At 64.2% G+C, this 199,075-nt stretch carries 177 protein-coding genes, 1 other RNA gene and 1 pseudogene; 54 read left to right on the top strand and 125 right to left on the bottom strand.

Annotated elements, in window-relative coordinates; genetic code table 11:
- Window positions 1-42: 42 nt before the first annotated feature.
- From hisF to DCO45_RS14045, 8 genes are all read right to left on the bottom strand, one after another.
- Window positions 43-822, bottom strand: coding sequence for an imidazole glycerol phosphate synthase subunit HisF (gene hisF, locus DCO45_RS14010; protein WP_021026068.1), 780 nt, complete (start codon window positions 820-822; stop codon window positions 43-45).
- 139 nt (window positions 823-961) lie between these two features.
- Window positions 962-1,972 (bottom strand): UDP-glucose 4-epimerase GalE, encoded by a 1,011-nt coding sequence (gene galE / locus DCO45_RS14015; RefSeq protein ID WP_116926415.1) that lies wholly within the window; start codon window positions 1,970-1,972, stop codon window positions 962-964.
- 337 nt (window positions 1,973-2,309) lie between these two features.
- Entirely contained in the window at window positions 2,310-3,056 is a 747-nt protein-coding gene (gene hisA / locus DCO45_RS14020) for a 1-(5-phosphoribosyl)-5-[(5-phosphoribosylamino)methylideneamino]imidazole-4-carboxamide isomerase (protein WP_116926416.1), read from the bottom strand.
- A 23-nt stretch (window positions 3,057-3,079) separates the two neighbouring features.
- Window positions 3,080-3,748, bottom strand: coding sequence for an imidazole glycerol phosphate synthase subunit HisH (hisH, locus tag DCO45_RS14025; RefSeq protein ID WP_116926417.1), 669 nt, complete (start codon window positions 3,746-3,748; stop codon window positions 3,080-3,082).
- A gap of 43 nt (window positions 3,749-3,791) precedes the next feature.
- The gene (gene hisB / locus DCO45_RS14030; RefSeq protein WP_116926418.1) at window positions 3,792-4,421 is read right to left on the bottom strand and encodes an imidazoleglycerol-phosphate dehydratase HisB; all 630 of its coding nucleotides are present in this window, start codon (window positions 4,419-4,421) and stop codon (window positions 3,792-3,794) included.
- Entirely contained in the window at window positions 4,418-5,536 is a 1,119-nt protein-coding gene (gene hisC, locus DCO45_RS14035; protein WP_116926419.1) for a histidinol-phosphate transaminase, read from the bottom strand. Before hisC ends, hisB begins: the two co-directional genes overlap by 4 nt.
- Before the next feature lie 26 nt (window positions 5,537-5,562).
- Window positions 5,563-6,003 carry a PIN domain-containing protein gene (locus DCO45_RS14040; protein ID WP_116926420.1) on the bottom strand — a complete coding sequence of 147 codons (441 nt, stop codon included), beginning with the start codon at window positions 6,001-6,003 and terminating at the stop codon, window positions 5,563-5,565.
- Window positions 6,000-6,260: a DUF6364 family protein gene (locus DCO45_RS14045; protein ID WP_116926421.1), complete on the bottom strand. Its 261-nt coding sequence runs from the start codon at window positions 6,258-6,260 to the stop codon at window positions 6,000-6,002. The genes DCO45_RS14040 and DCO45_RS14045 overlap by 4 nt, the downstream gene beginning before the upstream one ends.
- Before the next feature lie 113 nt (window positions 6,261-6,373).
- Between DCO45_RS14045 and DCO45_RS14050 the strand changes: the two genes are divergently transcribed.
- Together DCO45_RS14050 and DCO45_RS14055 are read left to right on the top strand one after the other, a co-directional pair.
- Window positions 6,374-7,249, top strand: coding sequence for an NAD-dependent protein deacetylase (locus DCO45_RS14050; protein ID WP_116926422.1), 876 nt, complete (start codon window positions 6,374-6,376; stop codon window positions 7,247-7,249).
- Between the two features lie 127 nt (window positions 7,250-7,376).
- Window positions 7,377-8,915, top strand: coding sequence for a glycosyltransferase family 39 protein (locus DCO45_RS14055; protein ID WP_116926545.1), 1,539 nt, complete (start codon window positions 7,377-7,379; stop codon window positions 8,913-8,915).
- Between the two features lie 59 nt (window positions 8,916-8,974).
- On the opposite strand, the gene hisD is transcribed toward DCO45_RS14055, so the two are convergent.
- The 14 genes from hisD to DCO45_RS14125 form a co-directional block, all read right to left on the bottom strand.
- Window positions 8,975-10,294 (bottom strand): histidinol dehydrogenase, encoded by a 1,320-nt coding sequence (gene hisD, locus DCO45_RS14060; RefSeq protein ID WP_116926423.1) that lies wholly within the window; start codon window positions 10,292-10,294, stop codon window positions 8,975-8,977.
- A gap of 62 nt (window positions 10,295-10,356) precedes the next feature.
- The gene (gene hisG, locus DCO45_RS14065) at window positions 10,357-11,007 is read right to left on the bottom strand and encodes an ATP phosphoribosyltransferase (RefSeq protein WP_116926546.1); all 651 of its coding nucleotides are present in this window, start codon (window positions 11,005-11,007) and stop codon (window positions 10,357-10,359) included.
- A gap of 91 nt (window positions 11,008-11,098) precedes the next feature.
- On the bottom strand, window positions 11,099-11,341 hold the full coding sequence (locus tag DCO45_RS14070; RefSeq protein ID WP_021026078.1) for a BolA/IbaG family iron-sulfur metabolism protein: 243 nt from the start codon (window positions 11,339-11,341) through the stop codon (window positions 11,099-11,101).
- Window positions 11,342-11,441: 100 nt separating this feature from the next.
- The gene (locus DCO45_RS14075; protein WP_021026079.1) at window positions 11,442-12,197 is read right to left on the bottom strand and encodes an ABC transporter permease; all 756 of its coding nucleotides are present in this window, start codon (window positions 12,195-12,197) and stop codon (window positions 11,442-11,444) included.
- Window positions 12,194-13,144 (bottom strand): ABC transporter ATP-binding protein, encoded by a 951-nt coding sequence (locus tag DCO45_RS14080; RefSeq protein ID WP_021026080.1) that lies wholly within the window; start codon window positions 13,142-13,144, stop codon window positions 12,194-12,196. The genes DCO45_RS14075 and DCO45_RS14080 overlap by 4 nt, the downstream gene beginning before the upstream one ends.
- A 55-nt stretch (window positions 13,145-13,199) precedes the next feature.
- Entirely contained in the window at window positions 13,200-13,481 is a 282-nt protein-coding gene (locus DCO45_RS14085; RefSeq protein WP_116926424.1) for an STAS domain-containing protein, read from the bottom strand.
- A gap of 3 nt (window positions 13,482-13,484) precedes the next feature.
- Window positions 13,485-14,132 carry an ABC transporter substrate-binding protein gene (locus tag DCO45_RS14090; protein ID WP_116926425.1) on the bottom strand — a complete coding sequence of 216 codons (648 nt, stop codon included), beginning with the start codon at window positions 14,130-14,132 and terminating at the stop codon, window positions 13,485-13,487.
- Between the two features lie 113 nt (window positions 14,133-14,245).
- Window positions 14,246-15,016: a VacJ family lipoprotein gene (locus DCO45_RS14095; RefSeq protein WP_116926547.1), complete on the bottom strand. Its 771-nt coding sequence runs from the start codon at window positions 15,014-15,016 to the stop codon at window positions 14,246-14,248.
- Window positions 15,017-15,040: 24 nt separating this feature from the next.
- Window positions 15,041-15,520 (bottom strand): outer membrane lipid asymmetry maintenance protein MlaD, encoded by a 480-nt coding sequence (mlaD, locus tag DCO45_RS14100; protein ID WP_116926426.1) that lies wholly within the window; start codon window positions 15,518-15,520, stop codon window positions 15,041-15,043.
- A 41-nt stretch (window positions 15,521-15,561) separates the two neighbouring features.
- Window positions 15,562-16,344: a lipid asymmetry maintenance ABC transporter permease subunit MlaE gene (gene mlaE / locus DCO45_RS14105; protein ID WP_021026085.1), complete on the bottom strand. Its 783-nt coding sequence runs from the start codon at window positions 16,342-16,344 to the stop codon at window positions 15,562-15,564.
- Entirely contained in the window at window positions 16,344-17,174 is an 831-nt protein-coding gene (locus DCO45_RS14110) for an ABC transporter ATP-binding protein (protein ID WP_116926427.1), read from the bottom strand. The genes mlaE and DCO45_RS14110 overlap by 1 nt, the downstream gene beginning before the upstream one ends.
- A 272-nt stretch (window positions 17,175-17,446) precedes the next feature.
- On the bottom strand, window positions 17,447-18,199 hold the full coding sequence (locus tag DCO45_RS14115; protein ID WP_116926548.1) for an amino acid ABC transporter ATP-binding protein: 753 nt from the start codon (window positions 18,197-18,199) through the stop codon (window positions 17,447-17,449).
- Between the two features lie 93 nt (window positions 18,200-18,292).
- Window positions 18,293-18,946: an amino acid ABC transporter permease gene (locus DCO45_RS14120; RefSeq protein WP_021026088.1), complete on the bottom strand. Its 654-nt coding sequence runs from the start codon at window positions 18,944-18,946 to the stop codon at window positions 18,293-18,295.
- A gap of 210 nt (window positions 18,947-19,156) precedes the next feature.
- Window positions 19,157-19,969, bottom strand: coding sequence for an amino acid ABC transporter substrate-binding protein (locus DCO45_RS14125; protein WP_116926428.1), 813 nt, complete (start codon window positions 19,967-19,969; stop codon window positions 19,157-19,159).
- A 257-nt stretch (window positions 19,970-20,226) separates the two neighbouring features.
- Between DCO45_RS14125 and DCO45_RS14130 the strand changes: the two genes are divergently transcribed.
- The 3 genes from DCO45_RS14130 (at window position 20,227) to DCO45_RS14140 (ending at window position 21,686) form a co-directional block, all read left to right on the top strand.
- Window positions 20,227-20,664 (top strand): DUF3293 domain-containing protein, encoded by a 438-nt coding sequence (locus DCO45_RS14130; protein WP_165841205.1) that lies wholly within the window; start codon window positions 20,227-20,229, stop codon window positions 20,662-20,664.
- 28 nt (window positions 20,665-20,692) lie between these two features.
- Window positions 20,693-20,992 carry a putative quinol monooxygenase gene (locus DCO45_RS14135; RefSeq protein ID WP_116926430.1) on the top strand — a complete coding sequence of 100 codons (300 nt, stop codon included), beginning with the start codon at window positions 20,693-20,695 and terminating at the stop codon, window positions 20,990-20,992.
- A gap of 61 nt (window positions 20,993-21,053) precedes the next feature.
- Window positions 21,054-21,686, top strand: a complete 633-nt coding sequence (locus tag DCO45_RS14140; RefSeq protein ID WP_116926431.1) for a LysE family translocator — start codon at window positions 21,054-21,056, stop codon at window positions 21,684-21,686.
- A gap of 63 nt (window positions 21,687-21,749) precedes the next feature.
- Here DCO45_RS14140 and fghA read toward each other — a convergent pair whose 3' ends face one another.
- From fghA to DCO45_RS14185, 9 genes are all read right to left on the bottom strand, one after another.
- Window positions 21,750-22,616: an S-formylglutathione hydrolase gene (gene fghA, locus DCO45_RS14145; RefSeq protein ID WP_116926432.1), complete on the bottom strand. Its 867-nt coding sequence runs from the start codon at window positions 22,614-22,616 to the stop codon at window positions 21,750-21,752.
- Complete coding sequence (locus DCO45_RS14150; RefSeq protein WP_116926433.1) at window positions 22,609-23,910, bottom strand: DEAD/DEAH box helicase; 1,302 nt, start codon at window positions 23,908-23,910, stop codon at window positions 22,609-22,611. The genes fghA and DCO45_RS14150 overlap by 8 nt, the downstream gene beginning before the upstream one ends.
- A 145-nt stretch (window positions 23,911-24,055) precedes the next feature.
- On the bottom strand, window positions 24,056-25,171 hold the full coding sequence (locus DCO45_RS14155; protein ID WP_116926434.1) for an S-(hydroxymethyl)glutathione dehydrogenase/class III alcohol dehydrogenase: 1,116 nt from the start codon (window positions 25,169-25,171) through the stop codon (window positions 24,056-24,058).
- A 59-nt stretch (window positions 25,172-25,230) separates the two neighbouring features.
- On the bottom strand, window positions 25,231-25,497 hold the full coding sequence (locus DCO45_RS14160; protein ID WP_116926435.1) for a metal/formaldehyde-sensitive transcriptional repressor: 267 nt from the start codon (window positions 25,495-25,497) through the stop codon (window positions 25,231-25,233).
- Window positions 25,498-25,710: 213 nt separating this feature from the next.
- Window positions 25,711-27,186, bottom strand: coding sequence for a glutamate synthase subunit beta (locus DCO45_RS14165; protein ID WP_116926436.1), 1,476 nt, complete (start codon window positions 27,184-27,186; stop codon window positions 25,711-25,713).
- Between the two features lie 104 nt (window positions 27,187-27,290).
- Window positions 27,291-32,072, bottom strand: a complete 4,782-nt coding sequence (locus DCO45_RS14170; protein WP_116926437.1) for a glutamate synthase-related protein — start codon at window positions 32,070-32,072, stop codon at window positions 27,291-27,293.
- 178 nt (window positions 32,073-32,250) lie between these two features.
- The gene (locus DCO45_RS14175; protein WP_116926438.1) at window positions 32,251-32,952 is read right to left on the bottom strand and encodes a transposase; all 702 of its coding nucleotides are present in this window, start codon (window positions 32,950-32,952) and stop codon (window positions 32,251-32,253) included.
- 203 nt (window positions 32,953-33,155) lie between these two features.
- Window positions 33,156-35,258: a TonB-dependent siderophore receptor gene (locus DCO45_RS14180; protein ID WP_116926439.1), complete on the bottom strand. Its 2,103-nt coding sequence runs from the start codon at window positions 35,256-35,258 to the stop codon at window positions 33,156-33,158.
- A 408-nt stretch (window positions 35,259-35,666) separates the two neighbouring features.
- Window positions 35,667-36,491: an IclR family transcriptional regulator C-terminal domain-containing protein gene (locus DCO45_RS14185; RefSeq protein ID WP_116926440.1), complete on the bottom strand. Its 825-nt coding sequence runs from the start codon at window positions 36,489-36,491 to the stop codon at window positions 35,667-35,669.
- Between the two features lie 310 nt (window positions 36,492-36,801).
- Between DCO45_RS14185 and DCO45_RS14190 the strand changes: the two genes are divergently transcribed.
- The 9 genes from DCO45_RS14190 to DCO45_RS14230 all read left to right on the top strand — a co-directional run bounded on the left by DCO45_RS14190 (window position 36,802) and on the right by DCO45_RS14230 (window position 45,275).
- Window positions 36,802-37,503, top strand: coding sequence for a 3-oxoacid CoA-transferase subunit A (locus tag DCO45_RS14190; protein ID WP_021026103.1), 702 nt, complete (start codon window positions 36,802-36,804; stop codon window positions 37,501-37,503).
- A gap of 16 nt (window positions 37,504-37,519) precedes the next feature.
- Window positions 37,520-38,161: a 3-oxoacid CoA-transferase subunit B gene (locus tag DCO45_RS14195; protein ID WP_116926441.1), complete on the top strand. Its 642-nt coding sequence runs from the start codon at window positions 37,520-37,522 to the stop codon at window positions 38,159-38,161.
- Between the two features lie 37 nt (window positions 38,162-38,198).
- A complete protein-coding gene (gene pcaF, locus DCO45_RS14200) occupies window positions 38,199-39,401 on the top strand; it encodes a 3-oxoadipyl-CoA thiolase (protein ID WP_116926442.1) in 1,203 nt (400 codons plus the stop codon).
- Window positions 39,402-39,557: 156 nt separating this feature from the next.
- Entirely contained in the window at window positions 39,558-40,355 is a 798-nt protein-coding gene (pcaD, locus tag DCO45_RS14205; protein ID WP_116926549.1) for a 3-oxoadipate enol-lactonase, read from the top strand.
- Window positions 40,356-40,436: 81 nt separating this feature from the next.
- Complete coding sequence (locus DCO45_RS14210) at window positions 40,437-41,495, top strand: cyclase family protein (RefSeq protein ID WP_116926443.1); 1,059 nt, start codon at window positions 40,437-40,439, stop codon at window positions 41,493-41,495.
- A gap of 75 nt (window positions 41,496-41,570) precedes the next feature.
- Window positions 41,571-41,867 carry a YciI family protein gene (locus tag DCO45_RS14215; protein WP_116926444.1) on the top strand — a complete coding sequence of 99 codons (297 nt, stop codon included), beginning with the start codon at window positions 41,571-41,573 and terminating at the stop codon, window positions 41,865-41,867.
- A gap of 20 nt (window positions 41,868-41,887) precedes the next feature.
- Window positions 41,888-42,637 (top strand): SDR family oxidoreductase, encoded by a 750-nt coding sequence (locus DCO45_RS14220; protein WP_116926445.1) that lies wholly within the window; start codon window positions 41,888-41,890, stop codon window positions 42,635-42,637.
- Between the two features lie 66 nt (window positions 42,638-42,703).
- The gene (locus tag DCO45_RS14225; protein WP_116926446.1) at window positions 42,704-44,038 is read left to right on the top strand and encodes a TIGR00366 family protein; all 1,335 of its coding nucleotides are present in this window, start codon (window positions 42,704-42,706) and stop codon (window positions 44,036-44,038) included.
- Window positions 44,039-44,276: 238 nt separating this feature from the next.
- Complete coding sequence (locus tag DCO45_RS14230) at window positions 44,277-45,275, top strand: tripartite tricarboxylate transporter substrate binding protein (protein WP_116926447.1); 999 nt, start codon at window positions 44,277-44,279, stop codon at window positions 45,273-45,275.
- A gap of 84 nt (window positions 45,276-45,359) precedes the next feature.
- Here DCO45_RS14230 and DCO45_RS14235 read toward each other — a convergent pair whose 3' ends face one another.
- The 12 genes from DCO45_RS14235 to DCO45_RS14290 form a co-directional block, all read right to left on the bottom strand.
- Window positions 45,360-47,393: a PhoX family phosphatase gene (locus DCO45_RS14235; protein WP_116926448.1), complete on the bottom strand. Its 2,034-nt coding sequence runs from the start codon at window positions 47,391-47,393 to the stop codon at window positions 45,360-45,362.
- A 226-nt stretch (window positions 47,394-47,619) separates the two neighbouring features.
- Complete coding sequence (locus DCO45_RS14240) at window positions 47,620-48,501, bottom strand: SAM-dependent methyltransferase (RefSeq protein WP_116926550.1); 882 nt, start codon at window positions 48,499-48,501, stop codon at window positions 47,620-47,622.
- Between the two features lie 5 nt (window positions 48,502-48,506).
- On the bottom strand, window positions 48,507-49,136 hold the full coding sequence (locus DCO45_RS14245; protein WP_116926449.1) for a DUF1415 domain-containing protein: 630 nt from the start codon (window positions 49,134-49,136) through the stop codon (window positions 48,507-48,509).
- Between the two features lie 197 nt (window positions 49,137-49,333).
- Window positions 49,334-50,533 carry a deoxyguanosinetriphosphate triphosphohydrolase gene (locus DCO45_RS14250; protein ID WP_116926551.1) on the bottom strand — a complete coding sequence of 400 codons (1,200 nt, stop codon included), beginning with the start codon at window positions 50,531-50,533 and terminating at the stop codon, window positions 49,334-49,336.
- 25 nt (window positions 50,534-50,558) lie between these two features.
- Window positions 50,559-51,668, bottom strand: a complete 1,110-nt coding sequence (gene aroB, locus DCO45_RS14255) for a 3-dehydroquinate synthase (protein WP_116926450.1) — start codon at window positions 51,666-51,668, stop codon at window positions 50,559-50,561.
- Window positions 51,669-51,708: 40 nt separating this feature from the next.
- Complete coding sequence (locus DCO45_RS14260) at window positions 51,709-52,266, bottom strand: shikimate kinase (RefSeq protein WP_116926451.1); 558 nt, start codon at window positions 52,264-52,266, stop codon at window positions 51,709-51,711.
- A 115-nt stretch (window positions 52,267-52,381) separates the two neighbouring features.
- Window positions 52,382-53,941 (bottom strand): Ig domain-containing protein, encoded by a 1,560-nt coding sequence (locus tag DCO45_RS14265; RefSeq protein WP_116926452.1) that lies wholly within the window; start codon window positions 53,939-53,941, stop codon window positions 52,382-52,384.
- Between the two features lie 21 nt (window positions 53,942-53,962).
- Entirely contained in the window at window positions 53,963-56,080 is a 2,118-nt protein-coding gene (locus DCO45_RS14270) for a type IV pilus secretin PilQ (RefSeq protein WP_243419358.1), read from the bottom strand.
- Window positions 56,077-56,622 (bottom strand): pilus assembly protein PilP, encoded by a 546-nt coding sequence (locus tag DCO45_RS14275; RefSeq protein ID WP_116926454.1) that lies wholly within the window; start codon window positions 56,620-56,622, stop codon window positions 56,077-56,079. The genes DCO45_RS14270 and DCO45_RS14275 overlap by 4 nt, the downstream gene beginning before the upstream one ends.
- 8 nt (window positions 56,623-56,630) lie before the next feature.
- The gene (locus tag DCO45_RS14280; RefSeq protein WP_116926455.1) at window positions 56,631-57,305 is read right to left on the bottom strand and encodes a type 4a pilus biogenesis protein PilO; all 675 of its coding nucleotides are present in this window, start codon (window positions 57,303-57,305) and stop codon (window positions 56,631-56,633) included.
- A gap of 8 nt (window positions 57,306-57,313) precedes the next feature.
- Window positions 57,314-57,916, bottom strand: coding sequence for a PilN domain-containing protein (locus DCO45_RS14285; protein ID WP_116926456.1), 603 nt, complete (start codon window positions 57,914-57,916; stop codon window positions 57,314-57,316).
- A complete protein-coding gene (locus tag DCO45_RS14290; RefSeq protein WP_116926457.1) occupies window positions 57,913-58,992 on the bottom strand; it encodes a pilus assembly protein PilM in 1,080 nt (359 codons plus the stop codon). The genes DCO45_RS14285 and DCO45_RS14290 overlap by 4 nt, the downstream gene beginning before the upstream one ends.
- Before the next feature lie 357 nt (window positions 58,993-59,349).
- Between DCO45_RS14290 and DCO45_RS14295 the strand changes: the two genes are divergently transcribed.
- Entirely contained in the window at window positions 59,350-61,650 is a 2,301-nt protein-coding gene (locus tag DCO45_RS14295; RefSeq protein WP_116926458.1) for a penicillin-binding protein 1A, read from the top strand.
- Window positions 61,651-61,724: 74 nt separating this feature from the next.
- Here DCO45_RS14295 and cyaY read toward each other — a convergent pair whose 3' ends face one another.
- Window positions 61,725-62,054: an iron donor protein CyaY gene (gene cyaY / locus DCO45_RS14300; RefSeq protein WP_116926459.1), complete on the bottom strand. Its 330-nt coding sequence runs from the start codon at window positions 62,052-62,054 to the stop codon at window positions 61,725-61,727.
- 12 nt (window positions 62,055-62,066) lie between these two features.
- Between cyaY and DCO45_RS14305 the strand changes: the two genes are divergently transcribed.
- Together DCO45_RS14305 and DCO45_RS14310 are read left to right on the top strand one after the other, a co-directional pair.
- Window positions 62,067-62,285 carry a lipoprotein gene (locus DCO45_RS14305; RefSeq protein ID WP_116926460.1) on the top strand — a complete coding sequence of 73 codons (219 nt, stop codon included), beginning with the start codon at window positions 62,067-62,069 and terminating at the stop codon, window positions 62,283-62,285.
- 121 nt (window positions 62,286-62,406) lie between these two features.
- Window positions 62,407-63,216 carry an MBL fold metallo-hydrolase gene (locus DCO45_RS14310; protein ID WP_116926461.1) on the top strand — a complete coding sequence of 270 codons (810 nt, stop codon included), beginning with the start codon at window positions 62,407-62,409 and terminating at the stop codon, window positions 63,214-63,216.
- 15 nt (window positions 63,217-63,231) lie between these two features.
- Here the strand turns inward: DCO45_RS14310 and ccsB are convergent, their stop codons facing one another.
- From ccsB to DCO45_RS14325, 3 genes are all read right to left on the bottom strand, one after another.
- Window positions 63,232-64,605, bottom strand: coding sequence for a c-type cytochrome biogenesis protein CcsB (ccsB, locus tag DCO45_RS14315; protein WP_116926462.1), 1,374 nt, complete (start codon window positions 64,603-64,605; stop codon window positions 63,232-63,234).
- Complete coding sequence (locus DCO45_RS14320) at window positions 64,602-66,671, bottom strand: cytochrome c biogenesis protein ResB (RefSeq protein ID WP_116926552.1); 2,070 nt, start codon at window positions 66,669-66,671, stop codon at window positions 64,602-64,604. The genes ccsB and DCO45_RS14320 overlap by 4 nt, the downstream gene beginning before the upstream one ends.
- Before the next feature lie 286 nt (window positions 66,672-66,957).
- Window positions 66,958-67,590: a c-type cytochrome gene (locus tag DCO45_RS14325; RefSeq protein WP_116926463.1), complete on the bottom strand. Its 633-nt coding sequence runs from the start codon at window positions 67,588-67,590 to the stop codon at window positions 66,958-66,960.
- An 83-nt stretch (window positions 67,591-67,673) separates the two neighbouring features.
- Here DCO45_RS14325 and yihA point away from each other — a divergent pair, with 83 nt between their 5' ends.
- Complete coding sequence (gene yihA, locus DCO45_RS14330) at window positions 67,674-68,408, top strand: ribosome biogenesis GTP-binding protein YihA/YsxC (RefSeq protein ID WP_116926464.1); 735 nt, start codon at window positions 67,674-67,676, stop codon at window positions 68,406-68,408.
- Between the two features lie 72 nt (window positions 68,409-68,480).
- Here yihA and DCO45_RS14335 read toward each other — a convergent pair whose 3' ends face one another.
- Both DCO45_RS14335 and DCO45_RS14340 read right to left on the bottom strand, forming a co-directional pair.
- A complete protein-coding gene (locus DCO45_RS14335) occupies window positions 68,481-69,350 on the bottom strand; it encodes a lipid A biosynthesis acyltransferase (protein WP_116926465.1) in 870 nt (289 codons plus the stop codon).
- A complete protein-coding gene (locus DCO45_RS14340; RefSeq protein ID WP_116926466.1) occupies window positions 69,343-70,203 on the bottom strand; it encodes a lysophospholipid acyltransferase family protein in 861 nt (286 codons plus the stop codon). Before DCO45_RS14340 ends, DCO45_RS14335 begins: the two co-directional genes overlap by 8 nt.
- 132 nt (window positions 70,204-70,335) lie before the next feature.
- Between DCO45_RS14340 and metK the strand changes: the two genes are divergently transcribed.
- Window positions 70,336-71,520 carry a methionine adenosyltransferase gene (metK, locus tag DCO45_RS14345; protein ID WP_021026133.1) on the top strand — a complete coding sequence of 395 codons (1,185 nt, stop codon included), beginning with the start codon at window positions 70,336-70,338 and terminating at the stop codon, window positions 71,518-71,520.
- A 754-nt stretch (window positions 71,521-72,274) separates the two neighbouring features.
- Here metK and DCO45_RS14350 read toward each other — a convergent pair.
- Window positions 72,275-72,955 carry an NUDIX domain-containing protein gene (locus tag DCO45_RS14350; RefSeq protein WP_232539435.1) on the bottom strand — a complete coding sequence of 227 codons (681 nt, stop codon included), beginning with the start codon at window positions 72,953-72,955 and terminating at the stop codon, window positions 72,275-72,277.
- 167 nt (window positions 72,956-73,122) lie between these two features.
- On the opposite strand from DCO45_RS14350, the gene DCO45_RS14355 reads away from it, so the two are divergent.
- From DCO45_RS14355 to DCO45_RS14390, 8 genes are all read left to right on the top strand, one after another.
- Window positions 73,123-73,980, top strand: a complete 858-nt coding sequence (locus DCO45_RS14355; protein WP_116926468.1) for a cysteine hydrolase — start codon at window positions 73,123-73,125, stop codon at window positions 73,978-73,980.
- A 69-nt stretch (window positions 73,981-74,049) separates the two neighbouring features.
- Window positions 74,050-75,237, top strand: a complete 1,188-nt coding sequence (gene pncB / locus DCO45_RS14360; RefSeq protein ID WP_021026135.1) for a nicotinate phosphoribosyltransferase — start codon at window positions 74,050-74,052, stop codon at window positions 75,235-75,237.
- A 9-nt stretch (window positions 75,238-75,246) separates the two neighbouring features.
- A complete protein-coding gene (locus DCO45_RS14365; RefSeq protein WP_116926469.1) occupies window positions 75,247-76,947 on the top strand; it encodes an NAD+ synthase in 1,701 nt (566 codons plus the stop codon).
- 173 nt (window positions 76,948-77,120) lie between these two features.
- Window positions 77,121-78,173, top strand: a complete 1,053-nt coding sequence (locus DCO45_RS14370; protein ID WP_116926470.1) for a bifunctional nicotinamide-nucleotide adenylyltransferase/Nudix hydroxylase — start codon at window positions 77,121-77,123, stop codon at window positions 78,171-78,173.
- Between the two features lie 5 nt (window positions 78,174-78,178).
- Window positions 78,179-79,606: a hypothetical protein gene (locus DCO45_RS14375; protein ID WP_116926471.1), complete on the top strand. Its 1,428-nt coding sequence runs from the start codon at window positions 78,179-78,181 to the stop codon at window positions 79,604-79,606.
- A gap of 4 nt (window positions 79,607-79,610) precedes the next feature.
- Entirely contained in the window at window positions 79,611-80,489 is an 879-nt protein-coding gene (locus DCO45_RS14380; RefSeq protein ID WP_116926553.1) for a decaprenyl-phosphate phosphoribosyltransferase, read from the top strand.
- A 2-nt stretch (window positions 80,490-80,491) separates the two neighbouring features.
- The gene (locus DCO45_RS14385) at window positions 80,492-80,929 is read left to right on the top strand and encodes a divergent PAP2 family protein (protein ID WP_116926472.1); all 438 of its coding nucleotides are present in this window, start codon (window positions 80,492-80,494) and stop codon (window positions 80,927-80,929) included.
- 35 nt (window positions 80,930-80,964) lie between these two features.
- Window positions 80,965-81,444, top strand: coding sequence for a GNAT family N-acetyltransferase (locus DCO45_RS14390; RefSeq protein ID WP_116926473.1), 480 nt, complete (start codon window positions 80,965-80,967; stop codon window positions 81,442-81,444).
- A gap of 110 nt (window positions 81,445-81,554) precedes the next feature.
- Here the strand turns inward: DCO45_RS14390 and DCO45_RS14395 are convergent, their stop codons facing one another.
- The 7 genes from DCO45_RS14395 to DCO45_RS14425 form a co-directional block, all read right to left on the bottom strand.
- Window positions 81,555-82,457 carry a carbohydrate kinase family protein gene (locus tag DCO45_RS14395; RefSeq protein ID WP_116926474.1) on the bottom strand — a complete coding sequence of 301 codons (903 nt, stop codon included), beginning with the start codon at window positions 82,455-82,457 and terminating at the stop codon, window positions 81,555-81,557.
- Between the two features lie 27 nt (window positions 82,458-82,484).
- Window positions 82,485-84,011 carry a zinc-ribbon and DUF3426 domain-containing protein gene (locus tag DCO45_RS23255; protein WP_243419359.1) on the bottom strand — a complete coding sequence of 509 codons (1,527 nt, stop codon included), beginning with the start codon at window positions 84,009-84,011 and terminating at the stop codon, window positions 82,485-82,487.
- 25 nt (window positions 84,012-84,036) lie between these two features.
- Complete coding sequence (gene prmA / locus DCO45_RS14405; protein WP_021026144.1) at window positions 84,037-84,957, bottom strand: 50S ribosomal protein L11 methyltransferase; 921 nt, start codon at window positions 84,955-84,957, stop codon at window positions 84,037-84,039.
- Window positions 84,958-85,032: 75 nt separating this feature from the next.
- Window positions 85,033-86,388: an acetyl-CoA carboxylase biotin carboxylase subunit gene (gene accC, locus DCO45_RS14410; RefSeq protein ID WP_021026145.1), complete on the bottom strand. Its 1,356-nt coding sequence runs from the start codon at window positions 86,386-86,388 to the stop codon at window positions 85,033-85,035.
- Window positions 86,389-86,398: 10 nt separating this feature from the next.
- Window positions 86,399-86,851 (bottom strand): acetyl-CoA carboxylase biotin carboxyl carrier protein, encoded by a 453-nt coding sequence (accB, locus tag DCO45_RS14415; RefSeq protein WP_021026146.1) that lies wholly within the window; start codon window positions 86,849-86,851, stop codon window positions 86,399-86,401.
- A gap of 118 nt (window positions 86,852-86,969) precedes the next feature.
- On the bottom strand, window positions 86,970-87,551 hold the full coding sequence (locus tag DCO45_RS14420; protein ID WP_116926475.1) for a TlpA disulfide reductase family protein: 582 nt from the start codon (window positions 87,549-87,551) through the stop codon (window positions 86,970-86,972).
- Window positions 87,552-87,557: 6 nt separating this feature from the next.
- Entirely contained in the window at window positions 87,558-88,154 is a 597-nt protein-coding gene (locus DCO45_RS14425; protein WP_116926476.1) for a hypothetical protein, read from the bottom strand.
- A gap of 103 nt (window positions 88,155-88,257) precedes the next feature.
- Here DCO45_RS14425 and mpl point away from each other — a divergent pair, with 103 nt between their 5' ends.
- Window positions 88,258-89,661, top strand: coding sequence for a UDP-N-acetylmuramate:L-alanyl-gamma-D-glutamyl-meso-diaminopimelate ligase (mpl, locus tag DCO45_RS14430; RefSeq protein ID WP_116926477.1), 1,404 nt, complete (start codon window positions 88,258-88,260; stop codon window positions 89,659-89,661).
- 87 nt (window positions 89,662-89,748) lie between these two features.
- Here the strand turns inward: mpl and DCO45_RS14435 are convergent, their stop codons facing one another.
- From DCO45_RS14435 to rodA, 9 genes are all read right to left on the bottom strand, one after another.
- Window positions 89,749-91,275: a tripartite tricarboxylate transporter permease gene (locus DCO45_RS14435; protein WP_116926478.1), complete on the bottom strand. Its 1,527-nt coding sequence runs from the start codon at window positions 91,273-91,275 to the stop codon at window positions 89,749-89,751.
- On the bottom strand, window positions 91,272-91,715 hold the full coding sequence (locus DCO45_RS14440) for a tripartite tricarboxylate transporter TctB family protein (protein ID WP_116926479.1): 444 nt from the start codon (window positions 91,713-91,715) through the stop codon (window positions 91,272-91,274). The genes DCO45_RS14435 and DCO45_RS14440 overlap by 4 nt, the downstream gene beginning before the upstream one ends.
- Window positions 91,716-91,834: 119 nt before the next feature.
- A complete protein-coding gene (locus tag DCO45_RS14445) occupies window positions 91,835-92,755 on the bottom strand; it encodes a tripartite tricarboxylate transporter substrate binding protein (RefSeq protein ID WP_243419367.1) in 921 nt (306 codons plus the stop codon).
- A 234-nt stretch (window positions 92,756-92,989) separates the two neighbouring features.
- On the bottom strand, window positions 92,990-94,426 hold the full coding sequence (locus DCO45_RS14450) for a sensor histidine kinase (protein WP_116926480.1): 1,437 nt from the start codon (window positions 94,424-94,426) through the stop codon (window positions 92,990-92,992).
- 68 nt (window positions 94,427-94,494) lie between these two features.
- Complete coding sequence (locus DCO45_RS14455; RefSeq protein WP_116926481.1) at window positions 94,495-95,202, bottom strand: response regulator; 708 nt, start codon at window positions 95,200-95,202, stop codon at window positions 94,495-94,497.
- A 196-nt stretch (window positions 95,203-95,398) separates the two neighbouring features.
- Window positions 95,399-95,710: a hypothetical protein gene (locus tag DCO45_RS14460; RefSeq protein ID WP_021027764.1), complete on the bottom strand. Its 312-nt coding sequence runs from the start codon at window positions 95,708-95,710 to the stop codon at window positions 95,399-95,401.
- A gap of 59 nt (window positions 95,711-95,769) precedes the next feature.
- A complete protein-coding gene (locus tag DCO45_RS14465) occupies window positions 95,770-96,924 on the bottom strand; it encodes a 3-deoxy-7-phosphoheptulonate synthase (protein ID WP_116926482.1) in 1,155 nt (384 codons plus the stop codon).
- Window positions 96,925-97,347: 423 nt separating this feature from the next.
- Window positions 97,348-98,838: a metalloprotease TldD gene (gene tldD / locus DCO45_RS14470; protein WP_116926483.1), complete on the bottom strand. Its 1,491-nt coding sequence runs from the start codon at window positions 98,836-98,838 to the stop codon at window positions 97,348-97,350.
- A 146-nt stretch (window positions 98,839-98,984) separates the two neighbouring features.
- On the bottom strand, window positions 98,985-100,157 hold the full coding sequence (rodA, locus tag DCO45_RS14475; RefSeq protein ID WP_116926555.1) for a rod shape-determining protein RodA: 1,173 nt from the start codon (window positions 100,155-100,157) through the stop codon (window positions 98,985-98,987).
- Window positions 100,158-100,308: 151 nt separating this feature from the next.
- Here rodA and DCO45_RS14480 point away from each other — a divergent pair, with 151 nt between their 5' ends.
- The 6 genes from DCO45_RS14480 (at window position 100,309) to ruvC (ending at window position 106,361) form a co-directional block, all read left to right on the top strand.
- A complete protein-coding gene (locus DCO45_RS14480; RefSeq protein ID WP_116926484.1) occupies window positions 100,309-100,899 on the top strand; it encodes a YqiA/YcfP family alpha/beta fold hydrolase in 591 nt (196 codons plus the stop codon).
- Window positions 100,900-101,004: 105 nt separating this feature from the next.
- Entirely contained in the window at window positions 101,005-103,071 is a 2,067-nt protein-coding gene (locus DCO45_RS14485) for a ribonuclease catalytic domain-containing protein (protein ID WP_116926485.1), read from the top strand.
- 9 nt (window positions 103,072-103,080) lie between these two features.
- A complete protein-coding gene (locus tag DCO45_RS14490) occupies window positions 103,081-103,953 on the top strand; it encodes a TonB C-terminal domain-containing protein (RefSeq protein WP_116926486.1) in 873 nt (290 codons plus the stop codon).
- A 135-nt stretch (window positions 103,954-104,088) separates the two neighbouring features.
- On the top strand, window positions 104,089-104,934 hold the full coding sequence (aroE, locus tag DCO45_RS14495; RefSeq protein WP_207788084.1) for a shikimate dehydrogenase: 846 nt from the start codon (window positions 104,089-104,091) through the stop codon (window positions 104,932-104,934).
- Window positions 104,935-104,990: 56 nt separating this feature from the next.
- Window positions 104,991-105,779, top strand: a complete 789-nt coding sequence (locus DCO45_RS14500; protein ID WP_116926488.1) for a transglycosylase domain-containing protein — start codon at window positions 104,991-104,993, stop codon at window positions 105,777-105,779.
- A 33-nt stretch (window positions 105,780-105,812) separates the two neighbouring features.
- Window positions 105,813-106,361 carry a crossover junction endodeoxyribonuclease RuvC gene (gene ruvC, locus DCO45_RS14505; protein WP_116926489.1) on the top strand — a complete coding sequence of 183 codons (549 nt, stop codon included), beginning with the start codon at window positions 105,813-105,815 and terminating at the stop codon, window positions 106,359-106,361.
- A gap of 253 nt (window positions 106,362-106,614) precedes the next feature.
- Here ruvC and DCO45_RS14510 read toward each other — a convergent pair whose 3' ends face one another.
- From DCO45_RS14510 to DCO45_RS14630, 26 genes are all read right to left on the bottom strand, one after another.
- The gene (locus DCO45_RS14510) at window positions 106,615-107,100 is read right to left on the bottom strand and encodes an RcnB family protein (protein WP_243419360.1); all 486 of its coding nucleotides are present in this window, start codon (window positions 107,098-107,100) and stop codon (window positions 106,615-106,617) included.
- A gap of 251 nt (window positions 107,101-107,351) precedes the next feature.
- Window positions 107,352-107,528 carry a hypothetical protein gene (locus DCO45_RS23005; protein ID WP_165841206.1) on the bottom strand — a complete coding sequence of 59 codons (177 nt, stop codon included), beginning with the start codon at window positions 107,526-107,528 and terminating at the stop codon, window positions 107,352-107,354.
- 13 nt (window positions 107,529-107,541) lie between these two features.
- Window positions 107,542-108,465 (bottom strand): UDP-3-O-acyl-N-acetylglucosamine deacetylase, encoded by a 924-nt coding sequence (lpxC, locus tag DCO45_RS14515; RefSeq protein ID WP_021026172.1) that lies wholly within the window; start codon window positions 108,463-108,465, stop codon window positions 107,542-107,544.
- 277 nt (window positions 108,466-108,742) lie between these two features.
- A complete protein-coding gene (gene ftsZ / locus DCO45_RS14520; protein ID WP_021026171.1) occupies window positions 108,743-109,990 on the bottom strand; it encodes a cell division protein FtsZ in 1,248 nt (415 codons plus the stop codon).
- Window positions 109,991-110,155: 165 nt separating this feature from the next.
- Complete coding sequence (gene ftsA / locus DCO45_RS14525; protein WP_021026170.1) at window positions 110,156-111,385, bottom strand: cell division protein FtsA; 1,230 nt, start codon at window positions 111,383-111,385, stop codon at window positions 110,156-110,158.
- A gap of 59 nt (window positions 111,386-111,444) precedes the next feature.
- On the bottom strand, window positions 111,445-112,230 hold the full coding sequence (locus DCO45_RS14530) for a cell division protein FtsQ/DivIB (protein ID WP_243419361.1): 786 nt from the start codon (window positions 112,228-112,230) through the stop codon (window positions 111,445-111,447).
- 30 nt (window positions 112,231-112,260) lie between these two features.
- Window positions 112,261-113,223: a D-alanine--D-alanine ligase gene (locus DCO45_RS14535; RefSeq protein WP_232539439.1), complete on the bottom strand. Its 963-nt coding sequence runs from the start codon at window positions 113,221-113,223 to the stop codon at window positions 112,261-112,263.
- An 8-nt stretch (window positions 113,224-113,231) separates the two neighbouring features.
- Entirely contained in the window at window positions 113,232-114,665 is a 1,434-nt protein-coding gene (gene murC, locus DCO45_RS14540; RefSeq protein ID WP_116926492.1) for a UDP-N-acetylmuramate--L-alanine ligase, read from the bottom strand.
- A complete protein-coding gene (gene murG / locus DCO45_RS14545) occupies window positions 114,662-115,726 on the bottom strand; it encodes an undecaprenyldiphospho-muramoylpentapeptide beta-N-acetylglucosaminyltransferase (protein WP_116926493.1) in 1,065 nt (354 codons plus the stop codon). The genes murC and murG overlap by 4 nt, the downstream gene beginning before the upstream one ends.
- The gene (gene ftsW, locus DCO45_RS14550) at window positions 115,723-116,991 is read right to left on the bottom strand and encodes a putative lipid II flippase FtsW (RefSeq protein WP_116926494.1); all 1,269 of its coding nucleotides are present in this window, start codon (window positions 116,989-116,991) and stop codon (window positions 115,723-115,725) included. Before ftsW ends, murG begins: the two co-directional genes overlap by 4 nt.
- The gene (gene murD, locus DCO45_RS14555) at window positions 116,988-118,931 is read right to left on the bottom strand and encodes a UDP-N-acetylmuramoyl-L-alanine--D-glutamate ligase (RefSeq protein ID WP_116926495.1); all 1,944 of its coding nucleotides are present in this window, start codon (window positions 118,929-118,931) and stop codon (window positions 116,988-116,990) included. The genes ftsW and murD overlap by 4 nt, the downstream gene beginning before the upstream one ends.
- 62 nt (window positions 118,932-118,993) lie before the next feature.
- Entirely contained in the window at window positions 118,994-120,172 is a 1,179-nt protein-coding gene (gene mraY, locus DCO45_RS14560; protein ID WP_116926496.1) for a phospho-N-acetylmuramoyl-pentapeptide-transferase, read from the bottom strand.
- Complete coding sequence (murF, locus tag DCO45_RS14565; RefSeq protein ID WP_116926557.1) at window positions 120,166-121,581, bottom strand: UDP-N-acetylmuramoyl-tripeptide--D-alanyl-D-alanine ligase; 1,416 nt, start codon at window positions 121,579-121,581, stop codon at window positions 120,166-120,168. The genes mraY and murF overlap by 7 nt, the downstream gene beginning before the upstream one ends.
- A 2-nt stretch (window positions 121,582-121,583) precedes the next feature.
- The gene (locus DCO45_RS14570) at window positions 121,584-123,119 is read right to left on the bottom strand and encodes a UDP-N-acetylmuramoyl-L-alanyl-D-glutamate--2,6-diaminopimelate ligase (protein WP_116926497.1); all 1,536 of its coding nucleotides are present in this window, start codon (window positions 123,117-123,119) and stop codon (window positions 121,584-121,586) included.
- Window positions 123,116-124,861: a penicillin-binding protein 2 gene (locus DCO45_RS14575; protein ID WP_116926498.1), complete on the bottom strand. Its 1,746-nt coding sequence runs from the start codon at window positions 124,859-124,861 to the stop codon at window positions 123,116-123,118. The genes DCO45_RS14570 and DCO45_RS14575 overlap by 4 nt, the downstream gene beginning before the upstream one ends.
- Window positions 124,858-125,142: a cell division protein FtsL gene (gene ftsL, locus DCO45_RS14580; protein ID WP_116926558.1), complete on the bottom strand. Its 285-nt coding sequence runs from the start codon at window positions 125,140-125,142 to the stop codon at window positions 124,858-124,860. The genes DCO45_RS14575 and ftsL overlap by 4 nt, the downstream gene beginning before the upstream one ends.
- A gap of 43 nt (window positions 125,143-125,185) precedes the next feature.
- The gene (rsmH, locus tag DCO45_RS14585) at window positions 125,186-126,097 is read right to left on the bottom strand and encodes a 16S rRNA (cytosine(1402)-N(4))-methyltransferase RsmH (RefSeq protein ID WP_116926559.1); all 912 of its coding nucleotides are present in this window, start codon (window positions 126,095-126,097) and stop codon (window positions 125,186-125,188) included.
- A 25-nt stretch (window positions 126,098-126,122) separates the two neighbouring features.
- On the bottom strand, window positions 126,123-126,548 hold the full coding sequence (gene mraZ, locus DCO45_RS14590) for a division/cell wall cluster transcriptional repressor MraZ (RefSeq protein WP_021026157.1): 426 nt from the start codon (window positions 126,546-126,548) through the stop codon (window positions 126,123-126,125).
- A gap of 386 nt (window positions 126,549-126,934) precedes the next feature.
- Entirely contained in the window at window positions 126,935-128,251 is a 1,317-nt protein-coding gene (hslU, locus tag DCO45_RS14595; RefSeq protein ID WP_116926499.1) for an ATP-dependent protease ATPase subunit HslU, read from the bottom strand.
- A gap of 94 nt (window positions 128,252-128,345) precedes the next feature.
- On the bottom strand, window positions 128,346-128,891 hold the full coding sequence (gene hslV / locus DCO45_RS14600; RefSeq protein WP_116926500.1) for an ATP-dependent protease subunit HslV: 546 nt from the start codon (window positions 128,889-128,891) through the stop codon (window positions 128,346-128,348).
- 108 nt (window positions 128,892-128,999) lie between these two features.
- A complete protein-coding gene (locus tag DCO45_RS14605) occupies window positions 129,000-130,676 on the bottom strand; it encodes a hypothetical protein (RefSeq protein ID WP_116926501.1) in 1,677 nt (558 codons plus the stop codon).
- Window positions 130,677-130,718: 42 nt separating this feature from the next.
- A complete protein-coding gene (dksA, locus tag DCO45_RS14610; RefSeq protein WP_027010726.1) occupies window positions 130,719-131,201 on the bottom strand; it encodes an RNA polymerase-binding protein DksA in 483 nt (160 codons plus the stop codon).
- Window positions 131,202-131,647: 446 nt separating this feature from the next.
- Window positions 131,648-132,757 carry a GTP-binding protein gene (locus DCO45_RS14615; protein ID WP_116926502.1) on the bottom strand — a complete coding sequence of 370 codons (1,110 nt, stop codon included), beginning with the start codon at window positions 132,755-132,757 and terminating at the stop codon, window positions 131,648-131,650.
- A gap of 320 nt (window positions 132,758-133,077) precedes the next feature.
- Window positions 133,078-133,833, bottom strand: coding sequence for an RNA pseudouridine synthase (locus DCO45_RS14620; protein ID WP_116926503.1), 756 nt, complete (start codon window positions 133,831-133,833; stop codon window positions 133,078-133,080).
- A gap of 160 nt (window positions 133,834-133,993) precedes the next feature.
- Entirely contained in the window at window positions 133,994-135,163 is a 1,170-nt protein-coding gene (locus tag DCO45_RS14625) for an ATP-binding protein (RefSeq protein WP_116926504.1), read from the bottom strand.
- Window positions 135,148-135,873, bottom strand: a complete 726-nt coding sequence (locus DCO45_RS14630) for a response regulator (protein ID WP_116926560.1) — start codon at window positions 135,871-135,873, stop codon at window positions 135,148-135,150. The genes DCO45_RS14625 and DCO45_RS14630 overlap by 16 nt, the downstream gene beginning before the upstream one ends.
- A gap of 237 nt (window positions 135,874-136,110) precedes the next feature.
- Here DCO45_RS14630 and DCO45_RS14635 point away from each other — a divergent pair, with 237 nt between their 5' ends.
- From DCO45_RS14635 to DCO45_RS14675, 9 genes and pseudogenes are all read left to right on the top strand, one after another.
- Window positions 136,111-137,535, top strand: coding sequence for a TolC family protein (locus DCO45_RS14635; protein ID WP_243419362.1), 1,425 nt, complete (start codon window positions 136,111-136,113; stop codon window positions 137,533-137,535).
- Window positions 137,532-138,677: an FtsX-like permease family protein gene (locus DCO45_RS14640; RefSeq protein WP_116926505.1), complete on the top strand. Its 1,146-nt coding sequence runs from the start codon at window positions 137,532-137,534 to the stop codon at window positions 138,675-138,677. Before DCO45_RS14635 ends, DCO45_RS14640 begins: the two co-directional genes overlap by 4 nt.
- Before the next feature lie 11 nt (window positions 138,678-138,688).
- Window positions 138,689-139,423, top strand: a complete 735-nt coding sequence (locus DCO45_RS14645) for an ABC transporter ATP-binding protein (protein WP_116926506.1) — start codon at window positions 138,689-138,691, stop codon at window positions 139,421-139,423.
- Complete coding sequence (locus DCO45_RS14650; protein WP_232539442.1) at window positions 139,420-140,349, top strand: HlyD family efflux transporter periplasmic adaptor subunit; 930 nt, start codon at window positions 139,420-139,422, stop codon at window positions 140,347-140,349. Before DCO45_RS14645 ends, DCO45_RS14650 begins: the two co-directional genes overlap by 4 nt.
- The gene (locus tag DCO45_RS14655) at window positions 140,342-141,052 is read left to right on the top strand and encodes an MtnX-like HAD-IB family phosphatase (protein WP_243419363.1); all 711 of its coding nucleotides are present in this window, start codon (window positions 140,342-140,344) and stop codon (window positions 141,050-141,052) included. The genes DCO45_RS14650 and DCO45_RS14655 overlap by 8 nt, the downstream gene beginning before the upstream one ends.
- Complete coding sequence (locus tag DCO45_RS14660; RefSeq protein ID WP_116926507.1) at window positions 141,049-141,984, top strand: alpha/beta fold hydrolase; 936 nt, start codon at window positions 141,049-141,051, stop codon at window positions 141,982-141,984. Before DCO45_RS14655 ends, DCO45_RS14660 begins: the two co-directional genes overlap by 4 nt.
- Entirely contained in the window at window positions 141,974-142,348 is a 375-nt protein-coding gene (locus DCO45_RS14665; RefSeq protein ID WP_116926508.1) for an EamA family transporter, read from the top strand. Before DCO45_RS14660 ends, DCO45_RS14665 begins: the two co-directional genes overlap by 11 nt.
- A 40-nt stretch (window positions 142,349-142,388) precedes the next feature.
- Window positions 142,389-142,688, top strand: a pseudogene (locus DCO45_RS14670) (EamA family transporter); the annotation flags it as partial.
- A 142-nt stretch (window positions 142,689-142,830) separates the two neighbouring features.
- Window positions 142,831-144,075 (top strand): DegT/DnrJ/EryC1/StrS family aminotransferase, encoded by a 1,245-nt coding sequence (locus DCO45_RS14675; RefSeq protein WP_116926509.1) that lies wholly within the window; start codon window positions 142,831-142,833, stop codon window positions 144,073-144,075.
- Here DCO45_RS14675 and DCO45_RS14680 read toward each other — a convergent pair.
- From DCO45_RS14680 to DCO45_RS14690, 3 genes are read right to left on the bottom strand one after another with little or no spacing between them, the layout of a single operon-like run.
- Window positions 143,999-144,919 carry a hypothetical protein gene (locus DCO45_RS14680; RefSeq protein ID WP_243419364.1) on the bottom strand — a complete coding sequence of 307 codons (921 nt, stop codon included), beginning with the start codon at window positions 144,917-144,919 and terminating at the stop codon, window positions 143,999-144,001. The genes DCO45_RS14675 and DCO45_RS14680 overlap by 77 nt on opposite strands.
- Window positions 144,916-145,983, bottom strand: coding sequence for a GNAT family N-acetyltransferase (locus tag DCO45_RS14685; protein ID WP_243419365.1), 1,068 nt, complete (start codon window positions 145,981-145,983; stop codon window positions 144,916-144,918). Before DCO45_RS14685 ends, DCO45_RS14680 begins: the two co-directional genes overlap by 4 nt.
- Window positions 145,980-147,362 carry an aminotransferase class III-fold pyridoxal phosphate-dependent enzyme gene (locus tag DCO45_RS14690; protein ID WP_116926511.1) on the bottom strand — a complete coding sequence of 461 codons (1,383 nt, stop codon included), beginning with the start codon at window positions 147,360-147,362 and terminating at the stop codon, window positions 145,980-145,982. The genes DCO45_RS14685 and DCO45_RS14690 overlap by 4 nt, the downstream gene beginning before the upstream one ends.
- A gap of 210 nt (window positions 147,363-147,572) precedes the next feature.
- On the opposite strand from DCO45_RS14690, the gene pssA reads away from it, so the two are divergent.
- Window positions 147,573-148,196 carry a CDP-diacylglycerol--serine O-phosphatidyltransferase gene (gene pssA / locus DCO45_RS14695; RefSeq protein WP_027011044.1) on the top strand — a complete coding sequence of 208 codons (624 nt, stop codon included), beginning with the start codon at window positions 147,573-147,575 and terminating at the stop codon, window positions 148,194-148,196.
- A 342-nt stretch (window positions 148,197-148,538) separates the two neighbouring features.
- Here the strand turns inward: pssA and DCO45_RS14700 are convergent, their stop codons facing one another.
- Window positions 148,539-150,236 (bottom strand): MBL fold metallo-hydrolase, encoded by a 1,698-nt coding sequence (locus DCO45_RS14700; RefSeq protein WP_116926512.1) that lies wholly within the window; start codon window positions 150,234-150,236, stop codon window positions 148,539-148,541.
- Window positions 150,237-150,410: 174 nt separating this feature from the next.
- Between DCO45_RS14700 and dapF the strand changes: the two genes are divergently transcribed.
- From dapF to DCO45_RS14715, 3 genes are all read left to right on the top strand, one after another.
- Window positions 150,411-151,283 (top strand): diaminopimelate epimerase, encoded by an 873-nt coding sequence (gene dapF, locus DCO45_RS14705; protein WP_116926513.1) that lies wholly within the window; start codon window positions 150,411-150,413, stop codon window positions 151,281-151,283.
- Between the two features lie 65 nt (window positions 151,284-151,348).
- Complete coding sequence (locus DCO45_RS14710; RefSeq protein ID WP_116926514.1) at window positions 151,349-152,038, top strand: DUF484 family protein; 690 nt, start codon at window positions 151,349-151,351, stop codon at window positions 152,036-152,038.
- A gap of 5 nt (window positions 152,039-152,043) precedes the next feature.
- On the top strand, window positions 152,044-152,973 hold the full coding sequence (locus tag DCO45_RS14715) for a tyrosine recombinase XerC (RefSeq protein WP_116926515.1): 930 nt from the start codon (window positions 152,044-152,046) through the stop codon (window positions 152,971-152,973).
- A gap of 68 nt (window positions 152,974-153,041) precedes the next feature.
- On the opposite strand, the gene rnpB is transcribed toward DCO45_RS14715, so the two are convergent.
- Window positions 153,042-153,381, bottom strand: an RNA gene (gene rnpB / locus DCO45_RS14720) — RNase P RNA component class A.
- A gap of 91 nt (window positions 153,382-153,472) precedes the next feature.
- Window positions 153,473-154,270 carry a helix-turn-helix transcriptional regulator gene (locus DCO45_RS14725; protein WP_116926564.1) on the bottom strand — a complete coding sequence of 266 codons (798 nt, stop codon included), beginning with the start codon at window positions 154,268-154,270 and terminating at the stop codon, window positions 153,473-153,475.
- Window positions 154,271-154,397: 127 nt separating this feature from the next.
- Between DCO45_RS14725 and DCO45_RS14730 the strand changes: the two genes are divergently transcribed.
- Window positions 154,398-155,300 carry a DMT family transporter gene (locus DCO45_RS14730; RefSeq protein ID WP_116926516.1) on the top strand — a complete coding sequence of 301 codons (903 nt, stop codon included), beginning with the start codon at window positions 154,398-154,400 and terminating at the stop codon, window positions 155,298-155,300.
- A gap of 4 nt (window positions 155,301-155,304) precedes the next feature.
- Here the strand turns inward: DCO45_RS14730 and DCO45_RS14735 are convergent, their stop codons facing one another.
- Window positions 155,305-155,586, bottom strand: a complete 282-nt coding sequence (locus DCO45_RS14735; protein ID WP_232539446.1) for a hypothetical protein — start codon at window positions 155,584-155,586, stop codon at window positions 155,305-155,307.
- 110 nt (window positions 155,587-155,696) lie between these two features.
- On the opposite strand from DCO45_RS14735, the gene cysK reads away from it, so the two are divergent.
- Together cysK and putP are read left to right on the top strand one after the other, a co-directional pair.
- Window positions 155,697-156,614 carry a cysteine synthase A gene (gene cysK / locus DCO45_RS14740; RefSeq protein WP_116926517.1) on the top strand — a complete coding sequence of 306 codons (918 nt, stop codon included), beginning with the start codon at window positions 155,697-155,699 and terminating at the stop codon, window positions 156,612-156,614.
- 264 nt (window positions 156,615-156,878) lie between these two features.
- Window positions 156,879-158,378, top strand: a complete 1,500-nt coding sequence (gene putP / locus DCO45_RS14745) for a sodium/proline symporter PutP (RefSeq protein WP_116926566.1) — start codon at window positions 156,879-156,881, stop codon at window positions 158,376-158,378.
- A gap of 64 nt (window positions 158,379-158,442) precedes the next feature.
- Here the strand turns inward: putP and DCO45_RS14750 are convergent, their stop codons facing one another.
- The 16 genes from DCO45_RS14750 to DCO45_RS14825 form a co-directional block, all read right to left on the bottom strand.
- Window positions 158,443-159,996: a tripartite tricarboxylate transporter permease gene (locus DCO45_RS14750; RefSeq protein WP_116926518.1), complete on the bottom strand. Its 1,554-nt coding sequence runs from the start codon at window positions 159,994-159,996 to the stop codon at window positions 158,443-158,445.
- A gap of 3 nt (window positions 159,997-159,999) precedes the next feature.
- A complete protein-coding gene (locus DCO45_RS14755) occupies window positions 160,000-160,482 on the bottom strand; it encodes a tripartite tricarboxylate transporter TctB family protein (protein ID WP_243419366.1) in 483 nt (160 codons plus the stop codon).
- Between the two features lie 198 nt (window positions 160,483-160,680).
- Window positions 160,681-162,216 (bottom strand): sensor histidine kinase, encoded by a 1,536-nt coding sequence (locus DCO45_RS14760; RefSeq protein WP_116926519.1) that lies wholly within the window; start codon window positions 162,214-162,216, stop codon window positions 160,681-160,683.
- A 5-nt stretch (window positions 162,217-162,221) separates the two neighbouring features.
- Window positions 162,222-162,920 carry a response regulator gene (locus tag DCO45_RS14765; protein ID WP_116926520.1) on the bottom strand — a complete coding sequence of 233 codons (699 nt, stop codon included), beginning with the start codon at window positions 162,918-162,920 and terminating at the stop codon, window positions 162,222-162,224.
- A 272-nt stretch (window positions 162,921-163,192) separates the two neighbouring features.
- Window positions 163,193-169,156: an excinuclease ABC subunit UvrA gene (gene uvrA, locus DCO45_RS14770; protein WP_116926521.1), complete on the bottom strand. Its 5,964-nt coding sequence runs from the start codon at window positions 169,154-169,156 to the stop codon at window positions 163,193-163,195.
- Window positions 169,157-169,473: 317 nt separating this feature from the next.
- A complete protein-coding gene (locus DCO45_RS14775; RefSeq protein WP_116926522.1) occupies window positions 169,474-170,451 on the bottom strand; it encodes a porin in 978 nt (325 codons plus the stop codon).
- Between the two features lie 302 nt (window positions 170,452-170,753).
- The gene (locus DCO45_RS14780; protein WP_116926523.1) at window positions 170,754-172,412 is read right to left on the bottom strand and encodes an MFS transporter; all 1,659 of its coding nucleotides are present in this window, start codon (window positions 172,410-172,412) and stop codon (window positions 170,754-170,756) included.
- 256 nt (window positions 172,413-172,668) lie between these two features.
- Entirely contained in the window at window positions 172,669-173,316 is a 648-nt protein-coding gene (locus DCO45_RS14785) for a DsbA family protein (protein ID WP_116926524.1), read from the bottom strand.
- 12 nt (window positions 173,317-173,328) lie between these two features.
- Window positions 173,329-173,637, bottom strand: coding sequence for a DUF1289 domain-containing protein (locus tag DCO45_RS14790; protein WP_232539448.1), 309 nt, complete (start codon window positions 173,635-173,637; stop codon window positions 173,329-173,331).
- Entirely contained in the window at window positions 173,634-174,134 is a 501-nt protein-coding gene (locus tag DCO45_RS14795) for a YbaK/EbsC family protein (RefSeq protein WP_116926526.1), read from the bottom strand. Before DCO45_RS14795 ends, DCO45_RS14790 begins: the two co-directional genes overlap by 4 nt.
- Before the next feature lie 86 nt (window positions 174,135-174,220).
- Entirely contained in the window at window positions 174,221-175,132 is a 912-nt protein-coding gene (locus DCO45_RS14800) for a hydroxymethylglutaryl-CoA lyase (RefSeq protein ID WP_116926527.1), read from the bottom strand.
- A gap of 41 nt (window positions 175,133-175,173) precedes the next feature.
- The gene (locus tag DCO45_RS14805) at window positions 175,174-176,097 is read right to left on the bottom strand and encodes a glyoxylate/hydroxypyruvate reductase A (RefSeq protein WP_116926568.1); all 924 of its coding nucleotides are present in this window, start codon (window positions 176,095-176,097) and stop codon (window positions 175,174-175,176) included.
- 60 nt (window positions 176,098-176,157) lie between these two features.
- Window positions 176,158-178,167, bottom strand: a complete 2,010-nt coding sequence (locus DCO45_RS14810; RefSeq protein ID WP_116926528.1) for an acetyl/propionyl/methylcrotonyl-CoA carboxylase subunit alpha — start codon at window positions 178,165-178,167, stop codon at window positions 176,158-176,160.
- A gap of 56 nt (window positions 178,168-178,223) precedes the next feature.
- Window positions 178,224-179,003 carry a DUF4126 domain-containing protein gene (locus DCO45_RS14815; RefSeq protein ID WP_116926529.1) on the bottom strand — a complete coding sequence of 260 codons (780 nt, stop codon included), beginning with the start codon at window positions 179,001-179,003 and terminating at the stop codon, window positions 178,224-178,226.
- A 92-nt stretch (window positions 179,004-179,095) separates the two neighbouring features.
- Window positions 179,096-179,884, bottom strand: coding sequence for an enoyl-CoA hydratase/isomerase family protein (locus tag DCO45_RS14820; RefSeq protein ID WP_116926530.1), 789 nt, complete (start codon window positions 179,882-179,884; stop codon window positions 179,096-179,098).
- 23 nt (window positions 179,885-179,907) lie between these two features.
- A complete protein-coding gene (locus DCO45_RS14825) occupies window positions 179,908-181,515 on the bottom strand; it encodes a carboxyl transferase domain-containing protein (protein ID WP_116926531.1) in 1,608 nt (535 codons plus the stop codon).
- A gap of 82 nt (window positions 181,516-181,597) precedes the next feature.
- On the opposite strand from DCO45_RS14825, the gene DCO45_RS14830 reads away from it, so the two are divergent.
- On the top strand, window positions 181,598-183,325 hold the full coding sequence (locus DCO45_RS14830) for a Na+/H+ antiporter (protein ID WP_116926532.1): 1,728 nt from the start codon (window positions 181,598-181,600) through the stop codon (window positions 183,323-183,325).
- Window positions 183,326-183,364: 39 nt separating this feature from the next.
- Here DCO45_RS14830 and DCO45_RS14835 read toward each other — a convergent pair whose 3' ends face one another.
- Window positions 183,365-185,077 carry an AMP-binding protein gene (locus tag DCO45_RS14835; protein ID WP_116926533.1) on the bottom strand — a complete coding sequence of 571 codons (1,713 nt, stop codon included), beginning with the start codon at window positions 185,075-185,077 and terminating at the stop codon, window positions 183,365-183,367.
- A gap of 152 nt (window positions 185,078-185,229) precedes the next feature.
- On the opposite strand from DCO45_RS14835, the gene DCO45_RS14840 reads away from it, so the two are divergent.
- From DCO45_RS14840 to DCO45_RS14850, 3 genes are all read left to right on the top strand, one after another.
- Window positions 185,230-186,273 (top strand): AraC family transcriptional regulator, encoded by a 1,044-nt coding sequence (locus tag DCO45_RS14840; RefSeq protein WP_230770387.1) that lies wholly within the window; start codon window positions 185,230-185,232, stop codon window positions 186,271-186,273.
- A 118-nt stretch (window positions 186,274-186,391) separates the two neighbouring features.
- A complete protein-coding gene (locus DCO45_RS14845) occupies window positions 186,392-187,072 on the top strand; it encodes a glutathione S-transferase (RefSeq protein WP_116926534.1) in 681 nt (226 codons plus the stop codon).
- A gap of 22 nt (window positions 187,073-187,094) precedes the next feature.
- A complete protein-coding gene (locus tag DCO45_RS14850; RefSeq protein ID WP_116926535.1) occupies window positions 187,095-188,723 on the top strand; it encodes an AMP-binding protein in 1,629 nt (542 codons plus the stop codon).
- Between the two features lie 43 nt (window positions 188,724-188,766).
- Here DCO45_RS14850 and DCO45_RS14855 read toward each other — a convergent pair whose 3' ends face one another.
- From DCO45_RS14855 to DCO45_RS14895, 9 genes are all read right to left on the bottom strand, one after another.
- Window positions 188,767-190,383, bottom strand: coding sequence for a GMC family oxidoreductase N-terminal domain-containing protein (locus DCO45_RS14855; RefSeq protein WP_116926536.1), 1,617 nt, complete (start codon window positions 190,381-190,383; stop codon window positions 188,767-188,769).
- Complete coding sequence (locus DCO45_RS14860) at window positions 190,380-191,111, bottom strand: ABC transporter ATP-binding protein (protein WP_116926537.1); 732 nt, start codon at window positions 191,109-191,111, stop codon at window positions 190,380-190,382. Before DCO45_RS14860 ends, DCO45_RS14855 begins: the two co-directional genes overlap by 4 nt.
- Window positions 191,104-192,924 carry a branched-chain amino acid ABC transporter ATP-binding protein/permease gene (locus DCO45_RS14865; protein ID WP_116926538.1) on the bottom strand — a complete coding sequence of 607 codons (1,821 nt, stop codon included), beginning with the start codon at window positions 192,922-192,924 and terminating at the stop codon, window positions 191,104-191,106. The genes DCO45_RS14860 and DCO45_RS14865 overlap by 8 nt, the downstream gene beginning before the upstream one ends.
- Window positions 192,924-193,844, bottom strand: coding sequence for a branched-chain amino acid ABC transporter permease (locus tag DCO45_RS14870; RefSeq protein ID WP_116926539.1), 921 nt, complete (start codon window positions 193,842-193,844; stop codon window positions 192,924-192,926). The genes DCO45_RS14865 and DCO45_RS14870 overlap by 1 nt, the downstream gene beginning before the upstream one ends.
- An 81-nt stretch (window positions 193,845-193,925) precedes the next feature.
- Window positions 193,926-195,119 carry an ABC transporter substrate-binding protein gene (locus DCO45_RS14875; RefSeq protein WP_116926540.1) on the bottom strand — a complete coding sequence of 398 codons (1,194 nt, stop codon included), beginning with the start codon at window positions 195,117-195,119 and terminating at the stop codon, window positions 193,926-193,928.
- 141 nt (window positions 195,120-195,260) lie between these two features.
- Complete coding sequence (locus DCO45_RS14880) at window positions 195,261-196,895, bottom strand: GMC family oxidoreductase N-terminal domain-containing protein (protein ID WP_116926541.1); 1,635 nt, start codon at window positions 196,893-196,895, stop codon at window positions 195,261-195,263.
- 100 nt (window positions 196,896-196,995) lie between these two features.
- Complete coding sequence (locus DCO45_RS14885) at window positions 196,996-197,691, bottom strand: HAD family phosphatase (RefSeq protein WP_116926542.1); 696 nt, start codon at window positions 197,689-197,691, stop codon at window positions 196,996-196,998.
- A gap of 30 nt (window positions 197,692-197,721) precedes the next feature.
- On the bottom strand, window positions 197,722-198,126 hold the full coding sequence (locus tag DCO45_RS14890; protein WP_116926543.1) for a YchJ family metal-binding protein: 405 nt from the start codon (window positions 198,124-198,126) through the stop codon (window positions 197,722-197,724).
- Between the two features lie 3 nt (window positions 198,127-198,129).
- Window positions 198,130-198,849 (bottom strand): DUF4197 domain-containing protein, encoded by a 720-nt coding sequence (locus DCO45_RS14895; protein WP_116926544.1) that lies wholly within the window; start codon window positions 198,847-198,849, stop codon window positions 198,130-198,132.
- Window positions 198,850-199,075 lie beyond the last annotated feature (226 nt).

The following is a 199,075-nucleotide window of genomic DNA, read 5'->3' on the forward strand; positions in this document are numbered from 1 at the left end:
AAGGCGCCGTTGCTGGGGTCAATCCCAGAGTGAAAGCGGTGCTTACAGGCGCACGGGGATGCCGCGCTCGCGCATGCGCTCTTTGGCCTGCTGCACCGTGAACTCGCCGTAGTGGAAGATGCTGGCTGCCAGCACCGCATCGGCGCCGCCCTGCTGCACGCCATCGGCCAGGTGGTCGAGGTTGCCCACGCCGCCCGAAGCAATGACGGGCACGCCCACGGCATCGGCCACGGCACGGGTCAGTGCCAAGTCAAAACCGGACTTGGTGCCATCGCGGTCCATGCTGGTGAGCAAGATCTCTCCGGCGCCGCGCGCGGCCATGTCACTGGCCCAGCGGACAGCGTCCAGCCCCGTGTTCTTGCGCCCGCCGTGGCTGTAGACATCCCAGCCCTCGCCGCGCTCGATGACATCCTGGCCTTGGCGGCGCTTGGCGTCGATGGCAACCACAATGCACTGCGAGCCGTAGCGATCACTGGCGGCGTTGATGACGGCAGGGTCGGCAATGGCCGCAGAGTTGAAGCTGGTCTTGTCGGCACCGGCATTGAGCAGACGCCGCACATCGGCCACGGTGCGCACGCCGCCGCCCACGGTCAGTGGAATGAAGACCTGGCTGGCAACAGCTTCGATGATCGGCAAGATCAGATCGCGCCCATCGCTGGTGGCGGTGATGTCCAGAAAGGTCAGCTCATCGGCGCCCTGGGTGTTGTAGCGCGCCGCAATCTCCACCGGGTCGCCGGCATCGCGCAGTTCGACAAAATTGACACCTTTGACGACGCGGCCACCGGTCACGTCGAGGCAAGGAATGATGCGTTTGGCAAGCATGGAAGATCTCGTGGCAGATGGGAGCGGTGGCAATAACGCCAGACGGGCAAAACGATAACACGCCCAGCCCTGGCGCGCAGGCTGCGGGCCAGAAAAACGCCTGGCGCGCTTGGGCCGCCAAGCGTTGGATCAGGATCCGTCAATGGACGCTGCGGCCGGTGCCAATCTGCCAGCGCCAGACATCTTCCATCATGCGGTCCAGACCCAGCTTGGGCTGCCAGCCCAGCTGCGTGCGTGCTTGCGAGATATCCGCCCAGCAGTGCGCTGCATCGCCTGCGCGGCGTGCACCGATGCGAAAAGGCACGGCACGGCCATTGGCATGCTCGAAAGCGCGCACCAGACCCAGCACCGAGGTAGGCTGGCCCGAGCCAATATTGAAGCGGGCCAGGCCCGCGTGGCCGCGCAGATACTGCAAGGTAGCGACATAGGCATGGGCCAGGTCCATCACATGCAGGTAGTCGCGCACCGGGGTGCCATCGGGCGTCGGGTAGTCGCCGCCATAGATGCGCAAACCATCGCGCTTGCCGGCAGCCACCTGGGCCAGATACGGCGCCACATGGGAAGACATGCGCGGCGGGTCCTCGGCAATCAGACCGCTCTCGTGGCAGCCCACGGCATTGAAGCTGCGCAGCAAAGCCATGCGCCAGCGCTTGGGCGAGGCTTCATCCAAGCTGCTGAGCACCTGCTCGACCATCAGGGCCGTCTGGCCATAAGGCGTGCTGGCAGACAACGGTGCGTCTTCACGAACGGGGTGCGGCGCCGGATCACCATAGACCACCGACGAGGACGACACCACCAGGTTGCGCAAGCCGGCGGTCTGCATGGCGCGCAGCAGGCCAATGGTGCCCGAGACATTGTTGTCGTAGTAGCGCAGTGGCTCGCGCGCGGCGTCCGCAGAAGCGGTGAGAAAGGCGCTGTGGATGACCGCATCGAAATGCTGTTCATCGAACAACTGCTCCAGCACCGCCACGTCGCGCACATCGGCATCGATGCAGGGCGGCGCAAAGCCCAGGATCTTGCCCAGCCGGGTGATGACCGAACGCCTTGCATTGCTGAAGTTATCCAGAATCAGGAACGGCATGCCGGCTTCAGCCAAGGCAATGCAGATATGAGAGCCAACATAGCCGGCTCCGCCAGTCACGAGTATCACAGGGGGCTTTCAAAGAGGTCTTGCAGAATGCGCTATCCAAGACTTCTATGGATTCTGGCATCCTGACCAAGCGTACATTGTCCAATAAGCCACAGTTATGGAAAACCTTTGTTGGTGATCAGAAGCAGCTCCAGGTAACAACTAGCATTTGTTGACATTCCTCAAATTTGTATTCACCACAGCGACTTAAAACGCGGTGTAGGCAAGGTCCCACAACCCTGGCGCGCGACAGCGGCCAATCCAGCACACAAACTGTTTCAATTAACACAAATATAAAAAAGGCCACCACTCCGGTGGCCTGGCTGCGCTGCCGTGTTGCAGAGCGTTTCTGCACCTGTCAGAGGCTGTCGCTCAATTGGTCCGCGCGCTCCTGGGCCGCTGCAAAGTCCAGATCACCGGTGTAGATGGCGCGGCCGCAGATGACTCCTTCGACGCCTTCGGGCTCGGCCATGCACAGCGCCTCGATATCGGCCATGCCCGACAGACCACCGGAGGCAATCACCGGAATCTTGATCGCCTGGGCCAGCTTGATGGTGGCGTCCATGTTGATGCCACTGAGCATGCCGTCACGGCCAATGTCGGTGTAGATGATCGATTCCACACCCCAGTCCTCAAAGCGCTTGGCCGTCTCGATGACCGAGTGCTGGGTGATCTTGCTCCAGCCATCGGTGGCGACCATCCCGTCCTTGGCATCGAGGCCGACGATGATGTGGCCGGCAAAGGCCGTGCAGGCGTTCTGCAAAAAGCCAGGGTCCTTGACCGCAGCGGTGCCGATGATCACGTACTGCATACCGGCATCGATGTATTTCTCGATGGTGTCCAGGTCGCGGATACCGCCGCCCAGCTGCACCGGCAGCTCGTCGCCAAACTCCTTGAGGATGGCCTTGATGACTGGCAGGTTCTTGGGCTGGCCGGCGAAGGCGCCGTTGAGATCCACCAGATGCAGGCGGCGCGCGCCCGCATCGAACCAGCGGCGGGCGACCGCAACCGGGTCTTCGCCAAAGGTGGTGGATTGGTCCATATCGCCTTGCTTGAGGCGCACGCAGTGACCGTCCTTGAGGTCAATCGCAGGAATGAGCAGCATGGTAGTGGGCTGACGGTGAGAATTTAAGGGTTCCAGTGCAAGAAGTTGCGGTAGAGCGCCAGGCCCTGGTCCGCACTTTTTTCTGGATGAAACTGGGTGGCGAAGATGTTGTCCCGGCCAATGGCACAAGCAAAGCGTTCGCCATACTCGGCCCAGCCGTGGCACTGGGCATCACTGGCAGGCGCCGCATAAAAGCTGTGGACAAAATAGAAATAGGACTGGTCGGGCACGCCTTGCCAGACCGGGTGGGGCTGGCCGCCATGGGCTTGCTGCTGCACCTGGTTCCAGCCCATCTGCGGCACCTTGAAGCGGCTGCCATCGGCCTGGGTGCGGCCCGCCAGCTGGAACTTGCGCACCTGACCGGCTATCAGGCCCAGGCCCGGGGTGTCGCCCTCTTCGCTGTGGTCCAGCAGCATCTGCATGCCCACGCACACGCCGAACATCGGCTTGTTGCGTGCCGCTTCCAGCACGCTGTCCTGCAGGCCCGAGGCCTTGAGCTCGGCCATGCAGTCGCGCATCGCGCCCTGGCCCGGCAGCACAATGCGGGTGGCGGCGCGCACCACGTCGGGGTCGGCCGTCACCACCACGGCCACGGACGAGCCGGACGCTGCCGCCTGCACGGCCTGCGATACCGAGCGCAGATTGCCCATGCCGTAGTCCACCACGGCAACGGTATTGGATGAAGTTGTCATAGCTTGCAAGAAGTGAGTGTAGCGCCAGTCGCCAACGGCGGGCTTACAGCGATCCCTTGGTCGACGGAATCACGCCGGCCATGCGCGGATCATGCTCCAGCGCAAAACGCAATGCGCGCGCAAAGGCTTTGAAGATAGTCTCGCACTGGTGGTGGGCATTGAAGCCCTTGAGGTTGTCGATGTGCAAGGTCACACCGGCATGGTTCACAAAGCCCTGGAAGAACTCGTACACCAGCTGCGTATCAAGCCGGCCAATGCTGCCAGCGGTGAACTTCACATCCATGTGCAGACCCGGGCGGCCGGAGAAATCAATCACCACGCGGCTGAGCGCCTCATCGAGCGGCACATAGGCATGGCCATAGCGGCGGATGCCCTTCTTGTCACCAATGGCCTTCGCAAAGGCCTGGCCCAAGGTGATGCCGATGTCCTCGACCGTGTGGTGGCCGTCGATGTGCAGGTCGCCCGCGCATTCAATGTCCAGGTCGATCAGGCCATGGCGCGCAATCTGGTCGAGCATGTGGTCCAGAAAACCGATGCCCGAGTTCAGCCGGGCCAGGCCCGTGCCGTCCAGGTTCACACGCACCTGGATGCGGGTCTCGGCAGTATTGCGGGCCACTTCGGCCGTGCGGTGCAGCGGCGTGGCGGTCGATGGGGTGGGCACCAGATTATTCATACAGACTCCTTGAGCGCCGCCAGCATGCGGGCATTTTCTTCGCGGGTGCCCACGGTCAGCCGCAGGCACTGGGCCAGCAGCGGGTGCATGGCCGATACATTCTTGACGAGCACGCCACGCGCCTTCATCGCCGCCTGGGTCTTGCCCGCATCGTCCACGCGCATCAGCACCATATTGGCCTCCGACGGCCAGACCTTGCGCACGCCGCCCAGCGCCTGCAACGCATCAATCAGCGGCTGGCGTTCTGCCCGGATGGCGCTGGCCTGCTCGGCATACAGCGCCTCATGTTCCAGCGCAAAAATCGCCGTCTCGCAGTTGAGCACGCTGATGTTGTACGGGGGGCGGACCTTGTCGATCTCGTTGACGATGACTGCCGGCCCCACCAGGTAACCCAGGCGCGCGCCAGCCAGACCGAACTTGGACAGGGTGCGCATCAGCAGCACATGGCCATTGCGCGCGGGATCGGCACGCATCTGGTCGATCCAGCTGCGGCTGGCAAAGGGCTGGTAGGCCTCATCCATCACCACCAGGCCCCCCACGTCAGCGACGGCATCGATGACGGCCTGCACCTTGTCCTGGTCCCACAAGGTGGCGGTCGGGTTGTTGGGGTAGGCGATGTAGGTGATGGCGGGCTTGTGCGCGGCAATGGCGGCCTGCATCGCGGGCACATCCAGATCAAAGTCTGCGGTCAGGTTGACGCCGACAAAGTCGAGGCCCTGCAGCTGGGCCGACATCGGGTACATGACAAAACCCGGCATGGGCGCGAGCATCTTGGCGCGGCCTTCGGCATGGGGCTGGGCGGTAGCCAGCGCCAGCAAGGTGATGATCTCGTCCGAGCCATTGCCCAGCAGCACGGCCGTGCCGGTGGGCGCGCCCACATAGTCGGCCAGCATTTTCTTGAGGGTCTCCAGGCGCTCGCCCGGGTAGCGGTTGATCTCCAGCGCGCCCAGCCGCTCGCCCAGCTTTTGCTGCAGCGCGTCCGGCAGGCGGTAGGGGTTCTCCATGGTGTCCATCTTCAGCAGACCCTTGGAATCTTGCACATGGTAGGCCTGCATGGCGCGCACATCGGCGCGGATGCGTTGCAGGGCCTGTTGGGACTTGTCTTGGGACGTCATCACATCACTCTTTCACATCAGGAATTTCAGGCTTTGGCCTGGACCGGTGCGGCTTGGCGCAACGGATGCACGATGGTCACGCCACCAAATTCGGCGCCATGGGGCAGGTAGAGGCTGAGCATTTGCTGGCAGCCACTGTGCTGGGCACAGGCCACCGCCAGGCAATCGCCAAAATCCAAGGCATGGCGCGCCTGCACGGCCCAGGCGGTCTCCAAGGTGGCGGCATCGGTTTTCCAGGGCGTCCAGCTCTGGTAGCGGCGGATGGCGGCGCGCGCATCGCCTTGGGGCATGGGGGCGGCCGCCGTGGTGACCTGGTCGTAGAACTCACTGAGCGCCTGGTTGCCGGTGCGGCCGGTGCGGCTGCTCCACAGATGATCGAGCCAGTCCAGGGTGGCCTGGTAGAGCGCAGCGTCCGAGACGTTTTCTGCGGCGACCAGCACCGAGGTATCGACAAACACAGTGCTCATGCCCCCTCCTGCCCGGTCTTGCGGCGGCCACCGATTTTGCGTGCCGCAGCGGCGCCACCCGGAGGCGTTGCACCGCCTTGCCAGCTGCGCTCATCGGTGCGCCAGGCCAGGTAGGCGCGCTCGTAGGCGTCCTCGCGCTGCTGGAGCTCGGCCATAAAATCTCCGACCATGCGTGAGACGCTGGTGCCGCGCCGTGCGGCCTCGACCCGCGCCCATTCCAGCACGCTGTCTTCCACAGTGATGGTGAGATTTTTCATGCGGCCGATTTTACACGAAATTCGTGCAACACGAATTTCGTGTTGATAAACCAGACTGCTGCCATCGGACGTTGCGGCCACTATCATCAGGGCAGCCGACCGAGCCCTCATCCATGCCACTTCTCACCGACCTCCTCCCGCAAGCAGCCGCCTCCACGGATCTGCCAGCCCTGACCCACTTGCTGCAGCACCACCGTCCCTGGACCGTGCTGACCGGCGCGGGCGTGAGCACCGGCAGCGGCATCCCCGACTACCGCGATGCGCAAGGCGCCTGGAAGCGCCCTGCCCCAGTGCGCTTTCAGGACTTCATGGACGAGACGCTCACGCGCCAGCGCTACTGGGCGCGCAGTCTGGTGGGCTGGCCGGTGTTCTCGCAGGCCCAGCCCAATGCCGCGCACCAGGCGCTGGCCCGGTTGGAGCAGGCCGGCTATATCCAAGGCCTGATCACCCAGAACGTCGACGGCCTGCACCAGCGCGCGGGCAGCGCGCGGGTGGTGGATCTGCATGGCCGGCTCGACCAGGTGGTCTGCATGGGCTGCGGTCAGCGCATGGCGCGCGCCGACTTTCAGCACGAGCTGATAACGGCTAACCCCGATTGGCAGCACCTGAGCGCCAGCGCTGCACCCGATGGCGATGCCGATCTGGGCGGTGTGGACTTTGCCGCTTTTCAGGTACCGGCCTGCTCCACCTGCGGCGGCATCCTCAAGCCCGATGTCGTCTTCTATGGAGAAAACGTACCTGCCGCACGCCGCCAGGAAGCCATGAACCACCTGGCCGCCAGCGGCGCGCTGCTGGTGGTGGGCAGCTCCTTGATGGTCTATTCAGGCCTGCGCTTTGTGCATGCCGCCAAGCAAGCGGGCCTGCCGGTCGCGGCCATCAACCTGGGCCAGATGCGCGATGACGCACTGCTGGACCTGAAGCTGGCCCAGGCCTGCGCGCCCGCACTCAGCAGCCTGGCCGATCTGCTGGCACCCGCCCGCAGCGACTGACATTGCCAGCAACCCCAACCCACGACGGGGGCCCCGCAACGGTAGATGGAGCCGATAGCCTGCAGCTACACTAGCGGGCTTTACCCAGCCCGTGCCCCAGCGCTGCCAAGCCCCCTTTGCCCACTGCATGTCTCCTGCCTCCATCCCCCACCCCCAGCCGCACGACCACCAGAAAGCGCTGCGCCTCATGCTCGCCTTTGCCTGCCTGTACGCACTGGCCTGGACGCTCGTGCCGCCGCTGCTCGCCCCCAGCTTTCCGCTGGATGTGGTCGAGAGCCTGGGCTGGGGCCGTGAATGGCAATGGGGCTACTACAAGCACCCGCCGCTCCCCCCCATTGCGCTGCATGCGTCCTTCTTGGCGCTGGGCCGCTGGGGCCCGTTTGCGCTGAGCCAGCTGTGCGTGGCGCTGACCTTGGGGCTGGTCTGGCTGACGGCCTGCCGCCTGGTCGGGCGCGAGCGCGCCTTTATCGGCACGGTGCTGACGATGGGCGTGGTCTTCTACACCCGGCCCGCGCTGGAGTTCAACCACAACATTGCGCAGATGCCGTTTTGGGCGGGCATCTGCTACTTCTACCTGGCCGCCTGGCAGGACGACAAGCGCTGGCAATGGCTGCTGCTGGGCCTGATGGCCGGCCTGGGGCTGCTGAGCAAATACTCCATCGGCTTGCTGCTGCTCTGCCTGGGTCTATTTACCGTGCTGAGCCCGGCACGCAGCCTGCTGCGCCGTCCAGGCCCCTGGCTGGCCTTGCTGGTGATGGCGCTGGTGTTTGCGCCGCACCTGCTTTGGCTGCATAGCAACGACTGGCTGCCTTTCTCCTATGCCAAGGATCGCTCCAACAGCTCCGGCGAATCGCCGCGCGCAGGCGCGCTGGGCTTTTTGCTGACCCAGCTGCTCAACCACCTGCCGCTGCTGCTGGTGCTGCTGTTTGCCTACTTGCGGCTGCGCTGGTCCAAGCTGCGGCCTGCCGTATCTGCCCCCTGGCAGTGGCACAGCGCCAAGCCCGCCTACCTGTGCCTCATCGCGCTGGCCCCAGGCTTGCTGCTGGCCACGCTGGGCATGGCCCTGGGCTTGCGCCTGCGCGATATGTGGGGGGTGCCGATGTGGCCTTTCAGTGGCGTGCTGGCTGCGGCGCTGATCCCCAGCGCCTGGCTCGCGCCCATGCGCCCCTACCTGTTGCGCGGCACCATGGTGTGGCTCACGGTGATTTCCGTGCTCTGTGGTGTATATCTTTGGAAGATCTCGGACTTCCGCAAGAGCCCGGTGCGCAGCGATTGGCCCGCTGCCGCGCTGGCGCAGCAGGCCGAGGCCACTTGGGATTCGCTGTCGAGCTGCCCACTCGATACCGTGGCCAGCGATGCCTGGACCGGTGGCCTCGTCGCCATCGGCGCCAAAAGCCAGCCCTCGGTGCTGATCCCGGGCGACCCGCGCCATTCGCCCTGGGCCACGGCCCATCGCCTGCAGCAGCATGGCGCGCTGCGGATCTGGCAGTTGAAAGAGGATGCGGATCGGGATGCCCCCACTGGGCCCTACCCGGTGCTCGATGGACTGCAAGGCATGCGCCTGCATGAGGGCGAATGGGTCATTCCCTGGCCCCGGGGCCAGAGCCGTGCGGACCTGGTGGTGCAATGGCGCGCCTATGTGCCGGCGGCCTGCGAGCGGCGTTGATCACCGCCCTGCTTGCTCTGCCCCAGCCGTTTTGACCCGGGGCAGCAGGCGAGCGATGCTTAGCGCTTGATCCTCATCTCGGCTGCGCGCGCGTGGCCTTGCAGGCCTTCGCCATAGGCCAGCACCGCGGCAGTCTTGCCCAGCACCTGGGCGCCCGCCTCGCTCACCTCGATCAGGCTGGAGCGCTTTTGGAAGTCATAGACGCCCAGCGGCGACGAGAAACGCGCGGTGCCGCTGGTGGGCAGCACATGGTTGGGGCCTGCACAGTAGTCGCCCAGGCTTTCGCTGGTGTAGGCGCCCAGAAAGATCGCGCCCGCATGCTTGAGCAGGGGCTCCCAGCGGTGCGGATCGCGGCTGGAGACTTCCAGGTGCTCGGGCGCAATGCGGTTGCTCAGCGCGCAGGCCTCTTCCATGTCACGCGTGAGGATCAGTGCGCCCCGGTCGGACAGGCTCTTGGCGATGATGGCCTTGCGCGGCATCTCGGGCAGCAGGCGGTCGATTTCGCGCTGCACAGCATCCAGGTAGGCGGCATCGGGGCACAGCAGAATCGACTGCGCCAGTTCATCGTGCTCGGCCTGCGAGAAAAGATCCATCGCCACCCAGTCGGGCGGCGTCGAGCCATCGGCCAGCACCAGAATTTCGCTGGGGCCGGCAATCATGTCGATGCCCACCAGGCCGAACACGCGCTTTTTGGCGCTGGCCACATAGGCATTGCCCGGGCCGGTGATCTTGTCCACCTTGGGGATGGTGGCCGTGCCGTAGGCCAGCGCCGCCACGGCCTGCGCACCGCCAATGGTGAAGGCGCGGTGCACGCCCGCCACATAGGCCGCAGCCAGCACCAGCGGGTTCTTCACACCCTGGGGCGTTGGCACCACCATGATGATGTCCTCCACACCCGCTACATGGGCCGGGATGGCATTCATCAGCACGCTGCTGGGGTAGGCGGCCTTGCCGCCTGGCACATAGATGCCCACGCGGTCGAGCGGCGTGACTTTCTGGCCCAGCAAGGTGCCGTCTTCGTCGCGGTAGCTCCAGCTCTCGCCATTGGCCTTTTTCTGGGCCTCGTGGTAGCTGCGCACGCGGCGTGCTGCCGATTCAAGCGCCTCGCGCTGCTCAGTGGGCAGGCCCTCAAAGGCGGCCTTGAGCTCTTGCTTGCTCAACTCCAGCGCAGCCATGCTGCTGACCTGCAGGCCATCAAAGCGCGCGGTGTAGTCCAGCACAGCGGCATCGCCGCGCTTTTGCACGTCCGCCAGGATATCGGCCACCCGCTGCTCGATGGCAGCATCCGTGTCCGCCGACCAATGCAGGCGCTGAGCGAAGTCATGCTCGAACTGGGCATCGGTGGTTGACAGACGGGCGGGAGCGGCAACGAATTCCATAGTGAATACCTTCTGACTCAGACACTTTTCAAACAGGCAAGTGCCAGCCTGAGAGCGGATGCTTAAACCGGGGCAGTTTGGGCAACACCCGCAGCAAACACATCAATGATATGGCGCAGGCGCTTTTGCTTGAGCTTGAGCGCCGCCTGGTTCACCACCAGGTGCGAGCTGATGTCGATAATGTGCTCGACTTCCTGCAGGTGGTTGGCGCGCAGGGTATTGCCGGTGCTCACCAGGTCGACGATGGCATCGGCCAGACCCGTCAGCGGCGCCAGCTCCATGCTGCCGTAGAGCTTGATCAGGTCCACGTGCACGCCCTTGCGCGCAAAGAACTCGCGCGCAATCTGCGGGTACTTGGTGGCCACGCGCAGACGCGCGCCGCGCTTGACGGCCTGGGCGTAGTCAAAATCATTGCGCACCGCCACGCTCACACGGCACTTGGCGATCTGCAGATCGAGCGGCTGGAACAGGCCCTCGCCGCCGTGCTCGAGCAAGGTGTCCTTGCCGGTCACGCCCAGGTCCGCGCCGCCGTACTGCACATAGGTGGGCACATCGGAGGCGCGCACCAGCACCACCTGCACATCGGGCTGGGTGGTGGCAAAAATCAGCTTGCGCGACTTTTCGGGGTCTTCGAGCACCTCGATGCCTGCGGCGGCCAGCAGCGGCAGGGTTTCGTCAAAAATGCGGCCTTTGGAGAGGGCCAAGGTGATCATGGTGGTGTTGTCCATGGGGCACTTTCGCCAGCGGCAGCCTGCGCATCCATGCCGGATGGGGCTGGGCCAGCCTGGGTTGAAACAAGAAAAATCAGGCCTGCTGGGCAGCCCACTCGGCAGGGGTGTGCGTCTTCATCGACAGCGCATGCACCTCATCGGTATGCATCTTCTGGCCCAGGGTCGCGTAGACCAGCTGATGGCGCTGGATCAAACGCTTGCCTTCAAAGGCGGGCGACACGATGGTGGCAAACCAGTGGCGGCCATCGCCCTCCAGCGCAATATGTTCGCAGGCCAGGCCGGCGGTGATGATGTCTTTGAGGTCCTCAGCAGTCATTGCACGCTCTCACTTAGTCGGTTCGAAATGCCTGCCAGCCGCTCCGTGGGGTGGGCTGCTGGCCAGGCAACTGCAGCCGCGCGGGCTGCAGCAGGGTTCATCAGTTACGGATCTTGTAGCCGGTGCGCAGCAGCTGCACCGCCAATGCACTCACCAGCAGCCAGGCAACGGCCACAATGCCCAGGCTCAGCCAGGGCGAGGTGTCGCTCTGGCCAAAAAAGCCGTAGCGAAAACCATCAATCATGTAGAAGAACGGGTTCAGGTGGCTGACCTTTTGCCAGAACGGGGGCAGCGACTGGATCGAATAGAACACGCCCGACAGAAAGGTCATCGGCACGATCACAAAGTTCTGGAACGCCGCCATCTGGTCAAACTTGTCTGCCCACAGGCCCGCCAGCAGGCCCAGGGTGCCCATCAGGCCTGCACCCAGCACGGCAAACATCAGCACCCAGGGCAGCGATGCAAAATGCGGCGGCGCGAAGAACAAGGTGATCACATAGACACCCAGGCCGACGGCTAGACCCCGCACGATGGAGGCGCCGACAAAGGCAAAGAACCAGCCCCAGTGCGACAGCGGCGTCAGCAGAACAAACACCAGGCTGCCCATAATCTTGCTTTGCACCAGACTCGACGAGCTATTGGCAAAGGCGTTTTGCAGCAGGCTCATCATCACCAGTCCCGGCACCAGAAAGGCGGTGTAGCTGACATCGCTGAACACGGTCACGCGGCCTTGCAGCACATGGCCAAAGATCAGCAGGTAGAGCACGGCGGTCAGCACCGGCGCGGCCACGGTCTGGAAGCTCACCTTCCAAAAACGCAGCACCTCTTTGTAAAACAGGGTTTGCCAGCCGCTCATCGTGCCACTCCCGCACCCAGTTGCGTGGTGGCATGGTCCACCACGGCATCGCGCGCCATCACTTGCAAGAACACATCCTCCAGATCCGCGCGGCGGATCTCCAGGTCTTCGACCACCACGCCTGCCGTGCGCAGCTGGGCAAGGATGCGCTCCACATCCGCTGCGCTGCTGGCGGGCAGCTGCACAATGCGGCCGGTGATGCGCGCCTGGGCGGCCAGATCGGCTGGCAGCAGGCCATCGGTCTTGAACTGCAGCACGTTCGAGGAGCTGCCCTGCAGCAGCTCGGCCATGGTCGACAGCGCCACCACATGGCCTGAGCGCAGCATCGCAATGCGGTTGCACAGCGCCTCGGCCTCTTCCAGGTAGTGGGTGGTGAGCAGCACCGTATGGCCCTGCTTGTTGAGCTTGCTGACGAACTGCCACAAGGTCTGGCGCAGTTCCACATCGACGCCGGCTGTGGGCTCATCGAGCACGATGATCGGCGGCTTGTGCACCAGCGCCTGGGCGACGAGCACGCGGCGCTTCATGCCGCCGCTCAACTGGCGCATATTGGCCGTGGCCTTGTCGGCCAGGCCCAGGCTCTCGAGCAGCTCATCGATCCAGGCATCGTTGTTCTTCACACCGAAATAGCCCGATTGGATGCGCAGCGATTCGCGCACATTGAAAAACGGGTCAAAAACCAGCTCCTGCGGCACGATACCGAGCTTGCGGCGCGCATTGGCATAGTCCTCGCGCACATCGCTGCCCAGCACCTTGACGGAGCCGCTGCTGGCGCGGGCCAGGCCGGCCAGAATGCTGATCATGGTGGTCTTGCCCGCGCCGTTGGGCCCGAGCAGGCCAAAGAACTCCCCTTCCTCGATATCGAGGCTGACGTTGTTCAATGCCTGGAAGGGCCCCTTGGCGGTCTGGTAGACCTTGGAGACGGATTGGAATGCGATGGCGGACATGAGTCGGCCATTGTAGGCGCAGCGGCCAGATGGCGCTGTCCTGGGGATTCAGCGCTCAGCCGGCGGTGGTCAGCAGGCCATCGACACCATAGAGGCGGGCCAGCGACAGCACCGGCGCTGACACGCCGCGCATCTCAAAGGGCCGGCCAGCCCCCAGTGCCGCGCGCCGGCTGCCCAGCATCACGGCCAGCGCCGATGAGTCAAACACCGCCAAGGCGCTGGCATCGATCTGCACCGCAGCGCCCGCAGGCAGCTGCGCAATGCCCGCCTGCAAGTGCTGCAGGCAGGCCTGGGCCTCATCATGGGTCAGGGTCGAAGGCAGGCTGAGCGCGGCCATGGTTTACTTGCCTGCGTTGGCCTTGTTGCGGGCAGCGATGGAGTCGATCAAGGTCTGTGGGCTGCCACCGGGCTTGTTCAGCTCTTCCTGGAACTGGTTGCGGTAGGTCTCCACCATCCAGATGCCCATCACGTTCAGGTTGTAGATCTTCCAGCCCATGCCCTGGCCGGGGGTCTTGACCAGGCGGTAGTCCAGCTGGATCGGGTCACCCCGGCCCAGGATCTCGGATCGCACCACGACTTCCTTGTCAGCGGGCTGCATGCGCACCGGCTTGACGCTGATGGTCTGGTCGCTCACCTGGTGCAGCGCACCGGCGTAGGTGTTGACCATCAGCTTCTTGAACTCATCTTGCAATTGCTGCTGCTGGGAGGCCGTCGCGGTACGCCACTTGGGGCCTACGGCCGAGGCCATCATGCGGCGGAAATCCACATTGGGCATGACCACGCTGTCGACATACGAGGTGATCTTGGAGACATCACCACCCCGGATGGACTGGTCGGTCTTCAAGGTGCTCAGCACTTCGTCCGAGAGCTGCTTGATCATCGCGTCGGGCGCCATGTCTGCTGCGCTGGCCGCCAGCGGGGCCGATGCCATGCAAGCCACTGCAGCCCATGCGGCGGAGTACTGCACCCATGCTCGACGATTCATCATATGCGTTCCTTTCAGCCGGTGTCTGCCATTCAGACTCGGACCATTTTTGATTCTGAGGCAGACACGCAGTTGCATGCACCACCCTATTTCTTGTAAGCCTTTATAACGGCGGCTTATTTGACGCGGCCCTGGGGCTGGGGGTCGGCTGCCGACTCATTCATCCACTGCGTCTCGTCCTCTTCCTCGCCCGCCTGGGTGGCATTTTGGCGCAGCTGCAGGTAGGCGTCACGGGTGAAGCTGTACTTGTCGAGCGCTGCGGACTGCACCAGCGACGTGGTGCCCAGCAGGTTGGCCCGGGTGTTGACAATGCGCAGACCGGTCAGCGAGTTGCGCACGGGCACATCGTTGATCGAGCTGACCACATTGCCCTGCCAGTCCACCACCATGCCGGCGGAATCGCGGATCGTCGATGGGCCCAGCAAAGGCCAGACGATGTAGGCGCCCGCAGGCATGCCATAGCGCGCCATCGTCAGGCCAAAGTCCTGCTTGTGGCGCTCGATGTCCATTTCGCTGGCGATATCGATCAGACCACCCAGACCGAAGACGGTGTTGGTGGTAAAGCGCACCACGCTGTTGTAGGTGCCCTCACCCTTGAGCTGCAGCGCGTTGTTCACGGCTGACCACAGGTCGCCGAGGTTGGCGAAGAAGTTGGTCACGGCGGTGCGCACCACGGTCGGCGTCACATCGCGGTAGCCGGTGGCCACGGGCTCGAGCACCGCGCTGTCGACGGCATCGTTGAAGCTGAACACCGCCCGGTTGTAGGGCTCCAGCGGGTCGCGGGGGTTGGCGCCAGGGCCGCTGGCACAGCCGGTCAGCACCGTAGCCAGACCCAGGGAAGAAGCCAGCACCCAGGTGCGGCCTTGGAGGTGGAGTGGATAACGCATCATCGTTCTCGTTTTTTGCTTGTGTTATTCGGCAGCCTTGGGTGCGGAGCTCTCCGAGGCCTTGCCATACAGGAACTGGCCGATCAGATTTTCCAGCACGATGGCCGATTGTGTATTGGTGACGGTATCACCACTGGCCAAGGGCTTTTCATCAAAGCCGGCCTCAACGCCCACATACTGGTCGCCCAGCAGACCGCTGGTCAGGATCTTGAACGAGCTGTCCTTGGGGAAGGCATAGCCATTGGCCAGCTCGATGTGGACATCGGCCTGGAAGGTCTGGTCATTGAAGCCGATGCTTTTGACACGGCCAACCTTCACACCGGCGCTGCGCACGGCCGCCTGGGGCTTCAAGCCGCCAATGTTGTCAAAGCGGGCGGTGACTTCATAGCCTTTGTTGAAATCCAGGGTCAGCAGGTTGCCTGCGCGCAGCGCCAGGAACACCAGCGCCGCAGCACCCAGCATGACAAACAGGCCAACCCAGATATCGGTTTTGGAGGGCTGCATATGCGAATCCGTTTCTCTTTTCACTATCTATAGGGCAGGCGTCAGATGCTGAACATCATGGCCGTGAGCATGAAATCCAGCGCCAACACCGACAACGAAGCCATGACCACGGTGCGCGTGGTGGCGCGCGAGACACCTTCGGGGGTGGGCTTGGCGACAAAGCCTTGGAGCAAGGCGACAAAGGTCACCGTGATGCCGAACACGATGCTCTTGATCACGCCGTTGCCCAGATCCTGGAACACATCGACACCGCTTTGCATCTGGCCCCAGAAAGCGCCACCATCGATGCCCAGCATCAACACGCCCACGATCCATCCGCCCATGATGCCGACGGCGCTGAACACCGCCGCCAGCAACGGCATCGCAATCAGCCCGGCCCAAAAACGCGGCGCCAGAATGCGCTCGATCGGATTGACGGCCATCATCTCCATGGCCGAGAGCTGCTCGCCCGCCTTCATCAGGCCAATCTCGGCCGTCAATGCGGTGCCTGCACGCCCGGCAAACAGCAGCGCCGTCACCACCGGGCCCAGCTCACGCAGCAAGGTCAACGCCACCATCATGCCCACGGCCTCGGCCGAGCCGTAGCGCTGCAGGATGTAGTAGCCCTGCAGCCCCAGCACAAAGCCGACGAAGAGGCCCGAGACGCCAATGATGGCCAGCGAATAATTGCCCAAAAAGTGGATCTGGTCGCGCAGCAGGCCCGGGCGCTTGAGCACATAGCCCAGCCCGGCGACCAGGCGCAGCAGCAGGCGCGTGGCCTGGCCTACTGCCGCAGCCTTGGAGCGCAGCGCAAAACCGATATCAGCAGGGTGCCACCAACGCATCAGCGGCCTCCCTTCTTGACGGCGCCAGGACCAAAATCTTCATCGATGCTGGGCCCTTGCACATGGAAAGGCACCGGCCCCTGCGCCAGCGCGTTGACAAACTGGTGCACGAGCGGATCGCTGCTGGCACGCACCTCATCGGGCGTACCCTGCGCGGCCACGACGCCGGGGCCCAGGATGATCACCTGGTCGGCCAGCTTGAAGGTCTCTTCCAGATCGTGCGAGACGATGATGCTGGTCAGGCCCAGCGCGTCGTTGAGTTCGCGGATCAGCTGGGCCGAGGTGCCCAGCGAAATCGGGTCCAGCCCGGCAAAGGGCTCGTCGTACATGATGAATTCCGGGTCCAGCGCCATCGCACGGGCCAGCGCCACGCGCCGGGCCATGCCGCCGGAGATCTGCGAGGGCATCAACTCGCGCGCGCCGCGCAGGCCCACGGCCTGCAGCTTCATCAGCACAATGTCGCGCACCATCGCATCGCACAGTTGGGTGTGTTCGCGCAGCGGAAAGGCCACGTTCTCGAACACCGTCATATCGGTGAACAGCGCGCCAAACTGGAACAGCATGCCCATGCGGCGCCGCGCGACATAAAGCTGCGCCTGGCTCATCGCACCCACATCCTGGCCGTCGAGCAGCACCTGGCCGGCCTGGGCGCGGGCCTGGCCGCCAATCAGGCGCAGCACCGTGGTTTTGCCGCCACCGGATGCGCCCATCAGCGCGGTCACCTTCCCGCGTGGGATGGTCAGCGACACATCACGCAAGATGGTGCGGTCACCATAGCCAAAGGTGACATTGCGCAGTTCGACAAGAGGTGGTGAGGCAGAAGATTGCATAGAAAAGCCGGCAACATCCGGCATCGTCATCATAAGAGGGGGCAGGGCTCTTTTCTGTAGTCAGTTGCCGCAGCGCAAACCGTCAAGCTTACCGCTTGTAACAAACATTCATGAATGTATTTATATAGCCAGATCGTAACCCGGACGGGCTAAGCCCCGCAAGGCAACAGGCTATTGCAGTCGCTTGCGTGATCGGGCCAGCCTACAGCATCGCACGGGCGGCTTCTTGGCCAGTTGTTCACAGCGTCAACAACGGTGAGAAGCGCCCGTGATTAGAGCATATTGTCCAAAAAGGAACGAATGCGGGGGTGGCTGCAGTCTTCAAAGAACGCGCGGGCGGGCTTGGCCTCGATCAGGGCGCCCTGGTCCATGAACACCACGGTATTGGCCACCTCGCGGGCAAAGCCCATCTCATGGGTGACCACGAGCATGGTCATGTGCTCCTCGGCCAGCTGACGCATGGTGCGCAGCACCTCGCCCGTCAGCTCCGGGTCCAGCGCCGAAGTGGGCTCGTCAAACAGCATGATGTCCGGCTCCATCGCCAGCGCCCGGGCAATGGCCACGCGCTGCTTCTGGCCGCCCGACAGGCGCGCAGGATAGGCATCGGCTTTCTCCAGCAGGCCCACCTTGCGCAGCAGCTCCTGGGCCTTGGGCATGATCTGCTCGCGCGTCAGGCCCTTGACGACCATCGGCGCCTCGGTGATGTTGTCGATCACCGACAGATGCGGGAACAGGTTGAAGCCCTGGAACACCATGCCCATGCGGCGCAAAATGGCGCGCATCTGGGCCTCGGGTGCGTACTGGGCCTGTCCCTGGGCATTGGTGCGGACGAGGGTCTGGCCCTCGACCACGACCGAGCCTGAATCGATCACCTCGAGGTGGTTCAAGCAGCGCAAAAAGGTGCTCTTGCCCGAGCCAGACGGCCCGATCACCGCCATCACTTCGCCCTTGTGGATATCGAGCGAGACGCGCTTGAGCACCTCGTTGCCATTGAAGGCCTTGCAGATATCACGCGCCTGCACCATCACTGGGGTGGTGCCCATGTCATTGCCTGTCATCGCCATTCTCCTGCGCTGTTCGCCATTGCCGCTTCACACCCACCCATCGCCAGCCACCACTTATGCGTCGTATTTGGCATAGCGCTTTTCCAGGCGGTTGAAGCCCCAGGTCAGCACCAGGGTCATCAGCAGGTAGAAGGCGGCCGCCACCACAAAGGGTGTGGTCGTGAAGTCGCGCTGCACAATGCCGCGCGCGGCGCGCAGCAGGTCGTTGAGGGCGAGCACATAGATCAGCGACGTGTCCTTGACCAGGGTGATGGTCTCGTTGCTGACCGGCGGCAGGATGGTGCGCACCATCTGCGGCAGCACAATGCGGCGCATGGTCTGGCTGTAGGACAGGCCCAGCACCTTCGCGCCTTCATACTGGCCCCGGTCCACGCTCTGGATACCGGCGCGGAAGATCTCGGCAAAATAGGCCGCATAGTTCAGCGCGAATGCCACCACAGCCGAGGGGAAGTCCGGCAGGCGCACGCCGATCACCGGCACAAAGGGCAGTGCAAAATAGATGAACAGCAGCTGCAGCATCAGCGGCGTGCCGCGCATCAGCCAGATATAGGCCTCGACAAAGCGCGCCAGCGCCTTGAAGCGCGAGATGCGCGCCAAGGCCAGCGCCAGACCCAGTGGCACCGACAGCGCCAGAGTGATGAAAAACAGCTTGAGAGTCACCAGGGCGCCATTGGACAGCGGCCCCAGCATTGAAATTACATAATCCATCGATGGCCTTCAGGGTGGCAGCGGCTTCGCGGGCCTCGCTGCCACAGGCACGAGCGCCGCTGGAACCTGTTGGCGTTCCTGGTCTGGCGCTCCTGTCAAAAAAATCCGTTCTGGCCGCCGGGCAGCGCCCTGCGCTGCGGCGGCCATGGGCTGCGCCCAAAAGCACAAGACCGGCACGCTGTGCCGGCCCGGTGCAAAGTCACACGCAGATCAGTGCTTGATCACGTCGGCGCCAAACCACTTCTTGGCGATTTCTTCGGCCTTGCCGTCCTTCTTCATCTCAGACAGCACGTCGTTGATCTTGTTGCGGGTGGCTTCGTCGTCCTTGCGGAAGCCCACGCCATAGTCTTCGGTGCCAAAGTCTTCGGCCAGCACAACATAGTTGTCAGGCTTCTTGGAGACCAGGTAACGGCCCACTACTTCGTCCACCACCACAACGTCCAGACGGCCAGCTTCCACATCCATCAGCGCAGCGATGTTGTCGCCAAACAGCTTGGTTTCCTTGAACTGGGAGGACAGCTCCTTGTCCTTTTCCATCGCGGTCACGGCGCTGGAGCCTTCCTGGGCACCAACGATCTTGCCGGCCATGTCGGCCTTGGTCTTGATGGGCGAGCCGGCCTTGACGATGATGATCTGCTTGTTGACCATGTAGGGGTCGGTGAAGAGGATCTTTTCCTTGCGCTCTTCCAGAATGGTCAGGCCATTCCACAGTGCATCGACGCGCTTGCCCAGCAGCTCGGCTTCCTTGGCGTTCCAGTCGATGGGCTTGAATTCCACTTCGATGCCAGCGCGCTTGGCCGCTTCGCGGGCCATGTCGATGTCAAAGCCCACGATTTCGTTCTTCTCGTCACGGAAACCCATCGGCGGGAAGTTGTCGTCCAGACCCACCACCAGCTTGGTGACCGCCGCCGCAACAGGCGCGGGCGCGGGTGCTTCAGCCGCAGGCTTGGGCGCATCATTCTTGCCGCAAGCGGTGAGCAAGGCAGTCAGCGCCAGGGTGGCAACGAAAGAACGTTTTTTCATGTGTCTCAACCAAAGAGAAAGACAAAATAAGAGCACTTGGCTTGTTTTGTACAAGCATCAGCGTGCAGGCGAATCGCGTATTGTCTCCGATCACACGAAATTCGTGTCGCTCGTGTGGAAAACTCTGCCGGCCTAGTCGGACGTCCGCAAGCCGCTACGATGGCTGCCCCGGCCGCCGCGTGGCGACCAAGGCATCTCGGTATCACGGCTTTTTTTGCCGCGCGTGCATGATTGACAACACTGGCGGCCCCTTATTTATGACCACCCTCTCGCCCGAACTGCGCAAGGCTTTTGAAGAAACCCAGTACCACGTGCTGAACCAGGCCCCTTTCATCCTGCAGCTGGGCCAGGCCCAGGCGGCGCTCGGTGCCCTCTACCAGCAGCACCAGACCGACTGCAGCTGCTTCATCACCGCCTTCAACCCCATGGGCGAGCTGCTGGACAAGGACGAGAACATCGAGCGCCATGCCCAACTGGGCCGCGCGCTGGGCACTGCCGGCTTTGCCGCGCTGCCCGCCGTTGCCCAGCACCCGGCCAACGGCTGGCCGGCCGAGCCGGGTTTTCTGGTCATCGGCATGGGTCGCGACGATGCCCAGCGCTGGGCCGCGCAGTGGGAGCAACTGGCGGTGGTATGGACCAGCGCCGACATGGTGCCCCAACTGCTGGAAACCCGGGTGCCCGGCTGGATGCGCTGATCCCCATGACCGACTGAGAGGAAAACCCATGCTGTTGATCGTTGGCACCGTCCGCCTGCCCGCCGCGAACCTGGAACGCGCCCTGCCCGCCATGCGAGCGATGGTGGAAGCCTCACGCGCCGAGCCTGGCTGCCTGGAATATGGCTACGCCCAGGATGTGCTGGTGCCCGGGCTGATCCACGTCAAGGAGCTCTGGAGCGGCCAGGCCGCGCTCGATGCGCATTTTGCCTCCAGCCATATCCAGGCCTGGCGCGCTGCCTGGCCAGCGCTGGAGATTGGCGACCGCGATTTGCGCGTCTATGATGTGGGCGCGCCGCGCAGCACCTGATGGTCAGTGGGCGCCGTCCTGTCCAACCACCCTCTTGCACTGCAATGTAGTGCCCGCGCCCATGCCTGAAATTCACAACTGGCTCGCCTTCGCTCTCATTTCCCTGGGCATGGTCCTGACGCCCGGGCCGAATATGGTCTATCTCATTTCCCGCTCGATATGCCAAGGGCGCGGTGCAGGCTTGATCTCGCTGGGCGGTGTGGCCCTGGGCTTTGTGTTCTACATGCTGTGCGCGGCGCTGGGTATCACCGCGCTGGTGATGGCCATCCCCTACGCCTACGACGCACTGCGCATTGGTGGCGCGTTGTACCTGCTGTACCTAGCCTGGCAGGCGGTCAAGCCCGGAGGGCGCTCCCCGTTCGAGCTGCGCCAGTTGCCGCAGGACAGCCCACGCACGCTGTTTGCGATGGGTTTTCTGACCAACCTGCTCAACCCCAAGATTGCCGTGATGTACCTGTCACTGCTGCCGCAGTTCATCGATCCCGCACATGGCAGCGTTTTTTCGCAGTCCCTGGTGCTGGGTTTCACACAGATTGTGGTCAGCGTCAGCGTGAATGCCGCCATTGCGATGCTGGCCGGCTCGATCGCTGGGTTTCTGGCCAGCCGCCCCAGTTGGGTACAGATGCAGCGCTGGTTGATGGGCACGGTGCTCGCGGGCCTGGCGCTGCGCATGTTGACCGAGGCCCGCAAATAAAACAGGCGCCACAGCCCGGGGTGGGCGGCAGCGCCTGGCAGAAATCCGCGTACCGGGTTCTGTTTACAGCTGGCTGGCGTGAAAGCGCAGGTGCTCGTCGATAAAGCTCTGGATGAAGTAGTAGCCGTGGTCATAGCCGCCATGGCGGCGCAAGGTCAAGGGCTGGCCGACCTGGGCGCAGGCGGCTTCAAAGGCTTCGGGCAGCAGTTGCTTTTCCAGCAAGAACTTGTCGGCCAGGCCCTGGTCGATGAGGATGCCGGCCGGGTATGGCGGCTGCTTTTGCGCGGCCATCAGGGCGGTGGCATCATGCTGCGCCCAATCGGCCTGGTTGTCGCCCAGGTAGCCGGCAAATGCTTTCTGGCCCCAGGGGCAGTGGGTGGGGTTGGCAATCGGCGCAAAGGCCGAGACCGACTTGAACACACCGGGGTGGCGCAGCGCCAGGGTCAGCGCGCCATGGCCGCCCATGCTGTGGCCAAAGATGCCCAGGCGTTGCAGGTCGATCGGCAGCTTGGCGCCCAAGAGCGGCAGCAGGTCTTCGAGGATGTAGCTTTCCATGCGCCAGTGCAGCGCCCAGGGCTTGGCCGTGGCATCCAGGTAAAAACCGGCGCCCACGCCAAAATCCCAGCTCTCCGCCTCGCCAGGCAGGCCCGCGCCGCGCGGGCTGGTGTCGCAGGTGACCAAGGCCACGTTCAGCGAAGCCGCCAGGCGCTGGGCGCCGGCCTTGGTCATGAAGGTCTCTTCGGTACAGGTCAGGCCCGCCAGGTACAGCAGCGCAGGCACTTTCTCGCCCTCCACCGCCTTGGGCGGCAGAAAGACCGAGAACTTCATCGCCAGGCCGATCTGACTGGAGAAATGCTCATAAAAACGCTGGGCGCCGCCAAAGCAGGCATGGGCCGCCTGCAGCTTGAGGCTGGCTTGGGCTTCAGACATCGGAATTTCCTTCGGTCGGGGGTTGCGGGGATGCGGCCTGGGCGGCCGCTGCACGCAGCTTGTCTTTTTTGCTCATGCGCTTGCCCTTGATGCCGCCATTGCCGGCATCTTCAGAGGGCGCATGCGCGGGCACGGCTTCGGTGACCGGGTACTGCTCCAGGGTCTGCAGCGCCACATCGAGCCCATTGCGCTTGGCAATCAGCTTCCAGTGCGCCAGGCTGGCGGGGGTTACCAGGCTGATGGCCAGGCCCGAGATACCGGCCCGGCCCGTGCGGCCGATGCGGTGGGTGTAATCGGTGGGCGAGCGCGGCAGGTCGTAGTTGATGACCAGGGGCAGCGCCTCGACATGGATGCCACGCGCGGCCAGATCGGTGGTGACCAGCACCTGCCACTGGCTGCTGCGGAACTCCTGCAGCACCTGTTGGCGCGCACCCTGGCTCAGCTCGCCATGGAAAGCGGTGGCGCTGATGCCCTTGTCATAGAGCTTGTTGGCCACATGCTCAGCGCTGTAGCGGCTGGCCACAAACACAAGCATGCGCTGGCCCGCGTACTGGGTGACCAGCTCACGCAGCCAGGCAGTGCGCTTGGCGGCATCGAGGTAGTAGGCCTGCTGCACGATGGTGGCGTCCTGCAGGTGGGTCGAAGCGATCTCCACCTTCTCGTGCGCGGGTCGCAGCAAGGTGGGCACCAACGCCTGCACCGCCGGGGCAAAGGTAGCCGACAGCAGCAGGGTCTGGCGCTGCTCGCGCGCGGGCACCAGGGCCAGCACGCTGTGCAGCTCCTCGGCAAAGCCCAGGTCCATCAAGCGGTCGGCCTCGTCCAGCACCAAGGTGCTGATGGTGTCCAGCCGCAGCTTGCTGTGCGCCACCACATCGAGCAAGCGCCCAGGCGTGGCAATCACCAGATCCACGCCGCCGCGCAAGGCCAGCAGCTGGGGATTGATGGACACACCACCAGTGAGCACGGCCACCTTGGGGCGGCGGCCCAGGGCCTCGCCAACAAAGTAGACCAGCTCAGCCACCTGGGTGGCCAGCTCGCGCGTGGGCACCAGGATCAAGGCCTGCGTCTCATGGCGGCCCGCCTGACCTGCTGCATCACCGAGCATCCAGGCCTGCATCAGCGGCAGCACATAGGCCGCCGTCTTGCCCGAGCCGGTCGGCGCGCAGCCCAGCAGGTCACGCCCGTCCAGAATGGCCGGGATCGCCTGGGTCTGGATGGCCGTGGGTGCGATCAAGCCATGGGCCTGGGCAGCGTGGGCCAGCGACGGAGCAAGGCCAAGAGAGGTAAAAGACATGGATTTCAATGGTGCGGGCCGGGCCGCAGGGACAACAAGCCTAGCATTGTCGCCCCTGGCAGCGCCGCCAGCGCTGCGCAGGACTATTGCAGCGCCCGCTGGCAGCCGGCGCTGGTCAGCTTTGGCCAGCGGCGCTTAGCGACGATCAGCTGGCGTAGTTGACTACCGAACGGATCGACTTGCCTTCATGCATCAGGTCAAAAGCCTCGTTGATCTTGGCCAGGCCCATGGTGTGGGTGACAAAGGGCTCAAGCTTGATCTTGCCGGCCATCGCGTCTTCCACCATGCCGGGCAGCTCGCTGCGGCCCTTGACGCCGCCAAAGGCAGTGCCCAGCCATTTGCGGCCGGTCACCAGCTGGAAAGGACGCGTGGAGATTTCCTGGCCCGCGCCCGCCACGCCGATGATCACGCTCTGGCCCCAGCCACGGTGCGCGCATTCCAGCGCCGCACGCATCACCTGGGTGCTGCCAATGCATTCAAAGCTGTGGTCCACGCCCCAGCCGGTCATCTCGACGATCACTTGCTGGATCGGCTTGTCGAAATCCTTGGGGTTGATGCAGTCGGTCGCGCCAAAGGTCTTGGCCAGCTCGAACTTGCCGGGGTTGGTATCGACAGCAATGATGCGGCCAGCCTTGGCCAGCTGCGCGCCCTGGATTACCGCCAGGCCAATGCCACCCAGACCGAACACAGCCACGGTATCGCCCTCTTGCACCTTGGCGGTGTTCTTCACAGCGCCCAGACCGGTGGTCACGCCGCAGCCCAGCAGGCAGACCTGCTCGGGGTTGGCATCGGGGTTGACCTTGGCCAGCGACACTGCGGCCACCACGGTGTACTCGGAGAAGGTGGAGCAGCCCATGTAGTGGTAGATCGGCTCGCCGTTGTAGCTAAAGCGCGTGGTGCCATCGGGCATCACACCCTTGCCCTGGGTGGCGCGCACTGCTACGCACAGGTTGGTCTTGCCGCTCTTGCAGAACAGGCATTCGCCGCACTCTGCCGTGTACAGCGGGATCACATGGTCGCCTGGCTGGACGCTGGTGACGCCCTCGCCCACTTCCACCACGATGCCCGCGCCTTCATGGCCCAGCACCGCCGGGAAGATGCCTTCAGGATCATCACCGCTCAAGGTGAAGGCATCCGTGTGGCACACGCCCGTGTGGGTGATCTTGACCAGCACTTCGCCCTTCTGGGGTGGCGCAACGTCGATCTCGACAATCTGCAAAGGCTCTCCGGCTTTGAAGGCAACGGCGGCGCGGGATTTCATGGGTGGACTCCTTGGGTCAAAAACGGGGAAAACAGTCAGGCGCGGTCATGACCACACGCCTATTTGAGGTACGAGCGCAGCAGCGACAGCATTTCGTCAATGTCCGCCTGCGACGGCGCGGGCTGCCGGGCCATGGTCTCGCGCATATGGCCATCAAGCAAATCGGCCATCAGCCCATGCACAGCGCCGCGCATGGCGGCGAGCTGCTGCAGGATGGGGGCGCAATCGCTGCCCGCCTCCACTGCCCGCTCCAAGGCCTCCGCCTGGCCTTTGATGCGGCGCAGGCGGGTGATGGCGCGGTGCTTGTCTTTGGCGTTATGGGGCATGGCAGGCGGTGTTCGCAACGGCGCAAAAGCACGCCAAACTCAGGTACTGGGCCAGAGTATAAATGCAATTGATAAAAATTACATATAAAAAATAGATGAAAACCCCAGGTACCCCCTGGGGGTATCTTGAATCTCTGTCACTCTTTCAGGCCGAGCAGGCACAAAAAACCGCAGCCTCGGCTGCGGTCGTGGGTGGGTGAGTGGCTACCGGTTTTAGCGCGGCAGATCGCTCCAGCCCATCAGGTACTCGTCGACGGCGCGCGCGGCCTGGCGACCTTCGCGGATGGCCCAGACCACCAGCGACTGGCCACGGCGCATGTCGCCGGCGGCAAACACCTTGTCCACATTGGTGGCGTAGCCGCCAGTGAAATCGGTGGTGGCACGGGCGTTGCCACGGGCGTCCTTGTCGACACCAAAGGCTTCCAGCACGGGCGAGACGGGGTTCACAAAACCCATGGCCAGCAGCACCAGGTCGGCAGGCCATTCCTTTTCTGTGCCCTTGACTTCGCTCAGCTTGCCGTCCTTGAACTCGACCTGCACGGTGGTCAGGCTCTTGACCTTGCCCTTGTCGCCGTTGAAGGTCTTGGTCGAGATCGCGAACTCACGCACAGCGCCTTCTTCGTGGCTGGAGCTGGTGCGCAGCTTGATCGGCCAGTAGGGCCAGACCAGGGGCTTGTTTTCCTCTTCGGGCGGCATGGGCATCACCTCGAACTGGGTGACGCTCTTGGCGCCGTGGCGGTTGCTGGTGCCCACGCAGTCGCTGCCGGTGTCGCCACCACCGATGACGATGACGTCCTTGCCATCCGCACGGATCTGGCCCTTGAGCTTGTCGCCGGCATTGATCTTGTTTTGCTGGGGCAGGAACTCCATTGCGTAGTGCACGCCGTCCAGGTCACGGCCGGGCACCGGCAGATCGCGCGACTGCTCGGAGCCACCGGTCAGCAGCACCGCGTCAAAATCCGCCTTGAGCTGCTCGGGCGAGACGGTTTCCTTGGCCCAGTTGGTGACCTTGCTGTCCTTGCCCAGGCCGTCCTTGCCAGCCACCAGCACGCCGGTGCGGATGGTCACGCCTTCGGCCTGCAGCTGGGCGGCGCGGCGGTCGATGTGCAGCTTGTCGAGCTTGAAGTCGGGGATGCCGTAGCGCAGCAGGCCGCCGATGCGGTCGTTCTTCTCGAACAGGGTCACCGCATGGCCTGCACGGGCGAGCTGCTGGGCCGCCGCCATGCCGGCAGGGCCGGAGCCGACCACTGCCACTTTCTTGCCGCTCTGGTGCTTGGCGGGGCGCGCCTGCACCCAGCCCTCTTCCCAGGCGCGGTCGATGATGGCGTGCTCGATGGACTTGATGCCCACCGGGTCGTTGTTGATGTTGAGCACGCAGGCTGCTTCGCAAGGGGCGGGGCAGATGCGGCCGGTGAACTCGGGGAAGTTGTTGGTCGAGTCCAGCACATGAAAGGCGGCCGCCCAATCGGCGCGGTACACCAGATCGTTGAAATCCGGAATGATGTTGTTGACCGGGCAGCCGCTGTTGCAAAACGGCGTGCCGCAGTCCATGCAACGGGCGCCTTGCTGCTTGGCCTGCTGCGAGTTCAGGCCAACAACAAATTCCTTGTAGTGCTTGAGGCGGTCTTCAACGGGTGCATAACCCTCGTCGATACGCGCAAATTCCATAAAGCCTGTGACTTTTCCCATGATCGGATCTCTTGCTTGGCTGCTGCCCGCGCCGCGTTGGCGGGGACAGCAATCGTGGTCATTAATAAGGGGCTGGGTGCTTGGCGGCAGGGCCGCCAGGGGCCTCACTTCGCGGCGGCGTCCACACTCTTCTTGGCCGAGGTCTTGGCCTTGACGACCTGCGCCTTGGCTTCGGCGCGGGCATGGATCTCACCCAGCGCGCGCTTGTACTCGGTCGGGAACACCTTGACGAACTTGCTGCGCACCTCCGCCCAGTTGTCCAGCAGATCACGGGCACGCTTGCTGCCGGTCCAGCGCAGGTGGTCGGCGAGCAGGCGCTTGAGCTGTGCTTCGTCGGTCTGGCCGTTGTGCCACACACCCTTGTCGATGCTGGCCTCTTGCTCGGCCTGCGTCAGCACCTTGTCCAGCGTGACCATCGTGGTGTTGCAGCGGCTGGCGAACTGGCCGTCCTCGTCATAGACGTAGGCCACCCCACCGCTCATGCCGGCGGCAAAGTTGCGGCCGGTCTTGCCCAGCACCAGCACGGTGCCGCCGGTCATGTATTCGCAGCCATGGTCACCGGTACCTTCGACCACCGCCGTCGCACCCGACAGGCGCACCGCAAAACGCTCGCCAGCCACGCCGCTCAGGAAAGCCTCACCGGTGGTCGCGCCGTACATCACGGTGTTGCCCACGATGATGTTCTTGTGCGCTTCGCCACGGAAATCCAGACTCGGGCGCACCACCACGCGGCCGCCGGACAGGCCCTTGCCGGTGTAGTCGTTCGCATCCCCCACCAGGTACAAGGTGATGCCGTTGCACAGGAAGGCGCCAAACGACTGGCCGCCCGTGCCCTCGACACGGATGTGGATGGTGTCGTCAGGCAGGCCTTCGGCATGCACCTTGGTCACCGCGCCCGAGAGCATGGCGCCCACAGTGCGGTTCACATTGCGCACGGTCTCCAGGATCTTCACGCGCTCGCCCTTGTCGATGGCGGGGCGCGACTTTTCGATCAGGATGTTGTCGAAGGCCTTTTCCAGACCATGGTCCTGGTTTTGCGTGTGGTACAGCGGCACATCGTCCGCCACTTCGGCACGGGCCAGCAGGCGGCCAAAGTCCAGGCCCTTGGCCTTCCAGTGGGTAATACCGGCCTTCATGTCCAGCAGGTCAGCACGGCCCACCAGATCGTCGAACTTGGAGATACCCAGCTGGGCCATGATCTGGCGCGCTTCTTCGGCGATGAAGAAGAAGAAGTTCACCACATGCTCGGGCTTGCCGCTGAATTTCTTGCGCAGCTCGGGGTCTTGCGTGGCCACACCCACCGGGCAGGTGTTGAGGTGGCACTTGCGCATCATGATGCAGCCCTCGACCACCAGCGGTGCGGTGGCAAAGCCGAACTCATCGGCGCCCAAGAGCGCGCCAATCACCACGTCACGGCCGGTCTTCATCTGGCCGTCTGCCTGCACCCGGATACGGCTGCGCAGGCCGTTGAGCACCAGGGTCTGCTGGGTTTCGGCCAGGCCGATTTCCCAAGGCGAGCCTGCGTGCTTGATCGACGACCAGGGCGATGCGCCCGTGCCGCCGTCATGGCCGGCGATCACCACATGGTCGGCCTTGCACTTGGCAACGCCGGCGGCAATGGTGCCCACGCCAACCTCGGAGACCAGCTTGACGCTGATGGTCGAATGCGTGGCCACGTTCTTCAGGTCGTGGATCAGCTGGGCCAGGTCCTCGATCGAGTAGATGTCGTGGTGCGGCGGAGGGGAGATCAGGCCCACACCGGGCACCGAGTAGCGCTGCTTGCCGATGTACTCGGTCACCTTGCCGCCTGGCAGCTGACCGCCTTCACCGGGCTTGGCGCCCTGTGCCATCTTGATCTGGATCTGGTCCGCAGAGGCCAGGTACTCGGCCGTCACCCCAAAGCGGCCCGATGCCACTTGCTTGATGCGCGAGCGCAGGCTGTCGCCTTCTTGCAGCACGTAGTCCGATTCAATCTGGTCTTTGCCGATGATCGATGCCAGCGACTCGCCCTGCTTGATCGGGATGCCCTTCAACTCATTGCGGTAACGGGCAGGGTCTTCACCGCCTTCACCGGTGTTGCTCTTCCCGCCAATGCGGTTCATCGCCACGGCCAGCGTCACATGGGCTTCGGTACTGATCGAGCCCAGCGACATGGCGCCGGTGGCAAAGCGCTTGACGATCTCGGCCGCCGATTCGACCTGCTCGACCGGGATGGCCTTGGCAGGGTCGATCTTGAACTCGAACAGGCCGCGCAAGGTCATGTGGCGCTTGCTCTGGTCGTTGATCAGCTGCGCGTATTCTTTGTAGGTGTTAAAGCTGTTGGCGCGGGTCGAGTGCTGCAGCTTGGCAATCGCATCGGGGCTCCACATATGCTCTTCACCCCGGGCACGCCAGGCGTACTCACCACCGGTGTCCAGCATGGTGGCCAGCACCGGGTCGTTGCCAAAGGCTGCCTTGTGGCGGCGGATGGCTTCTTCTCCGATCTCGAACACGCCCAGGCCTTCAACGCGGCTGGAGGTGCCGGTGAAGTACTTGTCGATGGTTTCGCTGTTGATGCCGACGGCCTCGAACAGCTGCGCACCACAGTAGGACATGTAGGTGGACACCCCCATCTTCGACATGATCTTGGACAGACCCTTGCCGATGGCCTTGATGTAGTTGTAGATCGCCTTGTCTGCCGACAGATCGCCGGGCAGGTGCTTGTGGATCGAGGTGATGGTCTCGAGCGCCAGGTAGGGATGCACGGCTTCGGCACCGTAGCCGGCCAGCACGCCGAAATGGTGCACTTCGCGGGCGGTGCCGGTTTCCACCACCAGACCGCAGGCGGTGCGCAGGCCTTCGCGGATCAGGTGCTGGTGGATGGCCGACAGCGCCAGCAGCGCCTGGATGGCCACGCGGTCCTTGCTGACACCCTTGTCGCTGATGATCAGGATGTTGTTGCCGGTCTTGATCGCATCAACGGCTTGCGCGCACAGCGATGCCAGGCGCGCTTCAACGCCTTCACTGCCCCACTCCAGCGGGTAGGTGATGTCGAGCACGGCCGAGCTGAACTTGCCGGCGGTGTGCGAGCGGATGTTGCGCAGCTTGACCATGTCGGTGAAGTCCAGCACCGGCTGGGTCACTTCCAGGCGCAGTGGTGGGTTGACCTGGTTGATGTCCAGCAGGTTGGGCTTGGGGCCGATAAAGGACACCAGGCTCATCACGATTGCTTCACGGATCGGATCGATCGGCGGGTTGGTCACCTGCGCGAACATCTGGCGGAAGTAGTTGTACAGCGGCTTGTTCTTGTCCGACAGCACGGCCAGCGGGCTGTCATTGCCCATCGAGCCAATGCCTTCTTCGCCGTTGGCGGCCATCGGGCTCATCAGGAACTTGATGTCTTCCTGGGTGTAGCCAAAGGCCTGCTGCAGGTCCAGCAATTCGGTCGACTGCTGCTCATCGGCAACGGCGCCAAACTCTTGCGAGGCCTTGGCCTGCTGGTCGATCTGCGATTCGCCAGCCACGGGCTTTTCCACATCGTCCAAGCGGATGCGCAGGTCTTCGATCCAGCGCATATAGGGCTTGGCATTGGTGAGCGAGGACTTGACTTCCTCGTCGTCGATCAAGCGGCCCTGGTCCAGATCGATCAGGAACATCTTGCCCGGCTGCAGGCGCCACTTGCGCACGATCTTATGCTCGGGCACGGGCAGCACGCCCGATTCGGAGCCCATGATGACGAAGTCATCGTCGGTCACGCAGTAGCGGGCAGGACGCAGGCCGTTGCGGTCCAGGGTGGCGCCGATCTGGCGGCCATCGGTGAACACGATCGATGCTGGGCCATCCCAGGGCTCGATCATTGCGGCATGGTATTCATAGAAAGCGCGGCGGCGCGAATCCATCGTGGCGTGCTGTTCCCATGGCTCGGGGATCATCATCATCACGGCCTGGGCCAGCGGGTAGCCCGCCATGGTCAGCAGCTCCAGGCAGTTGTCGAAAGTGGCCGTATCGGACTGGTGCGCAAAGCTGATCGGGTAGAGCTTTTGCAGATCGTTGCCCAGCACGGGCGAGCTCATCACGCCTTCGCGGGCGCGCATCCAGTTGTAGTTGCCCTTGACGGTGTTGATTTCACCGTTGTGCGCCACATAGCGGTAAGGGTGGGCCAGCGGCCACTCGGGGAAGGTGTTGGTCGAGAAGCGCTGGTGCACCAGGCCCAGCGCCGAGACGCAGCGTTCGTCTTCCAGATCGCGGAAGTAGGTGCCCACCTGGTCGGCCAGCAGCAGGCCCTTGTAGATCACAGTGCGACTGCTCATGCTGGGCACGTAGTACTCTTTGCTGTACTTGAGCTGCAGGTTCTGGATGGCCGCGCTGGCGGTCTTGCGGATCACATACAGCTTGCGCTCCAGCGCATCCTGCACGATCACATCGGCTCCACGGCCGATGAACACCTGGCGGATGACCGGTTCTTTTTCGCGCACCGTGGGCGACATCGGCATTTCGCGGTTGACCGGCACATCGCGCCAGCCCAGCAGCACCTGGCCTTCGGCCTTGATGGCGCGCTCGAGCTCTTCCTCGCAGGCCAGACGCGATGCATGTTCCTTGGGCAGGAACACCATGCCCACGCCGTACTCGCCAAACGGCGGCAGCTTGACGCCCTGGGCGGCCATCTCGTCGCGGTAGAGCGCGTCAGGCAGCTGGATCAGGATACCGGCGCCATCACCCATCAGCTTGTCGGCACCCACCGCACCCCGGTGGTCCAGATTCTCCAGAATCTTCAGAGCCTGGGTCACGATGGCATGGCTCTTCTGGCCCTTGATGTGGGCCACAAAACCGACGCCGCAGGCATCGTGTTCCAGAGTCGGGTCATACAGACCCTGAGCTTGCATGTGCTCGCGTGCAGAAGCCGACATGGCGCAATCCTTCAAATAATCTATCGCGGGAAGGTCAATGTAGAGCAGCTGGCAATACCCGAGCAAGTTTTTTATTTGGGGTCAGATACTAATTATTTTCAAATGATTTTTCTCAACAATTAATTGGGGTCATATTAAAAATAGCAAAATTATCGTTGATTTATATGACATTTTCAATTCAATCGGCGGAGGGATCTACCAATCGCGGGCGTCCCGCACTCTTTTTGTGCAGCCTGCGCACCGTTTTGGACTGCAAAGACTGCACAAAGTCCTCGCTGCCCATCGCCCAGCCGCCTTGCACGGCATCGGTCAGCGCCCCGGACTCACGCTGCGACAAGCCATAAGCGAGCATTTGGGCATAGCGCGCCTCCCGCGCGAAGGGGGTGTTACCCAGCGCCCAGAAGGCCGCCGGATCGCGCAACCAGGCCATCGGTTTTGCACCTAAATGGTGCGCACAGCTGGACCAAGGGTAGTCTTCGGCCTTGGCGACCAGGCCTGCGCGCTGCGGGTTGGAATCGATATAGATGATGCATTGCAGCAACGGCGCAGCCGGCTCCACAACCGTCGAGCGGTAGCGCCCTTCCCACAAGGTGCCGCTGCGCCCATGCCGCGCATTGAAATAGCGCACATAGGCCCGGCCCAGCGCCTGCATCAAGAGCGGCAGGCCCTGCTCGGTCTGGGGTGTTATCAGCAGATGGAAATGGTTGGGCATCAGCACAAAGGCATGCACTGCCACCAGGTGGGTCTGCGCGAGCTGGCGCAACAAGTCGCTGAAGTGCTGGGAATCCTCGTCATCGACAAAGACCGTCTGCCGGTTATTGCCCCGGTGCAGCACATGGTGCGGCATGTCGGGAAGACTGATTCGGGGAAGGCGAGCCATGGTGAAAACGTCAGCAAAGGACGGCAGAGGAAAAGCCGCTCTATTATCAACGCTGTGCCCTATGCACTACGCAATGGCAGCATCTGCCCCCACTCGCAGCCACCTAGCGCACAGGGGCTGCCCCAAGCTGTCACAGCACCACTAACAACACAAAGCCATCCACCCCATGGGCAGATGGCCTTTTTCCATACCAGCCTTGCAGCTTAGAAGCGGTAACGCGCCACCAGTTGCACCGAGCGCGGCGCTCCCGGCAGGTTCAGGTTGGGCGAGGAGCCGTGGCCGGCCACGATGTAGCGCTTGTCCAGGAGGTTGTTGAGCTTGAGCTGCAGGTCCACGTTGTTCAGGCGGTAGTAGGCCATGGCATCCAAGGTGGTGTAGCCCGGCAGCACAACGGTATTGCCAGGGTTGGCAAAACGCGCGCCGACATAGCTGATGCCGCCACCGGCGCCAAAGCCATGGCCCAGGGCCTTGGTGACCCAGATATTGGCGCTGTGCTTGGGCGTCAGGGTGGCGCGCTTGCCTTGCACGGCCTGGCCGGCGTCCACTGCCGGCGACGAGGTCATCTCGCTGAGCAGGTAGGCATAGCCCGACCAGATCTGCCAGCCCTGCGACAGGTCACCGGCAAAGCTCAGCTCCAGGCCGCGCGTGCGCTGCACGCCCAGGGGCACCAAGGTGTTGGTCACAGGGTCCACGCTCTTGATATTGGTGCGCTCGATCTCGAACAGCGCGGCATTGGCGCTGGCCTTGCCGTCCAGCACATCCCACTTCACACCGACCTCACGGCTGCTGGTTTTCTCAGGCGCCACCTGGGCATTGTTGGCAGCCAGCGCAAAGGTCTCGCCCGAGGGCTGAAAGGACTTGCTGAACGACACGTAGTACGACAGCGCATTGCTGGGCTGGTAGACCAGGCCGACGCGCGGGCTCCAGGCCACATCGGTGCGGCCCAGGTTGACGCTGCCTGGCGTGTAGTTGTCGGTTTCCTGGCGGAAGCGGTCATAGCGCACGCCGGCCAGCAGCTTCCATTCCGGGGCCAGGGTGACCATGTCCTGCACATAAGCACTGGCCACGCTGAAGACGCTGTCGTTGTTGGCAGACGGTGCAGCCGTCAGCACCGGCGAGACAACCGGCAGCACCGGGTTGAACAGCGATACCGTGCCCACATTGCTCTGGCTGATGCTCAGCAGGCCCTTGTTCTGGCGGCCCAGCTCCAGCCCGTACAGCACCTGGTGCTGCATGCCCGCCAGATCCAGCTTCTGCGTCAACTCCAGCTGGTTGAAAAAGCCGTGCTCGTTACGCTCCAGATGGCCACGGTTGAGGGTCGCCGTCTGCGCCTTCTCATTCACCGAGCCGACCAGGGTGTTGCTGCGGTCCAGGCTGTAGTCGTAGTAGCGCAGCACATTGCGCAGGCTCAGGCTGTCGTTGAAGCGGTGGCTCAAGGTGGCCGATGCCGAATACACCTCGGAGGTGCTGACATCGGTATCGCGTGCATTGGCCGCGCCAAAGTAGGTGCGGGGCGACACGTTGACCGGCCGGCCCTGGAAGGCGGGAATGCCGAAGTCAGTGAGGCGGCTGTCCTTGAGGTAGTCGGCCTGCAGCAGCAACTGCGTGTCCGCACTGAACTTGAACTGCACCGAGCCGGCCAGCGCCTTGCGGTCCAGAAACTGCTGGTCGCGGTAGCTGTCGGCGCGCTCGATGGCGCCGGTCAGGCGGTAGGAGACGATGCTGTCCTGCGGCGCGCGTGCCAGGTCAAACTCGCCCCGGCGCTGGTTCCAGCTGCCCAGGGTCAGACCCACCTCGCTGCGGTCAATGCCGGGCTTCTTGGTGATGCGGTTGATCAAGCCACCCGAAGAGCCCCGGCCATACAGCACCGATGCCGGGCCCTTGAGCACCTCGACCTGCTCGACATTGGACAGGTCACGGAAATACAGCGCGTCATCGCGCACGCCGTCGACAAACTGGTCGGCAATGGCCGAAAAGCCCCGGATCGTCACCTGGTCGCGCTGGCCATCGCCATGCGACAGGCCAATGCCGGGCACCGCCTTGAGCACGTCCTGCATCGACTGCACCGCCTGGTCGCGCATCAGCTGCTGGGGCACCACGTTCACCGTTTGCGGAATATCGCGCAACGGCGCTTCGATCTTGGTGGCGCTCTTGGCCGTAGGCGCTGCATAGCCCACGTCCGCTGCGGTATCGCCCTGCACGCGCACTTCCTGCAGCGTTGTCTCAGCCGGCGCCTGCTGCGCCGCTGCATGGCCCGTGCACAGCAGCGCCACTGCTGCTGCCACGGCTTGTGTTTTGAAAGCCATTCCAGTTCCTTGTATCGCTTTGGTATGTGTTCGGTTTGGCTGTACCGCAGGGAGAATCCGCACTCTGGTTGGCTACCACCGGGAAAAGCTCGCACATCTTAAAGAGGAAAATGGTTCTCATTTACATATCTTTAAGAAACGAATGCGAGGCAGCAACAAACCCACAGTAGGAGCTTTCTTTGACCGCCTTCAGGTTGTATTAAGAAACGCCGCAACTGCAGCGCATGGGCGGGCTGCGCGCAGTCGCAGCCCGCGCTTGGCACGGCTCGAAGCAGAGAAATTCCCCCTGCAACAAAGGGCTTACCGGGGCCAGGGCATGGCGAGCCGCAGCCTGCGACCGGCCTGGGCGCATCAAAGCGATGGGGGAGCGATGAGGCCCGAGCCCAAGCGCGCAGCGGCGCCCGCCACTCAGCAGCGTGGCACGATCTTGCCGCCCATGCCACGACCCGGCTGGTAGCCCAGCAGGCCTGAGACGCGCCCAGCCGCCTGCAACAGCTGGGGCAGCAGCTCGCCCTGCATGATTTCGGGTGTCGTGCGGTTGGCCTGGCCGCTGATGTTCATCGCAGCCACCACCTGGCCGCTGGCATTGCGGATGGGGGCTGCGACCGAGGTGAGGCCCTCTTCCAGCTCCTGGTTGAGCAGGCACCAGCCCTGCGCGCGCACCTGGGCCAGCTCGGCCAGCAACTGCGCATCGTCCTGGATCGTGAAGCGCGTGAACAGCGTGCGGTCGCGGCCCTGCAGCAAGGCCTGCAGCTCCTGCGGCGGCAGCTCGGCCAGCAGCACCCGGCCGAGCGACGTCCAGAAACTCGGCAGGCGCGAGCCCATGCCTAAGTTGGTGCTCATGATCTTGTGCGTGTGTACGCGCAACACATAGACAACATCCTGGCCATCGAGCACGGCGATGGAGCAGGACTCGTGCGTCTGCTCGACCAGCGCATCCATCACTGGCTGGGCCAGGTTCCAGACCGGCATCGACGACAGATAGGCGAAGCCCAGATCCAGAATGCGCGGCGTGAGCGCAAACAAACGGCCCTCCACCCGCACATAGCCCAGGGTCTGCAAGGTCAGCAGAATGCGGCGCGCCCCGGCACGCGTCATGCCGGTGGCCTCGGCCACTTCCGTCAAGGTCTGGCGCGGCGCGGCAGCGCCAAAGCTGCGGATGACCTCCAGCCCGCGCGCGAAGGACTGCACATAGCTGTCACTGGGGCGGAGGGTCGGGTCTTCTTCTTTCATAGGCCGCAATCTTGGTCGTTGGCGTGGAGCGGGTCCCTGGCAATACAAAAGCAAATCGCAGGGACATCGGGTAGCGGATTATCAGGCAGTCTATAATTCTTTTAGCGAACTAATGTTCTATATACGAACATTTCATCCAAGAGCCCTACCAAAGGCCGCCGATCCTCTCAAATGCATTCCCAAGTCTCGCGCAGGCAGCCTCGGCATTGCATTTGTCGCACGCGGTACAGGCACTGCCACAGCGCAGCGCGACCATGCCGCAGCGGGATCAGCAGCCTGTTGCGACCCGTGTACAGAACCAGGAGACAAGATGATCAACAAGATTTCGGACTCGATTGCCGAGTCCCTCAGCCGCGTCCAGGACGGCTCGACCGTGCTCATCGGCGGCTTTGGCACCGCCGGCATTCCCGCAGCCCTGATTGATGGCCTGATCGCGCAAGGTGCGCGCGACCTCACGGTGGTCAACAACAACGCCGGCAATGGCGACACGGGCCTGGCGGCCCTGCTCAAGACTGGCGCGGTGCGCAAGATCATTTGCAGCTTCCCGCGCCAGGTCGACAGCTATGTGTTTGACGAGCTCTACCGCAGCGGCAAGATCGAGCTCGAAGTGGTGCCCCAGGGCAACCTGGCCGAGCGCATGCGCGCTGCGGGCGCCGGCATCGGCGCGTTCTTCTGCCCCACCGCCTACGGCACCGAGCTGGCAGCGGGCAAGGAAACGCGCGAGATCAACGGCAAGCACTATGTGCTCGAGTACCCCATCTATGGCGATGTGGCGCTGATCAAGGCCGAGCAAGGCGACCGCTGGGGCAACCTCACCTACCGCAAATCGGCGCGCAACTTTGGCCCGGTGATGGCCACCGCTGCCAAGTACACCGTGGCCACCGTGCATGAGATCGTGGAGCTGGGCCAGCTCGACCCCGAGGCCGTGGTCACCCCTGGCATCTATGTCAACCAGGTCATCAAGATCGAGCGCGTTGCCACGCAAGCCGGTGGCTTCAAAAAAACAGCCTGAAGCAGGAGACAAGACCATGAGCAGCTACCAAAAACGCACGAAAGACGAACTGGCCGCCCGCGTGGCGCAGGACATCCATGACGGCGCCTACGTGAATCTGGGCATTGGCCAGCCGACGGCTGTGGCCAACCACATCCCCCAGGACCGCGAAGTCATCCTGCAGTCGGAAAACGGCATCCTGGGCATGGGCCCGGCACCCGCCGCTGGCGAGGAAGACTATGACCTCACCAACGCCGGCAAGCAGCCCGTCACCTTGCTGGCGGGTGGCAGCTTCTTCCACCATGCCGACAGCTTTGCGATGATGCGCGGCGGCCACCTCGACATCTGCGTGCTCGGCGCTTTCCAGGTGGCAGAGAACGGCGACCTGGCCAACTGGAGCACCGGTGAAGCCGGCGCCATTCCCGCCGTGGGCGGCGCGATGGACCTGGCCATTGGTGCCAAAGAGACCTGGGTGATGATGGACCTGCTGACCAAGAAGGGCGAGAGCAAGATCGTCAAGCAATGCAGCTATCCGCTGACCGGCATTGGCTGCGTCAAGCGCATCTACACCGACGTGGCCACCATCGAGGTCACGCCCCAAGGCCTCAAGCTCATCGACACCGTCGACGGTCTGGACAAGGCCGAACTCGAAAAAATGATTGGCCTGAGCCTGCTCTAAGCGCAGCGCCGATCTGTACTCATTCAAGGAGACCACCATGACCAACGCCTATATCTGCGACGCCGTGCGCACCCCCTTTGGCCGCTACGGCGGCGCGCTTGCCGGTGTGCGCACCGATGACCTGGGCGCCGTGCCCATCAAGGCGCTGATGGAGCGCAACCCCGGTGTGGACTGGACGGCCGTGACCGATGTGATCTACGGCTGCGCCAACCAGGCCGGCGAAGACAACCGCAATGTGGCCCGCATGTCCAGCCTGCTCGCGGGACTGCCCATCGAGGTGCCCGGCGCCACCGTCAACCGCCTCTGCGGCTCGGGCCTGGATGCCGTGGGCACGGCCGCCCGCGCCATCAAGTCCGGCGAAGCACGCCTGATGATCGCCGGTGGTGTGGAATCGATGAGCCGCGCCCCCTTTGTGATGCCCAAGGCCGAGTCCGCCTTCAGCCGCAACAATGCCGTCTACGACACCACCATTGGCTGGCGCTTTGTCAACAAGCAGATGAAGGCGCTGTACGGCGTGGACTCCATGCCCGAGACGGCCGAGAACGTGGCCGACGACTTCAAGATCGAACGCGACGCCCAGGACCGCATGGCCTTGGCCTCGCAGCAAAAGGCCGCAGCGGCCATCGCCGCCGGCCACCTGGCCCGCGAGATCGTGGCCGTGACCATTGCGCAGAAAAAGGGCGATGCACTGGTGATCAGCCAGGATGAGCACCCCCGTGCCACCACGATCGAAGCGCTGGCCAAGCTCAAGGGCGTGGTGCGCGAAGGCGGTACCGTGACGGCCGGCAATGCCTCGGGCGTGAACGACGGCGCCTGCGCCCTGCTGCTGGCCAATGAAGAAGCCGCCCAGCAATACGGACTGACCCCGCGCGCCCGTGTGGTGGCCATGGCGACGGCCGGTGTGGCACCGCGCATCATGGGCTTTGGCCCGGCCCCTGCCGTGCGCAAGGTGCTGGCGCTGGCCGGCCTGAGCTTGGCCGACATGGATGTCATCGAGCTCAACGAAGCCTTTGCCGCCCAAGGCCTGGCCGTGCTTCGCGACCTGGGTATTGCGGATGACGACCAGCGCGTCAACCAATGGGGCGGCGCGATTGCGCTGGGCCACCCGCTGGGCGCATCGGGCGCACGCCTCGCTACCACCGCCGTCAACCAGCTGCATGCACTGGGTGGCCGCTACGCACTGTGCACCATGTGCATCGGCGTGGGCCAGGGCATTGCCGTGATCCTCGAAAAAGTCTGACGCCCCTAGCGGCGGCAAGCGCGGGCCTGCAAGGGCCGCGCCTTGCCCCCGCGTCTCTCCATCCTCCCCCAAAACACCCGCGCTGCTGCCTCGCCCACCTTGGCGCAGCCACGCCCGCGCAGCGATGCAGGGGCATTTTTTGAAGGACAGAACGCCATGGCAACACAACAAATCACCACTGCGACCGGCATGTTCAACATCGATCTGCAAGGCCCCGAGGGCGCGCCGGTGCTGGTGTTCTCCAACTCGCTGGGCACCACCTTGGACATGTGGGATGCCCAGGCCCACACCTTCAGCAGCCAGTACCGCGTGCTGCGCTATGACACCCGTGGCCACGGCGCCAGCGTGCTGAGCCCTGGCCCCTACCAGTTCGCCCAACTGGGCGGCGATGTGCTGGCCATTCTGGACAGCCTGGGCATTGACCAGGCCCATTTCTGCGGTATCTCGATGGGCGGCCTCACAGGGCTCTGGCTGGGCGTGCATGCCGGCGCACGCATGCGCAGCATCACCGTGGCCAACAGCGCCGCCAAGATTGGCGCCGAAGCCAGCTGGCGCGACCGCGCCGCGCTGGTGCGTGCCAATGGCGCAGCAGCCATGCAGACCCTGGCCGATTCATCGCCCAGCCGCTGGTTCACCGAAGGCTTTATCGCCAGCCAGCCCCAGGTGGTGCGGGCCGCCCAGGCCTGGATTGCCGGCATTGCCCCCGAAGGCTATGCCAGCTGCTGCGAGGCTCTGGCCGCCGAAGACCTGCGTGCCGATATCGCCCGCATCCAGACCCCCACCTTGCTGATTGGCGGCAGCGCCGACCCTGTTACCACGGTGGCCGATGCCGAAGCTATGCATGCCGCCATTGCCGGCTCGGAGCTGGCGACGGTGCCGGCATCGCACCTGTCCAACCTCGAAGTGCCCCAGGCCTTTGACCTGGCACTGGGCAGTTTTTTGCAAAAACACTGAGGCCGCTGCCTTACACCATGCAGACGGGTACCGACAATAACAACCGCCCGCTGCAGCCCTTCCTCAACCAAGGAGACAAGCATGTCCGATGCCAATCCACGCTGGAAGCAGCGCCCTGCAGGATCGACCTGGGGCGACTTCGGCCCCGATGACCAACTCGGCCGCCTCAACCTGCTGACAGCAGCCAAGGTGCGCCAGGGCGTGGCCGAGGTGCAGGAAGGCCTGCGCTTTTCGCTCAGCCTGCCACTCGATTACCCCGGCGGCAGTGCCCTCAACCCCAACCGCAAGCCACCCGTGCTGCGCCCCCTGCAGCGCAAGGGCCTGGTCAACTTCAACTGTCTGCTCGGCGACCTGGAGCCCGGCCGCACCGATGTGCTGTCGGACGACATGGCCGTGCTGTCGCTGCAGTACTCCACCCAGTGGGATGGCCTGGCCCATGCCGGCCAGCTGTTCGATGCCAATGGCGACGGCGTGCCCGAGCCGCTCTACTACAACGGCTTTGCCGCAGGCCGCGATGTGCTGGGGCCGCTGCTGGTCAGCGACACCGGCATGCCCACGGCCGAGAGCAGCGGCAGCACCAGCTGCGCCAAGGCGCTGGGCATCGAGGGCATGGCCCAGAACGGCGTGCAAGGCCGGGGCGTGATGATGGACCTGCATGCGCACTACGGCGATGCCCGCACGCTGATCGGTTACGACGAGTGGATGCGCGTGATCGAGGCTGACCGGCTGGAGATCGAGCCCGGCGACATGCTCTGCCTGCACACCGGCTTTGCCCAGGCCGTGCTGGCGATGCAGAAAAACCCCGATCCGGTGGTGCTGAACAACAGCTGCGCGGTGCTCAATGGCCGCGACGAGAAGCTGCTGCAGTGGATCAGCGACAGCCAGATCGCCGTGATTGCCGCCGACAACTATGCCGTCGAAGCCCACCCGGCCCAGCCCGGTGCCGATTGCTGCGCGGCGTTGCCGCTGCATGAGCACTGCCTGTTCAAGCTGGGCCTGCACCTGGGCGAGCTGTGGCACCTGACGCCGCTGGCGCAGTGGCTGCGCGCCCATGGGCGCAGCCGCTTTTTGCTGACGGCCCCGCCGCTGAACCTGCCCGGCGCCATTGCCTCGCCCGTGACCCCGATTGCCACGGTCTAAGACCTGCATCCAGACAACCGTATTACTGCGGCAGCAGCCCAACGCCCGCCTGCCGCGCCCTATCCCGGAGCCACCATGCCCTACATCATTGAGACTTTCGACAAGCCCGAGCACCAGGCCGTGCGCCAGGCCCACCGCCCGGCACACCTAGACTTTCTGGCGCGCAATGCCCAGCTGCTGCTGGCCTGCGGCGCCAAGCTGCAGGACGACGGCAGCGACATGGGCGGTGGCCTCTATGTGGTGGACCTGGACACGCGCGAAGCAGCCCAGGCCTTTATCGAATCCGATCCCTTCTACCAAGCCGATCTGTTTGCCCAGGTGCGCATCACGCGCTGGCGCAAAGCCTACGTGGCCGGCCAGTGCTGCCTGTGACGCCTTTCTTGGAAACCGCTATGTCCACTCCATTGACCCCATCGACCTCCGCACGCCCACGCGTGCTTATCACCGGCGGTGGCGCTGGCATTGGTGCAGCCGCTGCGCTGCGCTGCCACGCCGATGGTTACGACCCGGTCATCATCGACCGCCAGATTGACCAGGTGCCGGCAGGTTTTGTCGCGATCCAGGCCGACCTCAGCAGCGCCGAAGACACGGCGCGCGCGCTGGGCGAAGCGCTCGCTGGCGGCCCTATCACCCGCCTGGTGAACAACGTTGGCATCGTCGTGCCCAACGACTCCGCCAGCCAGACGCTGGCCGAATTTGATCTGGCCGTATCGCTGAACCTGCGCTGCGCCTTCCAGTGCATGCAGGCCTTGCTGCCCGGCATGCAAGCGGCGCGCTTTGGCCGCATCGTCAACATGTCCTCGCGCGCAGCTCTGGGCAAGGATTTGCGCACCGCCTACGCCGCGACCAAGGCCGGCCTGATCGGCATGACCCGCGTCTGGGCGCTGGAGCTGGGCCAATGGGGTATCACCGCCAATGCGATTGGCCCCGGCCCCATCCGCACCGAGCTGTTTGACAAGGCCAACCCGCCGGGCGCCGAGCGCACGCAAAAGATCATCCAGTCCGTGCCCGTCAAGCGTGTGGGCACGCCCGATGACGTGGCCCATGCCGTGGCCTACATGCTCGACGAGCGCAGCGGTTTTGTCACCGGGCAGGCGCTCTATGTCTGCGGCGGCATGACCGTGGGCGTGGCACCGGTCTAGCCTTTTTCCTGAGCGTGTCTGGTACACGCCCACCTTTGCTCCCTCCATCGATAACAAGAGACATTGATGTCAAAAATCACCGCTTTTTTCACCGAGCTGATGCGCAAGTATCTGCCCGACCCCTTCGTGTTCGCGATCCTGCTCACCTTGCTGACCATGGTGCTGGCCTTTGCCGTAGAGAGCCGGCCCATCAACCTGGTAGTGCAGGACTGGGGCAAGGGCTTTTGGAGTCTGCTGGCCTTTACCACCCAGATGGCGGTGATTCTGGTGATGGGCTATGTGCTGGCCGCAGCGCCGGTGGTGGACCGTTTCCTCAACCGCATCGCGGCCCTGGTGAACACGCCGCGCGGCGCCATCATCATGGCCACTGTCGTGGGCTGCGTAGGCAGCTACCTCAACTGGGGTTTTGGTCTGGTGATTGGCGGCATCATGGCCAAGAAGCTGGCCCTGCGCGTCAAGGGCGTGCACTACCCGCTGATCATCGCCTCGGCCTATACGGGTTTCACGATGTACAGCCTGGGGCTGTCGGCCACCATCCCGGTGCTGATCTCCACCAAGGGCCACAGCTTTGAAAAGCAGATGGGCATCATCCCCTTGAGCGAAACCATCTTCTCGCCCCACATCCTGCTCACGGCCCTGGCCGTGCTGATCGTGCTGCCGCTGATCAATGCAGCGATGCACCCCAAGGCCGGAGAAAAGGTCACCGAAATCAGCCCTGAACTGGCCAGCAACGAAGAGGCCAAGGGCGCGTCGGCCGCCAACCTGTTGGGCGATGAAAAGACCTTTGCCGGTCGCCTGAACAACAGCCGCATCCTGAGCTGGCTGATTGGCCTGACCGGCATGGCCTTCGTGGCGATGCACTTCATGCAAAACGGCAGCCTCGATCTGAACATGATCAATTTCTTCATCCTGTTCCTGGGCATCTTGCTGCTGGGCACGCCGATGAAATATGTGGAAAAGGTCAATGAAGGCGTCAAGACCATTGGCGGCATCATCCTGCAGTTCCCGTTCTACGCCGGCATCATGGCCATCATGCATGCCTCGGGCCTGGTCGAATCGATCGCCCATGTGTTTGTGAGCTTCTCGACCGCCTACACCCTGCCGCTGTGGGGCCTGGTGAGCTCGTTCTTCATCAACTTCTTTGCGCCCTCTGGCGGCGGCCACTGGGTGCTGCAAGGCCCGTTCATGATTGAAGCGGCCAAGACCCTGGGCGCATCGCAGGCCCACACCGCCATGTCGGTGATGCTGGGCAATGGCTGGAACGACCTGGTGCAGCCTTTCTGGATCCTGCCGGCGCTGGCGCTGTCCAAGCTCAAACTCAAGGACATCATGGGCTACACCGTGGTCTCGATGTTTGTCGTGGGGGCCATCTATATCGGCTCCTCCCTCTTCTGGCCATAAACGCCGCTAACACAACCCTTGATACGTCGTTGCCAAGCCTTGTCTTACGCCTGTAATGCCTGCGGCTTGACGCCTCGTCGGGGGCGCCAAGCCTCAATCGCAAACCTGCGGTTTTCTGGGCCGTGTTAGCGGCTCAGAACAACAGGCCAGGCCTTCCCTTCCTCCGGCTGTCACGCGAGACCCCACAAGCACTGACAAAACAAGTGGCAGCCTTTTTCACTTTGCTTTGGAGATACCCATGAACACCATCCGCCTCAACGCCCGCCGCACCGTGCTGCAAGCCATTGCCGCTGCCAGCCTGGGGGCAGCCCTCATGCCTGCTGCCTTTGCGGCAGAGGCCTTCCCCAACAAACCCATCACGATGGTCGTGCCCTTTGTGGCCGGCGGCACCACCGACATCCTGGCCCGCATCGTCGGCCAGTCGCTGGGCGAGGAGCTGGGCCAGCCAGTCATCATCGACAACCGTGCCGGAGCCGGTGGCAATATCGGCGGGCAGTTTGCCGCACGTGCGCCTGCTGACGGCTACACCATCTTCATGGGCACCGTGGGCACCCACGCGATCAATGAATGGCTCTACAAGAAGATGCCCTTCAGCCCCAACAAGGACTTCGCGCCGCTGACCCGCGTGGCCAATGTGCCCAACCTGCTGGTGGCCAATCCCGCCCAGCCTTTCAAGAACGTCAAGGAGCTAATCAGCTACGCCCAGGCCCATCCCGGCCAGGTGAACTTTGGCTCCTCGGGCAGCGGCAGCTCCATCCATCTGTCCGGTGAGCTGTTCAAGATGATGGCCAAGGTCGACATGATCCACATCCCCTACAAGGGCAGCGCGCCGGCCGTGACCGACCTGCTGGGCAACCAGATTGCGATCATGTTCGACAACATGCCCTCGGCCATCCAGCATGTGCGCTCGGGCAAGCTGCGCCCGTTGGCCGTGACCACCGCCAAGCGCTCGCCCGAGCTGCCCGATGTGCCTACCGTTGCCGAAGCGGGCGTGCCGGGCTACGAGGCCACCTCCTGGTTTGGTCTTTTCGCCCCCACCAAGACGCCCGCCGATGTGCAGGCCAAGCTGCATGCCGCGATCATCAAGGTGTTGCAAAAGCCTGACGTGATCAAAAAGATTGGTGACCAGGGCGGCGAAGTGGTGACCGAATCGCAAGCGGAATTTGGCAAGTTCATCGCTGCTGAAAACGAGAAGTGGAAGCAAGTGGTGAAGACCTCGGGCGCGACCGCAGGCTGATTAACACAACAAGCGCCCAAACCAAAGCCGCCGACCCTGGATGCCCAGGACCGGCGGCTTTTTCTATGCAGCGCGGCTAAAGTATCAGACGCCGATCGGGCCGCCGTCCACCTTCTGGATCACCACCGTCGACGAGCGTGGGCGCACCTTGCCATCGGGCGCGCGGGTGGCATCGGCCGTGCCATAGGCAGGCCAGTTCACCGGGTGCTGGATGTTGAGGAAGATGCTGGTGTGGTCGGGGGTATAGGCAAAGCCGGTGATCTCGGCCTCGTTGGGGCCGACAAAGAAGCGGCGCAGCTCGGCCTGGTTGGCCGCATTGATGACCGGGCCCGTGCCCTTGGCATCCTTCATAGCACCGGGCACCACGGCCAGCATCTGGTCATTGGTGGCCTTGGCGACGGCATTGTTGCGGCCGCCATCGATGCCGTTGTCGGTCTGGATCCACAGAATGCCGCGGTCATCGAAGGCAATGCCATCAGGGCTGGCCAGCTGGTTCATCTCGGTCAGGCCCGAGCGGTTGGTGTCGGCATTGCCCGCCGCGTCCGAGCCGAACACAAAGATGTCCCAGCGGAAGGTGTTGGCACCAGCATCGTCGTGCCAGCGCACGATGTGGCCGTTGACATTGTTCAGGCGCGGATTGGCCGGGTTGGTGCCGCGCTCGGCATTGCGGCTGGTGTTGTTGGTCAGGGTCAGGTAGACATCGCCATTGCTGGGGTGCACAGCGGTCCACTCGGGACGGTCCATCGGGGTGGCACCGACAAAATCTGCCGCGCCGCGCGTGTTGATCAGGATGGCATCGATATTGCCAAAGGCCTCGCCCAGGCTGCGGCCGTCCTTGCCCTTGGTCGCCGGAGTCAGCGCCAGCCATTCGCCCTTGCCTTCGGCATCAAAGCGCGCCACATACAAGGTGCCCTTGTCCAAGTACTTGTGGCCCACGGCAATGCGGTCGCTGCGCTCGGCATCCTTGGGGTCCCACAGCGCTTCGGACACAAAGCGGTAGATGTACTCAAAGCGCGAATCATCGCCGCTGTAGAAGGCCAGCGGCTTGCCAGCCACCGGGATGCCGTAGGCAGCGCCTTCGTGGGCAAAGCGGCCCATCGCGGTGCGCTTGGTCGCCGTGCTGCCGGGGTCATAGGGATCGATCTCGACCAGGTAGCCAAAGCCGTTGACCTCATTGCGCCAGTCCTGCAGGCCATCGGCGCCAGTGGCGGTGATGTTGAAGCGGGCAAATTCGCCTTGCTGCTCAGTCGCATCGCCAGCGGCCGTTTCCCACTGGTAGCGGCCCAGCTTGGCCTGCACGCCCACGCGCTTTTGCGCGGCGGTTTGCTCGCCGGTGTTGACAAAGCAGGCGGCCCAGTTTTCTTCGGCGGTGATGTAGGTGCCCCAGGGGGTGGTGCCATTCCCACAGTTGTTGTTGGTGCCGCGCACCTGCGTGCCCGCGGTGGAGAACGGCGTCTTGACCCAGTCGGTGCCCGCCACAGGGCCGGACAGGTTCATCGGCGTGGCCGAGGTAAAGCGCCGGTTGTAGCGCGAGTTCTGGATGATCTCCCACTGGCTGCCCTGCTTGCGCACATGCATGACGGCGACACCATGGGCATTGACCTCCTTGCGCACCTCTTCAGCCGGGCGCTTGCCGCCCACCGAGGTGGGGCCGTTGGGATGCAAGGCCTTCTCGTCGATGTATTCGTGGTTGACGACCAGCAGGCCTTCGCTGGAGCTGCCGGCCAGCGGGAAGTAGTGCATACCGTCATGGTGCATGCCGGTGGAATGCAGCAGATCCTGCGAGGTGTTGCGGCCTTCATTGCTCCAGGGCGCTGCCTGGTCGTTGAGCGGCGTGCCCCAGGCACCGATGACCGAGGCCACATAGCCGGCGGGCACCACGCAGGCATCCGTCATCGAATTGGGCAGCGACGCAAAGCCCAGCTTGACGGCCTTGTCATCATCGCCATCACTGCCGCCACCGCAGGCGGAGATGCTGGCCCCGGCAAACAGCGCCAGGGCCGAGCCCAGGCTGCCGCGCATCACCAGGCGGCGCGACATATGCGTTTCAAGGATGGTGCTGAAAGGGGTGTTGCCTTCCGTGTTGCGGACGACTTTGTCGGAAATGGATTTGCTCATCGCTGGGACTCTCCTGATGGTGGGACTGCCTGAGGGAAGGCCCAGTCTAGAAAGCAGAAATGACGGCTCCATGAATATCCGATGACGTCACGGCGCCGTCATGGAAGCGATACGTTTGTGCGTTATAAGCCGGCAACGAAGGCCAGCGCCAAGGCTGCTGGCGGGCGCTACCAGGGCTTTTGGTTCAGCACCCATCACTCCCGCCCAGCCCAGCTGATGCCAATGTTCAATCCATCCGGTAGCGATGCTGCAAGGACTGGTCCAGACCGAACTCGACCAACAGCTGCTGCAGCCGCTCGGCCGCCGCACGTTTTTTCTGGCCCGTGTACTTGGCAAGGATCAGCTCGTTCTTCATGCTGTGTTCCCAGCCGACCAGCTCGGTGACGGTGACCTGGTAGCCCTGGCTTTCCAGGTAGAGGCAGCGCAGCACATTGGTGATCTGGCTGCCCATCTCGCGCGTGTGGATGGGGTGGCGCCAGAGTTCTGCCAACGGAGTGCGCGACAGGCTCATGGCCTTATTCTGGCGCAGGCAGGCCGCCACTTCGGCCTGGCAGCAGGGCACCAGCACCATCGCGCGGGCCTGCTTTTCCAGGCCAAAAGCAATGGCGTCATCGGTGGCGGTATCGCAGGCATGCAGTGCGGTGACCACATCGAAGCGCTCGGGCACCGCATCGGTGCGGGTCGAATCCGCGACCGACATGTTGAGAAACGACATGCGGTCAAAGCCCAGGTCGGCGGCCAACTGCTGCGAGGCCTCGACCAAAGGCGCACGGGTTTCGATGCCGTAGATATGGCCACGGCCCAGGTTCTTGAAAAACAGGTCGTAGAGGATAAAGCCGAGGTAGGATTTTCCCGCGCCATGGTCGGCCAGGCTGACCGGGTGGTCCTGCGCCGACAGCTCGGTGAGCAAAGGCTCGATGAACTGGTAGAGGTGGTAGACCTGCTTGAGCTTGCGGCGTGAATCCTGGTTGAGCTTGCCATCGCGCGTGAGGATGTGCAGCGCCTTGAGCAGTTCAATCGACTGGCCGGGCTTGAGCTCCAGCTGCTGGGCAACATCGGGGGCGGCGGGCTTGGTGGTGCCACGGCCTGCGGCGCGCGGTGCTTTCATCGTTTTCATTCCTTGGCCTTGTCGCTGGCAGCGCCTGGGTGCGGAAAGGGGCAGCGTGGGCCCACGCCCAGATCCAGCCAGCCCTCCAGGCCCAGCGCATCGAGCGTGTCCATGTTCTTTTCATAAATCGCATCCGCCTCGGGAAAGGCCTCCACCGCTTTGTCGATGCTCTCCTCGCGCAGCAGGTGCAGGATCGGGTACGGCGAGCGATTCGTGCAGTTGGTCACATCATCGATGGTGGTGCCCTCGAACTGGAACAGGGGGTGGAAGGACGCCACCTGCAAGATACCGCCCAGATCCAGCTCTTCGATCATTTCGTCGGCGATCTCCAGGAAATCATTGAAATCCAGAAAATCATGCAAAGCCTGGGGCAGGATCAGCAAGGTGGTGTCTCGCTTGTCGGGGTTGGCTTCGGCCAGCGCTTCGAGCTCGCGGTGCAGGTCGTGCGCGACCGCTTCGGCATCCTGCGCATCGCTCACCACATAGTGGATCTGGTCCTTGACATGCACGCCCTTGGCAAAGGGGCAAAGGTTCAAACCAATGACGGCCTTTTCCAGCCAGTTCACGGTGTCGGCGATCACCACTTGGTGCAAGGCCTCATCCGCAGGCGCGGGCGCAGCATGGGTATCGGTCATCGTGGGGCTTTCTGGTGGAGTTATGGGTGGCCAGCGGGGGCTGTCTGCGGGCCTTCACCCTGCAAAGGGGCGGGCGCTTGGCGCCAGAGCGGCGCAGGGCCGCAGGCGGCAGAGGCTGACGCTGGGCCTGCCATTGTAGCGAGGCTGGCTTTGCCACCTGCCGCGCTACACCATGCCCACCGTGCCGGGGCCCGCCATCAGGGCACCAGAACGCGCTGGCCCGTCAGGCGTTCATGCTCTCGCAATGCATAGCGGTCGGTCATGCCGGCAATAAAGTCGGCCACCACGCGGGCGCAAGCGACTTGCTCCAAACCGGCCGCACGGGCGGCAAAGCGCGGCTTCATCTGCGCGGGGTCGGCCAGGTAGATGTCAAACAGCTCGCGCACGACGACCTTGGCCTGCCCGGTGGTCTGCACCACCTGCGGATGGCGGTACAGGTTCTTGAACAAAAAGCGCTTGAGCTCGGCCGACTCGGCCGCCATCGTGCTGCTGAAACCGACCAGCGCGGGCAGCTGGCGCACAGCATCCACATCGGCGGGCTGCGCGGCCTGCAGGCCGGCGCTGGTGTGGCGGATCACATCGTAGATCTGCTCACTGAGCATGCGGCGCGTGGCCTCATACAGCCATTTGCGCTGCCAGCGCGGCTCCTGCAGCTGCGGATACTCGGCCAGCGCCTCCTGGGCATAACGGGCAAACAGCGGCACGCCCATCAGCTGCTCCAGGCTGATCAGGCCCGAGCGCACGCCGTCGTCCGCATCATGGGCGTTGTAGGCAATCTCATCGGCCAGATTGGCCAGCTGGGCCTCCAGCCCCGGCTGGTGGCCCAGCAAAAAACGCTGGCCCACGCCGCCGGGCTCGCGCTGCTCCAGCTGGCGCGCGTGTTTGGCCGAGCAGTGCTTCAAAATCCCTTCCCGGGTCTCAAAGCAGAGGTTCAGCCCGCTGTAGTCCGGGTAGCGCTCTTCGAGCGTATCGACCACGCGAAGGCTTTGCATATTGTGCTCAAAGCCGCCAAAGTCCTGCATGCAGGCATTGAGCGCATCCTGGCCCGCATGGCCAAAAGGGGTGTGGCCCAGGTCATGGGCCAGGCAGATCGCTTCGGTCAGGTCTTCATTGATGCGCAGCGCCCGCGCCACCGAGCGGCCCAGCTGCGCCACCTCGATCGAGTGCGTGAGGCGGGTGCGAAACAGGTCGCCCTCGTGGTTCAAAAAGACCTGGGTCTTGTAGACCAGACGGCGAAAGGCGGTGGAGTGGACAATCCGGTCGCGGTCGCGCTGGAAGGCACTGCGCGTGGGCGCGGCCTCTTGCGCATGCAGACGGCCCTGGCTTCGGTGGGAGAAGCAGGCGTAAGGCGCCAGGCCCAGCTCGGTCCAGATCTGCTGGGACTCGGCCGGCTGCATCAGCAGCGAGGGACGGTCCATCCGGTCAGGCCTGTACTGCGCCGGCGCAGCACAGGTCGATGACTTCGCGCACCAGCGCATCAGGCGCCTCGCGCACCACAGCCTTGCCGGGGCCATCGATCAGCACAAAGCGGATCGCACCGGCCTGGGATTTCTTGTCGTGGCGCATCAGCTCCAGATAGCGGCCCGCGTTGTCATTAGCATCCAAAATGGCGCCGCGCACCGGCAAACCGGCACGCGCCACCAGGGCACGCAGGCGCTGCACAAAGGCCGCATCGACCAGGCCTAGACGCTGGGACAGTTCGGCAGCCATCACCATGCCGGCGCCCACGCCTTCGCCATGCAGCCAGACGCCATAGCCCATGCCGGCTTCGATCGCATGGCCAAAGGTGTGGCCAAAGTTCAAAATGGCACGCAGGTCTGCCTCGCGCTCGTCCTTGGATACCACATCGGCCTTGATCTCGCAGCTGCGGCGCACCGCATGGGCCAATGCGCGCTTGTCGCCCGCAATCAGCGCAGGCATCTCGGCCTCCAGCCAATCCATAAAGGCCATATCTGCAATCGGGCCGTACTTGATGACTTCGGCCAGGCCAGCGCTCAGCTCGCGTGCGGGCAAGGTGTCAAAGGTGTCCAGGTCACAGACCACCAGCTGGGGCTGGTAGAAGGCGCCGATCATGTTCTTGCCCAGCGGGTGGTTGATGCCGGTCTTACCGCCGACAGACGAATCGACCTGCGACAGCAAGGTGGTGGGCACCTGCACAAAGGGCACGCCGCGCATAAAGCTGGCAGCGGCAAAGCCGGTCATATCGCCCACGACACCGCCGCCCAGCGCAAACAGCACCGTCTTGCGGTCGGCGCCGTTGTGCATCAGTGCATCAAAGATGCCTTGCAGGGTTGTCCAGTTCTTGTGCGCCTCGCCATCGGGCAGCTCCACCAGCTCCACCTTGGGGTAGTGCGGCGCCAGCGCAGCCTGCAGCTGGCGGGCGTAGAGCGGGGCCACCGTGTCGTTGCTGACGATCAGCGCCTGCGAAGCCTTGGGGCAGTGCGCAAAGGTGTCCGCCTGGGAGAGCAAGCCAGCAGCAATCAGGATGGGGTAGGAGCGGTCGCCCAGATCAATATGAACAGTGTCGGTCACAGGTGTTTGCGTCGGGAAGTTGTACGGGTTCGCCCGCCCATTATCGGGGAGTTGCCAGATTCGCGCCCAACTGAGGCACCAAGCCAGCGAGCTCGGCCTGCATGCTGACCTTGCGCATCACCTGGCCGGTGCCGCAACGCAAGGTGTCTATCGTGAAATGCGCCGTCTCTTCGTACAGGGCCGCGCGCACGGCCAGCAGGTCCTTGAGGCGCTTGAGCGTGTCATCGCCTTGCAGCAAGGGGCGCCCGGTATCGTTGCGCAGGCGCCGGGCAATGTCTTCGGGGCTGGAATGCAGGTAGAACACCGTTGTGTGGGCATGCAGCACCGCGCGGTTTTCTGGCCGCAGCACCGCGCCGCCGCCGGTGGACAAAATGCAGGCCCGCTCCCGTGTCGCAAGCGCGGCAATCACCTGGGCCTCGACATCCCGAAAAGCCTGCTCGCCATGGACCGAGAAATACTCCTTGATCGTGCAGCCCAGTTGCGCCTCGATCACATGGTCGGAATCGACAAAATCCACACCCCAAAGGCGTGCCAGCTGCCGGCCGATGGTGGATTTCCCACTGCCGGGCAGCCCAATCAAACACACGGAAGGTGCCATCGCGCTAGATCCTGAAAACGGACTGCACATGATAGGGCAATGGCGGGCATAAAAAAACCTCCGGGGGTGCCGGAGGTTTTTGGGCAGACCCGGTCAGGGGTCTACATCAACGCGATCAGGATGTCGCGCCGGGCGTTGGTGTCGTTGGCGTGCAGGTGCCAGCTGTGTCAGTGACACGGAAGGTCACTTCTCGACTGACCGAATTGGTCGCGTTCTTCGCCGTTACAAACATGCGGTAGGTAGCTACATCTGCACAAGTCAAGGGTGCACCCGACGCGATGCGACCAGTCGTGCCTTGACCCACCACTTGCAACCAGCTAGGCGCACCTTCCAGAACCCAGGTCACATTGTCACCAGTCGCGGAGAAGGTGTAGGTGTAGGAGGTTCCCACTTCCACAGAGGCAATCGGGCAAGGCGAAGTCGACGAGCCGGTGCAACCGTTTATGGTGAAGGCAACTGGGTTGTCTGGCAGGTTACCCACTACGGTCAGCACCAGGGTTTGACGTGCAGTAGCGCCGTTGGCATCGCGCACATTCAGCACCACGGTGTATGCGCCAGGGCCCTTGACATTCGGTGTGCCGGAAATCAGGCCATCCGAGCTCAGACTCAGACCTGTGGGCAGGGTCGAAGTAGTGGACCACAGGAAAGGAGCAACACCACCTTCTACAACCAGGGCATGAGAATAGGGCTCGGCATTCTGCACCGTCTGGGCCAATTCTGACTCAGGAATGCTCAGTGCGCTGGAGGCAATCGCATGCACAACGGGAATCACAGCGTACTGAGTGATGGGTTGCTGGATGCCATTGGTCAGGTCATTGTCAGCGCGGTCGACTGTCAAACGCAGCAGCAGGGAGCCCGAAGCAGGACCGCTGGCCACGGAGAACTGGCCTACGCCATTGACGGTGCTGATCTGGATAGAACCACTGTTGGTCTGGCCACCGGCCAGCAACCGAGCGCCGTCGGATGCGGCATTGGGAACAATGCTGACCTGCAGGTTGGCATTGCCCGAGCTGCTCACGGGCTGGTCATTGTCGTTCTTGAGGATCGCCTGCACCACCACGCTGTTGGGGATGTTGTTCACATTGTCACGCGAGCCGACATAGGAGGCATCCTTGGTCAACGTGACTGTCGCTGGCGTTGCGGTGCTGCCGCCGCCAACCTTCACGGTTGCGCGGTCGGTGTAGACCTTGTTGTCACGCGGATCGGTCACGCTGCACTGTACGGTGACTTCTCCGGCAATGTCGTGCGAGATGATATGGAACGACGCACCACCGGCGTTGGAGCCCAGGGTGATATTGCGGTAAGCACCTGGAACCTTGACAGTCCCGGTTCCAGATGGAATCTCAACGGTATGCTCATCCTTACCATCCAGGTAGTAAAGCGCGCCGGAGTCCAGACCCGAGGTGATGTTGCAGGAAAAAGCCCCGTCTTCTTGGTTTGGAATGGGATTACTGCCTGCGTTGGCCTGGATGTACAGGGTCGACATGTACGGGTAGTAATCACCATTGGAATAGCCCGGCAAGCTACTTCCAACATTCACTGGCACCGTTGTCTTGGAAGACGTCAGCTTGATGCTGTACTGCAGTTGCGCTTCACCACCGCTACCACCGCCGCCGCCACAGGCGGCCAACAACAGTGGCGCCACCAGCACCAAGGGCTTCAACAAATTTCTCATAGCTCTCCCTATCAATCTTAATTAACGCATTTCACCGCGGTCTGAAATCATCTTTGGAGTGATGAACACCAGCATCTCGCGCTTTTCCGATTCTCGAACATTGCTCTTGAACAGATTGCCCAGCACCGGCACATCGCCCAACAAAGGAATCTTGTTGGTGGTCGATGTCTCCGAGAGCTCGAAAATACCGCCAATCACCACGGTACCGCCATTTTCCACCAAGACTTGGGTCTTGATGTGCTTGGTATCGATCGCCGGGCCCGCAGAGGTATTCGCCCCCTGGGAGTCCTTGGAGACATCCAGGTCCAGAATGATGCTGCCTTCAGGGGTGATCTGGGGCACCACTTCAAGCTTCAACACCGCCTTTTTGAATTCCACCGTGGTCGCACCGTTTTGTGCAGAGTTCTGGTACGGGATTTCCGTCCCTTGCTCGATCAGCGCCTTGGTCTGGTCGGCCGTGATCAAGCGTGGGCTGGAGACAATCTTGCCCTTGCCATCGGCTTCCATGGCCGACAACTCCAACGCCAAAAAGCGATTGGCCGCCGAGTTGAAAATCGACAGTGCGAAGGAGCCACTGCCACCACCGGTGGACAACACGGCAGGCAGGTTGACAAAGCTACCGTTGGAGGTGTTAGTACCACCCATACCCGTGGTTCCCACCGCATTGTCATAGCTGGTGCCAAAGCCCACGCGGTTGCCGCCCCCAATGCTGTAGCCACCATCACCCCCATTGGCAGCGCGCATATCGCCACCGCCCAGGCGCACACCCAGCGCACGTCCAAAGGTGTCGCGCGCCTCGACAATCCGCGCCTCGATCAGCACCTGGCGCACGGGGATATCCAAGGTCACGAGCAAGCGTCTGAACTCTTCCAACTTGGCAGGAATATCCGTAATGAACAGCTGGTTGGTGCGGGGCTCGGCAATGGCCGAGCCACGGGCCGTCAAGAAACGGCTTTGGGTGCCGCCAGTACCTCCGCCACCGCCGGAGTTGCTGGTAATTTGCTTGAGCAGCTCGGTCGCCTTGGCATAGTTGAGCTGGAACGACTGGGTCTGCAGCGGCGTCTTTTCTTCGAGCTTGGCAACCGCATCAAAGTCCTTCTGGATGCGCTCGTCGATTTCATCCTTGGGCGCAATCCACAGAACCGTGCCGGACTTGCGCATGCCCAGGCCCTTGGCATCCAGGATGATCTGCAAGGCTTGGTCCCAGGGGACATCCTTCAAACGCAAAGTCAACGCGCCATTGACGGTGTCCGAGGTCACAATATTGAAGTTGGTGAAGTCAGCAATCACCTGCAACAGCGAGCGCACTTCGATATTTTGGAAGCTCAGCGACAGCTTTTCACCAGTGAAGGTGCCTGATGAACCCAGCTTGTTCGGATCAGTCTTGCGCTGGCGCACTTCGACGACGAACTGGTTGTCGCTTTGGTAGGCACTGTGTTCCCACTCACCCGCATTTTTCAACTGCACAAACACGGTGCTGCCAGCCTGGCGTGCCGAGATCATGCCCACTGGCGTGCCAAAGTCGGCCACATCAAGCCTGCGGCGCAGCGCCTCGGGCAGCAGGGTATGCTGCAACTCCAAGGTCAGGCCATCGCCTTGCTTGGAGATATTCACGCCCACCTTGTTGTTCGGCAAGGAGATCACCAGACGGCCCGCACCATCGGTACCACGGCGAAAATCCAGATCCGACAGCGGCTGCGAATAGTTATTGCCATCTTCGGCAAACTGCGTGTTCTGCGCATTGACACTGGCGACCGCCTTGGCAGCAGGTTCCAGCGCCACCAGCAACTCATTGCCGCTCACTTCGGTCTTGTAGCTGGTGCTCTCCTTGAGGTTCAGCACCACACGGGCCTTGGTATCCGTCTCGACAACATTCAAGGAACGCAAATTGCCTTGGTTGAGCTCTACCCGGTTGCTGGGCATCGCGCTTTTGAACCCTGGCAGGTCCAGCACCACGCGTGCGGGTGATTGGATGCTGAAGGTTTCGGGCAAGACCAGCGGCGCACCGTCGGTCTCGATCTTGACCATTTCCACGCCATCGCGCACCAGGGTCGAGACTTTGTTGATACGCCCCTGTGCCAGCGCCCAGGATGGCAGCAGCATGGCCATCAAAGGGATAAGTACACTGAATTTCTTCATTTTTTGGCCTCCTGCAGCTCGAGCACTGCATCTCTCTCTATCCATTCACCCACACCATCTTGCACAATCTCCCGCAGGGTGATGGCGCTGTCGCTGATGCTTTTTATCTTTCCGTAGTTCTGGCCCATGTACATGCCCTTGCTGACCTGGTAGATCAGGCTATCGGCCTTGACCAGCGCAACGTCCTGCGCACCCTTTTTCAAGAAGCCCACCATGGAAATGGTGTCGAGCGGAAACGACTCGAGCTGCTCTTTGCGCCGCGCACGCTCGGGCGCCACCAGCGCATCCGAGATGGTTGCTGGCGCGCTTGGACTGCCGCCCAACAGGGCTGCCAAGCGTTCCTTGCTGAAAGGATCAAGCGTCGCACTGGCCAGATAGCCTTGCGGCACGAACTCTTTGGGGGCGCTGATGGGCTTGACCGAAGGTCGGGTGCTCGCCTGCTCCTGCTGCATCCACTGCTGCAGGTCGTCGCCTTCGTCACTGCAGCCTGCCAGCAGCGACACCGCCAGCGCAGCGCCTATCCATTTAGACAAAGTATGCATATCCCACCCTACTTCTTCCCTTTTTGTTTGGACTTCGCAGCTTGCTGCTCTTGGAGTTCCTGCGGATCCAAATAGCGGAAGGTTCTGGCCGTGGCATTCAACGCCAAGGTAGCGCTGTCCTTGCTGGCAGGCGCCAAAGCGATATTGTTCAAGGTCACGATACGGGAGAGATTGGCGACATCGGCTGCAAAAAAGCCGATGTCGTGGTACTTGCCATTGACCTTCAGCGTAATCGGCAACTCTGCGTAGTAGTCCCTCACCACCGTCTGACCGGGCTTGAACAGGTCAAATTGCAAGCTGCGACCAATACCCGCCTGGTTGATATCCGACAGCAGCGCTGCCATCTCCGCTTTGCTGGGCAGTTGCTTTTCCAACTGGGTGACATACTGCAAAACCTGCTCGCGCTGTTTGCGCAGCGCATCGAGGTTGACGGCCTTGCGCAAACGCGTTTTGTAGTCTTCCTTGAGCTTGAGTTCCTGGGCTTGCGAGGCGGTCAACTCTTCCTCAAAACTGCTCAAGTAAAACCACCAACCCGCACCAATGACGAGCCCCGCAATAATGACCAACAGTGCTGCACGCGGTGCAGCCGGCCAAACAGAAGGATCCTTCGGATCGAGATTTTGAAACTGGCGCTGAAAGCCTTGCAGCGCCTCTCCCACCTGTATATTTTTTTTCGTTGCCATGGTCGCCCTTATTTTTTCAGCGCCTGCGCGTTTTGGGCCTGCTCTACATCGCTGGAGCGCATCAGGCCAAAACGCAGGTTGAAGCCAGCGACACGCTTTTTCTCACGCGCATTGACCTGGGTGGTGGTGCCGACCACCTCGACCAATTCGGGCTTGGACAACCAGGGCGTCTTGGTCGCCAGGCTGTTGAGCAACTCGGACACCCGTTCATTCGACTGGGCGATGCCCTGGATCTGCACGGTCTGATCTTGCTGCTTGAGACTCTCGATATAGACACCATCGGGCAGTTGCAGCACCAGCTCATTGAGCAAATGCACCGGCAGATTGCGGTCGGACTGCAGATCCTCCACCGCCTTTTGCCGCGCCTTCAGCGCAGCAATTTCTGCATCGATCTTGGCCACATCGGCGATCTTGACATCCAAGGCCTTGATCTCGCGCGTCAGCAGCGCATTGCGCTGGCCTTGCAGGTCGATCTTGTACTGGTAGAACATGTACACGGCACCGCAGACCAGCGCTCCCACCAGGGCAGCGGCCACCATCGATGCCTGAAAGCTCTCTTTGCGCTTCTTGCGCGCAGCCTCGCGGTGGGGGAGCAGATTGATCAAGATCATGCTGCATACCTCCGCAGTGCCAGACCGCAGGCGGTGAGGTAGGTGGTGAAGTCCTTGCTCTTGGCTCGGGACCGCACGGCGGCATCCATCACCATGTCTTCAAACGGGTTGGCAGCAGATGCGGCAAAGCCGGTCGCATCGATTACCGCATCCGTCAGGCCGCTCAGCACCGCAGAGCCGCCCGCGAGCAGGATGTGATCAATGCGGTTGTGCGGTGTACTGGTAAAGAAAAACTGCAAAGCGCGGTTGATCTCCTGCCCAATGCTCTCGACAAAGGGCTTGAGAACAACCTGCTTGTAGTCGGCGGGCAAATCACCGCCGCGTTTTTTCTGCTCGGCCTCTTCTTGCGAGAAGCCGTACTGGCGCATGATCATCTGCGTGAGCTGGCCCCCGTTGAAGGACTGGTCACGCTCATAGATCACCTGGTTGTTGTGGATGATCTGCAGGAAGGAGGCGTTGCCACCGATCTCAAAGATGGCGATAAAGGCATCCTTGCCTTTGCTGGGCATATTGCCAATCAAGCGCCGGGCCGCCAGCGCGGTGGCGTTGGACTCGATCTCCAGCACGACGGGCTTGAGGCCTGCCGCTTCTGCCAGGCCCTGCCGGTCTTGCACCGTCTCCTTGCGGGCAGCCGCGATCAACACGTCGACGTCCCCCACCGAATTGGAGGATGGGCCGATGACGTAGAAATCCAGATTCACCTCATCGAGGGAAAATGGTATGTATTGGTTAGCTTCTGATTCAACTTGAAACTCCATCTCGAGCTCGGAGAGCCCCGATGGCAGCACGATTTTCTTCTGAATCACGGCAGAAAGCGGCAACGCCAGTGCCGCTTGCTTGGTGCGCGTGCCGCTTTTTTTGACCAGCCGCCGCAAGGAATCAGCGACTTCGTCAAAACGCTCGATGCCCGACTCGGTGACCCAGCCAGGCTCCAGCAGCTCTTGTGCACAGCGCTCAACAATGAATTGACCGCTGCCGCTCCTCCCCAGTTCAACCAACTTGATGCTCGACGCGCTCACGTCTATCCCCAAGAGGCTAGGCGGCTGGCGTCGGAACAAAGATCCCATTGAGACCAAGATGGGCTCCTCCCTAATTTGCTCTATATTGAGCTACAAAACTTAACACCCCCTATGAATGCTATCAGCAAGATAGTCGCGCAGCAAAGAACCACCGGCTCCCAGACCCAATTCGTTGTCAAAACAATACGATACAAGGGATACATTGGACGCAGCATGACATTTGTCACAAGCTAATTCAAAACCGGCGCGAACCCCATCCCAGGCAGCCGCGTGATAGCATCCCCTGCTTATGCAAGCTCCTCTCGACGGTCTGACCCCATGAATCCAGACGCTCCGATCTCGCGCAGAACGCCTGACAAACCTCCCGCCAAGTCTCCCAAGCAACCCAAGCCATCGAGCTTCGCCACCAAGACCATGAAGTTCTTTGGCTGGCTGCTGGCCTTGCTGGTGGCCGGTGCCATCGCTGGCGCTGCGGTGGTTGCCGTTGGCCTGGCCATGGCCTACCCCAACCTGCCCGATGTCTCCGAGCTGGCCGACTACCGGCCCAAGCTGCCGATGCGCGTTTACTCCTCCGAAGGTGCGCTGCTGGGCGAATTCGGTGAAGAGCGCCGCAATTTGACCCCGATCAGCGAGATTCCCAAGGTCATGGTGGACGCCGTGCTGGCGATCGAAGACACGCGCTTTTTCGAGCACAGTGGTGTGGACTACAAGGGCATGGCGCGCGCGCTGCTCGCCAACCTGGGGCGCGAAAAGGCCCAGGGTGCGTCCACCATCACGATGCAGGTGGCCCGCAATGTCTATCTATCATCTGAAAAAACCTATACCCGCAAGATATATGAGATCCTGCTGACCTTGAAGCTCGAGCACACCCTCAGCAAGAACCAGATTCTGGAAATCTACATGAACCAGATCTACTTGGGCAACCGTGCCTATGGCTTCTCGGCCGCGTCCGAAACCTATTTCGGCAAGCCGCTCAAGGATGTCACGGTGGCAGAAGCGGCCATGCTCGCCGGCCTGCCCAAGGCCCCCTCGGCCTACAACCCGATCAGCAACCCCAAGCGCGCCCGCATTCGCCAGCTCTACATCATTGACCGGATGGAAGAGAACCACTTCATCACGCCGGCCCAGGCCAGCCAGGCACGCGAGGAGTCGCTCAAGATCCGATCGAGCTATGCGGACAACCGCGTGCATGCCGAATATGTGGCCGAGATGGCGCGCCAGCTGATCTTTGCACAGTACGGCAGCGAGGCCTACACACGCGGTCTCAACGTCTACACCACCTTGATCGCCAGCGACCAAGAAAAGGCCTACGAGGCGCTGCGCAAGGGCATCATGGACTATGAGAAGCGCCAGCACTACCGCGGCCCGGAGAAGTTCATCACGCTGCCAGCCGCCGGCCAGGAGCGGGACGAGGCCATTGACGAGGTGCTGGCCCAGCACCCGGACAACGGCAATATCCTGTCTGCCGTTGTGCTTGAGGCTGCGCCGCGCAAGGTCGTGGTCATCCGCGCCGATGGTGATCCGATCGAGATCACCGGGGACGGCCTCAAGCCCGTGCAATCGGGCCTGAGCGACAAGGCGCCGCCCAACACCAAGCTGCGCCCAGGCGCCGTGGTGCGCATCATGGAAACCGCCAAGAAGACCTTTGAGCTGACCCAACTGCCCGAGGTGGAAGGCGCCTTTGTCTCACTCGACCCGCGCAGTGGCGCCATCAAGGCGCTGGTCGGTGGCTTTGATTTCGACAAGAACAAGTTCAACCACGTGACCCAGGCCTGGCGCCAGCCGGGCTCCAGCTTCAAGCCCTTCATCTATTCGGCAGCGCTGGAAAAAGGCTTCTCGCCCACCACGGTGATCAATGATGCGCCGCTGAGCTTCCCGGGATCGGCCGGCCAGCAGCCCTGGGAGCCCAAGAACTCCGACGGCCGTTTCGATGGCCCGATGACCATGCGCCAGGCGCTGGCACGCTCCAAGAACCTGGTGACCATCCGTGTGATGCAATCGGTAGGCCCCAAGAAGGCGCAGGAATGGGTGACCAAGTTCGGCTTTGATGCCGACAAGCAGCCCCCTTACCTACCGATGGCCTTGGGCGCGGGCTCCGTCACCCCGATGCAGATGGTGGCGGCCTATTCGGTGTTTGCGAATGGCGGGCACCGGGTCAATCCCTACCTGATTGCCAAGATCACCGACCACCGCGGCAATGTGCTGTCTGAGTTTGCACCACCGGCCACTGAGGACCTGCCGCGCGCCATCGACGCCCGCAACGCCTTTGTGATGGACTCGCTGCTGCAGGATGTCGCCCGTTACGGCACCGCTGCCAAAGCCCAGGCCCAGCTCAAGCGCCCGGACATCTATGGCAAGACCGGCACCACCAATGACTCGGTGGACGCCTGGTTTGCTGGCTTCCAGCCGACCAATGCAGCGGTGGTCTGGATGGGCTATGACAACCCACGCAGCTTGGGAGCGCGCGAATATGGTGGGGGCTTGAGCCTGCCCATCTGGATCAACTACATGCAGCACGCGCTCAAGGATGTGCCCGTGGCCAAGATGACGCCACCCAGCGGCCTGCTCAATGTGGGCGGAGACTGGCTCTACGAAGAATATGCGCGCAGCGCCCCCAACCTGGGACTGGACTCCCCCGCCTCGACCGCCGGCACCATGGTGCCGCCGCCGAACTCGGAAGAGCGCAACCAGATTCTGGACCTGTTCCGCAACTGACGCAGCGCCAGCGCCCAGACAAAAGGCCAGCCCGCATTGCGCGGACTGGCCTTTTTATATAGGGTGATGCGCCTTCAGGCTTTGAAGACCAGGGGCAGACCCGACTGCACACCGGCATCCCGCGTCAGATCGGCAAAGAAATCATGGCCGGTCTTGGTGTCGCGCCACACGCTGCCATCGAACTTGTAATGGTAGCCCCCAGACTTGGCCGCCAGCCATACCTCGTGCAGCGGCGGCTGCAGGTTGATGATGATCTGGCTGCGGTTGGCAAAAATCAGGGTCAGCAGGCCGCCCACGCGCTGGGCGTCGATATCGGCATCGGTCTCATCGTTGATGCGGTCGCAGGTCTGCTCAACCGCCAGCAAGAGTTTTTCGGCCGCATCCAGGTATTCGAGTTCGTTCATTACAATGCTTCAATGTGGAGTATTTACCAAATTGTATGCAGGACCATTGTCCTTGCCACCGGTGCGGCACTATTGGCCGCTTGCGGCCAACGCGGGCCGCTGTACCTGCCCACCGAGCCGGCAGCGGCCAACCGGGCCACCTTGCCGCAAACGCTGGACCCCAGCGCACCGGACCGGCCTGAGCCCCAGCTGCAGCCATCCCCGGTGATGCAGCCCGCTGCCAAGCCCTGATCCAGCGCTGGCCGTTGCCCTCTTCGGCCCACCCAGCCTGCCTCCTTGATCCACCTCAAGGTCCAACCCACTACACCCCGTTACAGTCACGCCCGTTGCAATAGATAACTGGGCGGAAGAGATGGCGTTGGAACCTGTGGAACTGTACCGTGACGAGCAGCATGCTTGTCTGATGTTCACCGATCTGGTGGAAGAGGATGCGCAGGCCGTGCAGGCCAACCAGTTCCTGATTGTCGACCATGGTACCGGCGCCATCATCGACCCGGGCGGCAACCTCGCTTTCAATGAGCTCTACATGGGCATGGTGCGCTATTTCTCGCCGCACAAGCTGTCCTACCTGATCGCATCCCATGCCGACCCGGACATCATCGCCTCACTGGACCGTTGGCTCACCTCCACCCGCGCATCGCTGGTGATCTCCCGCGTCTGGGAGCGCTTTGTGCCGCATTTCACCAAGGTCGGCAAGACCGAAAACCGCGTCATCCCCGTGCAAGACCCCGGAGGCATTCTGCCGCTGGGCCAAAGCCAGCTGCACATCCTGCCTGCGCATTTTCTGCATGCCGAAGGCAACTTCCATTTCTACGACCCGATCAGCCGCATCCTGTTCACTGGCGACCTGGGCGTCTCGATGACCGATGGCTACATCGCCCGCACCCCGGTGACCGATCTGGCACCGCACATTCCGCGCATGGAAGGCTTTCACCGGCGCTACATGGTGTCCAACAAGGTGCTGCGCCTGTGGGTGGCCATGGCGCGCCAGCTGGATATTTCATTGATCGTGCCCCAGCACGGCGCGCCCATCATGGGCCCGGCCATTGCCCAGTTCTTTGACTGGCTCGACCACCTGATGTGCGGCGTCGATCTGATGGACAACCAGAACTACACCTTGCCCACGCAGCCCATCGCTCCGCTGCCGCAGCGCCCTCAGTGATCCGTGTGGGGCAGCTTACAGCGTGCCGTAGCTGTGCAAGCCCGAAAGGAACATGTTCACGCCCAGGAACGCGAAGGTGGTCACCACCAGCCCCACCAGTGCCCACCAGGCCGAGATGGCACCGCGCAGGCCCTTGACCAGGCGCATGTGCAGCCAGGCGGCGTAGTTCAGCCAGACGATCAGCGCCCAGGTCTCCTTAGGGTCCCAGCTCCAGTAGCCGCCCCAGGCCTCGGCCGCCCAGAGCGCGCCCAGCACGGTGGCAATGGTGAAGAACGCAAAGCCCACGGCGATGGCCTTGTACATCAGGTCATCCATGATCTGCAGGCGCGGCGTGCCCCGGTTGATCCAGCTGCGCAGCACGATCATCAGCCCGAAGAACAGCTCCAGCGGCAAGGCCATGCGCAAGGTCTTGTCGAGCGACGGGTAGAGGCTCTCATCGCCCCAGATGCGGAAAGCCACCAGCGGCAGCACCAGCACCAGCATCGGCACAAGCACCAGGCCGATCCACAGCGCGCGCTGCGTGGCGGCCTTGAGCAGGTAGGCCAGCGCCACCATGGCCGCCAGCGCAAAGGTGCCGTAGCCGACAAAATTGGCCGGCACATGCAGCTTCATCCACCAGCTTTGCAGCGCAGGCACCAGCGGTTGGATCTCATGGGCCTGGCGCGCGACGGTGTACCACAGCAAAAAGCCCACCGAGGCGCTGACCACCAGCATCACAAAGCCGCCCAACGCCCGGGTCTGGTAGTGCGCTTCAAAGTAGAGGTAGAAAAGCGCCGTCATCCAGGCGAACAGCACAAACACTTCATACAGGTTGCTGACGGGGATATGGCCAATGTCCGGCCCCATCAGGTAGCTCTCATACCAGCGCGCCATCGTGCCCACCAGGGCCATCACAATGGCCAGCCAGGTCAGGCGGCTGCCGACGGCCGTCAGCGCCGATCCCTCGCCCTTGGAGAGCAGACCGATCCAGTAGAACACCGTGCTCATGAAGAACAGCACGCTCATCCACAGGATGGCCGACTGGCTGGAGAGGAAGTACTTGAGGCCAAACACCGTCTCCGAGCGGGCAATCTGGCCTGCGCCATCGACCCGGTAAAGGCCAATGGCCAGCAGCGACAGCGCGGCTACCGCCACCATCAACAGCTGCAGTGGCCGCCAGAACCAGCCCAGCCAGATAAAAAACGGCACCGAGGCGATCAGAATGCCTTTTTCATAGCCATCCATATGGTGGCCATACAAAAACAGGGCAAAACCGCCGCCAACGGCCAGTGCCAATGCAAACAGCCAGTCCCAGACCGAGCGGCTGCTGAAATAGCCGGGGTTGAGTTGCACCGTTTGGACCACGGTGCCCGCCTGGGCAGGCGGCAGGTTGGTGGAAGCAGTATTCATCGTTGTTCTCCGCTGGGGCTGGTACCCAGAAGCTTTTGACTCAGGCCCTCAAAATCACGGTCCACATCCAGGGTACGGCGGTTGGTGGACAAGGCCATGCGCGCATCGGCACTGCCATCGGCGCGCGGCGCCAGCCAGACCCACAGGCGCCGGTCACGCACATAGAGCATCGCAAACACCCCCAGAATCAGGAACAGGCAGCCCAGGTACACGACCAGCTTGCCCGGGGCCTTGGCCACCTGGAAGACGCTGGCCTGCACCTGGTCAAACTGGGTCAGCTCAAACACCAGGGGCTCGGGGTACAGCAGCGCATCGCTGAGCGACAGCACCGACTGGGTCATGAAGCGCTGCGTCTGCTCATTGGGCTCCAGCGGTGCCAGGCCCTCGTCGGCCCGCGCCACCTGCATCAGTTCAAACAGCACACCGTTCAGAATGCGCACTAGCACTTCACCCGCCTTGGCGCGTTCACCTTCGGGCACATTCTGCTCCATGAAGGCCGAAATCGCCTGCAAACCGGTGACGCTGCTCGCGCCCGTCTGGCCATCGCCGGCAAAAATCACCAGCGCCTTGAGGGCCGAGGCATAGAGCTGCTCGCGCAGCGCTGGGCGGCTCGCCTCCACGGCGCCTGCCACATACTGCTGCACGGCCCGCTCGCGCATCGCCGGCGTCTGCAGCGCTGCCTTCAAACGCAAAAAGCCGTGGTAGCTCGACTGGTCGTCCGCCGGAATGCGCAGGTAGCGGAACTGGTCGGCCAGGGTCTCGCGCACGCCCCAGAGGTAGACGGGCTGGCCATCACCCATGTCGACGGGCAGCATGTAGTTGTTGAATTCGCGCGCCTGGCCCGAGGCGTCGCGCAGCTTATAGCTGACGCTGGGGCCCACATTGCGCAGATCGCGCGGCGTGGTCACCTTGTTGCCGGCGCCCAGGTGGTTGTCCAGGCTGGATCTCAAATCCACCTTGCGCACATCGGTGCCGCCTGGCGCCCCATCGCCCGGGTTGGCGCCCATGTTCTCCACATTGATGGTGCGCAGGCCGGTGAATTCCATCTCCAGCGGCGGCTGGCCTTCGCCCAGCTTGATCTGCGTGGAGGCACCCACTTCGCCCTGCACCTCAAAGCTCTTCATGCCAGGCACCAGCGGCACGGCGCGCAGCTGCAGGCGCGATCCGCCGTCTTCAAAGCTCGATTGGTAGATCTCGATGCCCTGGTAGCTGGCGGGATGGTTCACCTCGATGCGCTTTTCCACCGCAGCGCCGGTTTTCTTGTCATGCAGCACCACCTCGCTGGCAAACAGCCGGGGCATGCCGGTGGAGTAGTACTCGACAATGAACTTCTTCAGCTCCACCGAAAACGGCAAGTCCTGCAGCAAGATGCCATCGGACTGGTTGAGGATGGCCGTGCCCGACTGCGCGCTCTCGGCCACGATCAGGTTGCCACGGAAGGTCGGGTTGCTGGCGGATAACCGGTGCTGCTCGGGCACATCGGCAATCATGCCGCCGCCGCTGAAGGTGGTCTTGCCCCCCAGCAGCATTTGCGCGCGCACAATCAGATCGCCATCGAGCAGCCCGCCCAGGCAGATCAGCACAATGGCGCTGTGCGCTGCCAGATAGCCGATTTTGTGGGCGGCACCGGCCTTGGCCGCCACCATCCAGCCATCGCTGCGCTCTTGCAGGCGCACCTTCCAGCCGCTGCCGGCCAGCTGCGCGCCCACCCGCTGCGCGGCCTGGGCCGGGGTTTCTGCCAAATGGGCACTGGCCTGGTGGTGGAAGGCCTGCAGGCTTTGCACGCGCAAGTTCTCTTTGTACTGGCGCAAATCGGCCAGGTACTTGGGCGCATGCTTGGCAATGCACAGGCTGGTGCTGGTCACCAAAAATGCCAGGATCAGCAGGAACCACCAGGCGCTGTAGACCGCATTGAGCTTGAGTGACAGAAACAGCTGCGCCCAGAAAGGGCCAAACTGGTTGACGTAGTTGACGGCCGGCTCATGCTGGCGCAGTACCGTGCCGATGACCGAGGCAATGCAGATGATGGACAGCAGCGCAATGGCAAAGCGCATCGACGACAGCATCTCATAGACGGCACGGGTGCCCAACTGAGGCTGCAGCTGCGTAGGCGGAGGAGAAGATTCAGACATGGTACGACGCTATCGGTGAAAAGCAGGAGCAGGACCGCTGCTGCGCTGCCAGTCCGCACCCCATGGAGTCGCCACCAGAGTACAAGTTCGCAGAACGCCAAGTTTAGTCTGCAACCCTAGGGATAGCCCGGGGACCCGCGAAATGCCCAGCAACACGCTCCATGTATTGGCGCGGGGGCATTGCCCGTAACGGTGGAGCGCAAACGCCCCAGCCACCCGCCTAGCGCAGGCCCGCAATATAGTCCGACACCGCCTTGATTTCCTTGTCGTTCATCTTGGCGGTGACGCCGGTCATCTGCAGGCTGTTGCCACGCTTGCCATCGCGGAAATCATGCAAGGTCTTGCTGACGTAGTCAGCGTTCTGGCCAGACAGGCGCGGGTACTGGGCCGGAATGCCCGCACCATTGGGGCTGTGGCAGCCCGCGCAGGCGGCAATCTGGCGGTCGGGCAGGCCGCCGCGGTAGATGCGCTCGCCCAGGGCAACGGCGTCCTTGTCCTTGGCAAAACCCAGCTTGCCCGGTTTGCTGGCCAGCCAGGCCGAGATATTGAGCATGTCCGCATCCGACAGGCCGGCAACCATGCCCTGCATCACCGGGTCCTTGCGCTTGCCGGATTTGAACTCCTGCAGCTGCTTGAGCAGGTACTCAGGATGCTGCTGCGAGAGTTTGGGGTTGATGGCGATGGAGGCATTGCCATCGGCATTGTGGCAGGCGACGCAGACGGCGGTGTAGCTGGCCTCCCCCTTGGCCAGGTCCGGCTTGGGCGAACGGTTGGGCGTCTCGGACGCCGAATACACAGAAACGGAAGAAAAAGCCAGTACAGCCGTTGTCAGCAAAGGGGCGATCAACTTCATATCGTGGGTCTTTGTCTGGTTTATGGGTATAAGGCCAAAGCGGCCAGATTCTACAATGATGCCTTAGATAGACTCGAACGCACATGACGACAACACCTAGTACCCCCCAAGCCGTTGCAGACACGCCAAGCCCAGGCATTGATGGCAAGGCGGCTTTGGGCTGGATGCACACCGCCCGCTTTTTCACCACCGCTGCGCAGTTGCACCAATTGCCTGTCGTCGATGTGCCCGAGTTCGCCTTTGTGGGCCGCTCCAATGCGGGCAAGTCCACATCGATCAATACGCTCACCCAGCAGAACCAGCTGGCCTTTGCCTCGAAAAAGCCCGGCCGCACCCAGCACATCAACCTGTTTTCGCTGGGCAAGAAGGGCGTGACCGATGCCGTGCTGGCCGACCTGCCCGGTTACGGCTATGCCGCCGTCTCGCGTGAAGACAAGAAGCGCTGGCAGCAAGTCATGGTGAACTACCTCGTCAGCCGCCCCAGCCTGACAGGTATTGTGCTGCTCTGCGACCCGCGCCTGGGCCTGACCGAGCTGGACGAAGCCCTGCTCGACATCATCCGCCCCCGCGTGGAGCAAGGTCTCAAGTTCTTGATTTTGCTCACCAAGGCCGACAAGTTGACCCGCGTCGAGCAGGCCAAGATCCTGTCCATCACCAAACTCAATGCCGGCGGCGGAGAGGTGATGCTGTTCAGCGCGTTAAAGAAGCAGAATGTGGACAAGGTCGCTCAGCTGCTGTGGCAGTGGTCGCACCCGGAAGGACTGGTCAGCCTGGAGGCCGCGCCTGCAGCGCCAGACGCCGCTGCAGACAAGCAATAAACTGCACGAACGCCAGCCAAGGCGCTCAACAACAAAGGCCCGAAAGGGCCTTTGTTGTTTATGCTTAGTTGTTTATGAATAGAGCGAAGGCTCGCCTTCGGGCCGGGTCTTGAAGCGCTTGTGCACCCAGTAGTACTGGGGCACCATGGTGCGGATTCGGGCTTCCAACTCACGATTCTGGCGCGTGGTATCAGCCACTACATCGTCAGTGGGAAAATCCTGCCAGGCCGGAGAGATGGTGACTTCGTAACCCTCCGGCGTCAGCCGCGTATACATGCCGATCACCTTGGCCTTGCCCAGCCGCGCAAAGCGCGACAGCGACGGAATGGTCGCTGCCACCTGGCCAAAATATGGCACAAACAGCGAGTCGCTCGGGCCAAAGTCCATGTCCGGCAACAGGTACAACAGCCCATGGTCCTTGCGCAGGCTGGCAATGATGGGCTTGATGCCGTCGTCGCGGTTGAGCATGCGCACATCGCCAAAGCGCTGGCGGCCCTTGCGGATCCAGGCATCGACATCGGCATTGGGCTGGGTCGAAAAGATCGACGTGAAGGGCCGGCTGCAGTAGATGGTGAGCGCCGTGCCCCCGGCATCCATGCTGTAGAAATGCGGCGCAAAGATGATGGTCGGCGTATCGCCTTCCAGCTCTTCGAGCGCCCCCGTCATGCGGGTGCGTTTCTCCAGCGTTTTTTGTGGTGCAAACCACAGCCAGCTGCGGTCCAGCCAGGTTTGGCAGAACACCACAAAACTCTGCTTGGCCCATGCCCGACGCTGCTCAGCGCTGGCTTCGGGAAAGCACAGCTCCAGATTGCGCAGCGCAATGCGGCGGCGCGATGGCACCAGATAGAACAGCACCCGACCCATCAACCAGCCCAGACCGCGCAAGACCGACAAAGGCAGGTGCGACATCAGCCACATCCACCCGATAAACAACTTACCCATGCTTTTGACCTTCCGAGGGAGCGGCAGCGAGGCTGCGCGGCTGCTTGTAGCGCGCATAGCCCCAGAGGTATTGCTCGGGACTGTCGCGGATCAAGCGCTCCATTTCCTGGTTGATCTGCAGCACGGCGGCTTCGGCCTCCTGGGCCAGCGGGGCCTGCAGGCCGCGCACATACAGATCAAAGCCCCGGCCCAGGGGCCGGCGCACACAGCGCGCCAATATAACAGCCGCACCGGTCTGCTGGGCCAACTTGGCGGCCAAGGTCATCGAGTAGGCGGGCTTGCCAAAAAAAGGCACCCACATGCCCTGGCCATCGGGCGGCACCTGGTCGGGCAGCAGTCCCACGCTATGGCCTTGGCGCAAGGCCTTGATCATCTGCCGCACCCCCGCCATCGTCGTCGGCGCCGAGGCCAGACCGGGGCGCGCGCGCGCCGTCTCCATCAGCTTGGCCAGCCAGGCATGGCGCGCCGGGCGGTACAGCACCGTGATGGGGCCGTGCACCACACCCCAGCGCCGCGCCATGTACTGGGCTGACAGCTCAAAGCAGCCCATGTGCGGGGTCAAAAACACAATGCCCCGGCCATCGGCCAACGCCTGCTCGATGACATCAGCCCCATGGATATCGCAGGGCAGCGGCGCGCCAAACCACAGGCGTGGCACCTCAGCTACCATGCGGCCGGCATGGGCCACGGCCTTTTTCACATCGGCAAAACGGTAACCCGCCTGCTGGGCATTGGCCAGAAAGCGCCGGCGGTAGGTGGGCGAGGCCCCGAAAGTGAGCCAGCCCAGGCCAGCGCCCAGGCCATGCAATAGCCACAACGGCAGCGCAGCAAATAGTCGAAACAAGAAAGGCATTAGAATGTGTCGGTCGCTGAGTTAAAGAGCAACTTGCAGGGCGACGTTAAAAACAAACTGCTAAAGCGTTCGCCAGGCTCCTTCAAGGCTCGGGCAACGCAATTGCCCAAGCTTTGAAGGAGTTTTTTGTTTATGGCAAACAGCGATTTTCTGTTTACCTCGGAATCAGTGTCCGAAGGCCATCCCGATAAAGTAGCCGACCAGATCTCTGATGCGATTTTGGACGCTATTTTCACCCAAGATCCACACAGCCGCGTGGCAGCAGAGACACTGACCAACACCGGCTTGGTGGTATTGGCAGGCGAGATCACCACCGGCGCCAACGTGGACTACATCCAGGTGGCCCGCGACACCATCAAGCGCATCGGCTACGACAACACCGACTACGGCATCGACTACAAGGGCTGCGCGGTGCTGGTGGCCTATGACAAGCAAAGCCAGGACATCGCCCAGGGCGTGGACAAGGCCAGCGATGACGAGCTGAACACCGGCGCTGGCGACCAGGGGCTGATGTTTGGCTATGCATGCGACGAAACGCCCGAGCTGATGCCCGCGCCGATCTACTACGCCCACCGCCTGGTCGAGCGCCAGGCCCAGCTGCGCAAGGATGGCCGCCTGCCTTTCCTGCGCCCTGACGCCAAGAGCCAGGTCACCATGCGCTATGTGGACGGCAAGCCCCACAGCATCGACACCGTGGTGCTGTCCACCCAGCACAGCCCCGACCAGTCGGAAACCGCCACCAAGATGAAGGCCAGCTTCACCGAAGCCATCATCGAAGAGATCATCAAGCCCGTGCTGCCGTCGGAATGGCTGCAGGACACCAAGTACCTGATCAACCCCACCGGCCGCTTCGTCGTGGGTGGCCCGCAGGGCGACTGTGGCCTTACCGGTCGCAAGATCATTGTGGACACCTACGGCGGTGCCTGCCCCCACGGCGGCGGTGCGTTCTCCGGCAAGGATCCAACCAAGGTGGACCGCTCTGCCGCCTACGCTGCCCGCTACGTCGCCAAGAACGTGGTCGCTGCCGGTCTGGCGCGCCAGTGCCAGGTGCAGGTGGCCTATGCGATCGGCGTGGCCCGCCCGATGAACATCACCGTCTACACCGAAGGCACCGGCGTGATCCCCGATGCCGACATCGCCAAGCTGGTGGCCGCGCACTTTGACCTGCGCCCCAAGGGTATCATCCAAATGCTGGATCTGCTGCGCCCGATCTACAGCAAGACGGCGGCGTATGGCCACTTTGGCCGTGAGGAGCCGGAGTTTACTTGGGAAAGAACCGACAAGGCAGCAGTGCTGCGCGCTGCTGCGGGCCTGTAAGGCCCCGAGCGCAGCGAGTTTGTCGGTTCTTCGGCGCAGGCTCACATCGCTTGCGATGTGAAGGGCCGCCAGGCCCGGCCGAAGCCAAAGACCGCTGACAGCCAGCAGTGCTGCGCGCTGCTGCGGGCCTGTAAGGCCCCGAGCGCAGCGAGTTTGTCGGTTCTTCTGCGCAGGCTCACATCGCTCGCGATGTGAAGGGCCGCCAGGCCCGGCCGAAGCCAAAGACCGCTGACAGCCAGCAGTGCTGCGCGCTGCTGCGGGCCTGTAAGGCCCCGAGCGCAGCGAGTTTGTCGGTTCTTCGGCGCAGGCTCACATCGCTTGCGATGTGAAGGGCCGCCAGGCCCGGCCGAAGCCAAAGACCGCTGACAGCCAGCAGTGCTGCGCGCTGCTGCGGGCCTGTAAGGCCCCGAGCACAGCGAGTTTGTCGGTTCTTCGGCAAAGGCTCACATCGCTTGCGATGTGAAGGGCCGCCAGGCCCGGCCGAAGCCAAAGACCGCTGACAGCCAGCAGTGCTGCGCGCTGCTGCGGGCCTGTAAGGCCCCGAGCGCAGCGAGTTCGTCGGTTCTTCGGCGCAGGCTCACATCGCTCGCGATGTGAAGGGCCGCCAGGCCCGGCCGAAGCCAAAAAACCGACAAGGCTGCATTGCTTCGTGCTGCTGCCGGTCTGAAGTAATTCAGGTCAGTCTTCGCAAGAAATCCGCTCGGAGTGATCCAGCGGATTTTTTCATGGGTGCTCGTCAGTCCAGCCAACGCATTCACAGCCCCCGCGCACTCAGCGCCAGCTGCAGCCTGAACTCCGGCCGCACCCGGTGCAGTTGCGCCGGCCGATGCGCGCCTCCGGCCTGCATTTGGCCCGGCACGGGCTCGAGCATGCCCAGCTCGTCCATCTTGCGGCGAAAGCTCACCTTGTTCAGCGGCTCGCCCAGAATGCTTTCATAGACCTGCTGCAGCTGCGGCAGGGTAAAGCTCTCGCCAAAGAAATGCACCGGCAGCGAGGAGTACTGGCTCTTGCTGCGCACCCGCGCCAGCGCTGCCTGCAGGATCTGCCCATGGTCAAACGGCAGCTGGCCGGTGGCAGCGACCGGCACCATCTTCAGCCCCTGCCTTGGCGTGGGGAGCTTTTGCTGCGGGATCAGCGCGCAATAGCTGATGGCGACCGACCAGCCGCGTGGGTCACGCGCCGGCCCGCTAAAAGTGGCCAGCTGCTCCAGGTACGCGTCTTCAATCCCCGCCTTGCTGCGCAGTACGCGGGCGGCACTGGCATGGGCGTCGGCGTCTTCTTGCGCATGGATGTAGCCGCCCGGCAAAGCCCATACCCCGGCAAACGGCGCGCGCTCGCGCTGCACCAGCACGACGCTCAGCACCCCGTCCACCAAGGTCAGCACCACCACGTCCACCGTGGTCAGCACCTGGATGGAGGCGGTTTCACTTTGCATCATTTCTGTACCAAGTCCTTTTCATGAAGGGCAGTATGCCGCTGCAGCTACCCAGAATCAATAAAAACATAGGCTTCATGCAAAAGATTTCCTGCAAGCCCTCTTCATTAGTTAGTTGCAAAAATATTTTAACAAGCGTAGACTGCCTCACATCGAAGGAGAAAGACATGCGCCAACGCACACAGCTGCTCATCATCGACCCGCAAAATGACTTTTGCGACCTGCCGCCAGCCTGGCTCCCCAGCAACGCGGCAAGCCCCGCGCCTTATGCCCCCAGCCTGCCGGTGGCGGGCGCCCATGCGGACATGCGACGCCTGGCGCAGTGGCTGCTGCAGCATGCCTCGCAGCTCGATGGAATCACCGTCACGCTCGACTCCCACCAGGCCTACGACATTGCCCACCCCGCCTTCTGGCAGCAAGGCGATGGCAGCCCGGTGCAGCCTTTTACCGCCATCACCGCTGCGCAGCTGCGCGAAGGCAGTTTCAGGCCTCGCAACCCGGACGAGCTGGCCCGTACCCTCGCCTACCTCAATGCGCTGGAAGCCCAGGGCCGCTACACCTTGATGGTCTGGCCGCTGCACTGCGAAATCGGCAGCATTGGCCATGGCGTGCATGCCGACATCCTGACCTCCTGCCGCCAATGGCAAAGCCAGCGCCAGCGCGCGGTGCGCCATGTGTTCAAGGGCATGAATCCGTTGACCGAGCACTACAGCGCCATCTGCGCCGAGGTACCCGATGCGCAAGACCCGGAAACCCAGTTGAACACCGCCTTGCTGCAGCAGCTGGCGCAGGCCGATACTTTGGTGATCGCCGGGGAAGCGGGCAGCCACTGCGTGCGCGCCACCACCGAGCACATCGTGCAGCATATGGCGCCGCTGTGGGGCGCGGAGGATTTCTCGCGCATTGTCCTGCTGACCGACTGCATGAGCCCTGTGGCCGGCTTTGAAGCGGCACAAGACACCTTTTTGCAGCAGATGCGCGCCCTCGGTGTACGCTGCTGCACCAGCACGGCTTTCAGCTTATAAGCCGTTTGGCCATTGGTGCTTGAGGGACAAGCGCTGATGGATCGTATTTTTGACAGAGAAAGACGCGGTATGCAGCCCATTATCACCAGCCTGCTCGACACCGATTTGTACAAATTCACGATGTGGCAGGCCATGCTCCATCGCCACCCGCAAACCCAGTCCACCTACCGCTTTGTCTGCCGCTCGCAGACCGAGTTTCCGCTGGTAGATCTGCTGGCCGAAGTGCGCGCCGAGATCGACGCGCTGTGCGCGCTGAAATTCAAGAAGGACGAGCTCGACTACCTGGCCAGCCTGCGCTTCATGAAAAGCGATTTCATCGACTTTCTGCGCATCTTCCAGTTCCAGCGTGATTTCATCGAGGTCGAGCCCGATGGTGACGGCCTGCACATCGTTGCCCATGGCCCCCAGGTGCATGTGATGGGCTTTGAGATCTTTGTGCTGTCCATCGTCAACGAGCTGTACTTCCGCCGCTTTGAGCAGGCCAGCGCGCTGGCCGAGGGGCGAAAGCGCCTGGGGGCAAAAATAGTGCGTCTGCAGGAGCTGGCACAAGAGGCCAAGCACCGCCACCCCTTTGAGCTGTTTGATTTTGGCGTGCGCCGGCGCTTTTCCGCCCCCTGGCAGCGCGAGGTGGTTCAGGCCTTTGCCACGCAGACCGCGCAGTGGTTCAAGGGCACCTCCAACGTGCTGCTGGCGCGCGACCTGAACCTGGTGCCCATTGGTACCATGGCCCATGAGTACCTGCAAAGCTACCAGGCCCATGGCGTGCGCCTGCGTGATTTTCAGATCGCCGCGCTGGAAGACTGGGTGCAGGAATACCGGGGCGACCTGGGCATTGCGCTGACCGACACCGTCGGCATGGACGCCTTCCTCGCCGATTTCGACATGTACTTTGCCAAGCTGTTCGACGGCTTGCGCCATGACTCGGGCGACCCCTACGAATGGGGCGAAAAGGCACTGGCCCACTATGCCAAGCTGCGTATCAATGCGCATGCCAAGCGCCTGGTGTTCTCCGATGGCCTGACCCTGGACAGCGCGCTGGCGCTCTACCAGCACTTTGCCGATCGTATCCAGTGCGGCTTTGGCATTGGCACCCAGCTGGCCAACGACATGGGCCTCAAGCAGCTCAACATCGTGATGAAGCTCACCCACGCCAATGGCCAGCCAGTGGCCAAGCTCAGCGACAGCCCAGGCAAGACCCTGTGCGACGACGAGACCTACCTGGCCTACCTCAAGCAAGTGTTCCATGTGACGCAGTAAGGAGCCGCGATGCTCAAGATCACCCTGGCCCAGCTCAACCCCACCGTGGGCGATATGGACGGCAACATCGACCAGATGCTGGCCGCCGCCCGCCAGGCGCAGGCTGAAGGCGCGCAACTGGTCGTGTTTGCCGAGCTGTCGCTGACCGCCTACTACCCCGGCGACCTGCTCGACGAGCCCGATTTTCTGGCCCGCGTCGATGCCGGCATTGCCCGCCTGTTGCAAGAGAGCCAGCAACTGCCCGATCTGCACTGGGTGCTGGGTGCGCCCACCCGCGCCGCCGGCCCCGGCAAGCATCTGCACAACAGCCTCTTGGTGCTGCACAACGGCGCCATCCGCCTGCAGTACGACAAGCAGCTGCTGCCCACCTACAACATCTTTGACGAGCGCCGCCACTTCGAGCCCGGCCGCGACGTGGCCAAGGTGCTGCGTATCGGCCAGATGCAGGTCGGCTTTCTGATCTGCGAGGACGGCTGGAACGACAGCGGCGCTGACTACGCCACCAACCCCTTCGAGCGCATGGCCGATGCTGCGCCCGATGTGGTGGTCAGCATCAATGCCAGCCCCAGCCACCTGGGCAAGCGCGAGGAGCGCCACCAGATCTTCAGCCATGCTGCGCGCCGCCATGGCCTGCCGATTCTGTATGTCAACCAGATCGGGGGCCAGGACCAGATCGTGTTCGATGGCGCATCGTTTGCGGTACAGCCCGAGCGCGGCATTGTCTGGGAGGCGCCGCGCTTTGTGCAAACCGTCTGCACGCTGGGCTTTGACAACGGCGACTTCTGCCTGCCCGATGGCACACGGCCCGCCACCCCTCCGGCAGAAGGCCTGCCGACGATGGAGTTCTACCGCCAGCAGACCATTCTGGGCCTGCGCGACTATGCGCGCCGCTGCGGCTTTCGCCAGGTGGTGGTCGGCAGCTCCGGCGGTATCGATTCGGCGCTGACCCTGGCCTTGGCGGCCGAGGCGCTCGGCCCCGAGAACGTGGTCGGCATCACCATGCCCTCGCGTTACTCCTCCAGCGGCTCGGTGGACGATTCGGTGGCGCTGTGCCGCAACCTGGGCATTGCGCTGCACACGCACCCGATTGCCGACTTGGTACAGGGCTATGCCCAGCAGTTCGAGACCAGCTTTGGCGCGCCCTTGCAAGGCCTGCCGCTGGAGAACGTCCAGGCCCGCATTCGCGGCACCATCCTGATGGAGTACAGCAATGCTTTTGGCCACCTGCTGCTGACCACGGGCAACAAGTCCGAGATCTCGGTGGGCTACTGCACCTTGTATGGCGACACCAACGGCGGCCTGGGCCTGATCGGCGACCTGTACAAGACAGAGGTGTTCGCGCTCGCGCGCCATATCAACGCCAGCGCCGGGCGCGAGATCATCCCCCGGGCCATCATTGACAAGCCGCCGTCGGCCGAGCTGGCCCCCGACCAGAAGGACGAGGACAGCCTGCCGCCCTATGCCGTGCTCGACGAGATCCTCAAGATCCTCATTGAAGGCCAGCGCCTGTCGAGCCTGGAGTACGACGCCGCGCGCCTCTTTGTCGATCGCTTTGTACAGACCGAGGCAGGACGCCAGACCCTCGCCAAGGTGCAGCGCATGGTCCACCGCAGTGAGTACAAGCGCCGCCAGGCGCCGCCCATCCTGCGCCTGCGCCCACGCGCCTTTGGCACCGGCCGGCAAATGCCGATTGCGGCCTACTACCCGTAAGACCCCTTTGCAAAACCGCCTGCCGTGCTCTGAACCTGGGCCCGGGCGATCCGCCTCCATCCCATTCGGCGCGGGTCTTGCAGAGGATCCTCAAAGGCAAAGGGCGGCGACCCGGCACATCCACAGCGCATAATCCCCAACCAGCACCCCAGCAGGCACCAAGACAACGAGACATGACCGCAGCTACCGAGCACTATGACCTGGCCGTACTGATTGGCCGCTTCCAGCCTCCGCACCTGGGCCATCTGGCCTTGCTGCAGCAGGCGCTTGCCCGCGCCAGCAAGGTGGTGGTGGTATTGGGATCTGCGCTGCAGGCCCGCAGCCCCAAGAACCCCTTCACCTGGCAAGAGCGTGCGCAGATGTTTGCTGCAGCGCTCTGCCCCGCCGATGCAGCGCGCCTGGTGTTTGTGCCCATCCGCGATTACTATGACGAGCCGCGCTGGGTGACCGCCGTGCGCGAAGCCGTCACCAGCCACAGCACGCCTGGCGCCCGCATTGGCCTGGTGGGCCACTTCAAGGACGAAAGCAGCAGCTACCTGGCCCACTTCCCCGGTTGGGAGCTGGTCAGCCTGCCGCGCCAGAACAGCATCGACGCCACCCCCATCCGCGATGCCTACTTTGGCACGCAAGGCGATGGCTCTGCAGCAAGCCTCGCCGCCTTGGCCGATATGCTGCCAGCCAGCTCGCTGCAGTTTCTGCAGCAGTTCCGCACCAGCGCAGAATACGCCGCGCTGCACACCGAATGGCAGATGCTGCGCCGCTACCATGCCTCCTGGGCGGCAGCGCCCTACCCGCCCATCTTTGTCACCGTCGATGCATTGCTGCGCTGCGGCAACGAGGTGCTGCTGATCCGCCGTGGCCATGCACCGGGCAAGGGCTTGCTGGCCCTGCCCGGCGGCTTTGTCGAGCCGCGCGACAGCCTGTGGCAATCCTGCCTGCGTGAGCTGCAGGAAGAGACGCATTGCGCGCTGGACGAGTCGCAACTGCAGGCCAGCCTGCAATCGGTGACCGTGTTCGACCACCCCGACCGCAGCCAGCGTGGCCGCACCATCACCCATGTGCACTATTTCGACCTGCAGCGCAGCCCCAAGCCTGCGGTGCGTGCCGACGATGATGCAGCCGAGGCCTTTTGGCTCAGCATCGATGCGATACGCGCCCGCGAGGCCGAGTTTTTTGAGGACCATTTCCAGATCGTGCAGAAAGTACTGGCGGGCAACGGACAATAGCGCCCATGCAAGCCTTTGTCTCCAACCGCCAAGGTGCCCGCTGGCCCTGGCTGCTTATTGCCGTGCTGGTGCTGCTGGGTATCGGTCGTTTTCTGGCGTTCAGCGCGCACACACCGGTGCTCGGCTACCCAAACAACTTCGATTTCCTGCGTACCTCGGGCTGCGTGGGCATCTGGAACTTTGACGCCCAGTCCGAAGCCTTCCACAGCCCCGCACCTGACCGGGTAGTGCCATTGCTGCACTACAACGACGAAAGGCTTTGGCAGTTCTGCAATCCGACGGCCGAAACCATTTACCTGAGTGCCCTCAAGCTCGGCCACAGCGTGGGTGACACCTTCCCCATCCAGCACCTGGCCTACACCAAATTGGCTGTCTTGCTGCTGGCCTATGCAGCGTTGATGTGGGCCTTGCGCAGCATGCGCCTGCGCGTTTTTCTCAGTGCCTGCTTTGTGCTGCTGTGGTGGGACATGAGTACCTTGCTGTACTTTCAGTCGCTCTACCCCGTCTTTAGCAGCCTGTTCTTTTCCTTGTTCGTAGTGGTGGCCCTGCTGGCCTGCCGACTGGATGTGTTCTCGCGCAGCGCCTGGGCCTCGCTGCTGCTGGCGGTGCTGACCTTCATGCTGGGGTTTTCCAACCAGCAGTATTTTTACCTGGCCATCGTGCTGGCTGCCGCCTTCGTGCTCTTCAATGGCAGGCAGTACCGCTTGCACAGCGCCGCCATGCTCTGCGCGGTGCTAGTGGCCAGCCTCTGCCATAGCTATCTGCGCCCCGCACAAAGCCAGGAATTCTATGCCGGCATCGACCGTGTCAACCGCACCGACACCATTTTCTATGGTGTGCTGATGCACTCCAGCAAGCCTGAGGAGGCAGCCGTCAGCCTCGGGTTGCGTCCCGAATGCGCGCAAATGGCCGGGATTGGTGCGCATGCCTTCAACCATGGTCTCAAAGAGAATATTTGCCCCGAAGTTGCCAGCATCAGCCGATTGAAGCTGCTGAACCTGGCTGTCCAGCAGCCAGCCACCATCGCCAAGACACTGCTCGCGGGCACAGAAGCCTACCAACCGGTCTATGGCTTTTTCCCGCAGCTCTACCCCCACCATGCCAGTGAGCTGTCTCCTGGCATGTATGCCAGCTCGCCCTCATCGTTGATGGTGAGTGCCCCACGGGGCCTGTACCTGGGGATGGTTGCGGTCATGGCCGTGCTGGCCGCTGGCGCCTTTATCTATGCGCTGCTGCCCCGTGGGCGCCAATCGCTTTGGGCACACGCCATCTGGATCGGCGGCTTGCTGTGTTTCTACAGCATCTTCAGCTCGGTATTTGGCGACGGCATGGTCGAGGTCGAACGCCATGCAGCCGTTTTCCTGCCAGGCTTCATCTTGCTGTGGCTGGGGGCGCTCTTTGGCCTGCTCGATCGCCTGCATGCGGCAAGATAGCGCCATGCCCGTGACCCCACCCTCGCCCTACCACCGCCTGCAAGGTCTTGTGCGCCTGATGCGGCCACGCCAGTGGATCAAGAACGGCTTTGTGCTGGCGCCGCTGGTGTTCACGGGTTCGTTCACCAACCCCCACGCCGTGCTGCAGGCCTTGTTGGCCATGCTGCTGTTTTGTGTCGCCTCCTCGGCCACCTATATCGTCAACGACCTGCGCGACATCGAGCAAGACCGCAAGCACCCCCGCAAATCTCTCAGCCGTCCCCTCGCGGCAGGCTTGGTAACGGTACGTCAGGCGCTGCTATTGCTGCTGATGCTGTATGCGCTTTTACTCGCAGCCTGGCCAGTGGCTGCGCAGGTGCTGCAGGTGATTGCTGCCTACCTGGCGCTGAACCTGGCCTATAGCTACTACCTCAAGCACCAGCCTGTGCTGGATATTTTCACGATCGCCATCGGCTTTGTGCTGCGCGTATGGGGTGGTGCGCAGGCGCTGCAGGTGCCGATCAGCTCGTGGATGTTTGTTACCACGCTGTGCCTGGCCCTGTATCTGGCAGCGCTCAAGCGGCGCCAGGAGCTGCTGCAAACGGGTACCGAGGCCCGGGCGGTATTGCAGAAGTACTCGGTATCGCTGGTGGAGCGCTACGCAGAAATCGCCGCCACCGGCGCGCTGCTGTTCTACAGCATGTTTGTGATGTCGGTCCGCCCGCAGCTGGTGGTGTCCATACCGCTGGTCCTGTTCGGCCTGTTTCGCTACTGGTATGTGGTGGAAAAGCTCGACGGCGGTGAGTCGCCTACCGATGCCTTGCTCAGCGATCTGCCGCTGCTGCTGACGGTGCTGGCCTGGGTGCTGGTCTGCCTCTGGGCGCTGGCGGGCCTGAAAGGATAAGCATGGACCTGTCGTATCTGCTGACCCCGCTGCTGGCCTGGCTGGTTGCTGGCTCGCTCAAGTTTCTGATCAACAGCTTGCGCGCGGGCAAGCCCGCCTTTGGCTTGATCGGCTACGGCGGCATGCCCAGCAACCACAGCGCCATTGTCAGCAGCATGGCTGCGCTGGTCGCGTTCAAACAGGGCATTGGCCACCCGGCGTTTGGCGTCGCGCTGACCTTGGCCTTCATCGTGGTGCTCGATGCCAGCAGCCTACGCAGGCAGGTGGGCCAACATGCGCAGGCCATCAACCGCCTCCAAGCGCAAGCTCCCGATGCGGCACCCACCGCCCCGCCGCTGCGCGAACGCATGGGCCACAGCCTTGCCGAGATTGTGGGCGGCGTGGTCTGCGGCATCCTGCTGGCCTGGGCGGTGCAGGCCTGGTTGCCGTTGTACGATTGAGTCTTTGCTTGCCAGCGCCCCAGCGGCTTTTTCGTATGCCCTTGACCATCCGCCCCGCCACCATCGACGACACCGACACCATCCTGCGCTTTGTGCGCGATCTGGCCGTCTATGAAAATGCCGAGCACGAGGTGCTCGCGACCCCCGCCCATGTGCACAAGACCATGTTCAGCGAGGGTGCCACGGCGCATGGCCTTATCTGCGAGCAGGAGGGCCAGGCCATTGGCTTTGCCGTGTATTTTTTCAACTACTCCACCTGGCAGGGGCGCAATGGCCTCTACCTGGAAGACCTGTACGTCGACCCCAGCCACCGTGGCAGCGGCGCGGGCAAGGCCTTGCTGCGCCATCTGGCGCGCATTGCCGTGGACAAGGACTGCGGGCGCTTCGAGTGGAGCGTGCTGGACTGGAACACGCCATCGATCCAGTTCTATGACAGCCTGGGCGCCAAGCCGCAGAGCGAATGGATCCGCTACCGGATGACCGGCGAGGCGCTGGAGGCCTTTGCCAAGGGGTGATGCCTCACAGCGGCTGGCGCCGCCGTGTGCCATTCAGACCCCGCCAGGATGAGACGAATGCCAAGGCGCAGCCCGGATGCCCGGAGGCCCGGAGAGGCCGAGCCACCGCCTCAGATCGCTGCGGGGTCAAAATCCAGCTGGTAGTTTTGCGGGCCGCGTGCTGCGATCTTCAAGGCGCCCATGCGGTTGCCCAGTTCCACACAGGTGCGCAGCGGGCGGCCCTGCTCCAGGCCCCAGAGCAGACCACCGCGCCAGGCATCGCCGCAGCCGGTCGGGTCGACCACGGCCGTGGCCTGGATGCCAGGCACATGCATGCGCTCGCCGTTTTCCCAAAGATCGCAGCCTTCGGCACCCAAGGTCACCATCAGGCCCTGCACCTGGGTAGAGATCTCGGCAAACGACAGGCCGGTGCGCTCGCTCAGCATCTTGCCTTCGTAGTCGTTCACCGTCACCCAGGTGGCCAGGCTGATGAAATGGCGCAGGTCATTGCCATCGAACATCGGCAGGCCCTGGCCGGGGTCAAACACAAAGGGAATGCCAGCGGCATGCAGCTGCTCGGCGTGCTGGAGCATGGCGTCACGCCCATCGGGCGCGACGATGCCAATGGCTGCGCCGCAGTCCTTGGTGATGGTGTTTTCATGGGCCTGCATCATCGCACCGGGGTGGAAGGCGGTGATCTGGTTGTTGTCCATGTCGGTGGTGATCATGCACTGGGCGGTGTAGTGGTCGTCGAGCTTTTTGATAAAGCGCGTATCGATACCCAGCTGCTTGAAATGCGCGACATAGCCGTCGCCATCATGGCCCACCACGGCCATTGGCAGCGCCTGGCCGCCCAGCAGGTGCAGCGCATAGGCAATATTGCCGGCGCAGCCGCCAAAATCGCGGCGCAAGGTCGGCACGAGAAAGGACACGTTCAGGATATGGATCTGATCGGGCATGATCTGGTCGGCAAAGCGGCCCGAAAATGTCATGATGTTGTCAAATGCGAGCGAGCCGCAGATCAGCGAAGCCATGAAGCTATTCTTTCTGTTATCAAAAATTCAAGGGTAGAACGCCAGCACGCGGTAGCCCACGACATCACCTGCCGCCTCTGCCACCTGGATGACCATCTCTGCCGTCCACTCGCCATGCGCGTCCAGCGCGGCAGGCGCCTGCAGCTCCTGCGGAGTCAGCACACGGCGCAGCACCAGTTTTTCTGCCGCGTCATTGAGGCTCAGCTCCAGCGCAGGGACCGCCACCGGATTGTCGGCACCATTGCGCAAGACCACGCGCAGCCGGAACTGGCGCGGCCCCACGGCGTTGAAGCTGGTGCTGTCGATAGACACGGCCTGCAGTTGCCTAGGCGGCGCAATCTCGCAGCCCGCGAGGCGGCAAGCGGCTTGCAATGCCGGGCGCCATTGGGGTTGGGCCAGGGCCAGGCGGTCACGCTGGGTCAGCGCGATCTGCAGCAGCAAGGCCGCCAACAGCAGCAGGCTGAGCAACAGCGACAGCACGACGACCCAGGGCTTGCGCCAGAAGGCCTTGCGCTTGGCAGCGCGCACAAAACCTGGCTCGGCCACGGCATCCATGCCGGCAGAAGCGGCGGTGTCGGTAGCGGCTGCGTCGGCCACCACTGCATCGGCCGCCGCAACGGCCTCATCCATCTGCGCCACATAGTTGGTCGGTGCAGCCAGCGAGGGCTCCCGCTTGCCGGCATCCAGGGTTCTGCCAGCCATCTCGGGCGCCAGCAGCAGCCCATCCTCTTGCCGCGCCGCCGGGCCGGGGGCGGACAGACCATGGGCGCTGCTCTGCCTCAAATACGGCGGAGGTGAAGCCGGCTCCTGGACCTGCAGCTCTTTTGCAGCAGGGGCAGCGGCAGCTGCCACCACATCCTCCACGACCAGCGGTGCGGCCTCATCCAGCAGCGCGGGCTGCGCTGGCTCTGGCGGCACAGGCGCTGGTACGGGCTTTTGGCGCTCGGCAATGGCCTCCAGCAGACGGCCCTCGCGGGCTTGCAGTTCCGCCAGGTCGTCAGTGGCCGAAAAGTCCACCCGGCTGCTGCGCAGCGATTCCGGGCGCTGGTCGGCCATCGGCTGCCATTCGCTCTCCAGGCCGCTGCGGTCCTGGCCCGCAGGTGGCGCGGCGGGGGTCTGCGCCTCGGCCTCGTCCCCATAGGCCTGCATCCAGGACGAGTCCACATAGCCGGAATCCCCGCTGGCATTGGCGCGGCGCGGAAACACCAGCACCGACAGCTCGGGCACCTGGGCATGGGGGTCGACCTGCAGCGAGTTCTCCGTCCGCAGCACTGCAGCCCCCGCCTGCGCCGGCTCTGGGCTGGGCGTAGGGACAGCAGGCGAGGCCACCTGCGATGGAGCCACCACCGGGGCCTGCGTGGCGACAGCGGGATGCTCAGCCGGCGCCTGCGTGCCTGCGGGCGCTGCCGCCGGTGCACTGGCCGCCAGGTGCGTGAGCGCATCAAACACCGCCTTGCACTTGCCACAGCGCACCCAGCCATCAGAGATGCGCAATTGGTCATCCACCACCTTGAAGCGGGTCTGGCACTGGGGGCAACGCGTTATCTGGCTCATCGCAGTGGATTGTAGGGTCAGAAGTTCAGCGGCCTGTCCCGGTGGCGGAATCTGCTGCGCGCCGTGCTGTCATCAGCACCCAGCCGTCTTCGGTATCGGCCACGTCCAGCTGCAGATAAGGGGCGTAAGCGGCTTTCAGCTCATCGGTCTGGCGCTCCAGGATACCGGCCAGCACCAGGTGGCCACCCTGGGCCACATGGGCGCAGAGCAAGGGGGCCAGCACCTTCAGCGGCGTAGCCAGGATATTGGCCAGCACCGTCTGGTACTCGCCTTGCGCTGCATCAGGCAAGCCGGCGCGCAGCTGCACATGGTTGGCCTGGGCGTTGTATTCGGTCGATTCCACGGCAGCGGTGTCAATGTCCACCGCATCAATGTCCACCGCACCAAACTTGGCGGCGCCAATGGCCAAAATGCCGGAGCCGCAGCCGTAGTCCAGCACACGGCCCAGATCCTGGCCTTGCGCGCCGCGCTGCGCAATCCAGCGCAGACACATGCGGGTGGTGGGGTGGGTGCCGGTGCCAAAGGCCAGGCCCGGGTCCAGACGGATGCTGCGGGTCGCGGCCGCTGGCAGCTCATGCCAGGTGGGCACAATCCAGAATTCCGGCGTGATATCCACCGGGGCGAACTGCGATTGGGTCAGGCGCACCCAGTCCTGCTCGGCCACCTCACGGATGCCCAGCAGGCTGCAGCCGGCAAAGAAATCCTGCAGCTGCAGCAAGCTCTGCGCCTCTTCGGCCGCAGCGCGCTGCGGGAACAGCGCCACGATGCGGCTGCGCTGCCAGCCATCCTTGGGCGGCGGCATGCCGGGCTCGCCAAACAGTGCCTGCTCGGCATCGGTCTGGGCATCGGCATCTTCGACCGAGACGCTGAGCGCATCGAGCGCATCCAGCGCTTCGCTCACGCTCTCGACCCGGTCTTCCGGGCACATCAGGCACAGTTCGTACATGACAGGGTTTCCTTAATGCAAAAAGCTGGCATTCCCTTGGAAATGCCAGCATCTATCACGATGAAAGGGGGCGCATCAACGCTTGCGCGCAGCCAGCCACTCTTCCAGATAGTGGATATTGGTGCCGCCGGCATTGAACTTGGCATCGACCATCAGCTCCGAATGCAGCGGGATATTGGTCGAAATCCCTTCGACCGCCGTCTCCAGCAGCGCAGTGCGCATGCGGGCGATGGCCTGCTCGCGGGTGTCGCCATAGACGATCAGCTTGCCGATCATCGAGTCGTAGTTCGGTGGCACAAAGTAGTTGGCGTACACATGCGAATCGACGCGCACACCCGGACCGCCAGGCATGTGCCAGGTGGTGACCCGGCCAGGCGATGGCGTGAACTTGTAGGCATCTTCGGCGTTGATCCGGCATTCGATCGCATGACCGCGCATCTGCGCGTTGATCTGGCGCTGCGTGAACGGCAGTTTCTCGCCAGCGGCCACCATGATCTGGGTGCCGACGATATCCACGCCAGTGATCCATTCGGTCACCGGGTGCTCGACCTGCACACGGGTGTTCATCTCGATGAAGTAGAACTCGCCGTTTTCGTACAGAAACTCGAAGGTACCCGCACCGCGGTAGCCGATCTTCTTGCAGGCGGCCACGCAGCGGTCGCCGATCTTCTCAATCAGGCGGCGTGGAATGCCAGGGGCCGGCGCCTCTTCAATCACCTTCTGATGGCGGCGCTGCATGGAGCAATCGCGCTCGCCCAGGTAGACGGCGTTCTTGAACTTGTCGGCCATCACCTGGATTTCGATGTGGCGCGGGTTCTGCAGGTACTTTTCCATGTACACCGCAGGATTGCCGAACGCAGCACCAGCTTCGGCCTTGGTCATCTGCACGGCATTGACCAGCGCAGCCTCGGTATGCACCACGCGCATGCCACGGCCACCGCCGCCGCCTGCGGCCTTGATGATCACCGGGTAGCCGATGGCCTTGGCAATGCGGCGGATCAGCGCGGGGTCATCGGGCAATTCGCCATCAGAGCCAGGCACGCAAGGCACACCAGCCTTGATCATCGCCTGCTTGGCCGAGACCTTGTCACCCATGATGCGGATGGACTCGGGCGTCGGGCCAATGAACTGGAAGCCGCTCTTTTCCACACGCTCGGCAAAGTCGGCGTTCTCGGACAGAAAGCCGTAGCCAGGGTGGATGGCCTCGGCGTCGGTCACTTCGGCCGCCGAGATGATGGCCGGCATGTTCAGATAGCTTTGGGCCGACGGCGCCGGGCCAATGCAGACGGCCTCATCGGCCAGCTTCACATACTTGGCGTCGCGGTCCGCCTCGGAATAGACCATCACGGCCTTGATGCCCAGCTCGCGGCAAGCGCGCTGCACACGCAGTGCGATCTCTCCGCGGTTGGCAACCAGAATTTTCTTGAACATGGGCGAGGCCTTATTCAATGATGAACAACGGCTGACCAAATTCCACGGCCTGGCCGTTTTCGCCCAGGATCTGCTTGATCGTGCCGGACTTGTCGGCTTCGATCTCATTGAGGATCTTCATCGCTTCAATGATGCACACGGTGTCGCCTTCCTTGACCTGGCTGCCGACCTCAACAAAGGCCTTGGCGCCGGGAGCGGACGAGCGGTAGAACGTGCCCACCATCGGTGACTTGACCGTATGGCCTTGCGCCGCAGCGGGAGCAGCTTCTGCCGGCGCAGCGGCAGCAGCGGGGGCTGCTGCAGGGGCCGCAGCGGGCAACACGGGCGCCGCCATCACTTGCTGCACCACAGCGCCGCCGCCCTTCACAATGCGAACCTTGCCTTCTGCTTCGGTGATTTCCAACTCCGAGACATTCGATTCGGACACGAGATCGATCAGGGTTTTCAGCTTGCGTAAATCCATGGGAGCTCCAACGGCTAAAAAATCAAACAGGGCGCAAATTTACTCCAATTTCGCCCTATTTGACTCAATATCTTTGATTTTTGATCAACGGCACTACTGCCGTCCCGGCTTGCACACCTTATAGACTTGCCCAATTTTGCAAGTCAGATGCAAGAAGTTGCCCCATTTTACGATGTTGAACGTCACCTTGCCTACCAAATACCACTGTGAACGGTAGGCCGCCTGCGGAATTGCCCAGGTCGCGCGTCAGCTGCGTGCCACCCATGCCGGCAATCCCCACAGGGAAGGCCAGCGGCGTGCGCTGCAAAAAACGCTGCACCGCCGCATCCTGGTCCACCGCCAAACCCACCACCTGCCAGCCCTTGGCGCGCTGCGCTTCGTAGAACTGGTTGAGCATCGGCAGCTCTTCAACACAAGGCGGGCACCAGGTGGCCCAAAAATTCAGCAGCAAAGGCTTGCCCTGGAAGGCCTGCATGCGCACTTCGGTCTGCCCGCCAGGCGCAGCAAAGGCCTGGCTCCACAGCCCGTCCATCGCCGGGCCATTGGGCTCGGCCAAGCGGTGGCGCCACCAAGCCCAGCCCGCTCCGGCAGCCAAAGCGGCAGCCGCCACGCCACCGGTCAGCAGGCGCCGACGGCTGGCGGCGGCCTGCGGTGGCAAGGTTTGCGCTGCATCAACAGGTGCGCGTTCAGGTGTCGGCATGGGGCATCACTCCGTGGGTGGGGTCAGCAGGCGGCGCACCGCCTCCAGCGAGCCGCGCGGCGTGCGGCCCTGGGCATCGGGCTTCAAGGCGCCGCGCAGGTCATCCAGGTCGTAGACCAGGTAGTGCACACCAATGCTCTCATTGAGCGGTTTGCAAAAGCTGCTGATCGACAAGGCATCCACCGTCTCACCGTGGAAACCGTTGATCGACGATACCTCATAGCGCACGCCATGGTCAATCAGCGCAATCTCAGCCGATTTGGAGTCATCGCAGAACAACTGAATGTATATATCAGACAGGCGCGTGGCCGTACCATTCCAGACGGCACCTACCAGATAGGGCCGGAAAGCCTCCATGCGCTCCATCCACAGCACGGCCATCTCGCGCAATGCCCGCAACTCGGCGGGCTGGGTGTCGGCGCAGAACAGCTCCAGGTACTCGCGCACCGCCGCTTCCAGTACCTCGTTATCGGGCAGAGCGGTGCGGCCCGGCAGCCCCAGCTGCTTGACGGCGCGCTTCTTGGCCGGCCCCCACTCCAGGCCTTCCTCCACCACCATGCGTGCGGCGGTGTTGGCGATTTCCCAGCTTGCATCAGTCTTCATGCATTCCATTGTGTCGGATTTGCATGGCCCCTGCGGCACTTGCTTGCAATTACAGCCGCCCAGAGCGCGGCTTATATCCGGACGCGCCGTAGAATCGACGTCCATGCACATTCATATTCTGGGTATCTGTGGCACCTTTATGGGTGGCGTGGCCGCACTGGCACGCGAGGCTGGGCACAAGGTGACGGGCTGCGACAGCGGCGTCTACCCGCCGATGAGCGACCAGCTCCGCGCGCTGGGCATCGAGCTGATCGAAGGCTTTGGGGCCGACCAGCTCGCGCTGCAGCCCGATATGTACGTGGTCGGCAACGTCGTAAGCCGTGCGCGCCTGGACGATGGCTCGCCCAAGTTTCCGCTGATGGAGGCCATCCTCGACACCGGCGCTCCCTACACCAGCGGCCCCCAATGGCTGGCCGAGCATGTGCTGCAGGGCCGCCATGTGCTGGCCGTGGCCGGCACCCATGGCAAAACCACGACGACCTCGATGCTGACCTGGATTCTGGAGGCCGCCGGCCTGCAGCCGGGCTTTCTGGTCGGTGGCGTGCCACTCGATTTTGGCGTCTCCGCCCGCCTGGGTGCGCCCACCCGGCCCGGCGGTGGCGACCCACGCCCCGTCTTTGTGATCGAGGCCGACGAATACGACACCGCCTTTTTCGACAAGCGCAGCAAGTTTGTGCACTACCGCCCCCGCACCGCCGTGCTGAACAACCTGGAGTTTGACCACGCCGACATCTTTGATGACCTGGCAGCGATTGAGCGCCAGTTCCACCACCTGGTGCGCACCGTGCCCGCCAGCGGCCGCGTGGTGGCCAATGGTGTTGAAGAGAGCCTGACCCGTGTGCTGCACCAAGGCTGCTGGAGCGAAGTGGTGCGCTTTGGCGCTGCCATCGACGACATGCGCGCCGAAGGCGACCCGTCGAACTTTGAAGTGTTCTATAAAGATGCGCCCGCCGGCAAGGTGCAATGGGGCCTGAGCGGCGTGCACAACCAGATGAATGCGCTCGCTGCCATCGCTGCGGCCCAGCATGTGGGTGTGGCGCCCGCAGAAGCGGCCCAAGCCTTGTCGCGCTTTCAGAACGTCAAACGCCGCATGGAATTGCGCGGCACCGCTGCCGGCATCCAGGTCTACGACGATTTTGCCCACCACCCCACTGCCATCCGCACTACCCTAGATGGCCTGCGCCAGCAGGTGGGCGCGCAAACCCGCATCCTTGCAGTGTTTGAGCCGCGCAGCAACACGATGAAGCTGGGCACGATGAAGTCACAGCTGCCCTGGTCGCTGGAATCGGCCGACCTGGCCTTTTGCCACACGGCCGGCCTGGACTGGGACGCCGCCCAGGCGCTGGCCCCCATGGGTGCCCGCGCCCAGACCGCAGGCAATATCGACAGCCTGATCGCCCAGGTGCTGCAGGCGGCCATGGCCGGAGACGTGATTGTCTGCATGAGCAATGGCGGCTTTGGTGGTATCCACGACAAATTGCTGCAGGCGCTTGCGGTCCGGGGTTGATAGGCCCGCCAACATCAAGAAAAAGGCGAGCCCCCAGCTCGCCTTTTTGCTGACAGAGACCTCAACATTAGGCCAGCGGCACCAGCATCATGGAGCCGTTTCCTGCGCACGCCTGCGTTTGGCCAGCTGACGGTAACCCATGGGTCCCAGCACCACGGCAGCTGCCAGCACCCATAGGATGGTGCAGACCGTGCTGGCCCAGAGGATGGTGACATCGCCATTGGTGATGGACAGCGCACGCCGCAGGTTTTGCTCCATCATCGTGCCCAGCACAACGCCCAGCACCATCGGCGCCATGGGCATCTGGAGTTTGCGCAGCAGGTAGCCGATCACGCCGATGGCGACGACCGCCATCAGGTCAAAGGTCGTGGCACTGATGGCATAGACACCGATAAAGCTGATGGCCAGGATACCCGGCACCAGCAGCCAGCCCGGGATGGACAGCATCGAGGCAAACACCCGCACCATCGGGATGTTCATCACCAGCAGCATCACATTGGCAATCAGCAGCGAGGCGATCAAGCCCCAGACCAGCGCGGGTTGCTGCTCAAACAGCACCGGGCCGGGAGTGATGTTGTAGAGCGTGAGCGCGCCCATCATCACGGCCGTCGTCCCCGAGCCAGGGATGCCCAAGGTCAGCATGGGGATGAACGAGCCGGTAGCGGCACTGTTGTTCGCCGCCTCAGGCGCGGCCAAGCCACGCATGTCTCCCTGGCCAAATTTGGCATCCGGGTCTTTGTCTTCTATATAGCGCTTCTCGTTGGCATAGGCCACGGCCGACGCCACGCTGGCGCCCGCCCCTGGCAATACGCCCATCACAAACCCGAGCAGGCTGCCACGGATGGTGCTGCCGGAGGTTAAGCGCAGCTCGCGCAGATTGAAGAGCTTGCGTTGGCTGGGCGGCACTTCCACGCTTTGGCCCGAGAGCTTGTTCTCCAGCATTTGCAGCATTTCCGCGACGGCAAACAAGCCAATGACAACGACGACAAAATCCAGACCATCGGCCAAGTGTGGGATATCGAAGGTATAGCGGTAAACGCCGGAGTTGGCATCCACCCCGATTGTCGCAATCGACAGCCCGATGGCCGCCGCCAGAACCCCTTTAATGGGTTGCTCCCCCAACAAGCTGGTGAGCGCACAGAAGGCAAACACCATCAGCACAAAGTATTCCGCCGGGCCAAACGCCAAGGCCCACTGCGCCAGAAAGGGCGCAAACGCGGTGATACCGACAATGGCGATGAGGGAGCCGACAAAGGAGGACCAGGCCGACAGGGACAGCGCCACGCTCCCCAACCCCTGGCGCGCCAGCGGGTAGCCATCCAGCGTGGTCATCACCGCAGCCGCCTCGCCGGGCACATTGATCAGGATCGAGGTGATCCGGCCTCCATATTCCGCACCGACATAGACAGCGGCCAGCAAGATCAAGGCGGTATCGGGCGGCAAGCCCATCGCAAAGGCGATCGGCACCAGCATGGCGACCCCGTTCGTCGGGCCCAGCCCCGGCAGCACACCGACGATGGTGCCAAAGAACGAGCCAATCAGCGCCACGAGCAAGTTGGTGCCCGAGAAGGCAACACCAAAACCCAGGGAGAGGTTATCCAGCATCGCGCTCATAGCAGCCCCTCCAGCCAGCCCAATGGCAGCACCACGTCCAGCAAGCGGTCAAAAAGAACATAAAACAGCACGCTCAGGCTGGTGCCGCCAATCCCGCACTGCAGCCAGCTGCCACCAAAGAGCCGGCCCACGCAGGCGGAAACCACGGCCGTGGCCAGCACAAAGCCGGCCCACTGGAACAGCCCGGCGTACACCAGCACCAGCGCCACCATCAGCGCAATGCGGCTGTTGGCCCCGGGCGGGTTGGGCGCAGCCGGGTTGCCGCCTTTTACGGCAAGGCGCAGGCCACACAAGCCAATCACTGCGGCCAGCAACAAAGGAAAGGCGCGCGGACCCACCGGCTCGTAGGCAAATGCTGCCTCCAGCCCGTGTCCAAACCACGCCAGAAAGGCCGATAGCAGCAGCGCCGCCACGCCCAGGGTGCGATCATTGAGAACCATAGATATCTTTCCGCAAGATGTGCGAGTGCGGCGGACCAGGGTATCTGGCCGCCTTGTTCAAGCCCCATGGGCCATGGCTGGCAGGTGCCATGCCCAGGCAGGCCTTACTTGACCAGGTCCTACTTGACCAGGTCAAAGGACGTGGCCAGCTCGGTGTAGTGCCGGGTACGGGCCTTGATGTAGTGGTCGAGCTCGGGCCCCGTCTTGTTGAAGGGCATGAGACCCAGTTGCGCCTGGGCCTTGCGGAACTCCGGCGTGGCCATGGCTTTGTCAAACGCCTGCTGCCACCAGCGGTAGTCGGCATCCGATACCTTGGGCCCCACGTAGAAACCCCGGATGATCGGCCATTCGATATTGAAGCCCTGCTCGGCAGCGGTCGGCACGTCGGCCAGCTTGCCCGGCAAGCGTTCGGAGTGGAAGACCGCCAGCACGCGGATGGGCGCACCGCCTTCGAGCATGGTGACCGCCTCGGCCGCATCCCCCATGAAAGCCTGGACATGGCCGCCGCGCAGCGCCGTGACGGCTTCGCCACCGCCCTCAAAGGCAACGAAGCGCATTTTCTTGTAGTCCACGCCGGCGGCGCGCGCGGTCAGCGCTGCCTTCATCCAGTCCTGGCTGCCAATGGAGCCGCCCGCGCCCAGCACCACCTGGCTCGGATCTTCCTTGAACGCCGCCATCAGGCCCTTGAGATCCTGGTGGGGCGAATCCGCCCGCACCACGGCCACACCGTAATCCGCACCCACGGTGGCCAGCCAGCGCACATCATCGGCGCTGTACTTGCCAAACTTACCCTGGGCCAGATTGAGCAGCGAGCCACTGGAGAAGGCAGCAATGGCGCTGCCATCTGCCGGGCGCTGGGTGATGATGCTGTTGTAGGCCACCGCACCAATGCCGCCAGGCATGTAGACGATGCGCATGGGTTTCTCGAGCGCCTTGGACTCGCGCATGCCCGTCTGGGCCAGGCGGCAGGTCAGGTCAAACCCGCCGCCAGGCTGGGCCGGGGCAATGCACTCCGGGCGGCGGGGCTCTGCCTGCGCCATCGCTGGCACCCAGGTGCTCGCTGCGATGACCGTGCTGATGAAAAGGCCTGAGGCCTGGCTTGATAAACGGCTTGCAAACATAGGCTTTGTCTCCTTTTTGGGCATGGGCGCTTTGGCCAAGGGGCTGCTGGCCAGAACCTGGCTGGCAGCGCTGGCCAAGCGTGGAACCTGGTCGGGCGAAGGATTGCCACCAAGGTAGGCAAAGACTAAACGTTTGCGGCTTTCAATAGCCTTTCAATTCGGGGTTATTCCCAGGTCAGCGGTGGTATGCGGCATGCGGAAGCTGCCGTGCAAACCCAGTTGCCCCTGCGCATCACGGCCATTGGCCAGCTTGAACTCGGCACCATGCATCTGGGCAATGGTCTGCACAATGGCCAGGCCCAGGCCCGCGCCCTGCTGGCGCTTGCCCGCAGCACCACGCCGAAACCGACTGCCCGCCTGTGCCATGTCGTGCTCGCTCATGCCCCCGCCGCTGTCGATCACCACCAGCGCGATGGACGACACGCTGGCCCGCAGCTGCACGGTGACCTGGCCACCGGCAGGCGTATAGCGGATGGCGTTGTCCACCAGGTTGCTGATCGCCTCGCGCAGCAGCCACCCCAGGGCCTGCACCTGCCACGCTCGGGAGTCATCGCCCAACCCCACCACATCCAGCCCCAGGTCAATTTGCTTGGCGCGCGCCAGCGGCCACAAAGTGGTGACCACCTGCTCCGCCAGCGCCCGCAGATCGACCTCGGCAAATTGCGATCGGATACTGGCAGCGGCCCCGGCATCTCGGGCGCGGGCCAGTGCCAGCATCTGCTGGGTCAGGCGCTCGGCCCGCCCCAGACCGTCTTGCATCGCATGCAGTGCAGCCCGCATCTGGGCCGGGTCCCGCTCACGCAATGCATAGCCTATCTGGGTACGCAGCAAGGCCAGCGGCGTGCGCAGTTGGTGGGAGGCGTCATCAAGAAACTGCCGCTGGGCCTGGGCGCTGTGGGCATAGCGTTCCACCAAGTGGTTCAACGACTGCACCAGTGGCTGCACTTCTGCAGGCAGGCTGGCCGCATCGATGGGCGAGAGGTCATCCCAGGCGCGCGCATCCAGGTGCTGGCGCAGCCGCTTCAATGGCCTGAGCGCACGCACCACGCCCGCCACCAGCAACACCACGCTGATACCGACCAGCAGCACATCGCGCAAGATGGCGCGCGTGACCATGTGCCGCTGCACCAGCGCACGCTCCTGAAGATTCTCTGCCACCTGCACCACGATGCGGCTGTGCGGATTGCCCGCAACGGGCGGGTCCGCCAGCCGCGCCCAAGCGGCCACTCGGATGGGCTCGTTCAGGTACACCGCGTCATAGAACTGCGGCACGCCGAGTTCGAACTCGCCCTCGGGCAAAGGAAGCCCCGGGTTTCCGATTTCAACCAGTCCGTCCTCGGTCGCGACCCGGAAGTAGACCCTGCCGTTGACCGTCAACTCGAAGAATTCCAGCAGCAGATACGGCTGCTCCACACTCAAGCCGCCGCTGGCCGTGGCGATGTTGTAGTGGATCGCGCGCAACGCACCCGCCAGTGCCCGGTCATAGGCCTCGTCTACCTGGGAACGCAGGCTGTAGGTGGACCATAGCAAGCTGCTGCCCATGCCTAGCAGCAAACCCGGCACCAGCCACACCAGCAGCGCAGCCTTCAAAGAGCGGGCCCTATCACGCCAGCGGTGGCGCCACACAGCGCGGCCATTCAGAGCGGCGCTCCGCCAGATCACGGGTCTTGCAATGCAGCGCTGGTCACGCCACTGTCCTGCGTTTCTTCCAGGCAGTAGCCCAGACCGCGCAAGGTGACAATCTGCACGCCACGGCCCAAGAGCTTCTTGCGCAGGCGAAAAACCAGTACCTCAATGACCTGAAGGTTCAAATCCCGGTCTCCCAGGAAGACCCGGTCCAAAATACTTTGCTTGTTCACTGGCTCGCCGCTGCGCTGGATGAGCGCCAGCAACACCGCATGCTCTCGGGGTGTCACCGGCAAGGCATCGCCCGCCATCGAAAAGCGCTGCGCAGCGACATCAAACTGCAGCGGCCCGCAGGACAGCCGAGGGTGTTCACGCCCGCGGCTGCGGCGAACCAGGGCCTGCAGGCGCGCCTCCAACTCATCGAGCAAGAATGGTTTGGCCAGAAAGTCGTCAGCACCATTTTTGAGCGTGCCGACGCGCTCAGCCAGGGAGTCCCGCGCGGTCAGCACCAGGACGGGTGTGCGGTCATCGCGCTCGCGCATGCGCTCCAGCACGGTGCGGCCATCGATGCCAGGCAGACCCAGGTCCAGCACTACCGCATCAAAGTCTTCCTGCTGCAGGCGCAGATCTGCCATCTGCCCATCGCCCACCCAGTCCACGACGATGCCCGACTGCTGCGCCAACGTTCGGGCCATCCAGTGCGCCAGATCTTGTTCATCCTCCACCAACAGGATTCGCATCCACCCTCCCTCCCGAGATATCTGCCAGATGCACCCACGGTTGGAGAAACATCCTATTCAGCCTGCATTCATAGCCACTGGTTAACGATATATTCTCCACAATAGAAAAACCCACTCATTGGCGAGCGGGTTTTTGGCGTGGTGTGCGAACCCAGCGGTTCGCGCTTCGAGGTCAGGCAGGCAGTGAGAAAGGCGCTTAGAACGAAGCCGTCATGGCCTTGGTGTTCACCACCACCGTGGGCCGGCCCACCGCGCCTACGCTGGCACGGGCAAACTGCGCCAGCCATTGGGCATCGCCCAGCAGCGGGGCGCCAGCGGCCTTAGCAACGACGACGACCTTGTCGACGATCAGCACCTTGCCGCTGGCGCGCAGCGGCTCGCAGTCCATGCGCAGAAATTCCTGGTCCAGCCAGCGGCGCCCGTCCTCGTTGGACATGGCCTCCGCACTGTCAAAGCCATGGACAAACTCTTGGCCATCCTCGAGCAGAACCCGTACTTCATTGCGCATGACAATCCCTTATTGGTGGTGCAAACGGGGCAGGCAGCGGCCGCCCCAAAGCCGCCAGCTTACACCGTTGCAGCGGCGGTCTCCTCGGTATTTGCGCGCACGCGGCGGGCCTGCACCGCGTCGGACAGCTCGGCCAGCGTCTCCAGCGAGTCGTCCCAGCCCAGGCAGGCATCGGTGATGCTCTTGCCGTACTCCAGGCTGTCCGGGTCGTTCTTGCCCGGGGTGAACTTTTGCGCACCAGCTTGCAGGTGGCTCTCGATCATCACGCCGAAGACACTGCGCGAGCCGCCTTCGATCTGCTGGGCGATATCGCGCGCCACCTCTTTTTGCTTCTCGTGCTGCTTGCTGCTGTTGGCATGGCTGCAGTCCACCATCAAGGTGGCGGGCAGGTGCGCGGCCTCCAGGTCCTTGCAGGCAGCGGCCACATGGGCGGCGTCGTAGTTGGGCGTCTTGCCGCCGCGAAGAATCACGTGGCAGTTGGTATTGCCCTTGGTGTGCACGATGGCGACCTGGCCGTTCTTGTGCACCGACAGGAAATGGTGCGGGCGGCTGGCCGACTGGATCGCGTCAGTGGCGATGCGGATATTGCCATCGGTGCCGTTCTTGAAGCCCACCGGCGCCGAGATGCCCGAGGCCAGTTCGCGGTGCACCTGGCTCTCCGTCGTGCGCGCGCCAATCGCGCCCCAGCTGATCAGGTCGCCAATGTACTGGGGCGAGATCATGTCCAGGAACTCGCTGCCAGCGGGCACACCCTGGCGGTTGATCTCGATCAGCAGCTGGCGGGCAATGCGCAGGCCTTCGTCGATGCGGTAGCTCTCATCGAGGTAGGGGTCGTTGATCAGGCCCTTCCAGCCCACCGTGGTGCGCGGCTTTTCGAAGTAGACGCGCATGACGATCTCCAAGGTGCCTTCGTACTGCTTGCGCACAGCCTTGAGGCGGCGGGCATATTCCAGCGCGGCTTGCGGATCATGGATCGAGCAGGGGCCGATGATGACAAGCAGGCGGTCATCCGTGCCGGACATGATGTTGTGGATGTTTTGGCGGGTGTTGCTGATCAGCGCTTCAACGGGTGTGCCGTTGATGGGGAAAAAGCGAATCAGATGCTCGGGTGGCGGCAGCACAGTAATGTCCTTGATACGTTGGTCGTCGGTTTGGCTTGTTTTCTCGACACCGCGATACCAAGCATCGCTTGTGGGTTGGGCTTGCTGAGTCATCTGAGGATCCTGAATGTGTGGGTGGTTTATGCAACAAAAAACCGCCGGGCTTTTCAGCTTCGGCGGTTGTCTGGAGGTTTAGGTGCTCGCGCGCTTTTAGACCTCTCGTCCGCCTTGGACAGAGAACCAAAAGTAAAAGGTAAAAGCGCTACGTGCTTGCATGTTTTTCAATGTACCACATCTGCGGGCGGCGGAATTCATCATTCTGTATAAAACGCACAAAAATTGCAAAAAATAAGATTTCAAAGTTGAAATCACACCATTGCCTTGTCAATTTGTTTCTATACGCATTTTTATTGCGCAACAGAGAAAGGCACACTGCAGAAAGATGTCAAAAAACGAACGCCTGCGCGGCAGAAACCGCGCAGGCGTTTGGTTGATTCTGGCGTTAGCCGCCGCCTAAGCAGCGGCTATTTGGGATGCTCAGGCGGTACCGCCGACCGTCAAACCATCAATCCGCATGGTCGGCTGGCCCACGCCCACTGGCACGCTCTGGCCTTCCTTGCCACAGGTGCCCACGCCGCTGTCCAGGCGCATGTCGTTGCCGATCATGCTGACGTGCTTGAGGCACTCAGGGCCGCTGCCCACGATGGTGGCGCCCTTGACGGGGTACTGGATCTTGCCGTTTTCCACCCAGTAGGCCTCGCTGGCCGAGAACACGAACTTGCCGCTGGTGATATCGACCTGGCCGCCACCAAAGTTGGTCGCGTACAAGCCCTTCTTGATCGAGGCAATGATCTCCTGCGGATCCTTGTCACCCCCCAGCATGTAGGTGTTGGTCATGCGTGGCATGGGGATGTGGGCATAGCTCTCGCGCCGGCCATTGCCGGTGGGCTTGACCTTCATCAGCCGCGCATTCATCGCATCCTGGATATAGCCCTTCAAAATGCCGTCTTCGATCAGCACATTGCGCTGGGTCGGCTGGCCCTCGTCGTCCACATTGAGCGAGCCGCGGCGGTCGGCAATGGTGCCGTCGTCCAGCACCGTCACGCCCTTGGCCGCCACGCGCTGGCCTATCATGCCGCTGAACGCGCTCGAGCCCTTGCGGTTGAAGTCGCCTTCCAGGCCGTGGCCCACCGCCTCATGCAGCAGCACACCGGGCCAGCCCGGGCCCAGAACCACGGTCATCACCCCAGCAGGCGCGGGGCGAGATTCCAGGTTGACCAGGGCCGCCTTAACGGCCTCGTCCACATACTGCTGCACCAGTGCATCGTCAAAATAGGCCAGACCGAAGCGGCCACCGCCGCCGGCCGAACCCACTTCGCGGCGGCTCTTGCTCTCGGCAATCACCGTGACCGACAGGCGCACCAGCGGACGCACGTCGGCAGCCAAGGTGCCATCGGCACGGGCGACCAGCACCACATCGTGTTCAGCGGCGAGACCTGCCATCACCTGCTTGACGCGCGGGTCCTTGGCGCGGGCCAGCTTTTCGACCTTCTCCAGCAAGGCGACCTTGGCGGTGCTGTCGAGCGTGGAGATCGGGTCCAGATCGGGGTAGAGCGAGCGGCTCAGCGCAATCTTCTTGGCAGGCACCTTGACCTGGCGCGACTGGCTTTGCGCGCCAATGCTGCGCACCGTATGGGCGGCATCCAGCAGCGATGCCAGCGAGATGTCGTCCGAATAGGCAAAAGCCGTCTTCTCGCCGGACACCGCGCGCACGCCCACGCCCTGGTCGATCGAGAAGGAGCCCGTCTTGACGATGCCCTCTTCCAGGCTCCAGCCTTCGGCCCGGGTGTACTGGAAGTACAGGTCTGCATCGTCCACCTTGTGGGCGCGGATATCCGCCAGCGCGCGCGCCAGATGGCTGTCATCCAGACCAAAAGGCGTCAGCAGCAGGCTGCGCGCTATATCCAGTCGTTGTTCGGTAGAAGCCGCCAGCGGCTTGGCCACAGCAAGGTCAAAAGGTGCATTCATAGAGGCGATTTTAGGGCTTGCGCAATGGCCGTGGGCCCATGCGTTGATTTGCGGCGGCCAGCAAGCCAGCAGCCACCTATCCCGTATCTGCGGCTGGCGGGGGTGTTTTCAATGGCAGAGCCCATTAAAGCCCGCCGCAACGGGGCTCATAGGCGCGGCGCCTGCTCCCGCGCCAGCTGGCGCTGCGATCGGGCGACCGACATCAAGATCCCCAGCGCCAGCCCCAGGGTGACCATGGCCGTGCCCCCATAGCTGACAAAGGGCAGGGGCACACCCACCACCGGCAGGATGCCGCTGACCATGCCCATGTTGACGAAGGCGTAGGTGAAAAAGATCATCGCCACCGCTCCGGCCATCAGGCGGCCAAACAAGGTGGGCGCGCGCATCGCAATGGCCAGGCCGCGCCAGACCAGCAGCAGGAAGAAAAAGATCAGCAGCAGGTTGCCGGCCAGGCCGAACTCTTCGGAAAACGCGGCAAAGATAAAGTCCGTGGTGCGCTCGGGGATGAACTCCAGATGGGTCTGCGTGCCGGCCATGAAGCCCTTGCCCATGAAGCCGCCCGAACCGATGGCAATCATTCCCTGGATGATGTGAAAGCCTTTGCCCAGCGGGTCCCGGGTCGGGTCGAGCAAGGTGCATACGCGTTGGCGCTGGTACTCATGCAACACCACCAGATCCATGCCGTCTTCGCAAAGGTGGTGGCCATAGATGGCAATCAGCAGCAGGCCGATGACGCCAATCAGCACCGGCGGGATGATCAGTTTCCAGGACAGGCCGGCAAAATAGATTACCGCCAGGCCCGCAGCCATCACCAGCAGCGATGTTCCCAGGTCGGGCTGCTTCATGATGAGGCCGACCGGGATGACGAGAATCGCAAACGCGACGACAAAATCGGCCGGGCGCAAGGCGCCTTCGCGGCGCTGGAACCACCAGGCCAGCATCAGCGGCATCGCAATCTTCAGCAGCTCACTGGGCTGGATGACTATGCCCAGATTCACCCAGCGCTGCGCACCCTTCTTCGTGATGCCAAACAGCGCCACGGCGATCAACAACGCAACGCCCAAGCCATACAGCGGCAGCGCAAAGCTGGCCAACCGGTGCGGCGGGATCTGCGACACCACCAGCAAGATGCCCAGCGCCAGCAGCATATTGCGGCCATGGTCGGAGAAGCGGGTGCCATGGTCGAAACCGGCGGAATACATGGCCGTCAGTCCGATGGCTGCCAGGGCGCCGATGATGAAGATCAGCGGCCAGTCATAACCGCGCAGCATCGGCATGAGACGCTGGAACAGATTCGGTTTATCAAGAACTTCGGACATGGCCGCCATTATCTCTGCTTGGCACAGAATGGCCGCCAGCGCTAGCGGTAAAGACCGGTTTTACCTGTGTCACCCGAACCAAATCAATTCAACAAAACAACTAAGGTTGTCAACGCCTTAGCAGTGGTGGCCTCGGCGCTATCATTTGTGCATGACGACCACCCACTTGCTCTACCTGCACGGCTTTCGCTCCTCCCCCCAATCGGCCAAGGCCCAGCGCCTGCAGCGCCATATCGAAGACAACCACCCGCACGTGGTGTGGTCAGCCCCCCAGTTGCCCGCCTCGCCCCGGCAAGCGGCCGATCTGCTGCTGCAAACCACCCGCAGCTGGGCCGGCCTGCCACCCGAGAGCCTGGCGGTTGTCGGCTCCTCGCTGGGCGGATTTTATGCCAGCTGGGTGGCCCAGCAGCTGCGCTGCAAGAGCGTGATGATCAACCCCTCGACAACGCCCTGGGTCACCTTGGCGCAGCACCTGGGCGAGCAAACGGCCTGGCACAACCCGGAAGAATCCTTTTACTTCCGCCCGGAATACCTGGACGAGCTGCAGGCGCTGAACGTCAACGGCCAGCCCCCTGCCGCCGCACAGCTGCTGATTGCCGCCATGGGCGACGAGGTACTGCACTGGCAGGACATGGTCGCGCGCTACCCCGCCGCTCAGCTGCTGCTGGACGAGGGCAGCGACCATGCGCTGTCCAACTTCGAGAGCTATCTGCCGCAGATCGACAAGTTTCTGGGCTGGTAAAAACCAGCGCCGGCTGGCCCGCCCGCGATGGGCCAGCCAGAACCCCCACGCAAAAAACCCTGTGGCCGCGCCCCGGCACCACCCAGCATGGGAAAATGCGCGGCTATGTATGCACTGTTTGACGACGCTGGCAAATTTCTGGCCGGCCGTATCCTCTCCGAAGCTGAGAGCTCCGCCCAAATTGAATTGGACTCCGGCAAACGGGTCAAGGTCAAAGCAGCGAACCTGCTTCTTAAATTTGACAAGCCCACGCCTGCCGAGCTGATCGCGCAGGCGCAAACCCTGTCGGCGGACATCGACCCCCAGCTGGCCTGGGAGTTTGCGCCCGAGCAGGAGTTTGGCTTTGCCGACCTGGCGCGCGACTACTTCTCGGAGAACGCCTCGATCGCCGAACAGGTGGCAGCGCTCTTCACCTTGTTCGAAGCCCCGCACTACTTCCGCCGCGCCGGCAAGGGCCGCTTCAAGAAGGCACCGGCCGAGATCGTGCAGCAAGCGCTGGCCGCCATCGAGAAAAAAGCCCAGATCCAGGCGCAGATCGACGGCTGGGCAGCCGAGCTCGTCAACGGGGAGTGCCCCGCGCCTGTGCAGCAGCAGCTCTACAAGATCTTATTTCGCCCGGACAAGAACGCGCCCGAGTACAAGGCCGTGGTCGAAGCCAGCCGCAAGGCGCAGCTCGCGCCGCTGGCGCTGCTGCAACAGGCCGGCGCTATCGACTCGTCCTACCAGTTCCACTGGCAGCGCTTTTTGTTCGACAACTTCCCCAAGGGCACGGGCTTTCCGGCCGTCACGGCGCCACTGCCGCCAGCCGATCTGCCGCTGGCCACGGTGGAGGCCTACTCCATCGACGACTCGGCCACGACCGAAATCGACGATGCGCTGTCGGTACAGGGCCTGGGCACCGGCCAGGTGATTGTTGGCGTGCACATTGCCGCGCCAGGTCTCGCGATTGAGCCGGGCTCGGCGCTCGACCATCTGGGCCGCAGCCGCTACTCCACCGTCTACATGCCGGGCTACAAGGTCACGATGCTGCCCGACGAAGTGGTGCAGATCTACACCCTGGATGAGGGCCGCGCCAACCCGGCCGTCTCGCTCTACGTCACCTACGACGAAGCCACGCTGGAAGTGCTGAACAAGGAAACCCGCCTGGAGCGCGTGCCGGTGGTTAGCAACTTCCGCTACGACAAGCTCGACCACATCGCCACCGAAGCCTGGCTGACCGACCCGGCGCTGCAGGTCGAGGACACGCCCCAGCCGCTGCTGGACAAGCGCGACGAGCTGAGCTTTCTCTACCGCCTCTCGCGCCACCTCAAGGCCGGCCGCGAAGTGGTGCGCGGCAAGCCCGAGAACTTCAACCGCCCGGACTACAACTTCCGCCTGCAAGGCAATGGCGACCAGGTGCCCAACGGCAGCGAGACCGTGCAGATCTCCGTGCGCAAGCGCGGCGCCCCGCTCGATCTGATCGTGGCCGAGGCGGCCATCGTCGCCAACAGCAGCTGGGGCCAGCTGCTGGCGGACTATGGCGTGCCCGGCATCTACCGCAGCCAGGCCAGCCTGGCCCCAGGCATCAAGGTGCGCATGTCCACCAAGGCCTTGCCGCATGCCGGCATCGGCGTCAAAAGCTATGTCTGGGCCACGTCGCCGCTGCGCCGCTACACCGACCTGGTCAACCAGTGGCAGATCATCGCCTGCGCGCGCCATGGCGCCACCGCCGCCCTGGTCGCCCCGTTCAAGCCCAAGGATGCGGAGCTGTTCTCCATCATCAGCGGCTTTGATGCCGCCTACAGCGCCTACAACGGCTACCAGGCCGGCATGGAGCGCTACTGGACCTTGAAGTACCTGGCGCAGAACAGCATCAGTGACCTCACTGCAACAGTTATGAAGGAAGGCCCGGCAGGCAGCATGCTCGTGCGTGCAGATGAACTACCATTGGTGTTTCCGGTGCTGGGCGCGCAGAGTTTGCCGCGTGGTGCCCAGGTCCGGGTCAAGCTCGGCGAGATCGACGAGATCACGCTGGATGTGACCGGAACCGTGCTGGAGAGACTGGACGACGAACAGGCCAACCAGGCCGAGACAGAGTCGCCAGAAGATGAGGAGGAGGCTGTGGCTGGGCCCATCGCAATCGCGGTGGACATGGGCGACGGTGAGGACGCGGCGACCACAAAAACCGATTAACCCGGAACCGTGAAGTTTTTCCAATTTCTTCGATCGCTGTCCACGCTCCAACTGGCGCTGGCTGTGTCTGTGCTGGTGCACGCTGCCATCTTGAGCATCCGCTTTGTCGACCCCCAGGCCTTTGACCGGGTGTTCGAGGACACCCCGCTCGAAGTGATTCTGGTCAACGCCAAGTCCAACGACGCCCCGCCTGACAAGGCCCAGGCCGTCGCCCAGGCCAACCTGGCCGGTGGTGGTGAATCGGCCAACAGCCAGGAGCGCGCCACCAGCCCCATGCCCTACTCGGCCATCACCAACATGGGGGATGACTTTGAAGAGCGCCAGCGCCAGCTCGATGCCATGCAGGCCCAGCAGATGCAACTGCTGGCCGACCTGCGCAACCAGCTGGCCCAGTACCAGCCGCCCGATACGCGCAAGGCCAGCGCCTCGCAGGCAGAGGTCGAGCAGGAAGAAAAGCACCAGCAGCTGCTCAAGATGCTCGCCGAGATCGAAAAGCGCATCCACGAAGAAAACGCCCGCCCCAAGAAGCGCTACATCAGCCCCGCCACACGCGAGGAAGTGTTCGCCATCTACTACGACCAGCTGCGCCGCAAGGTCGAGGACCGGGGCACCAGCAACTTCCCCGAAGCCGGTGGCCGCAAGCTCTATGGTGAGCTGGTGATGATCATGACCGTCAACCACGACGGCCGGGTGCTGGGCACCGAGGTCTACAAAAGCTCGGGCAACCAGCAACTCGACCGCCGGGCCGAGGCCATCGCCGTCAGCAGTGGCCCCTTTGGCCACTTTGGCCCCGCGCTGCGCGCCAAGGCCGACCAGATTGCCGTCGTCTCCAAATTCCGCTTCACCCGCGAGCAGACATTGGAAACGGCCAATTTGCAGTAAAGTGGCAGGCGCTTGAGCGCCATGCTGGCGGGCCCCCGTTGCGCCGCCACCGGGTGCCCAGCGCATGCCCTTTTTTCTGCCATGCGCGGTCAGCGCCTTCAGCGCGCAGCCGCCACGGCCCAGGCCCTTACGACCATGTCCCTTCCAGACCGCTATTGCGTGATGGGCAACCCGATTGCCCACAGCCGCTCACCCCGCATCCACACGCTGTTTGCGCAGCTGACCGACCAGGCGCTGGTCTATGAGGCTGAGCTGGTGGCACTGGATGGTTTTGACGCGGCCCTGCGCCACCTGGTGCAGGCCGGTACCCGGGGCATGAATGTGACCGTGCCCTTCAAGCTCGACGCCGCGCGCCTGGCCGACAGCCGCAGCGAGCGCGTGCTGCGTGCGGGTGCGGCCAACACCTTGGTGGTAGGCGCCGATGGCCGCATCCACGCCGACAACACCGATGGCCTGGGCCTGGTGGCCGATATCGTGCGCAATGCTGGCGTTGCACTGGCCGGCCAGCGCGTGCTGCTGCTGGGCGCCGGCGGCGCTGCTGCCGGCGCGCTGGCGCCGCTCATGGCCCAGGCACCGGCGCTGCTCGTGGTCTGCAACCGCACCCACGCCAAGGCGCAGGATCTGGTGGACCAGCATGCCGACCTGGTCCAGGGCTCGGCCACCCAGTTGCAAGCAGTCGAGGCGGGCGCACTCGATGGCCTCTTCGATGTCGTCATCAACGCCACCGCCAGCAGCCTCCAAGGCGCGGCCATCCCGGTGCCCGGCGCGCTGCTGCGCGCTGGCGCACTGGCCTACGACATGATGTACGGCCCCGCTGCCCAGCCCTTTTTGCAGTGGGCCGCGCAGCACGGCGTCCAGGGCCGCGATGGCCTGGGCATGCTGGTCGAGCAAGCGGCCGAGGCCTTTGCGCTGTGGCGCGGTGTGCGCCCCCCCTCCCAGCCGGTGCTGGCGCAGCTGCGCAGCGAACTGGCCGCCCACTGAGCGCAAGCGCTGATGGTCTCCAGCCCTCTCCCCGCCTTAGCCCGCAGGACCCGCCGATGAAAGCGATTGCGCGCTGGATCGGCTGGGCACTGCTGCTGGGCATCGCGCTGCAGCTGTTCTTTGTCGCCCGCATCGCGATGATGGCCAGTGTGGACCCGGCGTCGACCGCCTTTGAGCGCAGCGAAGCCTGGCGCCAGCTGCGCCAGGACGGGCGCTTGCACTGGCGCCAGCAATGGCAGCCCTTGTCGCAGATATCGGTCAACCTGCAGCGCGCGGTGATCGCCTCCGAGGACGACGACTTTGTCAACCACGATGGCGTGCTCTGGGATGCAATTGAAAAGGCCCGCGCGCGCAATGCCAAGGCCATAGAGCGCGCCGAGCAGCGCCGGGAAAAGGCCCTGGCACGCGCCCAGGCCCAGGCCGAGCGGCGTGGCGAGGCCTTTGACCCCAGCGCAGTGCAAGCCGGCCCGCCCGCCAAGATCATGGGCGGCTCCACCATCACCCAGCAGCTGGCCAAGAACCTGTTGCTGTCGTCGGAGCGCAGCCTGCTGCGCAAAGGCCAGGAGCTGCTGCTGACCTACACCCTGGAGTTCCTGCTGAGCAAGCAGCGCATTCTGGAGCTGTACCTGAACCATGCCGAATGGGGCGATGGCGTGTTTGGCGCCGAGGCCGCCGCCCAGCGCTACTTTGGCAAACCGGCCGCCCAGCTGAGCGCCTATGAAGCGGCGCGCCTGGCCGTCATGCTGCCCAACCCCAAGGGCGCCGACAAGAACCCCAACTCTGCCTACCTCAACCGCCGCACAACCACCATCGCGGCACGCATGCGCTATGCTGAGCTCCCCTGACCGGCAACCCCTCCGCCACCCGTTTTAAACCGCATGAGAATCCTTGGCATCGACCCTGGCCTGCAGACCACCGGCTTTGGCGTCATCGACGTCGATGGCCAGCGTCTGTCCTATGTGGCCAGCGGCACCATCCGCACCACCACGCTGAACCTGGGTGACCTGCCCGGCCGCCTGAAGATGATCTTTGACGGTATCTGCGAAGTCGGCCAGCGCTACCAGCCCGACATGGCCTCGGTGGAAATCGTGTTCGTCAACGTCAACCCCCAGTCCACCTTGCTGCTGGGCCAGGCCCGGGGCTGCGCGCTGACGGCGCTGGTGTCGCAGAACCTGCCAGTTGCCGAGTACACCGCACTGCAGATGAAAAAAGCCGTGGTCGGCCATGGGCGCGCTGCCAAGAACCAGATCCAGGAGATGGTGCGCCGCCTGCTGCAGCTGCCCGGCCTGCCCGGTACCGATGCTGCGGACGCGCTGGGCCTGGCGATCACCCACGCCCATGCGGGCCTGGCGATGGCGCGCATGGCCGAGGCCAGCCCCTTGCAACGCCGCCAGCACGCGATGTACAAGGCCGGGCGCAGCTACTAGGCAAGAACCAACCGGTGCCTCTGCGGCCTGGTGAGCCACCCCGCCTGCAGCACGCAGGCAAAAAAAAACCTGTGCATCGCTAGCGTGCACAGGTCTGGCCGGCTACAGGCTCCTTATGCGTGGATCCGTGCGCTCCGTGAAGCAGCGCTCGGCACAAGGTGCAACCACCAAAGTAAGCTTTGGAGCGAGGCGCCACACAAAGGTTCGTTGTGGGCGCCATGCAAACCCTCAATTATCGCGACTTCGCGGCGGCTCAATAACCATTGATGACAATATTGGCGATCAGGCCTGTGCCAATGGCGATCAGCAGGTAGTCACCGCCATACTGGATCCATTGGTAGCCCCGGGGTGGCGCGCTGAGCCGGTGGCCGCGCCAATCGCCGACCACATAGCTGTAGCCACGGTACGGTGCTGGCACATAGCCGCCCCGGTACCAGTCATTGCGCGGGCCGATGCCACGGCCCCGGTCCGGCACAACCACGACACGGGGAGGTGGACGGTGGTCATGGCGGTACTCACGGCGCTGCTGCTCGCGGTAGCGGCGGTCCCGCTCGCGTTCGCGCTCCCAGCGGCGGTGGTCGGCATGGTCGCGCCGGTCATCGCGCTGGTAATGGCGGTCACCATGGCGTCCATCGGGCTGGGCCTGTGCAGGCGCGCTAAAAGCCAGGGCGCCGGCCAATGCCAGGGCCAGGCTGCCCATGCTGGCCAGGCGGCTAAAACGGCTTCGGTGCTTGTTCATGACGGAATCCTTTCTGATGAACCAGCGGCTGCTGGTGCGAGCGGCAAGCATGCCCCCATGCAGATTTAACGCCTGTCGGCGCGCCACCGTTTACCCGCAGCGGGATCACCGGGCTGGGATGTGTCATTTGTAAAGTGGGGGAAGAGGCGGCAAAGCCGCATGGACAGTGGGCGGGACCGGTAACGGACCGGCCGGGCGCAGGCCGGGGTTTACCGCACTTTACCTGCCGCGCAGAATGCCAAAGACCGGTTTTAGACCATGCGGCCCACAAAGAGCACCGCAAAGAACGCCAGGCCTGCGACCACGGTCCATTTGATCAGCAGCAGGGACCACTGGCGGTAGCGGCGCTGGCCGGTGCCCAGGTAAAAGCAAAAGCTGAGGGCCGCCATCAGCACCAGCAGCATGAAGATCCAGCGAAACAGCAGCATCCCGGGCGCGGCCTTACCAGGCGAGGGCCGACTGTGCAAAGCCCTGCGGGGCTTCACGCACATGGTCAAAGGTGACGATGTCCCAGGCGTCCTGGCGCTGCATCAGCTCGCGCAGCAGCAGGTTGTTGAGGCCATGGCCCGAGCGGAACGCGCTGTAGGCGGCCAGCAAGGGATAGCCCACGATGTAGAGGTCACCGATGGCATCGAGGATCTTGTGTTTGACGAACTCGTCGTCATAGCGCAAGCCGTCGCTGTTGAGCACCTTGTAGTCGTCCATGACGATGGCATTGTCCAGACCGCCGCCCAGCGCCAGGCCGTTGGAGCGCAGCATCTCGACATCCTTGGTAAAGCCAAAGGTGCGGGCGCGGGCGATATCGCGGCTGTAGTTGCCGATGCCCAGGTCGAACTCATAGGTCTGGCCGGTGGAATCGACAGCCGGGTGCGAGAAGTCGATCTCGAAACGCAGCTTGTAGCCGTGGTAGGGGTCCAGACGCGCCCACTTTTGCGCAGCGCCTTCGCCCTGGCGGATTTCGACCGGCTTGGTCAGACGCAAAAAGCGCTTGGGTGCGTTTTGCAGCTCGATACCGGCGCTTTGCAGCAAAAACACAAAGGACGCGGATGAGCCGTCGAGAATCGGGATTTCCTCGGCTGTCACGTCGATATAGAGGTTGTCGATGCCCAGGCCCGCGCAGGCCGACATCACATGCTCCACCGTATGGATGCGCACATCGCCCTTGCCCAGGGTCGAGGCCATGCGGGTGTCCACCACCGCTTCGGCGTTGACGGGGATATCGACCGGCTCGGGCAGGTCCACCCGGCGAAACACAATGCCCGTATTGGGTTGTGCAGGACGCAAGGTGAGCTCGACCCGCTGGCCGCTGTGCAGGCCCACGCCCACGGCACGGGTTAAAGACTTGATGGTTCGTTGCTGGAGCATAACTCGTTGATTTTACGCCGTACGCCCGCTTGGGACGCGCAAAAATGCCAATCACCCAGATAGTGCAAGCCTTGTAGGACAAACACTTGCCTTGCCGGCCAATCTGTGCACAAAGCCGCTGCCCAACTACTGCGTTGGCAGGCGGAGCGGACAGCGAACAACGACGCAGCCCTCTAATAACAACGCGCTGAGTCCCCGAAAGGTTTCAGCGCGTTGTATTCAAAGCCCAGTCCACCCCAAAGGCTGGACTGGCTTCAACGAAAGCCCCGCAAGGCAATCAGTCTGCCTGCTTGCGCAGGAAGGCGGGGATCTCCAGGTCTTCCATGCCGCTCGACGACATCGCATCGACGCGGGCCGAAGCCGCGTTGCGGCCGGTGCGCCAGACCGAGGGGGTCTTCTTGTCGGCAAAGTCGTTAGCAAAGGCATTGCCCATGGGCACCGCGTTTTGCACACCCAGACCCGAGACGGGGCTGTTGACCGACTGGGGCGTGTAGGCGATGTCGTCGGTACCGGTACGCAGACCTGCGCTGCCCTGGATGACCGAGATGGGCTGGCGCTTGGCCACGGGACGGGACAGGCCCGTGGCCAGCACGGTCACGCGGATCTCGTCGCCCAGCGTCTCGTCATAGGCCGCGCCAAAGATGACATGCGACTCTGGCGAGGCGTAGGCATTGATGGTGCTCATGGCCTGGCGCGATTCGGCCAGCTTCAGGCTGCCCTTGGTCGCGGTCACCAGCACCAGAATGCCCTTGGCGCCCGACAGGTCGATGCCTTCCAGCAGCGGGCAAGCAACCGCTTGTTCCGCAGCGATGCGTGCACGGTCCGGGCCGCTGGCCGTGGCCGTACCCATCATCGCCTTGCCCGGCTCGCTCATCACGGTCTTCACGTCAGCAAAGTCGACGTTGATGTAGCCGTGGTCGTTGATGATCTCGGAGATGCCGCCCACGGCGTTCTTCAGCACATCGTTGGCATGGGCAAAGGCCTGGTCCTGGGTGATGTCGTCGCCCAGCACGTCGAGCAGCTTCTCGTTGAGCACCACGATCAGCGAGTCGACATTCGCTTCGAGCTCGCTCAGGCCGCCATCAGCGTTGGACATGCGGCGCTTGCCTTCCCACTCAAAAGGCTTGGTCACTACGCCCACGGTCAGGATGCCCATTTCCTTGGCGACGCGAGCGATCACGGGGGCAGCACCGGTGCCGGTACCACCGCCCATACCGGCGGTGATGAACAGCATGTGCGAGCCCACGATCGCAGCGCGGATGTCTTCGATCGCGGATTCGGCAGCCTCGCGGCCGTTCTCAGGCTTGCTGCCCGCGCCCAGGCCGGTCTCTCCCAGTTGGATCACGCGGTGGGCATGGCAACGCTCCAGCGCTTGCGCATCGGTGTTGGCCGAAATGAATTCGACACCTTGCACGCTGTTGGCGATCATGTGCTCGACCGCATTGCCACCACCGCCCCCGACGCCGATCACCTTGATCTGGGTGCCTTGGTTGAATGTGTTGCCTTCATACATTTCGATGGTCATTGCCTGCTCCTCTCGCTCTCGCGTCAACATGAGAAAAATGGGTTACGAATAATTCACTCTTTAATGAACAATGGATTGCTGGTGGCCCTTTAGGTCTCCAAGGGTCATACCCTTTGAGCCTTGAAGGGCTGCTTTGCGCCAGCCAACAAGTGGTGTCATGCATGGTTAAAAGTTCCCCACAATAAAGTCCTTCAAACGCCCAAATGCCGATTTCACCGAACCGGACTTCTGGGCCACCTTGTAGCCACGCATGCGGGCCATGCGGGCCTCTTCCAGCAGGCCCATGACGGTGGCAGCACGGGGCTGCGCAACCATCTCGGCCAGGGTGCCGGAATACTTGGGAATGCCGCGTCGCACGGGCTTGAGGAAGATGTCTTCCCCCAGCTCCACCATGCCTGGCATCACCGCGCTGCCGCCCGTCAGCACAATGCCCGACGACAGCACCTCCTCATAACCAGACTCGCGGATGACTTGCTGCACCAGCGAGAAAATTTCTTCGACGCGTGGCTCGATCACGCCGGCCAGCGCTTGCTTGCTCAACAGGCGCGGGCCCCGGTCACCCAGACCGGGCACATCGACCTGCGTGTCGGGATCGGCCAGCAGCTGCTTGGCGCAGCCGCTCTCGACCTTGATGTCCTCGGCGTCCTTGGTCGGCGTGCGCAGCGCCATCGCGATGTCGCTGGTGATCAAATCACCGGCAATCGGGATCACTGCCGTGTGGCGGATCGCGCCGCCGGTGAAGATCGACACATCGGTGGTGCCCGCGCCGATATCGACCACGCACACGCCCAGCTCGCGCTCGTCATCGGTCAGCACGGCCTGGCTGGAGGCGAGCGGGTTGAGCAGCAGCTGCTCGACTTCCAGCCCGCAGCGGCGCACGCATTTGATGATGTTCTCGGCCGCGCTTTGCGCCCCGGTCACGATATGGATCTTGGACTCCAGGCGCAGGCCGCTCATGCCGATGGGCTCGCGCACATCCTGGCCGTCGATCGCAAACTCCTGGGGCTCGACCAGCAGCAGGCGCTGGTCCGACGGAATATTGATCGCCTTGGCAGTATCGAGCACGCGCGCCACATCGGCGGCCGAGACTTCCTTGTCCTTGACCGCCACCATGCCGCTGGAGTTGATGCCGCGGATATGGCTGCCGGTGATGCCAGTGTAGACGCGCTGGATGTTCAGGTCGGCCATCAGCTCGGCCTCCTTAAGCGCCTGCTGGATGCTCTGCACCGTCGCATCGATGTTCACCACCACACCGCGCTTGAGCCCGTTGCTGGGCGCCACGCCCAGCCCTGCCAGCTTGAGCTCGCCATTGCCCAGCACCTCGGCGACGACCACCATGATCTTGGCGGTGCCGATGTCCAGGCCGACGACCACGTCTTTGCTATCTCGCGCCATAGTCAGTAGCCCTCGCTGATCAAGTGATTGGTATGGTTCATGTTTCGCATCTCTGTGTTTTATTTTTTGACTGGCGCCCGGCCCGCTGCCGAGGTGCCCGTGGTCACCCCTTGCATGCGCACCGCATAGCCCCCGGCATGGCGCAGATCCGCCGACGTCAGCGATGCCACGCTGCGTCTGTAGGTACCGGTGACTTCAGGCAAAGATTCAACAAATTTACGTACCCGCTCGCTCACGACATCCTCCCGGCCCTGGCCCATCTCGATGACCGCGCCAGACTGCAAGGTGGCCTTCCAGCTGCCGCTGTTCGACTCGGCCAGCGCCACCAGCGCGTTGTCGAGCTTGGCGTAGATGGGCGCGAGCGCGCGGAACATGGCCAGTACCTCTTGGGAACGCCCAGCCGGGCCCGACAGGTGCGGCAGGTGCAGCAGATCGGGGTCGGCCGAGTCACCTTCAAACATCTGGCCTTCGCTGTTGAGCAGGCGGGACTCGCCCTCCGCGCCCCAGATCGCCGTCGCATCCTGCTCGGTGATCGTCACCGCCAAGGTGCTGGGGAACTCGCGCTTGATGCGCGCCTGGCGCACCCAGGGCGCCTGCTCGAAGATCCGCCGCGTCTCATCGAGGTCCATCGTGAAGAAGTTGCCTTTCAAGGACGGCATCACATTGGCCTGCAGCGACACAGCGCTGTTGTGTTCGAGCTCGCCCTGCACCACGATGCGCGCAATGCTCAGCGCCGGATGGTGGATGGCCCAGCGCACCCCAGCCAGCACCAGCAACGCGCCGCAGCCGAGGAACAATGCCGTGGCCAGCATGTTCATCAGCTTGACGTCGAAGGGGACTGGCATGGTCTGCTCCATGGATCTCATCTCCTTGTCTTACAGCTCCGCACCCTGGGCCGCATCGCTCGATGCATTGGCCAGCAGGTGCAAACACAGGTCTTCATAGCTCATGCCGGTGGCACGGGCCGCCATCGGCACCAGCGAATGGCTGGTCATGCCCGGCGAGGTATTGATCTCCAGCAGGAACAGCTGCTGGTCCGAGGCACGCACCATCACATCGGCACGCGACCAGCCCCGGCAGCCCAGGGTGCGGAAGGCCTTTTCCGCCAGGTCGCGGATCGCCGCTTCCATCTCGTCTGGCAGCTCGCTGGGGCAGAAATACTGGGTGGTGTCGGTGAAGTACTTGTTCTGGTAGTCGTAGTTGCCTTCGGGCGCGACGATCTTGATCACCGGCAGCGCCTGGGCGCTGCGGCCCTGGCCCAGCACCGCGCAGGTGGTCTCCATGCCCTCGATGAACTGCTCGCACAGCACTTCGGGGTCATAGCGGGAGGCCAGCGCATAGGCCTGGGCGCATTCTTCGGGGCTGCTGATCTTGGACAGGCCAATGGTCGAGCCCTCGCGTGCGGGCTTGACGATCATCGGCGCGCCCAGTGCGGCCAGCGCATCGCGCGTGTCCTGTTCGCTGGCGGCCATGCGCCACTCGGGGGTGGACAGGCCCTCAAAGCGCCAGATGCGCTTGGTCATGATCTTGTCCATCGCGATGCTCGAGGCCATCACGCCCGGGCCGGTGTAGGGAATGCCCAGCAGCTCCAGCGCGCCTTGCACCGTGCCGTCTTCGCCATGGCGGCCATGCAGCGCGATGAAGCAGCGCGCAAAGCCTTGCTTGCGCAGCTCGCCCAGGTCCTGCTGCGAGGGATCAAACGCATGCGCGTCCACACCCTTGGACTGCAGCGCAGCGAGCACGCCCTTGCCGGACATCAGCGACACCTCGCGCTCTGCCGAGCTCCCGCCCATCAGCACCGCGACCTTGCCCAAGGCCTTCACATCAATATTGTTCATGGTTTCACTCATACCGCGCTCCCCTGCGGCGCTACACGCTCTTGCCCACCCGCCAATGCCATCACCTTGGCGGCCACCGCACCAATCGATCCCGCGCCCATGCACAGCAGCACGTCGCCGTCCTGCGCCTGGTCCAGAATCTGCTGGGGCAGGCTGCTGATCTGCTCGACAAACACCGGCTCGACCTTGCCAGCCACCCGCACCGCGCGGGCCAGCGCACGGCTGTCGGCCGCCACGATGGGCGCCTCACCGGCGGCATAGACCTCGGCCAGCAGCACCGCATCGGCGCCGCCCAGCACCTGGACAAAGTCCTCAAAGCAATCCCGCGTGCGGGTGTAGCGGTGCGGCTGGAAGGCCAGCACCAGCCGGCGGCCTGGAAACGCGCCGCGCGCGGCCGCAATGGTGGCAGCCATTTCGACAGGGTGATGTCCGTAATCGTCAATAACCGTCAACTCGCCGCCGTTGGGCAGCTGGGCCTGGCCATAACGCTGAAAACGGCGCCCCACACCCTTGAAGCCTTGCAGCGCCCGCTGCAGCGCTGCGTCATCGATACCGATGGCAGCCGCCACACCGACCACGGCCAGTGCATTGAGCACGTTGTGCTCGCCGGGCAGGTTCAGCACCACCTCCAGATCGGGCAAGGCCTGGGCCAGGCGGCGCTGCACGGTAAAGCGCATCTGGCCGTTGTCGGCCTGCAGGTTCACCGCGCGGATCTGGGCGTTTTCGCCCAGGCCGTAGGTCGTGACCTTGCAGGCCACGCGCTCGATGATGTCGCCAACGGCCGGGCTGTCGATGCAGACCACAGCATTGCCATAAAACGGCATGCGGTTCAAAAAATCGACAAAGGCCGTCTTGAGCCGGCCAAAGTCATGGCCATAGGTGTCCATGTGGTCGGCATCGATGTTCGTCACCACCGCCATTACCGGCAGCAGGTTCAGGAACGAGGCATCGGACTCGTCCGCCTCGACCACGATGTACTCACCACTGCCCAGGCGTGCATTGGCGCCGGCGCTGTTGAGCTTGCCGCCAATGACAAAGGTGGGGTCCAGCCCCGCCTCGGCCAGCACGCTGGTCACCAGGCTGGTGGTCGTCGTCTTGCCATGGGTGCCGGCAATGGCGATGCCCTTGCGCAGGCGCATCAGCTCAGCGAGCATCAGCGCGCGCGGCACCACCGGAATGCCCATGGCCCGGGCGGCCACGACTTCGGGGTTGTCGGCCTGCACCGCCGTCGATGTCACCACCGCCTGGGCCTGGGCGATATGCGCCGCATCATGGCCCACAAAGGTGGTGATACCGGCATCGCGCAGATGCACCATGGTGCTGCTGTCCGACAGGTCCGAGCCCGAGACCATATAGCCCAGGTTGTGCAGCACTTCGGCAATGCCGCTCATGCCGGCACCGCCGATACCTACAAAATGAATGCGTTGGATGGCGTGTTTCATCGTGCCACCTCCACGCAGGCATCCGCCACTGCTTGGGCGGCTTCCAATTTCTGCATTTTCTTTGCCTTTTGGGCCATGTCCACCAGGCCCGCTCGCTGCATATTCTCTAGCATCTGAGCCAGGTTTTCCGGGGTCAACACGCTTTGTTGCACCAACCAGCCGGCGCCGGCATCCACCAGGAAGCGCGCATTGGCCGTCTGGTGGTCATCCACCGCCGCCGGGAACGGCACAAACACCGCTGCCGCGCCCACGGCGGCCAGCTCGGTCACCGTGCTGGCACCGGCGCGGCAGACGATGACATCGGCATCCGCATAGGCCTTGGCCGCATCGTCGATAAAGGGGGTGAGGCTGGCTTGCACGCCAGCGGCTGCGTAGTTGGCCTGCAGCGCGTCGATCTGCTTGGCGCCGCTTTGGTGCGTGACCACCGGGCGCGCCTCGGGCGCCATCAGCGCCAGCGCCCTAGGGACCACCTCGTTCAAGGCCTTGGCACCCAGGCTGCCACCCACCACCAGCAGCTGCAGCGGGCCACTGCGGCCGGCAAAGCGCTCAGCAGGTTCTGGCTGCTGCAGGAACTCGGCGCGCAGCGGGTTGCCCACCCACTGGCCGCCTGCAATCGCATGGGGGAAGGCGCTAAACACGCGCTGGGCCATGCGGGCCAGCAGCTTGTTGGCCATGCCCGGCACCGAGTTCTGCTCATGCAGCACGATGGGCACGCCGGCCAGCTTGGCCGCCAGACCGCCGGGCACGGTGATATAGCCACCCATGCCAACGACCACATCGGGGCGGACCTTGCGCAGCACGGCGCGTGCCTGCTGCAAGGCCTTCAACAGGCGCAGCGGCATGCCGACCAGCGACATGAGCCCCTTGCCACGCACGCCCGAGAACGCCACCCGCTCCAGCGCAAAGCCCTGGGGCGGCACCAGGCGCTCTTCCATGCTGTCGGGTGCGCCCAGCCAGTGCACGGTCCAGCCACGGCTGCGCAGCTCCTGGGCCACGGCCAGGCCGGGGAAGATATGGCCGCCGGTGCCGCCCGCCATGATCAGTGCCGTCTTGCCGCTCATGATCGCGCCCCCCCGGCACCCATGGCCTTGTTTTCGCAATCGATGCGCAGCACGATGGCAATCGCCACCAGGTTCATCAAGATCGCCGAGCCCCCGAAACTCATCAGCGGCAAGGTCAGGCCCTTGGTGGGCAAGGCGCCCAGGTTCACACCGGCATTGATGAAGGTCTGAAAGCCCAGCCAGATCGCAATACCCTGCGCCACCAGGCCGGAGAAGATACGGTCCATGCGGATCGCCTGGCGGCCGATCTCGACAATGCGGCGGATCATGAAGAAGAACAGACCCAAGAGCGCAATGATGCCGACCAGGCCCAGTTCCTCGCCGATCACCGCCAGCAAGAAGTCGGTATGCGCCTCGGGCAGCCAGTGCAGCTTCTCGACGCTGCCACCCAGGCCCACGCCAAAGATCTCGCCCCGGCCAATCGCAATCAGCGAATGCGACAGCTGGTAGCCCTTGCCCAGCGCATGCTTTTCGCTCCAGGGGTCGAGGTAGGCAAAAATCCGCTCGCGCCGCCATTCGGAGGTCATCACGATCAGCGCAAAGGCAGCCACCAGCACCAGCGCGATCAGGAAGAACATGCGGGCATTGACGCCACCCAGGAACAGGATGCCCATCGCGATCACGGCGATCACCATGAAGGCACCCATGTCGGGCTCGGCCAGCAGCAGCGCGCCGACGATGCCCACGGCCAGCCCCATCGGCAGCACCGCGCGGAAGAAGCGCTCCTTGACCTCCATCTTGCGCACCATGTAATCGGCGGCATACATGATGACCGCGATCTTGGCCAGCTCGGAGGGCTGGAAGTTCATGATGCCCAGCGACAGCCAGCGGCGCGCGCCGTTGACCACCGTGCCCACATGCGGGATCAGCACCGCAATGAGCAGCAGGATCGAGGCAATGAACAGCCAGGGCGCCCAGTGCTCCCAGACCTTCATCGGAATCTGGAAAGTGAGCACCGCTGCCACAAAGCCCAACCCCACGCTCATCAAGTGGCGCTGGAAGAAGTAGTAATGCGCGATCTTGCCAAAGCGCGGGTTGTCCGGCATCGCGATCGAGGCCGAGAACACCATGACGATGCCCCAGGACAGGATGGCCACCACCAGCCAGATCAGCACCTGGTCGGCACCAAAGATAGTGGTGGCACTCGATGGCGTCTGGCGGTATTCATTGCCGCCCACGCGCACCGGCAGGATATCGACAGGCTTTTCCCCGGCCGGCTTGAACCAGCCCGAGAACCTGCTGCGCAATCCGGTCTCGGTGCTCATGGCTGCACCTCCAGACTAGTGCCGCGTTCCTCGGCCAGCGCCGCAACGGCTTGGCAGAAGACCTCGGCGCGGTGGCCGTAGTTCTTGAACATGTCAAAGCTGGCGCAGGCCGGTGACATCAGCACCGCGTCGCCCGCGACCGCCTTCTGGCTGGCCAGCAGCACGGCCTCATCCATGCTGGGCGCGTGCAGCAGCGGCACACCGGTGTCTGCCAGTGCGGCCTCGATCAGCGGCGCATCGCGGCCAATCAGCACCACGGCGCGCGCATAGCGCAGCACGGGCGCTGCCAGTGGCGAGAAGTCCTGGCCCTTGCCCTCGCCGCCCAGGATCAGCACGATACGGCGCTCGGCACCCAGGCCCATCAGCGCGGCCACCGTGGCGCCCACATTGGTGCCCTTGCTGTCGTCAAAATATTCCACATCGCTGACGATGCCGATGGGCTCGACCCGGTGGCGCTCACCGCGGTACTCGCGCAGGCCAAACAGCATCTGCGCAAAACCAGCGCCCGCCGCATGGCCCAGTGCCAGCGCTGCCAGCGCATTCATCGCGTTGTGGCGGCCCCGGATACGCAGCGCATCGGCAGGCATCAGCCGCTGCAGGAACACATCGTCAGCAGCTGTCTGGTTGCGCTTGTTGCTGGCGCTGTTGCCATCGTCCTGCGCACGCACCAGCCAGGCCATGCCGTTGACCACGTCCAGGCCATAGTCGCCCACCTGGGTCGGCAGATCCAGGCCAAAGCTGATGTGCGGGCGCAGCTGGGGGCGCTGCAGCTTGACCCGCACCGGTGGCGGCAGCATGGCCATCACGGCCGGGTCGTCGCGGTTGAGCACCATCAGCGCATCGCTGCCAAAAATCTTGGCCTTGGCGCCCGCATAGGCCTCCATGCTGCCATGCCAGTCCAGGTGGTCCTGGCTGATATTGAGCACGGTCGCTGCCGTCGGGTTGAAGGCATGCGCATCTTCGAGCTGGAAGCTCGACAGCTCCAGCACCCAGGCCTGGGGCAGGCTCTCGGAGTCAATGTGCTGCGACAGCGTATCGAGCAGGCTGGGGCCGATATTGCCGGCCACCGCTGTGGTCATGCCGGCATGCACGAGCAATTGCCCCGTGAGCGACGTGACCGTGGTCTTGCCATTCGTGCCCGTGATCGCCAGCACCTTGGGTGCATAGCCATGGGCCTGGGCCAGCGACTGCAGCGCCAGGCTGAAAAGATCCAGCTCGCCGCTGACCGGCAAACCAATGGCGCGCGCCGCATCAACGACCGGGGCCACGGTCTCGGGGCTCAGGCCGGGCGAGCGGTAGACCACACGCACCGGCTGGCCATCGACCAGCGCAGCGGACAACGCACCGGCGACAAAACGCACCTCCGGCAGCTCGCTGCGCAGCTGCGCCAAATGGGGCGGCTCCTCACGCGTATCCGCAACCGTCACCTGGGCGCCGCAACGCGCGCACCAGCGCGCCATCGCCAGGCCCGAGATACCCAAACCCAGCACCAGCACCTGCTGGCCCTGCAGCGGGTGCTCCTGCCCTTGGGGCCACTGTGCCGGCACCGGCGCATAGACCACCTCGGCCTCCTGGGGCTGCACATCCACCGCGGTCACCTCGCTGCTGGCCGCGTCCGACACACCGGGGTCGGCAAAGATCTGCGCGACAAAGGCCGCCGCATCCTTGGCGGCCGTCAGGGTCGACACATCGGGCACCGGGGCCATATCCACCGCCGAGGCGTCGGCGGCTTGAGTTACTGCAGCGTCCGCAGCATCGGTGGCCACAGCGGCTGCACCATCCGCTGCGGCCTCCAGCGCGGCCTCATCGGTAGGCAAGGCCGCATCCGTGGTCGCAAGCGCTTGTGCCTGGACATCATCGCCAGCTGCGGCCACCTCAGGCTGCAACTCGGCAGGCTGCGCCGGCTCAGTCGCAGCCACCCGCGCTACCGCTGGCGCCATGGGCGCAGCAGCGGCCTCTGCCGAGGGATCAAGGGGGTGGAGGTGCTCGGTTGACATGGTGCTCACCGCAGCTTCAAGGTAGACAGACCGATCAGACACAGCAGCATCGTGATGATCCAGAAACGCACAACGACCTGGGTTTCCCGCCAGCCGCTCTTTTCAAAATGGTGGTGCAAGGGGGCCATCTTCAACAAACGCCGGCCTTCGCCATAGCGCTTCTTGGTGTACTTGAACCAGACCACCTGCATCATCACCGACACGGCCTCGGCCACAAAGATGCCGCCCATGATGGCCAGCACGATCTCCTGCCGAACGATCACCGCGATCGTGCCCAGCGCACCGCCCAGTGCCAGCGCGCCCACATCGCCCATGAAGACCTGGGCCGGGTGGGTGTTGAACCACAGGAAGGCCAGGCCCGCGCCCGTCATTGCGCAGCAGAACACCAGCAGCTCGCCGGTGCCGCCAATGTGCGGGAACAGCAGGTAGCGCGAGAAATTGACGCTGCCGGTCACATAGGCGAACACGCCCAGGGCCGAGCCGACCATCACCACCGGCATGATGGCCAGGCCGTCAAGCCCGTCGGTCAGGTTGACGGCATTGCTTGCGCCCACAATGACCAGGTAGGTCATGATCACAAAGCCCAGCACGCCCAGCGGGTAGTTCACCTGCTTGAAGAAGGGCACCATCAGGCCTGCGTTGGGCGGCAGATCCAGCGAGAAGCCCGACTGCACCCAGTTGACGAACAGGCTCCAGACCTCGGCATTGGTGTTTTCCGAGATGCAGAAAACCAGGGCCAACGCGGCGGCCAGGCCGACCATCGACTGCCAGAAATACTTCTCGCGCGAGCGCATGCCTTCGGGGTCCTTGTTGACCACCTTGCGCCAGTCGTCGACCCAGCCAATGGCACCAAAGCCCCAGGTGACGATCAGCACGATCCAGACAAAGCGGTTGGACAGGTCAAACCACAGCACCGTCGAGATGGTGATCGCCAGCAGTATCAGCACGCCGCCCATCGTCGGGGTGCCGCTCTTGCTCAAATGGCTTTGCATCGCATAGCCGCGGATGGGCTGGCCGATCTTCAGCGCCGACAAGGTACGGATGACCTTGGGGCCGGCCACCAGGCCGATCACCAGCGCCGTCATCGCCGCCATCACCGCGCGGAAAGTCAGGTACTGGAAGATGCGCAAAAAGCCGAACTCGGGCGAGAGGCTTTGCAACCAGCTGGCGAGCACAATCAGCATGCGGCCTCCTCATGGGCGCTCAGGCCCTTGTCTGCGCACGACTGCATCGCCTGCACCACTTGCTCCATCTTCATGAACCGCGAACCTTTGACCAACACACTGCCCAACTGAGGCATCAACTTGCACACCGCATCCTGCAAGGCAGGCATGCTCTCGAAATGCTGAGCACCAGCACCAAAGGCCTGGGCGGCCGACTGGCTTTGGGCACCCAAAGTAAACAACTGGGCGATGCCATGCTGCTTGGCCAGCGCACCGGCCTCGGCATGGAACCGGGGCCCTTGGTCACCCACCTCACCCATATCACCCAGCACCAAGAGCTGGGCCGCGGGCAGCTCGGCCAGCACCTCGATCGCGGCCTGCACCGAATCCGGGTTGGCGTTGTAGCTGTCATCGACCACCGTCAGGCTGCGGCCGGCGATGGGCAGGGCCAGCGCACGCGAGCGGCCCTTGACCGGCTCGAACGCCGACAGGCCCTGGGCAATGGCGGCCAGCGGCACACCGGCGGCATGGGCCGATGCGGCCGCAGCCAGCGCATTGCGCACGTTGTGGCGGCCGGCAATCTGCAGCACCACGGGCGCAGCGCCACCGGGCAGGTGCAGCTGCAAATGCCAGGCGCCCTCTTGCCACTGCACATCGCTGGCAAAAGCCTGGGCGCCATCGGCCTGCTCACCAAAGAGGCAGGTGGCCCGGCCGGCAGCCAGCGCTTGCCACAAGGGGGTATAGGTATCGCCAGCAGGGAACACCGCCACGCCATCGGCTGGCAGCGCGGCCAGCACGCTGCCGTTTTCGCGGGCCACGGCTTCGACCGTGTGCATGAACTCCTGGTGTTCGCGCTGCGCGTTGTTGACCAGGGCCACCTGGGGTTGCGCCATTGCGGCGAGCACGGCGATTTCGCCGGGGTGGTTCATGCCCAGCTCGACCACAGCAGCGCGGTGCGCAGCCGTCAGGCCCAGCAGCGTCAGCGGCACGCCGATCTCGTTGTTCAGGTTGCCACGCGTGGCCCATGCGGCATCGCCGGCATGCGCGCGCAGGATCGAGGCCAGCATCTGGGTTACCGTGGTCTTGCCATTGCTGCCCGTCACTGCAATCAGCGGCAGCGGAAACTGCGCACGCCAGCCGGTGGCCAGCGCGCCCAGCGCCGCCAGGGTATCGGGCACCACAATGCCGGGCAGGCCGCCCTCAGCCGGGTCGGCATGGCACAGCGCAGCCGCTGCACCTGCGGCCTGGGCCTGGGCCAGAAACTGGTTGGCATCAAAGCGTTCACCCTTGAGCGCCACAAACAAATCGCCCGCCTGCAGGCTGCGCGAGTCCGAGTGGACGCGCAGCAGCGGCACAGCACCATCCCCCACCAGCCGGGCCTGGGGGACAAGGGGCTCAATGAAGCCCAGCGCCTGCTGCAGGGTCATCATGCTCATAGGGATTCTTTCCGCTTGGCCAGCGCAGCATGGGCCTGCGCGGCATCGAGAAAGGGCAGCTTCACGCCGGCCACTTCCTGGTAATCTTCATGGCCTTTGCCGGCCAGCAGCACCACATCCTGGCTGGCGGCACGCAGCAGCACCTCGTCGATGGCGGCTGCGCGGTCGGCCTGTACATACCAATGCGCGCTGGGCGTCATGCCGCGCAGAATGTCGTCGATGATGGCCTGGGGCTGCTCGCCGCGCGGGTTGTCGCTGGTCACCACCACCTCGTCGGCACCGGCCTGGGCAATGCGGCCCATCAGCGGGCGCTTGCCGGCATCGCGGTTGCCACCACAGCCAAACACGCACCACAGCTGGCCGCCGCGCTGCACAGCCAGCGGGCGCAGCGCCTGCAAGGCCTTGTCCAGCGCATCGGGGGTGTGGGCGTAATCAATGGCCACCAGGGGCGCACCGGCCTGGCTGACCTGTTCCATGCGGCCCGGCACTGCAGCCAGCCCCGCGCAGGCCTGTGCAGCCTGCTCCAAGCTCGCCCCCAGCACGCGCAGGCTGGCCATCACCTGCAAGAGGTTGAGCACGTTGTACTGGCCAATCACCTGGCTGTGCAGGGTCACGGCAGCGCCTTCGGCGCCGGCCTCTACGACCTCGAACACCAAACCGCGCTCGCCCGCGCGGATGGCCTGGGCAGACAGACGGGCCTGGCTGGGGTTATCCACGGAGACGGTCCACAGATCGAGTGCGCCGCCGGCCAAGGAGGCCGCCAGCGCCGCGCCCCGCGCGTCGTCCAGGTTGACCACGGCCGACTGCAGGCCGGACCAGTGGAACAGAGCCTCTTTAGCGGCCCAGTAGGCATCCATGCTGCCGTGGTAGTCCAGGTGGTCCTGGGTGAAATTCGTGAAGATGGCCAGCCGGATACGGGTGCCGGCCAGGCGGTGCTCGGCAATGCCGATGGACGAGGCCTCGATCGCGCATGCGCCGTAGCCGGCATCGGCAAAGCTGCGGAAGGCGCGCTGCAGCAGCACCGGATCGGGGGTGGTCATGCCGGTCACATCGAGCTGGTGCGGCGGAATGCCCACGCCCAAGGTGCCGACCATCGCGCAGCCCCGGTGCGGCAGCACACCGGATTCGCACAGATGGCTCACCGCCTGGGCCAGCCACCAGCTGATGCTGGTCTTGCCATTGGTGCCGGTGACGGCCAGCACATCGAGCTGCTCGCTGGGCTGGCCAAACCAGGCGCTGGCCATCGGGCCGGTGGCGGCCTTCAAATCGGCCATCGCAGCGACGGGCATGCCTTGCAGATCAAACTGCTCCAGGCCGGCCTGCTCCACCAGGCAGGCGGCCGCGCCGCGCTGCACGGCCTGCGCCACATAGGCCCGGCCGTCATTGACGCCACCGGGCCAGGCGATAAAGGCGTCGCCCGCGTGCACCTGGCGGCTGTCGGTGTGCAAGGTGCCGCCGCGCACGCGCTCGCGCAGCCATTCAACGGCGGCGGCGGTGCTTGTGACAGTGGTCACGGTGGTGGTGGCGCTCATAGCGGCTCCTCCACATCGTTGGCCACAATCTGCGGCTTGACCGACATATCGGGCTGCACGCCCATCAGGCGCAAGGTCTGCTGCACCACTTCGCTGAACACCGGGCCAGCGACGGTACCGCCGTAAAAGCTGCCCTGGCTGGGCTCGTCGACCATCACGGCCACGATGATGCGCGGGTTCTCGATCGGTGCAATGCCGGTGAACCAGGCGCGGTACTTGCCTGCGGCATAGCCCCGGCCCTGCTGCTTGCGGGCCGTACCCGACTTGCCGCCGATGGAGTAGCCCACGGTCTGCGCCTTCTGGCCGGTACCACCCGGGCCGGCGGCCATCCACAGCATGTGGCGCACCAGCTCGGCGGTCTTCTTCGAGAACACCGGCGTGCCCGCAGGGCGGCCACTGCGCTTGAGCATGGTCGCCGGGATCACATTGCCGTCGTTCGAGAACACGGTGTAGGAGCGCGCCATCTGGAACAGCGAAGCCGACAGGCCGTAGCCGTAAGAGATGGTGGCCTGCTCGACCGGCTTCCAGCTCTTCCAGGGACGCAGGCGGCCACTGGCCGCGCCCGGGAAGGCAATCTGGGGCTTTTGCCCATAGCCCAGCGCCGAGTGCACATTCCACATCTCTTGCGGCGACATCTTCTGCGCCACCTTGAGCGCGCCCACGTTGGAGGACTTCTGGATCACGCCATCCACCGTCAGCGCACCATAGTTGTGGGTGTCGCTGATCGTGAAGCCGCCAATCGCGTAACGCCCGGGGGTGGTGTCGATGATCGTGGTGTTCTTGACCCGGCCCAGCTCCAGCGCCGTGCCCACGGTGATGGGCTTCATCGTCGAGCCGGGCTCGAAGGTATCGGTAATCGCGCGGTTGCGCAGCTGCTCACCGGTCAGGCGCGAGCGGTTGTTCGGGTCGTAGCTGGGGTAGTTGGCCAGCGCCAGCACTTCGCCGGTGTGGGCATCCATCACCACGACACTGCCGGCCTTGGCCTTGAAGGCGGCCACCTGGTCGCGCAGCTTCTGGTAGGCGAAGAACTGCACCTTGCTGTCGATGGACAGCTGGATGTCCTGGCCCTCTTGCGGCGGCGTCTCCACGCCCACGCCTTCGACGATGCGGCCCAGGCGGTCCTTGATCACGCGGCGCGAGCCGGCCTTGCCGCCCAGCTCGGTGTTGAAGGCCAGCTCCATGCCTTCCTGGCCCTGGTCTTCCACATTGGTAAAGCCCACGACGTGGGCTGCAGATTCACCTTCGGGGTACTGGCGCTTGTATTCCTTGCGCAGGTAGATGCCCTTGACATCCAGCGCCTTGATCTTCTGCCCGATGTCCCAATCGAGCTGCCGCTTGATCCAGACAAAGGACTTGTCCTCATCGGCCAGCTTGGCATCGAGTTGCGCCAGCGGCATGCCCATCAGCTTGGCGATCTCGCCAATCTTGGCCTTGATCGCCGGATCGGCCTGGTCCACATCTTCGGGAATCGCCCAGATGCTGGCAGCGGGCACGCTGGACGCCAGAATCAGGCCATTGCGGTCGAGGATGCGGCCCCGGTTGGCGGGCAATTCAATGGTGCGGGCAAAACGCACTTCGCCCTGGCGCAGGAAGAAATCGTTGCCGATGACCTGCACATAGGCGGCGCGGCCAATCAGGCCGGTAAAGGCCAGTGCCAGACCAATCATGATGAAGCGGCTGCGCCACATCGGCGTGCGCTCGGCCAGCAAGGGGCTAGTGGAGTAGCGCATGTCCTTGCTCATGGGGCCACCGATCCGTTGCCTGGCTCAGGCACATACACCGTGACGGCTGGCGTGGCTGTCTGCATGCCCCACTTTTCGCGGGCGAGCTGCTCCAGCCGCAGCGGCGTGGCCTGGGCGCGCTTTTCCACCTGCAGGCGCTGGTGGTCCGTCTCCAGCTGGCGCGACTCGGCCAGTGCGCGGTCGAGTTCGGTGAACAGCTTGCGCGATTCATACTGCGACTGCACCAGCGCCATCGCGCTGATGATCGTCACCATGAGCAGCAGAATGTTCAGGCGCAGCAGCACAGCCACCCCCTGTTGCATGGTCCGGGCAGGCCGCGGCGCATCATGCCGCCACCTCGGTGCGTTCGGCCACCCGCATCACCGCACTGCGGGCGCGTGGGTTGGCCGAGACTTCTGCCTCACTGGGTTTGATGCGCTCGAGCGCCTTGAGCAGCATCGGCTTGGGCGCGGCAAAGGGTGCGCGACGGTCGAACACCTCTTTGGAATGCTTGGCAATGAACTGCTTGACGATGCGGTCTTCCAGCGAGTGGAAGCTGATCACCACCAGACGGCCGCCGGGAGCGAGCACCCGCAGACTGGCCTCTAGCGCCTGTTCGAGCTCTTCAAGCTCGGCATTAATGAAAATCCGAAGAGCCTGGAATGTCCGCGTAGCTGGATTTTGCCCAGCCTCGCGGGTCTTGACTGCGCCAGCCACGAGCTCGGCCAGATCGGCAGTGGTGGCGACTGGCGAGCCAGCCTCCCGCCGCGCAACAATCGCCTTTGCAATGGGCCCAGCAAACCGTTCTTCACCGAAGTCACGAATCACCTCCGCTATTTGCTGTGTTTCCGCCTCTTGCAACCACTCGGCCACACTCTGGCCTCGGGTGGTGTCCATGCGCATGTCGAGCGGGCCATCGAAGCGGAAACTGAAGCCGCGCTCGGGACTGTCGATCTGCGGGGAGCTGACCCCCAGATCCAGCAGCACGCCGGCCACCGAAGCGGCAGGCAGCTGCGCCATGTGGCTGAAGCCCTCATGGCGAATGGCAAACCGGGCGTCGGCAATCTTGCCAGCCTCGGCAATCGCCTCCACGTCCTTGTCAAAAGCAATGAGCCGGCCCTGGGCCGGCAGCTTGGACAGCACCAGGCGGGAATGCCCGCCTCTGCCAAAAGTCCCATCGACAAAGACCGGGTCCATCTCGACCCTGGCCTCCAACAAGGCGTCCACGGCCTCGTTGAGCAAGACGGTGGTGTGCAGGTAGTTCTTGGTTTCCACATGCACCTCAGAATGCAAAGTTATCCAGGGCGTCGGGCGGCAGATTCTGCAGGGCTTCGGCCTCCTGCTTCTCGTACGTCGCCTTGTCCCACAATTCAAAATGGCTGCCCATCCCCATCAGGATCGCGTCCTTGGTGATGTTGGCCGCAGCACGCAGCTCGGGGGACACCAGCACACGGCCGGTGCCATCCATCTCCACATCCATCGCGCTACCCAGAAAAATCCGCTTGAGCACCTGCTCGCCCATCTTGACCTGCGCCATGCGCGCGCTGAAAACCGCCCAGGCATCCTGCGGGAAGATCATCAGGCAACCATGGGGATGGCGGGTAATGGTGAGCGTGGGTCCGGGCTTTGTCAGCGCGTCGCGATGCCGGGTCGGTATCGATAACCGACCTTTCGCATCAAGACTGAGTGAGGAAGCTCCTTGAAACACGGTGTGGACTCTGGTTGGGGTTTCGGAGGGAGTAAGTGCACTTTTTCCCACAAAACTGCACTTTTCCCCACTGTATCAGGAATTCCAGATCGCGCCACACTTCAACACAATGATTTGCAATGAAAATACAAGTAAATCAATAACTTATAACGCACTTCAAGCAAAAACCGCTATGAAATTCTTCTTATTTGATAGGCACTTACAATCGCCTCTATATCCAGACTCTTAGCAAAATTGACGCCATCAGGGATTACCATCTGATCGTCTTTTGTTACAAAACTAGATGTTCTCCTACAAGCCCACATGCGGCGGCTGGCCGAAAAGCAAGTGCCCGCCAACATAGGCGGGCACGCGGTTCAGAATGCGCGCTGCCGCGCACCTTATGGCTAGAGGATATAACGCGATAAATCTTCGTTTTGGCTCAACGAGCCCAGGCGCTGGTCCACATAGGCGGCGTCAATCACCACCGTCTGTCCGCCCAGCTTGGTGGCCCCAAAGCTGATCTCTTCGAGCAGGCGCTCCATCACCGTCGCCAGGCGGCGCGCGCCGATGTTCTCGGTGCGCTCGTTGACGTCAAAAGCGATGCGCGCCAGGCGCGTGATGCCGTCGGCTTCAAACTGCAGCTTCACGCCCTCGGTGGCCAGCAGCGCTTCGTACTGCTTGATCAGCGACGCATGGGTCTGCGTCAGAATGGCCTCGAAATCCTGCACCGACAGCGAGCCGAGCTCGACGCGGATCGGAAAACGCCCTTGCAGCTCGGGGATCAGGTCGCTGGGCTTGGCCAGGTGAAAGGCGCCCGAGGCAATGAACAGGATGTGGTCGGTCTTCACAATGCCGTACTTGGTCGAGACGGCCGTGCCTTCAACCAGAGGCAACAGATCGCGCTGCACGCCCTGGCGCGAGACATCGCTGCCGCTGGTTTCCTGGCGCGTGGCGACCTTGTCGATCTCGTCGATGAAGACGATGCCGTTTTGCTCGAGGTTCTCGATGGCCCGGGATTTGACATCTTCCTCGTTCACCAGCTTGGCCGCCTCCTCATCGGTGATCAGCTGCAGCGCTTCGCTGATCTTGAGCTTGCGCACCTTGCGCTTGTCCTGGCCCATCTGGCTGAACATGCCGCGCAGCTGCTCGGCCATCTCCTCCATACCCTGGGGGCCCATGATCTCGAGCTGGGGCTTGGCCTCGGCCACCTCAATGTCGATCTCCTTGTCATTGAGCTCACCCTGGCGCAGCTTCTTGCGAAACACCTGGCGCGTGCTGGTATCGGGCGCGGCTTCACCGGTCCGGGCGGGCGGCAGCAGCGCATCCAGAATGCGCTCTTCGGCGGCGTCCTCGGCACGCACGCGCAGCTTCTTCACGTCCGATGCGCGGGTCTGTTTGACGGCCACCTCGGCCAGATCGCGGATGATGGCATCCACATCCTTGCCCACATAGCCCACCTCGGTGAACTTGGTCGCCTCGACCTTGATGAAGGGCGCATCGGCCAGCTTGGCCAGGCGCCGGGCAATCTCGGTCTTGCCCACACCCGTGGGGCCAATCATCAGGATGTTCTTGGGCGTGATCTCCTGGCGCAGGCCGTCAGCGACCTGCTGGCGGCGCCAGCGGTTGCGCAGCGCGATAGCGACGGCGCGCTTGGCATTGGCCTGGCCAACGATGTGGTTGTCGAGTTCGGAAACGATTTCCTGGGGTGTCATCGAGGACATAGTGCAAAATCCGGTTGGCACCCGCCGGGCAACGGGTACAGCAGTCGATCAATGGGAGATGGGGCGGCAGGTGGCGCGCCGGCCTGCCAGACGCTCACAAGGTCTCAATCGTGTGGTGCATATTGGTGTAGATGCACAGCTCGCCGGCGATGCCCAGCGATTTGCGCACCACCTCTTCGGCCGACAGATCGGTGTTGTTCAACAGCGCCTTGGCCGCCGAATGCGCATAGGCGCCGCCCGATCCAATGGCCACAATGCCCTGCTCGGGCTCCAGCACATCGCCATTGCCAGTGATGATCAGCGATGCCGAATGGTCAGCCACTGCCAGCATGGCTTCGAGGCGGCGCAACACGCGGTCGGTGCGCCAGTCCTTGGTCAGCTCGATCGCTGCGCGGGTCAGCTGGCCCTGGTGCTTGTCCAGTTTGGCCTCGAAGCGCTCAAACAAGGTGAAGGCATCGGCCGTCGCGCCGGCAAAGCCGGCCAGCACCTTGCCGCCATAGAGCTTGCGCACCTTGCGTGCGGTGCCCTTGACGACGATGTTGCCCAGGGTGACCTGGCCGTCGCCGCCAATAGCGACCTGGATGCCTTGCGGCGTTTCGCGCCGAACGCTGAGAATGGTTGTGCCGTGATACTGTTCCATAGTCTTGCCTATATGGAGCCTGGCCCGGGTTTTCCAAGGCGGAGGCGGCGCAGCAGGCAGAAAAAAACGCACCCGCAGGTGCGTTTGTTGCCCACTCGCGCTGCCCCATCAGTTTTCCCGCTGGTTGACGATGGAGTGCTCGTTGATGCCGATCAGGTTGAAGAACACGGCATTCAAGCGGTGCAGGTTGCCAAAACGCACCAGCACGTTTTTCTGTTGGCATTCGGCCACCCAGTTGAGCACCGAGCCGGCCGCGACAAAGTCGATGCGCATCAGGCGGTCGCAGCGTACCGTGAACGGCATGCCCGGCTCCACCATCGGCGTGAAGGTGTCGAGCTGCCGGGAGACATCCCCTTCGACAATCCCTTCGAGCACGGCCTGCGGGCTGTCGGCGACCACCGGCTTTCTCTCGGGCAGATCAAAGCCCAGCGACAGATCCGGCGCAGCGGGAGCACCAGAGCGTGTGCTGTCGCTGCTGGTTTCGGCCCGGGGCGCGACCCAGGATGGCGGCGATACCTCGTAGGTGATGCAGTAATCGAGCGCGGCCGCTTCAAAATCCTGCTCCAGCTGCAGCAAACGCAAAAAGGCCATGCGCAGCGACCAGCGCTCCTGGGCCACCGCGTTGTCGCCCACCGGCGTTTGCGCCTCCAGCACCGAGAGCAGATGGTCTGCCCCGACAAAGACCAGGCGCGCATCGGGCTGGTCCGCCCATGCACGGAACTGGGCCAGCAGCGCGGTGACCACCTCATCACGCACGTCGGTCACGCGGGACCAGTTCAGCGTCCAAGGGGGCGCATAGCGCTTGAGATTGCCTTGCAGGCCGCTGAGTGCCGCGCTGCTGAGCACCGGAGGCGCCTGCCAGTTGAGCAGCCGCACCTCTTGCGCGGAGGTGTCGCCCGCCTGCAGCGCCTTGGCACCCAGCTCTTGCGGCATCGAGAACCACACGGGTGCTGAGCGCCCATATTTGCTGGCAAATTCAATCGCGTGGAAATCAAACCTGGTCTGGTCACCGGTAGCGCGGTACAGGTCAAACAAGGTCAGCCAGATCGTCAGCTGCCCCATCAGATCGCCACGGCGCTGCTGTACCAGGGCCAGCAGCGAGGCCTCGGCCCCGGCTGCATCGCCGTTGGCAAACAACACGGCTGCTTCTTCCAGATCGGTATCGTGGATGAACCGGCCCGACTCGACCTGGGCATCAAAGGCGGCCGCGGGCAAGGCCGCAGGGGCGGCTGGCGGCAGCGCCACCGGTGCAGCGGCGGGTACCACAGGCACGGCTTCGGCCAATAAGGGCGCCGCAGCAGATGCAGCGGGCACCGGCGCACTGACCGGCGTGGCCTCGGCAGGGGCAGCAGCGGCAGGATCGGCCGCAGCCGCAGCGGCGTTGTCGCCGGACCACCACTGCTTGGACATCTGCCGCTCGATCTGGTTGATTTTCTCGATGGTGTGCGAGGGATGGGCATGCTTGCCCGCCGCAGCGGCTGCGGCGTCGGGCGCCACCCCGCCTTCGAGCATGGCCGCCGAGCTGGCGGCCCCATCGGCGCCAGCGCTGCTGGACTTGTTGGCTTCGCGCCGGATCTTGCGCAGCTGGTCGAACTCCAGCTTGCGCACAAAATCATTGCGGCGCTTGCGCTCCATGATCTCCTTGAGCGCCTGCTTGGAAAACTGCGCTTCAGGGTTCTCCGGCTCCGGCGTCTTGTCCAGCTCCGACCACTGCGTGGTGGGTTTGGTTACAAAGCGCACCACCTTGGACAACAAACCCTTGGTTGGCTTTTGAGCCTCACTCATGGTTACTCCCTCCCCTTGTGTGTCCGGTGCGCTGCCCCAGCCTCAATCACCAAACATTTTTTGTTTCAATTCACGGCGCTGCTGCGCTTCCAGCGACAAAGTGGCCGTAGGACGCGCCAGCAGACGGCCCACCCCGATGGGCTCGCCCGTCTCGTCGCAGTAGCCATAGTCGCCCGCATCGATGCGGCTGATCGACTGGTCGATCTTCTTCAAGAGCTTACGCTCACGGTCGCGCGTGCGCAAGACAAGCGCATGCTCTTCCTCAATGGTAGCGCGGTCTGCTGGATCGGGCACGACCACGGTGTCTTCACGCAGGTTTTCCGTCGTGGCATCGGCATTGAGGTGGATGCCGGTCTTCAGCTCCACCAGCTTCTTGCGAAAGAACGCCAGTTGGATGTCGTTCATGTATTCGCTCTCCGGCATCGACAGCACCTCATCGTCAGTGAGGGTGTCTACCGTCTTGGACTTCCAAGCATTGGCCAGCTTGGCGTCGCGTTTAGGGATGGTTTGCGTAGTGGTAGGCATAGTTCTCTCGACTGGCTAGCGCAGTTCTTACATGCGACGGATGTCCGTCTCGTTACAAAAGGTGCAAAGCCCGGCAGGCTCCGCCCCCTGATCAACTTGCCCGCGTCCCACAGGGACCCAGGCACATCTATGAAGTCGGGCCGGTGCCCGCAACTCCGTCATCTTGCAGGCCACCCCGGCCAGCACCTGGCAGGGTAAAGCTCGCTTGCACAAGCCTCCTTCTCCTTCAGCGCCGTGTCCAACAGGCCAAAGCCCCTCAAACACTGCGCTCTCTCATCGAAATCTTCAGGACGAACCACGGAAACCGTATCTCGCCGCATGCCGGCTTTGCTGCATTTCGGGCCGCGATTGTATATGGCATCGCTGCACAGCAACAAGTGGATGCAGCCCGGATGCAACGGGGGGTTTCCCCGGGGTCTCATCCCCGGGCCGCCCCTCGCGGGCGATCAGGCCTCCACCACGCACTGGTCCAGGCCCTGGCGCAGGATGTCCTGCGGCAGATCAATTCCGATGAAGACCATCTTGCTCTGGCGGCGCTCGTCGGCAGCCCACTCGGGGCCCAGATCGCTGCCCATCAGCTGGTGCACGCCCTGGAAAATCACCTTGCGGTCGGTGCCCTTCATCGCCAGGACCCCCTTGTAACGCAGCATGCGCGGGCCATAAATGTTCACAATGGCGCCCAGGAAGTCTTCCAGCTTGGCGGGATCAAAGGCCTTGTCCACACGGTAGACAAAGCTTTTCACATCATCGTCATGGTGGTGGTGGTGCGGGTGGTTGCAGTGCTCGCCATGCGCGTGGTCGTGCCCGCAGTTCTCGTCGTGCACATGGCCGTGGCTATCGCCGTGGTCATGGTCGTGGCCGCAATGCTCGTCATGCACATGGCCGTGGTCGTGGCCCTCTTCCTTGAGGAAGTCCGGGTCGATGTTGAGCGTGGCATTGAGGTTGAAGCCGCGCAGATCGAACACGTCCTTGAGCGGCACATCGCCAAAATGCACGGCACGGATCGGTGCGCGCGGGTTCATGTGCTTGAGGCGGTGGACCAGCGCGTCCTTGTCGGCCTCGGTCACCAGGTCGGTCTTGGACAGGAAGATCTGGTCGGCAAAGCCCACCTGGCGGCGCGCCTCCTGGCGGGTGTCGAGCTGCTGGCCGGCGTGCTTGGCATCCACCAGCGTGATGATGGAGTCGATCAGATAGGTTTCGGCGATTTCTTCGTCCATGAAGAAGGTTTGCGCCACCGGGCCGGGGTCGGCCAGGCCCGTGGTTTCGATCACGATGCGCTCGAAATCCACCAGCCCCTTGCGGCGCTTGGCTGCCAGCAGCTGCAGCGCTTCGCGCAAGTCCTCACGGATGGTGCAGCAGATGCAGCCATTGCTCATCTGCAGAATCTGTTCCTTCGATTCGGTCTTGAGGATGTCGGTATCGATGTTCTCTTCGCCGAACTCGTTCTCGATCACGGCGATCTTCATGCCGTGCGACTCATGCAGCACGCGCTTGAGCAGCGTGGTTTTGCCCGAGCCCAAGAAGCCCGTGAGGATGGTGACTGGAATGAGTGACATAGGACCCCTGATAGTTACACAAAAGGCAGCGATCACAAGCCGCGCCCCGCGCCAGGCTTGCCCGCCCACGGCCCAGCGCACAAGCTCAGGCCTTTGTATCAAACACCGTTATATGGGGCCATGGCAGGCAATATCAAGACAGCCACAGGTAATTTCTGTGGCGATGCCGACAGCGGGCTATTGTGGCATGTTTTGCAAGCCGATCACATTCAGGCATGCACCGGTTCAATCCCAAGCCGCAAAACAGAAATCTGCTATCAAATCTATAACAGATCGCTGCCAGGCTGCTGCCTGTGGCCACCGTCCCGCCCCCGAGCGCGTCAGAACCGCTCGTAGCCTTGCAGGTAGCGCCACTGCCCCTGGGGCAGCTTGCTCAGCGAAATCCGGCCGATGCGCAAACGCTTCATGGACAGCAGCTCCAGGCCCAGCGCTGAACAAATGGTCGGCAGCCATTCGGGCGCGACCCGCTTGAGCGCGAACCGCAGATGGGTTTCGTTCTGCCAGCTGGCCTTGAGGGGCGGCAGGCGCTCGCCATCCACATACAGCCCCTGGGCCAGCAAGGCCAGGCCATCGTCGATGATTTGCCCCTGCACCTCGACCAGGCATTCCTGCTCGAGCAAATCCGCTTCTTCGCTCAGATGGCGGATGATGCGCGGGTCCTGGCTGTAGACCACCAGGCCACTGGCAGCGCGCGGGATGGGCAGCAAAAACTGCTGGTGGCGAAAATGGCGCGCCACGGGCCGGGCAGGCTGGGGGGTATCGACATCGGCCAGGTTATCGGGCGTCAGCAGGTCCAGCGCACTGAGGCCCTGGCGCCCGGGCTCGAGCGCGCGCAGGCTGTAGCCCGCAGGCTTGTGCAGCAGCAAGGTGACCGGCTGGATCGGGCGCAGATCGGCGCCGCGCTGCAGCAGCACGGTCTGGCTGGGCAGCACACGGGCGCCCGGAGTGTCCTGGATCTGGCCATCCACCGTCACAAAGCCGGCATCGATATAGTGCTCGGCCTCGGCGCGCGAGCAACCGATATCGCTGGCCAGGCGTTTGGACAGGCGGATGGCTTGGGGGTCTTGGGCTTGCATGGGGCAGCAACTGTGCGGCGTGGCGCGGCAACGCGCGATCCGCTCCTTAAAAAATAGCAAAAGCTCTGCAATCACAGAGCGCAAACGCCATTTTAATCGCCGCCCATCGCCAGCGCCCGATCGGCGCTTTGCGGCCTTGCCTTTGACCCCGCAGAGGGCCTCAGGCCGGCGCAAAACGCAGGCGAAACCGCGCGCCGCCCCGCGACGAGCTCTCGGCCAGCGCCACCCCGCCTTGCAGCTCGGTCAGCGCCTGCACGATGGACAGCCCCAGGCCCGAGCCCTCCCGCTTGCGCCGGCCCGGGGCCATCGCAAAGCGCCGGAAGGGATGCGTGCGCAGCTCCTGCGGCAGCCCCGGCCCGGCATCGCTGACCAGCAGCTCGATCCAGATATGCCCCTGTGCATCGCGCAGGTTGCGCACCTCCACCTCCAACCAGTGCCCGCTGGCCGCGTGGCGCACGGCATTGCCCACCAGGTTGGCAATGATCTGGCGCATGCGCAACGGGTCGGCACGGATGGTGCTGACCGCATCGTCCTCGGGCAGCACTTGCGACAGCACCATCTGAGCGTGCTGCAGTTGGGGCTGCAATTCCTGAAGACTTTCGCGCACCAGTGCCCCCAGGCTCAGGCGCTCCTTGCGCAGCGACATCTCACCGGCCTCGGCCATCGCCAGCGTATGCAGGTCGTCAATCAAGCGGCCCAGGTGCTCGGTCTGCGCCAGCAGCAGCCGAAACTCCTGATCGCTGGGCGCAATGACGCCATCGCACATGGCATGCAAATGGGTCTTGAGCACCGACAGCGGCGTGCGCAGCTCATGCGAGATGGAGGCGGCCGACGCCTGGCGCTCGGCATTGAGCTTTTGCAGCGCGTCGATCATCGCGTTGAAGGTGTGCACCACTTCCTTCAACTCACCGTGCGCGCCCTCTTCCACCACGCGTGTCGAGCTGAAATCACCGTGCGCCACGCGCTGCGCCACCTCCACCATCGACGCCAGCGGCCGGGTGATATAGCGCGAGACGAAAAAACCCATGGCCAGGCCAAACGGCAGGCAGACCAGCAGACCGATGAACAGCGACACCTGCTCGCCAAAGAACACCTCGCCACGCCAGTATTCGCCATAGATCTGCATGGCACGCGGGCTGTTGTCCAGGTCGCGCTCGATCAGGTCGTCCAGCTCCACCCGCACCGCGCTGGGCAGGCTTTGGTAGAACTGGTTGTACTGCACCGCATTGAAGGCCCAGGCACAGGCGCTGAGCAGCGCAATGGTGCTGAGCAGCGTGCCGGCAATCCAGAAGCCAAAGCGGACCCAGATGCGGTTCAGTCCCCGGGCCATAGGCGGTATCCAATGCTGCGCACGGTCTCGATCAGCTCCTCCTGGCCGGCCAGCTGCAATTTGCGGCGCAGCTTGGACAGGTGCGAGTCGATCACCCGCTCCAGTGCGTCGCTCTCGGGCAGGCACTGCTCGATCAGCTGCGCGCGTGAAAAACAGCGCCGCGGCTGGGAGGCCAGCAGGGCCAGCAGCCGGAACTCGGTCAGGGTCAGCGGCAGCGGTGTTGCCTGGCCTTGCGCGTCGTAGACCCGGGCACTGTGCTCGGCGGGGTTGATCTCCAGCGCGCCCACCCGGATGGGCGCCATCGGTGCAGCGGCGGCCTTGGGCTGGCTGCGGCGCAACACGGCGCGCACGCGCGCCACCACTTCAGCGGGGTTGAAGGGCTTGACCACATAGTCATCGGCCCCCAGGCGCAACGCCACGAGCTTGTCCACGTCATCGGCCAGCGCCGTCACCATGATCACCGGGGTCTGGCCCTGGTCGCGGATGAAGCGCAGCACATCGACCCCGTCGATGCCGGGCAGGTGGATGTCGAGCAGCACCAGGTCGGGCTGGTTTTGGCGAAAAAGCTGCAAGGCCTGCTCACCATCGCGTGCAAATAGCGTACGCAGACCGTCGCGCTCCAGGTAGGCGACCAAAATCGTGGCAATGCCTGGCTCATCCTCCACGACGAGCACCAGCGGAGCGGCCACAGGTGGCGTAGGTAGTTTCATGGCAGACACCATCGCAAGTAGGTTCCAGCGGCGCCTCACAGGGCGCCCAAAAGCGGTTGAAGCAAGCCATTATGACCGTCCCGCCCACCCGCTGCACGCCTTGGCGGCCTCCATGTTTTCTCCATCATTTGTGCAAGCTTACGCAAGCTTGGCAGGGTTGAATGGGCCGCATATTTGTCCTGCCTCTGCGGTCAGGCCGCCCCGGTCTGCACCGGCCAAGAACCGACTCCATTGCACGTGAAACCCTTGTTCTGCAAAACACTGCTGGCGCTGGCACCTGCCGCTTTGCTGGCCGGTTGCATGACGCCTGCGCAACCCCCGCTCAACCCCGACACCCCGGCGCAGTGGCGCCAGGCGGGCGGCAGCGCACCCCATGCGCATGCCGTCAAGGCCGCCGACCTGAGCGCCTGGTGGACGCTCCTGGGCGACCCGGCACTGGACAAGCTGGTGGAGCAAGCACTGGCCCAGAACCTCGATTTTGCCCAGGCGCAAGGCCGGCTTGAGGCCCAGCGCATTTTGCTGGGCACGGCCACCGCCGCCTACAAGCCAGCGTTCAGCGCCGGCGTGCGCACCTTGCAGGATGTGGCCGCCCTCGACTCCTACTTCCACGCCAGCCTGGACATGGGCTGGAACCTCGGCTTGTTTGGGGCCTATGAATCCAGTGCGCTCGATGGCCAGGCGCAACTGCTCGATGCCCAGGCGCAGTTGCAGGCTGCCAGGGTCCAGCTGGTCGCCCATGTGGTGCAGCGCTATCTGGACATCTGCGTGGCGCAGCAGCAACGCTTTGTGCTGGACCAGCAGCTGCAACTCGATGCGCGCCGGCTGCAGCTGCAGCAGGTGCGTGTGCAGCAGCGCATGGGCAGCGCCGAGCAGGTGCAGCAAGCCCATCTGGAGCTCAACCGCAGCCGCGCGCAGGAGGCCGATCTGCTGCAGCACCAGGCACGCGCAGCGCATGCGCTGGCTGCACTGCTGGGCCGCAGCGAGCCCGAAGCCGCCTGGCTGGCCACTTCCAGCACCCCCCACATCCCCAGCGCCACTGCGCTGCGCCTGCAAGTACTGCCCGCCGAGCTGCTGCGCAGCCGCCCGGCCATCCTGGCGGCCGAAGCCGCGGTGCAGCGCGCCGCCGCCGCAGCGGGCCTGTCGAACTCGGCGCTCTACCCCCGCTTTGCGCTGGGGGGCTCATTGCTGTACTCCTACAACCTGACGCAGAACCGCCGCTCCAGCTCCAACCAGGTGCCCTCGCTGGGCCCGGTGATCGACATTCCGCTGTTCGACTGGGGTCGACGGCGCGCGCAGGCCGATGCCGACGAGCTGGAGATGAACAACGCCGTCAAGGCCTACCGGCAAAGCGTGCTCGACGGCGTTGCCGATGTGGAAACCGCGCTGGCCGGCCTCGCTGCCCAGCAGCAACGCCAGCAATCGCTCGATGCCCAAACACCGCTGCTGCGCAGCCGCGCCCAACAGCTGCAGCGCCGCCAGCAGCTGGGCCTGGCCAGCGAGCTCGATACGCTGGAGCCCCGCCGCCAGCTGCTGCTGCACGCAAGCCAGCAGAGCGTGGGGCAAGCTGCTCAGGCGCTGGCCTGGGTGGCGCTGTTCCAGGCGCTGGGCGGCGCCCCACTGCCGCCGCAAACCCCACCCGGCACCGCAGGGGCCACGCCATGATTGCGCTGGCCCGCAAAACCCTGGTCTACGAATGGCGCCGCTTTGTCCCCTCGGTCTTCGCGGTGGGCTTTGCCGGTGTGCTGCTGGTGATGCAGGCCGCCCTGGTGCTGGGCATTTTCAGCTCGGCTGCCATCTACATCACCGCCAGCTCGGCTGACCTCTGGGTGGGCTACCCCGGCACGCAGAGCGTGAACTTTGGCCGCAACATTGGCCCCGATGTGGAAATGCGCCTGCGCATGGACCCGGACATCCGAGCCGTCGAGCCCTTTGTCTGGGTCGATGGCGACTGGCGTTCCAACCAAGGGGCAGGCCAGGGTGCCGGCGCGGTGTCGGTCTACCTCTCGGGCATTTCCACCGCCGGCACGGCCATGGTGTTCGATCGGGTCATTGCGCCCTGGCAGCGCAAGCTACTGCGCGAGCCCGGCGCCGTCATCGTCGACCGCGCCGATCTGGGCAGTCTGGCCACCCAGGAAGGCGGTACCGCCTGGATCAACAACCACCGCGTGCGCGTGGTCGCCGCCGTCGATGGCTTGCGCGGCCTGGGCGGTGTTAACGTGCTGGCATCGCTGGAGAGCGCGCACCAGATCGCTGGCAGCTCGCCCAGCCAGGGCAGCACCTACCTGCTGGCCCGGGTGCGCAAAGGTGTGGACAACCAGGCTGTGCAGCGGCGCCTGGGCAGCGAAGCGCGCAGCTTTGGCCCGCACGAGGTCTGGACTGCCGACAGCTTTGCGCACCGCTCCCAGCGCTACTGGATGCTCGATACCGGCGCGGGTGCTGGCGTGCTGTTCATGGCCATCGTCGTCTGCCTGGTCGGCGCGGTCGTCACCAGCCAGTCGCTCAAGAGCGTGGTCGCGGGCTCGGTGCGCGAATACGCGGTACTCAATGCGCTGGGCGTCAGCCGCGCGGCGCTGGGCCGGGTGGTGGTGGAGCAGGCCTGCTGGATCGGCGCTGCCGGCCTGCTGCTCACCACCATCGCCAGCATGGCCCTGGTCTCGCTCGCCCAGGTCTACCGGGTGCCCGTTGCGCTCAACCTGCAAGCCGTGCTGGCCTGCGCTGCCCTGGTGGCCACGTTGGCGCTGCTGTCCGGCCTGGGCGCGATGCGCGTGCTGCTGCGCACCGACCCGGCCACCTTGCTGCGCTGAAGGACATCGCCATGCCCTCCCCTATCCCCGCCCCTCCAACACCCAGCCTGCAGGCCGTCGGATTGCGCAAGACCTATGTCTCGGGCGCGATCCGCATCCAGGTCCTGCAGGATCTGTCGGTAGATTTGTACGCCGGCGAGCTGACCCTGATATCCGGCCCCTCGGGCTGCGGCAAAAGCACCTTGCTGTCGCTGATGTCGGGCCTGCTCACCCCCGATGACGGCCAGACCTTTGCGCTGGGCCAGAACCTGACGACCATGCCCGTGCGCGAGATGGAGCGCTTTCGGCTGCTGCACACCGGCTTTGTGTTCCAGGGCTTCAACCTGTTCCCGGCGCTGACGGCGCTCGAGCAGGTGCAGCTGCCGCTGGGCTACCTGGGCATGCGGCGCGCCGAGACCTTGAAGCGGGCCCAGGATGCGCTCGATGAAGTCGGCCTGTCCCACCGCGCCCACATGCGGCCAGCCGAGCTTTCGGGTGGCGAAAAGCAGCGTGTGGCCATTGCCCGGGCGCTGGCCAAGGCGCCCCAGCTCTTGTTCGCCGATGAGCCCACCAGTGCGCTGGATGCCGAGAGCGGACAACGGGTGATCGACATCCTTCACCGCGTCGCGCGCAGCCATGGCACCACGGTGCTGTGCGTCAGCCACGACCCGCGCCTGGTCGGGCACGCCGACCGCGTACTGAATATGGAAGACGGTGCCGTCTACAGCGACCGGCGCCAAAACACCCTGATGGAGAACCCCGCGTGACCAAGATTCCCGCAACCCCCTGGCCCTTGCCGCAGGCCTGGCAGGTGCTGGGCCTGCTCTGCCTGGCTGCAGGCGGGCTCGCCGGCTGCTCACCGGCATCGGACAGCCCCCCCGCGCCCAGCACCAGCCAGCAGCACCAAAGCCCGGTCGCCGTAGCCCGGGGCAAGATTGAGGTCGACGGTGGCCTGCTGGAGCTGGCCACCGCCATCGATGGCACCGTCCAGCAGATCGCCGTGCGCGAGGGCCAGCAGGTGCAGGCCGGCCAGCTGCTGCTCAAGGTCCAAGACGAAGACCTGCGCGCCGAGCTGGCCGTCGCCCAGTCCTCGTACCGCCTGGCCCAGGCCAAGCACAAGGCCCTGGCCGCCAAGCTGCCGCTGCTGCAGACCCAGCTCCAGCGCCTGCAGGCCGCCGCCCGCGATGGCGCAGCCGATCTGCAGGACGTGGACAACGCCCAGGCCGCGCTGCGCAATGCGCAGTCCGAGACCGAGGTGGCACAGGCCGAGGTGCAGCTGATGCAGACCAAGACCCAGCAGCTGCGCGAGCGCCAGCGCCTCTATGCGCTGCATGCGCCGGAAGCGGCCACCGTGGTGCATCTGCGCGCCCAGGTCGGCAGCCAGGTACATACCAGCCAGGCGGCAATGCGCCTGCTGCCGCTGCGCCCGCTGCGCATCCGCGCCGAGCTCAACGAGAGCTTTGCCGGCACGGTGCAAAAGGGCATGCGCGCCAGCGTGGTGCTGGACAACGACAGCGCCACCGCGCTGCCCGAGGCCCGGGTGCTGCGCATCAACCCCATGTACGGGCCGTCGACCTTGCAGGACGACGCCCAGCGCGGCCCGCTGCGCGTGGTCGAGTGCGTGCTCGAGTTCGAGACCGCCCCCATCCATGTGCGTGTAGGCCAGAACGTGAGAGTGAGCTTCCATGAATAAATACATGCTTGCGCAGGCGCCCGCTTGCCACAACACCACGGGCTGGATGGTCCAGTCCGACTTTGACGGCACGATCAGCCTGGTCGATGTCACTGACAGCCTGCTGCAGCGCTTTGGCCGGCCCGGCTGGACTGACCTGGAAGACGCCTGGGAGCGCGGCGAGATCGGCTCGCGCGCCTGCATGCAAGGCCAGGTCGCGCTGCTGGACATGAGCCAGCAGCAGCTGGACGCGCACCTGGACAGCATTGCGATCGACCCCGGCTTCCCCGGCTTTGTACAGGCAGCGCAGGCGCTGGGCCTGCGCGTGCAAGTGGTCAGCGACGGCATCGACTACGCCATCGAACATGTGCTGGCACGCCACGGCCTGGGCCATCTGGAGGTGATCGCCAACCGCCTGCTGCAGCAGGACACCCGCCGCTGGTCGCTGGAATCCCCCTGGGCCAGCCCGCACTGCAAGCGTGCCAGTGGCAACTGCAAATGCGAGCGCCTGGCCACGCAGAAAGCGCTGGCCGGCCGGGTGCTGTATGTGGGCGACAGCAGCTCGGACTTCTGCGTCTCGCACGAGGCCGACTATGTGCTGGCCAAGTACCGGCTGATCGGTCACTGCGAGCGCCATGGCATCGCCCATGCACCGTTCCAGGGTTTCAGCGATGCCACGCCCTGGCTCCTGCAGTTCATGCAGCAGCAGGAGGCCCTCGCATGAAGGCCAATGACGCACTCGCCCGCCATCTGGCCAGCCAACCCCAGGAAAGAGCGGCAGAAGCGGCCTTGCAGACGCTGTGCCTGACGCCCCATGAATTCGTCATGCCCGGCTCCGGCGCTGCCGCGCGCACCGGCGTGCTGTTGGTGCACGGCCTGACCGGCACCCCCGCCGAGATGCGCCTGCTGGCCAAGGGCCTTCACCGCGAAGGCTTTACCGTCTATGCGGTGCAACTGGCCGGCCACTGCGGCAGCATGCAGGACCTGGTGCAGACGCGCTGGACCGACTGGCTCGCCAGCGTGCAGTCGGCGCTGCTGCGCTTTGGGCCCCATGTCGACCGGGTCGTCGTCGGCGGCCTGTCGATGGGCGCCTTGCTGTCGCTGGCGGTAGCCACCTCCCACCCGCGCCAGGTGGCGGGGGTGGCTGCGCTGTCCACCACGTTCCGCTATGACGGCTGGAGCATTCCCAGCTACACCAAGCTGGCCTTTTTGCTGCCGCTGTTCCGCCTGCTGGGCATTGGCCGCCACCGCGTGTTCATGGAAGCACCGCCCTACGGCATCAAGGACGAGGCCTTGCGCGCCAGGGTTGTCGCGCAAATGCACGGTGGCGACAGCGCTGCCGCGGGCCTGCCCGGCAATCCCTGGTGGTCCATCATCGAGCTGCGCAGGCTCTCGGCCCATGTCCGCAGCCACCTGCGGGATTTGCGCGCGCCATGCCTGGCCATCCACGCCAAGGAAGACGACATCTCCCACCGCTCCAATGCCGAGGACATCGCCGCTGGCGCCGTCCATGCGCAGGTCGAGGTCGTGCTGCTCGACAACTGCTACCACATGATCACCATCGACCGCGAGCGCCGCACGGTGATCGCCAAGGTGCATGACTTTGTAGCCCGCCTTGGTGGCATACCAACACAGGCCGCCACCCATGGGCACTGAGATCAACCCCCTAGTCATCAGCCTGTGGCTGGTCAATGTGCTGGTCGACAGCGGCGGGCAGCTGGCTTTCAAGGCCGCCGCCAGCCAGACCCCGGGCACGGCCACCGGCATGGCGCACTGGCGCTTCATGCTCGTGCGCCCCTGGATCTGGATCGGCGGCGCCTGCTATGTGATCGAGTTTGTCGCCTGGCTGGCCTTTTTGTCGCTGGTGCCCCTGTCCGATGGCGTGCTGCTGGGCAGCATCAACATCGTGGCCATCATGGTGGCCGGGCGCATTCTGTTCAAGGAAAAGCTCGCACCGATGCGGGTCGCGGGCATTGTGCTCGTCTCCATTGGCGTGGCCGTCGTGGGCCTCAAGGGGTGATGGCATGAAGCGCTTCTACCTGGTCGGCTTTCTGGTGCTGATGGCCTTTGACACGCTGGCCCAGCTGAGCTTCAAGAAGGCGGGCGATGCCGCGCTGCCGCTGGAGTTCAGCCCCTCCTGGCTCTGGCGCGTGTTTGCCCAGCCCTGGATCTATGGCGCGCTGGTCGGCTATATCGGCGCCTTCTTCACCTGGATGCATCTGCTGCGGCGCGCGCCGGTCGGCCCGGCTTTTGCCGCCTCGCACCTGGAGATCATCTCGGTGCTGCTGCTGTCGCACTATCTGTTCCAGGAGACCATCGGCCTGCCCCAGATTCTGGGCTGCGCGTTCATCATCGCCGGCATTGCCTGCCTGGCGGTGAGCGAAGCCCAGGACCATGGCGCCGCCGAGCCGGCAGAGAAGTTGGCACAGGGCCCGGCGGACAGCGCGGCAGGCGCCAGCGCGGCCGCCCGCGGATGGCAGGCAACCGCCAGGGCCCCCAGCGATGACTGCGCGCCGCATCACGGTACCGCCCACCGCCGGCCTGCCACTGCAGCTGGGCGATCTGCGCCCCTGGGGGGACCCGCGGCTAGACCGGGCGCTGGCCACCTGGCTGGGCGTGGACGAGGTGCTGCTGGAGTGCTCGGGCACCTCCGCGCTGATGCTGGCATTGCGAACCCTGCAGCAGCGGGCCCCCGAGCGCTGCGAAGTCGTGGTGCCCGCCTACACCTGCCCGCTGGTGGCCATGGCTGTGGCGCAGTGCGGCCTGCAGCTGCGGCTGTGTGATCTGTCGCCCGACCGCCTGGACCTGGATGGCAACGCGCTCGACGCGCTGCTCAGCCACCGCACCCTGGCCGTGGTACCCACCCACCTGGGCGGCCGGGTGGCCGATGTCGCGAGCCTGCTGCCCCGCGCCCAGGCCTGCGGCGCCTATGTGATCGAAGACGCCGCCCAGGCCCTGGGCGCCCGCGTGCACGGCCGCAGCGTGGGCTTGCAGGGCGATATCGCGCTGTTCAGCCTGGCGGTGGGCAAAGGCCTGAGCACCTATGAAGGCGGCGTGCTGCTGGCACGCGAGCCGGTGCTGATGGCAGCGCTGCGCGCGCAGCACCAGCAATCCATACGGCCCCACCTCGCCTGGGAGCTGCGCCGCAGCCTGGCGCTGCTCGGATACACCGCAGCCTATCGGCCGGCGCTGCTGGACGCCGTCTACGGCGCCCCCTTGCGGCGCAGCCTGGCGCGGGGCGACTGGGTGGAGGCGGCCGGCGATGATTTTGACAGCCAGATCCCGCAGCACAGCCTGGGCGCCGGGCGCCAGCGCGTAGCCCTGCGCGCACTGGTGCGGCTGCGTGGGCACTGGGAGCAGGCCCAGCAGCAGGCGCAGCAGCGCATCACTCAGCTGCGCGCCCTGCCGGGTTTGGAGGTGGTGGACGATGCCGCGCCCCAGGCGCAGGGCATCTGGCCGGTGATTCTGCTGCGCCTGCCCAGCGCCGCCCAGCGCGATGCGCTGATGCAGGCGCACTGGGCGAGCGGCTGGGGCCTGTCGCTGCCCTTCAGCCAGGTGCTGCCCGACTACGCGCGCTACGCGCCCCTGCTGGGCGAGGCCCTGCACGACCCGGTGCCGCAGGCCCGCGACTGGGCGCAGCGCCTGCTGGCCATCAGCAACAGCGCCTGGCTCAGCGATGCGCTGTTTGCCCAGCTGCTGGCGGCGCTGACGCGGACGCTGACAAGGCCGCCAGCAGCCGCTGGTTGAGCGCATGCTGCCCTGCCTGGGCCTGCGCCAGCGCCTGTGCATCCATGGCCGTGTCCTGCCCATCACCGGCACTCAGCCAGCGCTTCCACCAGGTGGCATAGCGCCACGAAGACACATCGCCGGTGATATCGCTGCCCACGAGCTGGCCCTCCAGCGCTGCAATGATGCCCAGCGCCTGCGCCTCGCGCATCTGGCCCTGGTCCCAGTTGGTGGTGACCACGTCGGTGGCAAACACATCCTTGTCGATGCTCAGGTAGGTGCTTTGGCGCTCGCGCGCCAGGGTTGCCGTCAAGGCATCGGTCAACGCATCGAGGCTGGGGAACGCGCGAAAGGAGGCCGACAGGCCCAGGCGCCGCGCCCAGCCCGTGTCCACGCCGCAGCTCCAGTAGCTGAGCTTGCCGCCACGCAGCGGGCCCAGGTAGTTCTCCCAGGCATGGCCGGCGCCAATGTCAGCGGAGGTGATGCCCGCCACATGCACATGCGCTACTGCCGGGTGCATGGCAATGCGCCGCACCCAGGAGCCGCAGTGCACGCCCCAGGGAAAGCGCATGTTGTCGGGGTGGTTGTCCAGCACCACCACGCGCAGCGGGCGCGCCGCTGTGTAGCCCTGGCGCGCGATGCAGTGCTCGATCAGCAGCCAGGACAGGTGGTGGAAATCGCCACTGCCCATCCAGGCCGTGCCATGCTGCGCGGGCAGCTGCGCCTGCACATGGCGGCGGAACTGCTGGTAGCGGCCCAGCGATGACCCAAAACGGATCGCCTCCTGCCAGTCGCCCAGCGGCAGCCGCAGCTCGCCGGCCAAGGGGCCGACAGAGCCATCGACATCGAGCACCAAGGGGGTCATCGCTGCTCCTGCCATGCGCGGTCACTTTCAAAATGCCGGGAAAACCGCCGCCCCAAGGCCCGAAGCAGCGGGTTGCGGATGTAGACCGCATGCTGGGTAAACGTGAAGCTGGCGCCCAATTGCGCCTTGACCTCGGGATCGGTCCAGCCGGCCACATAGTGTGACAGGCCGCATTCGAGCGCATATTCCAGGTTCACCATCCAGCTGACGAAGTACAGGTTGGTCTGGCGCGCACGCGGGTAGGACAGGCCGATGTATTTGTCGACCAGGCGCCCATCATGGGCAAAGCACAGGTTCCAGCCCAGCAGGGCACCATCCTGCGCATCGCGGTACTCGAACACCAGGCCCTGGTTGCTGGCGTCGCGCAGCACCGCGGCAAAAAAGCTGCGTGTGAGCTTGTCGAAATGCAGCGTGCTTTGTGCATACACGGCCTCGAACAGCGCGTAGTAGGCATCGACCAGCTGCTCGTCGGCAAAGGCCGGGCCGGTGGGAATGCGGCGGATCTGCAGCTGGCTGCGGCTCTTGAGCTTGCGGCGCAGGTCGGAGCGCCGGTTCTTCGACAGCCGCGCCAGGTAGGCATCGATGCGCTCGAAATCGATAGGGACATAGGCCAGCGCCTGGCCTTCGACCAGGATGAAGCCCTGGTGCTGGAGCGCCTGGGCCAGCCGGCGGGCATCGGCATTGTCGGCCGGGGGCAGCAGCGGCGAGTCCTGCGGCAGGTCCTTGACGACGGTCAGCATGCAGCGCCCCGCGTGGCGGCGCAGCTCACCAGCGAGCTTGTCCATCGCCACCTCCGGGGGCAGCACCAGGTACTCGCTCAGGGTCGAGCCGACAAAATCGGTGCGCAGCCGCAAGCGCTGCGCCAGCCAGGCACCGCCGGGCAGCCGTAGCACCCAGCGCTTGACGGCCGCGTCGGCCGTGGTCAGCAGATCGAAGGGCGCGCGAAAGGCCGGAAACGGCCGGTCCGAGCGCACCACAAAGCCCTCGGGCGGATGCGCGGCAAACTGCCCGATCAGTGCCGAGGGCTCCAACTGGTTGCGCGCAGGGCGCAGTGGCTCGCTCAAGCGCAGGACCGCTTGGCCAGGCTGATCAGCTGGTCGAGCAGCACCAGCGCTTCGTCGATCTCGCTGCGGCTGATCATCAGCGATGGCGCGAAGGTGATCACGTTCTTGTAGTAGCCGCCCACGTCCAGCACCAGGCCGCGTCGTTGGCCCTGGTATTCGAGCTTGCCTTCGAGGCCCAGGTCCACCATCTTGTCGAGCAGCGCCTTGTTGGGGGTAAAGCCGTCTGCTGTGCAGATCTCGGCGCGCAGCGCCAGGCCCATGCCGTCGACATCGCCGATTTCCGGGTGGCGCTTTTGCAGCTGGCGCAGACCATCGAGGAAATAGGCCCCCGACTCGCGCACCTGGCGGCCAAAGTCCATCTCGTGCGTCATCTTCATCACTTCCAGGCCCAGCGCCGTGCCCAGCGGGTTGGAGGCAAAGGTCGAATGGGTCGAGCCTGGCGGGAACACCGTGGGGTTGATCAGCTCTTCACGGGCCCACAGGCCCGACAGCGCGTTCAAGCCATTGGTCAGCGCCTTGGCAAACACCAGCACATCGGGCTTGACGCCAAAGTTCTCCATCGACCACAGCGTGCCGGTGCGCCAGAAGCCCATCTGGATTTCGTCGACCACCATCAGCACGCCATGGTCGTCGAGCACCTTCTTGAGGCCCTTGAAGAAATTGGGCGGTGGCACGACGTAGCCGCCGGTGCCCTGGATCGGCTCCACATAGAAGGCCGCGTACTCGCACTGCTGGGTCTTGGGATCCCAGACGGCGTGGTATTCGTTCTCGAACTTGCGCGCAAACTCCTGCACGATGGACTCCGCATATTCTTCGGAGGTCATGCCCTTGGGGCGGCGGAAGGGGTAGGGGAAGGGAATGAACTGCGCGCGGTCGCTGAAGTGGCCAAAGCGGCGGCGGTAGCGGTAGCTGGAGGTGATGCTCGACGCCCCCAGGGTGCGGCCATGGTAGCCACCTTCAAACGCGAACATCAGGCTTTTGCCATGGGTGGCATTGCGCACGACCTTGAGCGAATCCTCAATCGCCTGGGCACCGCCCACATTGAAGTGCACGCGGCCTGGCATGCCCCATTTTTTCTCGGCATCTTGCGCAATGAACTTGGCCAGCTCGATCTTGGTCGGGTGCAGGTACTGGCTGGCCACCTGGGGCAGCTCGCGCAACTGCTCGATCATCTTGTCTTCCAGGCGCTTGTTCTTGTAGCCGAAGTTGACGGCCGAGTACCACATCTGCAAATCCAGGTAAGGCGTGCCGGCCTGGTCAAACATGTAGCTGCCCTCGCAGCCGCTGAAGATCTTGGGGGGGTTGACGTAGTGAACGGTGTCGCCAAAAGAGCAGTATTGGGCTTCGTCAGCCAGCAGTTGTTCGGTATTGAAAGTCACGGCACAGGGCTCCAGTTTTGAGTGCCGCCAGTCTGGCCCTGCAATGTTGTGGCTCCGCCTACATTGTTTGTAGGATTGATGGAGATCTTGCCCGCTTGATGGAGCACGGCCTGCGCCCGGTTTGGCGCTGGCCGATACTGGGTGTACCATGGTCGCAACCAGGGCGCCCCCAGAGGCGGCCCGTGCATTTGAGCCGCAGACATCCTATCCATGAATAGTCCACACAAACGTTTTTCGATGATTCGCGAGTTCCACCTCGCTGACTGGTTCACCTTGGGCAATGCCGTCTGCGGCGTGGGCGCGCTGTTCTCGGCGATGACCTTTCTGGAGACCTCGGACCGCCGACACATCTACTTTGCCGCCGCCCTGGTGCTGGCCGCGCTGGTCTTCGACATCTTTGATGGCCGCATTGCGCGCTGGCGGCAAAAGTCGTCGGCGATGGGGCGCGAGCTCGATTCGCTCGCCGATGTGATCTCGTTCGGTGTGGCGCCAGCCATCATTGCCTATGCCTGCGGCATGCAAGGCCTGTGGGACCGCATTGTGCTGGGCTACTTTGTGGCCTGCGGCGTCTCGCGCCTGGCCCGCTACAACGTGACCGCAGAATCACTGTCAGAGGGGCCATCGGGCAAGGTCAAGTACTTTGAAGGCACCCCCATCCCCACCTCGATCGTGCTGGTCGCTTTGCTGGCATTGGCCGCCGCGATGAATGCGGTGCGCGCCGATCTGTGGTTTGGCAAGCTGCTGATCGGCGGCTTCACCTTGCACCCGCTGGTGCTGCTGTTTGCGGTCTCGGGCTCGCTGATGATCAGCCGCATCAAGATCCCCAAGCTGTAAGAACCTGTTCAAAGTCCCTACGCAGCCGCGTTGGAGTGCAATCGGGATGAGTTCGAAGGGGTGGAACGCAGCTTGCACCGGGGTGCAAGCAAGAGCCAGCGCGCAGAAATCGCCCGATTTCACTCCAACCCGTAGGGACAGTGGCTTTGTGGGCGCCCGGCAAGGGGTGCCGGACTAGGGCCGCCCGGGCAGGGGCGGTCTGCATTGTTGCAAATCCTCGCAATAGCTGGGCTATTGCTGCGGTGTTGCGCGGCTGGGCGCCCCCCCTAGCATCTCCTCCCACAAAGACACTGTCGCGGCGCGAGGGGTTCTATGCACTTGGGCGCAAGGCCCAAGCCTGCCTCACATCCCGCGAATATGCTCCACATGCGCCAGCAGTGAGCGCTTGGCCACCGGCCACAGCCGCTCGGGCGTGTCGGCATAGGCGATCGCCACCCAGTCTTCCGGCGTGCCATCGGGCGCCTGGGCCATGGCATGGCGCACCTTCTCTTCGCGCGCCATGCGGTGCGCATGCAGCTTGGCAATCACCTGCAGCGGCTGGGCCAGCACATAGCCATGGGCCGGCAGGATAAAGCCGATCTGCCCTTGCTCGCAGGCGCTGGCCAGCTTGGCGAGCGATGCCAGGTAGAGGCGCATATTGCCGTCGGGCGGGTCCACCACCGTCGTGCTGCCGTTCAGGATATGGTCGCCGCTGAACAGCAGGCCGTCTTCTTCCAGCACCAGGCAGACATGGTTAGCCGCATGGCCTGGCGTGTGCAGCACGCGCAGGCTGTGGCTGCGCGCCGGGTCGCTAGGGTGTGCCAGCTGCAGCACCTGGCCGTCCTGCAGCGCCTGGTCCGGCGTGAACTGGCTGCCGGCCCTTGCAGTGCAGGCAGAAGCCAGCCCCCAGATCACAGGTTTGCTGCGCCCTGCCTGGGCCACCAGCGCCTGCAGCGGCGCCGCGCCCGGTGAGTGGTCGGGATGCGAATGGGTGCAGACGATGGCGCGGATATCGCCCCCGGTGGCGGCCAGGATGCGCGCCAGGTGTGGGTCGTCCTGCGGCTGCGGCTTGGGGCCGGGGTCGACCACGATGTAGCCGGTCTCGGCATCACCGACCAGATAGGTGTTGGTGCCCGGGCCGGTCATCGTGCCGCCGTTGTCGGCCGTCAGGCGCTGCACGTTCTTCAACAGCGGCACCGGCTGAGCGCTCTGCCAGCCCAGCGCATGGTGCAACTGGCCATCGGGGCAGACCAGGGCCAGCTCGCCATAGGCAGTCTCATGCTCCATAAAACGCCGCACCTCGCCATCGACCATCGCGCCACGCGGCATCGACTGCCACAGCCATTGGCCCGGCTGCACCTGCTGCAGCGCCTGCAGCACATCAAGCAGCGCCTGCACCGTGGGGTAGGCGGCCAGGCGCTCCAGGGTGACCCGGGTGGGGAACATCACCGTCATCTGCCCATCGGCTGCGCGCTGCAAGGCCTGCGCGGGGTGCACCCACAGCGCCTCGAACTGTTCGGTGTCGTCGGTGACCGGTTCCTGGCCCTCGGGCATGCGTGCCACGAAGAAGGGCACATCAAAGCGGATCGGTATTTCCTGCGCGGCCGTCCATCGTGCCAGCGGCCACAGCATATCGGCCGCCAAGGTCAGCCCCAGCGCCGCGCACTGGGGCAGCAGCGGCTGGCTGCGGTCCATGCCCGCCACCTCGGCCTGGCTGGCCCAGCGGCCATCGGCGTGGCGGGCCAGCAGCACGCCCATCTCCTCCAGGCTCTCGCGGATCGCGGCCTGGGCATAGGTCAGCTCCTCGGTGGTCTGCGCCGTGCGGCGCGCCAGCAGGTCGTGGTGCAGGGCATCGCTGGCATCGACGGCGCCACCGGGGAACACATAGTGCCCCGCCGCAAAGCGGGCCTGGTCGGAGCGGCGCGACATCAGCACCTCCAGCCGCGTCGCACCCGGCCCGCCTTGGGGGTCTGGCGCATCGCGCAGGAACAAGGCCGTGGCGGCTGCGCGGGCCGGTGCGGGCTCGCGTTGGGCATGGAGAAGCTGGCTGGAACGGGTCATGGGGCCATTATCAACACTTGCATGGCCGGGCTGTGTCACCGGCAGGGCGGGCGGGGCTGGCGCAGGCCCCAGACTGTCCGCATCTGCAACCTTGGCGCACGCCACGGTTGACAGCTTCTTGCGCCCTCTGCCCCGTTGCGCATCGGACCGGGCCCAAAAAGCGATAATAGCCAGATGGACATCCGTTTTACCAAGATGCAAGGCGCCGGCAATGATTTTGTCGTGCTCGACGAGACCGCCGGCCCGCTGGGTCTGCGTGCCGACCAGTACCGCTTTCTGGCCGACCGCCATTTTGGCGTGGGCGCCGACCAGATCCTGACGGTGCGGCCCTCGCCCGCCCCTGGGATCGATTTCGAATACCTGATCCACAACGCCGATGGCGGCGAGGTGGAGCAATGCGGCAATGGCGCGCGCTGTTTTGCCCGTTTTGTGTATGACAAGGGCCTGACCGACAAGCAGGCGATCCGGGTCCAGACCCAAAAAGGCGTGATCGCCCCCGAGTTGATGGCCGATGGCCGCGTCACCGTCAACATGGGCCAGCCACGCCTGGTGCCAGAAGACGTCCCCTTCAACACCAGCGGCCTCACGCCGGTGGCCCAGCACCACACGCAGAAATGGCCGTTGGCGCTGCAGGTGCCGGTCGATCCAACTACCGTGTTCATCGTGCCCGTGTCCATGGGCAACCCGCATGCGGTGATGCTGGTCGACGATGTGGATACCGCGCCGGTCGAATCCCAAGGCCCGGTACTGGAATCCCACCCGCGCTTTCCCGAGCGCGTGAATGTCGGCTTTTTGCAGGTGCAAACGGCGCATCAGGTGCGGCTGCGGGTGTTCGAGCGCGGCACCGGCGAGACCCTGGCCTGCGGCACCGGCGCCTGCGCGGCGGTGGTGGCCGGCATTGAGCTGGGCCTGCTGCAAAGCCCGGTGGATGTGCAGACCCGGGGCGGCCTGCTGACCATTGCCTGGAGCGGCCAGGCCGCCGACCCGGTGATGATGACCGGCCCGGCCACGACGGTGTTCGAAGGTGAGATCAGCATTCCGGACTAGTCTTAGCGCGGCATACTGCGGTGACCGAACGAGGAGACGGCGAACAGCCGATACGAGAGAGACCGATGAGCGCAAACAACCAGGTTCCCCCCATTACCGAAGAAGACATCGCCGAGTTCCTGGTGCAGACACCGGATTTCTTCGAGCGCCAGGCCCAGGTACTGACCGGCGTGCACATGGTCAGCCCCTACGGCAACCGCACCGTCAGCCTGCAGGAGCGCCAGGCCGAGATGCTGCGCGACAAGATCAAGGGCCTGGAGCACCGCATCATGGACATGATGCGCAACGGCAGCCAGAACCACCACACCATCGACCGCATCCACCACTGGACCTGCGATGTGGTCAAGACCCGCAACCCGCTGCAGCTGCCCGAGGTGATTGCCGAGAGCTTGATGCAGCACTTCGAGGTGCCCCAGGTGGCGCTGCGTCTGTGGGATGTGGCCGAGACCTACCTGAACGAGCCCTTTGCCCAGGGCGTGAGCGCCGATGCCCGCAGCTTTGCCAGCTCGCTGTCCACCCCCTACTGCGGCCCCAATGTTGGCGTCGAGCCGGCCGGCTGGCTGCCCGACAGCGCCCAGGTGCAGTCGGTGGTGCTGCTGCCGCTGCGCGATGGCGCCATCCTGGGCGACACGCCTGCCTGGGGCCTGCTGGTACTGGGCTCGCCCGATCCGGCCCGCTTCCAGGCCGACATGGACACCGACCTGCTCGAGCGCATTGGCGAGATTGCCGCCAGCGTGCTCTGCCGCCTGCGCTAGTTCCCATGGACACCGCCGCGCTCAGCGCCCCCATGCTCCAGTACCTGGAGCATGTGCGCGTGCAAAAGCGGCTGGCGCCACGCACCCACACGCTCTACACGCTGGATTTGCAGCGCCTGTCGGCCATGGCGGCCGAAGCCCATACCGAGGTGCTGCAGCTCGGCCCCCAGCACATCCGCCGCTTTGTCGCGCAGATGCATGCGGCTGGCCGCAGCGGCCGGGGCATTGCGCTGATCTTGAGCGGCTGGCGCGGCTTTTTTACCTGGGCCGGCCGCGAAGGCCTGGTCGAGCGCAACCCGGTGCAGGATGTGCGCGCCCCCAAATCCCCCAAGCCACTGCCCAAGGCCTTGTCGGTCGACGATGCGGTGCGCTTTGCCGAAACCAGCCAGGCCCAGGGCGACCCCTGGGTGCAGGCGCGCGACAGCGCGATGGTCGAGCTGCTCTATGGCAGCGGCCTGCGTGTGGGCGAGCTGGTGGGCCTGGATACCGCCGCCAGCGTGCAGGCGCTGGGCTGGATCGATAGGGACGCAGCCGAGGCCCATGTGCTGGGCAAGGGCAGCAAGCGCCGCGTGGTGCCGGTGGGCAAGGCCGCGCTGGCCGCGCTGCAGGCTTGGCTGGCCGTGCGCGACCAGGTGGCGCCCTGCGATGCGGCGCTGTTCATCGGCGTGCGCGGCGCCCGCCTCTCGGCCGCCAGCGTCTGGCAGCGCCTGCGCGAGCGCAGCCTGGTTGCCGGCATGACCACCCCCGTGCACCCGCATATGCTGCGCCACTCCTTTGCCAGCCATGTGCTGCAGTCCAGCCAGGATTTGCGCGCCGTCCAGGAGCTGCTGGGCCACGCCAGCATCACCACCACCCAGGTTTATACCCGGCTGGATTTTCAGCACTTGGCCCAGGTCTACGACCAGGCCCATCCGCGCGCCCGTAAAAAGGACTGAGTCCGCCGAGCTCAAAAAGACAAAACGGCCACCGATCTACATCGGTGGCCGTTTTATTCAAGATCAAAGTGTGAAGTCTGCCGATAAGCCGGATTCTGTGCACCTGGGTTGCCCCAGGCGTGACCGCCATTACTCTGGGCCGGGTGTCGCCACCACGGCTCGACGCTACCTACCCGCCAACTCTGCGGAACCACATCAACGCTGGCCTACTTGGTATTGCTGCGCGTAGAGATTGCCCGTTTCACCCCGGGTGGTTTACCTTGCGGTACGCCCCCCGGACTCGTCTCTGTTGCTCTGATCCTCACCTCACGGTGGGCAGCCGTTAGCTGCTACGCTGTCCTGTGCAGTCCGGACGTTCCTCCAGTGCGGCCTTTCGGCACTAGCACCAGCGGCGGTCTGGCAGGCTTCACAGGCGTGATTATTCCACCGAATGGCGCCCGCCCGCGCGAGCCGCGCAAAAACTGCAGGCCGCCGCCGGGGTAAACGCAGTGTTGCCGCCCTACTCCGCCACCGCGCTGCTGAACTCACGCCGGAACTGCTCGGGCGGCATGCCCGCTGCGCGCTGGAACATCGCGATAAAGGCCGAGGCCGTGCTGTAGCCAAGGTCAAAGGCAATCTCCTGCACCGTCCGGCCCTGGCCCAGCGCATCCACCGCGCAAAGGTGGCGCAGGCGCTGGCGCCATTCGGCCAGGCCCATGCCCAGCTCCTGGTGGCAGTGGCGCGCCAAGGTGCGCTCGGTCATATGCACCGAGGCCGCCCACTCGGCCATCGTGCGGCGGCTGCCGGGCTCGGCCTTGAGGGCATCGAGCACGCTGACGAGCGCCCGGGTCTGGGCGGCGGGCAAAAAACTGTGCTCTGAGGGCGCCAGCCGCAGCTGGTCCACCATCACTTCGGCCAGGCGCAGGTCCTCGGGCGCCGCGGGCCGGCGTATGTCGCGCTGGGCCAGATCGGCCAGGATGCTGCGCACGATGGCGCTGATGCGCAGGATGCAGGCCTGCTGGGGCAGGCCCGTGCACAGCGCTGGCTGCACATAAAACGAGCGGTAGACGGCAGCCTGCGGCACATAGCAGTTGTGCTCGACGGCCGGCGGTATCCAGATGCCGTACTGCGGCGGCGCCACCAGCTGCCGGCCCTGGGTGACGATGGTCATCGTGCCATGCGAGGTGTAGTTCAGATGGCCCAGCCGGTGGCGGTGCGCATCGGCAAAACTGCCGGCGGCAAACTCGTCGTAGCGCACCAGATAGGGTGCGGTCTCCTGGTCCACGTCGTAGATCTTCAGTGCCTGGCCTGTCGCCATCGTGGCTCCTTGCAGCATCCGGCCAGCGCAACATGTCTGGCTTGGTGCATCAAATGTCTGATTACAGCTATAGGCTTTAAACCTGCCACAGCGATGATAGCAGCCAGACGTTTTAAGTTCCACTCCCATGCAATACCTGTATCCGCTGCTCGCGGTCCTGATCTGGTCGGGCAACACCGTCGTCAGCAAACAAGCCGCTGGCGCCATCGCCCCCATTGAAATCGGCTTTTTGCGCTGGGTGCTGGCGGTGCTGCTGGTCACCCCCGTGCTGCTGCCGGCGGTCTGGCGCAACCGCGAGGCCATCCGGGGCCATGCCGGCCAGATCCTGGTGCTGGGCGTGCTGGGCATGGTGGTCTACCAAAGCTGCGCCTACTTTGCCGCTGCCTACACCACGGCCACGCACATGGGCATCATCCTGACCCTGTCGCCGCTGGTGGTGCTGGGCATCTGTGTGGGCCTGCTCGGCCAGGTGCTGACGGCCGGCGGCGCCATCGGCTCGGTCCTGGCCTTTGCCGGCGTGGTGCTGGTGATCAGCGAAGGGCATCCCGCATCGCTGCTGGACCACGGCATCAACCGCGGCGATCTGCTGATGCTGCTGGCCTGCCTGGCCTATGCGGCCTACAACATCCTGCTCAAGCGCTGGGCCATGCCGCGCGTGCCCAGCTGGCAGCTGCTGTACCTGCAGATGGTGGTGGCCATGTTCGCCCAACTGCCGTTCTACCTGGCCTCGCCCAAGGTCGGACTCAATGCGGACAACTGGTACCTGGTCGCGTATGCCGGCACCATGGCCTCGATTGTGGCCACCTGGATGTGGATGACCGCTGTCGCCAAGCTCGGGCCCAGCCGCTCGATCATGTTCTTCAACCTGACCCCGCTGCTGACGGCGCTGATCGCCTCGGCCTGGGCCAAGGAGCAGTTGCACAGCTACCTGTGGATCGGCGGGGCGACGACCATTTTGGGCGTGCTGCTGGCCGAGTTGTGGAAAACGCCACTGCGCCGCGCCAGGGACGCGGCCAGCAGCGTGGTCTGACCTTTCAGCCCATCGACAAAAGGTCGTAGATGATCCTGGCCATCAGCGCCAGCAGGCCACAGACCGATACCAGCATCAGCCAGGGCGCCCAGACCTTGTCGCGCCAGGAAAAGCCCAGCAGCAGGCTGACGCAGCAGACGCCCAGCAGAACCAGGGTGGTGTTGAAACTCAGCAAACGGCCTCCTTGCACGGCGATGATGTTCAGTGCCCATCTTCGGTCGATGGGCTGCTGGCGGTATTGACAGCCATCAAGGAAAGACCGGTGGGCGGGTGTCTGTAGTCCCATGTCGTTAAGAACATCTTGGACATATTGATATTCCAGCCGGAATGATCAACTGCGTCACAATGGTTCAGCTATTTCCACCCCCTTGTTCATCCTGATCCGCTGGAGGCACCATGAAAGTTGAGAATATTCTGCACACCATTGGCAATACGCCGGTGGTCCATATCAACCGCTTGTTCGGCGCTGGCGCCCAGGTCTGGATCAAGTCCGAGCGCAGCAATCCCGGCGGCTCCATCAAGGACCGCATCGCGCTGGCGATGATCGAAGATGCCGAAAAGACCGGCGCGCTCAAGCCCGGCGGCACCATCATCGAGCCCACCAGCGGCAACACCGGCGTGGGCCTGGCGCTCGTCGCCGCCGTCAAGGGCTACAAGCTCATCCTGGTGATGCCCGAGAGCATGTCCATCGAGCGCCGCCGCCTGATGCTGGCCTATGGCGCCAGCTTTGACCTGACCCCCAAGGAAAAAGGCATGAAGGGCGCGATCGCCCGCGCCGAAGAGCTGGCCGCCCAAACCCCAGGCTCATGGATTCCGCAGCAGTTCGAAAACCCGGCCAACACGGCCGTGCATGAGCGCACCACCGCCCAAGAGCTGCTGGCCGATTTCCCCGATGGCATCGATGTGCTGATCACCGGTGTCGGCACTGGTGGCCATTTGTCGGGCGTGGCCCATGTGCTCAAGGCCAAGTTCCCGCAGCTCAAGGTCTATGCCGTCGAGCCCACCGCATCGCCCGTCATTTCGGGCGGCCAACCAGCCCCCCACCCGATCCAGGGCATTGGCGCCGGCTTTATCCCGCGCAACCTGGACAGCAGCGTGCTCGACGGCGTGATCCAGGTCGATGCCGAGCCCGCCCGTGAATACGCGCGCCGCGCGGCCCGCGAAGAAGGCCTGCTGGTCGGCATCTCGTCGGGTGCCACGCTGGCCGCCATTGCACAAAAGCTGCCCGATCTGCCCCCCAACGCCAAAGTGCTGGGCTTTGCCTATGACACCGGCGAGCGCTACCTGTCGGTGGAAGGCTTTCTGCCGGCCTGATCACCGCCCACGGCGCTCCGCCCACTGCTGCCCCTGGCCTCCTGGCCAGGGGCTTTTTTATTACCTATCGTCACATCAAAATAGATAAGGCTGGTTAATTTCGGGGAGCAGCCGTGCCATATTGCAGGCCGGGCGCGTTTTTCACCCCGGGTCTTTGCCGGCTCTCTTCTGCCGCCATTCCGATGGGTTCATACCCGGCCCCTGGCCAAGGCTACGCACCCGCTCTTCCACCCCGAAATACCACAACACCAAGGAGGCTCAGTGATGCAATTTTCCTGGAACGATCCCACGGCGATCATGTTCGCCATCTACCTGGTGGCCATGCTCGCCATCGGCTGGCTCGGCTACCTAGGCACGAAGAACCTGTCCGACTACATCCTGGGCGGCCGCAGCCTGGGCAGTTTTGTGACTGCACTCTCGGCCGGGGCCTCGGACATGAGCGGCTGGCTGCTGATGGGCCTGCCCGGGGCCATCTACGCCACCGGCCTGTCCGAGTCCTGGATTGCGATCGGGCTGGTCTTCGGCGCCTACCTCAACTGGTTCTTTGTAGCTGGCCGCCTGCGCCTCTACACCGAGCGTGCCGGCAATGCGCTGACCTTGCCCGACTACCTGGCCAACCGCTTTGAGGACCGCAGCAACGTGCTGCGCATCGTTACCGCGCTGGTCATCCTGGTGTTCTTCACGCTGTACTGCGCATCGGGCGTCGTTGCAGGCGCGCGCCTGTTCGAGAACATGTTCGGCATGCCCTACACCACAGCGCTGTGGGTGGGCGCAGCTTGCACCATCGCCTATGTGCTGATTGGCGGCTTTCTGGCCGTGAGCTGGACCGACACCATCCAGGCCTCGCTGATGATCACCGCGCTGCTGCTGGCACCGGTGATTGCCTGGCTGGCCGTGCAGGGCCAGCTGCAGCCCGGCCAGGACCTGCATGCCATCGTCGCGGCAGAAAAGTTCGATCTGCTGCGCGGCGCCAGCGTAGCGGGCATCGCCTCGCTGCTGGCCTGGGGCCTGGGCTACTTTGGCCAGCCGCATATCCTGGTGCGCTTCATGGCCGCCTCATCGGTGCAGACCATTCCGGCCGCACGCCGCATCAGCATGGCCTGGATGGTGCTGTGCCTGGGCGGTGCCGTGGCGGTGGGCTTTATCGGCATTCCGTATTTCGCCGCCCACCCGGAAGGCGCTGCCGCGGTGAACGCCAATGCCGAGACCGTATTCATGGAGATCACCAAGCAGCTGTTCAACCCCTGGATTGCCGGCGCCTTGCTGGCCGCCATCCTGGCTGCGGTGATGAGCACCTTGTCCTGCCAGCTGCTGGTCTGCTCCAGCGCGCTGACCGAAGACATCTACCGCGTCTTTGTGCGCAAGCAGGCGAGCCAGACCGAGCTGGTCTGGGTGGGCCGCGCGATGGTGCTGCTGGTAGCGCTGATTGCCATTGCCATTGCGAGCAACCCCGAGGCCAAGGTGCTGGGCATGGTGAGCTACGCCTGGGCGGGTTTTGGTGCAGCCTTTGGCCCGGTCATCATCCTGTCCTTGTTCTGGAGCCGCATGACGCGTGGCGGCGCACTGGCCGGCATCATCGTCGGGGCCGTCACCGTGCTGGTCTGGAAGCAGTTTGGCTGGCTGGGCCTGTACGAGATCATCCCCGGTTTTGCCTTCGCCTGGATCGCCGCTGTGGTCGTGAGCCGCATGGGCCCGCCGCCTTCGACCACCATGCAGCAGGCCCATGCCGATGTAGAGCGCGAGTTCTCCCAACTGCAGCGCTGATCGCCTCGTAGTCCCCCAAAGCAAAGGCCGCTCCAAGGAGCGGCTTTTGCTTGGGCAGCGAGCCTTACTTGGCCACCACCACGCCAGCGTCCGAGGTCTCCTGCGCGATGGCCTGGGCCACCTTACTCACGCCCGAGCGCTTGCGCCAGGCCGACCAGGTCACGGCAGCGAGCAGGAACAGGCTGATGCAGACAAAGGTCGCGCTGATGGGGCGCTGCATGAAGACCATCATGTCGCCACGGGACAGCAGAAGCGCACGGCGGAAGTTCTCTTCCATCATCGGCCCCAGCACAAAGCCCAGCATGATGGGGGCGACAGAGAAGTCCAGCACCATCAAGACGGCGCCGATGATGCCGAAGGCCAGCACCTCCCAGATATGGAACAGGCTGTTTTGCGTGGTGAACACACCCACTGCAATGAAGAACATCGCCGAAGGGAACAGGTACTTGTACGGCACGGCCAGCATCTTGACCCAGACGCCGATCAGCGGCACGTTCAGAATCATCAAGATCACATTACCGATCCAGAAGCTGGCGATCAGGCCCCAGAAAATGTCCGGATGCTCGGTGATCAGCTGAGGACCGGGCTGAATGCCCTGGATCAGCAGCGCGCCCAGCAGCAGCGCCATCACCGCATCACCGGGAATGCCCAGGCTCATGGTCGGGATGAAGTCCACCTGGGTCTTCGAGTGCGCGGAGGCCTCGGGGGCTGCCACGCCAGCGATCATGCCGGTACCAAAACGGCTCGGGTCCTTGGCCACCTTTTGCTCCAGCGCATAGGCGATGAAGGTGGTGATGGTCGGGCCCGTGCCGGGCATGGCGCCAAACAAGGTGCCCACCGCGGTGCCGCGCACCATCGGCCAGAAGGCTTCCTTGAGCTCAGCCATCGAAGGGCGCATGTCACGGATGCGCATCTTGGTGTTGCTGGTGATCGCCTTCATCTTGTTGACGTTGAGCAGGAAGTCGGCAATACCGAACAAGCCCATCGCCACCGCCACCATCTCCAGGCCATCGCTCAGGTCCGGGATGTCGAACGCAAAGCGGAAGGTGCCGCTGTTCACGTCGGTGCCAACGATGCCGCAGAGCAGGCCGAACAAGGTCATCGCCACGCCCTTGAGCGGCGAGCCGCGCGACATGGTCGAGCCCGCCAGCAGGCCCAGCAGCATGATGGAGAACAGCTCGGCCGGGCCAAACTTGAACGCGATCGTGGTCAGCAGTGGCGAGGCGAAGATCATCACGATGATGCCAACCGAGGCCGCAAAGAACGAGCAGATCATCGTGATCCCCAGCGCCGTTCCGCCCTTGCCCTTCTTGGTCATCGGGTAGCCGTCCAGGCAGGTCACTGCATGGGGCGGGTGCGATGGCAGGTTCAGCAAGATTGCGCCGATGGCGCCGCCGTACTGGGAGCCGTAGAAGATACCGGCCAGCATCAGGATCGCAGGCACCGGATGCATGGTGTAGGTCAGTGGCAGCAGAATGGAGATCGCCGACAGCGCGCCCATGCCCGGCAATACGCCGATCAGGTTGCCCACCAGCACGCCGAAAAACGACCACATCAGGTTATGGCCCTGGAAGGCGATGCCAAAGCCGTACCAGAGGTCTTGCAATGCTTGTCCCATGGCTTACATCCCCCACCTGACCAGCGGCATCTGCACCTGCAGCGCCCACCAGAAAATCACCACGGCGACGATCATCATCGACATGGCCAGCACGAAGCAGGCCATCACGCTGTTGCTGCGGTCACCCAAAGCGCAGATAAACACGATGGCAAAGGTCGCGGGCAGCAGGCCCAGGTATTCGCCACAGAAGTAAAAGGCAATGGTGCCCAGGATGATGCAAGCAGCGCCCCGGAAATCGGGAATCTCATGCTTGTGTCCCACCAGCGCCGCCTCGTCGCCGGGGCCTGTTTTCTTGGCGTTCAGCGCGATCAGCACGCCCGTGAGCGCCAGCAAAATGCCGACCGCAAACGGGAAGTAGCCCGGCCCCATGTGGGCCAGCGAGCCAATGTTGTAGCTTTGCGCCGCATAGGCCGCGCTGCCACCGAGCAGGATCATCAGCGCGCCGCCGTAGTAATCCTTGTTGTAGTTCTTGCCGCCGGCGCTCATGGCCGCTCCTTGGCGGGCGCCCGGCGCCCCTGCACACCCGCAAGGGTGGACCTGTGTTGACCCATGTTCGTCTCCTTTTCTTACAACTTGCGCGGAAAGTCTAGAAAACGAAGCTGCCAAACACCTGCCAAATGTCAGAGGGGGCCGCAAAATACGTAAATCTACTTAGCGAAAACAGTCCCGCAAAGGACAGCGCGCTCAGGCGGGATCGCGGGCCACAGGCAGGCGCACCAGGGCGGTCAGCCCCCGGCCGGCAACGCCATCACGGGCCTCGCCATCGTCCAGCAGCAGCTCACCGTGGAAGCGCTGCACATAGGCCCGGGCAATGGCCAGGCCCAGGCCCGATCCGCCCGGCGCCTGCGCAGCATCAGGCTGCAAGCGGCTAAAGCGCGCAAAGGCGCGCTCACGGTCCTCGGGCGCAATGCCGGGGCCGTTGTCCTGCACGCGGATCTGCACCCAGGCCCCGTCACGCTGCACCGAGACATTGATGCGGCCCCGGGCTGGCGTGTAGGCAATCGCGTTGTGCACCAGGTTGGCCAGCAGCTCATAGACGGCGGTGGCGGGGGCCTGCACTGCTGCGGCCATCGCGGCGCCCGGGTCGGCCTCGCCCTCGGCATCGCCCTCAAAATCCTGGCCACGCACATCGATCCAGCCCAGGTCCTGCTGCTTGTCCAGCGCCAGCGGCAGGTAGGCCAGCACCACCTCGCGCGCCACCGTATTGGCGTCGCAGACCTCGCCCTCCCGGGCCTGCTGCACGGCAGGCTGGCTGGCATGGGCCAGGGCCAGCAGCTGCTCGGACACGCGGCGGCCGCGCTGCAGTTGCTGGAGCATGCTGCGCAAGCTCGCCTGCACGGCCTCGGGATCGGTCTCGCGCAGCGCATAGGCGGCCTGCGTGCTCAGAATGGCCAGCGGCGTGCGCAGCTGGTGCGAGGCATCGGCCAGAAACTGGCGCTGCTGGGCCAGCGCATCGCGCTGCTGCGCCAGGTGCAGGTTCATCGCATCAACCAGCGGCCGCACCTCACCGGGCACGGCCTCGGTGGCCAGCGGCTGCAGGTCATCGCTGCGGCGCTGCTGCACGGCGCGGCGCAAGGCCTGGAGCGGGCGCAGGCCCCAGGCCACGCCCAGCCACACCACCAGAACCAGCACCAGCAAGGTGCGCCCATCGCGCAGCAGGCTGTCCCACATCAGGCTGCGCACCGTGCGCTCAATGCCGGCGCTGGTCTGCGCCGTCTGGATCAGCACGCGCCACTCCTGGCCCGACTGGTCATGCAGCACCCGCAGCAGCGCCAGCACCCGCACCGGCTGGTGGTCCACTTCAGCGGCGTACGACACCCGCGTGTCATCGTCTGCCGCGCGGAATGGGCGGCTGGGGTCGGCCGGGTCATGCGCGGGTTCAGGGAACTGGGCGGCGCCCAGCAACAGGCGCTGCTGGGCCCCGTCGGGGGTTTGCATCTGCACCCGCAAAAACTTGCGCCGGCTGCTGAGCACCTCGAACATCGAGATGATGTGCAGGGGCTCGTCCAGGCTCAGTTGGCCTTCACTGTCCCAACGCAGGTTGTCCGACAGCGCCTGGGCCGGCTCCAACAGGCTCTGGTCATAGGCGCGCTCGAGCTCGCGTGCCAGGCTGACGCTGTCGCGCCAGCTGTCGAGCACCAGCAGGGCCATCAGCACGGGCACCAGCACCCACAGCAGGCGCAAACGCAGGCCCGGGGAAGAACGCAGGCGCCAGCCCATGGTGGTCAGCAGGAAAGTGGATTGCCCGGGCTTTTGGGCACCAGGGTTTCGAGCATGTAGCCCAAGCCCCGCACGGTCACGATATGCACATCGCCGCCCGCGAGCTTGCGCCGCACCCGGTGCAGCACCTGCTCGATGGCATCGGGGCTGACGCTGCTGTCCTGCGGGAAGACCTTGGCCGTCAGCTTGGACTTGCCCACCGGCGCGCCGGTGCGCGCCATCAGCGCTTCGAGCGCTGCATGCTCACGCGGCGTCAGCGCCAGCATCTGCTCGGCCAGCCAGAAGGTGCGGTGGTTGCTGTCGTAGCGCAGCGAGCCGCATTGCTGCATGGCCTGCACCCGGCCCTGGCTGCGCCGGTGCAGCGCCGCCAGGCGCGCCTCCAGCTCGGCCACATCGAAAGGCTTGGTCAGGTAGTCATCGGCTCCCCGGTGCAGGCCTTCGACGCGGTCCTGCACCGCCCCTTGCGCGGTCAGCACCAGCACCGGCTCACGCCGGCCCTGGCCGCGCATGGCCGAGAGCCAGTCAAAGCCATGCTGGTCGGGCAGTTGCAAATCGAGCACCACCACATCAAAGGGGCCGTCGGGCAGCAGGCGCGTGGCCATCGCCGCATGCGCGGCATGCACCGCCTCGATGTTCGATTGCTTGAGGGCGCGCACCAGCCAGGCGGCCATCTCCAGCTCGTCTTCAATCAGCAATATGCGCATGCTTGCTCGCCAGAATTCAGGGGCTCAGAAAACCGCGATCATACGCCGCTGGGCAGCGGTATCCAGCGCCCCTTGATCTCTACTCCTGGATAGGCGATGGAATGCCGGGCGTGGGCACTGGTGGTGGTTGTACCGGGGCGGGGTCTTTGACAGGCGGGGCTTCCGGGTGCCGGGGGTCAATATGCATCAAGGGCTCCTTGCAGGTGATGTTGCGATTGTGCCCAGGCCCGGCAGGGCGCGCTGTCAGCAAACGCCCTGCCGCCACGCCGCAGTCAGCGCGCCAGCACCGGCGCCAGCGCCTTGCCGGTATGCGTGCCCGCGTGGACCAGGTCCTCGGGCGTACCAGTAGCAACAATGCGGCCACCGGCATTGCCGCCCTCGGGCCCCAGGTCGATCACCCAGTCGGCCTCGGCAATCACATCCAGGTCATGCTCGATGACCACCACACTGTGGCCGGCATCGACCAGGCGGTGCAGCACATGGATCAGCTTGTCAACATCGGCCATGTGCAGGCCCACGGTGGGCTCATCGAGCACATACAAGGTGTGGGGCGCCTTGTTGCCCCGGCGCGTGATGTCATCGCGCACCTTGGTCAGCTCGGTCACCAGCTTGATGCGCTGCGCCTCGCCACCCGACAAGGTGGGCGACGGCTGACCCAAGGTCAGATAACCCAGGCCCACATCCTGCAGCAGCTGCAGCGGATGGGCGATGCTGGGCATGCTGGCAAAGAACAGCACCGCCTCGTCGACCTCCATCTGCAGCACTTCGCCAATGCTCTTGCCGCGCCAGGTGACCGCCAGCGTTTCGGGGCTGAAGCGGGCGCCATGGCAGACTTCGCAAGGCACCTTCACATCGGGCAGAAAGCTCATCTCGATGGTGCGCATGCCCTGGCCCTCGCAGGCCGGGCAGCGGCCTTCGCCGGTGTTGAAGGAGAAACGCCCGGCCGCATAGCCGCGCGCCTTGGCCTCCAGCGTCTCAGCAAACAGCTTGCGGATCGTGTCCCAAAAACCGATATAGGTCGCAGGGCAGGAGCGCGGCGTCTTGCCAATCGGCGTCTGGTCCACTTCCAGCACCCGGTCGATGCCCTCAAAGCCCTGCAGGCCCTTGCAGCCCAAGAGCGCCGGCGCCTTGCCGGCATCCATGTCATCGCGCCCCGCCTTGGTGGCGCGCTGGCCGACCCAGGCGGCCACATTGGTGAGAAGCACATCGCGCGCCAGCGTGGATTTGCCCGAGCCCGACACCCCCGTCACGGCCACCAGGCGCTTGAGCGGTACGCGCACATCCACGTTCTGCAGGTTGTGCAGGTGGGCGCCCAGCACGGACAGCCAGTGCAGCGGCGCCATCGCATCGGCGCGGGCCGGCGCGGCCAGCGCGGCATTGGCCTGGGCGCTGTCGGCGGCCAGCGCGGCAGCGGCGTCGGCGGCGATCTGCTTCTTGGTGCGCTTTTTGACGACGGGCGCTGCGTCGTCTGCGGGCGATGACAACACCGCATCGGCCACGCCATGCACCAGGCGGCGCGGCTGGAAGGGGTGGCGCATCGCATGCAGCAGGTAGCGGCCGGTCTGCGAGTCGGCCGCATCCATCACATCCTGCGTCGTGCCTTGGGCCACCAGGCGGCCGCCGCGCTTGCCGGCGCTAGGGCCGATGTCGATCACATGGTCGGCGCGGCGGATCGTGTCCTCGTCATGCTCCACCACCACCAGCGTATTGCCCTTGGCGCCCAGCTTGTGCAGCGCGTTGAGCAGGATATGGTTGTCGCGCGCATGCAGGCCAATCGTGGGCTCGTCGAGCACATAGCAGACGCCTTGCAGATTGCTGCCCAGCTGCGCGGCCAGGCGAATGCGCTGCGCCTCGCCGCCCGACAAGGTGGGCGCGCCCCGGTCCAGCGTCAGATAGCCCAGGCCCACCTCTTCCAGAAAGGCCAGGCGGCTGTGGATCTCGGGCACCAGGTCGCGGGCGATATCGCTTTCGCGGCCCGACAGCACCAGGCCCTCGATCCAGAGCCGCACATCGGTGACCGACAGGCGGGCGATCGACGAGATCGACTGGCCGTGGAACAGCACCGCACGGGCGGTGGCATTGAGGCGCGTGCCCTGGCAGGTCGGGCAGGTGGTTTCGCCCACATCCTCGGCCTCGGGCTCTTCAAAGCTCTGCTCGCGGCCCCGGTTGTCCTGGCTCATCACCGAATCGTCATAGACCTTGCGCTGGTCCTTAGTCAGCTTGACGCCGGTGCCCACGCAGTCGGGGCACCAGCCATGCTTGCTGTTGTAGGAGAACAAACGCGGGTCCAGCTCGGCATAGCTGGTGGCGCAGACCGGGCAGGCGCGCTTGGTGGAGAACACCTGCAGCTGGCCAATGGCGGATGTGTCGCTGCCCGTCTGCATCGCCGCTTCCAGGGTACCGATGGCCGAGAGCACATGCAGCACGCCCTTGCCCAGCTCCAGCGCCGTGGCGAGCTTGTCGCGCAGCAGGGCCTCGTTCTCGGGCCTGATCTCGATGCTGGCCACCGGCAGCTCGACCGTGTGCTCCTTGAAGCGGTCCAGGCGCGGAAAGCCGGTGGTCGGCAGGAACTGGCCATCGACGCGCAGATGGGTGTAGCCACGCGGCCGCGCCCAGTCCGCCAGCTCGGTGTAGACGCCCTTGCGCGCGACCACCAGCGGGGCCATCAGGCCAATGAGCTGGCCGCGGTACTGCGTCATCAGCTGCGCGGCAATGCTCTCGGGGGTTTGCGGCTGGACCGCTGCGCCATCCTTGGTGCAATGCTGCACGCCCAGCTTCACGTAGAGCAGGCGCAGAAAATGCCAGACCTCGGTCGTGGTGCCCACCGTGGATTTGCGCCCGCCGCGCGAGAGGCGCTGCTCGATCGCCACCGTCGGCGGGATGCCGTAGACCGCATCGACCTCGGGGCGGCCCGCCGGTTGCACGATGGAACGCGCATAGGCGTTGAGCGATTCGAGGTAGCGGCGCTGGCCTTCGTTGAACAGGATGTCAAACGCCAGGGTCGATTTTCCCGAGCCCGACACGCCGGTGACGACGTTGAACTTGCCACGCGGAATGTCCACGCTCAGGTTCTTCAGGTTGTGCTCCTTGGCATTGATGATCTGGATGCTGTTGCCCGGCCCGGGCAGCGCCGCAGCTTGCGCTGCAGGCGCCAGCGCATAGGCCGGCCGCTGCTCGCGCACTTCGTGGGGCTGGCCATCGCCGCGCTCACCCAGCATGGCCAGCTCGTAGTCGCGCAGCGCCTGCGCGGTGTAGGAGCGGCCGGACTTGCGCACCTCCTCGGGCGTGCCCTCTTCCACCACCTTGCCGCCGTCTTCGCCAGCATCGGGGCCCAGGTCGATCAGCCAGTCGCTGGCACGGATCACATCGAGGTTGTGCTCGATGACGATCAGCGAATGGCCGGCTTCGAGCAGCTTGCGCAGTGCGCGCATCAGCTTGGCAATGTCTTCAAAATGCAGGCCGGTGGTGGGCTCGTCAAACAGGAACAAGGTGCCCTTACGCGCCAGCGTTTGCTTGGATTTGGAGGCGCTCTTGGCGGCCTCGGCCAGAAAGCCGGCGAGCTTGAGGCGCTGGGCCTCGCCACCCGACAAGGTCGGCACCGGCTGGCCCAGCTTCACATATTCCAGTCCCACATCGACGATGGGCTGCAGCGCGCGGATCACCTCGCGGTCCTTGGCGAACAGCGCGGCCGCCTCGCTGACAGTCAGTTCCAGCACATCGGCCACGTTCATCAAGCGGCCATCGCGCTCGATGCGTACCTCCAGAATCTCGGCGCGGTAGCGCTTGCCGTCGCAATCTGGGCAGCGCAGGTAGACGTCGGAGAGGAACTGCATCTCCACATGCTCAAAGCCCGAGCCGCCACAGGTCGGGCAGCGGCCATCACCGCTGTTGAAGCTGAACTTGCCGGCGGTATAGCCGCGCTGCAAGGACAGCGGCGCGGTCGCAAACAGCTCGCGCACCGCATCCCAGGCGCCCACATAGCTGACCGGGTTGGAGCGCGCGGTCTTGCCAATCGGTGACTGGTCAACAAAGACGATATCGGACAGGTGGTCAGCGCCCAGCAGGCGCTGGTGCGCGCCAGCCAGCTCGGTGGGCTTGCCAAAATGGCGCATCAAGGCAGGGGCCAGCACGTCCTGAATCAGTGTGGACTTGCCCGAACCCGACACGCCGGTGACCACCACCAGGCGCTGGAGCGGAAAATCCACCGACACGTTCTGCAGGTTGTGCTCGGTCGCGCCTTCCAGAATCAGGCGCGGCGTGCTCTCGGTCACCATGCGCTTGGCGCCCATGCCCACCTGCTTGCGGCCGCCCAGGTAGGCACCAGTCAGCGTGTCGGCATGGCGCAGCTCGGCCGGGGTGCCGTCAAACACGATCTGGCCGCCCTTCTCGCCCGGGCCTGGGCCCATGTCGATCATGCGGTCGGCGGCAAACATCACCGCCGGGTCGTGTTCCACCACCACCAGGGTGTTGCCGGCATCACGCAGCCGCTTCATCGCGACGGTGATGCGCTCCATATCGCGCGGGTGCAGGCCGATCGAGGGCTCGTCCAGCACGAACAAGGTGTTGACCAGCGAGGTGCCCAGGGCCGTGGTCAGGTTGATGCGCTGCACCTCGCCGCCACTCAGCGTGCGGCTCTGGCGGTCCAGGGTCAGGTAGCCAATGCCGACATCGCAGAGGTAGAGCAGGCGGTTGCTGATTTCCTCATGCAGCAGGCGCAGCGCCTGCGCGTCGCCATCGTTGCTGCGGCGGATATCCATGCTGGCAAAGAACTGGCGCAGCCGCACGATGGGCAGCAGCATCAGGTCGTGCAGGCTCAGGCCGGGCAAGGCCTCCAGCTGCTCGCGGCTCCAGGCCACACCGCGCGGCATGAAGCGCTGGGCCGGCGGCAAGGCCGCATCGGCATCGGCCTTCGATCCCACGCGCCACAGCAGGCTCTCGGTCTTGAGGCGTGCACCGCCACAGACCGGGCACGGCGTGTAGCTGCGGTACTTGGACAGCAAGACGCGGATATGCATCTTGTAGGACTTGGTTTCCAGGTACTCGAAATAGCGGCGGATGCCGTACCACTGGCGGCTCCAGTTACCGTCCTTGTAGCCCTCTTCGCCATGGATGACCCAGTCCTTCTGCGCCTCGGTCAGCTTGGCCCAGGCGGTGTCGCGGGGAATGCCCTGCGCCTCGGCATGGCGCATCAGATCGTCCTGGATCTCCTTCCAGGCCGGCGTCTGGATCGGCTTGATCACGCCGGTGCGCAAGGTCAGCTTTTCGTTGGGAATCACCAGGCCCCAGTCCACGCCAATGACCCGGCCAAAACCCCGGCAGGCATCGCAGGCGCCCACGGCCGAGTTGAACGAGAACATCGACGGCGTCGGCTCGCGGTAGCGCAGGCCGCTTTCCGGGCAGTGCAGGCCAGCGGAGAACTTCCACAGCGCGGGCTCGGCGGTGTTGCCGTCGGCATCGGCCTCGGCGACGGCATACACCGTCATCTGGCCGCTGCCGCGCTTCAGGGCCACCTCGATGGCCTCGATCACGCGCGCCTTCTCGGCCTTGCTGAGGCGAAAGCGATCCGCCACCACATCGAGCAGCTTGACCCGCTGGGGCGCCTCGGCCGCGGCCTGCTTGCCGGCCTTGGGCTTTTTCTTGCTGCTGTCCACGGCCGCTGCCTGCCGCACCACATCGACCTCGCGCTCGGCCTGCACCTTGGTAAAGCCGCTGGCCGACAGCCACTGCTCGACCTGCTCAGCGCTGGTGTTGGCCGGCAGCTCGACCGGAAAGGTGATCACGATGCGCGGGTCATCGGCCTGGCTGCGCTGCAGCAACTGCTCGTAAATGCTCTCGGGCGTGTCATGCTGCACCGGCAAGGCGGTCTGCTGGTCAAACAGATGGCCGGCGCGTGCCACCAGCAGCTTCAGGTGGTCGTTGAGCTCGGTCATCGTGCCCACCGTGGAGCGCGAGCTGCGCACCGGGTTGGTCTGGTCAATCGCAATGGCGGGCGGCACGCCTTCGACCTTGTCCACGGCCGGCTTGTCCATGCGGTCCAGAAACTGGCGCGCATAGGCGCTGAAAGTTTCAACATAGCGGCGCTGACCCTCGGCATACAAGGTGTCGAACACCAGGCTGGACTTGCCCGAGCCGCTGGGCCCGGTCACCACGGTCAACTCCCCCGTGCGGATATCCAGATCCAGATTCTTGAGGTTGTGCTGACGCGCACCACGGATGCGAATGATTTCCTGAGACATACCGATGAGCTATCCAGTAATTCGTTGGCGCAGTCCAGCCGCCGGATAAGCAAGCCCCCATGCGCAGTGCCAGGGATGCCCAAACTCGGAAGGCCGACACGACTGCGTGGGGGCAAAATGATCGTGAGCAACCATTCTAGGGAGTTCATTCCTCGGCTGAATCAGCTCGCGGCAAAGCCCTGCAAAACACTGTACATATTTACAGATATTAGCAAATGGCGATGTATCCGAGCCGCAGGCTTGGGCGGCACAAAAAAACCCGCCATCTCTCGAAGGCGGGTTGGGAAGCAGGGGCGCGCCGGGCGCCCAAGGCTTGCTTAGAAGTTGTGGCGGATACCCGCAGCGAAGGTGCTGAAGTCGGCGCCGGAGATGCCGGTGGCGTAGCTGGCGTTGGCCTTGTTGTCGACCTTGGTGTAGCCAGCGTACAGCTTGGAGCGCTTGCTCAGGTTGTAGTTGTAGCCCAGGATCAGCTGGCGTGCGCCGCTGTTGCTGACGTCGTCCCACTTGCCAGCCCAGCCGAAGCCAGCGACAAACTCGGAAGCGCCCATGGTGTACATACCGGTCACGCGCGCTGCATTGCGCTTGCCGCGCAGCTCTTCGTCAGAGCGTTGGTAGTAAGCGCCCAGTTGGAAGGCGTTGATGGTGTAGTGCGCGCGCAGGCCCAGTTGCTTGTCGCCACCGACCTTGGTGAAGCCTGCACCCAGGGCCAGAGGACCGCTTTCCCAGTTGGCAGCCAGGTCGTAGCCGTGCTTGTCGTTGGTGCCAGCAGCCTTTTCGTGGAACGAGGCAGCGCCTTCAATGGTCAGGCCGCCCAGGAACACGGGAGTGCGGTAGGCGATCTTGTTGGAGTCGCGCATCACGTAGCTGTACAGCGCGTCCGACAGCGAACCAGTGTCGTGGTTAGGCTGGTCCAGCACGCCGTAGTCAGCCACTGCATAGTAGGACTCAGCGGTGAAGGTACCCAGACGCAGCATACCGAAGTTGCCCGCCAGGTTCACTTCGCTTTGGCGGCGGAAGGTCAGGCCACCAGCGGAGCCGGTGCCCGAGCCGTCGTCCGAGTTGAAACCCGATTCCAGCACGAAGCCAGCCTTCAGGCCGCCACCCAGGTCTTCCGTGCCACGGAAACCGATACGCGATGCGTTGTTGAACAAACCGGTGGTGGAGACATCGCCCACCTTCTGGCGTTCCACCGAGGTGTTCACACGGCCATAAACCTGCACGCTGCTTTGAGCCAGTGCAGCAGTAGAGCCAGCAACGGCCAAGGTGGCAATCATCAAACGATTCAGTGAACGCATAGTGTCCTCGGGGATGTAGTCATTAAAAATGGTTGGACGGTGCTGTTGGGGTCCGCACGGGGCAGGTTTCAGCCCGTCACATAATGTTAATTCTAGGCGGCAGACTCCGGAAAACGCGCTGAATATCTTGCAGTTTTTGCGAGAGTGACGCATCGCTACCACACTTATGTGACACACCCTGGTATTAACCATGAGATACCAAACCGCCCAGAAAAAAACAGCACCCGAAGGTGCTGTTGGGAGGTGAAGGCCAGGGGTATCAGGCCATCTGCATACCCGGGGCCATCTCGCAGTCATGCGGTTCAGTCGTTCGCGTAAATATCCACATCCTTGGTTTCACGCACGAACAATGTACCGATCACGAAGGTGATACCGGCGATGATGATGGGGTACCACAAGCCGTTGTACATGTTGCCGGTCTGCGCGACGATCGCGAAGGCCGTCGTGGGCAGCAGACCACCGAACCACCCATTGCCGATGTGATAGGGCAGCGACATGGAGGTGTAGCGGATGCGGGTCGGGAACATTTCCACCAGCATCGCGGCAATCGGTCCGTACACCATGGTCACCAGCAGCACCAGGTAGGTCAGCAGCACCACAGTCAAGACCTTGTTGGTCTTGGCGGGGTCGGCCTTGGCTGGGTAGCCGTCCTTGGCCAGGGTCTCGGCGACAGCCTTCTTGAACGCACCGTCCTTGGCCTTCAGATCGTCGCCACTGAGGCCCGCAGCCGAGTAGCTGGGGATGGTGTCGTTGCCGATCTTGATGATGGCCGTCGTGCCGGCAGGCGCCGCCTCGGTTTCATAGCTCACCGAATTGGCCGCCAGCAGTTGCTTGGCCACGTCGCAGGAGCTGGTGAACTTGGAGGTGCCCGTCGGGTTAAACTGGAAGGAGCACTCGGCCGGGTTGGCCACGACCACGACCTTGTTCTTGGCTTGCGCCGCTGCCAGATCGGGGTTGGCCGCTTCGGTCAGCATCTTGAACACGGGGAAGTAGGTCAGCACGGCCAGCAGGCAGCCGGCCATGATGATGGGCTTGCGGCCGATCTTGTCGGACAGTGCACCAAAGATCACGAAGAACGGGGTGGCGATCAGCAGGGCCACGGCAATCATCAGATTGGCACTGACGGCATCGACCTTGAGCTGCTGGGTCAGGAAGAACAGCGCATAGAACTGGCCGGTGTACCAGACCACGGCCTGGCCAGCGGTCAGGCCGATCAGCGCGAGGATCACGATCTTCAGGTTCTTCCACTGGCCAAACGATTCGCGCAGCGGTGCCTTGGAGGTTTTGCCTTCGGCCTTCATGCGCTGGAACGCAGGCGACTCGGACAAGGTCATGCGGATCCACACCGACACGCCCAACAGCAGAATCGACACCAGGAACGGAATGCGCCAGCCCCAGTCATTGAAGGCAGGCTCGCCCATGGCGGTACGCGTGCCCAGAATCACCAGCAGCGACAGGAACAGGCCCAGGGTCGCCGTAGTCTGGATCCAGGAGGTGTAGGCACCGCGCTTGCCATGCGGCGCATGCTCGGCCACATAGGTGGCCGCACCGCCGTATTCACCACCCAAGGCCAGACCTTGCAGCATGCGCAGTACGATCAGGATGATGGGCGCTGCCACGCCAATGCTGGCGTAGTTGGGCAAGATACCTACGATGAAGGTCGATGCGCCCATCAGCAAGATGGTGACCAGGAACGTGTACTTGCGCCCGATCATGTCGCCCAGCCGGCCAAACACCAGCGCGCCGAAGGGGCGCACGATAAAGCCGGCAGCAAAGGCCAGCAGCGCAAAGATGAAGGCGGAGGTTGGGTCCAGTCCGGAGAAGAACTGTTTGGCGATGATGGCCGCCAGCGAGCCGTAGAGATAGAAGTCGTACCACTCAAAAACGGTGCCGAGTGACGAGGCGAAGATGACCTTGCGCTCCTCCTTGGTCATCGGCCGTGCTGCTGCACTGGTTGCCATGCTGTTGTCTCCTTGTAGTGTTGCCGCTCTTTTGTTTGGCGGACACTGCATTCTTCAAGCAAGCGCTGACCCAAGTCTGACGGTTTTCCAACACAAGCTTGCAATCTGCTGACAATTCGCTGACAAAATCCAGCGCAACCCGCACAAAGCGTTTTGCGATGCGGAATATCGCTGCACTGCAGCAGCGACCAAGGGAAAGTCCCAGGGCGGGCAAAACCGCTGGAAGGGGCATTTTCAGCAGCGCAGAAGCCGGAAATCAGCGCTTGGCCAAACCGGAGGGGCGGTCTGCTGCCGCATCCCATTGGCCATCGGCAAACCAGGCGTCGCCATTCAGGTAGGCGCTCAGCATCGGCAGCCCATCCAGGCCCCAGAACAGCTTGCCGTCCAGCACCATGCTGGGCACGCCAAACACGCCGGCTGCGGCCGCCGCATCGGTATTGCTGCGCAAGGCCCGCTTGGCCTCCTGCTCGGCCGCGTCGCCATGGCGCAGCTGCTCAGCCAGGGCTTGCTCCAAGGCCGGCAGGCGCTGGGCATCGAGCGCATCGGCGCCACCCAGCCAGACATGGCGAAAGATGGCATCGGCCGTGAAGCGGTTGATGCAGCCGCCCTGGCCCGTGCGCAAGGCCAGGCGCAGCAAGGGCAAGGGGTTGAAGGGGTGCTGGGCGGGCATCTGCAGCCCACAGCCCAGGCTGTGGCCCAGCCAGCTGGCATGGCGGTAGGTCCATTCGCGCTTGCCGGCAATGCCGGCTGGCCCCGGGTTGGCATGCTGCTGCAGCAGCGCCCCCAGCAAGACGGGCCGGTAGCGCACATGCACGCTATGGCCCTGCAACGCCTGCGGCAGCGCATGGAAAGCCAGCCAGGCGTAGGGAGAGACAAAGTCCAGGTAGAAATCGATGCTTTTCATACCCGGCTCCTGTTAGGGCGTCGGCACCAGTGGCCGGCCATTGCTGCCCAGGCCCGCACGGCCCAGCGCCTGCAGCCAGATCTGCTGGCGCTCTGCGGTGTCAGCCTTGGACCAGGCACGGATCTCATCGATCGAGCGGTAGCAGCCGATGCAGTGGCTGCGGTCCGCATTCATCTTGCACAGCGACACGCAGGGCGATGGCACGACATCGTTGTAATCGGCGGCAAAGGCGCCAGTCACCCGCACCTGCTTGGTGCGGGCTGCCAGCGGCGCGGGCGAGGCCACAGGCAGCTCCACCGGCTTATCCATTTGTTCCGTCATGCCGCCTCCTTGACCACATCGGCCACCGGCGCGCCGGTCAGCGCTTCCAGATCGGCCGGGGCCAGCGCAAACACGCCATTGGGGTGGCCGGCCGCTGCCCAGATCTGTTCAAAACGGAACAGCTCGCGGTCAATCAGCGTAACGGGCTGGCTCACATGGCCGACGGGCGATACACCGCCAATTGCAAAGCCGGTACGGCCCTTGACAAACTCCGCATCCGCGCGGCCCACCGGGCCGACCAGCGCCGCCACCTTGGCCTCGTCCACGCGGCAGTCGCCCGAGGTGATGACCAGCACGCAGGCGTCATCGCTCTTGCGGCGAAAAATAATGCTCTTGGCAATCTGGCCCAGCGCAATACCCAGCGCATCGGCCGCCTCCTGGGCCGTGCGCGCCGAGACTTCCAGCATCTGCGGCCCATGCGGATGGCCCTTGTCCTGCAGCACCCTGGCTACCCGCTGCACCCCTTCGGGCAGGCTCAGCAACTCCGCTCCACACATGGTTCAACTCCTTGTTAAGCGACGATTGTGCCGTTTAGCAGGCTCCGCTGCAGCGCAGCGGGCATTCGCGAGCCCGCGCTGGGCGATCAACCCGCGCGCTTGTTCATCAGCGCTACGGCCACGCGCGAATTGGGCTTGCGCTGCAAAAAGTCGCTGATGTAGATGCCCGCATCGACCAGCTTGTCCAGGTCAATGCCGGTCTCGATGCCCATGCCATGCAGCATGTAGACCAGGTCTTCGGTGGCGACATTGCCGGTCGCGCCCTTGGCATAGGGGCAGCCGCCCAGACCGGCGATGGATGACTGGAAGTTCCAGATACCCAGCTCCAGCGACGCGAGCGTATTGGGCAGCGCCTGGCCATAGGTGTCGTGGAAATGCCCGCTCACCTGGTCCAGGTTGAAATACTGCAAGGTCGCTTCCAGCGCCTTTTGCACCTTGATCGGCGTGCCCACGCCGATGGTGTCGGCGACATCGACGCGCTCGACGCCAATGCCCTTCATCAGCTCGGCGAGGTAGGCCACGCGCGAAGGCGCAATCTCGCCCTCATACGGGCAGCCCACGGTGCAGCTCATCGCGCCACGCACCGCAATGCCGGCGGCCTTGGCCGCTTCCACCACCGGCGCAAAGCGCTCGATGCTCTCGGCAATCGAGCAGTTGATATTGCGCTGGCTGAAGGCTTCGCTGGCCGCGCCAAACACCACGATCTCATCGGGCTGGGAGGCCACGGCCGCTTCATAGCCCTTCATGTTCGGGGTCAGCACCGAATAGCGCACCCCGGCCTTGCGCGCCAGCCCCGCCATCACCTCGGCGTTGTCGCCCATCTGCGGCACCCACTTGGGGCTGACAAAGCTGGTCACCTCGATCTCGGTCAGGCCCGCATCCTGCAGGCGGTGGGTGAGCTCGATCTTGACGGCAGCCGGCACCGGCGATTTCTCGTTCTGCAGGCCATCGCGCGGGCCGACATCAATCAATTGGACACGTTGGGGGTAGCGGGCCATGGGGCGTCTCCTGGGGTATTTCTTAAAAACGGGGGGCGGAATCAGTATCCGCGATCGGCATAGACCATGCCGCCAGGCTTCTCTCCGGCAGCAAAGGCCCGCAGCTTGTGCAGGATCTGCTGCAAGGTCTCTTCGGGCAAGGTGCGGGCGGAGCTGTGCGGCGTGATGCGGATCTGCGGCTGCTGCCAGAACGGGTGCTCGGCGGGAAGGGGCTCGGTGCGAAACACATCCAAGGTGGCGCCTGCCACCTGGCCGCTGTCCAGCGCGGCCAGCAGGTCGGCGTCGACCAGGTGCGCGCCGCGCGCCACATTGATCACATAGGCGCCCGGCTGCAGCTGCGCCAGCAGGCCGGCATTGATGATGTTCTCGGTCTGCGCCGTTAGCGGCAGCAGGTTGACGAGGATACGCGTGGCACGCAGAAAGTCCGGCAGCTGCGCGCTGCCGGCAAAACACTGCACACCGGCGATCTGCTTGGGCGAGCGGCTCCAGCCGCGCACCGGAAAATCAAACTGCGCCACCGCCTGGGCCACGCGCTCGCCCAGCACACCCAGGCCCATCACGCCGACGGGAAAATCGCTGCGCAAACGCAAGGGCTGCTGTGCCCAGACGCCCGCGCTTTGCTGGGCCCGGTACGGCGCCAGGTCACGGAAATGGTCGATCACCGCATGGCAGACATACTCGGCCATCTGCACGGCCATGCCGGCGTCTTCCAGACGCAGCACCGGCACACCGGCGGGCAGCTGGCGCGCAAACAGCGCATCGACGCCAGCGCCCATGTTGAAGATCGCCTTGAGGCCCGCGCCTTGCTCGTCGAACAGCTGCTGCGGCGGCTTCCAGACCAGCGCGTAATCGGCCTGCACCATGCCGGGCGTCCAGCCACGAGCCTCGGCCTGGGGGAGGTGCAGGCGAATCGCATCCAGCCAGTGCTGCAGGTCGTCGCTGTCGGTGTAGACGAGAATTTTCATGGCCGGCATTTCAGCACAGAAAAGGGTGCCGCGCCGTCACAGACAGCGCAGCGGCACCCTTTAGGACGCAGCGACCTGCAACTTCAGCAGTTCTGCGCCTTCGGTGACCTGGTCACCGGGCGTAAACAGCAGCTCCAGCACCTCGCCATCGGCCGGGGCGGCAATGGTGTGCTCCATCTTCATCGCCTCCATCACCGCCAACGGCTGGCCCTTGCTGACCTTGTCACCGGCCTTGACCGCAAACGACACCACCTTGCCCGGCATCGGGGCCGTCAGGCGCCCGCCTTCGCTGCCAGCGTCACCGGCATGGGCCAGCGCATCAATGGCGGTGATCTCGGCCGCGCCGCGTGGTGCGAACACATGCACCACCTCGCCCTGCTGCCAGGTCTGCACCTGGTCGCGCTGGCCGTTGAACTGCAGCTCCACCAGCTCGCCGTTGGGACTGAACTGCAGCGGGCCCGTGGCATCGCCCACCGTCAGCACCAGGCCAGCGGCCTCATAGCGCAACGCCGCCTGCAACTTGTCGCCGCCAAACTCAAAGTCAAAGCGCCGCTCGGTCACGCCATGCGATTGCCAGCCATCGCGGCGGCTGAAGGGGTCGTGGCTCTCGGTTGCGCGCTCCTGCAGCAGCTCGGCCACCACGGCAGCGGCCGCAGCGGTGTCCAGGCCCAGGCCGCGCTGCTTGAAGAGCCGTGCCTCTTCGCGCTGGATCAGCGCCGTATCGAGCTTGGCCTGGCCAAACGAGGGCGTGGCCAGGATATGGCGCAGGAACTGCACATTGGTCTGCAGGCCGACAATGCGCACCGCAGCCAGCGCCGCATCCAGCCGCGCCAGCGCCTGGGCGCGGTCTGCGCCGTGGACGATAAGCTTGGCAATCATGCTGTCGTAGAAGGGGCTGATGGCATCGCCTTCGCGCACGCCATCGTCAATGCGCACCTCGCTGATTGCAAAACTGCTGCAGTCGGGCTTGCGGTAGACATGCAAGGTGCCGGTGGCGGGCAGGAAGTTGTTGTCCGGGTTCTCGGCGCAGATGCGCGCTTCGATCGCGTGGCCGCTGATCTTGAGCTCGGCCTGCTGCTTGGGCAGCGGCTGGCCATTGGCCACCAGCAATTGCCACTGCACCAGGTCTTCGCCGGTGATGGCCTCGGTCACCGGGTGCTCCACCTGCAGGCGCGTGTTCATCTCCATGAAGTAGAACTTCATCGCCTCGGGCTGGTCGTAGCCGCCGGGCTGCTCGACGATGAATTCCACCGTGCCCGCGCCCACATAGCCCACGGCCTTGGCAGCGGCCACCGCCGCCTCGCCCATCTGCTGGCGCAGCGCGGCGGTCATGCCCGGCGCTGGGGCTTCTTCCAGCACCTTCTGGTGGCGGCGCTGCACCGAGCAGTCGCGCTCGAAGAGATACACGCAGTTGCCTTGCGTGTCGCCAAACACCTGGATCTCGATATGGCGGGGGCGCAGCACATATTTCTCGATCAGCACCGCATCGTTGCTGAAGCTGTTGATGGCCTCGCGCTTACAGGACTCCAGCGCGGCAGCAAAGTCTTCGCTCTTTTCCACCAGGCGCATGCCCTTGCCACCGCCGCCGGCGCTGGCCTTGATCAGCACCGGGTAACCGATGCGGTCGGCCTCCGCGTGCAGCATGGCCGGGTCCTGGCCCGCGCCGTGGTAGCCGGGCACCAGCGGCACGCCGGCCTTTTCCATCAGCTGTTTAGATTCGGCCTTCAGGCCCATCGCGCGGATGGCATTGGCCGGCGGGCCGATGAACACCAGGCCCGCAGCGGCGCAGGCGACGGCAAAGTCTTCGTTCTCGCTCAAGAAACCGTAGCCGGGGTGGATGGCTTGCGCGCCGGTGGCCTTGGCCGCCTCGATGATGCGTTCCCAGCGCAGGTAGCTGTCCTTGGGGGCGCTTCCACCGATATGCACGGACTCGTCGCAGGCGGCCACATGCTTGGCATGGGCGTCCGCGTCGGAGTAGACGGCCACGGTCTTGACGCCCATGCGGCGGGCGGTAGCGGCGACGCGGCAGGCAATCTCACCACGGTTGGCGATCAAAATTTTCGAGAACATAGAACAATCTCCTCAGTCTTCTTCCCTGACCCCAGCCCGCCTTCGCAAGCCCCCGGTCAATATCGTTGGTGATCCGCGCCCGTGGCGGCCAAGGCCACCGGCTCTTCATGGCCCAGCCACCGGCGAATCCGGCGCACCACGGCCCGCAAAAACTTCCACAACACCCAGGTCATCACCCACATCAGCACCAGCACCACGGCCAGCGCCAGCGCAAACACCAGCGGGTGGTGGATGGCCAGCCACACCGCACCTATCGAGACCCCGTCTTCGACCAGGCTCGCGCCCCAGTTGGAGAACGGCTCCGGGCTGGTGTTGATGGCCGCGCGCGTCGTGGTCTTGGCCACCTGGCTGCTCAGCGCCAAGGTGCCGCCCATCAGGGCCGCCGCTGTCGCCATCGTCGCGTTGTCGGTGCCAAACACGCTGGCCGCCAAGGCCGCACCCGCTGGCACCCGCACCACGCTTTGCACCACATCCCAGACCGAATCCACGCCGGGGATCTTGTCGGCAAAGAACTCGACAAACAGCAGCGCGCCACTGATGAACAGGATCACCGGCTGCTGCAGCACCGTCAGCCCACCGGGCAGCTGCAGCACGCCGGTGGCGCCCAGCATGCCCGTCACAAACACCACCGCATACAGCCGAAAGCCACTGGCCCAACCGAGCGCAGCTGCCAGCGCCATCAGCTGGCCCCAGTCCCACTGCGCCATGGCCTGGCCCATCTGGCCGGCCACCTGGCCGACCTGGTCGGCCGCCTGCCCCACCGTGTGTGCGGTGTCCTTGTCCAGATGCAGGCCCATGCCGTGCAGCCAGTTGACGATGGTGTTCCAGATATCCATGGTGGTGCTCCTCAGTGCCAGTCAGCAAACGCGCTGTTTATAGCGCCAATGCCCGCTTGCTGTCTGCCATCCAAGGCCGCTTTAGGGCTGCATCAGCCTCCCAGCCAGCTGGGTTTGCGTTTGTTCAAGAAGGCCTGCACGCCTTCCTTGCCTTCGGCGCTGGCGCGGATATCGGCGATGCCGGCCACGGTCTCGGCGATCAGCGCTTCGTCCACCTCACGGCCGGCCACATCGAGCACCAGCTTTTTGCAGGCCTGTACCGCGGCCGGGCTGGCGCTCAGCAGGTGCTTCAGCAGGCCGTCCACGGCGCTGTCCAGCGCCTCAGCCTCCACCACCTGGTGCACAAAGCCGGTGCGTAACGCTTCGGCGGCGTCAAAGCGCTCACCGGTCAGAAAGTAGCGGTGCGCCGCACGCGGGCCCATCGCGCGGATCACATAGGGGCTGATCGTGGCCGGGATCAGGCCGATCTTCACCTCGCTGAGGCAAAAACCGGCGTGGCTGGCCGCCACCGCCATGTCGCAGCAGGCCACCAGGCCCATGCCACCGGCGTAGACATCGCCCTGCACCCGCGCAATCGTCGGCTTGGGGCAGGTGTAAATGACGCGCAGCATCTCGGCGAGCTTGCCCGCGTCGACCAGGTTTTCCTCGCGGGTGTAATCGGCCATCGCGCGCATCCAGTTCAGGTTGGCGCCAGCGCAGAAGGCCGGGCCTTCGGCGGCCAGCACCACGGCGCGGACCTGGGCCTGCGCACCCACCCAGCTGAAGGCGCGGGTGATGTCGGCAATCACCTCATCGCTGAAGGCATTGCGCACATCGGGCTGGGTCAGGGTGATGGTGGCCACCGGTCCAGCGGCTTCGACGGTCAGAAATGTACTTTTCATGGTGTCCTCTCTGTCTCAGAGCCTTACATGCGGAAGACGCCAAAATTGGTATCTTCGATCGGTGCATTGCGCGTGGCCGCCAGGCCCAGCGCCAGCACGCGGCGGGTATCGGCCGGGTCGATGACGCCGTCATCCCACAGCCGTGCCGAGGCGTAGTAAGGGTGGCCCTGGTCCTCGTACTGCTGGCGGATGGGCGCCTTAAAGGCCTCCTCCTCCTCCGCCGTCCAGGCGCCGCCCCGGCCTTCGATGCCATCGCGCTTGACCGTGGCCAGCACGCTGGCCGCCTGCTCGCCGCCCATCACGCTGATGCGCGCGTTCGGCCACATCCACAAAAAGCGTGGGCTGTAGGCGCGGCCACACATGCCGTAGTTGCCGGCGCCAAAGCTGCCGCCGATGATGATGGTGAACTTGGGCACGCTGGCCGTCGCCACCGCCGTCACCAGCTTGGCGCCGTGGCGGGCAATGCCCTCGTTCTCGTACTTGCGGCCGACCATGAAGCCGGTGATGTTCTGCAAAAAGACCAGCGGGATCTTACGCTGGCAGCACAGCTCGATGAAGTGCGCGCCCTTGACAGCCGACTCGCTGAACAGAATGCCGTTGTTGGCGATGATGCCCACCTCCATGCCCTCGACCCGGGCAAAGCCGCAGACCAGGGTCGCGCCAAAACGGGCCTTGAACTCGTCAAAATCGCTGCCATCGACAATGCGGGCGATGATTTCGCGCACATCAAAGGGCTTGCGCGTATCGACCGGGATCACGCCATACAGCTCATCGGCCGGGTAGGCCGGTGCCTGCGGCGCCTTGTCGGCGGCATGGGGCTGCTTGGCCTTGTTCAGGTGGCTCACGGCCTTGCGCGCCAGGGCCAGTGCATGGGTGTCGTTGTCAGCCAGGTGGTCGGCCACGCCCGACAGACGCGTGTGCACATCGCCGCCGCCCAGGTCTTCGGCACTCACCACCTCGCCGGTCGCAGCCTTCACCAGCGGTGGGCCACCCAAAAAGATCGTGCCCTGGTTCTTCACGATGATGGACTCGTCGCTCATCGCCGGCACATAGGCGCCGCCAGCGGTGCAGGAACCCATGACCACGGCGATCTGCGCAATGCCCTGGGCCGACATATTGGCCTGGTTGTAGAAGATGCGGCCAAAGTGCTCGCGGTCGGGGAAGACCTCGTCCTGGTTGGGCAGGTTGGCGCCGCCCGAATCAACCAGGTAAATGCAGGGCAGTCGGTTTTGCGCTGCCACTTCCTGGGCGCGCAAATGTTTTTTTACCGTCATCGGGTAGTAGGTGCCGCCTTTGACCGTGGCATCATTGCACACGATCATGCAGTCCACCCCACTGACGCGGCCCACGCCGGCGATCAGGCCCGCACCGGGTGCATCGTTGTTGTACATGTTCAGCGCAGCCAGCGGTGCCAGCTCCAAAAAGGGCGTGCCCGGGTCCAGCAGCATCTGCACGCGGTCACGCGGCAGCAGCTTGCCCCGGCCCAGGTGCTTGGCACGGGCGGCTTCACCACCGCCTTGCGCCACCTTGGCAGACTGGGCGCGCAGGTCCTCCACAATGCTGCGCATGGCTTGCGCATTGGTCTGAAAATCTGCCGACCGGGCATTCAGCTGGGTTGCGAGTTTGCTCATGCTTGTCCTCTTCAATGTTCTAGCGTTCCGTTCAGAAACGCGTTTTCTTTAAAAATAGTCTGCTGCCAAACGAATCCGCACCATGCACACCGTCGAAACCGTCCTGCTCGTCCTGATGATCGGTGCCGTCACCGGCATCATTGCGCGCTACATCCGGGCCATACCGCTGCCGCTGATCCAGATCATGCTGGGCGCGGCGCTGTCCTGGCCACAAAAAGGCCTGCATATCGATTTCGACCCCGGCCTGTTCATGCTGCTGTTCATTCCGCCGCTGCTGTTTGCCGACGGCTGGCGCATTCCCAAGCGCGAGTTCTTTGCGCTGTACCGCCCTATTTTGCGGCTGGCCTTTGGCCTGGTGCTTTTTACCGTGATTGGCCTGGGCTACCTGATCCACTGGATGATCCCGGAGATCCCGCTGACCGTGGCCTTTGCGCTGGCCGCCGTGATATCGCCCACCGATGCGGTGGCCGTCTCGGCCATCACCCGCAACCTGGGCATGCCGGCCCACACCATGCATGTGCTCGAAGGCGAATCGCTGCTCAATGATGCCTCGGGCCTGGTGGCGCTGAAATTTGCCATCGCCGCCACCTTGACCGGTGTGTTCTCCTGGACCCAGGTCACGCAGGAATTTCTGTGGATTGCGCTGGGTGGCCTGGGCGTGGGCGCTGCGGTGGGCTGGGGTTTCAGCTACCTGCGCGATACCGTCACCCGCCGCCTGGGCGATGTGGCCGCCACGCAGATGGTGCTGCTCTTGGTGCTGCTGCCCTTTGCAGCCTACCTGCTGGGCGAAAAGATTGGTGTCTCGGGCATTCTGGCCGCCGTGGCCGCGGGCGTGGCCACGAATTTTGGCGACCTGAACCGCGCCGACTACATCTCCGAGCGCATGCAAACCGCCGGTACCTGGGCGATGGTGGAATCGGCCTTCAACGGCGCGATCTTCCTGCTGCTGGGCCTGCAGTTGCCCTCGATCATTGGCGTAACCTTGCGCGATGCCGGCCATGACTGGTGGATTCTGGTGGGCTATGTGGCCATCATCTCGATCGCACTTTTGGCGCTGCGCTGGATCTGGCTGATGCTGGGCGTCAGCCGCAGCCTGCACAAGGCCCACCAGGCCGGCAAGCTGGTCAAAAAACCCGACCTGTGGCTGAACCTGGCCACGACCTTGGCGGGCATACGAGGCGCGGTCACCTTGGCCGGTGCGCTGTCCGTGCCGCTGCTCTTGAACAACGGCCAGCCGTTTCCAGCACGCGACATGCTGATCTTTCTGGCCACCGGCACCATCTTGTTCACCCTGGTGATCGGCAGCATCGGCCTGCCGCTGGTGCTGCGCCGCGTGCAGGCGGTGAGCGAGCCCGAATCGGTGCGCGAAGAGCGCCAGGCGCGCATTGCAGCCTGCCGCGCTGCGATCAACAGCCTGGCGATGAGCGACGACGATGCCGCCCAGCAGCCCACCGAATGGCAGGCCCAGCAGCATGAAATCGAAGGCCGGATTGCGCGCGAGTACCGCAACCGTATCGACCTGCTGGACGAGGAGCGCACGCCCGAAACCGCCGAGGTGCAGGACCTGGCCACGCCCGACGCGGTGCAGGAGCGCCGCCTGCGCTATGTGGCCGAGCTGGAGATGCGGCTCAACTGCATCAAGGTCGAGCGCCACACCATCTACGCCGAGCGGCACAACAACCGCATCAACGACGAATCGCTGCGCAGCCTGGTCCAGGAGCTGGACCTGAGCGAGATCACCTTGCGCAAGCGCCTGGAAGTGGCCCGCCGCGCCGCCGCCAAGCAAGCTGCCAAGCTGGAAGGGCATTGATCGTTCAGGCGGGTGCTGCATGGCGGCGCTCTGCGCGGTTCAGGCCGTCTTGCTCACATCCAGCTTCAGCGATTCGATCATCGCCTCGCGGATCTTGAACTTCTGGATCTTGCCGGTCACCGTCATCGGGAAGGCCTCGACAAACTCGATGTAGCGCGGCACCTTGTAATGGGCCACCCGGCCCTTGCAGTAGCTGCGCAGCGCCTCGGCATCCAGGCTTTGGCCGGCCTTGACGATGACCCAGGCACAGAGCTCCTCGCCAAAGCGGCTGTCGGGCACGCCCACCACCTGCACATCCTGCACCTGCGGGTGGGTGTAGAGAAACTCCTCGATCTCGCGCGGGTAGATGTTCTCGCCGCCCCGGATCACCATGTCCTTGATGCGGCCGACAATGTTCACATAGCCTTCTTCATCCATCGTGGCCAGGTCGCCGGTGTGCATCCAGCCATCGCCATCGATGGCCTCGCGCGTCTTGGCCTCGTCGCCCCAGTAGCCATGCATGACCGAATAACCGCGCGTGCAGAGCTCACCCGATTGGCCGGGGGCCACGGTCTCGCCGGTCTCGGGGCTGACGATCTTGACCTCCAGGTGCGGATGCACCTTGCCGACGGTGGAGACGCGCTTGTCCAGCGGCGTGTCGGTCGAGCTTTGGCAGCTGACCGGACTGGTCTCGGTCATGCCGTAGGCAATGGTGATCTCGGACAGATGCATCTGGCTGACCACGCGCTTCATCACCTCGATCGGGCAGGGCGAGCCAGCCATGATGCCGGTGCGCAGGCTCGACAGGTCGAACTCGGCAAAACGTGGGTGGTCCAGCTCGGCAATGAACATCGTGGGCACGCCATGCAGGCCGGTGCAGCGCTCGGCCTGCACCGTCTCCAGCACCGTCAGCGCATCAAAGCCGTCATTGGGGTAGACCATGGCCGCGCCATGCGTCATGCAGGCCATATTGCCCAGCACCATGCCAAAGCAGTGGTAGAGCGGCACGGGAATGCAGAGCCGGTCTTCTTCCGAGAGCCGCATCGCCTCGCCAATGAAATAGCCGTTGTTGACGATATTGCGGTGGGTCAAGGTGGCGCCCTTGGGAAAGCCTGTGGTGCCACTGGTGAACTGGATATTGATCGGGTCGTAGGGCGTCAAGCTGGCCCCTATCTGCGCGACCTGCGGGTCGGCCGCATCACCGCTGGCGATAAAGCGCGAGAAGCGCTGCATGCCTGCCTGCTCCTGGCCCTGGCCTGCGACATCGATCCAGACCACCAGGCGCAAATCGGGCAAGGCCTCAATCTGCAGCGCAGCGCTGGCTTGCGTCTCCAGCTCAGGCGCCAGCGCGCGCACCATACCCAGGTAATCGCTGGTCTTGAAGCGCTCCATCACAAACAGCGCCTTGCACTGCACCTTGTTGAGCGCATAGGCCAGCTCGGAGGTGCGGTAGGCCGGGTTGATGTTGACGAGGATGATGCCGACATGGGCGGTGGCCAGCTGCAGCAGCACCCATTCCACATTGTTGTGCGACCAGATCCCCACCCGGTCACCCTTGGCAATGCCGGCGCGCAGCAAGGCGCTGGCCAGTTGCTGCGATTGCTCCAGCAGTTGCTGGTAAGTGAGGCGCAGGCCCTGGTGGCGGCTGATGAGCGCATGGCGCGCGCCAAAGCGCGCTGCTGTCTCGCTCAGCTGCTGGCCGATGGTCTTGTTGAGCAGGCGCGGCTCGCTGGCGCCCCGTGCATAGCTGCTGGTCAATCTGGTCTCGCTCATGGTGTCTCCTGTCCGCCGCCCAACCAGCCGGGTCGGCGGCCCTGTTCCTTGTCTTTCAGGATACGCGAGCGTGCCGCGCAAATGATGGCAGGATGGTTGCAAATGTCGCCAGTACAATGGCCATGCTTGGCGCTTTTTAAACCCCACCCTCCATGCCCAAACCGCTGCCCTCCTCTGCCGTCGTGCACCATCCCGCCGTTACGCCCATGGCCTTTGTCCGGGCCATCGCGCGGGCCTACCAGCACCGGGGGCTGAGTGCGGACCGAGCGCTGCAGTTGGCGCAAATCGATCCCTTGGCGGTTGAAAAGGACGGCCCCGGCATCACCGCACTGCAGTTTGAAACGCTCTCGGATGCGGCGATGCAGGAGCTGGATGACGAGGCGCTGGGCTGGTTCAGCCGGCGCCTGCCCTGGGGCAGCTATGGCATGCTGGCACGCGCCTCGCTCACCAGCCCCAACCTGGGGGTGGCGCTCAAGCGCTGGTGCCGCCACCACGGCCTGCTCACCGATGACCTGGCGCTCAGCCTGCAGGTGCAGGGCGAGACGGCCACGGTCGAGATCATCGAGCACACGGGCCTGGGCGAGCTGCGCGAGTTTTGCCTCGTGTCCATGCTGCGCAATATGCATGGGCTGTCGAGCTGGTTTGTCGACTCGTCGCTGCCGCTGTTCAAGGTGAGTTTTCCGTTCGAGGCCCCCGCCCATGCCGATGTGTATGCGCTGCTCTTCCCCGGCGATGTGCAGTTTGGCGCGCCGGTCACGCGCATGCAGTTTGATGCGCGTTATCTAGCCTTGCCGATTGCCCGCGATGAGGCGGCCTTGCAGCGCATGCTGCAGCGCGCGCTGCCGCTGACCGTGCGCCCCTACCGGCGCGACCGGCTGATGGTGCAGCGCGTGCGCCAGCTGCTGGCGGCCGATCCCTCGGCGATGCACAGCGCCGACAGCCTCTCGGCCAAGCTGCACCTGTCACTGCGCACCCTGCACCGCCAGCTCAAGGACGAGGGCGCATCGCTGCAGGCCCTGAAGGACGAGGTGCGGCGCGAACGCTCGCTGACTCTGCTGCACCGCAGCAACCGGCCCATCAAGCAGATCGCGCAGTTGGCAGGCTTCAGCAACGACAAGAGCTTTATCCGGGCCTTTCGCACCTGGATGGGCATGTCCCCGGCCGAATACCGCAAGAGCACCCGGCCGCCGGCCTGAGGCGCAGCCGATGCTGGCCTGAGACCGGCCCGATTTGCAACCTGGCTGACACCTGCAGGGCAGCCACGTACATCCATTCGTGCCAAGATGGCGGCACAACATCGGATGGAGACTTGCCGTGATCGAGCTGTACCACTGTGTGAGCGCGCGCTCGTTCCGCGCGCTATGGATGCTGGAAGAGCTTGGCCTGCCCTACCAGCTGCAGATGCTGCCCTTTCCGCCCCGCGCACTGGCCAAGCACTACCTGGCACTCAACCCCCTGGGCACCGTGCCCTTGCTGATCGACGGCGACACGCGCATGACCGAGTCGTCCGCCATCTGCCAGTACCTGGCCAGCCGCGACCCGGCGCAGCGCCTGGACGTGCAGCCCAGCGACCCCGCCTATGGCAGCTACCTGAACTGGCTGTACATGTCCGATACGACCTTGACCTTTCCGCAGACCCTGGTGCTGCGCTACCAGTTCTTTGAGCCTGCCGTGCGGCGCCAGCCCCAGGTCGCAGAAGACTATGCGCGCTGGTTTCTGGGCCGGCTGCGCGCGCTGGAGACCGCCGCCCAGGCCATGCCAGCCGAACTGCCCTACCTCTGCGCAGGCCGTTTTACCGCGGCCGATGTGGCCGTGGGCTATGCGCTGATGCTGTCGGACTACCTGGGCATGTCCTCGCAATGGGGGCCGGCCACCCAGCACTACTGGATGCACCTGCAGCAGCGCGCCGCCTTTCTGCGCAGCCTGGAGGTCGAAAAGCAGGCCGCGCTGGACCAGCAGATCGACCCCATTCCGTCGCCCTTGATCCGGCCCTGACCCTGCTTTGAAGTCCTCCGACATGATCGCCATCACCGACCACACCACCATCGGCCAGGCCTTGCAGGCCGCCATTGCGCGCTACCCCGAGCACAGCCTGCTGGCGGTGCCGGCCAATCCCAAGCGCAGCTACCTGCCCGAGGGCTGCGAGTTCAGCTACACGCAGGCCGGCGCCCATATCGCGCGGCTGCAGGCCCGCTACCAGGCCGCGGGCTATGGCGTGGGCCACCGCGTGGGGCTGTTTCTGGAAAGCCGGCCCGAGCACCTCTGGCACAAGCTGGCGATGAACAGCCTGGGCATCTGCTGTGTGCCCATCAACCCCGACTACAAGCGCCGCGAGCTGAACTACCTGATCGACCATGCACAGCTGGACCTGGTCGTCTGCCTGCCCGAGCGGCTGGAGGCACTGCAGCAGTCCCTGCAGGACACGCGCAACCAGCCGGCCCTGGTCTGCACCGATCCACAAGATGGCAGTGCGATCACGCTGCCGCCGGCCCGCTCGCAGCCCTCGGGCAGCCTGAGCGCCGACACGCCAGCAAGCATCCTCTACACCTCGGGCACCACCGGCCAGCCCAAGGGCTGTGTGCTCTCGCATGCCTATGAACTGGCCGCTGGCAAGTGGTATGCATCCCACCCCGGCCATGTGTCGATCCAGGAAGGCCGCGAGCGCCTGTTCAACCCGCTGCCGCTGTTCCATGTCAACGCATCCATCCTGTCGTTCTACTGCCTGCTGCTCACCGGCGGCTGCCAGGTCCAGACCGACCGCTTTCAGCCCAGCCGCTGGTGGGAAGAGGTTGCCAGCAGCCGCGCCACCATCGTCCACTACCTGGGCGTGATCATTCCGCTCTTGCTCAAGCAGCCGCCGTCCGACTGGGAAAAGCAGCACTGCGTGCGCTTTGGCTATGGCGCAGGGGTGGAGCCGCAGCTGCATGCCGCCTTCGAGCAGCGCTTTGGCTTTCCGCTGATCGAGCTGTGGGGCATGACCGAGGTGGTGCGCACCATCTCTGACCATGGCGACGACCGCCAGGTAGGCACACGCTCCTTTGGCCGTGGTGCGCCGGGGCTCGAGGTACTGGTGGCCGATGAGAGCGGCCAGCCGGTGCCGCCCGGCACGCCTGGCGAGATGCTGGTGCGCTACTCGGCCGAGACCCCGCGCAAGCATTTTTTCAGCGAGTACCTGGACAACCCCGAGGCCACCGCCAAGGCCTGGGAAGGCGGCTGGTTCCACACCGGGGATGTGGTGCTGCAGGACCCCGATGGCCTGCTGCACTTCATGGACCGGCGCAAGAACATCATCCGCCGCTCCGGCGAGAACATTGCCGCGGCCGAGGTGGAAGCCGTGCTGCTGTCCCACCCCAAGGTGCACCAGGTGGCCGTGCTGGCCGCGCCCGATGACATCCGCGAAGAGGAGGTGCTGGCCAGCATTGTGCTGACGGACGGCGTGGCGCCCGGCACCGCCATCTGCCAGGAGCTGTTTGCGTTCTGCCAGCAAGAGATGGCCTACTACAAGGTGCCCGGCTGGTGGTGGTTCACCGATGAGATCCCCACCACCGGCACGCAAAAGATCCAGAAGCACCGGATCTTGGCGGCAGGCCAGGATGTGCGCAGCCTGCCCCAGGTGCTGGACATGCGGGCGCACAAAAAGCGCTAATGGCGCTCGGCCCGCTGCTAGTGCTGGAAGGCGGGCCGGCTGCCTAGCCCGCGCGGCGCAGCAGGTCGGCGCCCTTCTCGCCAATCATCATCGTGGCCGCGCAGGTGTTGGCCGAGGTGATCTCGGGCATCACCGAGGCATCGATCACCCGCAGCCCCTGCAGCCCATGCACGCGCAGCTGGGCATCGACGACGGCACCTGCCTCGGGGCGGGGCCCCATGCGCGCCGTGCCGTTGAGGTGGTAGGACGAGACACCGTAGCGGTAGATAAAGTCCAGGATCTCGTCATCGGACTGCACCTGCGGCCCGGGCATGACCTCGTCCACCCGGTAGGGCGCGAGCGCCTGGCTCTGCAGCAAGGCCCGGGCCTGGCGCACACCTCGGATCAAGGTCTGGCGGTCGCCCTCGTCGTCCAGATAGCGCGGCTGCACGACCGGGTCGGCCAGCGGATCGCTTGAGGCCAACTGCACCGTGCCCATGCTCTGCGGCCGGTGCTGCCAGACGCCGCAGGTCATGCCTGGGAACACATCGAGCTGGCCCACATAGCCTTCGCGGTAGCTGGCCGGGGAGAACACACCTTGCAGATCGGGCCGCGCGAGCCCTGGCTGCGAGGCTGCGAACCAGTGCACGACGGACGGGCTGAGCTGCAGAATATTGGGCTTGCCGCGCAGCCATTGCCAGGCCTGGCCCCAGAGGCGTGGCACACGCGCCAGCTCGTTGATCGTGGTGGCGTTCTTGACCGACGCGACCAGCCGCACCGAGAAATGGTCCTTGAGGTGCTGACCCACGCCCGGCAAATGCACCTGGGTGGCAATGCCCAGCGCGCGCAGCCGCTCGCCATCGCCAATGCCCGACAGCTGCAGCAGCTTCGGCGTGTTGATGGCGCCGGCGCTGACGACCACCTCGCGCCGCGCCCTCACTTGGCGCCGCACGCCATCTTGCAGGTATTCCACACCACAGGCGCGGCCGTCCTCGACCATAATGCGCAGCGCCTGCGCGCCGGTCCGCACATCCAGGTTGCGGCGCCGCATCGCTGGGCGCAGAAAGCAGCCCGCCGTGCTCATGCGCCAGCCGTTGTGGATGCTGCGCTGGAAATAGCCCACGCCTTGCTGGTAGGCGCCGTTGTAGTCCGGGTTGCGCGCGAGGCCCTGCTCGGCAGCGCCCTCCAGGAAGGCCTCGCAAATCGGGTGCGGCCAGTGCGGCAGGCTGACCTTGAGCGGGCCGTTGTGGCCGCGCAGTGCCGGATCGCCGCCATCGACAAAATGCTCGCTGCGCTGGAAGTACGGCAGCACCTCGTCATAGGACCACCCCGCATTGCCCTGCGCCGCCCAGCCATCGAAATCCTCGCGCTGGCCCCGGTTGTAGACCAGACCGTTGATGGAGGTGGAGCCGCCCAAGGTCTTGCCCTGGGGCAGCGGAATGCGCCGCCCTCCCGTGCGCTCCGTCGGCTCGGAGCTGAACTGCCAGGCCACCGCCGGATTGAAGATCACCTTGATAAAGCCGGCCGGCAGCTTGAGGTAGGGCCGGTGGTCGGGCGGGCCGGCTTCGAGCACGCAGATGCGCAGCGCAGGATCCTCGCCCAAGCGGGCGGCGACGATGGCGCCGGCCGCGCCGCTGCCGACCACCACATAGTCAAAATGGTCGGCTGCCGGCGCGCTCATGCATGGGCTCCCAGGTACGCGGCACGCACCTTGGGGTCGCGGCGCAGATCGGCCGCGGCGCCCTGCAGGGTGAAGTGGCCCGTCTCCAGCACATAGGCGCGGTCAGCTACCGCCAGCGCCTGGTTGGCCATCTGCTCGACCAGCAAGATGGTCACCCCCTGCGCCTTGAGCTGGCGCACGATCGCAAAGATCTCCTTGACGATCAGCGGCGCCAGGCCCAGCGAGGGCTCATCGAGCAGCAGCAGCTTGGGCCGCGACATCAGCGCACGCGCAATCGCCAGCATCTGCTGCTCGCCGCCCGACATGGTGCCGGCCATCTGCGCGCGGCGCTCCCGCAGCCGCGGGAAAGTGTTGAACTGCTGCTCCACATCGGCGGCAATCGAGGCGGACCCATCCTTGCGGTGGTAGGCGCCCAGCAGCAGGTTGTCATGCACGCTCTGGTCGGCAAACACCTGGCGCCCTTCGGGCGACTGGGCAATGCCAAAGGGCACACGCAGGTGGCCGGGCATGCGGGTGATGTCCTGGCCCAGAAACTCGATGCGGCCCGCCGCTGTGGGCTCCAGGCCCGAGATGGCCTTCATCAGGGTGCTCTTGCCTGCGCCATTGCCACCGATGATGGTGACCACCTCACCGGCATGCACCTGCAGCGACACCCCCTTGAGCGCCTGCACGGCACCGTAGTGCAGCTCCAGCGCCTCGACACGCAGCAATGGTGTTTGCTCAGGCATGGGGGCCTCCGTTCATCGCGTTGTCCTCGGTTTCATCGTCGCTGCCCAGGTAGGCGGCAATCACGCGCGGGTTGCTTTGCACCTGCTGGGGTGTGCCCTCGGCAATCTTCTGGCCGTAGTCGAGCACGATCACGTGGTCGGACACAGCCATCACCAGGTCCATGTGGTGCTCGATCAGCAGCACGGTAATGCCCAGATCGCGGATGCGTGCAATCACCTGGATCAGCTCCTGCGTCTCCTGCGGGTTGAGGCCGGCGGCCGGCTCATCGAGCAGCAGCAAACGCGGATGGGTGGCCAGCGCGCGGGCCAGCTCCAGCCGGCGCTGCAGGCCATAGGGCAGGCTGCCGGCGGTATGCAGCGCCTTGTCACGCAGCTGCAGGCGGTCAAGGATCTGCAGCGCCTCATCCCGCGCAGCGAGCTCAGCGCGCCGGGCCTTGCCCACCCCTATCAGGCTGGCAAAGAACCCGGCCTGGATATGCGCATGCAAGCCGACCTTGACGTTGTCGAGCACGGTCATGTCACTGAACAGCCGCAGGTTCTGGAAGGTACGGCCCAGGCCCATGCGGGCAATCCGGTTGGGCGACACACCGACAATGCTCTGGCCCGCAAACTGGATGGAGCCGCGCTCGGGCACCACAATGCCCGACAGAATATTGAGCAAGGTGGTCTTGCCCGCACCATTGGGCCCGATCAGCGAATGCACATGGCCGGGCTTGATGCATAGATCGACCTCATTGGTCGGCACCACGCCGCCGTAAGCCTTGTAGATGCCGCGACCGTCCAGCAAACCTTCTGCGCCGGTGCTGGCCAGCGGCGCGGCCGACTTGAGCTGCCAGGCCGGCAGATCCTGCGGCAGCTGCGGCGTGGGCAGCAGGCCCGGTGCGTATTTGCGCGCCAGGCTGCGCAATGTGCCGGCCAGGCCATTGGGCATGGCGTACAGCGCAAACAGCAGCAGCGCACCATAGGTGAAATGCTGCACACCCGGCCAGCGCGACAACAGCGAATCGAGCAGGGTCAACACCACGGCGCCCAGCAGCGGCCCGTAGACGGAATTGCCACCAAACAGCACCACCAGCAGGAAGAAGACCGACAGATTGAAAGTGATGAAGTCCGAGTTGATGTACTGGTTCTGCTGCGTGATCAGCGCGCCGGCAATGCCGCAGGTGAAGGCACTGATGACAAAGGCCAGCACCTTGAACTTGTAGACGCTGACGCCCACGCTCTCGGCCGCCACCTCGGCGGTGTTCACGGCCATGAAGGCGCGGCCAAAACGCCCCGCCAGCAGGTGGCGGAACATGACATGCAGCACCACGCACAGAGCCAGCACAAACCAGACCCAGTGCGAGGAGGCAAACATCTGGTCGCCCAGCTTCAAGGGCACCACGCCATAGATGCCCTGCTGGCCGGCAAATACATCCTGCCATTCCGAGACCACCTTCTCGACGACGATGCCAAAGCCGATGGTGACCATCGCCAGCGCCGGCCCTTTGACGCGCAGCGCCGGCAGCGCAATCACCACGCCAAACAGCCCGGCCAGCACACCGGCCATTGCAAAGGCGGCCCAGGGGTTCCAGCCCCAGCGGGTGGTGAGCAGGGCCACCGCATAGGCGCCCACGGCAAACAGGCCGGCATGGCCCAGTGATTTCTGGCCGGTGTAGTTCACCAGCACATTCAGCCCCGAGGCGGCGATGTAGTTGACCCCGATCAGAAAGACGATGCGCAGGTAGAAGTCGTTGCTGGTCATCAGCGGGATGGCGGCCACCAGCGCCGCCACCAGGGCCAGCCAGCCGTAGTGCTTGATCTCGCTGTTCATCAGACTTTCTCCACGATCTTCTGGCCCAAGAGGCCCTGGGGCCGCACCACCAGCACCACGATGATCAGCAAGAAGATGCTGATCTCGCGCATCTCCGCCTGCCACAGGCCAACCAGGGCCTCAATCAGGCCCAGCACAAAGCCGCCCAGCATGCAGCCGCGTGGGCTGGTCAGACCGCCCAGAATGGCCGAGGAGAAGGCTTTGAGCGCCAAGGTCATGCCCATGAATACCGATGCCGTCGTGATGGGCGCAATCAGCAAACCGGCCAGGCCCGCCAGGCTGGAGCTGATGACAAAGGCCAGCACGACGATGGCTGTCACATTGATGCCCATCAGGGTGGCTGCACTGCCGCTTTGCGCCACCGCGCGCACGGCCTTGCCGATGCGGGTGTGGCGCATCACATAATCGAGCGCGAGCAGCACGGCCACGCTGCAGACCAGCACCAGCACCTCTTGGGGCAGCACACCGGCATTGCCGATGCGCAGCACCTCGCTGCCCAGCGGCGAGGGCATGACCAGCGGCGCCGGGCCCCAGATGGCCAGCGCCGTGTTCTGGATGATGATGCCAAAGCCGATGGTGCTCATCACCCAGGCCATGCCGCCGCGCCCCACAAAGGGCCGCACGGCGGCGTAATAGAGCAGCAGGCCCAGCAGCGCCAGGACGGCCATCGTGCCCACCAGGCTGAGCACATAGCGCCACAGGCTGACATCGGCGGGCAGCAGGCTGTCGGTGATGTTCTTGCCGGCGAGCAGCAGCAGCGCCGAGACCGCGACAAACGCGCCCGCGACCAGGAACTCGCCCTGGCCAAAATTCAAGGTCTTGGTGGTGTTGAAGGTGATGTTGAAACCCACCGCCACCAAGGCATAAATACTTCCCAAGGCCAGCCCGCTAAAGACCGCCTGCAGTATCGAATCCAGCATACGCACCCCAGACACATTGCCGCTAAAAAAACCAGGCCTGCGCGCCGCATGGGGCGGGCGCAGGCCTGACGAGTCGATGCCTTACTTCTTCAGATCCGCTGGCGTGAGCGACTTGTAGACACTGTCTTCAAAGCGCACCACGTCGCTGCCCTTCCAGCGGGCGAGGTAGAAGTCGCCCACGCTCAGGCCTTCGTGGTTGGTCTTGCTAAAGGGCTTGTCATAGGTCTTGATCACGCCTTCGGTGCTGTTCAGGTTCTCCAGCGCAGCAGCGACCTTCTCGCCATCGGTGCTGTTGGCCTGCTTCATCGCAGCGGCCAGCAGCATCACCGAGTCATAGGCCTGGGCGGCGCAGGGGAAGGTGGTCAGGGTCGGGAAGTTCACACGCACGCGCTGGCCCAGGGCCTTGGTCTTGGCCGAGGTGTCTTCGGTCGTCGAAGCCGCCATGATCAGGTGCTCGGCCAGCTTGGTGCCTGCCATCTTGGGCAGCAAAGAGCTCAGGTTGCCCCAGGTGCCCAAGGTGACGGGCATGTAGTTGATCTTCTCCATGCTGCGCAGCACCTGGGCCGCGCCGTCGGCAATGCCATAGATGATCACGGTGTCAGCTCCTGCCGCCTTGATCTTGTTGAGCTGCGAGGTCATGTCGGTGTCTTTGGGGCCGTACTTCTCGACGGCCACTGGCTTGATGCCGTGCAAGGCCAGAATCTCGGTCGCATCCTTGATGCCGCCCTGGCCGTAGCCGGTGGAATCGGCCAGGATGGCGATCTTCTTGTCCTTCGAGGCCTTGACGGCATAGGCGCCCAGCAGCGCGACCTGCTCGCGGTCCACCATCGAGATGCGGTAGAGGTAGTTCTGCGGCTCCTTGGCGTAGCGCGTGGTGATCTCGGTGGCGGTGCCAATCGGCACGATGACCGGCACCTTCTTTTGCTGCGGAATATGCAGCCAGGCCAGCGCATTGCCAGAGTTGGCCGGGCCCACGATGCCGCTGACCTTTTCGCTGTCGATCAGCTCCTGCACGGTCTGGATGGCCTTGGGCGGCGTGCCCTGGTCATCGCGCACCACCCCGACCAGCTTGCGGCCCATGATGCCGCCGGCTTTGTTGATGTCCTCGATAGCGGCTTCAAAGCCCCAGCGGCCGGAGATGCCCAGCTCGGCCACGCCGCTGGCCGATTGGTCGGCGGTGTAGCCGATCTTGATGTCCTGGGCCTGGGCCGAAAATGCCAAAGTGCTGGCCACCAGCGCCGCAGCCTTCGTCAAACGATAGACGAGCTTGTTCATGTTTGTCTCCTTGCTTTGTTGTCAAATCTCTTGGTCAGCCTCCACCGCACGCACGAGGCCCTTGTCTTGTTCAATATAGCGGCGGATGCCGCAAACGCTCTTCTGGGTTTCTCCTAGGTAAGAGTTCGTAACTACAACCCCTTAGTGGCAGTGCTCGGCCAGCAGCAAATCGGCGGCCTTTTCGGCAATCATCATCGTCGGCGCGCCGGTGTTGCCTGAGGGCATGGCCGGCATCACCGACGCATCGGCCACCCGCAAACCGGCCATGCCATGCACGCGCAGTTGGGAGTCGACCACGGACTGCCCATCGCCGGCTGCGCCCATGCGGCAGGTACCCATGAAGTGCCAGGCCGTGCTGCCCCGCTCACGGGCAAACTGCAGCAGTTCCTCGTCCGATTGCAACTGGCCGGACGGCGCCTCATCGCTGGCCACATAGTGCGCCAAGGCGGCACTGTGCAGCAGGCGCCGGGCCTGGCGCAGGCCTTCGACGACCAGGCGCTGGTCGGCCTCATCGTGCAGGTAGTGCGGCTGGATCACCGGGCTGTCCCAGGCATGGGCCGAGGCCAGGCGCACATGGCCCCGGCTTTGCGGCCGCAGCTGGTAAAAGCCCAGGGTCATGCCGGGGAAATCATCGAGCTGGCCGGCAATGCCGGAGGCATAGCTGCCCGGTGAGAAATGGAACTGAAAATCGGCCCGGCCGCCTGGCGCTTGCGCCGATGAAAACGCATAGGCCACCGAAGGGCTGATGGCCAGAATGCTGGGTTTACCAGCCAGCCAGCGCGCCACCTGGCCCCAGAGCCGCCAGCCCCGGGCGGTGGTGTTCAAGGTCGGCGCGTTCTGCACCCGCACGATGGAGCGCAGCATCATATGGTCCTGCAAGCCCTGGCCCACGCCCGGCAAGTGCTGCTGCACCGCAATGCCCAGGTCCTGCAGGCGCTGCGCATCACCCAGGCCCGACAGGTTGAGCAACGTGGGCGAATTGATGGCACCGGCTGCCACCACCACCTCGCGGCTGGCCTGCAGGCGCCGCACAGGGCCACCCGGTTCGGCCGCGTATTCCACACCGGTAACGCGCGCGCCCTCCATCACCAGGCGGCTGACCTGCGCATGGGCAATCACCCGCAGATTGGCGCGCCCCTTGGCTGGGCGCAAAAAGGCCTTGGCGGCACTGACCCGCCAGCCCCGGTGGATCCAGCGCTGGTAATAGCCAGCGCCCTCCTGCTTGCCCGCGTTGTAGTCCTTGCCTGAGGGAATGCCCTGGCTGGCGGCACCGGCGATAAAGGCGTCGCACAGCGGGTGGCGCCAGTCGCAGTCGGTGATCGGCAACTCGCCTTCCAGCCCCCGGTAGTTCACATCGCAGATGGCCAGGCGCTGCTCGGAGCGCTTGAAGTACGGCAGCACCTCGTCATAGGACCAGCCGGTGGCGCCCTGGGCGGCCCAGTCGTCATAGTCCTGGGCCTGGCCGCGCACATAGTTGAAACCGTTGACGGCACTGGAGCCGCCCAGGGTGCGGCCTAGCTGCGCGACCACCTGGCGGCCCATGGTGGCGGCGTCGGGCGCAGTCTTGAAAGGCCAGGTGTAGCGCGGGTTGTAGCCAACCTTGATAAAGCCGGCGGGGATGTGGATGTAGGGGTGGTGATCGGGTGGACCAGCCTCCAGCAGACACACCTGGAAGCGGCCTGATGCGCTCAGGCGGTTGGCGAGGATGCAGCCAGCCATGCCGGCACCGACAATGATGAAGTCAAACGCCGCATCCCATTCATGCACAGGCCCCATAACAGCTCCAGGTGGCAAGCAGACGAAAAGTCTAGGTGCAGCCTGGCATCCGGCCTGTCGCGTCAGTGTCCGCCTCTGCGTCTGGGGCGGATCTTAAAGCTCAGACAGCGACGGCCGATTCGCGGGCCACGCGCTGGGGCAGCTCGGCCATATGTTCAAAGAACTGGCTGGCACCGGCTGCCGCCAGATCGGCCTGCGAGCAGACCGCATGCGCTGGCGGGTGGTAGGCCCACACGGTAGCGCCGGCCGCCACACCTGCCTGGGTGCCGGTCACACTGTCTTCGATCACCAGGCAGCGCTGCGGATCGGCGCCCAGCGCGGCAGCCGCGGCCAGGTAGACATCAGGGAAAGGCTTGGTACGCGGCATCTCATGGCCGCTGAAAATGCGCCCTTCAAAATAGGGCAGCAAGCCGGCAATGCGCAGCTGCATCACGATCTTCTTGCGGTCGGCCCCCGAGGCGCAGGCAATCTGCCCGTTGAACTGCGCATGCAGGGCCTTGATGGCCTCCACCGCGCCGTCGATGGCTTTGACATCCTGCTCCAGCGCCACATTGCGGCGCGCATAGAACTCTTCCATCCAGGCATCAGTCAGCGGCTTGCCGGTGTTCGCCTCGATCAAGTCCTTCTGGCTGCGCACCATCTTGCCGATGAACAGCTGCAGGCAATCCTCGGACGACAGCACCCAGCCCGCTTCATTGAGCATCGTGCACAGCACCCGGTTGGTGATGACTTCGCTGTCCACCAACACACCATCGCAATCAAACAGCATGGCCTCGAAGCCTGCATTGGGGTTCATTTTGGGATCCTAAAAAATGACAGGTGGCGATCAAAATTGGTCACCATCCAGATAAAACCAGCGGCCTTGCACCTGCACAAAGCGGCTGCGCTCATGCAGGCGCACCGCGCGGCCTTGCAGCTTGTAGCGGGCGACAAACTCCACCTCGGCGTGGTTGTCGTCGACCGGGTCAAAGGCCTTGACCTGCAAGCCCAGCCAGCGGCACTGCGGTTCAAAATCGAGCTGCGATGGGCGGGTCGAGGCATGCCAGGTGGCCAGCAGGTAGGCACGCTCCTCCCGCACAAAGGCGCTGTAACGCGATCGCATCAGATGCTCAGCGTCCGGTGCTGGCATGCGCTCAAAATCGGCAATAAAGCGGCCACAACAGGCGCTGTAGGCAGCACCGGATTCACAAGGGCAGGTGGGCTGCGCGGGCGATGGAGGGTTCTTCGCCATGGCTTAGCGCAGCGCTCCAAAGACCTTGCGCACGGCCGCATTGGCGCTGCCCAGCGGGTTCTGGCGAATCGCGCGCTCTTGCTCGCCAATCACGGCGTAGAGGCCCTCCAAGGTCTTGCCGGTCACATACTGGTTCAGGTCGAGCGCATCGCTGGACACCCCAAAGCTCGATGCCTTGCCCACCAGCTGGTTGTACTGCTGCACCACACCGACCTGGCCGGTCGCCTGGGTCACTACGGGCAAAAAGCGCTGCGTCAATGGCTGGCGTGTTTTTTCCATAAAGAAAGTGGTCACCGAATGGTCCCCACCACTCAGAATGCGTTTGGCATCATCGAGGGTCATGCGCTGCACTGCATCCAGCAGCACATCCTTGCCCATCGGCACAGCCAGCTCGGCCGCGCGGTTGATGCCCTGCTCCACCTCATCCACATAGCGGCCCTGGCCAAAGCGGCGCATCATCTTGGCCGCCTCACCCATATAGCCCGGCAGCGGAATGCGCAGCTGGGGGTTGTTGAAAAAGCCCCCGCTTTGGCCCAGCTGGGACACTGCCACCTGCGCGCCCTGGGTCAATGCGGCCTTGATGCCCTGGCTGGCATCGGTATTGCTCAGATCGGCCAGCGAGAGCGCCAAAGCCGGAGACACCGCGCCGGCGCCGCCCAGCAGCGCCAATAAATGCAGCAGACGGCGGCGCTGCGCCTGGCGCAGACAGCTTTGCTCGGTCATGGCAGTCCTTGAAAACACAAACCGCTATTGTGCCAAACACCGGCATTCAGCCGTGCGCCAGGGGTGCTTGCCGGCGCTGCGCGCAATCGCAAAAGATAGTCAGCTCGAGGGGTCAGTATTGGCTGCGCAAAAGAAAAACCCCTCTACTCGGGAAGAGCAGAGGGGTTGATCAGTATAAAAGCCTGACGATGACCTACTTTCACACGGGAATCCGCACTATCATCGG

It is taken from the genome of Comamonas sp. JNW (assembly GCF_003105075.1).
GTDB lineage: Bacteria > Pseudomonadota > Gammaproteobacteria > Burkholderiales > Burkholderiaceae_C > Comamonas > Comamonas squillarum.

Bases quoted from the DNA above. Each gene is read 5' to 3' on its own strand.
- DCO45_RS14130 (WP_165841205.1), top strand. From the start codon at position 20,227: ATGACCACCCTCTCGCCCGAACTGCGCAAGGCTTTTGAAGAAACCCAG.
- DCO45_RS14365 (WP_116926469.1), top strand. From the start codon at position 75,247: ATGCTCAAGATCACCCTGGCCCAGCTCAACCCCACCGTGGGCGATATG.
- DCO45_RS14270 (WP_243419358.1), bottom strand. From the start codon at position 56,080: ATGAAGAAATTCAGTGTACTTATCCCTTTGATGGCCATGCTGCTGCCA.
- DCO45_RS14420 (WP_116926475.1), bottom strand. From the start codon at position 87,551: ATGCCGACACCTGAACGCGCACCTGTTGATGCAGCGCAAACCTTGCCA.
- DCO45_RS14725 (WP_116926564.1), bottom strand. From the start codon at position 154,270: ATGGCGACAGGCCAGGCACTGAAGATCTACGACGTGGACCAGGAGACC.
- DCO45_RS14885 (WP_116926542.1), bottom strand. From the start codon at position 197,691: ATGAACCCCAATGCAGGCTTCGAGGCCATGCTGTTTGATTGCGATGGT.
- DCO45_RS14750 (WP_116926518.1), bottom strand. From the start codon at position 159,996: ATGGGACAAGCATTGCAAGACCTCTGGTACGGCTTTGGCATCGCCTTC.
- dksA (WP_027010726.1), bottom strand. From the start codon at position 131,201: ATGCCTACCACTACGCAAACCATCCCTAAACGCGACGCCAAGCTGGCC.
- fghA (WP_116926432.1), bottom strand. From the start codon at position 22,616: ATGTCTGAAGCCCAAGCCAGCCTCAAGCTGCAGGCGGCCCATGCCTGC.
- DCO45_RS14040 (WP_116926420.1), bottom strand. From the start codon at position 6,003: ATGAGCACTGTGTTTGTCGATACCTCGGTGCTGGTCGCCGCAGAAAAC.
- DCO45_RS14055 (WP_116926545.1), top strand. From the start codon at position 7,377: ATGTCTCCTGCCTCCATCCCCCACCCCCAGCCGCACGACCACCAGAAA.
- DCO45_RS14280 (WP_116926455.1), bottom strand. From the start codon at position 57,305: ATGGCAACGAAAAAAAATATACAGGTGGGAGAGGCGCTGCAAGGCTTT.
- DCO45_RS14320 (WP_116926552.1), bottom strand. From the start codon at position 66,671: ATGCTGTCGTCGATGCGCTTTGCCATTGCGCTGCTGTCCATCATCTGC.
- tldD (WP_116926483.1), bottom strand. From the start codon at position 98,838: ATGAATGCACCTTTTGACCTTGCTGTGGCCAAGCCGCTGGCGGCTTCT.
- DCO45_RS14865 (WP_116926538.1), bottom strand. From the start codon at position 192,924: ATGAACAGCGAGATCAAGCACTACGGCTGGCTGGCCCTGGTGGCGGCG.
- uvrA (WP_116926521.1), bottom strand. From the start codon at position 169,156: ATGTCTCAGGAAATCATTCGCATCCGTGGTGCGCGTCAGCACAACCTC.
- DCO45_RS14480 (WP_116926484.1), top strand. From the start codon at position 100,309: ATGACGACCACCCACTTGCTCTACCTGCACGGCTTTCGCTCCTCCCCC.
- DCO45_RS14575 (WP_116926498.1), bottom strand. From the start codon at position 124,861: ATGAGCAAGGACATGCGCTACTCCACTAGCCCCTTGCTGGCCGAGCGC.
- DCO45_RS14510 (WP_243419360.1), bottom strand. From the start codon at position 107,100: ATGAACAAGCACCGAAGCCGTTTTAGCCGCCTGGCCAGCATGGGCAGC.
- DCO45_RS14780 (WP_116926523.1), bottom strand. From the start codon at position 172,412: ATGGCAACCAGTGCAGCAGCACGGCCGATGACCAAGGAGGAGCGCAAG.
- DCO45_RS14820 (WP_116926530.1), bottom strand. From the start codon at position 179,884: ATGAAAAGTACATTTCTGACCGTCGAAGCCGCTGGACCGGTGGCCACC.
- DCO45_RS14275 (WP_116926454.1), bottom strand. From the start codon at position 56,622: ATGCATACTTTGTCTAAATGGATAGGCGCTGCGCTGGCGGTGTCGCTG.
- DCO45_RS14640 (WP_116926505.1), top strand. From the start codon at position 137,532: ATGATTGCGCTGGCCCGCAAAACCCTGGTCTACGAATGGCGCCGCTTT.
- murC (WP_116926492.1), bottom strand. From the start codon at position 114,665: ATGAAACACGCCATCCAACGCATTCATTTTGTAGGTATCGGCGGTGCC.
- hisD (WP_116926423.1), bottom strand. From the start codon at position 10,294: ATGGAATTCGTTGCCGCTCCCGCCCGTCTGTCAACCACCGATGCCCAG.
- DCO45_RS14500 (WP_116926488.1), top strand. From the start codon at position 104,991: ATGAAAGCGATTGCGCGCTGGATCGGCTGGGCACTGCTGCTGGGCATC.
- DCO45_RS14340 (WP_116926466.1), bottom strand. From the start codon at position 70,203: ATGCCTTTCTTGTTTCGACTATTTGCTGCGCTGCCGTTGTGGCTATTG.
- DCO45_RS14815 (WP_116926529.1), bottom strand. From the start codon at position 179,003: ATGGATATCTGGAACACCATCGTCAACTGGCTGCACGGCATGGGCCTG.
- DCO45_RS14485 (WP_116926485.1), top strand. From the start codon at position 101,005: ATGTATGCACTGTTTGACGACGCTGGCAAATTTCTGGCCGGCCGTATC.
- DCO45_RS14370 (WP_116926470.1), top strand. From the start codon at position 77,121: ATGACCGCAGCTACCGAGCACTATGACCTGGCCGTACTGATTGGCCGC.
- hslU (WP_116926499.1), bottom strand. From the start codon at position 128,251: ATGTCCTCGATGACACCCCAGGAAATCGTTTCCGAACTCGACAACCAC.
- DCO45_RS14895 (WP_116926544.1), bottom strand. From the start codon at position 198,849: ATGACCGAGCAAAGCTGTCTGCGCCAGGCGCAGCGCCGCCGTCTGCTG.
- DCO45_RS14615 (WP_116926502.1), bottom strand. From the start codon at position 132,757: ATGTCACTCATTCCAGTCACCATCCTCACGGGCTTCTTGGGCTCGGGC.
- DCO45_RS14880 (WP_116926541.1), bottom strand. From the start codon at position 196,895: ATGGGGCCTGTGCATGAATGGGATGCGGCGTTTGACTTCATCATTGTC.
- DCO45_RS14830 (WP_116926532.1), top strand. From the start codon at position 181,598: ATGCACACCGTCGAAACCGTCCTGCTCGTCCTGATGATCGGTGCCGTC.
- ccsB (WP_116926462.1), bottom strand. From the start codon at position 64,605: ATGAATACTGCTTCCACCAACCTGCCGCCTGCCCAGGCGGGCACCGTG.
- DCO45_RS14230 (WP_116926447.1), top strand. From the start codon at position 44,277: ATGAACACCATCCGCCTCAACGCCCGCCGCACCGTGCTGCAAGCCATT.
- DCO45_RS14775 (WP_116926522.1), bottom strand. From the start codon at position 170,451: ATGCGTTCACTGAATCGTTTGATGATTGCCACCTTGGCCGTTGCTGGC.
- DCO45_RS14115 (WP_116926548.1), bottom strand. From the start codon at position 18,199: ATGGTGCAGGCGCGTGATATCTGCAAGGCCTTCAATGGCAACGAGGTG.
- DCO45_RS14460 (WP_021027764.1), bottom strand. From the start codon at position 95,710: ATGCGCAATGAAGTACGGGTTCTGCTCGAGGATGGCCAAGAGTTTGTC.
- DCO45_RS14195 (WP_116926441.1), top strand. From the start codon at position 37,520: ATGAGCAGCTACCAAAAACGCACGAAAGACGAACTGGCCGCCCGCGTG.
- DCO45_RS14465 (WP_116926482.1), bottom strand. From the start codon at position 96,924: ATGACTCAGCAAGCCCAACCCACAAGCGATGCTTGGTATCGCGGTGTC.
- DCO45_RS14285 (WP_116926456.1), bottom strand. From the start codon at position 57,916: ATGATCTTGATCAATCTGCTCCCCCACCGCGAGGCTGCGCGCAAGAAG.
- DCO45_RS14765 (WP_116926520.1), bottom strand. From the start codon at position 162,920: ATGCGCATATTGCTGATTGAAGACGAGCTGGAGATGGCCGCCTGGCTG.
- DCO45_RS14645 (WP_116926506.1), top strand. From the start codon at position 138,689: ATGCCCTCCCCTATCCCCGCCCCTCCAACACCCAGCCTGCAGGCCGTC.
- DCO45_RS14215 (WP_116926444.1), top strand. From the start codon at position 41,571: ATGCCCTACATCATTGAGACTTTCGACAAGCCCGAGCACCAGGCCGTG.
- pcaD (WP_116926549.1), top strand. From the start codon at position 39,558: ATGGCAACACAACAAATCACCACTGCGACCGGCATGTTCAACATCGAT.
- DCO45_RS14810 (WP_116926528.1), bottom strand. From the start codon at position 178,167: ATGTTCTCGAAAATTTTGATCGCCAACCGTGGTGAGATTGCCTGCCGC.
- DCO45_RS14425 (WP_116926476.1), bottom strand. From the start codon at position 88,154: ATGAAGACTGATGCAAGCTGGGAAATCGCCAACACCGCCGCACGCATG.
- DCO45_RS14795 (WP_116926526.1), bottom strand. From the start codon at position 174,134: ATGTGTGGAGCGGAGTTGCTGAGCCTGCCCGAAGGGGTGCAGCGGGTA.
- mraY (WP_116926496.1), bottom strand. From the start codon at position 120,172: ATGCTGATTGTGCTCGCCAGCTGGTTGCAAAGCCTCTCGCCCGAGTTC.
- DCO45_RS14080 (WP_021026080.1), bottom strand. From the start codon at position 13,144: ATGTCCGCCATCGCATTCCAATCCGTCTCCAAGGTCTACCAGACCGCC.
- aroE (WP_207788084.1), top strand. From the start codon at position 104,089: ATGTCCCTTCCAGACCGCTATTGCGTGATGGGCAACCCGATTGCCCAC.
- DCO45_RS14185 (WP_116926440.1), bottom strand. From the start codon at position 36,491: ATGAAAGAAGAAGACCCGACCCTCCGCCCCAGTGACAGCTATGTGCAG.
- accC (WP_021026145.1), bottom strand. From the start codon at position 86,388: ATGTTCAAGAAAATTCTGGTTGCCAACCGCGGAGAGATCGCACTGCGT.
- DCO45_RS14295 (WP_116926458.1), top strand. From the start codon at position 59,350: ATGAAGTTCTTTGGCTGGCTGCTGGCCTTGCTGGTGGCCGGTGCCATC.
- hisB (WP_116926418.1), bottom strand. From the start codon at position 4,421: ATGAATAATCTGGTGCCCACCCCATCGACCGCCACGCCGCTGCACCGC.
- mlaD (WP_116926426.1), bottom strand. From the start codon at position 15,520: ATGCAGCCCTCCAAAACCGATATCTGGGTTGGCCTGTTTGTCATGCTG.
- DCO45_RS14175 (WP_116926438.1), bottom strand. From the start codon at position 32,952: ATGGCTCGCCTTCCCCGAATCAGTCTTCCCGACATGCCGCACCATGTG.
- DCO45_RS14630 (WP_116926560.1), bottom strand. From the start codon at position 135,873: ATGAAACTACCTACGCCACCTGTGGCCGCTCCGCTGGTGCTCGTCGTG.
- DCO45_RS14110 (WP_116926427.1), bottom strand. From the start codon at position 17,174: ATGCAATCTTCTGCCTCACCACCTCTTGTCGAACTGCGCAATGTCACC.
- murD (WP_116926495.1), bottom strand. From the start codon at position 118,931: ATGGCGCCAGCGGTAGCGCGGGTGGCTGCGACTGAGCCGGCGCAGCCT.
- DCO45_RS14070 (WP_021026078.1), bottom strand. From the start codon at position 11,341: ATGACTGCTGAGGACCTCAAAGACATCATCACCGCCGGCCTGGCCTGC.
- dapF (WP_116926513.1), top strand. From the start codon at position 150,411: ATGGACATCCGTTTTACCAAGATGCAAGGCGCCGGCAATGATTTTGTC.
- DCO45_RS14120 (WP_021026088.1), bottom strand. From the start codon at position 18,946: ATGGATTATGTAATTTCAATGCTGGGGCCGCTGTCCAATGGCGCCCTG.
- DCO45_RS14395 (WP_116926474.1), bottom strand. From the start codon at position 82,457: ATGGCTTCGCTGATCTGCGGCTCGCTCGCATTTGACAACATCATGACA.
- DCO45_RS14665 (WP_116926508.1), top strand. From the start codon at position 141,974: ATGGGCACTGAGATCAACCCCCTAGTCATCAGCCTGTGGCTGGTCAAT.
- DCO45_RS14125 (WP_116926428.1), bottom strand. From the start codon at position 19,969: ATGAAAAAACGTTCTTTCGTTGCCACCCTGGCGCTGACTGCCTTGCTC.
- DCO45_RS23255 (WP_243419359.1), bottom strand. From the start codon at position 84,011: ATGAGCCAGATAACGCGTTGCCCCCAGTGCCAGACCCGCTTCAAGGTG.
- ruvC (WP_116926489.1), top strand. From the start codon at position 105,813: ATGAGAATCCTTGGCATCGACCCTGGCCTGCAGACCACCGGCTTTGGC.
- DCO45_RS14875 (WP_116926540.1), bottom strand. From the start codon at position 195,119: ATGAACAAGCTCGTCTATCGTTTGACGAAGGCTGCGGCGCTGGTGGCC.
- putP (WP_116926566.1), top strand. From the start codon at position 156,879: ATGCAATTTTCCTGGAACGATCCCACGGCGATCATGTTCGCCATCTAC.
- DCO45_RS14700 (WP_116926512.1), bottom strand. From the start codon at position 150,236: ATGACCCGTTCCAGCCAGCTTCTCCATGCCCAACGCGAGCCCGCACCG.
- DCO45_RS14625 (WP_116926504.1), bottom strand. From the start codon at position 135,163: ATGGCCCGGGGACTGAACCGCATCTGGGTCCGCTTTGGCTTCTGGATT.
- DCO45_RS14570 (WP_116926497.1), bottom strand. From the start codon at position 123,119: ATGAGCGCCACCACCACCGTGACCACTGTCACAAGCACCGCCGCCGCC.
- ftsZ (WP_021026171.1), bottom strand. From the start codon at position 109,990: ATGACCATCGAAATGTATGAAGGCAACACATTCAACCAAGGCACCCAG.
- DCO45_RS14235 (WP_116926448.1), bottom strand. From the start codon at position 47,393: ATGAGCAAATCCATTTCCGACAAAGTCGTCCGCAACACGGAAGGCAAC.
- DCO45_RS14620 (WP_116926503.1), bottom strand. From the start codon at position 133,833: ATGCAAGCCCAAGACCCCCAAGCCATCCGCCTGTCCAAACGCCTGGCC.
- prmA (WP_021026144.1), bottom strand. From the start codon at position 84,957: ATGTACGAACTGTGCCTGATGTGCCCGGAAGACCGGGTCGAGAGCGTG.
- DCO45_RS14735 (WP_232539446.1), bottom strand. From the start codon at position 155,586: ATGGGACTACAGACACCCGCCCACCGGTCTTTCCTTGATGGCTGTCAA.
- DCO45_RS14190 (WP_021026103.1), top strand. From the start codon at position 36,802: ATGATCAACAAGATTTCGGACTCGATTGCCGAGTCCCTCAGCCGCGTC.
- hslV (WP_116926500.1), bottom strand. From the start codon at position 128,891: ATGGAACAGTATCACGGCACAACCATTCTCAGCGTTCGGCGCGAAACG.
- ftsA (WP_021026170.1), bottom strand. From the start codon at position 111,385: ATGGCGCGAGATAGCAAAGACGTGGTCGTCGGCCTGGACATCGGCACC.
- DCO45_RS14085 (WP_116926424.1), bottom strand. From the start codon at position 13,481: ATGGCCGCGCTCAGCCTGCCTTCGACCCTGACCCATGATGAGGCCCAG.
- DCO45_RS14790 (WP_232539448.1), bottom strand. From the start codon at position 173,637: ATGACGGAACAAATGGATAAGCCGGTGGAGCTGCCTGTGGCCTCGCCC.
- DCO45_RS14435 (WP_116926478.1), bottom strand. From the start codon at position 91,275: ATGAGCGCGATGCTGGATAACCTCTCCCTGGGTTTTGGTGTTGCCTTC.
- DCO45_RS14850 (WP_116926535.1), top strand. From the start codon at position 187,095: ATGATCGCCATCACCGACCACACCACCATCGGCCAGGCCTTGCAGGCC.
- DCO45_RS14155 (WP_116926434.1), bottom strand. From the start codon at position 25,171: ATGAAATCCCGCGCCGCCGTTGCCTTCAAAGCCGGAGAGCCTTTGCAG.
- DCO45_RS14350 (WP_232539435.1), bottom strand. From the start codon at position 72,955: ATGCAAAGTGAAACCGCCTCCATCCAGGTGCTGACCACGGTGGACGTG.
- DCO45_RS14805 (WP_116926568.1), bottom strand. From the start codon at position 176,097: ATGAAAATTCTCGTCTACACCGACAGCGACGACCTGCAGCACTGGCTG.
- DCO45_RS14075 (WP_021026079.1), bottom strand. From the start codon at position 12,197: ATGAGCGGCTGGCAAACCCTGTTTTACAAAGAGGTGCTGCGTTTTTGG.
- DCO45_RS14180 (WP_116926439.1), bottom strand. From the start codon at position 35,258: ATGGCTTTCAAAACACAAGCCGTGGCAGCAGCAGTGGCGCTGCTGTGC.
- hisF (WP_021026068.1), bottom strand. From the start codon at position 822: ATGCTTGCCAAACGCATCATTCCTTGCCTCGACGTGACCGGTGGCCGC.
- DCO45_RS14730 (WP_116926516.1), top strand. From the start codon at position 154,398: ATGCAATACCTGTATCCGCTGCTCGCGGTCCTGATCTGGTCGGGCAAC.
- DCO45_RS14225 (WP_116926446.1), top strand. From the start codon at position 42,704: ATGTCAAAAATCACCGCTTTTTTCACCGAGCTGATGCGCAAGTATCTG.
- DCO45_RS14170 (WP_116926437.1), bottom strand. From the start codon at position 32,072: ATGTCGGCTTCTGCACGCGAGCACATGCAAGCTCAGGGTCTGTATGAC.
- metK (WP_021026133.1), top strand. From the start codon at position 70,336: ATGGCAAACAGCGATTTTCTGTTTACCTCGGAATCAGTGTCCGAAGGC.
- DCO45_RS14755 (WP_243419366.1), bottom strand. From the start codon at position 160,482: ATGAGCGCCGGCGGCAAGAACTACAACAAGGATTACTACGGCGGCGCG.
- DCO45_RS14090 (WP_116926425.1), bottom strand. From the start codon at position 14,132: ATGATGAATCGTCGAGCATGGGTGCAGTACTCCGCCGCATGGGCTGCA.
- DCO45_RS14860 (WP_116926537.1), bottom strand. From the start codon at position 191,111: ATGCCTGAGCAAACACCATTGCTGCGTGTCGAGGCGCTGGAGCTGCAC.
- ftsW (WP_116926494.1), bottom strand. From the start codon at position 116,991: ATGAGCACCGAGACCGGATTGCGCAGCAGGTTCTCGGGCTGGTTCAAG.
- DCO45_RS23005 (WP_165841206.1), bottom strand. From the start codon at position 107,528: ATGCTGCTGTTTCGCTGGATCTTCATGCTGCTGGTGCTGATGGCGGCC.
- DCO45_RS14160 (WP_116926435.1), bottom strand. From the start codon at position 25,497: ATGCCCCATAACGCCAAAGACAAGCACCGCGCCATCACCCGCCTGCGC.
- DCO45_RS14855 (WP_116926536.1), bottom strand. From the start codon at position 190,383: ATGAGCGCGCCGGCAGCCGACCATTTTGACTATGTGGTGGTCGGCAGC.
- DCO45_RS14840 (WP_230770387.1), top strand. From the start codon at position 185,230: ATGCCCAAACCGCTGCCCTCCTCTGCCGTCGTGCACCATCCCGCCGTT.
- DCO45_RS14380 (WP_116926553.1), top strand. From the start codon at position 79,611: ATGCCCGTGACCCCACCCTCGCCCTACCACCGCCTGCAAGGTCTTGTG.
- DCO45_RS14390 (WP_116926473.1), top strand. From the start codon at position 80,965: ATGCCCTTGACCATCCGCCCCGCCACCATCGACGACACCGACACCATC.
- hisH (WP_116926417.1), bottom strand. From the start codon at position 3,748: ATGACAACTTCATCCAATACCGTTGCCGTGGTGGACTACGGCATGGGC.
- DCO45_RS14440 (WP_116926479.1), bottom strand. From the start codon at position 91,715: ATGGTTCTCAATGATCGCACCCTGGGCGTGGCGGCGCTGCTGCTATCG.
- DCO45_RS14045 (WP_116926421.1), bottom strand. From the start codon at position 6,260: ATGAAAAATCTCACCATCACTGTGGAAGACAGCGTGCTGGAATGGGCG.
- DCO45_RS14680 (WP_243419364.1), bottom strand. From the start codon at position 144,919: ATGACCCCCTTGGTGCTCGATGTCGATGGCTCTGTCGGCCCCTTGGCC.
- accB (WP_021026146.1), bottom strand. From the start codon at position 86,851: ATGGATTTACGCAAGCTGAAAACCCTGATCGATCTCGTGTCCGAATCG.
- DCO45_RS14715 (WP_116926515.1), top strand. From the start codon at position 152,044: ATGGACACCGCCGCGCTCAGCGCCCCCATGCTCCAGTACCTGGAGCAT.
- DCO45_RS14530 (WP_243419361.1), bottom strand. From the start codon at position 112,230: ATGCCAGTCCCCTTCGACGTCAAGCTGATGAACATGCTGGCCACGGCA.
- DCO45_RS14050 (WP_116926422.1), top strand. From the start codon at position 6,374: ATGCCACTTCTCACCGACCTCCTCCCGCAAGCAGCCGCCTCCACGGAT.
- pcaF (WP_116926442.1), top strand. From the start codon at position 38,199: ATGACCAACGCCTATATCTGCGACGCCGTGCGCACCCCCTTTGGCCGC.
- DCO45_RS14140 (WP_116926431.1), top strand. From the start codon at position 21,054: ATGCCTGAAATTCACAACTGGCTCGCCTTCGCTCTCATTTCCCTGGGC.
- lpxC (WP_021026172.1), bottom strand. From the start codon at position 108,465: ATGCTCCAGCAACGAACCATCAAGTCTTTAACCCGTGCCGTGGGCGTG.
- DCO45_RS14760 (WP_116926519.1), bottom strand. From the start codon at position 162,216: ATGGGCTGGCGCCTGCGTTCTTCCCCGGGCCTGCGTTTGCGCCTGCTG.
- yihA (WP_116926464.1), top strand. From the start codon at position 67,674: ATGACGACAACACCTAGTACCCCCCAAGCCGTTGCAGACACGCCAAGC.
- DCO45_RS14785 (WP_116926524.1), bottom strand. From the start codon at position 173,316: ATGAAAAGCATCGATTTCTACCTGGACTTTGTCTCTCCCTACGCCTGG.
- DCO45_RS14135 (WP_116926430.1), top strand. From the start codon at position 20,693: ATGCTGTTGATCGTTGGCACCGTCCGCCTGCCCGCCGCGAACCTGGAA.
- cyaY (WP_116926459.1), bottom strand. From the start codon at position 62,054: ATGAACGAACTCGAATACCTGGATGCGGCCGAAAAACTCTTGCTGGCG.
- DCO45_RS14605 (WP_116926501.1), bottom strand. From the start codon at position 130,676: ATGAGTGAGGCTCAAAAGCCAACCAAGGGTTTGTTGTCCAAGGTGGTG.
- DCO45_RS14210 (WP_116926443.1), top strand. From the start codon at position 40,437: ATGTCCGATGCCAATCCACGCTGGAAGCAGCGCCCTGCAGGATCGACC.
- pssA (WP_027011044.1), top strand. From the start codon at position 147,573: ATGAATAGTCCACACAAACGTTTTTCGATGATTCGCGAGTTCCACCTC.
- DCO45_RS14150 (WP_116926433.1), bottom strand. From the start codon at position 23,910: ATGTCTTTTACCTCTCTTGGCCTTGCTCCGTCGCTGGCCCACGCTGCC.
- DCO45_RS14375 (WP_116926471.1), top strand. From the start codon at position 78,179: ATGCAAGCCTTTGTCTCCAACCGCCAAGGTGCCCGCTGGCCCTGGCTG.
- DCO45_RS14655 (WP_243419363.1), top strand. From the start codon at position 140,342: ATGAATAAATACATGCTTGCGCAGGCGCCCGCTTGCCACAACACCACG.
- mlaE (WP_021026085.1), bottom strand. From the start codon at position 16,344: ATGCGTTGGTGGCACCCTGCTGATATCGGTTTTGCGCTGCGCTCCAAG.
- rodA (WP_116926555.1), bottom strand. From the start codon at position 100,157: ATGTCCGAAGTTCTTGATAAACCGAATCTGTTCCAGCGTCTCATGCCG.
- DCO45_RS14325 (WP_116926463.1), bottom strand. From the start codon at position 67,590: ATGAAGTTGATCGCCCCTTTGCTGACAACGGCTGTACTGGCTTTTTCT.
- DCO45_RS14310 (WP_116926461.1), top strand. From the start codon at position 62,407: ATGGCGTTGGAACCTGTGGAACTGTACCGTGACGAGCAGCATGCTTGT.
- DCO45_RS14535 (WP_232539439.1), bottom strand. From the start codon at position 113,223: ATGAACAATATTGATGTGAAGGCCTTGGGCAAGGTCGCGGTGCTGATG.
- DCO45_RS14870 (WP_116926539.1), bottom strand. From the start codon at position 193,844: ATGCTGGATTCGATACTGCAGGCGGTCTTTAGCGGGCTGGCCTTGGGA.
- DCO45_RS14890 (WP_116926543.1), bottom strand. From the start codon at position 198,126: ATGGCGAAGAACCCTCCATCGCCCGCGCAGCCCACCTGCCCTTGTGAA.
- pncB (WP_021026135.1), top strand. From the start codon at position 74,050: ATGCAGCCCATTATCACCAGCCTGCTCGACACCGATTTGTACAAATTC.
- cysK (WP_116926517.1), top strand. From the start codon at position 155,697: ATGAAAGTTGAGAATATTCTGCACACCATTGGCAATACGCCGGTGGTC.
- DCO45_RS14245 (WP_116926449.1), bottom strand. From the start codon at position 49,136: ATGACCGATACCCATGCTGCGCCCGCGCCTGCGGATGAGGCCTTGCAC.
- DCO45_RS14220 (WP_116926445.1), top strand. From the start codon at position 41,888: ATGTCCACTCCATTGACCCCATCGACCTCCGCACGCCCACGCGTGCTT.
- murG (WP_116926493.1), bottom strand. From the start codon at position 115,726: ATGAGCGGCAAGACGGCACTGATCATGGCGGGCGGCACCGGCGGCCAT.
- hisC (WP_116926419.1), bottom strand. From the start codon at position 5,536: ATGACGTCCCAAGACAAGTCCCAACAGGCCCTGCAACGCATCCGCGCC.
- DCO45_RS14835 (WP_116926533.1), bottom strand. From the start codon at position 185,077: ATGAGCGAGACCAGATTGACCAGCAGCTATGCACGGGGCGCCAGCGAG.
- DCO45_RS14675 (WP_116926509.1), top strand. From the start codon at position 142,831: ATGACTGCGCGCCGCATCACGGTACCGCCCACCGCCGGCCTGCCACTG.
- DCO45_RS14240 (WP_116926550.1), bottom strand. From the start codon at position 48,501: ATGAAAGCACCGCGCGCCGCAGGCCGTGGCACCACCAAGCCCGCCGCC.
- DCO45_RS14355 (WP_116926468.1), top strand. From the start codon at position 73,123: ATGCGCCAACGCACACAGCTGCTCATCATCGACCCGCAAAATGACTTT.
- DCO45_RS14265 (WP_116926452.1), bottom strand. From the start codon at position 53,941: ATGAGAAATTTGTTGAAGCCCTTGGTGCTGGTGGCGCCACTGTTGTTG.
- DCO45_RS14660 (WP_116926507.1), top strand. From the start codon at position 141,049: ATGAAGGCCAATGACGCACTCGCCCGCCATCTGGCCAGCCAACCCCAG.
- DCO45_RS14250 (WP_116926551.1), bottom strand. From the start codon at position 50,533: ATGCAGCCGGCCGAGTCCCAGCAGATCTGGACCGAGCTGGGCCTGGCG.
- DCO45_RS14335 (WP_116926465.1), bottom strand. From the start codon at position 69,350: ATGGGTAAGTTGTTTATCGGGTGGATGTGGCTGATGTCGCACCTGCCT.
- DCO45_RS14095 (WP_116926547.1), bottom strand. From the start codon at position 15,016: ATGCGTTATCCACTCCACCTCCAAGGCCGCACCTGGGTGCTGGCTTCT.
- DCO45_RS14445 (WP_243419367.1), bottom strand. From the start codon at position 92,755: ATGGCGCAGGCAGAGCCCCGCCGCCCGGAGTGCATTGCCCCGGCCCAG.
- DCO45_RS14165 (WP_116926436.1), bottom strand. From the start codon at position 27,186: ATGGGAAAAGTCACAGGCTTTATGGAATTTGCGCGTATCGACGAGGGT.
- DCO45_RS14710 (WP_116926514.1), top strand. From the start codon at position 151,349: ATGAGCGCAAACAACCAGGTTCCCCCCATTACCGAAGAAGACATCGCC.
- mpl (WP_116926477.1), top strand. From the start codon at position 88,258: ATGCACATTCATATTCTGGGTATCTGTGGCACCTTTATGGGTGGCGTG.
- DCO45_RS14455 (WP_116926481.1), bottom strand. From the start codon at position 95,202: ATGCGAATCCTGTTGGTGGAGGATGAACAAGATCTGGCGCACTGGATG.
- DCO45_RS14825 (WP_116926531.1), bottom strand. From the start codon at position 181,515: ATGAGCAAACTCGCAACCCAGCTGAATGCCCGGTCGGCAGATTTTCAG.
- DCO45_RS14385 (WP_116926472.1), top strand. From the start codon at position 80,492: ATGGACCTGTCGTATCTGCTGACCCCGCTGCTGGCCTGGCTGGTTGCT.
- DCO45_RS14305 (WP_116926460.1), top strand. From the start codon at position 62,067: ATGTGGAGTATTTACCAAATTGTATGCAGGACCATTGTCCTTGCCACC.
- hisA (WP_116926416.1), bottom strand. From the start codon at position 3,056: ATGCTGCTCATTCCTGCGATTGACCTCAAGGACGGTCACTGCGTGCGC.
- murF (WP_116926557.1), bottom strand. From the start codon at position 121,581: ATGATGACCCTGCAGCAGGCGCTGGGCTTCATTGAGCCCCTTGTCCCC.
- hisG (WP_116926546.1), bottom strand. From the start codon at position 11,007: ATGATCACCTTGGCCCTCTCCAAAGGCCGCATTTTTGACGAAACCCTG.
- DCO45_RS14260 (WP_116926451.1), bottom strand. From the start codon at position 52,266: ATGGCACCTTCCGTGTGTTTGATTGGGCTGCCCGGCAGTGGGAAATCC.
- DCO45_RS14800 (WP_116926527.1), bottom strand. From the start codon at position 175,132: ATGGCCCGCTACCCCCAACGTGTCCAATTGATTGATGTCGGCCCGCGC.